The organism is Pararhizobium sp. PWRC1-1 (assembly GCF_049897905.1).
GTDB lineage: Bacteria > Pseudomonadota > Alphaproteobacteria > Rhizobiales > Rhizobiaceae > Pararhizobium.
This window is the reverse complement of the sequence record NZ_JAFCXE010000010.1, coordinates 1-222857: the sequence shown is the minus strand read 5'-3', so window position 1 is coordinate 222857 and position 222857 is coordinate 1. Positions and strand designations below refer to the sequence as shown.

237 protein-coding genes, 6 tRNA genes and 1 pseudogene (1 of these 244 running past the window's edge) are annotated in these 222857 nt (G+C 59.0%); 78 read left to right on the top strand and 166 right to left on the bottom strand.

What is annotated here, in order from left to right; genetic code table 11:
- The 5 genes in view from ACP7E0_RS17465 to ACP7E0_RS17445 are tightly spaced (at most 7 nt apart) and all read right to left on the bottom strand, a layout consistent with a single transcriptional unit that may run on beyond the window.
- Window positions 1-43, bottom strand: partial view of a phage tail protein gene (locus ACP7E0_RS17465; protein ID WP_426126338.1) — the start only. The gene continues 3131 nt to the left of window position 1, outside the view; 43 of the gene's 3174 nt are visible here — the first part of the coding sequence; it begins with the start codon at window positions 41-43; the stop codon falls past the left edge of the window.
- Window positions 44-50: 7 nt separating this feature from the next.
- Window positions 51-464: a DUF6950 family protein gene (locus ACP7E0_RS17460; RefSeq protein ID WP_426126336.1), complete on the bottom strand. Its 414-nt coding sequence runs from the start codon at window positions 462-464 to the stop codon at window positions 51-53.
- 4 nt (window positions 465-468) lie between these two features.
- The gene (locus ACP7E0_RS17455; RefSeq protein WP_426126335.1) at window positions 469-1059 is read right to left on the bottom strand and encodes a DUF2163 domain-containing protein; all 591 of its coding nucleotides are present in this window, start codon (window positions 1057-1059) and stop codon (window positions 469-471) included.
- Window positions 1056-1721, bottom strand: coding sequence for a hypothetical protein (locus tag ACP7E0_RS17450; protein ID WP_426126334.1), 666 nt, complete (start codon window positions 1719-1721; stop codon window positions 1056-1058). The genes ACP7E0_RS17455 and ACP7E0_RS17450 overlap by 4 nt, the downstream gene beginning before the upstream one ends.
- Window positions 1721-3835 (bottom strand): phage tail tape-measure protein, encoded by a 2115-nt coding sequence (locus ACP7E0_RS17445; protein WP_426126332.1) that lies wholly within the window; start codon window positions 3833-3835, stop codon window positions 1721-1723. Before ACP7E0_RS17445 ends, ACP7E0_RS17450 begins: the two co-directional genes overlap by 1 nt.
- A gap of 59 nt (window positions 3836-3894) precedes the next feature.
- Here ACP7E0_RS17445 and ACP7E0_RS17440 point away from each other — a divergent pair, with 59 nt between their 5' ends.
- Entirely contained in the window at window positions 3895-4356 is a 462-nt protein-coding gene (locus ACP7E0_RS17440) for a hypothetical protein (RefSeq protein ID WP_426126330.1), read from the top strand.
- 90 nt (window positions 4357-4446) lie between these two features.
- Here ACP7E0_RS17440 and ACP7E0_RS17435 read toward each other — a convergent pair whose 3' ends face one another.
- The 8 genes from ACP7E0_RS17435 to ACP7E0_RS17400 all read right to left on the bottom strand — a co-directional run bounded on the left by ACP7E0_RS17435 (window position 4447) and on the right by ACP7E0_RS17400 (window position 9014).
- Window positions 4447-4641: a phage tail assembly chaperone gene (locus ACP7E0_RS17435; RefSeq protein WP_426126328.1), complete on the bottom strand. Its 195-nt coding sequence runs from the start codon at window positions 4639-4641 to the stop codon at window positions 4447-4449.
- Between the two features lie 137 nt (window positions 4642-4778).
- Entirely contained in the window at window positions 4779-5180 is a 402-nt protein-coding gene (locus ACP7E0_RS17430) for a hypothetical protein (RefSeq protein ID WP_426126326.1), read from the bottom strand.
- Window positions 5181-5193: 13 nt separating this feature from the next.
- Window positions 5194-5676 (bottom strand): hypothetical protein, encoded by a 483-nt coding sequence (locus ACP7E0_RS17425; protein WP_060641121.1) that lies wholly within the window; start codon window positions 5674-5676, stop codon window positions 5194-5196.
- 2 nt (window positions 5677-5678) lie between these two features.
- Window positions 5679-6104 carry a phage tail terminator-like protein gene (locus tag ACP7E0_RS17420; protein ID WP_426126324.1) on the bottom strand — a complete coding sequence of 142 codons (426 nt, stop codon included), beginning with the start codon at window positions 6102-6104 and terminating at the stop codon, window positions 5679-5681.
- 185 nt (window positions 6105-6289) lie between these two features.
- On the bottom strand, window positions 6290-6601 hold the full coding sequence (locus ACP7E0_RS17415; RefSeq protein WP_426126323.1) for a hypothetical protein: 312 nt from the start codon (window positions 6599-6601) through the stop codon (window positions 6290-6292).
- Between the two features lie 133 nt (window positions 6602-6734).
- Window positions 6735-7775: a head morphogenesis protein gene (locus ACP7E0_RS17410; protein ID WP_426126322.1), complete on the bottom strand. Its 1041-nt coding sequence runs from the start codon at window positions 7773-7775 to the stop codon at window positions 6735-6737.
- A gap of 71 nt (window positions 7776-7846) precedes the next feature.
- The gene (locus tag ACP7E0_RS17405; RefSeq protein ID WP_426126320.1) at window positions 7847-8572 is read right to left on the bottom strand and encodes a DUF1353 domain-containing protein; all 726 of its coding nucleotides are present in this window, start codon (window positions 8570-8572) and stop codon (window positions 7847-7849) included.
- A gap of 73 nt (window positions 8573-8645) precedes the next feature.
- Window positions 8646-9014, bottom strand: coding sequence for a hypothetical protein (locus ACP7E0_RS17400; RefSeq protein ID WP_426126318.1), 369 nt, complete (start codon window positions 9012-9014; stop codon window positions 8646-8648).
- Window positions 9015-9102: 88 nt separating this feature from the next.
- Here ACP7E0_RS17400 and ACP7E0_RS17395 point away from each other — a divergent pair, with 88 nt between their 5' ends.
- Window positions 9103-9324: a hypothetical protein gene (locus ACP7E0_RS17395; RefSeq protein ID WP_426126316.1), complete on the top strand. Its 222-nt coding sequence runs from the start codon at window positions 9103-9105 to the stop codon at window positions 9322-9324.
- Here ACP7E0_RS17395 and ACP7E0_RS17390 read toward each other — a convergent pair.
- From ACP7E0_RS17390 to ACP7E0_RS17370, 5 genes are all read right to left on the bottom strand, one after another.
- Window positions 9289-9783: a DnaT-like ssDNA-binding protein gene (locus ACP7E0_RS17390; protein WP_426126315.1), complete on the bottom strand. Its 495-nt coding sequence runs from the start codon at window positions 9781-9783 to the stop codon at window positions 9289-9291. The two genes, ACP7E0_RS17395 and ACP7E0_RS17390, sit on opposite strands and share 36 nt — an antisense overlap.
- A 139-nt stretch (window positions 9784-9922) precedes the next feature.
- Window positions 9923-10219 carry a hypothetical protein gene (locus tag ACP7E0_RS17385; RefSeq protein WP_426126313.1) on the bottom strand — a complete coding sequence of 99 codons (297 nt, stop codon included), beginning with the start codon at window positions 10217-10219 and terminating at the stop codon, window positions 9923-9925.
- A gap of 2 nt (window positions 10220-10221) precedes the next feature.
- Window positions 10222-11160, bottom strand: coding sequence for a DUF2184 domain-containing protein (locus tag ACP7E0_RS17380; protein WP_426126312.1), 939 nt, complete (start codon window positions 11158-11160; stop codon window positions 10222-10224).
- 11 nt (window positions 11161-11171) lie between these two features.
- On the bottom strand, window positions 11172-11636 hold the full coding sequence (locus tag ACP7E0_RS17375; RefSeq protein WP_426126310.1) for a structural cement protein Gp24: 465 nt from the start codon (window positions 11634-11636) through the stop codon (window positions 11172-11174).
- A complete protein-coding gene (locus ACP7E0_RS17370) occupies window positions 11636-12784 on the bottom strand; it encodes a DUF2213 domain-containing protein (RefSeq protein ID WP_426126308.1) in 1149 nt (382 codons plus the stop codon). Before ACP7E0_RS17370 ends, ACP7E0_RS17375 begins: the two co-directional genes overlap by 1 nt.
- Window positions 12785-12862: 78 nt before the next feature.
- Here ACP7E0_RS17370 and ACP7E0_RS17365 point away from each other — a divergent pair, with 78 nt between their 5' ends.
- Window positions 12863-13123 (top strand): hypothetical protein, encoded by a 261-nt coding sequence (locus ACP7E0_RS17365; protein ID WP_426126307.1) that lies wholly within the window; start codon window positions 12863-12865, stop codon window positions 13121-13123.
- On the opposite strand, the gene ACP7E0_RS17360 is transcribed toward ACP7E0_RS17365, so the two are convergent.
- From ACP7E0_RS17360 to ACP7E0_RS17345, 4 genes are all read right to left on the bottom strand, one after another.
- Window positions 13120-14493: a DUF1073 domain-containing protein gene (locus ACP7E0_RS17360; protein ID WP_426126305.1), complete on the bottom strand. Its 1374-nt coding sequence runs from the start codon at window positions 14491-14493 to the stop codon at window positions 13120-13122. The two genes, ACP7E0_RS17365 and ACP7E0_RS17360, sit on opposite strands and share 4 nt — an antisense overlap.
- Window positions 14494-14502: 9 nt before the next feature.
- A complete protein-coding gene (gene terL / locus ACP7E0_RS17355; protein ID WP_426126303.1) occupies window positions 14503-15897 on the bottom strand; it encodes a phage terminase large subunit in 1395 nt (464 codons plus the stop codon).
- A complete protein-coding gene (locus ACP7E0_RS17350; RefSeq protein ID WP_426126301.1) occupies window positions 15884-16348 on the bottom strand; it encodes a DUF2280 domain-containing protein in 465 nt (154 codons plus the stop codon). The genes terL and ACP7E0_RS17350 overlap by 14 nt, the downstream gene beginning before the upstream one ends.
- A gap of 247 nt (window positions 16349-16595) precedes the next feature.
- Window positions 16596-17192 (bottom strand): putative metallopeptidase, encoded by a 597-nt coding sequence (locus tag ACP7E0_RS17345; RefSeq protein ID WP_426126355.1) that lies wholly within the window; start codon window positions 17190-17192, stop codon window positions 16596-16598.
- A 97-nt stretch (window positions 17193-17289) separates the two neighbouring features.
- Here ACP7E0_RS17345 and ACP7E0_RS17340 point away from each other — a divergent pair, with 97 nt between their 5' ends.
- Window positions 17290-17598, top strand: coding sequence for a YegP family protein (locus ACP7E0_RS17340; protein ID WP_426126299.1), 309 nt, complete (start codon window positions 17290-17292; stop codon window positions 17596-17598).
- Window positions 17599-17682: 84 nt separating this feature from the next.
- Here ACP7E0_RS17340 and ACP7E0_RS17335 read toward each other — a convergent pair.
- Window positions 17683-17760, bottom strand: a tRNA-Met gene (locus ACP7E0_RS17335).
- A gap of 671 nt (window positions 17761-18431) precedes the next feature.
- Here ACP7E0_RS17335 and ACP7E0_RS17330 point away from each other — a divergent pair.
- Window positions 18432-18599: a hypothetical protein gene (locus ACP7E0_RS17330; RefSeq protein ID WP_426126297.1), complete on the top strand. Its 168-nt coding sequence runs from the start codon at window positions 18432-18434 to the stop codon at window positions 18597-18599.
- 141 nt (window positions 18600-18740) lie between these two features.
- Here the strand turns inward: ACP7E0_RS17330 and nusG are convergent, their stop codons facing one another.
- From nusG to ACP7E0_RS17305, 5 genes are read right to left on the bottom strand one after another with little or no spacing between them, the layout of a single operon-like run.
- Window positions 18741-19289 (bottom strand): transcription termination/antitermination protein NusG, encoded by a 549-nt coding sequence (gene nusG, locus ACP7E0_RS17325; RefSeq protein WP_426126296.1) that lies wholly within the window; start codon window positions 19287-19289, stop codon window positions 18741-18743.
- A gap of 37 nt (window positions 19290-19326) precedes the next feature.
- Entirely contained in the window at window positions 19327-19899 is a 573-nt protein-coding gene (locus tag ACP7E0_RS17320; protein ID WP_426126295.1) for a helix-turn-helix domain-containing protein, read from the bottom strand.
- Complete coding sequence (locus ACP7E0_RS17315) at window positions 19896-20645, bottom strand: YdaU family protein (RefSeq protein WP_426126293.1); 750 nt, start codon at window positions 20643-20645, stop codon at window positions 19896-19898. Before ACP7E0_RS17315 ends, ACP7E0_RS17320 begins: the two co-directional genes overlap by 4 nt.
- Complete coding sequence (locus tag ACP7E0_RS17310) at window positions 20642-21016, bottom strand: DUF1064 domain-containing protein (RefSeq protein WP_426126291.1); 375 nt, start codon at window positions 21014-21016, stop codon at window positions 20642-20644. The genes ACP7E0_RS17315 and ACP7E0_RS17310 overlap by 4 nt, the downstream gene beginning before the upstream one ends.
- On the bottom strand, window positions 21013-21591 hold the full coding sequence (locus tag ACP7E0_RS17305; protein WP_426126289.1) for an MT-A70 family methyltransferase: 579 nt from the start codon (window positions 21589-21591) through the stop codon (window positions 21013-21015). Before ACP7E0_RS17305 ends, ACP7E0_RS17310 begins: the two co-directional genes overlap by 4 nt.
- 89 nt (window positions 21592-21680) lie before the next feature.
- On the opposite strand from ACP7E0_RS17305, the gene ACP7E0_RS17300 reads away from it, so the two are divergent.
- Window positions 21681-21914 (top strand): DUF982 domain-containing protein, encoded by a 234-nt coding sequence (locus ACP7E0_RS17300; protein ID WP_426126288.1) that lies wholly within the window; start codon window positions 21681-21683, stop codon window positions 21912-21914.
- Between the two features lie 35 nt (window positions 21915-21949).
- Here the strand turns inward: ACP7E0_RS17300 and ACP7E0_RS17295 are convergent, their stop codons facing one another.
- Window positions 21950-22150 (bottom strand): hypothetical protein, encoded by a 201-nt coding sequence (locus tag ACP7E0_RS17295; protein ID WP_426126286.1) that lies wholly within the window; start codon window positions 22148-22150, stop codon window positions 21950-21952.
- A 113-nt stretch (window positions 22151-22263) separates the two neighbouring features.
- Between ACP7E0_RS17295 and ACP7E0_RS17290 the strand changes: the two genes are divergently transcribed.
- The gene (locus ACP7E0_RS17290) at window positions 22264-23037 is read left to right on the top strand and encodes an HNH endonuclease (RefSeq protein WP_426126353.1); all 774 of its coding nucleotides are present in this window, start codon (window positions 22264-22266) and stop codon (window positions 23035-23037) included.
- 110 nt (window positions 23038-23147) lie between these two features.
- Here the strand turns inward: ACP7E0_RS17290 and ACP7E0_RS17285 are convergent, their stop codons facing one another.
- Complete coding sequence (locus ACP7E0_RS17285; RefSeq protein ID WP_426126285.1) at window positions 23148-23519, bottom strand: hypothetical protein; 372 nt, start codon at window positions 23517-23519, stop codon at window positions 23148-23150.
- A gap of 48 nt (window positions 23520-23567) precedes the next feature.
- Here ACP7E0_RS17285 and ACP7E0_RS17280 point away from each other — a divergent pair, with 48 nt between their 5' ends.
- A complete protein-coding gene (locus ACP7E0_RS17280; RefSeq protein ID WP_426126284.1) occupies window positions 23568-23798 on the top strand; it encodes a hypothetical protein in 231 nt (76 codons plus the stop codon).
- An 89-nt stretch (window positions 23799-23887) separates the two neighbouring features.
- Here ACP7E0_RS17280 and ACP7E0_RS17275 read toward each other — a convergent pair whose 3' ends face one another.
- The 6 genes and pseudogenes from ACP7E0_RS17275 to ACP7E0_RS17250 form a co-directional block, all read right to left on the bottom strand.
- Entirely contained in the window at window positions 23888-24085 is a 198-nt protein-coding gene (locus ACP7E0_RS17275; protein ID WP_426126282.1) for a hypothetical protein, read from the bottom strand.
- Complete coding sequence (locus ACP7E0_RS17270) at window positions 24078-24281, bottom strand: hypothetical protein (protein WP_426126281.1); 204 nt, start codon at window positions 24279-24281, stop codon at window positions 24078-24080. Before ACP7E0_RS17270 ends, ACP7E0_RS17275 begins: the two co-directional genes overlap by 8 nt.
- Before the next feature lie 3 nt (window positions 24282-24284).
- The gene (locus ACP7E0_RS17265; protein WP_426126279.1) at window positions 24285-24581 is read right to left on the bottom strand and encodes a hypothetical protein; all 297 of its coding nucleotides are present in this window, start codon (window positions 24579-24581) and stop codon (window positions 24285-24287) included.
- Window positions 24578-24889, bottom strand: a complete 312-nt coding sequence (locus tag ACP7E0_RS17260; protein ID WP_426126277.1) for a hypothetical protein — start codon at window positions 24887-24889, stop codon at window positions 24578-24580. The genes ACP7E0_RS17265 and ACP7E0_RS17260 overlap by 4 nt, the downstream gene beginning before the upstream one ends.
- Window positions 24890-25488: 599 nt before the next feature.
- A pseudogene (locus tag ACP7E0_RS17255) lies at window positions 25489-25740 on the bottom strand (DUF2312 domain-containing protein); the annotation flags it as partial.
- Window positions 25737-25967, bottom strand: coding sequence for a carph-isopro domain-containing protein (locus ACP7E0_RS17250; protein WP_426126275.1), 231 nt, complete (start codon window positions 25965-25967; stop codon window positions 25737-25739). The gene ACP7E0_RS17250 and the pseudogene ACP7E0_RS17255, both read right to left, overlap by 4 nt.
- A gap of 94 nt (window positions 25968-26061) precedes the next feature.
- Here ACP7E0_RS17250 and ACP7E0_RS17245 point away from each other — a divergent pair, with 94 nt between their 5' ends.
- Window positions 26062-26811: a S24 family peptidase gene (locus tag ACP7E0_RS17245; RefSeq protein WP_426126273.1), complete on the top strand. Its 750-nt coding sequence runs from the start codon at window positions 26062-26064 to the stop codon at window positions 26809-26811.
- Here the strand turns inward: ACP7E0_RS17245 and ACP7E0_RS17240 are convergent, their stop codons facing one another.
- Complete coding sequence (locus ACP7E0_RS17240) at window positions 26812-27114, bottom strand: hypothetical protein (protein ID WP_426126272.1); 303 nt, start codon at window positions 27112-27114, stop codon at window positions 26812-26814. It abuts the gene before it with no gap.
- A gap of 327 nt (window positions 27115-27441) precedes the next feature.
- Here ACP7E0_RS17240 and ACP7E0_RS17235 point away from each other — a divergent pair, with 327 nt between their 5' ends.
- From ACP7E0_RS17235 to ACP7E0_RS17155, 17 genes are all read left to right on the top strand, one after another.
- Window positions 27442-28170, top strand: a complete 729-nt coding sequence (locus ACP7E0_RS17235; RefSeq protein ID WP_426126270.1) for a DUF3800 domain-containing protein — start codon at window positions 27442-27444, stop codon at window positions 28168-28170.
- Window positions 28171-28663: 493 nt separating this feature from the next.
- The gene (locus ACP7E0_RS17230) at window positions 28664-28894 is read left to right on the top strand and encodes a hypothetical protein (RefSeq protein WP_426126268.1); all 231 of its coding nucleotides are present in this window, start codon (window positions 28664-28666) and stop codon (window positions 28892-28894) included.
- Window positions 28891-29088 carry a hypothetical protein gene (locus tag ACP7E0_RS17225; protein WP_426126267.1) on the top strand — a complete coding sequence of 66 codons (198 nt, stop codon included), beginning with the start codon at window positions 28891-28893 and terminating at the stop codon, window positions 29086-29088. Before ACP7E0_RS17230 ends, ACP7E0_RS17225 begins: the two co-directional genes overlap by 4 nt.
- A gap of 5 nt (window positions 29089-29093) precedes the next feature.
- Window positions 29094-29411, top strand: a complete 318-nt coding sequence (locus ACP7E0_RS17220) for a hypothetical protein (RefSeq protein ID WP_426126266.1) — start codon at window positions 29094-29096, stop codon at window positions 29409-29411.
- A 185-nt stretch (window positions 29412-29596) separates the two neighbouring features.
- Window positions 29597-30673 carry a hypothetical protein gene (locus ACP7E0_RS17215; RefSeq protein WP_426126264.1) on the top strand — a complete coding sequence of 359 codons (1077 nt, stop codon included), beginning with the start codon at window positions 29597-29599 and terminating at the stop codon, window positions 30671-30673.
- 10 nt (window positions 30674-30683) lie between these two features.
- The gene (locus ACP7E0_RS17210) at window positions 30684-31460 is read left to right on the top strand and encodes an ERF family protein (protein WP_426126263.1); all 777 of its coding nucleotides are present in this window, start codon (window positions 30684-30686) and stop codon (window positions 31458-31460) included.
- Window positions 31453-32115, top strand: coding sequence for a lambda exonuclease family protein (locus ACP7E0_RS17205; protein WP_426126262.1), 663 nt, complete (start codon window positions 31453-31455; stop codon window positions 32113-32115). Before ACP7E0_RS17210 ends, ACP7E0_RS17205 begins: the two co-directional genes overlap by 8 nt.
- Before the next feature lie 2 nt (window positions 32116-32117).
- On the top strand, window positions 32118-32534 hold the full coding sequence (locus ACP7E0_RS17200; protein ID WP_426126260.1) for a hypothetical protein: 417 nt from the start codon (window positions 32118-32120) through the stop codon (window positions 32532-32534).
- A gap of 62 nt (window positions 32535-32596) precedes the next feature.
- Window positions 32597-32869 (top strand): hypothetical protein, encoded by a 273-nt coding sequence (locus tag ACP7E0_RS17195; RefSeq protein ID WP_426126259.1) that lies wholly within the window; start codon window positions 32597-32599, stop codon window positions 32867-32869.
- Window positions 32866-33066, top strand: coding sequence for a hypothetical protein (locus ACP7E0_RS17190; protein WP_426126257.1), 201 nt, complete (start codon window positions 32866-32868; stop codon window positions 33064-33066). Before ACP7E0_RS17195 ends, ACP7E0_RS17190 begins: the two co-directional genes overlap by 4 nt.
- Window positions 33066-33398 (top strand): hypothetical protein, encoded by a 333-nt coding sequence (locus ACP7E0_RS17185; protein ID WP_426126255.1) that lies wholly within the window; start codon window positions 33066-33068, stop codon window positions 33396-33398. The genes ACP7E0_RS17190 and ACP7E0_RS17185 overlap by 1 nt, the downstream gene beginning before the upstream one ends.
- Window positions 33395-33730 carry a hypothetical protein gene (locus ACP7E0_RS17180; protein ID WP_426126254.1) on the top strand — a complete coding sequence of 112 codons (336 nt, stop codon included), beginning with the start codon at window positions 33395-33397 and terminating at the stop codon, window positions 33728-33730. Before ACP7E0_RS17185 ends, ACP7E0_RS17180 begins: the two co-directional genes overlap by 4 nt.
- Complete coding sequence (locus ACP7E0_RS17175; RefSeq protein ID WP_426126253.1) at window positions 33730-34149, top strand: DUF968 domain-containing protein; 420 nt, start codon at window positions 33730-33732, stop codon at window positions 34147-34149. Before ACP7E0_RS17180 ends, ACP7E0_RS17175 begins: the two co-directional genes overlap by 1 nt.
- Entirely contained in the window at window positions 34146-34958 is an 813-nt protein-coding gene (locus tag ACP7E0_RS17170) for a hypothetical protein (protein ID WP_426126251.1), read from the top strand. The genes ACP7E0_RS17175 and ACP7E0_RS17170 overlap by 4 nt, the downstream gene beginning before the upstream one ends.
- A complete protein-coding gene (locus ACP7E0_RS17165) occupies window positions 34955-35383 on the top strand; it encodes an HD domain-containing protein (RefSeq protein ID WP_426126249.1) in 429 nt (142 codons plus the stop codon). The genes ACP7E0_RS17170 and ACP7E0_RS17165 overlap by 4 nt, the downstream gene beginning before the upstream one ends.
- Window positions 35380-35556 (top strand): hypothetical protein, encoded by a 177-nt coding sequence (locus tag ACP7E0_RS17160; protein ID WP_426126247.1) that lies wholly within the window; start codon window positions 35380-35382, stop codon window positions 35554-35556. Before ACP7E0_RS17165 ends, ACP7E0_RS17160 begins: the two co-directional genes overlap by 4 nt.
- On the top strand, window positions 35556-36590 hold the full coding sequence (locus ACP7E0_RS17155; protein WP_426126245.1) for a tyrosine-type recombinase/integrase: 1035 nt from the start codon (window positions 35556-35558) through the stop codon (window positions 36588-36590). The genes ACP7E0_RS17160 and ACP7E0_RS17155 overlap by 1 nt, the downstream gene beginning before the upstream one ends.
- Window positions 36591-36651: 61 nt before the next feature.
- Here ACP7E0_RS17155 and ACP7E0_RS17150 read toward each other — a convergent pair.
- The 5 genes from ACP7E0_RS17150 to ACP7E0_RS17130 form a co-directional block, all read right to left on the bottom strand.
- Window positions 36652-36728: transfer RNA gene (locus ACP7E0_RS17150), tRNA-Arg, on the bottom strand.
- Between the two features lie 42 nt (window positions 36729-36770).
- A complete protein-coding gene (locus ACP7E0_RS17145; protein ID WP_426126243.1) occupies window positions 36771-37076 on the bottom strand; it encodes an ETC complex I subunit in 306 nt (101 codons plus the stop codon).
- Between the two features lie 256 nt (window positions 37077-37332).
- Window positions 37333-37409 (bottom strand) — tRNA-Pro (locus ACP7E0_RS17140).
- Window positions 37410-37517: 108 nt separating this feature from the next.
- Window positions 37518-38003, bottom strand: coding sequence for a DUF192 domain-containing protein (locus ACP7E0_RS17135; RefSeq protein ID WP_426126241.1), 486 nt, complete (start codon window positions 38001-38003; stop codon window positions 37518-37520).
- Window positions 38003-38581: a cold-shock protein gene (locus tag ACP7E0_RS17130; protein WP_113315763.1), complete on the bottom strand. Its 579-nt coding sequence runs from the start codon at window positions 38579-38581 to the stop codon at window positions 38003-38005. The genes ACP7E0_RS17135 and ACP7E0_RS17130 overlap by 1 nt, the downstream gene beginning before the upstream one ends.
- Before the next feature lie 198 nt (window positions 38582-38779).
- On the opposite strand from ACP7E0_RS17130, the gene ACP7E0_RS17125 reads away from it, so the two are divergent.
- The 5 genes from ACP7E0_RS17125 (at window position 38780) to ACP7E0_RS17105 (ending at window position 41461) form a co-directional block, all read left to right on the top strand.
- Window positions 38780-39220 carry a VOC family protein gene (locus tag ACP7E0_RS17125; protein WP_426126239.1) on the top strand — a complete coding sequence of 147 codons (441 nt, stop codon included), beginning with the start codon at window positions 38780-38782 and terminating at the stop codon, window positions 39218-39220.
- 120 nt (window positions 39221-39340) lie between these two features.
- The gene (locus ACP7E0_RS17120; RefSeq protein WP_426126238.1) at window positions 39341-39562 is read left to right on the top strand and encodes a hypothetical protein; all 222 of its coding nucleotides are present in this window, start codon (window positions 39341-39343) and stop codon (window positions 39560-39562) included.
- Between the two features lie 95 nt (window positions 39563-39657).
- Window positions 39658-40986 (top strand): D-Ala-D-Ala carboxypeptidase family metallohydrolase, encoded by a 1329-nt coding sequence (locus ACP7E0_RS17115; protein ID WP_426126237.1) that lies wholly within the window; start codon window positions 39658-39660, stop codon window positions 40984-40986.
- A gap of 137 nt (window positions 40987-41123) precedes the next feature.
- A tRNA-Glu gene (locus tag ACP7E0_RS17110) sits at window positions 41124-41198 on the top strand.
- 188 nt (window positions 41199-41386) lie between these two features.
- Window positions 41387-41461: transfer RNA gene (locus ACP7E0_RS17105), tRNA-Glu, on the top strand.
- A 56-nt stretch (window positions 41462-41517) separates the two neighbouring features.
- Here ACP7E0_RS17105 and recJ read toward each other — a convergent pair.
- The 4 genes from recJ to ACP7E0_RS17085 form a co-directional block, all read right to left on the bottom strand.
- Window positions 41518-43320 carry a single-stranded-DNA-specific exonuclease RecJ gene (gene recJ, locus ACP7E0_RS17100; protein ID WP_426126236.1) on the bottom strand — a complete coding sequence of 601 codons (1803 nt, stop codon included), beginning with the start codon at window positions 43318-43320 and terminating at the stop codon, window positions 41518-41520.
- A 123-nt stretch (window positions 43321-43443) separates the two neighbouring features.
- Window positions 43444-44766, bottom strand: coding sequence for a homoserine dehydrogenase (locus tag ACP7E0_RS17095; RefSeq protein ID WP_426126235.1), 1323 nt, complete (start codon window positions 44764-44766; stop codon window positions 43444-43446).
- Window positions 44767-44846: 80 nt separating this feature from the next.
- A complete protein-coding gene (locus tag ACP7E0_RS17090) occupies window positions 44847-46064 on the bottom strand; it encodes an LL-diaminopimelate aminotransferase (protein WP_426126234.1) in 1218 nt (405 codons plus the stop codon).
- Between the two features lie 122 nt (window positions 46065-46186).
- Window positions 46187-46525 (bottom strand): SHOCT domain-containing protein, encoded by a 339-nt coding sequence (locus ACP7E0_RS17085; protein WP_426126233.1) that lies wholly within the window; start codon window positions 46523-46525, stop codon window positions 46187-46189.
- Window positions 46526-46699: 174 nt separating this feature from the next.
- Here ACP7E0_RS17085 and phaC point away from each other — a divergent pair, with 174 nt between their 5' ends.
- Genes phaC through radC form a run of 4 tightly spaced genes read left to right on the top strand, consistent with a single transcriptional unit; the run spans window position 46700 to window position 50955 of the window.
- Window positions 46700-48553, top strand: a complete 1854-nt coding sequence (phaC, locus tag ACP7E0_RS17080) for a poly(3-hydroxyalkanoate) polymerase subunit PhaC (protein ID WP_426126232.1) — start codon at window positions 46700-46702, stop codon at window positions 48551-48553.
- Window positions 48554-48577: 24 nt separating this feature from the next.
- The gene (gene sfsA, locus ACP7E0_RS17075) at window positions 48578-49297 is read left to right on the top strand and encodes a DNA/RNA nuclease SfsA (protein ID WP_426126231.1); all 720 of its coding nucleotides are present in this window, start codon (window positions 48578-48580) and stop codon (window positions 49295-49297) included.
- 30 nt (window positions 49298-49327) lie between these two features.
- Window positions 49328-50155 carry a type I methionyl aminopeptidase gene (gene map, locus ACP7E0_RS17070; RefSeq protein WP_426126230.1) on the top strand — a complete coding sequence of 276 codons (828 nt, stop codon included), beginning with the start codon at window positions 49328-49330 and terminating at the stop codon, window positions 50153-50155.
- Window positions 50156-50163: 8 nt separating this feature from the next.
- Window positions 50164-50955 (top strand): RadC family protein, encoded by a 792-nt coding sequence (gene radC / locus ACP7E0_RS17065; protein ID WP_426126229.1) that lies wholly within the window; start codon window positions 50164-50166, stop codon window positions 50953-50955.
- Window positions 50956-50967: 12 nt separating this feature from the next.
- Here radC and ACP7E0_RS17060 read toward each other — a convergent pair whose 3' ends face one another.
- The gene (locus ACP7E0_RS17060; protein ID WP_426126228.1) at window positions 50968-52041 is read right to left on the bottom strand and encodes a magnesium and cobalt transport protein CorA; all 1074 of its coding nucleotides are present in this window, start codon (window positions 52039-52041) and stop codon (window positions 50968-50970) included.
- 240 nt (window positions 52042-52281) lie between these two features.
- On the opposite strand from ACP7E0_RS17060, the gene sthA reads away from it, so the two are divergent.
- On the top strand, window positions 52282-53688 hold the full coding sequence (gene sthA / locus ACP7E0_RS17055) for a Si-specific NAD(P)(+) transhydrogenase (protein ID WP_113315754.1): 1407 nt from the start codon (window positions 52282-52284) through the stop codon (window positions 53686-53688).
- A 110-nt stretch (window positions 53689-53798) separates the two neighbouring features.
- Here sthA and ACP7E0_RS17050 read toward each other — a convergent pair whose 3' ends face one another.
- The 6 genes from ACP7E0_RS17050 to ACP7E0_RS17025 all read right to left on the bottom strand — a co-directional run bounded on the left by ACP7E0_RS17050 (window position 53799) and on the right by ACP7E0_RS17025 (window position 61955).
- Window positions 53799-56939: an efflux RND transporter permease subunit gene (locus ACP7E0_RS17050; RefSeq protein WP_426126227.1), complete on the bottom strand. Its 3141-nt coding sequence runs from the start codon at window positions 56937-56939 to the stop codon at window positions 53799-53801.
- A 3-nt stretch (window positions 56940-56942) separates the two neighbouring features.
- Window positions 56943-58025 carry an efflux RND transporter periplasmic adaptor subunit gene (locus ACP7E0_RS17045; RefSeq protein ID WP_426126226.1) on the bottom strand — a complete coding sequence of 361 codons (1083 nt, stop codon included), beginning with the start codon at window positions 58023-58025 and terminating at the stop codon, window positions 56943-56945.
- A gap of 298 nt (window positions 58026-58323) precedes the next feature.
- Window positions 58324-59793 carry a trigger factor gene (tig, locus tag ACP7E0_RS17040; protein ID WP_426126225.1) on the bottom strand — a complete coding sequence of 490 codons (1470 nt, stop codon included), beginning with the start codon at window positions 59791-59793 and terminating at the stop codon, window positions 58324-58326.
- A gap of 172 nt (window positions 59794-59965) precedes the next feature.
- Window positions 59966-60050 (bottom strand) — tRNA-Leu (locus ACP7E0_RS17035).
- Window positions 60051-60264: 214 nt separating this feature from the next.
- On the bottom strand, window positions 60265-60846 hold the full coding sequence (locus ACP7E0_RS17030; protein ID WP_426126224.1) for a GDYXXLXY domain-containing protein: 582 nt from the start codon (window positions 60844-60846) through the stop codon (window positions 60265-60267).
- Window positions 60843-61955: a DUF2157 domain-containing protein gene (locus tag ACP7E0_RS17025; RefSeq protein WP_426126223.1), complete on the bottom strand. Its 1113-nt coding sequence runs from the start codon at window positions 61953-61955 to the stop codon at window positions 60843-60845. Before ACP7E0_RS17025 ends, ACP7E0_RS17030 begins: the two co-directional genes overlap by 4 nt.
- 1096 nt (window positions 61956-63051) lie before the next feature.
- Here ACP7E0_RS17025 and ACP7E0_RS17020 point away from each other — a divergent pair.
- Entirely contained in the window at window positions 63052-63195 is a 144-nt protein-coding gene (locus ACP7E0_RS17020) for a DUF1127 domain-containing protein (RefSeq protein WP_018325257.1), read from the top strand.
- Between the two features lie 324 nt (window positions 63196-63519).
- Here ACP7E0_RS17020 and ACP7E0_RS17015 read toward each other — a convergent pair whose 3' ends face one another.
- Entirely contained in the window at window positions 63520-63678 is a 159-nt protein-coding gene (locus ACP7E0_RS17015) for a hypothetical protein (RefSeq protein WP_426126222.1), read from the bottom strand.
- A 23-nt stretch (window positions 63679-63701) separates the two neighbouring features.
- On the opposite strand from ACP7E0_RS17015, the gene ACP7E0_RS17010 reads away from it, so the two are divergent.
- Together ACP7E0_RS17010 and trmFO are read left to right on the top strand one after the other, a co-directional pair.
- Entirely contained in the window at window positions 63702-63845 is a 144-nt protein-coding gene (locus ACP7E0_RS17010) for a DUF1127 domain-containing protein (protein ID WP_081927849.1), read from the top strand.
- A 145-nt stretch (window positions 63846-63990) separates the two neighbouring features.
- Window positions 63991-65403, top strand: a complete 1413-nt coding sequence (gene trmFO / locus ACP7E0_RS17005) for a methylenetetrahydrofolate--tRNA-(uracil(54)-C(5))-methyltransferase (FADH(2)-oxidizing) TrmFO (RefSeq protein ID WP_426126221.1) — start codon at window positions 63991-63993, stop codon at window positions 65401-65403.
- Between the two features lie 53 nt (window positions 65404-65456).
- On the opposite strand, the gene ACP7E0_RS17000 is transcribed toward trmFO, so the two are convergent.
- The 5 genes from ACP7E0_RS17000 to yajC all read right to left on the bottom strand — a co-directional run bounded on the left by ACP7E0_RS17000 (window position 65457) and on the right by yajC (window position 70245).
- Entirely contained in the window at window positions 65457-65897 is a 441-nt protein-coding gene (locus ACP7E0_RS17000; protein ID WP_426126220.1) for a hypothetical protein, read from the bottom strand.
- A 126-nt stretch (window positions 65898-66023) separates the two neighbouring features.
- Window positions 66024-66893 carry a phytoene/squalene synthase family protein gene (locus ACP7E0_RS16995; RefSeq protein ID WP_426126219.1) on the bottom strand — a complete coding sequence of 290 codons (870 nt, stop codon included), beginning with the start codon at window positions 66891-66893 and terminating at the stop codon, window positions 66024-66026.
- A gap of 9 nt (window positions 66894-66902) precedes the next feature.
- On the bottom strand, window positions 66903-67289 hold the full coding sequence (locus ACP7E0_RS16990; RefSeq protein ID WP_426126218.1) for an Mth938-like domain-containing protein: 387 nt from the start codon (window positions 67287-67289) through the stop codon (window positions 66903-66905).
- A 1-nt stretch (window position 67290) separates the two neighbouring features.
- Window positions 67291-69849, bottom strand: a complete 2559-nt coding sequence (gene secDF, locus ACP7E0_RS16985; protein ID WP_426126217.1) for a protein translocase subunit SecDF — start codon at window positions 69847-69849, stop codon at window positions 67291-67293.
- Between the two features lie 60 nt (window positions 69850-69909).
- Window positions 69910-70245: a preprotein translocase subunit YajC gene (gene yajC, locus ACP7E0_RS16980; RefSeq protein WP_113243607.1), complete on the bottom strand. Its 336-nt coding sequence runs from the start codon at window positions 70243-70245 to the stop codon at window positions 69910-69912.
- Between the two features lie 242 nt (window positions 70246-70487).
- Between yajC and ACP7E0_RS16975 the strand changes: the two genes are divergently transcribed.
- Window positions 70488-71360, top strand: coding sequence for an ATP-binding protein (locus tag ACP7E0_RS16975; protein ID WP_426126216.1), 873 nt, complete (start codon window positions 70488-70490; stop codon window positions 71358-71360).
- Window positions 71361-71418: 58 nt separating this feature from the next.
- Here ACP7E0_RS16975 and ACP7E0_RS16970 read toward each other — a convergent pair whose 3' ends face one another.
- From ACP7E0_RS16970 to ACP7E0_RS16905, 14 genes are all read right to left on the bottom strand, one after another.
- Window positions 71419-72951, bottom strand: a complete 1533-nt coding sequence (locus ACP7E0_RS16970; protein WP_426126215.1) for a peptidoglycan DD-metalloendopeptidase family protein — start codon at window positions 72949-72951, stop codon at window positions 71419-71421.
- Between the two features lie 288 nt (window positions 72952-73239).
- On the bottom strand, window positions 73240-73896 hold the full coding sequence (locus ACP7E0_RS16965; RefSeq protein ID WP_426126214.1) for a biotin biosynthesis protein BioC: 657 nt from the start codon (window positions 73894-73896) through the stop codon (window positions 73240-73242).
- Between the two features lie 298 nt (window positions 73897-74194).
- Window positions 74195-74848: a protein-L-isoaspartate(D-aspartate) O-methyltransferase gene (locus ACP7E0_RS16960; RefSeq protein WP_426126213.1), complete on the bottom strand. Its 654-nt coding sequence runs from the start codon at window positions 74846-74848 to the stop codon at window positions 74195-74197.
- The gene (surE, locus tag ACP7E0_RS16955; protein ID WP_426126212.1) at window positions 74845-75615 is read right to left on the bottom strand and encodes a 5'/3'-nucleotidase SurE; all 771 of its coding nucleotides are present in this window, start codon (window positions 75613-75615) and stop codon (window positions 74845-74847) included. The genes ACP7E0_RS16960 and surE overlap by 4 nt, the downstream gene beginning before the upstream one ends.
- Window positions 75616-75640: 25 nt before the next feature.
- Entirely contained in the window at window positions 75641-76924 is a 1284-nt protein-coding gene (serS, locus tag ACP7E0_RS16950) for a serine--tRNA ligase (RefSeq protein ID WP_426126211.1), read from the bottom strand.
- A 70-nt stretch (window positions 76925-76994) separates the two neighbouring features.
- A complete protein-coding gene (gene tatC / locus ACP7E0_RS16945) occupies window positions 76995-77813 on the bottom strand; it encodes a twin-arginine translocase subunit TatC (protein WP_426126210.1) in 819 nt (272 codons plus the stop codon).
- Window positions 77810-78454, bottom strand: a complete 645-nt coding sequence (gene tatB / locus ACP7E0_RS16940; protein WP_426126209.1) for a Sec-independent protein translocase protein TatB — start codon at window positions 78452-78454, stop codon at window positions 77810-77812. The genes tatC and tatB overlap by 4 nt, the downstream gene beginning before the upstream one ends.
- A 72-nt stretch (window positions 78455-78526) precedes the next feature.
- On the bottom strand, window positions 78527-78733 hold the full coding sequence (locus tag ACP7E0_RS16935; RefSeq protein WP_113243598.1) for a twin-arginine translocase TatA/TatE family subunit: 207 nt from the start codon (window positions 78731-78733) through the stop codon (window positions 78527-78529).
- A 235-nt stretch (window positions 78734-78968) separates the two neighbouring features.
- Entirely contained in the window at window positions 78969-79703 is a 735-nt protein-coding gene (gene scpB, locus ACP7E0_RS16930) for an SMC-Scp complex subunit ScpB (RefSeq protein WP_426126208.1), read from the bottom strand.
- Complete coding sequence (locus ACP7E0_RS16925) at window positions 79696-80544, bottom strand: segregation and condensation protein A (RefSeq protein WP_426126351.1); 849 nt, start codon at window positions 80542-80544, stop codon at window positions 79696-79698. Before ACP7E0_RS16925 ends, scpB begins: the two co-directional genes overlap by 8 nt.
- Window positions 80545-80596: 52 nt before the next feature.
- Window positions 80597-81613 carry a beta-N-acetylhexosaminidase gene (nagZ, locus tag ACP7E0_RS16920; RefSeq protein ID WP_426126207.1) on the bottom strand — a complete coding sequence of 339 codons (1017 nt, stop codon included), beginning with the start codon at window positions 81611-81613 and terminating at the stop codon, window positions 80597-80599.
- A 145-nt stretch (window positions 81614-81758) separates the two neighbouring features.
- Window positions 81759-84686 carry an SPOR domain-containing protein gene (locus ACP7E0_RS16915; protein ID WP_426126206.1) on the bottom strand — a complete coding sequence of 976 codons (2928 nt, stop codon included), beginning with the start codon at window positions 84684-84686 and terminating at the stop codon, window positions 81759-81761.
- A gap of 62 nt (window positions 84687-84748) precedes the next feature.
- Window positions 84749-86509 (bottom strand): arginine--tRNA ligase, encoded by a 1761-nt coding sequence (gene argS / locus ACP7E0_RS16910; RefSeq protein ID WP_426126205.1) that lies wholly within the window; start codon window positions 86507-86509, stop codon window positions 84749-84751.
- A 105-nt stretch (window positions 86510-86614) separates the two neighbouring features.
- Window positions 86615-87832 carry a deoxyguanosinetriphosphate triphosphohydrolase gene (locus ACP7E0_RS16905; protein WP_426126204.1) on the bottom strand — a complete coding sequence of 406 codons (1218 nt, stop codon included), beginning with the start codon at window positions 87830-87832 and terminating at the stop codon, window positions 86615-86617.
- Between the two features lie 210 nt (window positions 87833-88042).
- Here ACP7E0_RS16905 and erpA point away from each other — a divergent pair, with 210 nt between their 5' ends.
- Window positions 88043-88375 (top strand): iron-sulfur cluster insertion protein ErpA, encoded by a 333-nt coding sequence (erpA, locus tag ACP7E0_RS16900; RefSeq protein ID WP_113315730.1) that lies wholly within the window; start codon window positions 88043-88045, stop codon window positions 88373-88375.
- Window positions 88376-88390: 15 nt separating this feature from the next.
- Here the strand turns inward: erpA and ACP7E0_RS16895 are convergent, their stop codons facing one another.
- Complete coding sequence (locus ACP7E0_RS16895) at window positions 88391-89851, bottom strand: phospholipase D-like domain-containing protein (RefSeq protein ID WP_426126203.1); 1461 nt, start codon at window positions 89849-89851, stop codon at window positions 88391-88393.
- A gap of 144 nt (window positions 89852-89995) precedes the next feature.
- On the opposite strand from ACP7E0_RS16895, the gene xth reads away from it, so the two are divergent.
- On the top strand, window positions 89996-90784 hold the full coding sequence (gene xth / locus ACP7E0_RS16890) for an exodeoxyribonuclease III (RefSeq protein ID WP_426126202.1): 789 nt from the start codon (window positions 89996-89998) through the stop codon (window positions 90782-90784).
- 13 nt (window positions 90785-90797) lie between these two features.
- Here the strand turns inward: xth and exoR are convergent, their stop codons facing one another.
- The 5 genes from exoR to ACP7E0_RS16865 form a co-directional block, all read right to left on the bottom strand.
- The gene (gene exoR, locus ACP7E0_RS16885) at window positions 90798-91601 is read right to left on the bottom strand and encodes an exopolysaccharide production regulator ExoR (protein WP_113315728.1); all 804 of its coding nucleotides are present in this window, start codon (window positions 91599-91601) and stop codon (window positions 90798-90800) included.
- Window positions 91602-92170: 569 nt separating this feature from the next.
- Complete coding sequence (locus ACP7E0_RS16880) at window positions 92171-93391, bottom strand: OmpP1/FadL family transporter (protein WP_426126201.1); 1221 nt, start codon at window positions 93389-93391, stop codon at window positions 92171-92173.
- 480 nt (window positions 93392-93871) lie between these two features.
- The gene (locus ACP7E0_RS16875; protein ID WP_426126200.1) at window positions 93872-96712 is read right to left on the bottom strand and encodes a valine--tRNA ligase; all 2841 of its coding nucleotides are present in this window, start codon (window positions 96710-96712) and stop codon (window positions 93872-93874) included.
- A 127-nt stretch (window positions 96713-96839) separates the two neighbouring features.
- Window positions 96840-97718: a DUF2497 domain-containing protein gene (locus ACP7E0_RS16870; protein ID WP_426126199.1), complete on the bottom strand. Its 879-nt coding sequence runs from the start codon at window positions 97716-97718 to the stop codon at window positions 96840-96842.
- Window positions 97719-97974: 256 nt separating this feature from the next.
- Complete coding sequence (locus ACP7E0_RS16865; protein WP_426126198.1) at window positions 97975-98640, bottom strand: protein-L-isoaspartate O-methyltransferase family protein; 666 nt, start codon at window positions 98638-98640, stop codon at window positions 97975-97977.
- Between the two features lie 270 nt (window positions 98641-98910).
- Between ACP7E0_RS16865 and ACP7E0_RS16860 the strand changes: the two genes are divergently transcribed.
- Window positions 98911-99498, top strand: a complete 588-nt coding sequence (locus ACP7E0_RS16860) for an acyloxyacyl hydrolase (RefSeq protein WP_426126197.1) — start codon at window positions 98911-98913, stop codon at window positions 99496-99498.
- Between the two features lie 108 nt (window positions 99499-99606).
- Here the strand turns inward: ACP7E0_RS16860 and exbD are convergent, their stop codons facing one another.
- From exbD to ACP7E0_RS16845, 3 genes are all read right to left on the bottom strand, one after another.
- Window positions 99607-100032, bottom strand: coding sequence for a TonB system transport protein ExbD (gene exbD, locus ACP7E0_RS16855; RefSeq protein ID WP_426126196.1), 426 nt, complete (start codon window positions 100030-100032; stop codon window positions 99607-99609).
- Window positions 100033-100035: 3 nt separating this feature from the next.
- Entirely contained in the window at window positions 100036-101103 is a 1068-nt protein-coding gene (gene exbB, locus ACP7E0_RS16850) for a tonB-system energizer ExbB (RefSeq protein ID WP_426126195.1), read from the bottom strand.
- Window positions 101104-101329: 226 nt separating this feature from the next.
- Complete coding sequence (locus ACP7E0_RS16845) at window positions 101330-103819, bottom strand: ComEC/Rec2 family competence protein (RefSeq protein ID WP_426126194.1); 2490 nt, start codon at window positions 103817-103819, stop codon at window positions 101330-101332.
- 312 nt (window positions 103820-104131) lie between these two features.
- Here ACP7E0_RS16845 and gltA point away from each other — a divergent pair, with 312 nt between their 5' ends.
- The gene (gltA, locus tag ACP7E0_RS16840) at window positions 104132-105421 is read left to right on the top strand and encodes a citrate synthase (protein ID WP_113315721.1); all 1290 of its coding nucleotides are present in this window, start codon (window positions 104132-104134) and stop codon (window positions 105419-105421) included.
- A gap of 29 nt (window positions 105422-105450) precedes the next feature.
- Here gltA and lpxB read toward each other — a convergent pair whose 3' ends face one another.
- The 14 genes from lpxB to ACP7E0_RS16770 all read right to left on the bottom strand — a co-directional run bounded on the left by lpxB (window position 105451) and on the right by ACP7E0_RS16770 (window position 119800).
- Window positions 105451-106635 (bottom strand): lipid-A-disaccharide synthase, encoded by a 1185-nt coding sequence (gene lpxB / locus ACP7E0_RS16835; protein ID WP_426126193.1) that lies wholly within the window; start codon window positions 106633-106635, stop codon window positions 105451-105453.
- The gene (locus tag ACP7E0_RS16830) at window positions 106632-107513 is read right to left on the bottom strand and encodes an LpxI family protein (RefSeq protein ID WP_426126192.1); all 882 of its coding nucleotides are present in this window, start codon (window positions 107511-107513) and stop codon (window positions 106632-106634) included. The genes lpxB and ACP7E0_RS16830 overlap by 4 nt, the downstream gene beginning before the upstream one ends.
- Window positions 107514-107518: 5 nt before the next feature.
- Window positions 107519-108331, bottom strand: coding sequence for an acyl-ACP--UDP-N-acetylglucosamine O-acyltransferase (lpxA, locus tag ACP7E0_RS16825; protein WP_426126191.1), 813 nt, complete (start codon window positions 108329-108331; stop codon window positions 107519-107521).
- A gap of 2 nt (window positions 108332-108333) precedes the next feature.
- On the bottom strand, window positions 108334-108801 hold the full coding sequence (gene fabZ, locus ACP7E0_RS16820) for a 3-hydroxyacyl-ACP dehydratase FabZ (RefSeq protein ID WP_113315717.1): 468 nt from the start codon (window positions 108799-108801) through the stop codon (window positions 108334-108336).
- Entirely contained in the window at window positions 108794-109861 is a 1068-nt protein-coding gene (gene lpxD, locus ACP7E0_RS16815; RefSeq protein WP_426126190.1) for a UDP-3-O-(3-hydroxymyristoyl)glucosamine N-acyltransferase, read from the bottom strand. The genes fabZ and lpxD overlap by 8 nt, the downstream gene beginning before the upstream one ends.
- Before the next feature lie 48 nt (window positions 109862-109909).
- Window positions 109910-112258, bottom strand: coding sequence for an outer membrane protein assembly factor BamA (gene bamA / locus ACP7E0_RS16810; RefSeq protein ID WP_426126189.1), 2349 nt, complete (start codon window positions 112256-112258; stop codon window positions 109910-109912).
- 250 nt (window positions 112259-112508) lie between these two features.
- The gene (gene rseP / locus ACP7E0_RS16805; RefSeq protein WP_426126188.1) at window positions 112509-113642 is read right to left on the bottom strand and encodes an RIP metalloprotease RseP; all 1134 of its coding nucleotides are present in this window, start codon (window positions 113640-113642) and stop codon (window positions 112509-112511) included.
- Between the two features lie 29 nt (window positions 113643-113671).
- Window positions 113672-114505 carry a phosphatidate cytidylyltransferase gene (locus ACP7E0_RS16800; protein ID WP_426126187.1) on the bottom strand — a complete coding sequence of 278 codons (834 nt, stop codon included), beginning with the start codon at window positions 114503-114505 and terminating at the stop codon, window positions 113672-113674.
- On the bottom strand, window positions 114505-115248 hold the full coding sequence (locus ACP7E0_RS16795) for an isoprenyl transferase (protein WP_426126186.1): 744 nt from the start codon (window positions 115246-115248) through the stop codon (window positions 114505-114507). Before ACP7E0_RS16795 ends, ACP7E0_RS16800 begins: the two co-directional genes overlap by 1 nt.
- A 38-nt stretch (window positions 115249-115286) precedes the next feature.
- Entirely contained in the window at window positions 115287-115847 is a 561-nt protein-coding gene (gene frr, locus ACP7E0_RS16790; RefSeq protein WP_426126185.1) for a ribosome recycling factor, read from the bottom strand.
- Window positions 115848-115897: 50 nt separating this feature from the next.
- Entirely contained in the window at window positions 115898-116620 is a 723-nt protein-coding gene (gene pyrH / locus ACP7E0_RS16785; RefSeq protein ID WP_426126184.1) for a UMP kinase, read from the bottom strand.
- 210 nt (window positions 116621-116830) lie between these two features.
- Window positions 116831-117757 carry a translation elongation factor Ts gene (gene tsf, locus ACP7E0_RS16780; protein WP_426126183.1) on the bottom strand — a complete coding sequence of 309 codons (927 nt, stop codon included), beginning with the start codon at window positions 117755-117757 and terminating at the stop codon, window positions 116831-116833.
- 254 nt (window positions 117758-118011) lie between these two features.
- On the bottom strand, window positions 118012-118779 hold the full coding sequence (rpsB, locus tag ACP7E0_RS16775) for a 30S ribosomal protein S2 (protein WP_113315710.1): 768 nt from the start codon (window positions 118777-118779) through the stop codon (window positions 118012-118014).
- Window positions 118780-118972: 193 nt separating this feature from the next.
- On the bottom strand, window positions 118973-119800 hold the full coding sequence (locus tag ACP7E0_RS16770; protein WP_426126182.1) for a cell envelope integrity EipB family protein: 828 nt from the start codon (window positions 119798-119800) through the stop codon (window positions 118973-118975).
- 154 nt (window positions 119801-119954) lie between these two features.
- On the opposite strand from ACP7E0_RS16770, the gene ACP7E0_RS16765 reads away from it, so the two are divergent.
- The 4 genes from ACP7E0_RS16765 to ACP7E0_RS16750 are packed head-to-tail and all read left to right on the top strand — an operon-like array spanning window position 119955 to window position 122809.
- Window positions 119955-120422 (top strand): RidA family protein, encoded by a 468-nt coding sequence (locus ACP7E0_RS16765; RefSeq protein WP_426126181.1) that lies wholly within the window; start codon window positions 119955-119957, stop codon window positions 120420-120422.
- Between the two features lie 14 nt (window positions 120423-120436).
- Window positions 120437-121162 (top strand): glycerophosphodiester phosphodiesterase, encoded by a 726-nt coding sequence (locus tag ACP7E0_RS16760; protein ID WP_426126180.1) that lies wholly within the window; start codon window positions 120437-120439, stop codon window positions 121160-121162.
- A 3-nt stretch (window positions 121163-121165) separates the two neighbouring features.
- Entirely contained in the window at window positions 121166-122359 is a 1194-nt protein-coding gene (locus tag ACP7E0_RS16755) for a GNAT family N-acetyltransferase (protein WP_426126179.1), read from the top strand.
- A 24-nt stretch (window positions 122360-122383) separates the two neighbouring features.
- A complete protein-coding gene (locus ACP7E0_RS16750) occupies window positions 122384-122809 on the top strand; it encodes an HIT family protein (RefSeq protein ID WP_426126178.1) in 426 nt (141 codons plus the stop codon).
- Here ACP7E0_RS16750 and ACP7E0_RS16745 read toward each other — a convergent pair.
- From ACP7E0_RS16745 to ACP7E0_RS16705, 9 genes are all read right to left on the bottom strand, one after another.
- Entirely contained in the window at window positions 122806-123729 is a 924-nt protein-coding gene (locus tag ACP7E0_RS16745) for a phosphatase PAP2 family protein (protein WP_426126177.1), read from the bottom strand. The two genes, ACP7E0_RS16750 and ACP7E0_RS16745, sit on opposite strands and share 4 nt — an antisense overlap.
- A 72-nt stretch (window positions 123730-123801) precedes the next feature.
- Window positions 123802-124146, bottom strand: a complete 345-nt coding sequence (locus ACP7E0_RS16740; RefSeq protein WP_426126176.1) for an AzlD domain-containing protein — start codon at window positions 124144-124146, stop codon at window positions 123802-123804.
- A complete protein-coding gene (locus tag ACP7E0_RS16735; RefSeq protein ID WP_426126175.1) occupies window positions 124143-124880 on the bottom strand; it encodes an AzlC family ABC transporter permease in 738 nt (245 codons plus the stop codon). The genes ACP7E0_RS16740 and ACP7E0_RS16735 overlap by 4 nt, the downstream gene beginning before the upstream one ends.
- Window positions 124881-124960: 80 nt before the next feature.
- On the bottom strand, window positions 124961-127480 hold the full coding sequence (gene clpA / locus ACP7E0_RS16730; RefSeq protein ID WP_426126174.1) for an ATP-dependent Clp protease ATP-binding subunit ClpA: 2520 nt from the start codon (window positions 127478-127480) through the stop codon (window positions 124961-124963).
- Between the two features lie 9 nt (window positions 127481-127489).
- On the bottom strand, window positions 127490-127843 hold the full coding sequence (clpS, locus tag ACP7E0_RS16725; protein WP_113315701.1) for an ATP-dependent Clp protease adapter ClpS: 354 nt from the start codon (window positions 127841-127843) through the stop codon (window positions 127490-127492).
- Window positions 127844-128094: 251 nt separating this feature from the next.
- Window positions 128095-128445: a phasin family protein gene (locus tag ACP7E0_RS16720; RefSeq protein ID WP_426126173.1), complete on the bottom strand. Its 351-nt coding sequence runs from the start codon at window positions 128443-128445 to the stop codon at window positions 128095-128097.
- Between the two features lie 231 nt (window positions 128446-128676).
- Window positions 128677-128880: a DUF3126 family protein gene (locus ACP7E0_RS16715; RefSeq protein ID WP_113315699.1), complete on the bottom strand. Its 204-nt coding sequence runs from the start codon at window positions 128878-128880 to the stop codon at window positions 128677-128679.
- A gap of 96 nt (window positions 128881-128976) precedes the next feature.
- Window positions 128977-129804: a serine O-acetyltransferase gene (gene cysE / locus ACP7E0_RS16710; protein ID WP_426126172.1), complete on the bottom strand. Its 828-nt coding sequence runs from the start codon at window positions 129802-129804 to the stop codon at window positions 128977-128979.
- 102 nt (window positions 129805-129906) lie between these two features.
- Window positions 129907-130692 carry an alpha/beta fold hydrolase gene (locus tag ACP7E0_RS16705; protein WP_426126171.1) on the bottom strand — a complete coding sequence of 262 codons (786 nt, stop codon included), beginning with the start codon at window positions 130690-130692 and terminating at the stop codon, window positions 129907-129909.
- Between the two features lie 164 nt (window positions 130693-130856).
- On the opposite strand from ACP7E0_RS16705, the gene ACP7E0_RS16700 reads away from it, so the two are divergent.
- On the top strand, window positions 130857-131102 hold the full coding sequence (locus tag ACP7E0_RS16700; protein ID WP_037100916.1) for a zinc-finger domain-containing protein: 246 nt from the start codon (window positions 130857-130859) through the stop codon (window positions 131100-131102).
- Window positions 131103-131120: 18 nt separating this feature from the next.
- Window positions 131121-132281 (top strand): FAD-dependent monooxygenase, encoded by a 1161-nt coding sequence (locus ACP7E0_RS16695; RefSeq protein WP_426126170.1) that lies wholly within the window; start codon window positions 131121-131123, stop codon window positions 132279-132281.
- A 3-nt stretch (window positions 132282-132284) separates the two neighbouring features.
- Here ACP7E0_RS16695 and ACP7E0_RS16690 read toward each other — a convergent pair whose 3' ends face one another.
- Entirely contained in the window at window positions 132285-133475 is a 1191-nt protein-coding gene (locus ACP7E0_RS16690; RefSeq protein WP_426126169.1) for a cystathionine beta-lyase, read from the bottom strand.
- Window positions 133476-133821: 346 nt separating this feature from the next.
- On the opposite strand from ACP7E0_RS16690, the gene ACP7E0_RS16685 reads away from it, so the two are divergent.
- The 4 genes from ACP7E0_RS16685 (at window position 133822) to ACP7E0_RS16670 (ending at window position 138094) form a co-directional block, all read left to right on the top strand.
- Entirely contained in the window at window positions 133822-134847 is a 1026-nt protein-coding gene (locus ACP7E0_RS16685) for an amino acid ABC transporter substrate-binding protein (RefSeq protein WP_113315694.1), read from the top strand.
- Between the two features lie 96 nt (window positions 134848-134943).
- Window positions 134944-136137 carry an amino acid ABC transporter permease gene (locus ACP7E0_RS16680; protein WP_426126168.1) on the top strand — a complete coding sequence of 398 codons (1194 nt, stop codon included), beginning with the start codon at window positions 134944-134946 and terminating at the stop codon, window positions 136135-136137.
- A gap of 4 nt (window positions 136138-136141) precedes the next feature.
- Window positions 136142-137299 (top strand): amino acid ABC transporter permease, encoded by a 1158-nt coding sequence (locus ACP7E0_RS16675; protein WP_426126167.1) that lies wholly within the window; start codon window positions 136142-136144, stop codon window positions 137297-137299.
- Window positions 137300-137317: 18 nt separating this feature from the next.
- Window positions 137318-138094, top strand: coding sequence for an amino acid ABC transporter ATP-binding protein (locus ACP7E0_RS16670; protein WP_113243548.1), 777 nt, complete (start codon window positions 137318-137320; stop codon window positions 138092-138094).
- An 80-nt stretch (window positions 138095-138174) separates the two neighbouring features.
- On the opposite strand, the gene ACP7E0_RS16665 is transcribed toward ACP7E0_RS16670, so the two are convergent.
- From ACP7E0_RS16665 to cysG, 10 genes are all read right to left on the bottom strand, one after another.
- The gene (locus ACP7E0_RS16665) at window positions 138175-139719 is read right to left on the bottom strand and encodes a caspase family protein (protein WP_426126166.1); all 1545 of its coding nucleotides are present in this window, start codon (window positions 139717-139719) and stop codon (window positions 138175-138177) included.
- Entirely contained in the window at window positions 139719-141257 is a 1539-nt protein-coding gene (locus ACP7E0_RS16660) for a caspase family protein (RefSeq protein ID WP_426126165.1), read from the bottom strand. Before ACP7E0_RS16660 ends, ACP7E0_RS16665 begins: the two co-directional genes overlap by 1 nt.
- Complete coding sequence (locus tag ACP7E0_RS16655; RefSeq protein WP_426126164.1) at window positions 141258-142154, bottom strand: OmpA family protein; 897 nt, start codon at window positions 142152-142154, stop codon at window positions 141258-141260.
- Window positions 142155-142227: 73 nt separating this feature from the next.
- Window positions 142228-145482, bottom strand: a complete 3255-nt coding sequence (locus ACP7E0_RS16650; protein ID WP_426126163.1) for a c-type cytochrome — start codon at window positions 145480-145482, stop codon at window positions 142228-142230.
- Window positions 145483-145524: 42 nt separating this feature from the next.
- Window positions 145525-146784 (bottom strand): ferredoxin reductase family protein, encoded by a 1260-nt coding sequence (locus ACP7E0_RS16645; protein ID WP_426126162.1) that lies wholly within the window; start codon window positions 146782-146784, stop codon window positions 145525-145527.
- 301 nt (window positions 146785-147085) lie between these two features.
- On the bottom strand, window positions 147086-147898 hold the full coding sequence (locus tag ACP7E0_RS16640; RefSeq protein ID WP_426126161.1) for a ferredoxin--NADP reductase: 813 nt from the start codon (window positions 147896-147898) through the stop codon (window positions 147086-147088).
- A 137-nt stretch (window positions 147899-148035) separates the two neighbouring features.
- Window positions 148036-148533 carry a DUF934 domain-containing protein gene (locus ACP7E0_RS16635; RefSeq protein ID WP_426126160.1) on the bottom strand — a complete coding sequence of 166 codons (498 nt, stop codon included), beginning with the start codon at window positions 148531-148533 and terminating at the stop codon, window positions 148036-148038.
- A 17-nt stretch (window positions 148534-148550) separates the two neighbouring features.
- Complete coding sequence (locus tag ACP7E0_RS16630) at window positions 148551-150224, bottom strand: nitrite/sulfite reductase (protein WP_426126159.1); 1674 nt, start codon at window positions 150222-150224, stop codon at window positions 148551-148553.
- A gap of 14 nt (window positions 150225-150238) precedes the next feature.
- A complete protein-coding gene (locus tag ACP7E0_RS16625; protein WP_426126158.1) occupies window positions 150239-150553 on the bottom strand; it encodes a DUF2849 domain-containing protein in 315 nt (104 codons plus the stop codon).
- Window position 150554: 1 nt separating this feature from the next.
- The gene (gene cysG / locus ACP7E0_RS16620) at window positions 150555-152015 is read right to left on the bottom strand and encodes a siroheme synthase CysG (protein WP_426126157.1); all 1461 of its coding nucleotides are present in this window, start codon (window positions 152013-152015) and stop codon (window positions 150555-150557) included.
- Window positions 152016-152259: 244 nt separating this feature from the next.
- Between cysG and ACP7E0_RS16615 the strand changes: the two genes are divergently transcribed.
- The gene (locus tag ACP7E0_RS16615) at window positions 152260-152847 is read left to right on the top strand and encodes a deaminase (protein WP_426126156.1); all 588 of its coding nucleotides are present in this window, start codon (window positions 152260-152262) and stop codon (window positions 152845-152847) included.
- 6 nt (window positions 152848-152853) lie between these two features.
- Window positions 152854-153687, top strand: coding sequence for a nucleoside triphosphate pyrophosphohydrolase (gene mazG, locus ACP7E0_RS16610; protein WP_426126155.1), 834 nt, complete (start codon window positions 152854-152856; stop codon window positions 153685-153687).
- A gap of 56 nt (window positions 153688-153743) precedes the next feature.
- Here the strand turns inward: mazG and hflX are convergent, their stop codons facing one another.
- From hflX to dusB, 8 genes are all read right to left on the bottom strand, one after another.
- Complete coding sequence (gene hflX / locus ACP7E0_RS16605; RefSeq protein WP_426126154.1) at window positions 153744-155069, bottom strand: GTPase HflX; 1326 nt, start codon at window positions 155067-155069, stop codon at window positions 153744-153746.
- A 78-nt stretch (window positions 155070-155147) separates the two neighbouring features.
- Window positions 155148-155390, bottom strand: a complete 243-nt coding sequence (hfq, locus tag ACP7E0_RS16600; RefSeq protein ID WP_018325164.1) for an RNA chaperone Hfq — start codon at window positions 155388-155390, stop codon at window positions 155148-155150.
- Window positions 155391-155500: 110 nt separating this feature from the next.
- A complete protein-coding gene (locus tag ACP7E0_RS16595; protein ID WP_426126153.1) occupies window positions 155501-156364 on the bottom strand; it encodes a D-amino-acid transaminase in 864 nt (287 codons plus the stop codon).
- A 35-nt stretch (window positions 156365-156399) separates the two neighbouring features.
- Window positions 156400-157764, bottom strand: a complete 1365-nt coding sequence (locus tag ACP7E0_RS16590; RefSeq protein WP_113315676.1) for a sigma-54-dependent transcriptional regulator — start codon at window positions 157762-157764, stop codon at window positions 156400-156402.
- Window positions 157754-160027, bottom strand: a complete 2274-nt coding sequence (locus tag ACP7E0_RS16585) for an ATP-binding protein (protein ID WP_426126152.1) — start codon at window positions 160025-160027, stop codon at window positions 157754-157756. Before ACP7E0_RS16585 ends, ACP7E0_RS16590 begins: the two co-directional genes overlap by 11 nt.
- Window positions 160028-160244: 217 nt before the next feature.
- Entirely contained in the window at window positions 160245-161699 is a 1455-nt protein-coding gene (gene ntrC, locus ACP7E0_RS16580; protein WP_426126151.1) for a nitrogen regulation protein NR(I), read from the bottom strand.
- Window positions 161696-162853, bottom strand: coding sequence for a two-component system sensor histidine kinase NtrB (locus ACP7E0_RS16575; RefSeq protein ID WP_113315673.1), 1158 nt, complete (start codon window positions 162851-162853; stop codon window positions 161696-161698). Before ACP7E0_RS16575 ends, ntrC begins: the two co-directional genes overlap by 4 nt.
- Complete coding sequence (dusB, locus tag ACP7E0_RS16570; protein ID WP_426126150.1) at window positions 162850-163875, bottom strand: tRNA dihydrouridine synthase DusB; 1026 nt, start codon at window positions 163873-163875, stop codon at window positions 162850-162852. Before dusB ends, ACP7E0_RS16575 begins: the two co-directional genes overlap by 4 nt.
- Window positions 163876-164119: 244 nt before the next feature.
- On the opposite strand from dusB, the gene ACP7E0_RS16565 reads away from it, so the two are divergent.
- Both ACP7E0_RS16565 and ACP7E0_RS16560 read left to right on the top strand, forming a co-directional pair.
- Window positions 164120-165334: a bifunctional 2-C-methyl-D-erythritol 4-phosphate cytidylyltransferase/2-C-methyl-D-erythritol 2,4-cyclodiphosphate synthase gene (locus ACP7E0_RS16565; protein ID WP_426126149.1), complete on the top strand. Its 1215-nt coding sequence runs from the start codon at window positions 164120-164122 to the stop codon at window positions 165332-165334.
- The gene (locus tag ACP7E0_RS16560; protein WP_426126148.1) at window positions 165331-165831 is read left to right on the top strand and encodes a CinA family protein; all 501 of its coding nucleotides are present in this window, start codon (window positions 165331-165333) and stop codon (window positions 165829-165831) included. The genes ACP7E0_RS16565 and ACP7E0_RS16560 overlap by 4 nt, the downstream gene beginning before the upstream one ends.
- Window positions 165832-165839: 8 nt before the next feature.
- Here the strand turns inward: ACP7E0_RS16560 and ACP7E0_RS16555 are convergent, their stop codons facing one another.
- From ACP7E0_RS16555 to ACP7E0_RS16475, 17 genes are all read right to left on the bottom strand, one after another.
- The gene (locus tag ACP7E0_RS16555; protein ID WP_426126147.1) at window positions 165840-166292 is read right to left on the bottom strand and encodes a type II toxin-antitoxin system RatA family toxin; all 453 of its coding nucleotides are present in this window, start codon (window positions 166290-166292) and stop codon (window positions 165840-165842) included.
- A gap of 48 nt (window positions 166293-166340) precedes the next feature.
- Window positions 166341-166925: an AAA family ATPase gene (locus tag ACP7E0_RS16550; protein WP_426126146.1), complete on the bottom strand. Its 585-nt coding sequence runs from the start codon at window positions 166923-166925 to the stop codon at window positions 166341-166343.
- Window positions 166915-167496, bottom strand: coding sequence for an AAA family ATPase (locus ACP7E0_RS16545; protein ID WP_426126145.1), 582 nt, complete (start codon window positions 167494-167496; stop codon window positions 166915-166917). The genes ACP7E0_RS16550 and ACP7E0_RS16545 overlap by 11 nt, the downstream gene beginning before the upstream one ends.
- Window positions 167497-167561: 65 nt before the next feature.
- On the bottom strand, window positions 167562-168539 hold the full coding sequence (gene lipA / locus ACP7E0_RS16540; RefSeq protein WP_426126144.1) for a lipoyl synthase: 978 nt from the start codon (window positions 168537-168539) through the stop codon (window positions 167562-167564).
- A 95-nt stretch (window positions 168540-168634) separates the two neighbouring features.
- Window positions 168635-170080 (bottom strand): dihydrolipoyl dehydrogenase, encoded by a 1446-nt coding sequence (gene lpdA, locus ACP7E0_RS16535; RefSeq protein ID WP_426126143.1) that lies wholly within the window; start codon window positions 170078-170080, stop codon window positions 168635-168637.
- 20 nt (window positions 170081-170100) lie between these two features.
- The gene (locus ACP7E0_RS16530) at window positions 170101-170682 is read right to left on the bottom strand and encodes a GNAT family N-acetyltransferase (protein WP_426126142.1); all 582 of its coding nucleotides are present in this window, start codon (window positions 170680-170682) and stop codon (window positions 170101-170103) included.
- Window positions 170683-171324: an SGNH/GDSL hydrolase family protein gene (locus ACP7E0_RS16525; RefSeq protein WP_426126141.1), complete on the bottom strand. Its 642-nt coding sequence runs from the start codon at window positions 171322-171324 to the stop codon at window positions 170683-170685.
- A gap of 4 nt (window positions 171325-171328) precedes the next feature.
- A complete protein-coding gene (locus ACP7E0_RS16520; protein WP_426126140.1) occupies window positions 171329-171844 on the bottom strand; it encodes a hypothetical protein in 516 nt (171 codons plus the stop codon).
- Window positions 171845-171864: 20 nt separating this feature from the next.
- A complete protein-coding gene (locus ACP7E0_RS16515; RefSeq protein WP_426126139.1) occupies window positions 171865-173205 on the bottom strand; it encodes a pyruvate dehydrogenase complex dihydrolipoamide acetyltransferase in 1341 nt (446 codons plus the stop codon).
- A 14-nt stretch (window positions 173206-173219) separates the two neighbouring features.
- Complete coding sequence (locus ACP7E0_RS16510) at window positions 173220-174617, bottom strand: pyruvate dehydrogenase complex E1 component subunit beta (RefSeq protein ID WP_426126138.1); 1398 nt, start codon at window positions 174615-174617, stop codon at window positions 173220-173222.
- Between the two features lie 21 nt (window positions 174618-174638).
- Window positions 174639-175685, bottom strand: coding sequence for a pyruvate dehydrogenase (acetyl-transferring) E1 component subunit alpha (gene pdhA, locus ACP7E0_RS16505; protein ID WP_426126137.1), 1047 nt, complete (start codon window positions 175683-175685; stop codon window positions 174639-174641).
- A gap of 147 nt (window positions 175686-175832) precedes the next feature.
- A complete protein-coding gene (locus ACP7E0_RS16500) occupies window positions 175833-176141 on the bottom strand; it encodes an FtsB family cell division protein (protein ID WP_426126136.1) in 309 nt (102 codons plus the stop codon).
- A 134-nt stretch (window positions 176142-176275) separates the two neighbouring features.
- A complete protein-coding gene (gene eno / locus ACP7E0_RS16495) occupies window positions 176276-177550 on the bottom strand; it encodes a phosphopyruvate hydratase (protein ID WP_426126135.1) in 1275 nt (424 codons plus the stop codon).
- 133 nt (window positions 177551-177683) lie between these two features.
- On the bottom strand, window positions 177684-178526 hold the full coding sequence (kdsA, locus tag ACP7E0_RS16490; protein WP_426126350.1) for a 3-deoxy-8-phosphooctulonate synthase: 843 nt from the start codon (window positions 178524-178526) through the stop codon (window positions 177684-177686).
- Window positions 178526-179419 (bottom strand): VOC family protein, encoded by an 894-nt coding sequence (locus ACP7E0_RS16485; RefSeq protein ID WP_426126134.1) that lies wholly within the window; start codon window positions 179417-179419, stop codon window positions 178526-178528. Before ACP7E0_RS16485 ends, kdsA begins: the two co-directional genes overlap by 1 nt.
- A 148-nt stretch (window positions 179420-179567) precedes the next feature.
- Complete coding sequence (locus tag ACP7E0_RS16480) at window positions 179568-180308, bottom strand: SDR family oxidoreductase (RefSeq protein ID WP_426126348.1); 741 nt, start codon at window positions 180306-180308, stop codon at window positions 179568-179570.
- A gap of 38 nt (window positions 180309-180346) precedes the next feature.
- A complete protein-coding gene (locus ACP7E0_RS16475; protein WP_426126133.1) occupies window positions 180347-181111 on the bottom strand; it encodes an SDR family oxidoreductase in 765 nt (254 codons plus the stop codon).
- A gap of 139 nt (window positions 181112-181250) precedes the next feature.
- Here ACP7E0_RS16475 and ACP7E0_RS16470 point away from each other — a divergent pair, with 139 nt between their 5' ends.
- Window positions 181251-182162 carry a LysR family transcriptional regulator gene (locus ACP7E0_RS16470; RefSeq protein ID WP_426126132.1) on the top strand — a complete coding sequence of 304 codons (912 nt, stop codon included), beginning with the start codon at window positions 181251-181253 and terminating at the stop codon, window positions 182160-182162.
- A gap of 10 nt (window positions 182163-182172) precedes the next feature.
- Here ACP7E0_RS16470 and ACP7E0_RS16465 read toward each other — a convergent pair whose 3' ends face one another.
- From ACP7E0_RS16465 to ACP7E0_RS16455, 3 genes are all read right to left on the bottom strand, one after another.
- The gene (locus ACP7E0_RS16465; RefSeq protein WP_426126131.1) at window positions 182173-182745 is read right to left on the bottom strand and encodes a transglycosylase SLT domain-containing protein; all 573 of its coding nucleotides are present in this window, start codon (window positions 182743-182745) and stop codon (window positions 182173-182175) included.
- 118 nt (window positions 182746-182863) lie between these two features.
- Window positions 182864-184567 carry a glycoside hydrolase family 32 protein gene (locus ACP7E0_RS16460; RefSeq protein WP_426126130.1) on the bottom strand — a complete coding sequence of 568 codons (1704 nt, stop codon included), beginning with the start codon at window positions 184565-184567 and terminating at the stop codon, window positions 182864-182866.
- A gap of 655 nt (window positions 184568-185222) precedes the next feature.
- The gene (locus tag ACP7E0_RS16455) at window positions 185223-185816 is read right to left on the bottom strand and encodes a TetR/AcrR family transcriptional regulator (RefSeq protein WP_426126129.1); all 594 of its coding nucleotides are present in this window, start codon (window positions 185814-185816) and stop codon (window positions 185223-185225) included.
- Window positions 185817-185971: 155 nt separating this feature from the next.
- Between ACP7E0_RS16455 and ACP7E0_RS16450 the strand changes: the two genes are divergently transcribed.
- A complete protein-coding gene (locus ACP7E0_RS16450; RefSeq protein ID WP_426126128.1) occupies window positions 185972-186370 on the top strand; it encodes a RidA family protein in 399 nt (132 codons plus the stop codon).
- 227 nt (window positions 186371-186597) lie between these two features.
- Window positions 186598-187602: a methyltransferase gene (locus ACP7E0_RS16445; protein WP_426126127.1), complete on the top strand. Its 1005-nt coding sequence runs from the start codon at window positions 186598-186600 to the stop codon at window positions 187600-187602.
- Window positions 187603-187691: 89 nt separating this feature from the next.
- Here the strand turns inward: ACP7E0_RS16445 and ACP7E0_RS16440 are convergent, their stop codons facing one another.
- The 3 genes from ACP7E0_RS16440 to tpiA form a co-directional block, all read right to left on the bottom strand.
- On the bottom strand, window positions 187692-189320 hold the full coding sequence (locus ACP7E0_RS16440) for a CTP synthase (RefSeq protein WP_426126126.1): 1629 nt from the start codon (window positions 189318-189320) through the stop codon (window positions 187692-187694).
- A gap of 153 nt (window positions 189321-189473) precedes the next feature.
- Window positions 189474-189938: a preprotein translocase subunit SecG gene (secG, locus tag ACP7E0_RS16435; RefSeq protein ID WP_426126125.1), complete on the bottom strand. Its 465-nt coding sequence runs from the start codon at window positions 189936-189938 to the stop codon at window positions 189474-189476.
- Window positions 189939-190194: 256 nt separating this feature from the next.
- Window positions 190195-190965, bottom strand: a complete 771-nt coding sequence (gene tpiA, locus ACP7E0_RS16430; protein WP_426126124.1) for a triose-phosphate isomerase — start codon at window positions 190963-190965, stop codon at window positions 190195-190197.
- Between the two features lie 206 nt (window positions 190966-191171).
- On the opposite strand from tpiA, the gene ACP7E0_RS16425 reads away from it, so the two are divergent.
- The 3 genes from ACP7E0_RS16425 (at window position 191172) to ACP7E0_RS16415 (ending at window position 193148) form a co-directional block, all read left to right on the top strand.
- Complete coding sequence (locus ACP7E0_RS16425) at window positions 191172-191738, top strand: cytochrome b (RefSeq protein WP_426126123.1); 567 nt, start codon at window positions 191172-191174, stop codon at window positions 191736-191738.
- Window positions 191739-191802: 64 nt separating this feature from the next.
- On the top strand, window positions 191803-192396 hold the full coding sequence (locus ACP7E0_RS16420; protein WP_426126122.1) for a YceI family protein: 594 nt from the start codon (window positions 191803-191805) through the stop codon (window positions 192394-192396).
- A gap of 203 nt (window positions 192397-192599) precedes the next feature.
- Window positions 192600-193148 carry an OmpA family protein gene (locus ACP7E0_RS16415; RefSeq protein ID WP_426126121.1) on the top strand — a complete coding sequence of 183 codons (549 nt, stop codon included), beginning with the start codon at window positions 192600-192602 and terminating at the stop codon, window positions 193146-193148.
- 75 nt (window positions 193149-193223) lie between these two features.
- On the opposite strand, the gene ACP7E0_RS16410 is transcribed toward ACP7E0_RS16415, so the two are convergent.
- Window positions 193224-193919 carry a TetR/AcrR family transcriptional regulator C-terminal domain-containing protein gene (locus ACP7E0_RS16410; protein WP_426126120.1) on the bottom strand — a complete coding sequence of 232 codons (696 nt, stop codon included), beginning with the start codon at window positions 193917-193919 and terminating at the stop codon, window positions 193224-193226.
- Window positions 193920-194112: 193 nt separating this feature from the next.
- Here ACP7E0_RS16410 and ACP7E0_RS16405 point away from each other — a divergent pair, with 193 nt between their 5' ends.
- Window positions 194113-194595, top strand: coding sequence for a RidA family protein (locus ACP7E0_RS16405; protein ID WP_426126119.1), 483 nt, complete (start codon window positions 194113-194115; stop codon window positions 194593-194595).
- 93 nt (window positions 194596-194688) lie between these two features.
- Here the strand turns inward: ACP7E0_RS16405 and ACP7E0_RS16400 are convergent, their stop codons facing one another.
- From ACP7E0_RS16400 to ACP7E0_RS16375, 6 genes are all read right to left on the bottom strand, one after another.
- Window positions 194689-196140, bottom strand: a complete 1452-nt coding sequence (locus tag ACP7E0_RS16400) for an aspartate aminotransferase family protein (protein WP_426126118.1) — start codon at window positions 196138-196140, stop codon at window positions 194689-194691.
- Between the two features lie 17 nt (window positions 196141-196157).
- Entirely contained in the window at window positions 196158-197168 is a 1011-nt protein-coding gene (locus tag ACP7E0_RS16395; protein WP_426126117.1) for an NAD-dependent epimerase/dehydratase family protein, read from the bottom strand.
- Complete coding sequence (locus ACP7E0_RS16390) at window positions 197165-197605, bottom strand: transporter (protein ID WP_426126116.1); 441 nt, start codon at window positions 197603-197605, stop codon at window positions 197165-197167. The genes ACP7E0_RS16395 and ACP7E0_RS16390 overlap by 4 nt, the downstream gene beginning before the upstream one ends.
- A 94-nt stretch (window positions 197606-197699) precedes the next feature.
- Window positions 197700-199022 (bottom strand): FAD-binding protein, encoded by a 1323-nt coding sequence (locus ACP7E0_RS16385; protein ID WP_426126115.1) that lies wholly within the window; start codon window positions 199020-199022, stop codon window positions 197700-197702.
- Window positions 199019-200461, bottom strand: coding sequence for a UbiA family prenyltransferase (locus ACP7E0_RS16380; RefSeq protein ID WP_426126114.1), 1443 nt, complete (start codon window positions 200459-200461; stop codon window positions 199019-199021). The genes ACP7E0_RS16385 and ACP7E0_RS16380 overlap by 4 nt, the downstream gene beginning before the upstream one ends.
- Window positions 200462-200578: 117 nt before the next feature.
- The gene (locus ACP7E0_RS16375) at window positions 200579-201472 is read right to left on the bottom strand and encodes an alpha/beta hydrolase (RefSeq protein WP_426126113.1); all 894 of its coding nucleotides are present in this window, start codon (window positions 201470-201472) and stop codon (window positions 200579-200581) included.
- Window positions 201473-201714: 242 nt separating this feature from the next.
- Between ACP7E0_RS16375 and parE the strand changes: the two genes are divergently transcribed.
- A complete protein-coding gene (parE, locus tag ACP7E0_RS16370) occupies window positions 201715-203793 on the top strand; it encodes a DNA topoisomerase IV subunit B (protein ID WP_426126112.1) in 2079 nt (692 codons plus the stop codon).
- A 105-nt stretch (window positions 203794-203898) separates the two neighbouring features.
- Here the strand turns inward: parE and ACP7E0_RS16365 are convergent, their stop codons facing one another.
- Window positions 203899-204357, bottom strand: a complete 459-nt coding sequence (locus ACP7E0_RS16365; protein WP_426126111.1) for a GNAT family N-acetyltransferase — start codon at window positions 204355-204357, stop codon at window positions 203899-203901.
- Window positions 204358-205124: 767 nt separating this feature from the next.
- Here ACP7E0_RS16365 and ACP7E0_RS16360 point away from each other — a divergent pair.
- A complete protein-coding gene (locus ACP7E0_RS16360) occupies window positions 205125-205571 on the top strand; it encodes a hypothetical protein (RefSeq protein ID WP_426126110.1) in 447 nt (148 codons plus the stop codon).
- A 3-nt stretch (window positions 205572-205574) separates the two neighbouring features.
- Here the strand turns inward: ACP7E0_RS16360 and ACP7E0_RS16355 are convergent, their stop codons facing one another.
- Window positions 205575-206600: an SDR family oxidoreductase gene (locus ACP7E0_RS16355; protein WP_426126109.1), complete on the bottom strand. Its 1026-nt coding sequence runs from the start codon at window positions 206598-206600 to the stop codon at window positions 205575-205577.
- A gap of 105 nt (window positions 206601-206705) precedes the next feature.
- On the opposite strand from ACP7E0_RS16355, the gene ACP7E0_RS16350 reads away from it, so the two are divergent.
- Window positions 206706-207257, top strand: coding sequence for a TetR/AcrR family transcriptional regulator (locus ACP7E0_RS16350; protein WP_426126108.1), 552 nt, complete (start codon window positions 206706-206708; stop codon window positions 207255-207257).
- A gap of 4 nt (window positions 207258-207261) precedes the next feature.
- Here ACP7E0_RS16350 and ACP7E0_RS16345 read toward each other — a convergent pair whose 3' ends face one another.
- The gene (locus ACP7E0_RS16345) at window positions 207262-208401 is read right to left on the bottom strand and encodes a DUF2336 domain-containing protein (protein WP_426126107.1); all 1140 of its coding nucleotides are present in this window, start codon (window positions 208399-208401) and stop codon (window positions 207262-207264) included.
- A 110-nt stretch (window positions 208402-208511) separates the two neighbouring features.
- Here ACP7E0_RS16345 and ACP7E0_RS16340 point away from each other — a divergent pair, with 110 nt between their 5' ends.
- Complete coding sequence (locus ACP7E0_RS16340; RefSeq protein ID WP_426126106.1) at window positions 208512-209189, top strand: aldolase/citrate lyase family protein; 678 nt, start codon at window positions 208512-208514, stop codon at window positions 209187-209189.
- A gap of 10 nt (window positions 209190-209199) precedes the next feature.
- Here the strand turns inward: ACP7E0_RS16340 and ACP7E0_RS16335 are convergent, their stop codons facing one another.
- Both ACP7E0_RS16335 and ACP7E0_RS16330 read right to left on the bottom strand, forming a co-directional pair.
- Window positions 209200-209802, bottom strand: a complete 603-nt coding sequence (locus ACP7E0_RS16335; RefSeq protein WP_426126105.1) for a flavin reductase family protein — start codon at window positions 209800-209802, stop codon at window positions 209200-209202.
- Window positions 209802-210386 carry a nitroreductase family protein gene (locus tag ACP7E0_RS16330; RefSeq protein WP_426126104.1) on the bottom strand — a complete coding sequence of 195 codons (585 nt, stop codon included), beginning with the start codon at window positions 210384-210386 and terminating at the stop codon, window positions 209802-209804. Before ACP7E0_RS16330 ends, ACP7E0_RS16335 begins: the two co-directional genes overlap by 1 nt.
- Before the next feature lie 112 nt (window positions 210387-210498).
- Here ACP7E0_RS16330 and ACP7E0_RS16325 point away from each other — a divergent pair, with 112 nt between their 5' ends.
- On the top strand, window positions 210499-211506 hold the full coding sequence (locus ACP7E0_RS16325; protein ID WP_426126103.1) for a hypothetical protein: 1008 nt from the start codon (window positions 210499-210501) through the stop codon (window positions 211504-211506).
- Between the two features lie 4 nt (window positions 211507-211510).
- On the opposite strand, the gene ACP7E0_RS16320 is transcribed toward ACP7E0_RS16325, so the two are convergent.
- Both ACP7E0_RS16320 and thrS read right to left on the bottom strand, forming a co-directional pair.
- On the bottom strand, window positions 211511-212353 hold the full coding sequence (locus tag ACP7E0_RS16320) for a lysophospholipid acyltransferase family protein (RefSeq protein ID WP_426126102.1): 843 nt from the start codon (window positions 212351-212353) through the stop codon (window positions 211511-211513).
- A gap of 195 nt (window positions 212354-212548) precedes the next feature.
- Complete coding sequence (gene thrS, locus ACP7E0_RS16315) at window positions 212549-214537, bottom strand: threonine--tRNA ligase (RefSeq protein ID WP_426126347.1); 1989 nt, start codon at window positions 214535-214537, stop codon at window positions 212549-212551.
- A 242-nt stretch (window positions 214538-214779) separates the two neighbouring features.
- On the opposite strand from thrS, the gene ACP7E0_RS16310 reads away from it, so the two are divergent.
- Together ACP7E0_RS16310 and ACP7E0_RS16305 are read left to right on the top strand one after the other, a co-directional pair.
- Window positions 214780-214992 (top strand): antitoxin MazE family protein, encoded by a 213-nt coding sequence (locus ACP7E0_RS16310; protein ID WP_426126101.1) that lies wholly within the window; start codon window positions 214780-214782, stop codon window positions 214990-214992.
- A complete protein-coding gene (locus tag ACP7E0_RS16305; RefSeq protein WP_426126100.1) occupies window positions 214989-215336 on the top strand; it encodes a type II toxin-antitoxin system PemK/MazF family toxin in 348 nt (115 codons plus the stop codon). The genes ACP7E0_RS16310 and ACP7E0_RS16305 overlap by 4 nt, the downstream gene beginning before the upstream one ends.
- A 36-nt stretch (window positions 215337-215372) precedes the next feature.
- Here the strand turns inward: ACP7E0_RS16305 and ACP7E0_RS16300 are convergent, their stop codons facing one another.
- From ACP7E0_RS16300 to ACP7E0_RS16290, 3 genes are read right to left on the bottom strand one after another with little or no spacing between them, the layout of a single operon-like run.
- Complete coding sequence (locus tag ACP7E0_RS16300; RefSeq protein ID WP_426126099.1) at window positions 215373-215924, bottom strand: DUF1697 domain-containing protein; 552 nt, start codon at window positions 215922-215924, stop codon at window positions 215373-215375.
- Window positions 215921-216295 carry a membrane protein insertion efficiency factor YidD gene (gene yidD / locus ACP7E0_RS16295; RefSeq protein ID WP_426126098.1) on the bottom strand — a complete coding sequence of 125 codons (375 nt, stop codon included), beginning with the start codon at window positions 216293-216295 and terminating at the stop codon, window positions 215921-215923. The genes ACP7E0_RS16300 and yidD overlap by 4 nt, the downstream gene beginning before the upstream one ends.
- 1 nt (window position 216296) lies before the next feature.
- Window positions 216297-216746 carry an iron-sulfur cluster assembly scaffold protein gene (locus ACP7E0_RS16290; protein WP_426126097.1) on the bottom strand — a complete coding sequence of 150 codons (450 nt, stop codon included), beginning with the start codon at window positions 216744-216746 and terminating at the stop codon, window positions 216297-216299.
- A 340-nt stretch (window positions 216747-217086) separates the two neighbouring features.
- Here ACP7E0_RS16290 and folE point away from each other — a divergent pair, with 340 nt between their 5' ends.
- The 3 genes from folE (at window position 217087) to ACP7E0_RS16275 (ending at window position 219364) form a co-directional block, all read left to right on the top strand.
- Window positions 217087-217704: a GTP cyclohydrolase I FolE gene (gene folE / locus ACP7E0_RS16285; protein ID WP_426126096.1), complete on the top strand. Its 618-nt coding sequence runs from the start codon at window positions 217087-217089 to the stop codon at window positions 217702-217704.
- Between the two features lie 24 nt (window positions 217705-217728).
- Entirely contained in the window at window positions 217729-218181 is a 453-nt protein-coding gene (gene hisI / locus ACP7E0_RS16280) for a phosphoribosyl-AMP cyclohydrolase (protein WP_426126095.1), read from the top strand.
- Window positions 218182-218392: 211 nt separating this feature from the next.
- Window positions 218393-219364 (top strand): patatin-like phospholipase family protein, encoded by a 972-nt coding sequence (locus ACP7E0_RS16275; protein WP_426126094.1) that lies wholly within the window; start codon window positions 218393-218395, stop codon window positions 219362-219364.
- A 72-nt stretch (window positions 219365-219436) separates the two neighbouring features.
- Here ACP7E0_RS16275 and ACP7E0_RS16270 read toward each other — a convergent pair whose 3' ends face one another.
- Window positions 219437-219865, bottom strand: a complete 429-nt coding sequence (locus ACP7E0_RS16270) for a CBS domain-containing protein (RefSeq protein ID WP_426126093.1) — start codon at window positions 219863-219865, stop codon at window positions 219437-219439.
- A 215-nt stretch (window positions 219866-220080) separates the two neighbouring features.
- Window positions 220081-220833: a rhomboid family intramembrane serine protease gene (locus ACP7E0_RS16265; RefSeq protein ID WP_426126092.1), complete on the bottom strand. Its 753-nt coding sequence runs from the start codon at window positions 220831-220833 to the stop codon at window positions 220081-220083.
- On the opposite strand from ACP7E0_RS16265, the gene ACP7E0_RS16260 reads away from it, so the two are divergent.
- From ACP7E0_RS16260 to ACP7E0_RS16250, 3 genes are all read left to right on the top strand, one after another.
- The gene (locus tag ACP7E0_RS16260; RefSeq protein ID WP_426126091.1) at window positions 220832-221020 is read left to right on the top strand and encodes a hypothetical protein; all 189 of its coding nucleotides are present in this window, start codon (window positions 220832-220834) and stop codon (window positions 221018-221020) included. The two genes, ACP7E0_RS16265 and ACP7E0_RS16260, sit on opposite strands and share 2 nt — an antisense overlap.
- Before the next feature lie 226 nt (window positions 221021-221246).
- Window positions 221247-221876: a PAS domain-containing protein gene (locus ACP7E0_RS16255; protein ID WP_426126090.1), complete on the top strand. Its 630-nt coding sequence runs from the start codon at window positions 221247-221249 to the stop codon at window positions 221874-221876.
- A 90-nt stretch (window positions 221877-221966) separates the two neighbouring features.
- The gene (locus ACP7E0_RS16250; RefSeq protein WP_113318266.1) at window positions 221967-222575 is read left to right on the top strand and encodes a PilZ domain-containing protein; all 609 of its coding nucleotides are present in this window, start codon (window positions 221967-221969) and stop codon (window positions 222573-222575) included.
- Window positions 222576-222857: the final 282 nt, after the last annotated feature.

The window sequence follows — 222857 nt, the reverse complement described above, 5'->3', positions numbered from 1 at the left end:
CTCCACCAAAGATGGCGGTCGCTATAGCAGTGAAAATTGCCATCTAAAGACTATCCGATATGAAATGCGGCGACGACGTCGGTAAGGCCGTGATCTTCGCGGCCCTTGGCGGTCTTGGTGACGAAGCGCATGCCGAGGCAGACGCCGACATGTTCGGCGCCATCGGCGAGGCGCAGGATGACGAGATCGCCGAAACGAGCTTCGGCAGCACCAACCGCGGTGCGGTCGAGCTCGGCGGCCCAGAATTCGACAAGGCTCTTGAAGCCACGCTTACGGAGCGCGCGGTGCGCACCGGCCAACGTCCGGTAAGCGCCGGCATATTTCGTGGTGAGGTGAGAGCCCTCGATCGCATCGACGAGGGCGCAGCCCATCATGAAGCAATCGGAACGATCGGGCGTGCCATAGTCATACGGCTTCGCCAGCTCGCCCGAGAGCGTGCTTTGTACAATTCTAAATCTGTTCATCTGATTAGCGGCTCACCTGGCCCCATTCTTCGGGGATCGTGGCATTGGTCGCGACATATTCCAGGCCGGTGTCTGTCGCGAGGTTATCGAACTGCTGTTCCTTCATCGACCGCTTGACGCCCGTCGAGCCGCGCGCCGAACGGCCGGGCGGCTGGAGGTCAATCGACAGGGTGAGCGATCGTTCCGAACCGGAGACTGCGCCCTCATTGAACCGCACCTGGTCGATCTCGTAGACCGACGATGCGAGGATGCCGACGACCTGATCGGTGTCAGGGTCGCCTGCCAGGTGCGCGATGATGACTGGCGCGTTCTGGTAATTGTAGGTCTCGATCTGGGCCACAGCATCATCCGGGTTGGCGACAGGGATATTGGAGAACACGATCGTTCGGGTGGTGACGGCCGTTCCGAGTGCACTGGACATATTTCCCATTTGCAAAAATCGGTTCGGCAGATAGACGAGGCCATTGTGGGTGTATGGTCTGCCGCCGCGATGGTAGCCGACCGACTTTCCGGGGAGATCGAAACGGATGAGGTCAAGGCGGGCCAACCTCCCGGAATCAACCAATGCCTCAACGGCTGGAGCAAGTGCACTCATGAGAAAAATACCTCCGTAGCCGTGAACGATGGCGAGCGGCTTGCCCACGACTTCGTTCCGTCATAGCTGCCCGGATCGATCTGCATCGTGCAGGAGGGCTTTTCGAAATGGACGGTACTTGCGGTCGTGAAGATCGCGTCTAGCCCGTATTTTATTGACAGCGTCACCACACCGGAGCCGTTCGAGGTTGCAGGCGCCATAATCCGGTGAAGCGACCGCACCAGGACAGTCTTGCGGATCTCGACATAGTCACCCGGCGAAAGCTGAAATGCCGCCGGCAGACCTGAAACCACGATAGTCCGGCTGTCCGGAATGGATTGAAGAACCGCTTGCCCATTGAAAGCACCTCCCCCGGCCTTCGTGCCGGCAAGTGGAAATCCGGTGTCATGCGCAATCGGCCGTGGGCGGAAAGCGTCATACGCAAGGAATGTCTCGCCGTCGTCCCCTGCCCGCATCATGAAGGCATCCATCAGCCCATACTCAGGCCGCAGAAGCGGCTTTGAGAGATAGCGGGCGGTCCAATAGGCCGTTCCGAACGTCTGTGCCTCTGTACGCCGGCCCTCCATTTGATTGGTGTCACGGGGACGGACGGGATCGAACTTGCATTCGGTCCAATCGCGGCGTCCGCCGCCGTACGTTGGGAGCGATATCGGATCAGCCATCAGCGCGCCTGCCCGTTCTGGTAAAGGTTCTCACGGCTGGAATCGTAGTCCCTAATTCCTTGGACGACGACGCCCTCGCTTTCAGAGCGGATAGTGGGGCGGAACATCGGACCCTCCTCTCCGATCACGCGCAGGACGATTTCGCGCGCGCCATCGGAAGCAACTGGCGCATTTGAAGCGCCGGCATTCTGGTTCGCCGCCGACACCACTCGGTGGTTCGGAATGACCTCCTCGCCGCCCTTGAAGCGAACGAGTTCCGGCCCTTTCTCGCCCACCCACGCAACGCCAGGCCGCGCCGCTGGAGTGCCTGCTGCATACATGCCAATGCCACCAGCCTTGGCGATCCCCATCTGGCCTCCACCAAACAGACCGAGAATGCCACTCAGCAGCCCGCCGCCTGACCCAGCGCCGGCTTTGTTCACTTCGAAAAGTGCGTCAACGACGTCGTTCAGCAGTTTGTCTGAGATCTTAGAGAGCACTCCCAGGGCGGCATCGCCGAATGATTCCCAGACGGACTTTCCGTTTTCAAGGCCGGAGAAGAAGTCATCGAAGAACCCCTTGGTTAGCTCCTTCGAGAACTCGATCGCCTCGCCCATCTTCTTTGTCTCAGCTTCAGTCTGAGCCATGACCTGGGCAAGCGCCGACAGTTCCCCTTTCTGTACAGCGGTAAGAGTGATCCCACGCTGCTGGGCCTGATTGAGGAACTCCGTTTCATAGCGGAGCGCTGCCGCAGCTTCTTCCGAGAGACCCAGTGCATTACGCTCGGCATCCAGCGCGGCGATGCGCCTTTCGGCTCCATCGACGATATCGGAGTACTTTTCTGTGTCAGACTTGCCGCCGGACTTCTTCTTCGCTTTCGCGTCAACGTCCGTCAGGCCCTTCGCCAGTTCTTTCAGCTTTTCCGAAGCAGCGGACGCCCCACGACCGATCGCATCCGTAACGCCTCCAACGTAATCGACACCCTGCGCGCCTTTGATAGCTTTGACAGCGGTTTCGAGAGCCGCATTCCCTGCCCCAGGATTCGGATTGCTCACGCTGCCAAACTCTACCGGGCCTAGGATCATGCCATTGTAGGTTTCTGGGCTGAGTGGCTTGCCAATCGAAGCCGTCCAGAGCGCGTATTTATTGATGAGGTTATTCAGCCCATCAATGGCACTCTGCACCATGCTCTCGATGCCATCGATGACCTTTTGGGCAGTTGAGTAAACGACATCAGACAAGGCGGCAGGCAGCATTGCCCACACGGCTTTGATTGCCTCGTAACCGCCGACGAACGAACCGATGACCAAGTTCACACCAGTTTTGGCGTCCGCCACGATATCGCGTCCAAATAGTTGAGCTAACTCGTCCCGAAAAATATTTGCCGCCGCCACAGCAAGCGTAATACCCGCGATGAATGCCACAACGGGGTTCGCTGCGATAAACGCAGCAGCCACTAAGGCCAATTGCACAACGAGGCGCCCCAGCAACGCGATAAGTGAAATAATTCCTCCGATGATGGCGGGAGCGTAAAGCAAAGCCACTGCCGCCGCAGCGGCCACGGCGTATGGAGCGATATCAACCAGGATGTCGGCGAGACCATTCAAAGCCGACTGCGCCAGCTTTGTCCAACTTACCGCTTGGATAAGGACGGCGACGAGCGTGGTAAGCCCCACAGCAATAAGGGTGATGGGCGAAAGCATGGCAATCAGTGAAGCACCAAGGGTCTTGGCGAAGCCATCTGTGGTCAACATGGCAACTTGCGCGATCTGCAGGCCCTGCTGCATACCAATCAAGCCCGCACTCATCCCGCCTGCTGCGGTGGTGACGATATCAAACCCTTGGGCAGCAAGGTTTCCCGTGTTGTGGGTACGGACCAACCCAGCGGTGTTTTGGTTCGCCGCGCGGTTTGCCATTTCGATCTGCTTGGAAGCAGACGCTGCGGCCGCTCCCTCATTCGCATATGCCTTTGCAGCCGCCGATGCTGCTCCTACAGCTCCTCGATTGGCACCAGCGAGGCCATCAGTCGCAGCTTCGGCCCGAGCGGCCGCGCCGGAAAGTTTCTCCAAGCCATCGGTGTTTTCCTTGACACCCTTGTTGGTCACCTGAATTCCGAGCTGGGCGACGTCTGACATGGCTTTACCTTTCGTGCAAACTCGCTCATCGTCCCTCCGGTTTGACAGGAGGACGATTCATGCGGACGATGATTGCGGTGGTTGTTTCTATGATTGGGTTGGCGAACCCGGCCCAAGCTGGGGAAGAAAAGGCCGACGCCCGTGCCGTTGACTACTGCAAATCGACGTCAGGAACGTTCGTCGCTGTTGCAAAGTGCCTGCCAGAAGCCCACGTCGCTTTGAAGACGATGGATGCGTTCGAGAGCATTTATCCAGCGAGCGCCCAGCCCTTACGGTTAAAATGCATCGAGCGGAACGAAGGTAACGTGGTTGGCGCAGCCACTTGTCTTTCGGAAGCGATTACCGCAGCAATCGATCTCAAAGCTTCCCTGCCAAAAGGTTCAAACCTCGACGATGCGATTTTTGAGAGCGTATCGGATACCACTTTGAAAACCCTCCTCGATGAGGCCGTAGAACAGGCTAAAGCTGTGTTTCCAAACGTGCGGCTATGGGGCGGCACGATGTACAAGGCCTATCAGTAGCTGGCGGCCCGAGAGCCGCCTCTGAAGAGCCGCCTCTGATTTTCCAACGGCACGGCCATAATGGCCATATCTCGGCGCTTTAAAGATTGATCACTTTTCAGTCTCCCGTTCCCGGATGGCGTCGCTCTCCCTATCGATTTCAGCACAATAGCGTGAGTTCATGGTCTTGAGGATGCGAACTTCCTCGCGTCGGATCACGTTGCCGGTGATTGCCAGCCAGGCGGTCAGCTCTTGATTGGAGACCGGCGCGGGGCCGGAAAAGCCGGGCGCCGCGTTTTCGCGCAACTCCCAGAACCATTCCCAGAGGAAATAGCCGTTCTCCGGAACGTCGACCTCGGGACTGTCAATCCCGAAGCTTTCATTTCGCTCGCGCCGAGTTTCGCTGTCCTTGTCTTTGACACTGTCGTACCGCGCGGCAAGCGCTACGGCTTCGCAGAGCCTTTCCCCAAGCTCTTCGTAAAATTTGCGCGGTCTTCCGAGGCTGCGGCCACCTGGTCGTAGATCCAGCCGGCTTCCTCGACGACCTCCCGCGCCATCTCGAAGGTCAGTTCGGGCTTTGCACCTTTCCAGTCGTGATCACCCCAGTCCCAAGAGGCGATCGAGGCTGCGGCCTTGTCGAGGTATTCATCCTCGACCTTGGCTGTGGTCAGCTTCTTCTTCCGGCTGGCGAGGAATTTGTCGCTGTGCTGCCGAACAACCTTTTTGACCTCGTCGCTCTCGTTCGAGCGGATCATGAAGGTGATGCCGACGAGTTCGTCGGTATCGGGGCCGGTAAGCTTGAGAGTGAAGAGGTCGTCGGAGTTGACGAGCTTCGAAATGTCCATGTGATGTAGTTCCTTATACGGCGACAGGGTTCACGCGAACCGGAAGCTGGTTGAGACCGATGGTGAAACGCTCGAGCTCGAAGTCATCCGAGCCTCCGCCGGGATAGAGGGGGCCGGACACAACGCCGCGGCTGTAGAAAATGGTGTTGGTGAAGCCAGCGCCGCCGTCGTTGCGTTCGATCTTGATGGCCATGTTGTCCTGGTTGAGCGGGTCCCCGAACGTTCGCAGGATCACCTGCCCCGCATCCGCCGCGACAGATGCCACTTCAATCTGCGGATCGCCGGCGTTGGCCGTGCCCTTCTGCTTCTGGGTCACCGCCTCGTCGAGGGTGTTATACGAATTCATCGTGCTGTCGGCGCCGAAGTCACCGACGTTCCCCACCTTGCCGACCTGAACCCAGGTCAATGCGGCATAGGTGCTGCTGATAAGATCGCTGTTCTGAGCTGTGGCGCAGACATAGACCTTCGTGCCCTTCTTGGTTGCTTTGTTCGCCATGGTCAGCTCTCCTGTTCAAAGGCGTGATAGGGGATCGTGACCGGCACCTTCACGCGGTCGACGTCTTGGATTGGGCTCGATGCCCAGGGTTCGCTGCTGATCGTGATCCTCACGCCAGATGCGAATAGAGTTTGGTTCTTGAAGCGGTTGATGATCTGGCCGGCGACATCGAGCGCATCCGGGATGCCGCTGCCGATCGGCCACATGACGGACACCTGAAGGATGCCGACCTTCTGCTGCGAGTCGTCGCCAAGCGTGATCTGACGTGTCCGGTTGGGCAGGAACAACAATTCGAGGAATTTCCCCGGCTTTGGCTGCCCTGCAGCCGGAAACCCGACGTTCGGTCCAGCAATCGGCAAAACATCCGGCATGGTGCGCAGGTGGGTTCCCAGCGCAGTGAAGATCATTGCGTCCGTACTCGTCGCCATGTACCGATTACCTATGAAAGAGAAGCCGCCCCTATCGGACTGCGAGGTTCACGAACGCCTTCACGAGGCTTGGCTTCTGTTGGCCAAAGAAGACGGCGCGTCAGAGTTTGGGAACAACACGCTCAAGGCGGCCAGGCTGTCCCTCTTCACCTTCCAGATGATCCTGATGATGAAGATGGAAGCGCCTACAGCCCAAATGCCTTCCGAACCTTCTCAGCATTCCGATTGACGTGCACCGGCCAGTTCTGGGCAGTCAGGCGGACAAATCCTGCGGCGGGCCGACCATTGGCACCGTACTCCTGGTGCCCCGCATAAGCGGCCGTGTACCCGAAATACAGGTCGTCTTCTAACGAGGCGCCTAAGATGACTGCTTCGATGATCCCGAAGTCGAACTTATACGTTCGCCCCTCGACCGGCTTGGCTCCGGAATTGATGCTCGGCATTGTCGCCGTGGAGGCCATCAGCGATTGCTGCAAAAACCCCGTCGCGAACGGCATACGACCGCCTTCGATGTCGAGGTCTGCATTTCCTTGACCACATCGGCGGCGCTCTGGTTCCGCACGGCCTCAATGGCTTCCAGCACCTTCTCCGCGAAGTTGGCCACGGCGGCGGCAAATGACAGCGTGGCCGTTAGGCAGCTCGCGCGCGATAACGGCGCAGGCCGGCGGCGACATAGTCGATGTCGTACTCAACCCGGCACTTGCAGCCGATCCGGTGCCTTGCCGGCGCCTTCGGATCGTGAGGATACATGAGCATGGTTCCGTCAGGTGCCACGAAAGGCATGTCGAGCGGCACGGCATTCTGTGTGGCCATCTGGACATGCTGCATACGCGGATGCTCAGACCCGGAATGCTTCCACTTCTTTGTGACCTCTTGAGCGGTGATCTTACCGGCCTCTACCTGCTGGCGGATCGCGTTGTCGCGAACCGAGAACAGAGCTGTGCGAGTTTCCTCAAGCCCGATAGTCTCTCCTCGGAGCAACAGGTTCTTGTCCGACAGTCGCATGATGATCTTGCGCGTCATATCCGCGTCGACAGGCTTACCCTCGCGGATGGCTTTCGCCACTGTTCGGTCAAACCGCTTATCTCTGGTCTTGAGGTCCAGATACTTTCGCATCGAGGTAGGGTCGCCGGATAAGAGGTTCGCCTTTGCTTTGTCGATGAATTCGACCTGTCGGCTCGTAAGGCCGATATAGCCGCCCTCGCGCTTCCTGGTGATCCGGTTGAGCCTGCCGACAACGTCCAGCGCGGTTTTCGTGGGGTTCTGGCCCTTCGAGAGACCTGCCTCAAAGCCCATCCTTAAGGCTTCTCGCTGATCTTCGGTAATGTTCGTCACCAGGATGGACGATTGCTCTCGGATAAGCCGTTCGCCCTCCAGGTTTCTCACTCCGAACTGAAACAGCACTCGCGTACCGTCCGGCGAGATCAAGGACGGCAGGCTTTGCACCATGTTGATGCCACCGGCGTTAAATGCCTCACGTAGGGAGAGTTCCAACGCGGCAAAAGCCTCGGGCTCAAACTGGACCGCTGCCACGGCGCCTGCGATATCGCCCCGCTCCAACCGGTCGACGATCGACTTGAGGACGATGGAAGATTTGATCGCCTCGATTGCTTCCCGAAACGCAGCGGCAACCTTCGGATCATACTGGGCAAGTAGTTCGTCGAAGGTCATGCAATCTTCCAATTGAAGACAAAAAAGGGCCCGCCGAAACGGGCCGGTGGATCAAAGGGCGGGTTCAGATTTCACTGAAAACCGTATTTCAGCTGCTGCTCAAGCGGCAGTGTTTGTAAAAGTGGTTGCTTTGGATGTTGCTCGTCAGAAATCCGCACCAGATCCTCTGCCGACAGGTCAGCGCCTGCTCGTTCGGATGCTTCGATCCTCGCTCTAATCGCCTGGAGTTCGCTGAGCTTGCTGAGGTCGTCCAGTCGCCCGGGAATTGACACGCGCGTGGGCGCCTTGTCCTTCTCCGCAATGCAATATGGTGTGGTTTTGCATTTTGCACCGGACAGTGTCCAGCCCCACATCGGACCGAACGTGTACACCGCGTAGTACATCAGCTTGGCCTTCGTCTCGTCGATGTCGCCGGCTACCATCGCGTCATAGAAAACACGATGCGTATCAGACCATTTCCGGACTTGCCGAACGCAGTAATGATCATGGATCACCGCGGCACGGAGGTAGTCGTCGTCCCAGGGGCCGCCTATAATTGCCTGAAGCAATGCTGGAATGTCCGCTCCGTTGGTTACGTCACCGCTGGATGCCTCCCATCCAACGCCCTGCGGGTCAACAAATCCAAAATCGTCGGCCAGCTTCTTGTGGTCCGCATCGCCTGGTACATCAGTGAGATTAAAGCGGCCCGTAAAACACCCACGATCTTCCGGCTTCTCGCATTGAGGAAACGCCCAGCTGGTCGACGATGACGCCAAAACGGATAAGAGAAGCGTGGATGCAAGCGAAAAGGTTTTCATATCTATCCCTCCGGCCCCAAGCAGCCAGTGAACCACAATTTCGGCTGCACCGCCACGGGTTCCCACCACTCGACTACTGTGATGCATCCCTTCCGTGGACAATGAACACAACGTTAGTCATCCCGTCGTAGTTGTTCGGGTCTGCGTCTATGATGCGATACCCCGCTCCGGCTGCGGTAATCAGGTCACCGACGGTGGGCGCAATCTCCATTCCAACGGCTGAAATGTAAATCTGGACGTCGCCGGTTTTAATGACTGTCCCGTCGATGTTCCGGGCATCGTATGCCATCGGCACCAGCGTGGCCGGATACGCGGTTTCGACCGGGTCGCCGCCGTTCACCGGGTCTGGTGGGGCAATGCGCGTCACGGTGCCAGCTTGGCCGTAGGATTTGATGAGGCGTGCCGCGGTCGCCTGCATGCGGGCATAGAGCGCGTTTGCCATGAAATGTTTCCGTTAATAGTTAATTAAGGCCTTGCTTGCGCTGTCCCGTTTCTGTGCGATCCTTCGTACATCATCGGGGATGAATGACATGGCCGGCACGACCTTCAGCCTGGAAGAATTGGACCCTCCAACAGCGAGCCGCTTTAGAGTTGAAGCCGGAATGCTTGACCTCATAGAGCGGCTGCAGAGTGAAGGACTGTCGAAGGCGGAGATAGCCGTGGCGCTCGCCGATGCTGCCGAAGAGTACGTTATTCGCCTCGCAACTACCTTTGAGTTAGACCACAAGGATGCTCGGCAATATCGGAACTAGGAACGGCCAAAGCAGCCCCTCGATGGTGGTGACAACCGGTGTTGCCATCGCAACCAGATCGGCGATCGAGGTGGATGACGAGGCCGCGTATTCGACTTCAAGCTGCCCGATCTTCTCGCGTTTCACAGTCGAGGATCCGGTCACCACCGGCGACAGACTGCCGGGGTTGGTCAATTCGAGGAAAGCCGCCTCATAGCTGGCATTGACGATGGCCACCGGAATTTCACCCGTCGGGATGGCCTCGCCATAATAGGTGGACGCCCCTTTCCTGCCCCATGCCCGCTCCTGCTGATATCCCCCGGTGCGCGTGCCCGAGAAGAACCGCTCATACCGATCAATCACCAGCGAGCCTCGTTGACGGGCCGCTGTGATGGCCGTCTCTTCTGTGCCATCGGGAATGACATAGCCGGCAGCCTCGGCATATGCGGTAAAGCCTTCATTGTCGCCGTATCCAGCCATCAGACGTCCTTAGCGAACATTAGCCATTGATAAACCGTTTGCACATAATCTGACTATGCGACCCGGCAGATGTGTTTGTGTAGTGCCGGGCAATGAAGGCTCGCTGTGTATGATAAGACAGCGAGCCTTCTTTATTTCGTTAGGCCAGCTTCGCGTCGATCAGCTCCTTCAGCTTCTCGGTGCTGATGTTTCTCGGATATTCCAGCCCGAGTTCGGCTGCCTGCTTCTTGAGGTCGTCCCGCTCCGACAGCTTCGGGTCATCATCATCTTCGCCGGTGACGATGAGATGCTCGGCTTTGATCCAGGCAACGACGACGGGATGATCCTTGACGGTATCCCAATCAGCCTGCTCGACGTCGAGCGAGGACTTGCCGGCAATGACCGGACCGCCGGGAATGCCAAAGCCGCCCGGCCGGGTGTTCTCGAGTTTGACCATGATCAGATCCCATCCAGATAACGAACAGCACCCGGGCGGCGGATTTCCACGCCGCCGAGACGGAAGATGCCGGGAACCTCAAACTTCAACAGGCGGCGCTCAGCCTGCAGGAAGCGATGGGGCATAGGAATGTGCATCTTCACGACATCCGGCGTGCGGCGATAAGCCACCATCCGGTGAGTGCCCCCGGCGCCAAGGTTTTCCAGACCGAAGACCGCGCGGATCGTGAGCGGACGGCCAGTCCGGATCGTGTAGATATTGGCACGCTGGATATGCTCCAGAATGGTAGTAGTCATCGTGGCGTCGAGACGCTTGGTGGCGATCAGCGCGTAACGGTCCTGGTCCAGCAGGATAGTGTCAGCCTGCTCGATGCCGTTCGAAGCGGTGAAGATGACGCTGAGAACGTCGTTGACGTCCTTCAGAATTTCATCGGCCGTCTTCGTGGTCCAGGTTGCCGTGCCGCCGGCGCCGTTCGCTGCGGTGAGAGCGGTGACCGATACCGTGTTCAACAGACCGGTCATGCCGAGCTTCGAGCGGCCGAGAAAGGCCACACCGTCGACAAACTGCTCGTACTTGCGCTTGGCAGCGTCGGCACGGTCGTTCGTCAGTGCGATGCCGTAAGCCTGAGCGTGGCCCAGCTCCTGCAGGTTATAGCGGTAGCCGATACCAGCCATGAAGACGCGGCTGTTGCCGTTGTCGAGCTTGAAGTCAACGAACGGGATATCATCGCCATCCGCCGAGAACTCGCTGGCTTCGCCGACGTCGTCGCCCATCGAGAAGAAGTCGATCGCGGTCGTCCATTCAGGCGCCGAATTATCGACCGGTACGAGCTCCCGGTACTGGAAGTCCGGATACTCACGCTTGTAAATCACAGGCTCGATGTAGTTCTGAGCCGTGCGCAGGAAGTTCAGCGCCAGTGCGGGCGCGTCGGTGGTGAACATGCTCGTTCTCCTTACTTGGTGACGCCAAGGCGGAGACGCGCGAGCTGGTTGGTACCGCTCGTGACGCTTGCCCATTCGGCATTTTCGATGAGTTGGTTTGCCGCCGAGTTCGCCACGTTGGTGAACGTGCCCGTCGGCGTCATGTAGACGGGGTCGCCCTGAGCGACGGCAACGAGCGCAGTGACCCAGATGGAGCCGTTCTTGCGCACGCTGAGCTGGTCGTAAGGCTTGAACACCTCACCATTGGCGGCCGGCACGGTGCGGTCGGCGATGGCGACGCCGGCAAACTTGCCCAGCGCCGTCGGCAGCTTGACGGTGTCCTCGATGGTTCCGAAGATCACACCGCGGCCGAACGGGATATCGCCCGAGCCTGCCTCGACGATGGCGGAGATGTTCCAGCCAGGCTCGGTGGTGGCGATCATGCCGGGATAACCGGCCGGCGTGTCGCGCGAATAGGATACGGTCGGGAAAACCATTATGCGTGCTCCTTCTGATTGCCCGTCCAGGCGTTGGCGTCACGCGCCAGCATCTGCCGGTAAGCGGCGTCGGAATCAGTGGGGTTGCCGTCCTGCGCCTTGAGGCCGCCCTTGACGACGGTTGCGAAGGGATCGGAAGCGCCCTTGGCGGCATCTTCAACCAGCAGGTCAAAGCGGGCATCGATGTAGGCGTCGGCCTTGCCGGCAATGGCCGCGTCACCGATCTTGGCCACGACGACAGCCTTGCGAATGCCGGCGTCAGTGAGGCCTTCGGTCTTGACGTCCTTGGCGATGGTCTTGGCGACCGCGATCAGGTCGGCGCGTGCCTGCACCTTCTTGTCGAGATCGGCGTCGGAGAGAACCTTGGCCTTGGTGGCGTCGAGTTCGGCGTCCTTCTTGGCGATCTCGGCATCCTTGGCGGCAATCACCGTCTGGTGAGCCGTTTCGGTGGCAGTGAGCTTTGCGACAGCATCGGCAAGCCGGGTCTGCAGCGTGGTGATGACGATCGCACCCTGGTCGGTTACTTCAACCGGGATGCCATCGACGGTAACCGTCTTCAGGGTCATGATCTTTTCCTTCGGTTTCTGATCACTGGTGACAGGGGAAACACCCCAGTTTCCCGCACCGTCACCGATGCGAGCTTGAGAACCGGCCCGCGCTCGATCGACGATGGCGAGATGGTTGATCTTGATGTTGCGCTGAACGGCATCGAACTGCTGGCCATCAGGGGCGGTACCGGGCGTCCAGTCGAGCTGGCATTCATAGCCGGCAGACAACTCGCGCTTGCCGCTCTCGACCGCTGAAATGGCGTCCTTGTCCTTAAGGATCAGCGGCAGCCATACCCAGTCGCCGTCTTTCTTCGCGGCCGTGCTTACCTCGCCTACGGCTAAGTCTTTCCAGTTGCCGGCGTTGACCGCCTCGTCCGGGTGATTGACCGTAACCGGTGCATGAGTAAACGACTGCAAGCTCTTGTCGGAAAACACTTCTTCGGCTGGCCGATAGACGCGCACTATCTTCCGATCAGGCTTGCCCACCTCGTCGCCAAGATAAAGCTGGATGCCCGTGCGAACGGCCTTGGCTTCGGCAATCAGGTAGCCGTCGGCAGTCCGGCGCGTTCCCGCGACGGTTACAGCGTCCGTAAAATTCATGGAGGCATACTCCTTAAGTCAGACTCGACTCTTGGTTGACCTTTGTGGCCGAATGCTCAAGCAACATAGGGGAACGACTTGGCCAAATTTCTGATTGCCTATGACCTCAAACAACAAGGTCAAAACTACACTTGCATCATCAACAAACTGAAAGCACTTGGTGCTTTTCACTCACAAAAGTCAGTTTGGCTTCTCAAGACAAATACAACAAACGTGGCGGCGCTTCGGGATCACCTCAAAGACGATCTCGACGAAAACGATCAAGTAATTGTTGTTCAGTTTGATGAAGCATGGGCCTCATGGAACATGAACGATAACGCAACGTATTTGAACGGCTAAGCCGTGGGCTTCGGTAAAGGCTTTGTCGCCGCGGCTGCAGCTGCAAGTTCCTCTTCGGAAGGCTCCTGCTCTTCAATCGGGCCGTATTCTTCAACCGCCGCATCTAGGCCGGGCAGTACGCCATCCTCAACCAGCCGGTTTGTCAGGCCCTTCGAGATCGCTTCGCGAGTGATGATCTCCTGTCCACTGGTCGTACCCACGATGGTACGCGCTGCATCGGCAGTGGTCTTGAAGATATCGGCGCGTTCCTTCTCGCTCATCTGTTCGAGCGGCGCCCACTGATAGTAGACGTCAGGGTCTTTCACGTCGGCCGATCGCTCAAGGCATTCGTCGAGCCGAACCATTGCCGGCTGTATCTCCAACTCCTGGATAGACTGGATGCGGTCATGGTAGTTCTTCATGTCGCTGGCGCCGGTGGCATTCATTCCGGCAGGCGATTGGCCGAGGAGACGGGTAACCGGAATATCGGCCGCCCCTGAGACGATCTGCATGAAAGCCATGAGGATGTCGGTCAGGCCGGCGAGCGATGCGCTCTTGCTTTCGTATTCCTCTTCCTTGTCCAGAAGCAGCGTTCCGTTGATGCCTTTCGACATGTTCGCGAGGCTGTAACGCTCAATGATTTTAGAGCGATAGACCTCGTTGTTCAACGAAGCCATGAAGTCTGGAATACGGATGATGTCGATCTTCGCCTCAAACACGAGCGATGCGATATTGCCGGCAGTGCTGTCGGCATTCTTGATCGCGTCGAGGGTGGCAGTCAGAACGCTTTCGCCCCAGCCTTGGTTGAGGGCCGTGTTCATGTCCTCGTCCGGCGCCATTGCTCCAGACAGAAGCACCAGGCGCGACGGATGGATTACGATATGCTCGCCGGTCAGGCTGTCGAGGGTGTAATCCTTCGGGCGCCCGTACCATTCCGAAGCTGGGTTACGGTCAATCTCGCCAGCCTTGAGCTGCCGGCGCGTCATCACCGTGAGATACTTCACGCCGCCCTTGCTGACCCGATCGACCTCAAGCGGCGCGTTCGTCGCTTCGTCGGCTGTCCCGATATAGACAGCAGCGCCACCAAACAGCCGGGCTTTCTTGGCAGCCTCAAGCACCTTGCCCTTCACGTTCAGGCGCTTCTCCTCCTCCTCGATGGCTTCGATCTGCGGCTTCTTCGCCTGCCAGTCGCGCCACTTGCGGCAGCTGTCCAGCGCCGGGATATCGACGATCTTCCGCGGCAGCCAGGATCCGCGATAGGCGGCGATGATCTGCTCGTCGGTCAGGACCGGCTGAGTGTAGAAGACGGTCGCGGCCTTATCCCGCTCCGTACCCATCCTCGAAACAAGGCTGGTCAAGCTGTCGCGAAACAGCGTGATGACATTGACCATGGTTGTTCCTCAGATATTCGAAAGCGTGAAGGTGCTGGCGTTCAACAGCGCGTTGAATGCACGGCTCGTGCTGTCGGCGTCGTCGTCATGCTTGGCTTCCGGGAAGCCTTCAAGAGCGGCGAACCAGGCGTTATTCCATGGCGCCCGCAGGATAATGACGTTGCCCGCCTCCGCCTGAGCGGAGAAGGGGCTGAACCGGGTAATCTTGTCGCCTGATTCCGGCGTTGCCCGGACATTGAATCCTGCGAGCATCTTCGTCAGGTTGGTGACCTGCGACTTGCCCGCCTGCCCCGGATCCTGCGGCAGCGATATCTGCGTTTCGATCCCATCGGCGTCGGCGGTGTTCTTGATCAACCGTTCAACGCCGGATGGCGATAGGAAGTCAGTCACGTGATGGCCGACGATGTAGCTGCCGTCTGGCAACTTGCCGATCTTCGTGCCCGCCGTGGCGTCCGGATCGTTGCCCTCGATCTTCGGCGTCGAGGCCAAGTCCCATCCGCGCATCCATCGGACACCGGCGGGAACCGCATCGACGACCCGGCACCATCCGCGCTGAAACAGCAGACCAGCGGCAGGCCGGATCTTCCAGTTACCACCAAGCAGGCGTTCCCGCTCGACCGTAGGCAAAGCCATGAGACTGGCGAGATAGCTCGGATCGGCCGCCATCAGCGCGCGGTTGTCGCTGAGCTTGGCCGGGATGAATGTTACCGACTTTGGCGGGATCGGAGCATCAACGCCGTCCTCGTTCGGCGCGGTATAATGCGCCAGCTCCTCGGGGCTGCTTCCCCATATGATGGCGTCACCGATGCGGACGAACCAGCGAAGCACCCCGGCACGCGACGGGATCGGTAGGCCCGTGTCCTGGTCTATCCACCAGGCAATGAACTCGGCGACCCAGCTGTCGGCATCCGGATTACACGTTGCCCTGATGTAGGGCTTAACCCCGCTCATCGAGCGGTTACGCGAGACCATGTACCAGAACTGCTTGGCGCTGAAGTGGGTCAGCTCGTCGAAGCAGATAAGCGGGATCTGCGACCCCTGCCAGTTAAGGACGGTCTTGTCATGCTCCAGGTGCGCAAACGAGACCGACGAGCCGGACGGGAAGTTCCATTGCAGCACGTGCTCTTTCGGAGCCGCGCCGATGGCGGGATAGAGCTTCTCGCTCTCATCCCATAGACCGCCCTCGTTTCGGACCTGCACCGTCGAGCGCCGGAAGAATACGGCGCCGAACTGCGGATTGGCCACGTGGCGCAGCGGCTCCATGAGCAGCGCCCATGTCTTGCCGCCGCCGGCCGAACCTCCATAGATCGCGATATCGGCCGCCGACGCCAGAAAGGCCATCTGTGGCCCCGGTTGCGGCCGGATGATTGTCTGGGCTGGCGCGCCCTTCTCAGCTCCTGCCATTATCGGGCAACTGGAAGATCGTCACCGGAGACACTGGCACCGGCAAGTCCTTTCCGTCCTTCCCTGTTAGTTCGCGGCGGTTCGTGTAACTGCCGCCTACTTCCTCTGCAGCCTGCTTAAGAAGCGACGAGGCGAGCACCATGTTGCCGCTGTTCTCTGCCTTGTCTGCCATGCGCTGCAATGCGCGGAGACGAACGGCCCGATGGCTGATGGCGATGGACGCCGTATCCTCGAGGAAGGTCTTGCGGGTCTCCTCGAACAGCACCCGCCACTTTGGCGCCAAGCCAGAGGCAGCCTTCTTGTTCGGGTCGTGGCTCTCGACCAGCTGGCGGCTCACTTCCTGCCCGAAATCCTTCTTGACAGCGGCAGCCACAACCGACGGGCTATCGAAACAGGCCAAGGCCTGCACAATGTAGGTCTTCACCTCATTGGCAAGTTTTGCTTTCGCCATTAGCGTGTCAAAGTCCCGTCAAACATTCAGCAGAGGCCCTTATGTCTACCGCACGATATTTCGTTCGCTATCCGGGCACCATGTCGCACGATCAAGCGTACGCAAAGTTGAGACAGATAAGGGCGGATGTTCCGCAAGTCACATTACGGAAAACTCGTAGGGGCGGAGCGACAATCCATGGTGAGCTGCACCACTTAATGACGGTGAAGCTCATTATCGACCCTTTGGAATTCGAAATGTTCGAGGATTAGGCAACGCGCAAAAGGCATGTCCCGCAGGAATGCTCGATATGGGCGCGGGCGATCTCGGGTGGCCGGTTGGCTGCATCCACCATGGCGCGGACACCAGCAGCATCTGGCCCATACCGACGGACAACGCCGATGAACTGCTCCACGTCGTGTCCACGGATGGTGAACACCGGCTGGCCGGTCATCTTGTTGAACTTGGGAGCGCCGAAGGCATCGACGTCCTGGGCGGCGTGGTAAAGCTCATGCTCGACCAGAGCCATGAATTCCGCATCGCCGCATTGCTGGCAGTATTCTGCATCAAGCGTGATGATGAAGTCCGGAACGGATCCGAACCACTCGACCACCTGCTGCTCTGCCCGTGCGCGGGGCCATTTGCCCATCGCACCCTGCGGTGAGCCGGTCTCACACTGGCCTATCACCCGCTTACCCTTGCGGTTGTTCTCAACAACGGTCCAGAGGTAGCCGATGTGGGCGTTGGCGAGATGGTCATGCTCTGGATTGGCGACAGGCGACGACGGGTCGAAGAATGTCGCCTCTACCCAATCCCCCACGTCATGCGCCGGCACAAACGATTTGAAGTCGTCGAGCCCAAACATGTTTTCGGGCGGATATGGGCGGCTGGCGTTCATTCACCTCACCAATTCAACCCTTGATATATATCGACGTGTTTATTTGTCTTTGGTGGCTACCACTGTGAACAACGTGGATAAATTTCAAATATTGCACGTTAAGCGGGCGCAATCTTTAATTGCCATTGCGACTCTTAGTCGTTCGATCTTTCATGCTGATGCAACCAGCAGAAGGGAAAACGGAATGGCAGAGACTTTACCGTGCTATCGAGAGCGTAAGGACAAGAGCGGAAACTGGTATTGGGTCTACTACGCGAAGAATGGCGAAGAAATTGCCCGAAGCAGCGAGAGCTACGTGAACCGCTCAGACTGCCTGCACAGCATTAATCTGGTCAAAGCTTCGAAGGATGACCCCGTCTATTATTACGAGTGAAGCTCGGAACATCGCCCGCTCTCGAACAGGCGGAGACATAGAATAGAAGCCCGTCCTGTATGTCTGCAGGACGGGATCTAAAATTGGTTGCGGAGACAGGATTTGAACCTGCGACATCCAGCTTATGAGGCTGGCGAGGTACCGGGCTGCTCTACTCCGACATGTGGATTGAAAATTCCACGCCGCGCTCCATTTCACTAAGTGGTACACTTAGGAGGAACCAGCAATGAACCGGAATACCCTTATTGGCCTTGCAGTTGCCGCCGTGGTTGTTGTCCTTGCGCTTGCTTTCATGATGCCGGGGGACAATGACACTGCGACAACAACAACTACACCGCCGGCTACGACGACCGAGCCGTCAACCACAACTACGACTCCGACGACAACTCAACCGACGACAACTCAACCGACGACAACTCAACCGACGACAACTCAACCAACGACAACTCAACCGACAACAACACAACCGACAACAACGCAGCCTTCGACCACGACACCAGCTCAGTAAAGGCAAATTGAAGGCGACCATCCTACCGCGTAGACGGGGTGGTCGCATTTGCCCAGTGACGGGCCACTCTGACAAGCTCTATGCACTGTATTCCTGCCTACGGAACCTTTGTCGTAAGTGTGAGTTCGTTGTTCGAAGGAACTTCGCTATGCGCAACGGCAAAGTAATTGCAGCCCTTATCGTCGCCCTCGTCGTCGTCCTAGCGCTCGTGATATTTCTGCCCGGCCACGGTGATACAACGCCGGGACAACCATCGCCTCATGCAATCGATCAGTCTCAGTAGAGACCGCACCTCGTATTCGAGCAGTTGCGCAGGGACATGACAATGGAAAAATCACAAACGGGCCTGGCCCCATCGAATGACACCCCCGCAGAGAACCGGCGCAAGGTTGCGGCCGGTCAGGGTGTGGTCATGGTGATTGGCGGCATCGCAGTTGGAGCGTTCATTCTTTACGCGATCATTATGATGTACGGGATTTTCTATTCCCAGTAGCACGACCGCTCCGGTGTATCTGCAAATGCCGGTTTTAAAAAGACATAACTCACCAGATGGAAGAACGCATATTTGCGTTCTCTGGATTTCGTCGGCGCCAAATTGACGCAAATCAGCCGAAGTCGCCCTGCCCTGTTTATACTATGCGGCAACAAGTTGATCAACAGCTATATTCACGGAACGTTCTCCCCCGAAGAGCGATATCAACACTTTCGCATTTGGCCCGTCGATTCCCAGGACTGGGACGACGAGACCGTCGAACGAACCGCCGAGGATCTGGACGGTATCGCCTTCGGCAAATTCCTTATGGGTCTCCATCCACTTCTGCTCTTTCGGGGCGTCGATTGCGTTCTGGTAGAGCCCCATGATCCGCTCCATGCCGTCCTGGTCGAGCTTCATCGGGCGGCCGCCGATGCCGACGACGCCTGTAATCAGCGGCAGATTGAAAAGGTCGAACCACATCGGCACGCGCTTGGAAAATCCGGTGAAGACGTAGCGGGGCATGAGCGGATAGGTCCGAAGCTCCTTGATCTTCGTGTACTTGTTGCGCCGGCGCCATTCGCGGCGAACCGGCAGGAAGGTCGCCAGTCCGTTCCGGCGAAGGATTAGCTGCGCCACCTGCTCTTTCTGTGGCGGTACGCGCAAGGCGAACCAGTGGAAGTTCTGTGCTGCTTCTGCTGCTGTGGTCATGGTCTTTTCCTCGCTGTATGTTGGGCCGCCGCCGCGCTCAATTTGATGTCGTGGTGTCCTGGTTCGTTTCCTGTGATTTCACCTTCCGAACCGCATGAATGATGGTGGTATGATCCCGGCCGCCGAATATCCGGCCAATTGCTGGGAAGGATAAATCCGCCCGCTGACGGGAGACCTCGAACATGCACCTCTGACGTGGTTCGATGAGCCGGCGAGATCGGCGGATGCCGCATATCTCCTGCCAGGTCACATCTGGGAAATCGGCCAACACCTTGGCGATGATATCGGCCACAGGCTTCTTGTCCTGCCGTGCGGTCATGCCGACGTTTTCGAGCAGGCATATCCGGTCGGCTTGGGCCAGTATGCGGGCATCGCGATCGGCGAGGTCCAGCTCCAGTCTCGAAACCAGATAGCCTTGACGGACTAAGCGGCCTTTCAGAACGTCATTCTCTGCCAGCGCCTTTTGCGCTCGTTCGGTCTCGGTCTGCAGGGAAACGCGAAGACGCTCGACGTCGGCCTGTTTCACCCATGCGGCAGGATCCATCAGGCGGGCTCTAACCGCCTGTGCTTCAGCGCTTTGCCGGTGCAGTTCACTGTTTCTGATGTTCATTGGAAGCTCCTTTCGGCACGTCTGAGTTCGGCGGCGATGTATTCCTCTCGGCTCGTAGGCGGCGGTGGCCTGCCCTTCACCCGCTCCCACAGTCGCTTGGACAGGTATTTGTCAGCGGCGTGCCACGTGTCCCGCCTGCTGGCCTTGACGGTGGTGATGTATCCGGGAGTGTTGGCCGTTACGGTCTTGCGCTCGACTGGCGACAGTGCCTGCCATGCCGACCGGGCCTTGTCCTCGTCGTCGGTCGTGAAGGTCGGCCAGGAGGAGAACCAGCTTCCAAAAGCCTTCTCGTCCAGATCGTTTTCAGCCTCGCGTTTTTTTTGAATTGGTTCTGAACGAAGTGAAGAACCAAGGTTGTCGGTTAAAGGTGGCACGCCCGTATCAGTGCATTTGCTCTGCACTTGCACTGCACTTGCATCCGCAATCGGTTTTCCTTTGCCATATCGGGCTTCGGCAGCGGCGCGGCGCTTTTCGATTATGTCGTCGGCCTTCGAAAGCTCGGCATCGATACGCTTATGCGTCCAGCCCGGGCCGAACAGCATCGCTATGACGTCACGGCTCTCTTCCCACTGGTCAGCCGTCATGCGGGCCACGCGGGCTATCAGCTTCTCGTTCGCCGGCAAGTGCCCGTTTTGCCAATAGTGCATGATCAAGAGCATGTAGGCGCCGTGTTCGGTCGCGGTCAGGTGCCCGGTATCAGCGAGATAGTCAGCGATGTGGAGCGGCATCCAAGCACGGTTGCTCATCGGATCACCTCGACATCGATGCCGAAGCAAGCCTTCATGAGCTTCTGCTTGACGCGGAAATCACGAGTGACAACGCCTTTGGTGTCGACGATGCGCCGAGCACAGCAGATCCGGTCGAAGAACACGAAATCAGCTCGGTACCGGGCGACAAGCACGCCGTTAACGATCAGGTCATACCAGCGCTGCACTTCGATGTCCGTCACCTCGTTGGCCTTCTCGCGAAGCTTCAGGGCGGCGTAGTAGGTCGCCTCTGCCTTGCTATCGAAGCAGATACCGTCGAGTAGAACGCGCTTGGCGTTGAACTTGTTTGTGGGCTTCTTCTTCTGGGAGAGAAGCTGGCGGCCTTCCTCTCGGGTGAGATGGATGTTCATGCCGCCTCTCCCAGCTTGCCGACTTCATCGCCCCATGCCGTCCAGCCCTTGCGGTTGGTCCGACTGAAAAGGTCGAGTCGATTGGCGCGCGGCATTAGCCGTTCGGCCTCGTGATAGGCTTCCTCTGGCTTTTCCGAGTGCTCTCTAACCTTACCGTGGATGACCGACCGGGTGGATCTGGTCAGCGTCGGTTCTCCGCGCTTGGCGATGATGAAAGGCTCATGAGAACCGCGCAGCCCATAGCCGGTCCCGAACGCGACCTTGCCGTGCTTGGTCATCTTCACCCAGACGCCTTCAGTGCAGTAGGTGAAGCCCCATGCACGGACGGTCGTCAGTTGCTGTGGAAGCATCGGGGCCGTGCACCAGAGCCAGAGCGTGCAGTTTGGTGCGGCCAGATCGAGCACTGGCATGGCGTTGATCTCATCGAGGGGCATGGTTTTGTAGTGGGCCTGAGCGGACTTGCCTTCGCCCTTCTCCGAACGCACGGCAAACCGCCAAGGCGGATCCGCCATGATGAAATCAAAGCTATGGGGTTGCAGGTCGCCGAACGGCCATGTGTCTTGAAAGAGTCTCATGCTGCCACCCGCAATTTTGTCAGGATAAGTCGCGTGGAACAGTTTTCGCTAAAATACGTTTGTGGAATGCCTGCCCTACGGAGGACGTCATGATTAGCATCTGGGATGCGAACGTTGAGTTGAATATTGAGGATCGTTTTCTCGTCATCAGGAACGCCCGAGAGGCGGTCACATTCCTGAAGAAATCTTGGCCCGAGACCAAGAGCCCGAGTTATGCAACGGCGCGAAAGGCATGCTTGGACGCGGCGAAGGGAGTTATCCCTAGCGCAGAGGCGCGTGCCGCGTTTGAAACTGCGGCGAAGGAAGCCGGTATCCTGCGATAAATATGATGTCGCAACGATCGGAGAGAGAAACTGGCTCATGCCGCCGCCTGTCTGCGCTCAAGCGCCTTCACATAGGCCGTACGGATTTCCTCCAACCTAGCGACGTCATATTCCTTGGTGGCGATCTCGTTTTCAGGTCGAGGCTTCTTTGCCTCCCTGCCATGGTCTTCAAGCCATAGGTTTGCGCTGGCGATACGGCGATCGAGCCAGTCAATCATCTCGGTAGGTTCGGTCATGCCGCCCTCCTCGTATGGCACGAGTTAACCCGAACGAAATGCCGGCATGAGAAAACCGGGCGCTGAAGAACCACGGGGAGGGTCGGGTGGCTTGGGGATTTGAAATTGGCCGGATGTATAGCCGGCGCGCTGATATTCATGCCCGATTTGATGGCCAACAGCGCGGCGGGATCGCTACCCCCGCCAAACACTCGATTGTCATCGTTTTCACCGGTGAAGAAGGCGAAGAACACGGATACAGCGACCGTTGGCGCGATGACGGCGTCTTCGAGTATTTTGGCGAGGGCCAAGTCGGTGACATGGTCATGCAAAAGGGTAACCGAGCAATCGCCCATCATGCCGCGAACGGCAAAAGTGTACTGCTTTTCAAAATCGCCCCTCGAGGCGTTGTGTTCGAGGGAGAAATGATCTGCGAAGGCTACCAGGTTCGCCCTGCCCCCGATCGGCTCGGCAACCTGCGTAATGCGATCGTTTTTGAATTGCGATTGGTCGAAAATGTTATCGAACGTGTGTCCGATTTGCCCACGACCGTCGGAAGCCTCGCGTCCCTTCGGGAAAGGGCGTTTGCTGCAGCGAAACCCGCGCCGGCCAAAAGCACCTCGAGCACAACGGTTTTCGAGCGAAGCCGTGACGTGCGTGATTACGTGGTCGCGCGAGCGGTTGGACATTGCGAAGGTTGCAGCCAACGTGCCCCATTTGTGCGGACCAACGGCGTTCCCTACCTCGAGCCGCACCACATTCGCCGCCTTACCGATGGCGGCCCTGATGATCCGCGGTTTGTTATAGCTCTGTGTCCGAATTGCCATCGGCGGGTTCATTCTGGCGTCGACGGCGCCGCGTACAATGGCGACCTCCGGGAGAAGATGAAGGCGATCGAGATCGCGTAGATTGTTCGTCATGCCATTCGCCTTCGGTCTGAAAAGAAAATCCGCATTTGCGCGGCAGTTGGGCGGCCGGGAGGAGTTAGCCGCCTGGGGGAGCTGGATCGTCGCGAAGCTCAGGGGCGATCTTGAAAGCCAACCACCTTGAGGACCGCAGCAAAGAACGAGCGAAAGAGATGCGCGTCTTCGCCACCCAGGAGAGCTGTGGCTCGTTCGATTGCTTCGTCATTGGTGCGCACCTCCTGCCGTGCGTATTGGAGGCCGCTGACCGCTTCGACGCGGAACAGCTCCTTGGGACTGATGGAAATTCGGGGATCCGCGTACCAAGCGTCTTTTGTGCGGGTGTAGGACCAGCCCAGCTTAGAAGCCGCGTAGCGAATGCGATTGCTGACGCTGCCCAGCGTCGGCGGTGCGATATCGTTCCTCAAAGCTTTTTGACAGAATACTGCAGTACTCATTTCTGATTTCTCCGACGCCTTTTCGGACATTTCCGACAACTCCTGTGGCTAAGTGATCCTTGTTGAAGGGGATCAGAGATGAGCCACGGGACTGGAACTGAAGTGCGAGACGGCGAACGGGTTAGCCTTGCAGGGCCCCTGCCCGCCGTCTCCGAACCGCCGCCCGCATGCGGCGATCCAATCAAGCTGGGCGATGTCGTCGCCCTCGTCGTTTCGGATCTCGGTGTCAGGCGGATAGCCGCGCCGGTTGATCCTCGTAGGGAGAAGGAAGGCCGCGCTCTGCGCTTCGCTCCTCAGAAATCCATTTGAGCGCGAGGGCCTCGGGCACTCTCAGAAGTCAATCGACTTCGTGTCGAACCCGACCTTCCAGAGCCTCAAGACAGCGTCGCGCGGGTCTTTCACTGCATGCCCGCCATGCGTTCGGTATCGGACCGGAGTGCCCGGTAGCGCGCAATGACTTCGCGGTGGGCTTTCCGCTGCGCAGGAGTGCGGCGGCGAAACTGACGCTCCTTGCAGGCGATCAACACGACGACCAGCAGCACGAGCGAAACGATTGTCGCGAAACCAACCAGGCTCCAGAACAAGAGATCAGACATGCGGGCCTCCAAAGATGTGAGCGAGTTCATCGACGGCAGCTATCCTCGTGGCTTCCGTCCACTCGCTTGCCGGTCGGTCGAGAACGGGACGCGGTACCGCCGCACGAATGCCCGTCCCGTTCTCGACGGCCACCTGTGCCTCTGCATCGATTGGGTCACCGAAGATGCGGGCGAAATCAGTTTCAAAGTTCCGCATAGCTCAGGCCTCCCCGCCGAAGATGGTGAAAGCATCCGGAGAATTGATCTCCTGATGAACCCGGCCGAAAATAGAGTTCCTGGATGCGGCACGCTTAATGCGCGCCAAGCCAGCTGCGGACTTGATGTTCGGGAAACTTCGTCCGTTCTGATGAGCGCAGGAAAGAACAGCGTTGCCATTCGTATAGATCGCAGCGCCGCAGTTTTTCGCGACCTGTGCAGAGTTCATCCCGCATTCGATCCCGCCGTCAATCTGCGCAAGGCGCTGTTTCGTTGATGCACGCTCCCACCACGTTTTCATGCTGCTCTCCTCGCTTTGAATGTTTGCTTGCCTTCGGCCGCGCGCAGCTCGTCGACGAGCGCGATGATCTTCGACCAGTGCATGGCTTTGCCTTTGCCCTTGGCGTTGATCCGCTTGACGCAGTTCATGTTTCGAACCATCGAAAGCTGGTAGCCTTGCTCGAGCAGATAGATCTTCACGCTGTCGTAGGACGCGGTTTCCCCGGGCTCGAAACGGCGCACCGTGCCGCCCTTTGCCTCGAACTCGGCGACGAGAGCAGAAGTGTCGATCTTTCTGACGGGCCGGCGATCAGAGGGCGTGAACTTCAAGGACATCATGCCTCTTCCCTCATTCTCTCGACCGGCGCAGCAATGCAATCCCGGCAATGGGTCCGGCCTTGACCGCCGCAAGTCTCCAGACCGGGGCGCTTGCAGTTCGGTCTGAGGATCAGAGCGTTGGCGATCCGCAATTCGTCCATGGATGGCGCGGGCCTGGGAGTGGTGACGGCTTGCCCCGATTGAGTGCTTTCGATGCCGACGTATTCGTCGGAACGGCCTGGATAGCGGTTGGTGCCACCATCCATTTTTGCGCCACCATTATCAGGGCTTGGTATGCTCGGTTCGCCGCCGGGAACCGCCAAGGCTGCGGGCCGGGTAACATCATCTGCCGTTTCCGGCGAATTCTCGGGGAGACCGACCGGAGACCCGGCCTCCCCTTTAGCTGTGTCATTGGAGGAGGAGATGACAGCAGCGGCCGACGCGGGAGGGGCGTCGGATCGGGTATTCTTTTCTTCGCGGTCGATCATGATATCGACAGCGGTCAGGAGGGCAGCGCGACCGGCTTCAGTCTGCATGCCGGTCGCCACCTGCTGGACGAGACGGGTCGAAACTTCTCCAGTCGAGCGGTTCGGTCGCTCATCGAAGAAATCGGGCTGCTCGATCATGCCGAGGGCAGCGAGATAGGTGTCGAGGATCGCTTCCTGCTCAGCTCGCTCCTCGCGGTCCATCTTCCGGATCGCGATGACCTTTTTCAGTATCTTGCCATCAAAACCCATTCCCTTTGCCTCGCCGTAAACATCCTTGATGTCGTCGGCGATGGTCTTCTTCTCTTCTTCGAGACGTTCTATCCGCTCGATGAACGAACGAAGCTGATCTCTGGCTACACCGTGTGCGTCACTCATGCTGCGCTCTCCTGCCGCGGAAGGAAGTCGTCGGCAGTAAGGTCGATGCCTTCGACCTTCGCTGCTGCGATCAATGCGGGGACGTGTTTGAAAGGAATCATCCCACCGGTGCCCCCATCGCCCCGAGGTCGTTTCCAGTTGGAAACGCGCGTGCGATGGACGCCGACGATGTCAGCAACTTTGTTCGGGCCGCCCAGTTGGCGAATGATTGTCGATGCAGGTTCCATACCCAATGTGTAGCGATATTGGCTACACAAAGCAAGCAAATTCGTAGCGATAATGGAAACAGACTTAAATAGCGGTTTTCGCTACAGAATAGGAATGATGCAGAAGTGGGTTGCAGAGGCGGTCGCCTCATCCGGGAAGTCTCAGGCGGAAGTGGCGCGGCTGCTTCACGCGCAATTCAATTGGGCTGACGACAGGTCAGTCATAAACAAGATCATCAAAGGCCGCCGTGATGTATCCGCTGACGAGGCTATGCACATCTCGTCTGTCACGGGCTATCCGATGGAAGGTAGTGTCAGGCGACCTCTCATCTCGTCATTCGATCCCGACGAGCACGATGCAGAGATCGAGCAAGGCGCTGCCTACAGCCGGGATCGGTGGACACCGCATATCACCGGTGCTCTTCCTGAGCTGGATCTGAAGGTTGGCGCCGGGATGGGGGTTGTCGGCGACGTCATCAATCTTCCCGTTGGCCCCGGCAACATCTCAGGCCATCGCGTAATAGCTGAATGGCTCATCCCGGAAGACTACCTTCGAAATGAAGCGAAGGTTCAAGCGTCGGTCACGATCATAACGGAGATCATTGGGGATTCCATGATCCCGACGTACATGCCAGGCGATCGGGTGATTGTTGACATGTCCCAGAACAAGATGGTCGCTGACACGGTTTACGCTATCAGCGATGGGATGACTGAGCCGCAGATCAAACGCTTGCAGCGGGTACCCTTCAGCGATCCGCCACAGGTGCGCATAATCTCCGATAATCCGAACCTCGAGACTTTCACAGTCGAATTGGATCGACTTCATGTTATTGGGCGCATCTGTGGCCACATCGCTAGAAAATGATCAGGAGGCCCGGCGCTTGGCAGTTGTGACATCGAAGCGCCTGCAGACCTGCACGATGTCGTCAAGCAGCCAGCGTTCCGGCTCTTCGCACATGCCACCAACCTCGTCTGCGACCTCGCCGCCGCCGACGGTCCCCATGATGGGGATAACCTGGAACTCGTCGCCAGCCAGCCGCATGCCGGAAACTGTGGTGAATTTGTACCCGGGGAATGCCTCCCCAAGGTGGGCTTTGATGCGCCCGTGGTCGTCGTCGGCATCGGCTGGCGGCAATACGATGAACTCAGTCACTGCTTCCCTAGCCATTTTCTTCTCCCGTTTGTTCTCATTCTGTTCACGCTAAAAAAGCAGGGATCAGCGCATGTGTCGAATCATTTTTGCTCGTATCGGTATGCATTTGCCGAAGGCCTTGATTCCGCTGATTTCATTTTTAGTACTCGGAACGTCGCCATCCCTAGGGGCCTCTGTCAGTCCTCGGGAGTGTCAGGGACGTCTCAGCGAGATTGCAGCGGGGCGGCTCAGCGCCGACGACACGCTGATGCTCAATGACTGTGCTCTCGCGGGGCTGATCTCGTCGTCCGACATCGAGCGGGCATGTGAGCGGGCGAAGTCTAGCCGGTCGTAGGAGCTACGTTGACCCCTATCCCGCCAGGCACGTATACGATTTTTCTGGATGAGAGCAGCCAGACGAAACACAAATATCTCACCTTCGGATGCCTTGTGCTCGACAACCGGTTTGTGTCGCTATTCGAACGTTACATTACCCATGCCACAGCTCTGGAGCTGCCCAACGGCGAGATGAAATGGACGAAGGTTTCGGCAGCGAAGCTGTTCGCATACAAGCTGGTCATCGATTGTTTTTTCGACGCGGTGGCAGAATATGAACCGCTGCACTTCCACGCGATGGCCGTCGACACCACAAAGCGGAAAGAGCACGTCTATAACGGCGGATCGAGAGAGCTAGGCTTCAACAAGGAGGTCTACCAGCTCCTGTTCAAATGCGCCCGTCTTTACCCCGAATCCCTTTTTCACGTCTACGCTGACCATCGAGATACGACCTCATCGCTTGATGAGCTCCAGACAATCCTGAACAACGGCTGTAAGAAAACAGCCGACTCCAGGCCGCTACCGTTTCGGCGAATTCAGTTTCGCGACTCGAAAGAAGTTCTCTGCCTGCAGATGGTGGACCTTCTGCTCGGTGCTGTTTCGCATCGCCTCAACGGTCACCACCTCAAAGAGGGTTCTTCTCCGTCGAAAAATCATCTTAGCCAATATGTGTTGAACCGCGCGCAAGTGGGCGACGCCTTCCGGGATACCCGGATCAAGGACAAATACACAATCTGGCATCGTAAGTTGAAATAGGGGTCCCGCAGGGCCTAGGCGCAAGCGCCACCGGTTTTCACGGTCCACACTACTCTAGGCAGTGGGGTCGCTCCTGCGGGAGTAGGTTGAGACTACCAAGCAAGTGATTCTGGTTCAACCGAATACACTCACGCGTACCTCGTACTCCAGTTTTCTACCTTCAATGATTGTTGTTTTTCTATCTTGAACTTGATGAGAGGGAGGGAGGGAGACAGCTAAGCTCCCCTACCCCTCAGGACTAATCCTGAATTGCATGACGCCTCTCAGCTAATCGAACCTCGTTATCTGGCAGCACAGTGGGACCCACGCTCCCCCGCGCCGGGGCTTCACCGGCTCGGGAATTGCACCCGGTCGCCCATCACTTGCCGAGACAGATACGTTATCCAAAAACCGATCGCAACAAAAATGTAGCTATCCTCGCTACATTACCATTGCTATTCGTAGCGATTCGCGCTACAACATTCTCAACAAACCGCTTCACCGGAGTTGAGACATGGACATCCAGGCAGCAGCAAAGAAGATCATCGACGAGGCGAACACTCGCAGCCCCGGCGCGGCTTCGATCTACCTCGCGGAGAACATCCGCTTTCATCAGGGTAAGTGCGCGCAGTACGTCCGTTCGTCGAGGAAGCCCGCTGGCTGGACGCTCGGCAAGCACACCGAACTCATTCAGATGCTGATCTCGTCACAGTCTGAGCGCCATGCTCTGCAGGTGGCGGCATGACCGTCGCTCTCGATAAGTCCGCGCTCTTTGACGCGATGGAAGCCTTCTGGAATGCCGAACCGGGCAACGACAAGGGCGTCGAGGCGGCAATCTCTGCTTACCTCACCCGCATGCGTCTTAGCGGCCTTCATGAAACCGTCATGGCTGAAAACGAACGGATGAAGGCTCGAGTCTTCGCCGTCGCTGCGGAGTAGCGCCGATGACAAACTTCACCAGGAATGCAGCGGGCTTTTTACAGAACGAGCGGCCGAACGAATACGAGGTCCGCTTTTCAGTCGAGGGCGAAATTCGCGTCACTCTCATTGCCGACAGTCTCGATGCAGCCAAGGCGAAAGCCGAGGCGATGATTGAAAGCGAAGATTTCGGCATGGAGTTGGACGGTGTGACGGATTCTCGCGTCGATCACGTGATGAAGAGCCGAACGATGTTCCTCGTAACTCGGGACGGACGTTCGATGCAGGTCAGTCGAATTGATAACGGCGACCTCCCGCGCGAACCGACGGACGGTGGTTTTTGATCATGACCCGCCCCGATCCGATCATCCGCCCCTTCATCCCGCTCACGCCGTCGGCAATCAGCCCGCGCGATCCGAACAAGGATCGAAGCCGTCGCCCTCGCCTCTCTCATCCTTGCCTTGCTTGTCTTCGGAACCGTCCAGCAGGAACGGCTTGAGCATCGGGCAGCCATTGAAAGGAACGTCTAATGTCGTCTGAAGTATCCACCGACTTGATTATCTCGCTGCCGGCCGTTCCGAACGTAGCCACGTTCACCAACGAAGCCGAGTTCGACAAGCTCTATGACGCGATCCTGAAGAAGGTGAACGAGCATAAGCACGACGTCTCGACGAAGAAGGGCCGGGACGAGATCAAATCCCTCGCCCACAAGATTTCCAAGACCAAGGTGGCACTCGACAAGCAGGGCTTTGCCCTGACCGAGGAGTGGCGCCTCAACAAGAAGAAGGTGGACGCAACCCGCAACAAGATCGAGGAACGCCTCGTCGGCCTGCGAACGACGTTTCTGAAGCCGTTGACGGATTGGGAAACGATCGAAGAAGCGCGGGTCGAAAAGCACCAAAGGGCGGTCCACGCTCTTCTCGCCTACGTCACCATGTCCGCCGATCACCCATCCGGCGACCTCAAAGACATGCGCGATGCCGTCGAGGCTGTCGTCGTCAACGAGGCTTGGGACGAATTTCAAGACCGGGCCTCGCTCGCCAAGACAGACGCCCTCGCCGCCTTGGATCGTCTGATCAGCGTTGCCGAACGGCGTGAAGCCGATGCGGCCGAACTTGAACAGCTCCGCGCGGCGCAGGCCGAGCGTGATCGCCTGGACGCCCAGCGCCGTGCGGACGATGAAGCTGCCGACGCAGAGGCGAAGCGTGTCGAGGACGAACGTCTGGCTGAAGAGAAGCGCAAGGACGACATCGCGGCCGCCGCTGCCGAGGCCGCCGCACAGGCCGAACGAGTTGCCGCTCAGCGGATCGCCGATGCCGAACAGGCAGCGGCAGAAGCTCAGAAGCGGGCCGACGACGAAATCGCCGCTGCCGCAGCTGAAGCCGAACGCAAGGTAGAAGCCGATCGCAAGCGGATCGCCGACGAGCGGGAGGCCGAAGCGGCCGACCAGCGCCGCAGGGACGCCGACCGCGACCATCGGAAGAAGGTCAACAATTCGATCATCAACGCCATCGTCGAGTGCTCTGGCATCGCTGACGAGCAGGCAATGTCGATCGTCATCGCCTTGGTCAAAGGCACCATCCCCAACGTCACCCTGAAATATTGAGGAGCAGGCAATGAACGCCCTAGCACGCCACGAAGAAACGACCATCGTTCCCGCGCCAATGGTTGCCATGTTCGAACGCGTCCTCATGGACCCCAATGTCCCCATGGACCGCCTCGAAAAGCTGCTGGAGATGAAATACCAGGACGAAGACCGCCAGCGAGAGCAACTCCGCCAGGATCGGGAATACGAGGCGAAGACAGCCTATTTCGCGGCCATGTCGGCCTGCCAGAAAGAATTGCCCGTCGTCGTCAAGAACCGTCGCAACAGCCACACCAATTCGAACTATGCCGATCTCGCTGCCATCGAAGAGCAGGCCATGCCGGTCATCTATGCTCACGGCTTCGGCGTGTCGTTCCAGCCGGACGGCTACAACGAGCTGGGCGAACTGCTGATCAAGTGGGAAATCTCTCACGCGGGCGGCTACGTCCGTAACGGCATCGGGGCAATCCCCGTAGACGGCGCTGGCGCCAAGGGCGGCGTAAACAAGACCGGAACTCAGGCTTTCGGTAGCACGGCCACTTATGGCCGCCGCTACTTGCTCTGCATGCTCTTCAATATCAGCACGGGCGACGACCGCGACGGGAACCGTCCGAAAGAACCAGCAGGAACTATCACCGAAGAACAGGTGATCACTCTCCGCGATCTTATCGAGGCCGCCAATGCCGACATGGCCCGCTTCCTTCGCATGGGGAAGGTCGAACGGCTCGAAGACATCGCTGCTGCGGACTACGCCGGCGCCGTCTCCATGCTCAGAAGCAAAATCGAAAAGGACCGCACCAATGGATAATATCGTTCAGGGATCTCCCGAATGGCTGGCCTTGCGGGCTGGTAAGGTCACCGCCTCGCGCGTCGCCGACGTTATCGCCAAGACCAAGACCGGCGTGTCGGCATCCCGAGCCAAATATGCCGGTGAGCTGATCGCCGAGCGGTTGACCGGGCAACCGGCCGAACGCTTCACCAACGGCGCGATGGCATGGGGGACCGAAAAGGAACCCGATGCCCGCAAGGCTTACGAGTTCTATCGGGATACCGATGTTGCGGAGGTCGCCTTCGTGCTTCACCCGACGATCGCCGACAGCGGTGCATCTCCTGACGGCCTCGTGGACGTGGAAGGGCTTCTCGAAATCAAGTGCCCCGAGACGCACACCCACATCGAAACGCTGCTCAACAAGGCCGTGCCGTCGAAATACGTCACCCAGATGATGTGGCAGATGGCATGCACGGGGCGGAAGTGGTGTGATTTCGTTTCCTTCGACCCTCGCTTGCCCGAATCCATGCAGTTCTTTTGCCAGCGGGTTTATCGCGACGAAACGGTGATTGCCGAGCTTGAGTGCGAAGTGGTCGTCTTCATCAACGAGGTGCGCGGCAAGGTCGCCAAGCTTCGCCGTCTCTATGAACCGGCCGAAGCGGATCCTGCAGCCTCGATGCTGATGGCTGGCTGACCATGGGCACCGTCAACCGCATCGTAGCAAACGAACTCGACAAGGATATCCTCATCCGGTTGATCCGGGCGAGGAAGCCCCCGTTCACGACCACGATGACGGATGGCAAGTACCGGACGAACCCGCAGAACAAGCTGCAACGGAAATGGATGACCGAGGTCGCCGACCAACTCGGCGACCGGACAGCCGAGGAAGTCCGCGGCGAATGCAAGCTCATGCTTGGCGTGCCGATCCTGCGCGCCGAGAACGAGGCGTTCTGCAAGGCCTATGACGAACACGTCAAGCCGCTGTCCTACGAACAGAAGCTGGCCTTCATGATGATGCCGCTCGACTTCCCAGTTACCCGGCTAATGACCACGGCGCAGAGCAAGCAATATCTGGATGCGATCCATCGGCATTACTCGGCGCAGGGGATCTAGCTCACCAATCCAGAAGATCGCGGGCGGTCCGGTTCCGACCGGCAGGCAGAGCGGAGGGCGTCATGAGCATCAAAGTCAGCGAAAGAGAGAAACAGGCATTGATCGCACTCGCCGGCGTATCCCAAGCGGGCTGGTGCCTCTCGTTCAAGGGGGTCGCCGATCGATCAACCCTTGAGCTTCATCAAGTGCGGCGGACTGTGCGCGCTCTGGCTCGGAAGGGCTTGGCCGAGTTTCATCGCGGTCTTTTCGACGATGAAGGCAGTGTGGCCGGTTCCGGCTACTGCTGCACTGATCGAGGACAGGCGCTTGCCGTGGAAATTGGCGGTGACGCATGAACCGTCTTATGCTCATCGCAATCCAGTCGTGGAACTCATGGCGCGCAAAACGCCGGCTGGCTAAGGCCCTGCCCGCGGTCGCAGAGCGAAAGCAGAAGATCGCCACGCTCCGTCGCCAGCACAAGCCGACAAAGCCGATCATAGCCGAAAACTATCAGGACATTCACGAAGCGCTTGGCGTTCGGAGGAGCAAGTAATGGCCGCCACAGCGATGAATACACCGGTCAAGAGCATGACCCGCATTGCTCCCCCTTTCGAGGGCCAGCAGTTCACCTGCCACCAGCAGTGGGTGAACAAGGCCTCGTTGTGGCTTACCTGCCATCCGCAGTACCGGAACACCGAGCACGGCGAAGGAAAAGGGTGGCGAGGTCACCACTTCACCGCCATCTGCTTCGATAGCTTCGGCCGCCGCGTTACCAACGGCGGCGACTTTCGGCGTGCGGAAGAGGAAGGTGCATTTCCCGTCTGGTGGATATGGCCCGATCAGATACCGGAGCTTGTCGCTCTGGGTCAGGCGGTGCCCGCATGATCGACTGGCAGAAAACCGCTTCCAGCGCCATCGGCGAGGTTCACCGCAACCTGCCGACCGACGCCGATCTCGCCACCCGCAAGAAAGCGCTGCGCGCCGCTCGCCCTTGGGAGTTAGGCTCGACTAGTTGGGGCCGGAAGGTCTGGGCGAAACATTCCCGGAAGTATCTCGAGAAGTTCGGCCCGCCGCCTATCAAAGCAAACGCGGTGGAACAACTGTCTCCGCTGGAGCGCGCCAAGCGAGCTACGGAAGAACATCAGTTGAAACTCCGACTGTCTGGACTTGGCTATCAAATGGACCGGGCGCCCGCCGCTTCGAAAGGCGGTGCTTAATGGCTTCCCGAATTGCCTACATCCAGCGTGATCCCGTGAGGACCAAGCGCGCCAAGAAGGAAGCAGGCTATCTCGCCTTCATCCACGAACTACCGTGCGCGGTGACCGGCCGGTATGGCGTCGAAGCCGCGCATGTCTCATTCGCCAGCCCATGGCATGGGCACTACGGCCGAGGAAAGCAGACCAAGGCACCCGACCGCTTCGCGCTGCCCCTTCATCCCGACGCGCATCGCGATCAGCACGGCGCCAACGAGCGCGCTTGGTGGGATGCCCGCGGTATCAACCCGCACGAACTCGCAAACGCGCTTTGGGGCATCTACTGCGATCAGAGCGATAACGCCGCAGAGCTATGCGCCGCCCGGATCATGTCTGGGCTTGCTGCGACCGGTCGGCTGCCGAAATCAAGGGATGAGGTATGAACGAGCAAGAACACATCGGATCTGGCGCCATGGGCGACACCAGGTTCGAAGCGCCACAGACATCCTATGTGAGTTGGGCTCTCGGCGATGACGGATCACTGCGTATCCGTAAATGGTCCCAGTTTCCTTTCGATGGCGCGACCGATTACACCGCCTTGCCAATGGCTGGTACGTCCGGCTTCACGGACGCCGCGCCCTCAGATCAACTGATGCCCTTATTCGCCGTGGGGCAAATTTTCCGCCGGAAGTTTAAGGTCTACCCACTCAGCGTATTTAGACAATTGCATCGACAGTTCCTTCGCTGCGGGGACCGACAGCGAAACTTGGAGTTGGTGCGGCGCATTGTCTGTACCTATGTAGACCTCGTGCTCGCGTTGCGAGCGGACGTAGCCTATGCGCAACACAACCTGCCCACAGGACGATGCGACACCCCATTCGACCAGACCACAAGCCGTGATATTCCCGTGATCATCCATATCCCACTTGCTGGTATCTACATCGGACATTGCAATACTCCCGTTCAAGGCATGTCTTGCAGCCGCAATTCATTACACATGACTAATGTTCCATCAATATCTATAGGTGGGTTGGAGTTGGTACCCGCAGATCATCTGCAACTAGCTCTTCAGATTGCGCACCAGCACAACGAGTTCGTCATCGCCGAATTGGACGCAATCCGAAAATCAGTTCGCAATGCTATGGGCGCTATCGAGAGCAACCAGGTCGCAGATAAGGACGTTCACGGGACCCTCGATGGCGTTCTGAAGCGCCTCGGTGCCCTCGTGAACGCAAAGGAGCGGACGCAATGAGCCTGGACACCGCAATCAAACTCGCCACCGACGCCCACGCCGGCCAAGTCGATAAGTCCGGCGAACCGTATATCCTTCACCCGCTCCGCGTCATGCTGGCCATGAAGACCGATGAAGAGCGAATTGTTGCCGTCCTCCACGATGTGGTCGAGGACACCCGCGTCACCTGTGACGACCTGTACTGGACGCTCGGGTTCAAGCCGGAGATCGTCATAGCTGTTGCCGCGCTCACCCGTAGGAGCGACGAGGACTATTTCGACTTCATCCGCCGGCTGGCGCCGAACGCGATCGCTCGTGCGGTGAAGATAGCCGACATCCGGGACAACCTCGACCCGAACCGAGGATTACCCGCGGACGACAAAGCCACCGAGCGCGCGGACAAATACCGACTGGCGCTTGCTTTACTGGAGGAAACGACGGAATGACAGCTCCAGCTCTCATCAAAGAATCCGACCTGAAGCGCATGGCCAAGATCGCCAAACGGGACGGCGTGCGCGTCGAAATAGAAGTCAATGGGAGAATCCTCAGGGTTGCACCCGATATCCCCACTATCCACAGCATACGACCAGTTGCGCCGCCGGTAGAATTTGATCTCTGATGGAAGACATGAGCCGCAAGCCGTTCCTGTCCCATGAGAAGACCCGCCATAAAAAGAAGGTCTGGTACTTCAAGCGTAACGGCCGGCGCATCCGGCTGCCGGACACCTATGGGACAGCCGAATTCAACGCCGCCTATGAAAAGGCGCTCACCGGCTCATCTATGGCGCCGGAACCGGCCCGGCCGAAATCCAAATCCGGTTCCCTCAAATGGTTGGTCGAGCAGTACAAGCTCAGCGGGGCGTTTGCGTCCCTCGCGCCATCCACGCGCCGGCAGCGCGAAAATATCCTCATTCAGGCATTCACCAAGAATGAGAACGACCCGTTCGCTCTGGTCAAAAAGTCAGACATCAAGCGCGGCATGGACAAGCGTGCCGCCACGCCGAACGCTGCCAACAATTTCTTGAAGGCAGTCAGCCACCTGTTCAAGTGGGCAACGGAAGCCGAGCACGTATCCGTCAACCCGGTGATCGGCGTCACGAAGGTGAATGTAAAGACGGACGGTTTTCACACATGGTCGGTCGAACAGGTCGAGCAATATCGCGCCAAACATAAGATTGGCACGCGGGCGCGGCTCGCTATCGATCTCTTGCTTTTCCTAGGCCTTCGCCGTGGCGATGTGGTCGTAGTTGGAAAGCAGCACATGAAAGACGGGCTGATATCGATTCGGACTGGAAAGACTGGGGAGTGGGTATTCCTGCCAGTGTTCAAACAACTGCAGGAATCAATCGATGCCACGCCGACCGGGGATCTGGCGTTTCTGACGACATCGACGGGGAAGCCGTTCACGTCGCCGGCTTCGTTCGGGAATTGGTTTAGGGACAGGTGCGTGGAAGCTGGCCTTCCGAACGTGTGCCGCGCTCATGGCCTTCGGAAGGCCGGGGCAACGATAGCCGCCAACGAGGGATCGACAGCGCATGAGCTGATGGCGATGTATGGCTGGGCAAGACTGTCGATGGCTGAGATGTACACGCGGCTGGCGGACAAAAAAAAGCTCGCCCATGGTGCATCGGAACGGCTCGCGAACAAAATGTAAGTCGCACCCAAATCCCCTAGCGGTCGCACCTTGAAAGAAATCAATTGCTTAGGGAGATGATTGGCGACCCCTGCAGGGCTCGAACCTGCGACAACCTGCTTAGAAGGCAGGTGCTCTATCCAGCTGAGCTAAGGGGCCGCTTGGTGGAGGTGGTTGCCTCCGGAAACAGTCACGCTTCGATCAATGCGTCCAGGGCTGCGTGCGGCTGAAGCGGAAGTTGTCACTGTAGGAGACGCTTTTGCGGGTTGCTTCCTTGGGCGCGATAACGCGGTAATCGATGGTATTGCGCTCGGCGTAAGCGACAGCCTGTTCGGCTGTCTCGAATGTCAGCTTGAGTTGCTGGCGGGTGTCTGCCGAACTCGTATATCCCATGATCGGATCGATCGTCCGCGGGGTTTCCTGATCGAACTCGAGAACCCACAAATGCGTCTTGGCTTTACCAGACTGCATGGCAGTTTTTGCGGGTCGATAGATTTTCGCAGACATTCTTAAGCGGGCTCCAGCATACATCAACCACGCCGGCGCACTCTTGCCGATCGCTGCGCAATCCCATAGCGCAGATTGGATTAAAACGGAATGACCTTCCGGCATCATATCGTCCGATTTCGCAGGCCTGTGGCGTTTCGCAGCAAAAATCGGCTGGACGTCAGTAGCAGCACATCTGCGGAAATTTGGGCAGGTGCAAAAGCGCACGACGGTAAACGCCGTTTGCTCAAATCACCACTATGAAGGGAAAGTTCGATGGTCGGAGTGGAGAGATTCGAACTCCCGACCCTCTGGTCCCAAACCAGATGCGCTACCAGGCTGCGCTACACTCCGTGACCCGTCGATGGCCGGGAGATACACGCTTCCCCCTGCCCCTGCAACACCTAAATTGCATAATCCAGCCGGAGTGCGATTTCACCCACAGGCGGGTGGTTTGACCGATCAGGGCGTGGTGGCGGAGATGCGTGCGTTATCGACAACATCACCCGGCGCGATGCCGAGGCGGCGAACGGTCCCACCGTTGAGTTCAAGCACGAACGCTACAGGCACCCGCGAATCGATAATCGCTTCCGAGAGCGGAACGGCATTTTCCTTGATCGTCTCGACCTTGCCATCCTTGTTGATGAATAGCATGTCCAGCGGCAGATACGTGTTCTTCATCCACATCATCACCTGACGCGTTTGAGCGAAATCAAACAGCATGCCGCGATCACGCGGCATGTGGCGACGGTCCATCAGTCCATGAGCGCGCTGATCGCCATCGACCGCCAATTCTACGGTGAACTTGTGGATCTGGCCACCGGATGTGACGATAGTGAGTGGCGCGGTGTCGAAGGTGATATCCGCCGCTGTGGCACAAAACGGAACAAGGCACAAAAAAAGCGCCACGAGGGCGCTTCCGGAAAAGCGCTGAAAACGCGCCCTCATCAATGTGCGCGCCCAGCCGGCGCCGGCACGTCCGGATGGATTTCGGCCGCCATCAGGCCCTTGTCGCCATCGCCGAAACGAACCAGAACGGTCTGTCCTGGACGCAGTTCGGTAAGTCCGAAACGACGCAGAGTTTCCATGTGAATGAAGATATCTTCTGTACCATCGCCGCGCGTCAGGAAGCCGAAGCCCTTGGTGCGGTTGAACCACTTGACGAGGCAACGCTCCAGGCCGCTGGTCGGCGTCACCTGAACGTGCGTTTTGACCGGGGGCAATTGCGACGGATGAACAGCGGTCGACTGATCCATGGAAAGGATGCGAAAGGCTTGGTAGCCGCGATCGCGCTTCTGGATCAGGGCCACGACGCGGGCGCCCTCAAGCACCGTCTGGTAACCGTCGCGGCGCAGGCAGGTGACATGGACCAGAACATCCTGCATGCCGTTGTCCGGTACGATGAAGCCAAAGCCCTTGGCGACATCGAACCATTTGATGACACCGGTGATTTCAACCAGATCAAGCGCATCGCTGCCGAAATCCTCATCCGGCGTTACGCCCTTCGTTGAAATCCTGTCCGCCATTACCTTGCCCAGCCCCTCGATTACGCGTCACACTCATTACGGTTAACTGATTCTTGACAGGGAGAATAACATCGTCCTGCCGCAATTGCGCAAGCCCTCGAATGAAATTTGCCGTCGATGGACGTTACCCTGCGAGCCTTGCCTCTGGCTGGTTGTCAGCTAAATATAGCGCATCTTCAGCAAAACAGGGATATTACAATGCGTTATCTGCACACGATGGTTCGCGTCAAAGATCTGGACGCCTCACTTCATTTCTGGAGCAAGCTTTTTGGTCTTCAGGAAATCCGGCGATACGAGAATGAAAAGGGCCGGTTTACCCTGGTTTTCCTGGCTGCACCGGGTGATCTCGACCACGCGAAGGCTGAATTGTCGCCCTGTCTGGAGCTGACCTACAACTGGGACACAGAGGATTATACAGGTGGGCGCAACTTCGGACACCTTGCCTATGAGGTCGATGATATCTACGCGACCTGCCAGCACCTGATGGACAACGGCGTCATTATCAACCGGCCTCCACGCGACGGCCACATGGCATTCGTCCGCTCGCCGGACGGCATTTCAATCGAGATCCTGCAGAAGGGCGAAAACCTGCAATCGCAGGAGCCGTGGGCCTCGATGGGCAATACCGGCGCCTGGTAAGCCCCGCGCAATGTGGACGGGCGATATCTTGCTTTCTTTCCATCGCCGCTGGCGGTCTGGAGTTGGATATCGCCTGGTTCATTCCGGATCAATCTGATCCGATCAAGTGTGGATCGCCCAATGGCGAGCCCCTCGGGAAGCCCGGCAAAGAAAACCGCCTGCGTCAGCGCAGGTTTACAAACAACGGAGCGTTCATTAATGTTTGAACGAAACGTTAAGGGGATCAGGATCTGCACTGCCGCTTCGAGCTGGCGCTCATTCCTGTTTCCGGTTGAACCGGTCAAACCGAAAAAAGCGGCGCGCATGGCCCTCCAAGGCGCGCGGCGGCAATTTGGTTTGTGACTTCCTGATGAAAGGCCATGACGGCAGAAGATGCCGCCCGGCCCGCATTGAGTGGGGATACAACGTTGCGTCATGTTCTGCACAAAGCAGCGACTATGCGCGGTTTTAGCTGCGCGCTCGCCCTGACTGTTTCCGTTCTGACCCTCTCCGGCTGCGTCTCAGCCGCAAAGGAAACGGCTGATGCTGCCCAGGCGGCTGAAGACGTGGTGCCGGTCGTCGCCTCGGCCGATGCGGCAGCGCCGGCCGGCTATACCGATCAGCAGGTTGCTGCTGTCGGAGCCAATGGGCAGCAGCAGACCGCCGCTTACCCGGCGCAAGCAACCGCTATGGTTCCTGCCGCCGGGACCGGACAGCCGGCCTCGTTGACAATGCAAAGCACCGGGCTCAAGGCGACATCCAGCAGCATCTTTTCCGTCCAGACGCCCAATGCGGTTGATCAAACGCAGGGAAACGCTCCCCTGCCCGCAGGACAGCAGACCGGCGTCAACCCTGCCAGCAACAGCCTCTTCAATAGTGGTCAGCCGCCGGTCAATCCGACGCCACTTCCGCTGGAAGGCGCGAGCAATGCCGAAGGCACTGCCGCGGCAACACAACAGGTGGCAAGCGCCGGGATGGGCGCCGGCGGCACACCTTTGCCTGTTGCGGTACCGATACCCTCAAGCGGTGACGGCATGCGTGCCGGTCATATGCAACAGCCCGCCGCGGTACAGACTGCATCAGCGGAGATCATCAACAGTGCCCCGGTTATTCTTGCCGATTCGGGAAAAGTGCCTAATGACGGCAATCAATCGGATAATGCTGAGCAGCCCCTGACACTGGCCAGCTTATTCGCGGCCAAACGCAAGAATCGCAACCAGTTCAATGGCGATCGATTCTCCAAGGCGCCGGCCCAGAAAACGCTTGGTGTTACCGATGCCAAACCCCGGCAGATCGCCGCACTCGGCTTCACGGATTTGCCCGGCGTGCGCACAACATCAATGTTTGCGACTGTCGAGGATTCCGAACCGGCACATGACGACGAAAGCCCGGCAGTCGAAGTAGCCTCCCTGTCTGGCCTGGCGCGTCTTGCACCGAATGGCCTGTGGCTGCAAACCGAGAAGGTCGAGACCGGCTGTTTCCAGCCTGATCTGCTGCGCGTTTTGAAAGTCGTAGAGACCCATTACGGCCGCCAAGTGATGGTGACATCAGGCCTGCGGGATTTGAAACACAATGCCAGGGCTGGTGGAAGCCGCCATTCGCTTCACACGACCTGCCAGGCAGCCGACATTCAGGTGCCCGGCGTCAGCAAATGGGATCTGGCAGAGTATCTCCGAACAATCCCGGGACGTGGCGGGGTCGGAACTTACTGTCACACGGAATCGGTTCATATCGACACCGGCGAGTCCCGCGACTGGAATTGGCGCTGCCGCCGCCGCAGAATCTGATATCAACATACTGTTTTTGCTTAATATTATCGTAAAATGAAAGAAATTTCGCTCTATCAGAACTTTTTTACAGGAAAATGAAATTTGCCGCTTGCGGTATTCAAAACCCCTGACTATAAGACGCCCACACAACGGCTGCGCCCTTCGTCTATCGGTTAGGACACCAGATTTTCATTCTGGGAAGAGGGGTTCGACTCCCCTAGGGCGTACCATTGTGAACCTCCCTGACAGAAAAAATATGCCCCGTCCGCCCGCGAAAACGCATTGGCGCCGGCCGGTTTGGGCGACATAAATTCCCTTTGTTTTACTGCTGTTTTTACTGCGAAAAATCCTTGAAAAAACATGATTTAGCGCTTGCAGCATTCAGCGTGTCTGACTATAAGACGCCCACACCACTGATGCGCCCTTCGTCTATCGGTTAGGACACCAGATTTTCATTCTGGGAAGAGGGGTTCGACTCCCCTAGGGCGTACCATGGTTTTCCAATTCCCCCACATTGAAGCATGAACATGAGACGCCGGTAACGGCCGCTCAAAACGCCTTTGCAGCGTCGATCACCCGCAACTGCACGCGGCGTGTTCCCTGCCACAGGTCGGCCGATATCGAGGCGGCCACATGCAGCGACGTGCCACGCTCAGACAGCAGCAAGTCGCCCAGCGGCGTCTCCAGCGCGCGGAATGCGATGCCTTCGATCCTCGAGCCATCCTGGCCTTCCAGCGTCACTTTCACATGGTTGGCGCCGACCTGGCGCGAATCGCGCAAGCGATGCGCCGGCAGCGCAAAGATGGGCTGCGGATGCCCTGCCCCATATGGGCCTGCCTGCTCCAACTGATCGATCAGCGCCAGATTGGCACCGGCAGCACCCAAAGCGCCATCGATCTTCAGCGTTTCGGCCGAAACAAGGTCCTTGACGATATTCTGCGCTTTCTCGTCGAAGAAATTCCGCAGCTTGCCGAGATTGGCGCGCTCGACAGTCAGGCCGGCCGCCATCGCATGGCCACCGCCCTTGACCAGAAGACCGTTATCGACCGCCGCGCGAACAATCTTGCCGATGTCGAATCCGCTGATCGAGCGGCCAGACCCCGTTCCCTTGCCATTCGCATCGAACGAGATCGCAAAGGCCGGACGGCGGAATTTTTCTTTCAGGCGTGCCGCCAGAAGGCCGACAATGCCCGGATGCCAGTTTTCGCGAGCCGTGACGATGATCGAGGCCGATTCGCCATTGCCGTATTCCGCCAGCGCTTCGGCTTCCGCCTCAGCCAGCATGGCGACCTCCATGACCTGGCGTTCGCGGTTGAGTTCGTCGAGTTTTGCAGCGATCTCTTCAGCGGCGCCTTCGTCCTCCAGCGTAAGCAGACGGCTACCAAGTGCGGCATCGCCGATCCGTCCACCCGCATTGATTCGCGGGCCGATCAGGAAGCCGAAATGATAGGGTGTGACCGGCCCCCCGAGACCTGCCTTGCGAAACAGCGCTGAGAGGCCCGGGTTCTGCATGTGCCGTGCGGCGACCAGACCCTTGACCACATAGGCCCTGTTCAGGCCCTTGAGCGGAACCACGTCGCAGACGGTTGCCAGCGCTACGATGTCCAGCAAGGCGAGCAGATCAAAGGAGGCGACGCGCTTGTCACCGGCTTCGCGCAACAGGCGCACAGCGTTGACGAGAACGAGAAAGACGACACCGGCCGCGCAGAGATGCCCCTGTCCCGACAGATCGTCCTCGCGGTTCGGATTGACCAGAGCCACGCAGGGCGGCAGTTCCGCGCCGACCTGATGGTGGTCGATAACAACGACATTGATGCCCCGCGCTCCGGCAGCAGCAAGCGATTCGTGGCTGGTCGAGCCGCAATCCACAGTGACGATCAATCGGGCTCCATTGTCGATCAGCTGATTGATCGCAGTGGGATTGGGGCCATAACCTTCGAAAATCCGGTCGGGAATATAGATTTCCGCATCGACACCGAAATGGCGCAGGAACCGGAACATCAGCGCCGAGGACGCTGCCCCGTCGACATCGTAGTCCCCGAAAATGGCGACCTTTTCGCGCGACTTGATTGCGGCGATGATGCGGGCGGCGGCCTTGCTGCAATCGGTCAGCGTATCGGGGTCCGGCATCAGCGAGCGGATAGTCGGGTCGAGGAATGCGACCGCATCGTCCATCGTCACGCCGCGCCCGGCCAGAACCCGGGCGATGAGGTCGGAAAAGCCATGAACCTGGCTGATGGCCAGCGCACGATTTTGCCCGGCCTGATCCAGCCGCGACACCCAGCGCTGGCCGCTGACCGAACGCTCGACATTGAGAAACGCCCGTTGGACGGGATCTGGCACATCACTCATCGTACACCCATGATTTTTGACCGTACGTACGCGGGTTTTGCATCAGGCGCAAACCGCAACGAAAACGGCCCCACCCGGATATGAACCGGATGGGGCCGCAAGACATTCATCTGCGATTTCGGATCAAGCCGTCTTCGGCCGTTCGATGCGGATGACCTGCGGCTCGCCAACGAGATAGCCCTCCCCCTTGATCGAGGCGACCGCCTTGCGGACCGAGTCTTCAGTCGTCGCGTGGGTGACGAGAATGATCGTCTGCGGTTCGCCGGTCTCAACGTGCTGCTTGGAATGCTGAACGATGGATTCCAGCGAAATCCGATTTTCGGCCATGCGCGTTGCGATGCTTGCGAACACGCCGGTCTTGTCGAGAACCTTCAAGCGAATGAAGTATCCGCCCTCATGGCTCTGAATCTGCGCCTGTTTGTAAGGCAACAGCGCCGTAACGGGACGGCCGAACGCCGGCACATGCTGGGCGCCCGGGCGGCTCTTGGCGAGATCGGCGATGTCGCCGAGCACCGCGGACGCCGTCGCATTGCCGCCGGCACCCGGTCCGACCATCAGCAATTCGCCGAGAATGTCGGATTCGATCGCCACCGCATTGGTCACGCCGTCAACCTGCGCAATCACCGAATCGAGTGGCACCATGGTCGGATGCACCCGCTGTTCGATCCCACTGTCGGTGCGCTGGGCAACGCCGAGCAGCTTGATGCGATAGCCGAGATCGGCCGCCGCATGGATATCGTCGATCGAGATATTGGTGATGCCTTCGAGATAGATATCATCGGCAGCGATCGCCGTTCCGAAGGCAAGGCTGGTGAGGATCGACAGCTTGTGGGCTGTGTCGCTGCCCTCGATGTCGAAGGCCGGATCGGCTTCGGCATAACCCAGGCGCTGCGCTTCCTTGAGGCAGGCCTCGAACGACAGTCCTTCCTTCTCCATCTTGGTGAGGATGTAATTGCAGGTGCCGTTCATAATGCCATAGACGCGGGAAATCGTGTTGCCCGTCAGCGATTCCCTCAGCGCCTTGATCACAGGAATGCCACCGGCGACGGCCGCTTCGTAGTTCAATAGCGCGCCATGCTCTTCAGCCAACCCGGCCAACGCAATGCCATGAGCGGCCAGCAGCGCCTTGTTGGCGGTGATCACGTGCACGCCGCGCGACAAGGCAGCTTTGACGGCGGACAAAGCCGGTTCGCCGGCACCGCCTATCAGTTCGACGAACACGTCGATATCGGCAGTCTGGGCCAGCGAAAGCGCATCGGCATGCCAGTCGATTGCGGAAATATCGACGCCGCGATCGCGATTCCTGTCGCGTGCCGTGACGGCGGTGATTTCGATGGCCCGGCCGCATGTCGTCGCCAGCGCCTCGTGGCGCTCCTGGAGAATACGCACGAGCGAGGCACCAACAGTTCCCAAGCCCGCAATGCCGATTTTAAGGGCATCTGCCATACAACTATTCCTAACATATCGAGAACGCTCCGCCTGAAACGGCGGAGCAGATTTTGAGGGGTACCGGAAAATCCGGTGCCTCAGCGGTGAGCGTTCAGCGAGATGACGTTGTGCAACGTATCGTCGGCTGTCGAGAGAAACTTCTTGAGGCTACGGGCGGCCTGACGAATCCGGTGTTCGTTTTCAACCAGCGCGATGCGGATATAGTCGTCGCCCTGTTCACCGAACCCAATACCGGGCGCCACAGCGATATCGGCCTTTTCGACCAGAAGCTTGGAGAATTCCAGCGAACCGAGATGACGGAACTTTTCCGGGATCTTCGCCCAGGCAAACATCGTGGCTGCCGGAGGCGGCACGTCCCAGCCGGCCTTGCCGAAGCTTTCGACCAGCACGTCGCGACGGCGCTTGTAGATATTGCGCACTTCGGCAATATCCGAGCCATCGCTGTTCAGCGCATGGGTCGCCGCCACCTGGATCGGCGTGAAGGCGCCGTAGTCGAGGTAGGACTTGACCCGCGTCAGGGCTGCGATCAGGCGTTCGTTGCCGACGGCAAAGCCCATGCGCCAACCGGGCATGGAGAATGTCTTCGACATCGAGGTAAACTCGACCGTGTTGTCCATCGCGCCCGGAACTTCTAGAACAGACGGCGGCATCACGCCGTCGAAATAGATTTCCGAATAGGCCAGATCCGATAGAATGACGATGTCATGCTTCTTCGCGAAGGCGACGACTTCCTTGTAGAAATCGAGCGTTGCCACATGCGCCGTCGGGTTGGACGGATAGTTGATGACCAGCGCGATGGGCTTCGGGATCGAATGGCGGATCGCCCGCTCGAGCGGCGGGAAGAACGTGTCATCCGGCTCGACCGAAATCGAGCGGATGACGCCGCCGGTCATCAGGAAGCCGAAGGCATGGATCGGGTAGGTCGGGTTCGGGCACAGGATCACGTCGCCTGGGGCGGTGATCGCCTGCGCCATATTGGCGAAGCCTTCCTTGGAACCGAGCGTCGCCACGACCTGGGTATCTGGGTTGAGCTTGACGCCAAAACGGCGGGCATAATAGGCGGCCTGCGCGCGGCGAAGGCCCGGAATGCCCTTGGAGGACGAATAGCGGTGCGTGCGCGGGTCCTGGACGGCTTCGCACAGCTTATCGACGATTGACTGCGGCGTCGGAAGGTCCGGATTGCCCATGCCGAGGTCGATGATATCAGCTCCACCCGCTCGCGCGCTGGCTTTCAAACGGTTGACCTGTTCGAAAACGTAAGGCGGCAGACGCCGGACTTTGTGAAACTCTTCCATCTCTAAACCTCGTCTTGCGCCGTCCCCGTGCAGGATTCATGCGTGCAAGGAAACGCGCGCGGTGCAATCAGGCCCACGCGGCCATGAAACGCTTTGCGTCCAAATCAGCCGAAACGCAAGCGCTATTTCTGTATCTGCTTCAGCGTATCGGCACCGTGATTGGCAGCCAGCAGCTGTAGCTCCTTCAGGCGGCGCTGATATTCCGCTTCGGAGATTTTTCCCGATGAACGGGCAGCCCCAAGCGCCGTCAGCCGCGCCGATTGGCTTGCAGCCTCTTCGTTGCTCATCTGGGCGCTGGCAGCCGGCAATTTTCCTTCGATGACGGGATAGACATCGGCGGGAATGGGCTTGGCCATGGTGGCGGAATAGATGGATGGTTGCTCTTCGACTTTTGTCGAACTGCACGCGGCAAGAGCAAGCACCAAACCTGCCATTCCAAAGGCCGTTACCATCCGCGTCATCACTGCTTTCCCCGACTTCGTCATCTCGCCCCTGCCCGGCACTTTTGGTTTGAACTCTAACCGAAACCGGCGGGCAGCCAATATGCCCCGAGTCCAACATGCGCTGGCACTTGTAATCATTTTAAGGCAGAATGTAAAAAGACAAAACAAACAAACATCTGTGGAGGAAACTGGGTGGCAGAAGACAGGAAGGCCGAGGGCCAGACCGGCGCCAGCACGGATGGTTTTCCCGGTTTCGACCCGAAATCCGTCGATCCCTACATCGTCAAGGACCCTGAAGCCTTTACGATCAATCTCGCCCGTACGGTCGAGCAGCTCGGCAAGGCGGCGTCCGCATGGCTTGCCCCCCGCGAAAGCGGCGAGAAGATTAACATGGCCGCCGACCCGATGGTCGACATGGTCAAGACCCTCTCCAAAGTCTCCGAATACTGGCTCTCCGATCCACGACGCACGCTTGAAGCCCAGACCTACCTGATGGGCAGCTTCTTCTCCATGTGGACGCGCACGATGCAGAGGATGGGCGGCGAGACGGTCAGCGATCCCGATGACGTGCCGCGCAACGACAAGCGATTTTCCGATGCCGACTGGGTCGCCAATCCGTTCTTCGATTTCCTGCGCCAGGCCTATTTCATCACCTCCAACTGGGCTGACCGGATGGTGCGCGATGCCGAAGGCCTCGACGACCATACCAAACACAAGGCTGCCTTCTACGTGCGCCAGATTTCCAGCGCACTGTCGCCTGCCAATTTCGTTACCACCAATCCGCAACTCTATCGCGAAACGGTCGCATCCAGCGGCGCCAATCTCGTCAAGGGCATGCAGATGCTGGCCGAGGACATCGTTGCCGGCAAGGGCGACCTGAAACTGCGCCAGACGGATGTCAGCAAGTTTGCGGTCGGCGAAAACATCGCGATCACGCCCGGCAAGGTGATCGCCCAGAGCGATGTCTGCCAGGTCCTGCAATATGATGCATCTACAGAGACAGTGCTGAAGCGGCCGCTTCTGATCTGCCCGCCATGGATCAACAAGTTCTACGTTCTCGACCTCAACCCGCAAAAATCCTTCATCAAATGGGCTGTTGATCAGGGCCATACCGTCTTCGTCATCTCCTGGGTCAATCCGGATGAACGCCACGCCGGCAAGGGTTGGGAATCCTATGCCCGTGAAGGCATCGGCTTTGCGCTCGACACTATCCGCCAGGCGACCGGCGAAGAGGACGTGAATGCGATCGGCTACTGCGTCGGTGGCACCCTGCTTGCCGCGACGCTTGCCCTGCATGCGCAGGAAGGCGACACCCGCATCCGTTCTGCCACGCTGTTTACCACGCAGGTCGATTTCACCCATGCCGGTGACCTCAAAGTCTTTGCCGACGAGGAGCAAATCGCCCAGATGGAAGAGAAGATGAAGGAGACCGGCTATCTCGACGGCTCGAAGATGGCGATGGCCTTCAACATGCTGCGGGCGTCGGATCTCATCTGGCCCTATTTCGTCAACAACTACCTGAAAGGCCAGGAACCCTCGGCCTTCGACCTGCTCTACTGGAATTCCGACTCCACCCGGATGCCGGCGGCCAACCATTCCTTCTATCTGCGCAATTGTTACCTTCACAACAACCTGACCAAGGGTGCGATGGTGCTGGCGGGAAAGACGATCTCTCTCGGTGACGTCAATATCCCGATCTACAATCTTGCCACCAAGGAAGACCATATCGCCCCGGCAAAATCGGTCTTCGTCGGAAGCCAGTTTTTCGGCGGCGAGGTCACCTATGTGATGTCCGGCTCCGGCCATATCGCTGGCGTCGTCAATCCGCCGGACAGGGGCAAATACCAGTTCTGGACCGGCGGCCCGGCCACGGGCGATTTCGACGACTGGGTGAAGTCGGCCAACGAAACGCCGGGTTCCTGGTGGCCTCACTGGCAGTCATGGATCGAAGCGCTCGAAGGCGAACGCGTGCCGGCGCGAAAGACAGGCGGGCAACTCAATTCTCTGGAAGAAGCGCCGGGCTCCTATGTCCGTGCGCGCGCCTGATCAAACAACGGACACCGACACTTCATGCTCTTCGACAGGCCACTGGTGCCCGCCGTCCTCATTCAGCGCTACAAACGCTTTCTCTTCGATGCCGTGCTTGAGGATGGGCGCACGATCACCGGCTCCTGCCCCAATACCGGATCGATGCGCGGGCTGACGACACCCGGTTCGCGGATCTGGCTTTCCGAGCATGACAGTCCGACGCGCAAATATCAGCACATGTTCGAAATGGTCGATGTCGGCGGCACCGTCGTCGGCATCAATACCGGCTTGCCAAACAGGTTGGCGGAAGAGGCCATCAAGGCGGGACAGGTTGGCGACTTTCATCTCTATTCAACCGTGCAGCGCGAACAGAAATATGGCCGCAATTCCCGCATAGACATTTTGCTCAGCGATCCGGCGCGCGGGCGCGCCTATATCGAAGTCAAGAACGTGCATTTCAGCCGCACACCCGGCCTGGCCGAGTTTCCAGATAGCCCGACGGCGCGGGGCGCGAAGCATCTGGAAGAACTGGGCGACATGGTCGAGGCAGGCCATCGCGGCATCATGATCTACCTGATCCAGCGGGACGACTGCGCCACGTTCAGGATATGCTACGATCTCGACCCGGTTTATGCCAAGGCTTTTCGCCGGGCGCTGCAGCGCGGGGTTGAGACCTTCGCCGTCAAATGCCGGGTTTCGCCGCAGCAAATTGCGGCTGACGGGCTGATCCCGATAGACGAACCCGCCTGTGCTGATCTATGACATTGATGAAAGGCAACTGAAAGTATTGTAATGGTCACCTATATCGAGGCAGCGTCAGCGCCCTACAAGAATACCGGCGTTATCCGCCTCTATACGCCCGAGGATTTTACCGGGATCAAGCGCGCCTGCCAGATCACGGCACGCTGCCTCGACGAACTGGCAAGCCGCGTCAAGCCGGGAGTAACCACCGACGAGATCGATCGTTTCGTGTTCGACTTCGGCATGGATCACGGCGCCCTGCCCGCGACACTCAACTATCGCGGCTATACCAAGTCGTCCTGCACATCGATCAACCACGTCGTCTGTCACGGCATTCCCAACGAAAAGCCGTTGCGCGAAGGTGATGTCGTCAACATCGACGTCACCTACATTATCGACGGCTGGCACGGCGATTCCAGCCGGATGTATCCGGTCGGCGAAATCAAGCGGGCGGCCCAGCGGCTGCTCGAAGTCACCCATGAATGCCTGATGCGCGGCATTGCCGCCGTCAAGCCCGGCGCGCGCACCGGTGCCATCGGCGAAGCCATCCAGACCTTTGCCGAAGCCGAACGCTGTTCGGTGGTGCGCGATTTCTGCGGCCACGGCGTCGGCCGCCTATTTCATGATGCGCCGAACATCCTGCACTATGGCCGCGCCAATGAAGGCCCGGAAATGCGCGAAGGCATGATCTTCACCATCGAGCCGATGATCAATCTGGGCCGGCCGCATGTAAAGGTTCTGGCCGATGGCTGGACCGCCGTTACCCGCGACCGGTCGCTGTCGGCGCAATACGAACATGCTGTGGGCGTTACCGCCACCGGCTGCGAGATTTTCACCCTGTCGCCGGGCGGCCTCGACCGTCCAGGCCTGCCAGCATAGGGTTGTCAATGAGCAAGCCCCCTTTCTCTTTCGACGGTGACCATTCACAACCGCCTGATGAGAGGGGCTATTTCGCCGAACAGCAATCGAAACGGCGCGCGCTGACGATACCAGCAGCGCAACAGGACGATGCCCACTATCACGGTCATCGTGACCGCCTGCGGACACGCTTCAAGGACCACGGCGACACGGCGCTGGCCGACTATGAAATCCTTGAGCTGCTGCTCTTCCGGCTGATCCCCCGCCGCGATACCAAACCCATCGCCAAGGCGCTGCTTGAACGCTTCGGAACACTGGCCGGCGTCTTTGGCGCTTCCCCGGCCTTGCTGCAGGAAGTGAAGGGAATCGGCGAGACCGTGGCCTTCGACCTGAAGCTGATCTCGACCGTTGCCCACCGGACACTCAAGAGCGAGCTCAAAGGCAAGCAGGTCTTGGCCTCCTGGTCATCGGTGATCGACTATTGCCATGCCGCCATGGCGCACGAGACCCGGGAACAGTTCCGCATTCTCTTTCTCGACAAGCGCAATGCGCTGATTGCCGATGAAGTGCAGCAGACTGGCACCGTCGATCACACGCCGGTCTATCCGCGTGAAGTGGTCAAGCGTGCCCTTGAGTTGTCGGCGACCGCCCTTATTCTCGTCCACAATCATCCATCAGGGGATCCGACTCCGTCGCGCGCCGATATCGAGATGACCAAGATGATCGTCGACACGGCAAAACCGCTGGGGATCACCGTTCACGATCACATCATCATCGGCAAGGACGGGCACGCCAGCCTGAAAGGACTGCGGCTGATCTGATCGAATACTGGCTCAGAGCCACTTCGCCCGGTGGAACATGCGGTAGAGCATGCTGCAGATAAACAGGATCAGCGCCAGGACGACGAAGTAGCCGTACTTGAACTTCAATTCCGGCATGTCGTCGAAATTCATCCCGTAGATACCGGCAATGGCCGTCGGGACCGCAAGGATCGCGGCCCAGGATGCGAGCTTTCGGGAAATTTCGGTCTGCTCCGACTGGCCGATCATCAGGCTGGCTTCGAAGGTGAAGGCCAGCACCTCGCGCAACGTGTCGATATCCTCCTGCACCCGCCGGACATGATCGGTCACGTCGCGGAACAGCGCATGCAGCGTCGCGTCCATGCCCGGCAGATCGAGATGCTCATGCCGCCGGCACACATCGACCAAGGGAACGACGGCATTGCGCAGCCGCAGCAGGCTGCGGCGCAGGAAATAGAGACGCTCGATATCTTTCTTGTCCAATCGCTCGCGCAGTAGCCGCTCCTCAAGTTCCTCAACCTCCGCATGGATGCCTTCAACGACGGGCATGTAATTGTCGACGATGAAATCGAGGATCGAATAGAGAATGTAGTTCTCGCCGTGCGCCAGCGCCGCCGGCGAAGCCTCGCAGCGTTGCCGGACCAGGTTGTAGGATGTCGATGGTCCATGGCGCACTGAGACGACATAGCCGCGGCCGACGAACAGATGGGTTTCGCCAAAGACAATCTCATCGCCCATCATATGCGCTGTGCGCGCCACGACGAAGATGGCCTCACCGTAGATTTCCAGCTTGGGACGCTGATGGGCATGGCCCGCATCTTCAATGGCCAGCTCATGCAGACCGAATTCCGCCTGCACTTCCCGCAACAGCGCATCATCTGGCTCATGCAGGCCAATCCAGATGACCGCATTGTCGCGGCCCTTCCACATATGCGCGTCCTTGATCTCGATATCGCGAATGCGCTGGCCATGCTCATAGACTGCGGCAGCAACAACGCCGGGGCGGCTGCGCGGTTTGACAGGCGGCGCATTGCCGGTATCGGGGGCGGTATCGGGCGATGCTGCTGTCTCGCTGCCGTGCCTGCCTTCTGCTTCCTGCAAAGCCATGGTAACCTCCCATCATGCAAACCGGACAGTGCCGGTCTGTCGACATAGTGCTGAAAGCGTTCTCCTTGCCGCGACCAGCACATTGCTTCGGCTCAATATAATCCCTTTTGGTAAAATAAGCATCGGAAGCCTGGGCCTGTTCCAAAGGCTTTATTAAACTGTAAGATTGACGATATAGACGCTTGCGGGCGACATTTGTCGCAACGCACAATGATTCTCCTCCATCATCGGAAACGCGACATGAACCAGTACGATCTCGTGGTTGTCGGCAGTGGACCTGCAGGACGCAGGGCCGCCATCCAGGCCGCCAAGCTGAGCAAGAAGGTTCTTGTCATCGAACAGGGAAAGCGTGTCGGCGGCGTCTCGGTGCATACCGGTACAATCCCCTCCAAAACCCTTCGCGAAACCGCACTCAACCTCACCGGCTGGCGCGAGCGCGGCTTTTACGGACGCGCCTACCGTGTCAAGGAAGAGATCAGCGCAGAGGATCTGCGCCGCCGCCTGCTGATCACCCTTGATCACGAGGTCGAGGTTCTGGAACATCAGTTCGCCCGCAACCGCGTTCAGCATATTCGCGGCAAGGCGAGTTTCATCGATCCGCAGACGATGCAGATTCTGAAGGAAGACGGTGAAATCATCCAGGTTTCCGCCACCAGCATCCTGCTTGCGGTCGGCACGAAGCCGTTTCGCCCGGACTACATTCCCTTCGACGGAAAGACGGTGCTCGATAGCGACGAGCTGCTTGAAATCCAGGACCTGCCGCGCTCCATGGCCGTGATCGGCGCCGGCGTCATCGGCATCGAATATGCGACGATCTTCAGCGCGCTGGATACGCAGGTGACGCTGATCGATCCCAAATCCACCATGCTCGATTTCATCGACAAGGAAATCGTCGAGGACTTCACCTATCAGCTGCGCGACCGCAACATGAAGCTGCACCTTGGGCAAAAGGCCGAAAAGGTAGAGCGGACGCCGGACGGCAAATGCTCGATCAAGCTTGATAGCGGCCGCGTCATCATCTGCGAAATGGTGCTGTTTGCCGCCGGCCGCATGGGCGCTACCGATTCGCTCAACCTGGAGGCTGCAGGCCTTCAGGCCGACAGTCGTGGCCGCCTCAGCGTCAACCCCGAGACCTTTCAGACATCGGTTCCCAACATTTATGCGGCAGGCGACGTCGTGGGCTTCCCGAGCCTTGCCTCCACCTCGATGGAACAGGGCCGCATCGCGGCGCGCGTTGCCGTCGGTGCTATCGCCAAGGAACCACCGAAATTCTTCCCCTACGGCATCTACGCCGTACCGGAAATCTCGACCTGCGGCCTGACGGAGGAAGAGGTCAAAGAACGCGGCATTCCTTATGAATGTGGCATCGCCCGCTTCCGCGAGACGTCGCGCGGCCACATCATGGGGCTGGATTCCGGGCTTTTGAAGCTGATCTTCTCGCTGAAGACGCGGCGCCTGCTCGGTGTGCACATTGTCGGCGAAGGTGCTACCGAGCTTGTCCATATCGGCCAGGCCGTGCTGAACCTGAAGGGCACCGTCGAATATTTCGTCGAAAACACCTTCAACTACCCGACGCTTGCCGAAGCCTACAAGATTGCCGGCCTTGATGCTGGCAACCGGATGGGCGAAATCGCGCCGAAGGTGTGAGGACGGCTCCAGATCGTGACTCTTGCGGCCTCGGCCAGCTTCCGGATGCCGCCGCAGACGCGGCGAAAAACCGCCGCACCGGGCGGTTTTTTTGCCCTAGGTTTCGCAGCCTATTCTGCCGGCTGACTTTCCGTCTTCCGCCCGATCGTCTTTGCCCTTTCCCGCAGCCACTGGAAATTCACATAGAGCATCGGGATCAAGAAGATGCCGACCAGTGCTGCTCCCAGCATGCCGCCGAAGACAGCGGTGCCGACGCCGCGGCGGCTGAGCATGCCCGCACCTTGGGCAATGACCAACGGCACCAAGCCCGCGATAAACGCGAAGCTGGTCATCATCACGGCGCGGAACCGTTCGCGGGCGCCCTCGACGGCCGCGTCCGCAATGCCCAATCCTTGCTTTCGCCGCTCCATGGCAAACTCGACGATGAGAATACCGTTCTTCGCAGCCAGGGCGATCAGCACCACGAGACCGATCTGGGCATAGAGGTTGTTGTCGAGACCCGCCACCTTCAACGCCAGCATCGATCCGGCGATACCGGCCGTCACCGACAAAAGCACGGCAATCGGGATCGTCCAGCTTTCGTAAAGACCGACGAGGAACAGATAGGCGAAGAGCACTGCGAGCCCGAGGATCATCGTCGTCTTGCCGCTCGCCTCGATTTCCTGCAGCGCCGTGCCGGTCCATTCATAGCTGTAACCGGCCGGGAGCGTCTTGGCCGACACAGCCTGCATGGCGGCGATCGCTTCGCCGGAACTCCGTCCCGCTGCCGGCCCTCCATTGATCGTCGCACTGGCATAGTTGTTGTAGCGGACGATCAACTGCGGCCCGAGGATCAGGCGCGCCTGCGCAAACGCCCGGATCGGCACCATCTGGCCCTTATTGTTGCGCACGTTGATCCGGTAGATGTCATCGACCTTCGAGCGCTCCGATGCATCCCCTTGAACCGTGACCTGCCATGTGCGGCCAAACAGGTTAAAATCATTGGCATAGGCACTGCCCAGCACCGATTGCAGCACGTTGAAGACATCCGAGACCTCAATGCCAAGCGTCTGGACTTTCTGCCGGTCTATATCGAGATAGAGCTGCGGCGTGTTGGCGGCATAGGTGGTGAACACCTTGCTCAGCGCCGGATCCTGGTTGGCCGCAAAAACCAGCCCACGTGCCGTCTGGGCAATCTCGCTGGCGCTGCCGCCGGTGAGGCTCAATAGCTGATATTCGAAGCCGCTACCCGTGCCGAGACCAATGATCGGCGGCAGATTGTAGACGATGACATTGGCGTCCTTGATCGCCTGCAGTTCGGCGCTGAGCTTGGCAAGCAGGCCGTTGACGGACAGTTCCGCCGTCGTGCGGTCGGCAAACGGCTTCAGCGTGATCACCAGCAATCCCGAGTTCGACTTCACCTGGCCGTCGAGCAGACTGTAACCGACAACCGACATGACGCCGTCAACACCACCGGTCTTGCGGATCATGTCCTCGACCCGCTTGGCAACCTCGTTGGTGCGGTTGACCGAAGCACCATCCGGCAGGACGATTTCGCCGAAGATGGCGCCCTGATCCTCCGACGGCAGGAAGCCCGTCGGTGTTGACTTGATCAGCCAGCCTGTACCGGCGATCAGTCCCACCAACAGCACCAACCCCAAGACGGCGAAGCGGACGAACCGCCGCACCAGCGACGCATAACCATCGCGGGCATAGTCGATCCCCGTCAGCACATAGCGGATCGGGCCACGTTTCGGACCATGATGGGCTTTTAGAAGCACAGCGCAGAGAGCCGGCGACAGCGACAGCGCGTTGATGGCCGAAATCACCATCGACACAGAAACGGCAACGGCAAACTGCCGGAAGAGTTCGCCGGAAATGCCCGGAATGAACGCCACCGGAATGAACACCGACAGCAGAACCAGCGTGATGGCGATAATCGGCGCGGTGATCTCGCCCATGGCAAGCCGCGCGGCTTGCGCCGGCGTGATGCTCGGGTCCTTTTCCAGCTGGGCCTCGACGGCTTCGACCACGACGATCGCGTCATCGACGACGATGCCGATGGCCAGCACAAGCGCCAGCAACGAGACCGTATTGGCCGAAAAGCCGAACGCCATCATTACCGCAAATGTGCCGATCAGCGACACCGGCACGGCGATCAGCGGTATGAGCGTCGCCCGTACGCTGCCGAGAAACAAATAGACGACGATGACGACGAGGATGAAGGCCTCGATCAGGGTCTTGATGACTTCATGAATACTCTCATCGACGAACTTCGTCGTGTCGTAGGTCACCTTGTATTCGACGCCATCCGGAAACGACGGCTTGAGCTTTTCCAGCAGCTGGCCGATGGCCTCGGCCGTAGCGATCGCATTGCCACCGGGCGACTGGTAGATGCCAAGCACCGCCGCTGGCGTACCGTCCTGCCGGCCGATCTGTTCCGCGGTCTTCGAGGTCAACTCGACACGCGCGACATCGCGGATGCGCACGAACGATCCGTCCGGCTGCGCCCGTAGCACGATGCTGCCGAATTCCTCGACTGTGCTGAGGCGCCCCTTTGTCTGAATGGTCAGCTGAAACTGCTGGTCCGGCAGCGCCGGCTGGGCACCGATACGGCCGATGGCCGCCTGAACGTTCTGCCGCTTCAGCGCATCGACAATGTCATTTGGCGTCATGCCGAAACTGGTCAGCCGCTCCGGTGTCACCCAGATGCGCATGCTGTAATCGGACGGCGTCAGCAGCGAGACGTCGCCGACGCCGCTGATCCGTTTCAAGCCGTCAATGATGTTGATGGTCGCGTAGTTCGAGAGGAAGAGCTGGTCCTGCTTGCCGTCCTTCGACGTAAGCGCAATCAATTGCATCAGTGCCGATGATTTCTTCTTGACGCTGATCCCCTGCGCCCGCGCCTCCTGCGGCAGCTGTGCTTCCGCGAGGTTGACGCGGTTCTGCACGTTGACAGCATTGATATCGGGGTCGGTTCCAACGGCAAAGCTGACGGTCAGCGTATAGCTGCCATCATTGCCGCTGGTCGACTTCATGTAGATCATGTTGTCGACGCCGACGACGCGGGATTCGATCGGCTGGGCGACCGATTGCTGAACGATTTCAGCGCTGGCGCCGGGATAGCTGACTGTCACCGATACCTGCGGTGGCACGATGTCGGGAAACTGGGCAATCGGTATGACGCTCAGCGCGACAAGACCTGCAATGGTGATGACGAGCGAGATGACGACCGCAAGCCGTGGCCGATCGATGAAAACCCCAGACAGCATGGCTCAGGACCCTGACTTGACTTCGAGTGGCTCGACAACTTGCCCGGGGCGAACCTGTTGTATGCCCTCGGTCACGATCCTGTCACCGGTGGAAAGCCCCTTGAGGACGGACAGCTCACTGCCCTCCGTCTGGCCCGGCTCGATGCGGCGAACCTCGATCTTGTTCTCGCTGTTGACGACCAGCGCAAACGGTCCGGACTGGTCGATCTGGATGGCCGCCTGCGGCACGACCAGCAATTTTTGCGCGGTGCCGCCTTCGACGGTGACAGTGACGAGCTGGCCATCGATCAGGATCCGGTTCGGATTGGGAAATGTCGCGCGAACCGGGACGGTGTCGGTGCCCTGATCCACAGTCACATCAACAAAATTGACTTTGCCGGGCTCCGCATAGCGCTTGCCATCTGCCAACTCGACATAGACGACTGCCGCTTCGACGGTGCTGCCCAACGTTCCCTTGCCGGCCAGCTTGGCCCGAATGTCCAGAATTTCGCGCTGGGACACCGAAAAGCTCACATAGATCGGATCCTGGCTGACAGTCGTCGCCAGAACATTGCTTGAGGGGCCGATGAAGTTTCCGACGGAATAGGCCGAACGGCCGATGCGTCCGGCAATCGGCGCGCGAATTTCGGTATAGCCGAGATCAAGCTTGGCTTTATCCAGCGCGGCGTTCAATTGCGTGAGACTGCCTTTGGCTTCATTCTGCTTGGCAATGGCCAAATCCAGCTGGTTTTGCGCTGCGGCATTCTTGGCAACAAGCGTTGTCTGCCGCTGGACCTCGATATTCGCCAATGCCAGTCCGGCCTCAGCCGACTCGATCGCACCTTGAGCCTGGACAACCGCAGCCTCGTATTGTCCCTTCTCCATGACAAAGAGCAGATCGCCTTGCTTGACATCCTGACCTTCGGTGAAGAGCCGCTTTTCAAGGAAACCATCGACACGCGCCCGCAACTCGACCTTGTCCACGGCCTCGACGCGGCCGGTGAAGGAAATCGATGGCCGGATATCCTTCTCAACGACCTGGATGACAGAAACGGAGGGCGCAGCAGCGGGCTTGGCGGCCTCCTGAGCCACGGCGCTGCTGCTCATCGCAATCACCGAGATGACCATCGCTGTAGCCGCCAATGATCGATAGGCGCAACCTGCCATTGAATATCCCCCTCAATCGCGTCCGGTAACTGCCCTCACCTTCCTCCGTCCGATGGCAAGTGTCAATCTACGGACATCCTTGACGTTTTCGCTTTCCGGACTGTCCCAATCAAGGACAAAACGCTGAACCTTAAGGACAAATAAGGGCGAAACATCCAAACAATGTTTCGGCCCCGCAAACAGAAAAAGCCGCCCCTTGCGGGACGGCTTTTCCAAAATCATGCAACGATGCGTGAACTTATTCGGCGCTGTCGTCAGCAGCCTTTTTCTTGGCTGGAGCCTTCTTCTTCGGTGCCGTGGCTTCTTCGCCTTCCGCGGCGTCAGCCTTGGCAGCCTTCTTCTTCGGGGCCTTCTTCGTGTCCGAAGCGCCTTCCTCGTCGTCGGCCATCAGTTCTTCCTTGCTGACGGTCTTGTCGGTGACCTTCACTTCGGAGAGCAGGTGATCGACGACCTTTTCTTCGAAGATCGGGGCGCGCAGCGAGGCAGCAGCACCCGGGGTCTTCTGGAAGTAGTCGATGATCTGCTTTTCCTGGCCCGGGAACTGGCGAAGCTGTTCGAACAGCGAACGCTGCATTTCTTCGTCGGTTACCGTTACACCGGCCTTTTCGCCGATTTCCGAGAGGACGAGGCCGAGGCGGACGCGGCGTTCAGCCAGCTTGCGGTACTCGCCGCGGGCTTCTTCTTCCGTCGTGTCTTCGTCGGCGAAGGTCTTGCCGGCCTGTTCCAGGTCGGTGTTGATCTGACGCCAGATATTGTCGAATTCGGCGTCAACGAGGCGCTGCGGCGTGTCGAATTGGTAGAGTTCGTCCAACTGGTCGAGGATCTGACGCTTGACCTTCTGACGGGTCATCGAACCGTACTGGCTTTCGATCTGGCCGCGAACGACTTCCTTCAGCTTGTCCGCCGATTCGAGGCCGAGCTTGGTTGCGAGGTCATCGTTGATTTCGACTTCAGCAGCGGCAGCAACGTCCTTGACGGTGATGTCGAAGGTGGCTTCCTTGCCAGCAAGGTTTGCAGCCGGGTATTCAGCCGGGAAGGTCACATTGATGACCTTCTCGTCGCCAGCCTTCAGGCCAACGAGCTGTTCTTCAAAGCCCGGGATGAAACGGTTGGAGCCGAGAACCAGCTCAGCATCTTCGTCCTTGCCGCCGTCGAAGGCTTCGCCGTCGACCTTGCCGAGGTAATCGATAGTGACGCGGTCGCCGTTGGCGGCCTTGCCCTTCTTGGTTTCATACGTGCGGGCATTTTCAGCGATCTTGAGGATCTGCTCGGTCACTTCGGCTTCGTCGATATCAACGACTTCGCGGGTCACCTTGATGCCGCTGACGTCCTTGAGTTCGATCGCCGGGATGATTTCGTAAGCCAGCGTGAATTCGAAATCGGCTTCAGCGCTGAGGATCTTGTCCGCTTCGGCTTCGTTCTCGGTCATCGCGATTTCCGGCTGCGTCGCAGACTTTTCGCCGCGCTCAGACAGGATTTCAGTCGGCTTTTCGCGAACGAGCTCGTTGACGAGCTCAGCCATGATCGACTTGCCGTACATCTTCTTCAGATGGGCGAAAGGCACCTTGCCCGGACGGAAACCGTTGATGCGGACCTTGTCCTTGGTTTCGGCGAGACGCTCGTTCATACGAGCTTCCATGTCCTTGGCCGGGATAACGACCTTGAGTTCGCGCTTCAGCCCTTCAGCGAGCGTTTCGATAACCTGCATGTTCAAACCTTTATTTCACGTTGACAGGGCTCTGTCGGTGTTCTTGTACACGAGCACTTGAGCCGATCCATTTGCCGGGAGTGGCTTTACGCAAATCAGTCACCGTTTTGCAAGCAAAATGGCGCCGTCCTCTCGATCGACGCCAAGGCAAGCCCTGGACGTCCTTTTATTCTGGTGCGGGTAGAGAGACTTGAACTCCCACGCCTTACAGCACCAGAACCTAAATCTGGCGTGTCTACCAATTTCACCATACCCGCGTTCAGAAAAACCGCAGCGCCTGCTCACGTCGGCACAGAAAAGTCTTAGGCGACAACGCCTGCAACAGACCTGCACCGGGTTCAGGGCGTTCCCGAGCGCGGCGTCTCTATATCACCCGTTTCCAAGGGATCAAAGGAAAAATAGGGTTGAGTGGAAAAATGCGGCTTTTGTCGTGTTCCTGTCACCTGCCGGCCAAGAAACCGAATCCAACCCTCAATAAAGTGGCTCCTCATAGAGCGGCTTGCCATCGATCGCGATCAGACGGATCTGCATCCGGCCGCCGTCATCGACCCGAGCGGTCACCGACAGGGCGCTGGCATTGCGCGCTTCCTCCAGAACCTTGCCCTCACCTTCCGGCACATAATAGCGCTCGATACCGTAATCGACATTCAGCGAAGCCTGCGGGCTATCCGGCGTGGGGTAAAAATAGAATGGCGCGCTGCGGGCAATGACGCTGCCCTCCTTTGGCGCAAGGCTGCTGAAGGACGCTTCCGCAACACCCCAAAAACCGTCCGGTTGCGTTTCCAGGCGCACGGAGAGCTGCGCGTCGGTTGCCTCGGTGGGAAAGCCGCCGGTCACCTTGTCGGCCGGAATGGTCGAGATATCGTAGGATAAAATGACATAGTCGCCGCGCAGCAAGTCGCGCGGATCGACGGGAACTGTCTTCAGCACCACATCGACACCGTTGCGCAGGATCGATGCGCGGCTCTCGATCATGTAGCCAAGGAAGGCAGTCTGCAGCAAAGCCACCAGGATCGCAGCGAATAACGGCCTCATCAACGGATTGCTGCTCATGCCGCGCTCCCTTCCACTGTGGTTTTGGATGAAAGCCGCTTTTCCAGCCGAATGACCAGCCAGGCGATCAGGGCGACGACGACACCGGCAATCAGGAAAAAGCCGGATGTACCAAGAATGCTGCCCAACGTCTCGGACGCCAGATAAAGGGTCTCGGCCGCAAACACTGCATAACCAAGAAATCGGACAGCGCCATTCAGCCGGCCGGCGATGGCAATACCGCCAAGTGCCACTGCAAGCGTCGTTGCTCCAATCGCGATCTCCTGCCCAAGACCATCGACTTCCGTATGCAAGGCGGCCAGCCCCATCACGGCCAGCGCAAAGCTATAGAACGCCGGTGCGGCTCCGGCATCGCGGGCAAAACGATAGAGCGGCGACAGGGGAAGGCTCGCCACCAGGAACGCCACCAGGCCGGCCCCGAACAGAAGACCAGCAACCCAAACCTCCGGCAGCTCGATGTAAAACCATCCGAGCCAGGCCAAGGCGAGAAGGTATGCAAGATGCCGGGCAATGCCGGCATTGGTGTAGCGAACCAATGCGATGACAACGACGATCAGCAGCGGCACGAGGTAGATATAACCGTTCCCTTCGAAGGACGCATCGTTATCGACCACCAATTCGCCGAACACCGCCCAGGCCAGGAAACCGCAGAGCACCGCAAGCGCGGCGGAGCGAAAAGTTATTGCCGCGACGCAGGCTGCCGCGAACCAGACGAGCAGCGCATCCGTCGCATCGCCTGACAGGTGGTACATTTGCCCGACCAGCGCGATCGCACCCCCGAAGGTCATGGTCGCAAGCACCAGCAATGCGGCACCCATTGCCTTAAACCCACGGCCCAGGCAGGCGGCACCTGCCAGATAAAAGACCCAGATGAGGCCAACGATACCGGCGACGCGCAGGAGGCGTGGGATCGCTTCCCAGTTGGCGGCAACCAGCAGCAGGATAGCAGCCGATAGCAAGATAGCAGCCAGAACCAGAAGAACCCTGCCCGCGCTGAAAACGGTTTCGCGGGCATCATATTCGGCCAGCATTGCCTTTGCGGCTGCGGGGTCCAGCATCCCCTTGGAAACCCAGGTGTTGAAGTCTTTTTCGATCCGTCCCCGGTACATCGACCGATCCCCCTGCATGCGCGTGTTGGGCAACACATATCATAGGAATCAACAATTCCTAGATCAGCAGCGCTCGTGCAGGACCAATCGCAGACGGGTAAATTCCTTTCGAATCAAACACCACCGCACTCCGCACTTCGCCTCATCATTTTCAGCAACGCGCCGACACGGTTGACTGACCGAATTTCGGAGGCCGGATCATCGTTAACGAAGCATGAAGGTTTGCATGCGATCATGATGTCTTTGAAGCATTCGAGGTGAAACCACCAAGGCCATGCGCAAGCTGCATATCATCCATGAGAATATTGCACTGCACAAATGACGCCTCCGCAACTATCTTGAATTCAAGAAGACGGCACGAGATCAGCGAAAGCGATCGGGGCCGTCAGCGGCAAGGCCAGCCGCTTCCGCTCAAAAGTGGAAAAGGCCAGCAAACTGAAAGGTTCGCTTTATAGAATTCGGACTGGCGCATTCCTCCTCCCAGCGCCATTCCGATCCGATGGGCAACACTCCTCCTCCCAGTTGCTCATCCCCTTAAATGACGCCCGCTGGATCTCCTCCCCCAGCGGGCGTTATTCGTTTCAGCCTCATCACAAAACCTTTATTTTCCGGGCTTTGTTCTGCGCCGGGCGCGCAGTTGCTGAAAATTTGACCAGGCCAGCGCTATAAAATCTCGCCAGCTATGCGCGCTCCACATGGGTGCCATTCGGCATTGTCTCTACACATTCTCGCCGGCGACAATTATCTTAAATACAGCTTCAGGGCAGCGCACCCCTCCTCCCAGCGCGCCCTGATGGGATCGGCAACACTCCTCCTCCCAGTTGTCGATCAGAACAAGCAACGCCCGTCGGACCTCCTCCCCTGACGGGCGTTGTTTTTTGTTCACCACCCCCACGGCATCAACGCCTCATTCTTTAGCGATCACGTACGCGCATAGAATTTGGTCAAGTTGTGGCCACTGAGCAGATAGAGGCTTGCAAGAAGCGCATGGGTGCGATGCAGCATTGTCTCTGTAATTTCGGGGTGGAACGGCCTATATTCCAACCATCAGATGAGGGCCAGCACGGTGCTGGCAAACCTAGAAAGGACCAGCATCATGAATATCGCTCGCTCATTCAACAATTGGCGCAAGTATCGTCAGACCTGCAACGAACTCGGTCGCATGACCGACCGCGAACTGAACGATCTCGGCATCGGCCGTGGCGACATCCAGTACGTTGCCCGTCAGGCAGTCAAGTAAGTCTCGCAACCGGCTGGTTCTTCCAGCCTGATGCGCAGCGACCAAACGCCCTCCGGCTCAAACCGGCGGGCGTTTTTTTTCGTCCAGATTCTGCCCGCAGGGTTTGGACGGCCTGACTGCCCATCCCGCCCCCAGTCAGAGATCAACCATAGCTTTCGACGCAGTGCAGCATATCAGCGACTGCCTATTTTCGTTGCAACAGCATACTCGGCACGCCATGCCGTGCAATCCGGCTAGCAACCCACTCCGCAACACAATTTCACCACAAAAAACACACCTAAAAAACAAACGGTTAAATGAATTCCGGCTTCACGGACAGCACTGTTAACCTATGGCTTCTTTTTCATCATTCGAAAAAAATGCCCAGCGAAACAGCATCGCATTGCACAAACGCATAGCAGATGCATTTTCTTTGCACTCCATCTTTTCCCGCGAAAGGCGTACAAGGATGTCAACGAAGCAGGCAATCACTGCACTGCTCATTTATATCTCTCAAGGAAAAGATCATGAACCCGATTCGTATCGCAAAAAGCTGGATCAACTACCGCCGTACCGTTGCTGAACTTGGCAACCTGTCCAACCACGCCCTGACGGACATCGGTATCACCCGCTTCGACATCCGCAACATCGCTTCGCGTTCCTTCCGTTAATCGGACCCAGTCCGTTGACCGGGCCGGGAATGTCGAGTGACTAAAAACGGCACCACACGGTGCCGTTTTTGATTCCGGGCTTGCGTCGATATCAACCGCACGGAACCGGTTTCCTTCCTGCCCGCCTTGCTCTAATAAACGGCGCATGACAGATACATCCCCACACTCCCCCATCCACGTTATCGGCGGTGGCCTCGCAGGCTCCGAAGCCGCCTGGCAGATCGCCGAGGCAGGCATTCCGGTTATTCTCCACGAGATGCGCGGCGTCCGTGGCACGGATGCCCACAAGACCGACGGCCTTGCCGAACTGGTCTGTTCCAACTCCTTCCGCTCCGATGACGCCACCAGCAATGCCGTCGGCGTCCTGCACGCAGAGATGCGGCTTGCCGGTTCGCTGATCATGTCCTGCGCCGACAAGAACCAGGTTCCGGCAGGTGGAGCGCTGGCTGTTGATCGGGATGGCTTCTCCGATGCGGTGACAGCGGCGATCGATAGTCATCCGCTGATTACCGTTGTGCGCGAGGAAGTCAGCGGTTTGCCGCCGAAGGAATGGGATCTGGCTGTTATCGCCACCGGCCCGTTGACGGCGCCTTCGCTTGCAACGGCGATCCAGACGGAAACCGGCGCCGACGCGCTGGCCTTCTTTGATGCCATCGCCCCGATCATCCATACCGAGAGCATCGATATGGATATCTGCTGGTTCCAGTCCCGCTACGACAAGGTCGGACCGGGCGGCACGGGCAAGGACTATATAAACTGCCCGATGGACGAGGCTCAGTACAATGCCTTCGTCGATGCGCTGATCGCCGGTGACAAGACCGGTTTCAAGGAATGGGAAGGCACGCCCTATTTCGATGGCTGCCTGCCGATCGAGGTCATGGCCGAGCGCGGCCGCGAAACCCTGCGTCATGGCCCGATGAAGCCGATGGGCCTCACCAACGCCCATAACCCCACGGTCAAGGCCTATGCCGTCGTGCAGCTTCGCCAAGACAATGCGCTTGGCACGCTCTACAATATGGTCGGTTTCCAGACGAAGCTGAAATACGGCGCGCAGGCGGAAGTGATCCGGATGATTCCCGGGCTTGAGAAAGCCGAATTCGCCCGCCTCGGCGGCCTGCACCGCAACACCTATATCAATTCACCAGTGCTGCTCGACAGATCGCTGACGCTGAAGACACGGCCAGGCCTGCGATTCGCCGGCCAGATCACCGGCTGCGAAGGGTATGTCGAAAGCGCCAGCATCGGCCTGCTCGCCGGCCGTTTCGCTGCCGCAGAGCGCAAGGGCCAATCACTGCCGCTTCCTCCGGAGACCACCGCCTTCGGCTCGCTGCTCAACCACATCACGGGCGGCCATATCGTTTCGGATGACGAACCGGGAAAACGCTCGTTCCAGCCGATGAACATCAATTTCGGACTGTTCCCGCTGCTTGAGCCGGGCGCCATCGTCAAGCCCGAAGGCGTCAAGCGCTTTCGCGGCAAGGACAAGACCGTGATGAAGAAGCAGCTGGTGGCGCAGCGGGCGCTGGACGATTGCGCAGCCTGGCTGAAGACAGTTTAGAAGGTTTGACGCAATTCCGGACGCAACCGCTACGCACTTTTGCTGGAATTGCTCTAATCCGTCGGAAGAACCGCAAATTCGGACTGCGGCTTGAAACTCCCGAGCAGCCAGAGAGAAACCTCTGCTGCTATTTCCGGGCTTGCAAACTCATAGACACCGTCGAGGTAGCAAAATTCGCTGAAGTGCACTTTCAGGCCACGCCCGCTATCGGAATTGCCGACATTCACCTTGCCGGCTTCGATCAGATGGCACACGAAATGCGTGCCATGAGCTGCCATGAAACCGGCTTTTCCGTCATGCAGGCGGACGAAATAGGCTTTCTCATCCACTGTGGAGTGAATGGCCCTGATCGCTTCTTCGGGAAAGGCCCGTCCAAAATCGAGGATTGCCACACCGGCATCTGGCTCACGCCGGTCGCTTTCGGCACGCGCCTTCATCCGCATGTAAAAAAAACCTGCGAGCACGATGCAGATAATGACAATCGGCCAACCCATGGCGCCGACTCCCTTTTACAGTTCATGACAATAACACGGTGCGACCCTAAAAGGCGAACCTTGCGCCAATGTGCCCGCCGGTATCGCGCAACAGCATTGACGAATATAAAAGACGCCGTCTGCGTTTTACCATCTGCCGCTGCGGGCCGCCTTCCACATCCACCATTGCCGGCGCCATTGTGGCGGCACGATCGAATGTTCGAACAATTTTGATCCAGCCCGCTCGGCACGATCGAAAACCGGCTCTGCCAGCGCCAATGCAGTGAACGCATAACGATTAACCGGCGAAATGGTACCGGCAGCCGCCCGGGCCTTGGCAAGGTGCTCGCGGCCAAGACCGGCAAACGCGCGGATGGCCAGGCTGACGGACTGTTCGTTGTCGCCTAAGAGGAAACTGTCGCGATCAAGCCCGGTCGCGGCCAGCAATTCGGCCGGGAAGTAGACCTGGCCACGCCGACGATGCAGTGGCAGAAGCAGAAGAAGGCCGGCAATCGCCTGGGCAACGCCGGCATGACCGGCCGCAGACGCCGAGTTCTGCGCCTGTGCGGGATCGAGAATCAGACTTGCCAGCTGAATGAGCGCCGATGCCGTTTCGCCCGCATAGCCTTCGAGCGACGCACGGCTTTCCATCGGATCGTCATAGAGATCGAAGATGCGGGCATCGATCATGTTCTGCAGCACCGGGACTGGCAGATTGTGGCTCTTCACGCAGGCAAGCAGCGCCTCGGCCAGCGGGTTGCCCTCACCGCTCGCGCCGGTTGGGTCATCGAGCACATCGCGCCACCATTGCAGCCGGATTTCGCCGGGCAGCGGCTCACGCACGAGATCGCGCACGCGGGCAATCTCCGCGTGGAAAGCATAGAGCGCCGAAAGCGGACCGCGTTTGTCCTGCGGCGACAGGAGACAGGCGAGATAGCGATCGCGGTCGCTGTCGCGCAATGCAGCGAGACTGAAGTCGTAGACGGGCTGCGGAACAAGGGCAGTATTTTCTGGCATGTGCATCGTTCAGACGACAATGAAGGCGGCGGCGACGGCGCGTTCTTCGGCAAGCATGATGTTATAGGTTCGGATGGCAGCACCCGTGCTCATCGGATCGGATGAAATCCCATGTTCCTTGAACGCCGCCTTCAAGGCAGCCGGCAAAGGCCTGATGTCCTTGCCGGTGCCCACGAGAATAACCTCTATATCAGCCGCTTCCTCGAAAACCCGCTGAAAATTTTCAACGGTCAACGGATCGCCTTCCACCATGTCCCAGCCGTAGATTCCCGAGGGCAGCATCAGTAGCGAGCCACGATGGGACATTTCGGCAAACCGAAAACCGCCATTGCCATAACTGTCGATCGGCGCCCGGCCCGGAAAATGGGCCTTACGGATTTCGATGGGTTTTCGCATGTTACTGCGCTCCCCGGGCCGGCTGTACACCAATGCCGCCGGTTTTTTCAGCATCACCCGGTGTTCCGTGCCGCAGCTTGAACAGGATGAGAACCGGACCCGCAACATAGATCGACGAGAACGTGCCGACAGCCACACCGAACAGCATCACGAACGCAAAAGACTGGATCGCCTCGCCGCCGAACAGACACAAGGCTGCCAGCGCCAGCATCGTCGTGGCCCCGGTGAGCACGGTGCGCGACAAGGTCTGGTTGATCGACGTGTCGAGCAGGATCGGCAAGGGCATGCGCGGATATCGCCTGAGATTTTCGCGAACGCGGTCATAGACGACAACGGTATCGTTGAGCGAATAACCGACGATCGTCAGCAGAGCTGCGATGCTTGTCAGATTGAACTCCATGCCGGTCACGACAAACAGACCGATGGTCAGAAGGACGTCATGCAGCGTGGCGACGATGGCGCCTGCAGCAAACTGCCATTCGAACCGGACCCAGATATAGATCAGGATCGCCAGAAGCGAAGCCAGCACGCCGATAGTAGCCGCCGTAGTCAGGTCGCCGGAAACCGACGGTCCGACGACTTCGACGCGGCGGAACTCGTATTGATCCTCAAGCTCGCCCCGGATCATGATCACCGATGTCTGCTCGGCATTCTCGCCGCCATCACGCGAATGCACCCGAACCACCACATCCTGTGGCGAGCCGAACGGTTTTACCGTGACGTCACCAATGTTCAGTTCATAGAGGCGGCCGCGAATATCCTCGATATCTGCATTGCCCTCACGTGCCTTCAGCTCGATCACCGAGCCGCCGGAAAAATCGATGCCGAGATTGATGCCGAGCGCGCCGAACAAAAGCATGCTGACGACCGACAAAAGCGCTGTCAGCGAGAAGACATAATTGCGGATCGCCATGAACCGCAGTGCGGCACCATCGAATATTCCGGTGCGAATACCATCCGGCAGGGCCGTCGGACGGCGGCGATCGACCCAGATTTCGAGCATGACCCGCGTCAGGGTAAAGGCGGTGAACAGCGTGGTGACGATACCAATGGCAAGCGTCACGGCAAATCCGCGCACCGAACCCGTTCCAAGGAACAGCAGGATGATGGCGGCAATCAGCGTGGTGATGTTGGCATCGACGATGGCGGCAAAGGCGCGCGAGAAACCATATTGCAGAGCGTCACGCACAGAGCGTCCCTGCCGTACCTCTTCGCGGATGCGTTCATAGATCAGAACGTTCGAATCGACCGCCATGCCGATGGTCAGTACGATTCCGGCGATGCCAGGCAGCGTCAAAGGCAACCCCGTGGCGGTCAGAACGGCAATGATCATCACCACGTTGAGAGCGACGGCGAGGCTCGCAACCGCGCCGAACAGCCCGTAAAAACCAACCATGAAGGCGATGACGAGCACGGCGCCGATTGCGCCGGCCGTGATAATCGAATGGATGGAATCGGCGCCGCGTCCCGCTCCGATCGAACGTTCCTCGACAACGGTGAGCGGCGTCGGCAAGGCTCCGGCGCGCAACAGCAGTGCCAGATCGTCCGCCCCTTCCGGGCTCATGTCCGCGACAAGCTGGACTGTACCATCGGTGATCGCCTTGCGCACCAAGGGCGTCGCAATCACCGCGCCGTCCAGAACGATGGCGACCGTTGTGCCGGAATTGTCGGCAGTCGCCTGCGCAAACCGAGTGGTGCCTTCGGCTCCGAGCCGCAGGTTGACAACGGGGTTGCCGGACTGGGCATTGACCGCTGATTGGGCGTCGATGATATCGCCGTTGTCGATGATGGGCTGGCGGCGCAGCAGGTAGCCGATCGGCGGGTCGTCGGCCGAATAGAGAACTTCCGAACTGACCGGCGGCTGGCCGTTGACCACATCCTGGACCGGCATCGACATATCGATGCTGCGAAACGACAATATTCCGGCCTGACCGAGGATATATTTGATCTGCTCGGGATCATAACGCCCGGGAATCTGGACGATGATCCGGTCGCCACCCTGCCTGCGGATCTTCGGCTGCAGGGAACCGAGCTCCGTCAGGCGCCGGTGCAAAACCGTGATCGCGCTGTCGAGTGTGGCAGAGATCCTGTGATTGATGCCGTCATCGGTGACAGCGATCGAAAAGGCTCCATCGGGAGAATTCTCGACAGTGACTTCGCTGAAGTCGGTCTTCGTCAGGCCGGTGGCCTTGACCAGATCGGTCAGGGCCTTCAATGCCGCCCGCGCAGCATCGGCCTGGGCCGGGTCGCGAAGACGAAGCTGAATCGCCTGCCCGGTTCCCGACAGTCCGGAATAACCGATGCCGGCAGCGCGAAGGCGCGTGCCGACATCATTGATAACAGCCTGAAGGCGGGTCTTGACGACATCTTCCCGTTCGACCTTCAGCGTGATCTGCGATCCGCCCTGAAGGTCGAGGCCGAGCATCATCTGCTTCTTCGGAAGCCAGTTCGGCAGCGTATCCAGCTTGGCGGTCGAAACTGCGTTCGGCAGGGCGACCAGAATGCTGAACAGCACGACGAGCCAAACGATGATGGTTTTCCAGCGGGAAAAATACGGCATGAAGCTCTCAAAGGTAATGTCGTTACAAGGTGACCAGTGTGCCCGGCCTCCCCCGCAAGCTTATTCCTTGACAGGTTCGCCCTTCACCCGGACTTCGGATACACCACTGCGTACCACACGAATCTTCACGCCGTCAGCTATTTCGACTTCGAGTTCACTGTCATCGACGACCTTCGTCACCTTGCCGAGAATTCCACCACCGGTGACGACCTGATCGCCGCGGCGGATGTTCTTCAGCAGTTCCTCGCGGCGCTTCATGTTGGCGCGCTGCGGACGGATGATCAGGAAGTACATCACGACGAAGATCAGCAGGAACGGCAGGATGGACATGAGAATATCAGCGCCGCCGGCGCTTGCGCCGGGTGCCGTCTGGGCGAATGCCTCGGTAATGAACATCAATCACTCCTTGAATGCAGTTTGGCGGACGGATGCCCGCGTTTCGGATCGCCGGAATATAGGAAAGGCTGATTTCAATGCAACAACAGACCAACCGGCTTCTGCCTTCAGCCTCATACATGAAATCGGCCCGAGGAGAAGCTCTTTCTACCGGATTTCACGCCTTTTACCGTTAGGTCAGCCATGCTACCGGACAGGTTGGCCCCACAGCCAAAATCCTAGTCACCAGCGGGGAAGCTCTCATGCAGGACACAAAAATAGACCTTCTGATTGCCGAAATGCGCAAGCTGTCGGCTGCCATCGAGCGGATCGCCGGTCCATCCCCTGCCGTCAACGACTGGGATGCGGCTGAATGCTTCGTCTGGTCGCCCCAGCGCCTGCATCTCCAGCCGGTGACCAAGCCGAACCGTGTCGAGCTCAAGCTGATCCAAAGCGTTGATCATGTCCGCGATATCCTGTTCGACAATACGCTTCGGTTCGCACAAGGTTTTCCGGCCAACAACGTGCTGCTCTGGGGCGCGCGCGGCATGGGAAAGTCCTCGCTGGTCAAGGCGGTTCACGCCAGCGTCGCTGCGGATGCAGGCGTTCGTCTGAAACTGGTGGAAGTGCATCGCGAAGATATCGCTACGCTGCCGACCCTGATGGAAATCCTGAAGACCGCGCCGGTCCCGGTCATCGTCTTCTGCGACGACCTGTCCTTCGATCACGACGATACATCCTACAAATCGCTGAAAGCCGTGCTCGACGGCGGCATTGAGGGCCGGCCGGCCAATGTTCTGCTCTATGCAACATCCAATCGCCGGCATCTGTTGCCACGACATATGATGGAAAACGAGCAATCGACGGCGATCAATCCATCCGAGGCAGTCGAAGAAAAGGTCTCGCTGTCCGACCGCTTTGGGCTCTGGCTCGGGTTCTACAAATGCAGCCAGGACGACTATCTGGCGATGATCGACGGTTATGCCGCTCATTTCGGCTTAGAGGCCGACCCCAAGCAGCTTCACGCCGACGCACTGGAATGGAGCACGACGCGCGGCGCGCGCTCCGGCCGTGTCGCCTGGCAGTTCATCCAGGATCTGGCCGGCCGCTCGCAGAAGAAAATCGATCTGGTCTGAACGCAGAAAAGCCCCGAAACGGGGCTTTTCTTTTTGCTCAGTGAATGGTGGCGCCAGACTACTCGAGGAACGTCGCCGGGTTGACCGCGCTGGCATTCTTGCGCACCTCGAAGTGAACCTGCGGCTGTGTCGCCGTGCCGCTCATGCCGGATGCTGCCAGCGTCTGGCCGCGCTGGATCTTCTGGCCGCGCTGAACTTTCAGCTCCGACGCATTGCCGTAAACCGTAACCGTGCCGTCGTCGTGGCGAACCAGAACGGCATTGCCGAGTTCCTTCAGGCTGCTGCCGGAATAGATGACCACACCGTTTTCGGCTGCCTTGATCGGCGTGCCTTCGGGAACCGAGATGTTGATACCGTCGTTACGATTGCCTTCGACATTGGCGCCGTAGCCGGCAATGACCGCACCGCGAACCGGCCAGCGATATTTGCTGATGCCTGTGGCCTTCGGCGACGCCTCGGTCGTGTCCTCTTTTGACGCGACTTCCGTCACCGACTGCTTGGCGACAGGCGCCGTATATTCGGCCGGCTTGTTGCCGTCAGCCTTGGCAACCTTCGCGTCGGCCTTCTTCGGAACAGACGCCGTGACGACCTGATCCGCACCCGAAGCATTGCCACCCGGAATTTTCAACGTCTGGCCGATGCGGATTGCAGCACTGGTCAGGCCGTTTTCCTTGCGTAGCGCATCAACCGATACACCGTTCGCCTTGGCAATCCGGTTGATAGAATCACCGGCCTTGACCGTATAAGTGCCGCCCTGGCCGTTGCCATCGCCGGAAACCGGCTGCTTACCAGCGGCCATATCGGTGCGGTTGACGCCCTTTTCACGGGACTGGGACTGGCCGGGCAGGATTGCCACGTCGCGGCTATCCGGCTGACCCGGGATATTCTTCTGCTTGTCGACATCAAGGCTGGCGGCAGCGTCCGATGCGGACGCCTTGGCAGCACTGCCGGCAACACCGAAGGTCGGGATCAGAATACGCTGACCAGGTTCCGCCTGGGATGAAGACGTCAGGCCGTTAGCCTTGAGGATTTCCTTCTCCGGCACACCGAAACGCTTGGAGAGCGTCGCGACCGTATCGCCCTGGCGCAGGAGGACAGCAGGCGCATTCGTTGTCGACCAGCCCCCCTTGGATGTCGTCGCCGTTGAGATCGGATCGGCATTGAGCTTCTGCTCGGCCTTTGCCGTTTCACGCGCCGCTGGGAATGGCTGGGAGAGCGAGCTGTCACGGGTTTTAGCCGTAGGATCAGCAAGAACCCCGCGCTGAACGTTGATGGGCGTCGAAGCTTCCCGAGCTCGAGAAACCGGCGCCGACGCAGTGTTCACCGGATCAGGGAATGGCTGACTGACCGCCTCTTGACGATTGACCTGACCCACTGGCGCCGCTGCCAGACTGCCACCCTGCACATCGCTGCGCGGAATGGGAACATTGCTGCCGGCGATGGAGTTGGTCGTCAGGTTATCCGACTTGGAGAAGAGACCTCCGAAGCGTGATGCATCCGAGCTACAGCCGGTGGCAACACTTGCCAGCAACACCGCCGCAAGCAGGCGAACGACGGACTTTCCCACACTTGACGAAACTCTAATACGCATGACACTTTACCCACTTGGAACACAACTCGGTGTAAAATGATTAAAACGCATTAGAGTTACCGCGCGGTTAAAACCGATATTAGCTTCTACTTTTTTTGATGAATTGATAACCATGATCGCAAGCCGCCGTCGCGGACGCTCGCGACTGGGCCTCGTGACTTGGCGCATACATGGGCCAAGCCGATGTAAAATGCGGAATACGGTAAATGTAGATGGGCCGCCTCGGGAGTCATCAAGGCAGAGTTTGTGGCCTTTGCCCGGCAGCCTGAACTGACTGAGGTCGAGAGCTCAAAAACTTTCCTGGTAGAACTTCTCGATCTCGGAGAGCGCGCCGCGTGTCTGCGATACATCCTCATAACTGATCGTACCGCTATCCCAGCCGAACATGTCACCGGTGATCATGCCGCCGGTATCCTGGACAGCGGTCAATTCCGATTGCACCTTGTCGGCATCGAGCAGAACGCTGACGAGCGTCTGAAACGCCGAGCCACCGTCTATGCCACTTTCGTCGCTGTATGCGACCGAACGCGCGCCGGCGATAGCCGCATCGCGCGTGCCGAAATAGCGCAGGCTATTCTGGTCTTCCGGCCGAAGGTTGTCATAGTATTCGATAAAGGCGCGATAGTAGGCCTTGTGGTCACCTGTCTCGCTGTATTTGCCAAAGGCCTGGTATTCGCGGGCGGCCAATTGCGGCGATAGCTTGTTGCTCCATTCATCCTTGGTCAGCGCCGGGTATTTTTCCTGAACACGCTTTGTCCGCCCCAAAAACAGCAATGCCTCCGCAGAGAGCGAGACGCGAGAGGAGGGATCGTAGCCGCCGGTCAGCGATGCGGATGCACTGGAATCTTCCCGATTTCCGGATGTACCTTGCACCGCCGCGCGGCCGGCAAGGTTGTTCAGTCCATCTCCGGCTGTCGCCGAGGTCAATCTGTTCGCGATCTGCATCTGCCGCTCCTTGCGTTTCTACGCCTGGAATAGAACTGACAAACACGCATCACTTCAGAGGTCAGCTCGGATATATGACTTTTATGCGCAGAATTCGGTTAGGCCCCGAAGCTTGCGCCAAACTGACCATTATTAACGAAAGGTTAACGCCCTGTTTTTACATCGATAAATTACTATAAAGAAAATTCGGCTGGAAAACATTGCGCTGCGTTGCAGCAACAATCTCGGGAATCGACCTGCGAAAGCCGGGTTCTTTGAAGTTTTTTGGATATAAACGCGGCCGAAGCAATATTCGCAATCAGAGATATGAAGCAACTTGCGGAACGAACGGCAGATATGGCGCCTCGAACAGATCTTCACGATCAAAGCGGCTGCCCGTGCGCGTCAGCCGGACGATCTTGCATTCGGTTTCGCTCATCATGATGGGCACAATGAGAATGCCACCCGAGACGAGGTGATCGGAAAAGACCCGTGGCAAGCTGGAGAATGCTGTGGTCACCAGAATGCGGTCAAAGGTCCCCTCGCCCGTCGGTCCGATGCTGCCATCCGCTTGGCGGACGATCACATTGCGGATACCGGCCTTTTCAAGGTTTCGCTGGGCGCCGGTCGCAAGCGTCTTGTAACGCTCGATGCTCAGCACCCGCTCGGCCATCCGTCCCATCACGCCGGCCGTAAACCCGCTGCCGGTACCGACCTCAAGCACGCGCTGGCCCGCCTTGACATTCAGGCAGTGCAAAAGCCGCACGGCAAAATCGAAGCCTTCCATGAAGGCGCCACACTCTAGCGGAACGAGCCGTGAGGAATAGGCATTTTCCTGATATTGCGGCGGGGTGAAAATCGAACGTGGCGTCTGCTCGACGGCGTTGAGCAGCTCCTTGTTGGATATGCCCTCAGCCCGCAGGCGCAACACCAAGGCTGCAAACCCCTCCTGCTCAACGACGCGCGGGCTCAATCTGCCTCTCCGTCGAGAAGCGCGCGGGCAACCCGATCCTGTACGGCATAATCGGTCAGATCGAGCTTCAGCGGCGTCACGGATATCTTGTGCTCGCGGATCGCATGGATATCGGTTCCCGCCCGGAAATCGCCAAAGCGCTCGCCGAAACGAAGCCAGTAGTAGGGATGACCACGTCCGTCAGAGCGCTCATCGATCGACAGGCCGAAATCAAGCTTTCCCTGGCATGTCACCTCGGTACCGGTCACGGCATCAGCCGAACAGTTGGGAAAGTTCAGGTTGAGGAATGTTCCGTCCGGCAGATCGAGCGTCATCAGCTTCTTCAGAAGTTTTGGCGCATGGGTTTCCACGACATCCCACGGAACAATGCCGCCATCCGCATGGCGATAGGCTTGGCTGAGCGCAAACGAGCGGATGCCCTGCAGCGTGCCTTCGATGGCGCCGGCGATCGTGCCGGAATAGGTGACGTCATCGGCCATGTTGGCGCCGACGTTGACCCCGGACAGAATGAGGTCCGGCTTGATATCGAGAACCTTGCGCACGCCCATGATGACGCAATCGGTCGGCGTACCGCGCAGCGCAAAGTGCTTTTCCGAAATCTGCCGCAGCCGCAAAGGCTCCGACAGGGTCAGAGAATGTGCAAGGCCGCTCTGGTCGGTTTCCGGTGCCACCACCCAGACGTCTTCGGAGATCGTCCGGGCAATACGTTTGAGCACGGCAAGGCCTTCGGCGTGGATGCCATCGTCATTTGTCAGCAGAATTCGCATCTTAACCCCTGCCGCAAGACGCGGCTCAACCGGCCTTTTCGATCTTCGTGAGGCCGCCCATATAGGGCAACAATACGGCCGGGATGGTTACCGATCCGTCTTCATTCAGATAGTTTTCGATGACGGCGATCAAGGCTCGGCCGACAGCGGTACCCGAACCGTTCAACGTGTGAACAAACTTCAGGGCCTTGTCGTCCTTTACCCGGTAGCGGGTGTTCATCCGCCGCGCCTGGAAATCGCCGCAGACCGAGCAGGACGAAATTTCGCGGTAGGCATCCTGCCCCGGCAGCCAGACTTCCAGGTCGTAGGTCTTGCGCGCACCAAAGCCCATGTCGCCCGTGCAGAGCGTCATCACCCGGTAGTGCAGATCAAGGCGTTTCAGGACCTCCTCGGCGCAGGCCGTCATGCGCTCATGTTCATCGATCGAATTGTCGGCATCGGTAATCGAGACGAGTTCGACCTTGTTGAATTGATGCTGGCGCAGCATGCCGCGGGTGTCGCGGCCGGCGGAACCTGCCTCCGAACGGAAGCAGGGCGTCAGTGCCGTGAAGCGCAGTGGCAGCGTTTCAGCGTCCAGAATTTGTTCGCGCACCATATTGGTCAGTGGCACTTCGGCGGTAGGGATCAACCAGCGGCCATCGGTGGTCTTGAACAGGTCCTCGGAAAACTTCGGAAGCTGGCCCGTGCCATACATGGCTTCGTCACGCGTCATCAGCGGCGGCTGGACTTCGAGATAGCCGTGTTCACTTGTGTGCAGGTCAAGCATGAACTGCCCGAGCGCCCGCTCAAGGCGCGCCAGCTGGCCCTTGACGATGGTGAAGCGCGACCCGGCGATCTTGGCGGCACCCTCGAAATCGAGCCAGCCGAGCTCTTCGCCGATTTCGAAATGTTCCTTCGGCTTGTGATTCCAGCCCGGCTTCTGGCCATGGCTGTGCTTGACCACGTTGCCGTGTTCATCGCTGCCGACAGGGACATCGTCGAGTGGAATATTCGGAATGCTGGACAGCGCCTCGATGAGGGTGGCGTCCGTCAGCCGGTTTTCCTCTTCCAGTGCCGGCATCGTGGTCTTCAACTCGGCCACTTCCGCCTTCAGCTTGTCGGCAAGCTCGCTGTTCTTCTGCGCCATCGCAGCGCCGATTTCCTTGGAGGCGGCATTGCGGCGCGACTGCATGTCCTGCAGCGACTGAACGAGGGAGCGGCGCTTTTCATCGAGCGAAATCAGTGCAGCCGACAGGGGCTTGGCGCCGCGCTTTGCGAGTGCGGCGTCCAGGGCTTCGGCATTGTCCCTAATCCATTTGATATCAAGCATGGTCGTTCAGGTCCTGATCGGTCTTGGTAAAAACTGAGACCCGAACTCATCGGCTGATACGGCTCGCGTATCAGCCGATGTTTTCTTCCGCCTCGGCAACCTCACGCGCAGCAGCGTCGCGCGCCCGTTGCCGCTCGATGAGTCGGGCCGTGTAGATGGAAATCTCGTAGAGAAGGATGGCTGGCAGGGCAAGGCCGATCTGGGATACCGGATCCGGCGGCGTCAGGATCGCAGCTGCGATGAACGCTATGACGATTGCGTATTTGCGCTTTGCCTTCAGGCCATCCGCCGTCACGAAACCAACGCGCGCCAAAAGCGTGGTGATGACCGGCAGCTGAAATACCAGGCCGAACGCGAAGATAAGCGACATGATCAGGCTGAGATATTCGGACACCTTGGGAAGAAGCTGGATCGATACCTGCCCCTCGCCGCCATCCTGCTGCATGGCCAGGAAGAACCACATGACCATCGGCGTGAAGAAGAAATAGACGAGGCAGCCGCCCAGGATGAACAGCAGCGGCGAGGCGATCAGGAACGGCAGGAAAGCTGCCCGCTCGTTCTTGTAGAGGCCCGGCGCCACGAATTTATAGACCTGCGAGGCAATCACCGGAAACGCGATCACCAGCGCGCTGAACATCGCCACCTTGATCTGCGTGAAGAAAAACTCCTGCGGCGCGGTATAGATCAACTCGACCGAACCGTGATTGAGCCCGGCCCAGCCGACAGCCCATTTGAAGGGCTGGACAAGAATATTGAAGATACCCTTGGCAAAATAAAAGCAGACGAGGAACGCCACGAAGAACGCACCGACGGCCCAGATCAGGCGCGCGCGCAATTCAATCAGGTGCGCCATCAGCGGCTGGGGCTTGTCTTCGATATCGCCGCTCATGCGTCACCTCTTTTCTTCGTCGTCTTGGCAGCTGGCTTGCTGACGGCCGCTTTCGCAACACTAGAAGCGACCACCTTCGCCTTTTTCGCCGGCGCTTTCGCAACTGGCACAACAGCGGCTTCGGCTCCCACCGTCTTCGGCCTTGAAACACGCTTGGCTTTCGGCTTTTCTGCTTCAGCCGGCTTTTCTGCTTCAGCGGCACGGTCCATCTGCTTGGCTGCGGATGCGATAGCGGCGGCGGCAACGGGATCGACCTTCGGCTGCTCCGATGGAACGACGGCATCAGCTGAAACTTCCGACGGCGCCGGCACGTCCGGTTGCCTCGGCTTGTTCTCGACTGCGGTCGCCTTCTGCAAATCGGCCTTGATATCGTTGCCCATCTGCCTGAGCGGGTTCATCGCCTCGCGAATGGTGTTGGCCGGATTGAGCTTCTGTGCATCGCTCAGCGTCTTTCGCACGTCGTCGAGGTCGGCTTCCTTCAGTGCTTCGTCGAATTGCTGCCGGAAATCGTTCGCCATGCCGCGCATCTTCGTCATCATCTTACCAAAGGTTCGCAGCATAGGTGGCAAATCCTTTGGGCCAACCACAATGATCAGAACGATGGCAATAACGACAAGCTCGGTCCAGCCGACATCAAGCATTCTCAGGAACTCCACAAAACCGAAGGCGACAGGGCCTGCCCCGCTGGGTCAGGCCCTGAACAAAATGCATGATCAGCGGACTTCGTCGGATTTGTGTTCGACCGTCTTGCCGTCGACGCCCTTTTCGGCTGTCGCCGTCTCGTCTTCGGTCATGCCCTTCTTGAAGCTCTTGATGCCCTTGGCAACGTCGCCCATCAGTTCGGGGATCTTGCCACGGCCGAACAGCAGCAGAACGACGACCAGAACGATCAGCCAATGCCAGATACTAAAGGAACCCATATTCTTACTCCCTTGAAGCCTGTAACCCCGATTTAAGATGTTCAACCATCTTTTTCAAACAGCAATCCGTTTCGCTGGTTAGCGGAAAGGTGCCCGTCGCGCAATCCTTACACCGAGACTGAGGCGGAGATACAGCCAACCGTATGAATATCCGAACTTTCCAGCGCACTCTGACCGCAAGTTCACGAGGACGTGACCAGACAACCTGTGGAAGGAATAGGATAAGGACGCAGCGCTATTCGCCGTCCCCGCCCGATGGCGGCAGCAGGCCGAGTTCTTCCAGATCGAGCTGCGTGATCGGATCTTCGTCCTCGCCAAAACCGTCATCGCCGAGCGGCACCGGAATCTGGAAATTGGCCGGAATGCGGCCGGACAGCAGTCCTGCCCCCTTCAACTCCTCAAGGCCCGGAAGGTCGCGCAATTCCTCCAGCCCGAAGTGATCGAGGAAGTCCCGCGTGCTGCCGAATGTCACCGGCCTGCCGGGTGTACGCCGGCGGCCGCGAAAACGGATCCAGCCCGCCTCCATCAGGACATCGAGCGTGCCCTTGGACGTCTGAACACCGCGAATATCCTCGATTTCGGCCCGAGTCACCGGTTGGTGGTAGGCAATGATTGCCAGCACTTCGAGGGCTGCCCGCGACAGCTTGCGTACCTCGTTTTCATCGGCCTGCACGACAAAGGAAAGATCGGCGGCTGTGCGGAACGCCCAGTAATCGCCGACCTGCAACAGATTGACACCGCGGCCGGCATAGATGGATTTCAACCGCATCATGATGCGCCGCACGTCTGCCCCTTGTGGCAGGCGCGCGTCGATATAGCCCTCTGAGACCGGCTGGGCCGAGGCGAAAACCAAAGCCTCGGCGATGCGTTCGGCTTCGAGTTCGATCCGTGGGTCAATCAGGAGGGTGGTTGCCTCTGCGCCGTCCTCTTCCTCGATCATGCCCGGCAGACGCTCTTGCGGCTCAATCACGCCCCGCCTCCATAGCCGCCAGCCCCTCGGGGGTCAGCGGGTTCGGTCCCTGGCGCAGGTAGATCGGCGCGAATGCTCCATCCTGGCGGATTTCGAGGCGCCCTTCGCGCACCATTTCCAGCGAAGCGGCAAAAGAGCTGGCAATTGCCGTGGCGCGTTCCTTCGGGCTCGTCATGTAGCGCAGCAGAAAATGATCAAGCGCCGTCCAGTCGACCATATCGCCGATCAGCCGGGCGAGCAGAAGCCGCGCATCGGCAAGCGACCAGACCTGCCGCTTCTCGATCGTCACCTGCATCACCGCCTCGCGCTGGCGCAGCGACGCATAGGCATTGAGCAGATCGTAGAGCGAAGCCTCGAAGGCGGATTTCTTTTCGACGGGCATATGCTCGGGCGCACCGCGGGCAAACACATCGCGGCCAAGCCGATTGCGGTTTATCAGCCGGGTCGCTGCCTCGCGCATGGCTTCGAGACGCTTGAGGCGGAAGGCCAGAGCCGAAGCCATTTCCTCGCCGGACGGCCCCTCGTCCTTTGCCTGCTGGGGGATCAGCAGGCGGGACTTCAGGAACGCAAGCCAGGCGGCCATCACCAGATAATCTGCCGCAAGCTCAAGCCGGATGCTGCGGGCGCGATCGATGAAGGCGATATACTGCTCGGCAAGCGCCAGCACGGAAATACGGGCGAGATCGACGCGCTGGTTGCGGGCGAGATGCAAGAGAAGATCGAGCGGGCCTTCGAAGCCGGCGATATCGACGACCAACTCTTCCTCATGCAGGCCGCGATCGGAGGGCTCATCCTGCCACAGCGGGTCCATCGGCGCCCTTGTCACCGGTTTCTTCTGCATGTCGCCGGCGTTGCTCACGATTACCCCTGCCCCTGAAATCAGCCCATGCCTCCTATGCGATAGCCAGCATGCCGTTAAATTCTTCCCGCAACGCTGCCTCGTCAGAGGCGTCGGGCTTGGCAAAACCAGCCTCAACGGCCTTCACACGGCGCAGCCTGTCTCCGGAAATGACCGGGACCACCCGCGCTACCTGATGCATTTCATCCATGATGCCATGGCAATGCAACACCAGATCGAGTCCTGCTGCAATAATGCCGCGTGCCCGCGCCTCGATATCGCCTGCAAGCGCATTCATCGAGACGTCGTCCGACATCAAAAGACCATCGAAACCAATATGGCCGCGAATGACGTCACGCACCAACTTGGCCGATGTCGTTGCCGGATTGTCCGGATCGATGGCGGTGAAAACGATATGGGCCGACATGCCCATCAGTTCATTCTTCATCGCAACGAAAGGCAGGAAGTCGCTCTTGGCCAGTTCGTCGAAGGAAACATCGACTATCGGCAGCTTGTGATGCGAATCGACAAAGGCCCGGCCATGGCCCGGCATATGCTTCATCACCGGCAGCATGCCACCTGCCTTGAGGCCAGCAGCAGCTGCTGCTCCTATTTCCGCAACGGCGCGGGGATCATAGCCATAGGCGCGATTGCCAATGACGTCGCTGCTGCCTTCGATTGGCACGTCGAGCACTGGCAGGCAATCGATGGTGATGCCGAACCGCATCAGGTCAAACGCATGCAGGCGCGACATCAGCCAGGCGGCGCGCAGCCCCTGCTCGCGATCGCGGCGATAGATTTCGCCGATCGCCGCACCATTCGGATACTGCGCGACAATCGGCGGGCGGATGCGCTGGACGCGGCCGCCTTCCTGGTCGATCAGCACTGGCGCATCGGGATTGCCGATACTGTCGCGCAAGGAGGCCGTCAGATCGGCGATCTGGTTGGCTTCGCCAATATTGCGTCCGAACAGAATGAAGCCCCACGGACGCTCGTCCGCAAAGAAGGCCTTTTCGTCCGGGGTGATGGTCAGGCCTTTGCAGCCCGAAATGAATGCTTTTGATTCGGTCATGCAGCCATGATAGCCGCAGCGCTCGGCATGGCGAAAGCCAGTTTCTCGTCTTGCCTCACCATTCACAACTGTTGTGGCCAAGCCCGCACATGCTGAAGGCGCGGCCGTTGGGCCGCGCCTTCAGCAGCGTGTTTGTTGGATGAGACTATCGCGTCACCAGGCAGCTGCCGCCGGCGCTCTTGTACTGGGCGCACATCGCGTTGGCGGCATCGCGGGAGCCTGCAGGAATACGAACCCGGTAATAGGTTCCCTTGCCCGCAATTTCCGCCTTCTTGATATCGACCCCCTTGCCGCCGATGACACTGCCGAACTTGCCGGAAAGCGTCTTGTAGGACGTCTGGGCTTCGGCTTCAGACGGCAGCGATGCGATCTGGATTACATAGGTACCGGGCGCAATCGAGGCAGTCTCGACCGGCTTTGCTTCAGCAGCAGGCTGCGCTTGCGCAGTGGGCTGCGTTGCAGCCGCATCGGACTTGAAGGTATCGACAACCTTCTGTTCTGCTGCCGGGCGCGTCTGGGGCACGGGATTGGCATTGGCAACATCCGTCGTCTTGACGGGGCGGACCGGTGCGGTTTCATCAACCGTTGCGGCGGCGGCTTCGGCAAGCGCACTCTTCTGCCCCTGCTCGGCAAGCTGGTCCACCACCGGCTGCGACTTCGGTGTCGAAGCGGTCTCAATCGGCCTGGTCAAGGTCGTTGTCTTGACGACATTGACCAGCGGATCGCCGTTATTGGCGGCAACATTCGCCTGCGGATCGGCGACCGGTTCCTCGCGGGCGACCAGCGTACCGTCAGGCTTGACGATCATCGTGCGAACCTTGCGCGGCGACACGGCAGGTGACTGTTCTGCGTCGGACGCCGTATTGTCCGCTGTCTGTCCGTCCGGCAAAAGCCGGGCGCTGCCATCTTCATCCACCGGCATCACGCCGGGAAGGTCGTCATCGGCGCCTTCGTTTGGCAGATTTTCCGGCGTCAGCGTCCGCTGAACCACGTCCATCGGCTCCTCGGTGGAGGAAACCAGCGTACCCTGCTGTGGCGTGGTGTCCTGCGCACCGGCAACACGGTCGTAAACGGCCTTGTCCTGGTTCGGAACGGTCTTGCCGCCCTTCTCCACCGGCACCATCTTGACCGGCGACTTGTCCGCCAGGATGATTTTCGGCTCGCCGCCGGACAGCGCAGAACCGGTGCCGCCCATGAAAGCATAGACGCCGACGCCGCCGAAGATCGCCAAGCCGGCGACCGTTGCGGCAAGCAATGCCAGACGGCGCTTTCCCGAGCCGCGGCGCTCGTCATCGTAATCGTTGTTGGCGGCATAGCCGGAACCAACAGCCAGGCGATCAGAGGACGGATCCGTTTCCTGCCGCTGGCTCAGCGATAGGCGGAAGTCCTCTTCCATGGCCTTTTCGAATTCATCGAAATCGGTCTCGACAGGCGCGCCGGAAGCATGGACCGGGGCAGCAGCTTGCGTGACGGCAACGTGTTCACTATCCGCAACCCGGCTCGCGCCCGGCGCTGCACGGGTCGGCGTTCCGAAAAGTTGCGCCATCTCGGCATCGATGTCGAGATCGTAGTCCGTATGATGAACAGCCGGGCGTTCCTGCTCGACAACGGGTAATTGCGGAACGTTGAGATCCGCAATCGTCGTCAGGCTTTCTTCCGTTTCGGCAATCATCGATGGATCGAACGGCAGAGCGCTTTCCAGCTCTTCGCTGGCAGGCTCTTCGATTTCTGCAACGGTGGCAACTTCGGGAGCAGATGTATACGAGGCCATAACCGGAGCAGCGACCGGCTCTGCGGTAGCAGCCTTGACCGGCGCAAAAGCGGTTTCCCGAGCGGCAACCTCAAACTCGGACGGATCGATATCCAGGTCGAGGCCGGAAAGATCAATCTCGAACGTATCGAGGTCAAAATCGGGCTCGCGGTCGGCAGTCGATTTCAGAGCCGGCGCCGCCTCTACGACGACTGGCTCAACAGGAGCCTGATAGGCCACTTCTGTGACAGCCGGCAGCACAGCCGCAGGCACAACTGCCGCCGGCAGCGGCGTTGCGAAAGCCTTCTGCAACGTGGAACCGCCATTAGAAGCAACAGGCGTCGCCCGGCTGAATGTCGGCGTGAAGGGGTAGTTGACCTTGCGCGCAGTTTCGATCGTGGGCGCGGCCTTCACAGGCGCTGTGGCCGGAACGGGAAACCGCTCGATGTCCGCCAGCAAGGCATCGATGCCGTGCGAATCCCGCGACGAAATCACAACGTCGCCCGATGCGGCGGGGGCTTCCGGCTGCCATTGCGGCAACTCCTGCGGCGCCGCAGCTTCGGGCGCAGCAACGACAGGCTCAGCAAACTCCGGCAAAGCGGAGGCAGCAACCGGCTGCGGCTCGACCGTGGCGATTTCGGCAGCGTAGTGCTGGTCAGGCTCGATATGCCGTGCCTCGATCAGCGGGTCTTCAACCGCCGGCGCATCATCATAGCCGATGGACAACTCAAGCTCGCGCTCAAGATCGGCTGCATCGAAACCGGGCTCTTCCCATTGCTCCACCGCCCAGCCGCTATCGGCTTCAGGTGCAGCGGCTGCAGGCTCCGCCCAGGAATGCGCTATCGAATCATCCTGCACATCCGTCTCGACAGTATAGGCCTGCGCGAAAACCGGCTCTTCGACAGGAACAGGCTCGATCTCTGCCACAGGCTCGGCAGCGTCAACGGCGGGCTCTGCCTGCCATTGCTCGACGGGTGCAGGCTCGATGTAAGCTACAGGTACCTGATCGTATTCATTTTCCACTGGCGCATGAAAAGCGGGCTCGACGACACCAACCGGCTCCGGCACGTGCACGGCCGGAACGGCCTGCGGCGCGTCATAGACATCGAATTCGCGCAGAAGCTCGTCTTCGAGATCGAGAACCGGCTCAGCGAGCACGGGCTCCCTGTTCACCATCTCGCGATGCCGTTCGAGTTCCTGTAGCTGCTGGACCGCAGGCCGATTGTCATAGCCGACAATGCGGGCGAGTTCTGCCAAGGGATCATCGTCCGCCAAAACGCCGAAATCCGCAGTCCCGCTTCGTGCCAATTGTTTGTCTGCCATACGCTCCACTCACAACTACTAGCCAGTCATTGCCAGTGCATTGTGGGTAAATGGTGACAATACTATCGCATCTCATCCGGTGCAGCGGTACCTGTAATAGACAGGCCCGATTTCAACACCGAGGCGACAGCACGCACCAGCCCAAGTCTGGCAATAGTCAATTCTCCATTTTTATCGTTAACAAAACGTAATTCTGGAGACTCTTTACCTTTATTCCAGTGCGCGTGGAAGGCGCTGGCAAGATCATAAAGGTAAAATGCGATCCGATGAGGCTCCTGCGACAGTGCCGCAGCCTCGATAATACGCGGATATTCTGCCAGTTTGGCAACCAGCTGCAGCTCGTTCGAATCAGAGATGTTGCCATTGATGGCCCCTGCGAGATCAACGGTGGCGAAATCGATATCCGGGAAAGCCGCCCCCGCCTGCCGGAAAACCGACATGCAGCGCGCATGGGCATACTGCACGTAGAAGACCGGATTATCCTTCGACTGTTCCGTAACCTTGGCGAAATCGAAGTCCAGCGGTTCGGAACTCTTGCGATAGATCATCATGAACCGCACCGAATCGCGGCCGACTTCCTCGACGACATCCCGCAGCGTGACGAAATCACCCGAACGCTTCGACATCTTCACAGGTTCGCCATCGCGGTAGAGCTTGACCAACTGGCACAGCAACACCGTCAGCTTCGAAGCGCCGCCGGATACAGCCCGCGCCACGGCTTCCAGACGCTTGACGTAGCCACCGTGGTCGGCGCCGAGAACATAGATCATCTCGTTGAAGCCGCGATCGAACTTGTCCTTGAAATAGGCAACGTCGGCAGCGAAGTAAGTATAGGAACCATCCGACTTGATCAGCGGCCGGTCGATATCGTCGCCGACTTCCGTCGAACGGAACAGTGTCTGCTCCCGGTCTTCCCAATCTTCCGGCAACTGCCCCTTCGGCGGCGGCAATGTGCCCTTATAGACGTGTCCCTTGAAGGTCAGGTCGTTGATGGCGTTGCGAATGGGCGTTGCGCCGTCCGCATGCAGCGTGCGCTCGGAGAAGAACACGTCGTGATGAACGTTGAGAGCCGCTAGATCCTCGCGGATCATCACCATCATCGCAGCCATGGTGCGTTCCTTGACGAGCGGCATCCACTTGTCTTCCGGCATGATCCGCAGGCTTGAGCCGTACTCAGCGACCAGCGCCTCGCCGACCGGCACGAGATAATCGCCGGGATAGAGCCCCGCCGGAATCTCGCCGATCTTTTCACCCAGTGCCTCGCGGTACCGCAGGAAAGCCGACCGGGCCAGCGTATCGATCTGCGAGCCGGCATCGTTGATGTAATATTCCTTGGTCACCTCGTAACCGGAAAACTTGAGCAGGTTGGCAAGGGTGTCGCCGACAACGGCGCCACGGCAATGGCCGACATGCATGGGACCTGTCGGATTGGCAGAGACATATTCGACATTGACCTTGCGGCCGGCCCCAACGGTGCTCCTACCGTAATCCGTGCCTTCGGAGACCATTACGGTCAGCAGTTTCTGCCAATAAGCGATCGAAAGCTTGACGTTGATGAAGCCAGGGCCGGCGACCGAAACGCCGATGACTTCCGGGTCTTCCTGCAGCTTGGCGACGATCTGGTCGGCCAGTGCGCGCGGATTGGTGCCGAGCGGCTTGGCGAGCACCATCGCGGCGTTGGTCGCGACATCGCCATGGCTGGCATCACGCGGCGATTCCACGCTGATTCGGCTGAAATCAAGCGCCGATCGGTTTTCACGCACGATATCAAGCACTTCCAGAACGTTTTTAATTCTTGATCCGAAGTCAGTGAAAAGATTCATAACACCCATCCGCTCAGCTCCGCCCGAAGGCGCGAGGCCGCGTTCATATCGTTCACATCAACGGCAGCCCGATATGCTCGATGCTGCCGCCAACCGGCGCGGTGACTACCTCAAATCGGGGGTATGGTCAAACAAACGCCTGTGCACGGAGATTGCATAGGTGTCGGTCATCCCGGCCAGGTAGTCACCGACATGGCGGGCCTTGGCAGGTTCTGCCATACCGGGGATCTGATCAATCCAGTAGTGTTTCAGCATCTCACGGGGATCGGCCATGAAGGCCTTGTAGAGATCGGTAACGATCAGGGCAGCGTCCTTGCGCACCCGCATGACATCCGGATGGCGGTAGATCCGCGTCATCAGCATTTTCTTGATCAGCCGGTCCGTCTCCGCCATGGCCTGGGAGAACGTCGCAATCACCCTGCCCGCATTGCGCACGTCCGCAGCACTCTTCGGGCGGATATCCTTGAGATTGTCCTGCGCAACGGTGATCACGTCCTCAACCATGGCGGTGATCTGCCGGCGCATGATTTCATGGGTGAAACGGCTGGCTTCCAGTCCGGGATAGCGGTCACCGACCTCGCGCATCAGCCCGGCAAGGAACGGTATTTCCTCCAGCATCTCGAACTTGAGATAGCCGGAACGAAGTCCATCATCAATATCATGGGTGTTATAGGCGATATCGTCGGCAATCGCGGCAACCTGAGCCTCGAGGCTGGCAAAACTCGCGAGCTCCAGATCATGCAGCGCGCAATAGTCGAGAATGGGCTGAGGCACGGGGCCGCGCGTACCCTCGCCATTTTCAGCCACCAGCGGACCGTTGTGCTTGACCAGCCCTTCCAGGCTCTCCCATGTCAGGTTGAGGCCGTCGAACTCGGCATAGCGGCGCTCAAGCTTGGTGACGATGCGTAGCGACTGCGCGTTGTGATCGAACCCGCCATAGGGCGCGAGCATCTCGTGCAGGGCATCCTCGCCCGTATGACCAAACGGCGTGTGCCCGAAATCGTGAACCAGGGCGACGCCTTCGGCGAGATCTTCGTCCAGCCGCATTGCCCGGGCGAGCGCGCGGGCGATCTGCGCCACTTCGATCGTATGGGTCAGCCGGGTACGATAGTGATCGCCATCGGCGGCGATGAAGACCTGGGTCTTGTGCTTCAGCCGACGAAAGGCCGTGGTGTGAACGATGCGGTCGCGGTCGCGCTGGAAATCGGAGCGCGTCGGGCTGCCGGTTTCGGGATAAAGCCGGCCGCGGCTAGCCCACGGATCCGAGGCGAAAATCGCGCGTTCACCCGCACCGAAACCAAGCGCATGTCTGTCCAATGTCATTTCCCGTTCAGCATCCCATTGACGCGGTATTAAAGCCTTCATACCTATAGTGGGCGCTGCAGGAAAGCACCGAGTGGAAATCGCTCGTGACCTTGAACGAAAACAAGGATTTGCCGCGCAACTGATCCTTCCCGTCCGTCGGCACTATTTGGACAACGGGTGATGTAAACAGCGAATCTCTCCGGTTCTTGACCCCGGTAGGAGGTAGATATGACGATAGAAACCGTAACTCTCTCGGACTCGGCGGCAAAACGCATTGCCGTGATCCTGAAATCGGATGCAGAGAAAAAGGCCATGCGCGTTTCCGTCGAAGGCGGCGGATGTTCCGGCTTTTCCTACAAGTTCGATCTGGTCGGCGATGCCGATGACGATGACCTTATCCTCGAAAAGGGCGAGGCCAAGGTTCTGATCGACAGCATGTCGCTGGTCTATATGAGCGGCTCCGAAATCGACTTCGTCGATAACCTGCTCGGTCAGTCCTTCCAGATCAAAAACCCGAATGCTGTTGCAAGCTGCGGCTGCGGTACGAGTTTCTCCGTCTGACCATAGCCTATTGTCCTAGAGATAGGGCGACCCCAACCAGAATATCTTGTTGAGCAGGCGGGTCATAAACGGCTTCGCACGCAGATCGGCCAGTGTCACTGGCTCGGCACTGCTCAACACGGCCTGGAGCCTATGCCCGACGGCGACAGCAAAGCCGGCGTCCAGCACCTCCAGATCGATCTCGAAATTGAGCCGCAGCGAACGTGGATCGAGATTGGAGGAGCCGACATAGGCCCAGCGGTCATCAACAGTCATCAGCTTGGAGTGATTGAACGCACCTGTGGAACGCCAGATACGGCATCCCCCTTTCAAGGTCTGGTCGAACTGCGCCGTCATCGCCCGGTCCACCAACACCAGGTTGTTGACGGCAGGCACGATGATATCGACCTCGACGCCGCGCATTGCCGCTGTGACCAGAGCGCTGATCAACTCCCGGTCAGGCAGGAAATAGGGCGACATGATGCGGATATTCCGTCTGGCGACGGAAAAAGCTCCCATCATCATCTTGTGATTGGATTCGTTGGCGCGGTCCGGCCCGGAGGGCACAGCTCGCATCAGCATGGTGGGTTTCTGAAGGGGGGGCGCCACCGAGATTTTCCATGCTTCACCGTCCAGCGCTTGGCGGCTGGCAAACTGCCAGTCTTCGGACGCTACCTGGAAGAGATCGGCAACGACTGGACCCGATACGCGAAAATGCGTGTCCCCCGCCTGCCCTACGCCAGCAAACTCGCCCGTAAAACCCGAGCGGATATTCATACCGCCGGTAAAGGCGACCGAGCCATCGACGACGAGAATTTTCCGGTGGGTACGCAGGTTGGCATAGGGAAGCCGCAGCCCCACGATGATGTTACCGTTGAAGACTTTGACCGTGACGCCGCCCTGCTGCAGGTAACCGACAATGCTTGGCACCGAATAGCGCGCACCAACGGCATCGATGAGCACCCGCACGGCGACACCGCGTTTAGCTGCGGCGATCAAGGCATCAGCGAAGCGCAACCCGATTGGATCGCGATCGAAAATATAGGTTTCGAGAAGGATAGAACGTGTTGCGCTACCGATCTGCTCCAGCATCATCGCATAGGCAGCATCACCACCCTCCAGGATCGTGATGCCATTTCCACCGCACATGCGATGCCGGCTGACACGATCCCCGAGCAGTTTCATCGCGCCGAATCGCTGTCCGAACCGCTCGGCCACCACCGTGCTGGAAATGTCGAACTTGCCCATCGCATCCGGCCCACGCTCGCGGAACAGCGACCGCTGCTGCCCAATCGACGAGCGGCGGATACGGTTGATGCCGGCAATCGCGTAGATCAACGCACCAATGATCGGCGACAGCAGGATGACACCAACCCAGCCAAGCGCGGAGCGCACCTCGTCCTTGGTCATCGTCGCGTGAATGGCGGCCGGAACACCAAGGATGATGGAGAGTACCGCCAGGATATGCGGCCAATAGGTTGTCAGCAGATCGATCATGCTGCGGACTATAACGGGCCGGGATCAGGAAGCAATTCAGCCGCGTCTTTAACGGCTTTCGGCCGCATCGGGTTTGTCAAAAAAATCCTCCGGCGCTAAAAGGGATGCAGGCTTTGCGCCACCAGACAAAAGGACGTCATCCGCATGAAAATCGTTACCTGGAACATCAACGGCGTTCGGGCCCGCATCGACGTTCTCGTGGCCTGGCTGAAGGAATCGCAACCTGATATCGTTTGCCTGCAGGAAATCAAAACCATGGACGAAGGCTTTCCGCGTGCCGAGATCGAGGCGCTCGGCTACCATGTCGAGACGCATGGCCAAAAAGGCTTCAACGGCGTCGCCATCCTGTCAAAGCTTAAGCCGGACGAAATCAATCGCGGCTTGCCGGGCGACGAGACGGACGAGCAGTCGCGGTTTATCGAGGGGGTATTTTCCGTCAAGGGCGGCGCAATCCGCGTCTGCTCGCTCTATCTGCCCAACGGCAATCCGGTCGAAACGGAGAAATATCCCTATAAGCTCTCCTGGATGGAGCGCCTGAACGCCTTTGCGCAAAGCCGGCTTGCTCTGGAAGAGCCGCTCATTCTTGCCGGCGACTACAACGTCATTGCCGAACCCCATGATTGCTGGGACGTCAAGGTCTGGCAAAACGATGCTCTTTACCAGCCACGCTCACGCCAAGCATTCCGTCGGCTGGAAAACCTGGGATTTACCGACGCCGTCCGCTCCACAACGGATGCCGCGCCGCTCTATACATTCTGGGATTATCAGGCCGGTTGCTGGCCGAAGAATTTTGGGATCCGCATCGATCACCTGATGCTGTCGCCGGAAGCGGCCGACAGACTGATCTCGACGGATATCGAGAAGCATGTGCGCGCATGGGAAAAGCCGTCTGACCATGTGCCAGTAGCGGCGGAGTTCAATTTCGCGGCGTAAGGCGTTTGCCGCCTCAGTCGCTGTCACTGTCGAGGTGAATGTTGTGTGCCATGGCGACGGCCTTGCGGCGGTCGTCTTCATTGGCAATCGAGAAGGCCTGTTCCTGCAGGGATTGCAGCCACGGCCTTTCCTTCGGGGTACACTGGTCAAGTGCTGCGGTCATATAGGCCAGCCCACGTGCCGTCTGACCTTCCTGGAAGATCACGTTGCCGAACACACCCATGGCACCGGCATGACCATTCTTGCGGGCGCGGTTGAGCCATTTCTTCGCTTGCTGAACATTGACGCTGCCGCCATCGCCCGAGAGCAGCATTTTCGCCAGTTGGAACTGCGCTTCGGAAACGCCAAAGGTGGATGCGGCCTGAAAATACAGCTGCCGGGCCTGGCTGAGATCGCTTTTCACCGGGCTGTCGGGAATGCCACGGCGATAGTAGCCGGCCAGAGAGATCAGCGCATTGACGAAATAGCCGGTATCCTCGGAGCCGGGCTCGACGCCCTTCTCGGCGATCTCGCTGTAAATCTTGAAGGCTTCCAGATCGTTTTCGGCGACGCCATCACCATAGGCATACATATTGGCCAGCGCCCAGCGGGAGCCCGTATGGCCCTTTTCAGCGGCATAGCGATACGCTTCGACGGCCTCGTCCTTACGGCCGTTCTTGTAGGCGGAGAAACCGAACTTGAAGAGAGCAAAAGGACCCGATTCCTTGGTGACGCCAGCATCCGGATCAAATGCATAGGCTGTGCGCCCCTGCGCAGCCACAGCGAGCGCAACCCCAAGAACAAGAAATGTCAAAGACCGGTAACCACGTATCAGCATGATAGTCTATTTCTTCCGTTCAAACCCAAAAGCCAGTCAGTGCCAGTCCAAATGAGCCTTCTGCGGTCAACACCGTTCATCGGGTCAGTTTCCCAACAATAGTCAGCGTTTCCGGCAAGAGTACGGCCCGCCCGGCCGTACCATCCACTACGCACCCCTGCGGCCATCCAAGCAACTTGCGAAAGCTGCTGCAGAGCCACGTAACATCAGGGGAAACATGGATTTTTTCGAAAATGCAATGACTCATCTTACCTCAAACGCCGCATGCTCAAAACTTACTGGCACGTTTGTCAAGACCATCGGTGCTCCTAGTTTGTGGCGGGAAATAGACATAATCGCCTCCCCGCTGCCCGTCACAGACTATAGAAAGAATGTGTTGCTGAATCGTCACAAAACGTTACGTGGGAAACACGAAAAAGCCGGGTCCGGCCATTGAAATTCCTGGTCACGAAACCATGGAAAACGGCGAGCATCTGCCCGGGCCGCCCCGCAGACGCCATCAGTCGCAAACAAACAGGCACAAAAAAGCCCGATGCGAACACCGGGCTTTCTGGATTGACTTCCGATGATCAGAACTTGACCTTCAGCGACGTCGAGATGGCGCTGACGAAGTCATTGCCAAAGCTGTACCTGACTTCCTTGCCGATAACCTCACCGTTGTAGGTGGTGGGCCCCGAGGTTCCGCTGGTCAAAAGGCCAACGGCACCAGCAAGCTTTAACTCGACATTTTCAGTCGGTGCGTAAGAAACACCAGTGCCGATTGTCCAAGTATCCGTCTGCGTGCCGTAACCATGACTGGTACCGCGGTCCCATGTGAGACTAACAGCACCGCTCCACTTGTCGTTGAATTTATGTCCCACGCCGCCACTAACAGTCCAACCATCACGGTAAAGCAGATCGAGGCTAGTACAAGGGGTTGCTGCAGAAACGTTGCCAGGGCAAAATTTAAGAACCTGCAACTGGCTCCAGTCTGTCCACTTTACGGAACCGAATGCCAGCCAATCAGGAGCTATACCCGACTGCACCTTCAATTCAAGCGAATCCGGCATGCTGGCAAAACCGGAAACGTCATACTTCGTCAAACCAACCTGCGTCAGATCGATAAATCCATCGAGATTATCGAGGTCAACAGCACTGTTGTAGACTAGGCTTGCGCGAACAGCATATTCAGGAATTTCATATGCAATACCCGTACGCCAGCCCCAGCCGCTGCCTTCGAGTTCAAGACGACCAACACCATTGCCTGGAACAGCGAAATCAGGGGCGACGAGTCGTTCTTTAAAGCCACCAACTTCTTGATAGAAGGCGCCGCCAATGATGCGGAATTGTCCTTTGCCCACATCCCATTTATACGAGCAAGTGGCAGCGTAGTTGTCGCTCTCTACTTTCGTTTCAATGTTGTCATTTGCGCCCATCCAGTTCGCACCTGGCTTGGTGTGAGCACCCCAAGGCTGCGAATAATCAGCCATGCAATCTACATTATCGCCGATTCCTGCTTTTACACCGATGCGGGGAACCCAGTAGCCTTCTGTTTCTCTCACACCATTAGTTTCACCGGCACCTAGCCCATTTGAGCCAATGCCGTTGGCCGGGTTGATATCGACGACATTATCAAGATCGCGCTGCGGATTGACGTATGTTGCCGCAGCTTCCGCAGCATAGGTCGACGGATCGAACAGCAGGTCGATATTGTAGCCGCCGCGCTCGAGACCACCGGCGTTAGCCGCCGTGGTGCTGAGCAAGACAGCAATTGCCGCCGTCATCGCAGCCTTCATTTTGTTGTAAACCATCCGTTCCTCCCCTGAACACAGATCTTTGGCCGACGCATACGCCAGCCGCTGAAACGAAAGTATCGGCTGCGAACAGTTAATGGCAAATACCTAGATCTAGCGGCCAGTGACGCGAGATCACTAAAAATTTACGTAAGAAAACCTTGAACAACCAAATTATTGGCAAAATCGGAATTAAATTCCGCAAGAACAATCGAGCACTCAATGGAATGGAATATTCTTCCATTGAAACATCAAAGTGTAACTTCGACACAACAATGCCGCTTTTTGACGTCTAGGCGCCTTGGAGTTGAAATATGGGGCACCAACGGCGCAACTGGCACGCATGCCGGCGCGAAAAGCATGCAATTCCGCAAAATGGAATCATATTCAAGAAAAAAAGGGCGACTGGCGCCGCCCCTTTTTTCTTCATTTCAGCACTGCACTTGATGACAACGAGGTCGAAACCGCCTCGTAAATCCCGGTCTCTGCTATTGGCCGTCAACCAGCATCAGCGACCCTTGCCAATGCCACACCAAGCGAAAGTTTCTGGCCGTCAAGTTCGGCCAGACGATCACGCTCGGCATCGACAACATCGGGACGCGCATTGGCGACGAACTTTTCGTTCGATAGCTTGCCGAGAATGCGCTCGCGCTCCTGGTCAACCTTGCCGATGGCCTTTTCAAGCCGGAGCTTCTCGGCGGCAAGATCGATCAGGCTGCCAAGCGGCAGGCAAACGGTCGCCTCGCCGACGACGATCTGAGCGCTTCCCTTCGGCGCCGTAGCAGCAAGGTCGATCGCATCGACGCGTGCCAACCGGCGGATGGCCGCTGCATGGCGCTCCAGACGTTCCCTGGTCAGCATGTTGGCCTCGACCACCACCAGCGGCGCAATGGCAGCAGCCGGAACGTTCATCTCGGAGCGGACCGAGCGGATGCCCGATACGAGATCGATCAGCCAGTTGGTCTCATCGGCCGCCGCATTATCGGCATAGGAAGCAACCGGCCAATCCGCGTGGCAAAGCAGGCTGTCACGTACCTTGCCCTCGCCTGCCGTCTGCGCCCACAACTCTTCCGTCATGAACGGCATGAACGGATGCAAGAGCTTATAGGTCTCATCGAGGACATAGGCGACGCAGGCCCGCGATTCAGCCTTTCCAGCCTCATCATCACCGCCGAAGACAGGCTTCAGCAGCTCCAGGTACCAATCGCAGACCTGGTTCCAGACAAACCGGTACAGGCTGCCGGCGGCTTCATTGAAGCGATAGTTCTCGATCGCCTCAGTCACGTCACGGATCGTGCGCGAAAGCTCCGTGAGAATCCAGCGGTTGATGGTCAGGGAGCAGGTTTCAGGCACGAACTTCGGATCGTTGGCAACGCCGTTCATGCCGGCAAAGCGCGTCGCATTCCACAGCTTGGTACCAAAGTTGCGATAGCCGGCAATGCGGGCCGGATCGAGTTTCACATCGCGCCCCTGCGCCGCCATGATCGCCAGCGTGAACCGCAACGAATCGGCACCATACTCGTCGATCAGGTCGAGCGGATCGATGACGTTGCCCTTGGACTTCGACATCTTCGCGCCGTTCTTGTCGCGAACCAGAGCATGCACATAGACCGTATGGAACGGCTCGACGGGGGTACCGTCGCTGTCCTTCATGAAATGCAGACCCATCATCATCATCCGGGCGACCCAGAAGAAGATGATATCAAAGCCCGTCACCAAAACATCGGTCTGATAATACTTGTCCAGTTCCGGGGTCTTGTCCGGCCAGCCGAGCGTCGAGAACGGCCAAAGAGCCGAGGAAAACCACGTGTCGAGCACGTCTTCGTCGCGAACGAGGATTTCTCCAGGCCGGAAATTCTCCAGCAGATCCTCGACATAGGCCTTCATTGGCCCTTCATGCGAGAGATAGTGCTGGATAGCGGCGTGTAGCGCCTCTTCCTCGGTCTTTTCAACGAAGACCTGACCATCCGGGCCGTACCAGGCCGGGATCTGGTGACCCCACCACAATTGCCGGGAAACGCACCAGGGCTGGATGTTTTCCATCCATTCGAAGTAGGTCTTTTCCCAGTTCTTTGGAACAAAGTTGGTCCGGCCCTCGCGTACGGACGCGATCGCAGGCTTGGCGAGCGTCTTGGCATCGACATACCACTGTTCGGTCAAACGGGGTTCGATCGGAACGCCGCCGCGGTCGCCGTGCGGAACGGTGTGCTTGTGGGGCTCGATCTTGTCGAGCAGGCCCCGCTCCTCGAACATCGTCACGATCACCTTGCGCGCAGCAAAACGCTCGACGCCGTCGAGTGCCGAGACCAAGGCTTCCAGTTCATCGGACGCCGGCAGGCCTTCAAGGAAATCCTCGTTGCCGGCAAGTGTGATGTGGCCATCGATCGTCAGGATGTTGACCTGGCGCAGATGGCGGCGCTTGCCGACCTCGAAGTCGTTGAAGTCATGCGCCGGCGTCATCTTGACGGCGCCGGTTCCGGCCGTCGGGTCCGGATATTCGTCGGCGACGATCGGGATGAGGCGGCCAACCAGCGGCAGCACGACATGCTTGCCGACGATGGCCTTATAGCGCTCGTCATCCGGATGAACCGCGACGCCGGTATCGCCCAGCATGGTTTCCGGCCGGGTGGTCGCAACGACCAGATAGTCGCGCGTTTCCCATTCCGTCGCCTTGCCGTCCTCGCCAAAGGCGATCGGGTGCTGGTAGGTGACGCCCTCTTCCAGTGGATAGCGCAGATGCCAGAGGCTACCGGTCATCTCGATCTGCTCGACCTCCAGATCAGAGATCGCGGTCAGGAGCTTCGGGTCCCAGTTGACCAGACGCTTGTCCTTGTAGATCAGGCCATCCTTGTAGAGCGAGACAAAGACTTCGAGGACGGCCTTCGATAGCCCCTCGTCCATGGTGAAGCGCTCGCGCGACCAGTCGCACGAGGCACCGAGACGTTTGAGCTGATTGAAGATCAGCCCGCCGGATTCGGCTTTCCATTCCCAGACCTTGTCGATGAAGGCGTCACGGCCCATCTCACGGCGATGCTGCTGGCGCTCCATCAGCTTACGCTCGACCACCATCTGCGTCGCAATGCCGGCATGGTCCATGCCGGGCTGCCAGAGCACATCCTTGCCGCGCATGCGCTCGAAGCGGACCATGATGTCCTGCAGCGTATTGTTCAGCGCGTGGCCCATATGCAGCGAGCCTGTCACGTTTGGCGGCGGGATGACCACGCAGAAGCTTTCGGCACCCGGTTTTGCCCCAGCACCTGCGCGGAAGGCGTCCTCGTCATCCCAAATCTTGGCGATGCGCGGTTCGACAGCGGCGGAATCATAGGTTTTTTCAAGCATTTTGGAGCCAAACTTGCTGATTGATATCGGTGGTTTGTAAATCGGAACGGGGCATTGCTGTCAACAATAACAGCAAAAAAGCCGCCAGTGTGGTTGCTGGCGGCTTCGAGAGAAAGAAATGCGTGGTCTAGCGCCTCGGACCGCGCGCAACGCGCTCGATTTCCTCGCGCACAAGCCTTTCGACCAGGGTCGGCAGATTGTCGTCCAGCCATTCCTGCAGCATCGGCCGCAGCATGTCCTCGGCAATCTCGTCAAAAGAACGGCGCGGGCTGCTGTCCAGTGCCAAAGCCAGATCCCCAAAAGACCGTGCAACCTGTTCACCGACAGCCGGGGATACAATGGCCGCGATATCCCGTTCAGGATCAGCCACCCTGTCAGTAACAACGGCAAACCGCTGCTGCTCAGCCGGACGCTCGGCGGCTACCACCAACTGGATAGGTTCATTCTTCTCTTCGGCTAATGCGGCCTGCGGGGCCACGGCAATTGGTGTTGCAGGTGCGGGCGCTTGCACGGCCTCGGCTTGCGGCGGCAAGAACGGCGATGCAGGTGCCATGCGTGCGGTTATCGTCGGATTGTCGGACCGGGCTGCAATGTCAGACTTGTTGCGGACAGTTGCGGTTTCGGCCTCCCGCAGTGGTGCCGAATGTCTCTCAGACGCTGCACGCACGCGGGCTGCAACATCGGCAAGCGAGAGCGGCGGCGTCGCTGTAGGAGCGGCCGGTTTGGCGTTCGCCTCGTGCTGCTCCTGCGGCTGGTGGTGTTCGACGGACGGCGCATGCTTCTGCTCCTCCGCTTCGAATTCAGCGGCAAGCACGTCGTCGTCGATCGTCAAGTGAATATCGTCGACACCGTCATCGTCATAGGAACGATAGGCATCAGATGGAGCCGGACCAAGATCGTTTGCAGGGAACCCCGGAATGCCGGGTTCGTTGCTTTCGATAATCTTGCGGATTGACGCTAGAATTTCGTCCATCGACGGTTCGCGCGCTACATTGGGCTGTGCCATAGTTATCCCCGTTTCTGCGGTCGCGTTCGATCGAGACATTGCCGCGCAGTAATTGGCCGGACTGTATGCGAGTTCAGCGCCGAACAAAACGCTCCGAATCACCAAGATGGAATCATGCACAGATTTGTTCGGTGCGTCACCTCTGCGCTGCCCGCAGTCAAAAGCCGCGCGCCCTCCATGGGCACGCGGCTTTTGTTACACCGTCAAATGGTCAACATCCGTCGATGGCCCGCAATCCGAACCATATAGAGAAAAATTAAAACACGAACTCGCGGGCGAGCCGGAAACCAGGCAGCGGCTTGACGGCAGTGTTGAACGCCAACCGCTCCGATGTCTTGCCGTTTTCACGCAGAAAAAGCTGTGCCCGCGAAGCATTGCCGGAGCCAACCACCGCGACAAGGCGGGCGCCATCGTTCAATTGGGACAGAATGGTGACAGGAACGGTTTCAACCGAACCATTCACGAAAATAACGTCATACGGTGCGTCCGACGAGTGCCCCTTCTCAAGATCGCCAGTCACAACCTTTACATTCGAATAGCCCAGACGGGCCAAGGTTGCCGTTGCTTCGGCAGCGAGTGCCGGGTCGCTTTCCAGCGCCACGACCGATGCCGCAAGCTCCGACAGGATGGCCGAGGCATAACCGGTGCTGCAGCCGATTTCGAGCACCTTCTCGCCCTTGGAAACTCCGGCCAGCTGAAGAAGCTTTGCCAAAGGCGACGGTTCCATCAGATAGCGGCGCTCTGCGGCCGGACCTGCAGTCAGCTCGATATCGCTGTCGATATAAGCAAGCGGCTTCATGCCAGCGGGCACAAATTCTTCTCGCGGAACCGACAGGAATGCCGCCAGAACAGCGTGCGACGTCACATCCGTCGTCCGGATCTGATTATCGACCATCTTGATGCGTGCTGCTTCGATATTCATCTTGCCTGCCCTCGTGATCCGGATCGTTTTCCGGCGTTTGTGCGCTTTTGGCTTGCGCATGTAAAACAACCGGCAGCAATTGCGCTATCCGGCCCCCTCAAGCTCTTAAATCCGTGCATCTGCCGTTTCAAGCTATGGAATGCAGTTCGCGCAAAAAAAGCAAGCCGAATACAAGAAGAGCTTAATATTCATCCCTCTTCCCGGGGATGCAAAAGTTAGGCAGATTCACGGCACGGATTGAGATGATTCGCTGAAATCACGGGGTAGACAATGCCAATGCGCTTTATGCTGTCACGGTCGTCCACATCCCGGTTTTGTCTGCTGTCTTCCGTTTTATTCTTTTTCTCCGCGTTCCATCAAAGTGCCACCGCAGCCGATCAAGTCTTCGATGAACTGCGTTTTGGAACAAGCGCTTCGATCAATGGCGGCGGGGCGCACGAAGCTGGCATCTTTCCCTCCGCCACGATCTATTTCCACCCTTTGTCGAGCGGCGATGCGGCGACATGGAAAGAGGCGATCCTCGAGCCTCGCATCTATCTCGGCGCCTCTGTGGGTGTTGGCGACGGAGTGGATCAAATCTATGGCGGCTTCAGCTGGACTGCCGATATCACCGACCGGCTGTTCGTTGAACTTGGCCTCGGAGGCACTGTTCACAATGGTGACGTGGCTCAAAACGGCGGAAGCGGGCCGAATCTCGGATGCCGCCTTCTCTTTCGCGAACAGATCGCAGTCGGCTACCGCGTGACCGGCAATTGGCAAATTCTGGCGACCGCCGACCATTCATCGCATGCCAATCTCTGCGACGGGCCGAATGATGGCCTCACTCACGCCGGACTTGCCGTCGGCTACAAATTCTAAAGCGCGCCGCGATCCTTCCGGTTCGCCAACGCGCTTTAAGTTCTGTATACGCTGTTTCGCAAGAGGGCCGCATGCCCTTGCGAACATAATCCAGCAAGCCGTTTTCCCTCAACCGGCAGGCGCCGCCTCAAGGCCAACCAGCCCGATTTTGGTGTAGCCTGCTCTCTGTATGAGGTTCATAACCGTCATCAACTCACCATAGTCCACTGCCCTATCGGCCCGCAGCAGGATGCGTGTCTGCGTATCGCCCTCGGTAATGCGGTTCAACTCCGCAACAAAATTGTCGCGGCCGGTTTCATCATTGCCCAGGGACAGAGAGAGATCAGCCTTCAGGGTCACGAAGACAGGCTTGTCATCACGCTTTGCAGGCGTTGCCGCCGATTGCGGCAGGTCTACCTTCATGTCGACCGTGGCAAGCGGTGCTGCGACCATGAAAATGATCAGCAGAACGAGCATGACGTCGATAAAGGGGGTAACGTTGATTTCGCTGTTTTCTTCGAGGTCGCCGCCACCTTCGCTAATCTTGCTGGCCATGTCTTATCCGATCCGTGCGATGCCGGCTTCCGAATGCACATGGCTTTCAGCCTTGCGCGGTGCTGCCCGGCGCGCCTGGCGGAAATCGAGGTCACGGCTGACGAGCCGCTCCACCGCAGCCGAGGCATCGGCCAGAATCAGACGGTAACCACCGATCGAACGGGCGAAATAGTTGTAGATGACGACGGCCGGAATAGCCGCGACCAGGCCGATGGCCGTTGCCAACAGCGCTTCAGCGATGCCGGGAGCGACGATCGCAAGGTTGGTTGTCTGCGCCTTACTGATTCCGATGAACGAATTCATGATGCCCCAGACGGTACCGAAGAGGCCGACGAACGGTGAGATGGAACCGATCGTTGCGAGAATACCAGTGCCACCGGCAATCCGTTTGCCTGCTCCAGCTTCAATACGGGAGAGTTGCGAGGCAACCCGTTCCTTGACGCCTTGCGTGGAGACAAGATCGAGCACCGCTTCGGACTTGGAAAGTTCGCCGGTTGCAGCAGCGATCATCTGCGCCGCCGGCCCCTTCCTTCCCAGATGAGCCTCGCGGATATCGCGCAGGACAACCGCGTCCGACAAGGCACGAACGGCGCGCTTGGCGCTGCTCTTCGCCGAAGCAAGCTCGAAAGTCTTGAAGACCAGAATGGCCCAGGTCGCAACCGATGCCAGTATCAGCGCGCCCATAACGCCCTTTACGACGATGTCGGCTGCCATGAACATGCCCATCGGCGACAGGTCATGCGGCAAAACAGGATTGGATGCAGAGACCTCTGCCTCGGCTGGCAGAACGCCATCGGCTGGGGCGGCCGGCGTTGCATCATTGGTCGCGGTGACAGGAACCGTACCATCCGTCGCCACTGCTGCAGGAATAGCAGCGTCAGCAGGCACCGAAGGCGTAGCGTCGTTGAGGGTCGCGGACGGTTGCACTTCGCCTGCAGGCGCAGCATTAACAGGTTGCTGCGTTTGGCTGGTGGCCAGCGCTGGTGTTTCCTGCGCATGAAGCGCGCCTGCATTCGTGAGTGCCAGTACGACTGCCAGCATCATCCATTTCGACATTGCCCGGTTCGGCATGACCTATCCTTACCTTGTAATCGCCCGCCGATCCCCGGGAAACTGGGACGCGGGAGCTCGCAAATCCATTGTCCTGACAGTCAGCACCGAACGCGCACATGTCATTGGCGGCTTCATATGACATACTATGGCTGAAAGACAAGGATTTGTGGAGTGCTTTAATCAAGAATAAACAGACTGAACGGTGTTTGCCCAAAAACACGTAAGTGATGACCGTTATGGACTGTTATTGTTCTGTTTCCGGCGCATCGAACCGGCCGCTTCGCCAATCATAGGTTCTGTGCCGCGCCCAGGGCCGATGCAATTGCTCAAGCGCATAAGACACCCGCATACCGGGCTTGCCGGCGGTTCCTTCCGAAACCCCGTAAATCTCGGCAGCACCGGAGCGCCGCAGGCTCTGGCCACTCAGCAACAGGGCTCCGGAGCGGCAGGTTCGAAACCGCAACATAACCGGCGTCACAACGATATCCGCCTCTTCGCAGGCGATACCGACAAAACGGGCATCATCGACGGTGATAATGCGCCAGCCCTGCGAACTAACCGCGGCGCACCACTGCTTGGCAATGCAGGAAAAACGGCCGGGCGGCGCCTCCTCCAGCAGATGGCGGATGGCGGTGCGTGCCGCATCCCTGTCTATGGGCGGCCGGATCTTACGATTGCCTCTAGGCCCATTCTCCTTGATGGCCGGCGGTAGTTCGCCGTCCTTGACAGTCAGGTCCACCCTTTGCTGCGGCTTGAGATGGTCCTTGAGCCTTAAGGCCCGCTGCCACTGGGAATAGACGAAATCGGGCGGCTTGCTTCGATTGGTGGCGGCCATACCCTCTCCGATCATCGCAACCAGCCGTCCATCTTCGGAAATGACGATGTCCGGCCGTGCCGTAACACTGGTCCACCCCACGAACAGACCGGCGGCAACAACGACGAGTCCGGACGCTGCAAGCCATGTTCGAAACAGACAGGCGAGAACCCCGCCAGCAGCAATCAGCATGAAGCTGTGATCAGGGATACGGCCGGTCGTCACCTCCCCGTCCCAGGACGCGACCATCGTTGCAATGGAAATCATCCAGTCCAGCCCCTGCCCCATGACTAGCAGCGGATAGCGATCGAGACCGAACGGCATGAGGAGCATAGCAAGCAGGGCAAATGGCATAACCAGGATGCTGATGACCGGCATGGCGAGCACATTGCCGATCAGTCCGTATGCGGCCAGCCTGTGAAAATGTCCCGCCGAATAGATCATCGTCGATAATCCGCCGATGAAGGAACTGAGCAACAGGCCGGCGAAGAAGCTGCCGATCGCCACCAGCGGCCCCGTTCTGCGATTGCCTGCCGGCACATCGCGGCCCGGCCGTTCGCGCCAATGGGCATAGCCCGCAACCAGCGCCAGAGTTGCCGCAAACGACATCTGGAACCCCGGGCCGGTCACGGCGGATGGCGTGATGACCAGAATGACAATAGCTGACAGCGCCACATTGCGTAGGCTGATCGAAGGCCTGTCGAAAAATACGGCGACAAGCATGATCGAAATCATGATCCACGACCGCACCGCCGAAACGGCACCACCGGAAATAAGGATATAGGAGAACACCATGATCAAGGCGCCCGCCGCCGCCAGCTTCTTGATCGGATACCGGTGAGCCAACCCGGGAATGAGGCTCAGCATTGTCCGTGCGCCGATCAGAAAGGTCCCGGCTGCCAGAACCATATTCAGTCCTGATATTGCCAAGACATGCGCGAGCCCCGCCTCACGGAGCGCCTCGATGGCCGGACGGCTGATAGCGCGCTCTTCGGCAGTCACCAGGGCGGCGGCAATCGCACCCGCATCGCCGCCGATGGTACCGCGAATACGTGCGCCAATGGTTTCGCGCCACCGCGCAACGGTTTCTCCGGCCCGAACCCGCCACGTTGCGATGCCATGGGAGGCGGAACCTTGCGGGTTTGCGATGGCCGCGGGCGCGCCGTAGAAATAGCCGACAGCGCCGATACCTTTGAAATAGCTGTCGAAAGCGAAGTCGTTCAATCTCGACAAAGCCGCGCCTGACGGCGGCGAAAGCCGCGCCTTGCCCTCGATGCCGCCGCCGATTGCAACAGGCGCTTCGCGGCTGCGCGACAGCAACGTGACCCTGGCCGGCGGACGCTTCAACTCCGGTTCCGCTGTCTGCACAACGGCAACGGTATACCGCCAATATCCGCGATCCGTGGTTTCCCGGGCGGTGACTGTGCCGCGCACCAGTGTCGTCACCGGGGTATCAAGCAGCACGGTGTCCATCCGGGCCGTTTCAAAAGCGGCAAGCACCATTCCACCAGTGAATAGCGCTGCTGCGGGCATGACCAGACGCCAAACGCTTTCGGCATAGCGAAGAACGAAAGTTGCCATGCCAAAAACGCAGAGCAGCAGTGCAAGTTTGACGATACCCGGTGTGTTAGAGAGCGAAAACCAGGTGAGCGAGCCCGACCCAAGGAACACCGGAACGAACAGAAAGCCATGACCGTAGGCGCGCTCCTCCCCCACGGCTCGCGAAAACCCGGAACGCCAGCGGATCGCCCACAGCCTCCCGCTCCATGGCTGGAAAATGGCAATGGGGGATTTCGCCACAGCTTTTTGCGGCGGTTTTGCGGTGATTTCAGGGATTTCCGGCTCGGACTGAAGGGCATAATCCGACACGCCGCCTACTGGCGGGCGCGCCGTCAATTCTAGCTCCTGCCCCTTTGTCATGGATGCCGTTCCGCCCAGTCCCGCACACCCGCACTCTGCAACCAGAAGACAGCAAATGCAACCAAAGAGATTGACGCCTAAAAGTTAGGCATTCGTTTCGACAGCTGCGGCGGACCGCCCATGCAGGCATGATTATCTCGTTGGATATTACGGGCAGAACGTGCAATTATTGCGTTGCCATATGCCTATTTTTGCATCGCACAATTTGCCTTTGGTCCAACTTGGCAGCCGTGATTAAATCGGGTAGCACATGGTCGGCGTTAATATCTGCGGCATAATTGTGTGCCAATTTGCTGCAAACGGAGGATCCCCATGACAGGAAAAAGCGCAGTCGTAACCGTGGACAACAAAACGGTGGAATTGCCGGTACGATCGGGGTCGATCGGTCCGGATGTTGTCGATATCGGTACGCTCTACAAGCAGACCGGCCAGTTCACCTACGATCCCGGCTTCACGTCGACCGCATCTTGCGAGTCCAAGATCACCTATATTGACGGCGACCAGGGTATCCTCCTGCATCGCGGCTATCCGATCGAGCAATTGGCCGAGCACGGCGATTTTCTGGAAGTCTGCTACTTGCTGCTGTACGGCGAACTGCCGAGCGCCGCGCAGAAAAAGGATTTCGACTATCGCGTCACACATCACACGATGGTGCACGAGCAGATGTCGCGCTTCTTCACCGGCTTCCGCCGCGACGCCCACCCGATGGCCGTCATGTGCGGCTGCGTCGGCGCGCTTTCGGCCTTCTATCACGACTCGACCGACATCACCGATCCGCATCAGCGCATGGTCGCAAGTCTTCGCATGATCGCCAAGATGCCAACGCTTGCCGCCATGGCCTACAAGTACCATATCGGCCAGCCCTTCGTTTATCCGAAGAACGACCTCGACTATGCGTCGAACTTCCTGCGCATGTGCTTTGCCGTTCCGTGCGAGGAATATACGGTCAATCCGGTGCTTGCACGCGCCATGGATCGCATCTTCATCCTGCATGCCGACCACGAGCAAAACGCATCGACCTCGACAGTCCGTCTTGCCGGCTCCTCGGGTGCAAACCCGTTTGCCTGTATCGCCGCTGGTATTGCCTGCCTCTGGGGCCCAGCCCATGGCGGCGCCAACGAAGCTGCGCTCAACATGCTGGCCGAAATCGGTACCGTCGATCGCATTCCGGAATTCGTTGCCCGCGCCAAGGACAAGAATGATCCGTTCCGCCTGATGGGCTTTGGTCACCGTGTCTACAAGAACTATGACCCGCGCGCCAAGATCATGCAGAAGACGACGCATGAAGTGCTGGCGGAACTCGGCCATAAGGACGACCCGCTGCTCGAAGTGGCGATGGAACTCGAGCGCATCGCGCTGACGGACAGCTACTTCATCGAGAAGAAGCTCTATCCGAATATCGACTTCTATTCCGGCATCACGCTAAAGGCGCTCGGCTTCCCCACGACCATGTTCACGGTTTTGTTCGCGCTTGCGCGTACCGTCGGCTGGATCGCCCAGTGGAACGAAATGATCGAGGATCCGGAACAGCGCATCGGCCGCCCGCGCCAGCTGTATGTCGGCGAACCAGAACGCGATTACGTCCCGGTTTCCAAGCGTTAAGTCCAGGAAACACCAATTGAAAAGCCCCGTCAGCGATGACTGGGCTTTTTTTCATTGAGAACGTCGAGAACGATGCGAGCGGCTGTCTCGCCCGGGGGTTTCTCCGTCGCCATGCGTTGCCAGACGGTGCCGTATCCGGCGAGCATGGCCTGGCGTTCCGGGGTATTTCCTGTCAGGCGCTCCATCCAGCGAGAAAGCGCGCCCGCGCGTATGGCTTCGTTCAGATATTCCGGCACGATGGCATAGTCAGCCACCAGATTGGGAATCGCTGCCGTCCAGATCTTGATGCGCTTGTGCATCAGGCGAATGATCCAGTCGGCCTTGTAAGTCGATACGACCGGAATTCCGGCTAAAGCAAGCTCCAGGATAACCGTACCGGACGCCGCAACGGCCGCATCGGCCTCGGCGAAAGCCTGCCATTTGGCTGTGGCACCAACCGAGATTTCCGGCTGAACCGGCCACGACGCCGTAATCTGGCGCACGAGATTTTCCTGCCGGGGAACTGTTGGAAGAAGGAACCGCATATTCGGATGCCGGCTGCGCAATTCCTCCGCGGTCGCCCCGAATTCGGGCAGCAGCCGGCTGATTTCGCTGCCGCGAGACCCCGGCAGGAGCAGGCATGTTGCCGAAGCCGGGCGCACGTCTGCAGCACGTTTTTCAATCTGCCGCGCCCGCACCGCCAGGACATTGGCGTCGCTTGCCAGCCGATGTCCGACATAGGTCGTCGGCGGACCGCCGAGCCGTTTCATGACCTCCGGCTCGAAGGGAAGCACGGCCAGCACGTGATCGACGTAGGGACGCATCCTGACGGCGCGCTCGGACTTCCACGCCCAGACGCTCGGGCAGACATAGTTGACGATCGGTAGATTTGGCAAAGCCTTGCGCACGCGGCGCGCGACACGGTGGGTGAAATCTGGGCTGTCGATGATGACAAGGATATCCGGCTTGGACGCGATAATCGCATTGGCCGTCTGGCGGATGCGCAGGATTAGTTTCGGCAACCGGGCGAGAACCTGCGAGATCCCCATGATCGAAAGCTCGGAATAGTCGAACAGGGAATTCAGGCCTTCAGCCTCCAGTCCCTCGCCGCCCACGCCAATCAGGGAAAGGTCGCCCTTGACCAGCGGGCACAACGCCTTGACGAGATCGGCGCCAAGCAGGTCACCGGACACTTCGCCAGCGATCACAGCGAGCTTGAGATCGTTCGCATTCATTGCCCACCTCGCAAAAGGGCGCGATCAACTCCCGTGACGAAGAGACCAGCCTCGTTGGCAAGCGCGATCATCTCTTCCCGATCGAGAACCAGGGCCCGGCCGGCTTCAACTGCGATACCGGCAAGTCCGGCCGCCTGGGCACCCTTGATCGTCGATGGACCTATCGAGGGAAGATCGGCGCGCAGATCCTGCTGCGGCTTGCACAGTTTGACGAGAACTCCGCGACGGCGGCTGGAAATGCGTCCGTCTGCCTTCAGCCGCGCCACACGGTCGAGCATCGCGTCGGTACCCTCCGGCCCCTCAAGGGCCACGACGCGTCCGCCGACGGCGACGGCGCCCTGCCCGACATCCAGATGCCCAAGCGCGATGGCAGCGGCTTCAGCGGCTTCGATATCGGCCTGATCGTCCGCACCTGGCGTTCGCGCACCCAGAGTGCCGATCTCGGCCAGAAGTTCAGGAACAATGTCCTGCACGCCGATCACGCGCGCGCCATTGGTCTCGATAAGCTCGATCGCCATTTTCAAAACGGCGTCATCGCCACCGGACAAAAGCGTGCGCAGAACGCTGGGTATCTTCACCAGGCTTTTCAGCGTCGGCTTGATGTCGCGCCAGTCCGGCCGGCGGCGGACGGCGCCCGACATGACCACACGGCCAATGCCAGCGTCGCGGAAGACGCCGCTAATCGCCTTGAAATTGCCGATTCCCAATGTCGTGTGATCGAAGGACGACCAGTCCCGGTCCGACTCGTTGGCAAGCGCGATGATAAAGGGGTTTTCGCCGTGTGTCCGTGCCGCCTCTGCCACATGCAACGGCAGCAAGCCGCTGCCGGCGATGATGGCCAGCCGGTCTTTGATTTCGGGCCGGCTGTCCAAGCTCATCCGCCTCAGCCCTTGCTGCCCCGCGTCGGGGACGACAGCGCGCGATCGCTTTCAGCCGCGATGAAATCGAGGATTTCGAGCGCCGGCGGGCAATCGGCATAGTCGGCACGGATCGCTGCAGCATTTGCACGGATCGATTCCGGGCCTTCGAAAATCTGCTTGTAGGCGCGGCGCACGGCATGAATGACGGGTTTCTCGATGCCGGAACGGCTCATGCCGACAACGTTCAGACCGCCGAGCAGGCCCGGATTGCCGTTGAGCATGCCGTAGGGAATGACGTCATAGGCCACGGCGGAGAGACCGCCGACAAACGCATGGCGTCCGATGCGGGTAAACTGGTGAACAGCCGAGCCGCCGCCGAGAATGGCGCGGTCACCGACTGTGACGTGGCCTGCCAGCATGACGTTGTTCGACAGGATGATATTGTTACCGAGGTGGCAGTCGTGAGCAACATGGGAATAGGCAAGGAAAAGATTGTTGTCGCCAACGATAGTCGCGCCGCCATGCTCGACCGTGCCGGTGTTCATCGTCACGCCTTCGCGAATGGTGCAGTTCTCACCGATCAGCAAGGTCGTATCGACGGCGCTGTGATGCACACTCTGCGAATCGCCGCCGATTACCGCTGACGGGAAAATCGTGGAGCCTTTGCCGACCGTCGTGCGTCCAAGCACCACGACGTGGCTGATCAGTTCGACATTGTCTGCGAGCGTCACCTTCGGACCAACGTGACAGAACGGCCCGACAAAAACGTTATCGCCGATCACCGCTCCGTCTTCGATAACCGAGAGCGGATGAATCTTCGCAGTGGAGGCAATCATGTTCAGGCGTCTTCCTTGCTGATAATCATCGCGCCGATATCAGCTTCCGCAACAAGTTGCCCGTCAACTTTTGCGTCACAGTGAAACTTCCAGATATTGCCGCGCTGCTTGTGCTTGACGACATGGAACTCGACCCTGTCGCCCGGCACGACCGGTTTGCGGAAGCGGGCATTGTCGATGGTCATGAAATAGACGAGGTTGCTGCCGGTGCCATTCTTGCGGGCGCAGATCGCGCCAGCCGTCTGGGCCATGCCTTCGATCAAAAGAACGCCCGGCATGATCGGTTGCTCGGGGAAGTGTCCAGTGAAATGCGGCTCGTTGGCCGTGACGTTCTTGATGCCGATCGCCGAATTGTCGCCGTCGATCTCGATGATCTTGTCGACCAGCAGAAACGGATAACGATGGGGAAGAAGCTTCAAGATTTCCCTGATGTCAGCCGTACCCAGAACGGTGGTTGCAGCTTCACTCATCTTTGCCTCCTGATTTCTTCTGCCTGTTGTGCGCGCGCGCCGTGACCTCGGCAATTTCGCGCAGGAAGTCGCGCATGGGACGCGCTGGAATGCCGCCATAACGTTCGCCGGCCGGCACATCCGACGCGACGCCACTCATGGCGCCGATCTGAGCTCTGTCGCCAATGGTGATATGTCCATTGATCGCCGCGGCTCCGCCAATCATGACACCGTCGCCAATGCGCGTGCTGCCGGCAATACCGACCTGGGCGGCGATACCGCAGTGACGGCCAACGCGAACATTATGGCCGAGCTGGACAAGATTATCGATCTTGGTGCCCTCGCCGACCACCGTATCGTCCATTGCACCGCGGTCGATCGTCGTGTTGGCACCGATCTCCACCCTGTCCTGCAGAATGACGCGGCCAATCTGGACGATCTTGATCATGCCGCCCTTTGGTCCCGGCGCGTTGCCGAAACCGTCCTGGCCGATCCGGGCTCCCGGGTGGATGATGACCTCGTTGCCGACAAGCGAATACATCACGCTTGCTCCGGCCGAAATCGTGCAGTCACGGCCGATACGAACACCGGGGCCGATGACGGCACCTGCGGCAATGCGCGTACCCGAGCCGATATGGGCGCCCGCGCCGATCACGGCCGTCGCCTCGATATCGACATTGTCCTCGATCTGAGCAGTTGGGTCGATAAAGGCAGCAGGCGATATGCCACCTGGTCCCGACAGGTTCTGCTCGGGGCGCGCTGCCTGCGGATGCAGAATCGCGCCGGCAAGCGCGAAAGCCGTGTGAGGGTAGCGTGTCAGAAGAACGGGGATATGCGACGGCACGATCGCAGCGATCGTATCATCGCAAATGATGGCGCCTGCTTTCGATGTTTCAAACTCATCGCGAAAGCGCCGCTGCAGCATATAACAGACATCGGACTCGCCAGCGCGATAGGTCGGCGCCACCGACCGGACGAGCCGGTCGCTGAACTCCAGCGCCTGCAGCACCGCACCGATTTGATCCGCCAGATCGCTCAGGCGGATCCCGTCATGTGGTGGGAAGAACCAGTTGTTTTCCATGGCCAACACTCCAGAACAGTTTTGGCAGGCAGTTCTGGACTGCAAGGATCAGAAGGACGACGAGATACCGAACTTGAGGTTCTGTACGCGGTCGAAATCTTCCTTGGCGATCGGGAACGCATAGTCGACGCGCAGCGGCCCAAACGGGGACGCCCAGATCAGACCGAGACCGACGGATGCACGAAGCGAGCTCCCTGTACCCTTGATATCGTCGTCGGCTGTCGTATCGACTTCATTGCCATACAATGTACCGGCATCTGCGAAGATTGCACCGCGGAAACCAGCGTCGCGTGAAACGAAGGGCAGCGGGAACGTCGCTTCAGCAGAAGCGGTGAAGTATGTCGTTCCACCAATGGCGTCGCCATACTTGCCGCTGCGCGGACCGACACCGTTACGCTCGAAACCGCGAATGTCGTTCTGGCCCAGCTGGAACTGGTCGAAGACTTCCATCTTGCCGCCCGTGTTGAACACATGGCCGGCGCCACCTGCGAGCGATGCGATGATGTCTGCATCGTCGTTCACGGTGTAGTACCACTTGGCCTTACCGGTCAGCTTGTAGAAATCGGATGTTCCGCCAAGGCCAGCAAATTCCTGCGTTGCCGAAGCGAGAATGCCCTCATGTGGCAAAGTCGAGTCGTCGAGCGAATTGTAGGTCAGCGTCTGCGAGATCGACGAGCGGGTCCAAGTGCTGCCATTGATCGCATTGATGTATGGCGACGACAGATCCTGCCCTACACCCACGGCGTTATTGCCATGATAATCCATCTGCGTCAGGTTGTAACGGAACGTCGTCGATATACGCTCGGTGATCGGCGCCGTTACGCGCAGGCTGAAGCCCCTGTCTTCATAGCTATAGTTGTCGTCGTCATAGTCGTTTTCGTTCTGGAAGATATCGAAACCGGCAGCCAGACGATAGCCGAGGAAATAGGGCTCGGTGAACGATACGTTATACGTACGGCTGTCCTGACCGCGACCTGCAGCAAGGCGGATATACTGACCACGGCCGAGGAAGTTCTTTTCCTCGATCGATGCTTCCAGAAGGAAGCCGCCGCCGCTGCCAGCAGAGTAACCTGCGCCGATACCGAACGAACCGGTCGACTGATCCTGCACATCGACGATCACGACGACGCGATCGGAAGCACTACCAGGCTGCGTCGAAATATTGACGGTGGAGAAGTAACCGAGAGCGTCGAGGCGGCGCTTGGCCGTCGTGATCATTTCCTGGTTGAACGCATCGCCTTCGCTCATGTCGAACTCGCGACGGATGACATAGTCACGCGTGCGGGTGTTGCCACGAATTTCAATGCGCTCGATATAGGCGCGCTCGCCCTGGTCGACGAGGTAGTCGACAGCGATCGTGCGGCTGCCAAAATCGCGATTGCCGCGCGGTGTCACGCGGGCAAACGGATAGCCTTGCGACGCGACCCGCTTGGAAATCGCCGAAATGCTGTCCTGAACGTCCTTGGCCTTGTAGATCGTCCCTTCCGACGTCCGTACGAGAGCCTTCAGCTCCTCCGCATTAACGCCTTCAACAGTCGATTCAACATTGACCGTTCCGAAGTCGTAGCGCTCGCCTTCTTCGACGGTGATCGTCACCGTGTATTCGTTGGTGGCTTCATCCAGGACTGCGTCCGACGAAACGACACGGAAGTCGGCATAGCCGCGATTGTAATAGAACTGGCGCAGCAACTCTTCGTCGGCGCGCAGCTTGTCGGCGTTGTAAACGTCCTTGCGGTTCAGGAAGGAGAAGATCCCCGATTCCTTCGTCGAGATGACTGCCTGGAGGCGGCCATTGCTGTAGGCGTTGTTGCCGACAAAATTGATTGCGGTGATCTTGGTGCGATCGCCTTCGTTGACCACAAAGGCCAGATTGACACGGCCTTCCGCGATCGGAACGACCTGCGTTGTGACCGTCACATCTTCGCGGCCGATGGCTGCGTAGGCATCCTTGATCGCCTGAATATCGGATTCAGCTGTCGCTTCGCTGTACGGACCAAGCGAACGCGTACGGACAACAGCCTGAAGCTTATCGTCCTTGATCTTGCGGTTACCGTTGAAAACAACCTGGTTGACCAGCTGGTTCTCGCTCACGGTGACGACAAGCGTACCGCCGGCGACATTGATGCTGACATCGGAAAAATAGCCGGTGGAATAGAGGCGCTTGACGGAAGAATCGATATCCGCGTTGCTGAAGCTCTTGCCAGGAACGATGGTGATGTTTGCACGAACCGTTTCGGGGCTGACGCGTGTAGCACCACGCACTTCGACGCGGCTGATCGTTGCAGCCTCAGCGACAGACGCACTTGCAAGCGTTACAATGCCAGTCCCCGTTGCGACCATACTAGCAGACAGCGCAACCGCCGACACCGCGTTCAAAAATCTTGAACCAGCTTTCATAAATCTTACCTTCTTCCCAATGCCCCGCAGCGAACTCGTACCGACTCCGGTCACGGCTGCCGTTTTAACCGCTTTTTATATACAAGCAAGCCAGCTCGTTAATTTCTGTTTACTTCAAATGAAACCGTGTCCTAACGGCCACTACAGAATTGCTTTATCGTAAACAATTCCTTTCAATCAACTCATTGAATTCTCAATAGAGCCGACCTCCCCCAACAAGACCCTACACCACCGCGCAAGGCCCAAATCCCTAGCCGAGGAGCGAGCTGATGTCGTTCCATGTGGCAAAAACCATCAACATCAACACCATGGCAAAACCGATGCGGAATGCGATGTCCTGCGCCCCTGGTCCAACCGGTTTCCCGCGAATGGCTTCTACCGCATAAAACATCAGATGGCCGCCATCAAGTACGGGGACCGGCATTAGATTGAGAAGTCCAATGGAAACCGACAGGACGGCTGCCAATTGCAGAACGGCAGCGATACCGATCGTCGCCATCTGTCCGGATGCCTGGGCGACCCGGATCGGCCCGCCCAGCTGATCGGCCTTCATCCGACCGGTCACAAGGTTGGCAAGATAGTTGAACGTGCCGGTGACAATGTGCCAGCTCTCGACAGCACCCTGCCCCACGGCTTCAATCGGACTAAAAGTCTCCAGGCGGAAATTGCCGGTTTCCTGGTTCGTCAGGATGCCGATTATGCCAAGTTCCATCTTATTGCCGAACTGGTCGGTGATTTCCGTGCGCTGCGGTATCATCGGCAGATCAAGCAGTTCGCCCTTGCGCTTGATCTGAATGGTGATCGGCGTTTCCGGGCGGATGCTGACATAGCGGCGCACATCGTCGAAGGTGGTGACATGCGTACCATCGATCGCCACCAGCAGATCGCCCGGCAGAACACCAGCTTTAGCGGCAGCGCTGTTTTCCTTGACTTCGGCAACAACCGGATCTGCGACAGGTTTGCCATAGATCGAAAAAATCACCGCAAAGATGAAGATAGCAAGGATAAAATTGGCGATAGGCCCGGCAGCGACCGTGGCAGCCCGCTTCCAAAGCTTGGCCCCCAAAAACGTACGGTCACGATCCTCGGGCGAATATTGCTCCAGCCGGCTGTAATCGGGAACACTGGCGGCATCCTCGTCACCGAAAAATTTCACATAGCCGCCGAGCGGGATAGCGCAGAACTTCCAACGTGTTCCGTGCTTGTCGGTATAGCCGAACAACTCCGGACCAAAACCGACGGAAAAGGCAAGGATGCGAATGCCAGACCAGCGGCCGACCAGATAGTGGCCCATCTCGTGCACGAAGACGAGCAGCGTCAGAACGAGCAGAAACGGCACGATGTAGCCGATAATCAGGTGAAATGTATCGGCCAGGTAAGCCATGTGGTCCTCGATCAGGTATGCGGCGCCCGTTACGGCGCCAGCAGGATTGCCCCCAGGGGCACATTCTGTCCACCGGTGGACATGACTTGCACCAAAGCAATCAGAAGCGCGGCAAAGCAGGCAAAAACAAGTCCGTCCACACGGTCCATGACCCCTCCATGGCCCGGAATGAGCTTGCTCGAATCCTTCACACCGAATCGGCGCTTGATAAAGGATTCAAACAGGTCACCGATCTGGCTCGAGACGGACAGCGCAAGCGCAAGCAGCGGTATGCGTGCATCATCAAGCGAAAAGTGGCTCATGAACACAGCGACACCGGCCAATGCCCCAAAGACGGTGCCGCCGATCGCCCCAGACCATGTCTTGCCGGGCGAAATACGTGGTGCGAGTTTCGGGCCGCCAATCGCCCGTCCGGTGAAATAGGCAAGAATGTCGGTCGCCCAGACAACGGCAAAGACGAAGAAAACCGCGATCAGGCCGATATCGCTCTCGCCGCGGATGGCCGAAAGCGAGATGCCCGTCAGGCCAGCATAGACGATGCCGCCAGGCAACCACCAGCTTCCGCCCCGGAAGAACACCCACAGCGCAGCAATCGCGGCAAACGCCGTCAGAACCAGCAATGTGATGTGAGCGCCATCAAACAGGATCAGTGCCGCGATGACTGCCTGCGACAGCCAGCCAATGGCATTGCCCTGGAAATCGCGTTCGGCAAGTTTGGTGATGGTCGACCATTCGTAATAGACGAGCACGGCAATGGCGACGGAGAGGATTTCAAAAACGGTTCCCCCGGCCCAGGTCGCACCGAGAGCGATAGCGGCAAGCACGATGCCGGAGATGATACGCAGCCGCAATTCTGTCTGCATCAGGAACCAACCGCGAGCGTCGGTTGCGACAGGCCACCAAAACGGCGTTCACGTCCAGCATAGGTTTTCAGCGCGCCGAGGAAAACCTCACGGTTGAAGTCCGGCCACAGTTCGGGGACAAACAACAATTCGGAATAGGCCGCCTGCCACAGCAGGAAATTGGACAGCCGCTCTTCGCCGCTGGTGCGCAAGACAAGGTCCGGGTCGGGAATTCCAGCGGTATCGAGCTTGCTGGCAATCCGCTCCGGCGTAATCTGGTCGGCTGTCAATCGCCCTTGGGCGACGTCAACCGCCAGGGCCTGCATGGCGCGGGTCATTTCATCGCGGGAGCCGTAGTTGAAGGCAATAACCAGTGTGATACCCGTGTTGTTGCGCGTCGTATCCTCTGCCTCCAGAAGCAGAGGCAGGATATCGCCGCGAAGGTTGGTCTTGTCACCGATCACCCGTATGCGGACGTTCTCACGGTGCAGGTCAGCGAGATCGCGGCGGATGAAAGCTTTCAAAAGCCCCATCAGATCGGAGACCTCCGCTTCTGGCCTACTCCAGTTCTCCGAAGAAAACGCAAAGAGCGTCAGGTAGCGGATGCCGACTTCGCCGGCAGTGCGAACCGCCTCGCGTACGGCTTCCACGCCCTTGCGATGGCCCATTGTCCTTGGAAGTCCGCGCGAATTGGCCCAACGGCCGTTGCCATCCATGATGATGGCAACATGCGTGGGAACATTTCTTGGCAATGGGTTTGACATCGATGGTCCGAAAAACAGGAGACTCGGAAGAAGGCAGACTAGACCTGCATGATTTCCTTTTCCTTATCGCCGAGCAAGCGGTCGATGTCGGAAATCATCTCATCTGTCATTTTCTGGACCTTTTCGGACTGGCTTCGGCTGACATCCTGACCGATATCGCCATCCTTTTCGGCTTTTTTCAGACTATCCATGCCATCTCGGCGCACGTTGCGCACGGCGACCTTGGCTTTTTCGCTATAGTCGTGAGCAACCTTCACCAGTGACTTGCGGCGTTCCTCGTTCAGTTCCGGCAGCGGAATTCGTAGATTCTGGCCGTCAACGATCGGATTGAGGCCGAGATTCGATTCACGGATGGCGCGATCAACCGCGTTGACCATCGACTTGTCCCAGATGGAAACACCGAGCATGCGCGATTCCGGAACGGTGATGTTGGCAACCTGGTTCAGCGGTACACGCGAACCATATGCCTCGACCATGACCGGATCGAGCACGTTGGCCGAAGCCCGACCGGTGCGCAGCGATGCGATATCGCTCTTGAACGCAGCAATAGCGCCATCCATGCGGCGCTTCAGGTCACTCAGGTCAATACCTTCACTCATGGATCAAACTCCCGTTTATCGCGGCGGCCTTGCGACCGCCCTTTAGCTGCTCAATTGTCTGTTACGATGGTCGCCCGGCCGCCGCCGGTCAAGATTTCCGCAAAACCGCCTTTCTCGTGGATCGAGAAGACGATGATCGGAATACTGTTTTCACGCGCCAGTGCGACGGCGGCGATATCCATGACGGCGAGGCCCTTCTGCAGGACTTCGCTGTGCGTCAGGCGGTCGAAGCGGGTGGCCGTCGGATCCTTCTTCGGATCAGCGGTATAGATGCCGTCGACCTGCGTGCCCTTGAAGATCGCTTCCGCGCCCATTTCGGCGGCGCGCAATGCTGCTGCCGAATCGGTGGTGAAGAAGGGATTGCCCGTACCGCCGGCAAAGATCACGACGCGGCCGAGGGACAAGTGGAAGAGTGTGGCGCGCTGCGAAAAACTCTCACAGATTTCCGGCATGGCAATGGCTGACAGCACGACCGTATCGACGTCGAGCTTACGCAGAGAGGTCGCCAGCGCCAGTGCATTGATGATCGTCGCCAGCATGCCCATATGGTCGCCGGTGACCCGGTCGCCGCCCTTGGAGGCCACCGCGACACCGCGAAAAATGTTTCCACCGCCAACAACGACGCCGACTTCAACGCCCATGGCGCGGGCTTCGGCAATGTCGGAGGCAATCCGGTCAGCGACCGCGACATCGATCCCGAACCCCTGGTTGCCCATAAGCGCTTCGCCTGAAGCTTTCAGCAGCACACGTTTGTAGAGAGGTTCGGCCAACATCGTCACTCCTGTCCAAGAAGGCACACATGCGAGATGGTGCATAAAACTGGTCTGTTCACCTCAGCGCGGCCGATATTATCCGGATGATCCCCGAAGGAGCCTGCGCCAATGTGATGATGATGCCGGATACACGAAGGGCACCGCGTTGTCACGCGATGCCCCGGATGTTTCCCAACAAGGATGGCGGTTTTCCCAATCAGGATGAAGAAATCAACCCTTGGCGACAGCGGCAACTTCAGCTGCGAAGTCGGTTTCTTCCTTTTCGACGCCTTCGCCGAGAAGCAGGCGGACCATGCCGACAACTTCGATCGGTGCGCCGACGGTCTTTTCAGCTTCCTTGACGGCAGCTTCAACGGTCAGGTCAGGGTTCATGACGAAAGCCTGCGACAGAAGGGCGACTTCTTCGAAGAATTTGCGCATGCGGCCATCAACCATCTTTTCGATGATCGCATCCGGCTTGCCGGATTCGCGGGCCTGTTCGATGAAGATGTTGCGCTCGCGCTCGGCGACGGCTGCATCGACTTCCGTCGAGCGGATGGCCAGCGGGTTGGTCGCAGCAATATGCATGGCAACCTGGCGGCCGATGGCGTTCAGGGCATCCTTGTCGCCGGTCGACTTCAGCGCGACGAGAACGCCGAGCTTGCCGAGGCCGTCAGCAACGGAATTGTGGATATAAGTGGCAACAACACCCTCTTCGACCGACAGCAGCGCCGAACGGCGCAGAGCCATGTTCTCGCCGATGGTTGCGATCGCGTCGGTGATGCTTTCAGCGACCGACTTGCCGGTTGCCGGATAGGTCGTTGCGCTGATGGTTTCGACAGAACCGTCAGTGCCGACAGCAACGGCTGCGACGCCACGAACGAGGTCCTGGAAGGCATCGTTGCGGGCAACGAAGTCGGTTTCGGAGTTCAGCTCGATAACAACAGCCTTGGTGCCACTGCTGGCGATACCGATCAAGCCTTCGGCAGCTGCACGGCCAGACTTCTTGTCGGCCTTGGCGATGCCCTTGGCACGCAGCCAGTCGATCGCGGCTTCCATGTCGCCATTGGTTTCGCCGAGTGCCTTCTTACAATCCATCATGCCTGCGCCGGTCTTTTCGCGCAGTTCCTTCACCATTGCTGCAGTAATAGTGCTCATCTTTTTTGCCTCTTCGTTTGTTCGGCTGGCGCGCTGCCAGAAAGCCGGCGCGATACCAGGAGGATGTGGCAGGGCATGACCCCTGAATGTGACATCGTGATGAAAGGATCATCCCGACGATTGGCATCGTAGCGACCGGCGCTCGATGGGCAGGTCCGATGCAAAAGAACAAGGCCGTTCACTTTTTCAGTCGTAAACGGCCTTATCCTGATCTTGTCTAAAGGAACGGCGGGATGAACCGCCGCCCCGCCTTATCAGGCTTCAGCGACTTCTTCGAGAGCCGGCTCAAGCGGCAGATCGGAGGAGGCGCCGAGGTCGCGGCCCGACGAGCTCTGCTGACGGGCAATGCCGTCAAGCGCTGCACGGGAGATCAGATCGCAATAGAGCGAGATCGCACGCGAAGCATCGTCGTTGCCGGGGATCGGGAAGTCGATACGGTCCGGATCGCAGTTCGAATCGATAATTGCAACAACCGGGATGCCGAGACGCTTTGCTTCGTCGATGGCAATCGATTCCTTGTTGGTATCGATGATGAACATCAGGTCCGGAACGCCGCCCATATCGCGGATACCGCCGAGTGCGCGGTTCAGCTTTTCGCGTTCGCGCTCGAGGTTGAGACGTTCCTTCTTGGTGAAGCCGGACGCTTCCGAGTTCAGGATTTCGTCGAGCTTGCGCAGGCGCTGGATCGAGTTCGAAATCGTCTTCCAGTTGGTCATCATGCCGCCGAGCCAGCGGGCGTTGACGTAGTACTGGGCCGAACGCTTGGCAGCGTCAGCGATGATCTCGGATGCCTGGCGCTTGGTGCCGACGAACAGAACGCGGCCGCCCTTGGCAACGGTGTCGCTGACAACCTGCAGGGCGCGCGACAGCAACGGAACGGTCTGCGCGAGGTCGATGATGTGAACGTTCGAACGATCGCCGAAGATGTACGGCTTCATTTTCGGGTTCCAGCGGTGAGTCTGGTGACCGAAGTGAACGCCAGCTTCCAGAAGCTGACGCATGCTAAAATCGGGCAATGCCATGCCTTTTTCTCCTTTTCCGGTTGAACCTCCGCAAGGCAAACAGCACTCTCTTCGAGAGCACCACCGGGTGGAACTGTCCGGATTTCTCCCGGACGGTCCCAAACCTTACGTGTGGAATGCGCTGCCCTTACCCCCTGCCAGCCGATAAATCAAGGGCGAACACAGAAAATAGCGGCAGGCAGGTCGCTCAGACCTATTTGCACTTTTCCTGCTTGAAGACTTCCAGATCAGCAAGCTTGCCGGTCAGGACGAAATCGCCGTAGTCCATCGTCAGGTCGCGGGTGATGCCGTTTTCATAGAGCTTGAACTCCATGCGGTAGATCGGCAAAGCGTCACCGGTCGCATTGTCGTTGAAATAGGAGATGGTCACCGGCCAATACGGTTTTGCCGCCAAGACGGCCGCCTTGTCGGCGTCGGCGCCGCCGGCAGCAGCTTTCTGCGGCTTGCCGATCATGGTGGTGGTGATCAGCGTCTTGTCGCCTGCATCCGAGCCGTCGAAGATGCGCGATTCAAACAGTGTCTCGCCCTTCTTTGCCCGCTCGATGACATCCAGCATGTGTTCGGTCGGAAACAAGCCTTGCGCGAGATCGACCTTGCGCTTGTCCGGCGAGGTCAGATCGACGGTCAAGCCCTTTTTCGCTTCATGGGCAGAACCGCGGACTTCCTTGTCGAGTTTCTCGTCGGTAAAGGAACGGGTCAAAAAGCGGAAATTTCCGTTCTTCAGGTCCTCGTAGGTCGTCGTCTGCTGGTCGGTCAGCTTGACCTCGTCGCCCGTATCGACCTTGGTGACGAACCGGAAACTGACGGTATAGCCTTCGCAGGCCGAGCCATTGAATTCATAGACCATCCGCCCATACATACCGGAAATTCCAGAGCGCTCCGATGCGTCCTTCAATTCCAGATCATAGACCGCGCGGTGAGGCACCAGGATGTTGGCTGACACCGCGGAAGCCCCGCCAACCGTCACACCCGATAAACACGCCCATGCCAGAATGACAGAGGCAAAGCCTGAACGAAACATCCGTTTCCTCCTGTTGGATTCGCTGATGATGCTATAAGAACACATCGGGCAAAAGCGAGGCATCACTGTTCGAGATGCGGTATTTTACCACTTCATGAAACATGCTGTGCATGCAGCATTTGACGACAAAACACAACAATGACCGGAGTTATCCATGTCTGCAGATATTGAAGCACGCATCACGGAACTGGGAATCACATTGCCACAGGCTGCAGCGCCCGCCGCCAATTATGTTCCCTTCGTCATCAGCGGATCGCACCTTTATATCTCCGGCCAGCTCCCGATGGAAAACGGCAAGGTGGCGGTCACCGGCCATCTCGGCGACGGCATCGATGTCGCCACCGGCCAGCGTGCTGCCGAACTCTGCGCCATCAATATTCTTGCCCAGGCCAAGGCAGCTTTGGGCGGTGACCTTTCCCGCATTCGCCGCATCGTCAAGCTCAACGGCTTCATCGCCTCCAAGCCGACCTTCATCGAGCAGCATCTGGTCATGAACGGTGCCTCCAACCTGATCGCCAAGGTCCTCGGCGATGCCGGCATTCATGCGCGCGCCGCTGTCGGCATGGCCGCCCTGCCCTTCAATGCCGCCGTCGAAATCGACGCCGTGATCGAAATCGCCTGAGCGGAACGATATCCATGAAATATCTGTCCTGGCTGACGGCGCAACCGGTCGCTCATCGCGGCTATCACGACATGAACCATGCCATCTGGGAAAATACGCTTTCGGCGTTTTCCCGGGCGGCGGAAAACGGCTTCGCCATCGAATGCGACCTGCAATACACCGCCGACAGCGTGCCGGTGGTTTTTCACGATGACGACATGCAGCGGCTTTGCGGCATCAAGGGCGACATCCGCGAAAAGACCGCTGGCGAACTGGGTCTTATCGCCATCGGCGGCACCGCCGACAAGATCCCGACCCTCGGACAGCTTTTGAGGCTGGTCAAGGGCCGGGTGCCGATCGTGCTCGAACTGAAAGGCCGCAAGGGCGACGACGAGGGCTTTGCCGACGCGGTGCTGGAGGCGCTGGAAAACTATGACGGCCCGGTTGCCCTGATGAGTTTTGACCATTGGCTGCTGAAAGATCTCAAAGCCCAGGACCCGCCCTACCCGATCGGTCTGACGGCCGGCGGCAACCAGCCGGAGCAGTTCCTCGTTCACGAAGAAGCGATGCAGCTCGGGCTTGATTTCATTTCCTATTTCTATGGGGATTTGCCAAACTCGTTCATCACCAAGGAACGTTCGCTCGGCCGGCCGATCCTGACCTGGACCGTGCGCGATCAGGCCGGCGTCGATCACACCTATGCTCACGCCGATCAGATGACATTCGAGGGTTTCGATCCCAAGGAAAGGCTTATCGCTTAAAGAATGACCGGTGACGTCAAAATCCGCGTCGAGACATCCTTTCAGGATATTTCGAAGGACAGCTGGGACGGATTGTCAGGCGCCGCCAAGGGGCAACCCGGCGGCCTCTACAATCCGTTCATTTCGCATGCCTATCTGTCATCTCTGGAAGAATCCGGCTCGGCGACTGCCGATACCGGCTGGCTCGGCCAGCATCTGCTGATGGAAGACGGCCATGGCGGCCTGGCGGGCGGGCTGATCTGCTATCTGAAAAATCACAGCCAAGGCGAATACGTCTTCGATCACGGCTGGGCCGACGCTCTAGAACGGGCGGGTGGGCGCTATTATCCGAAACTGCAATGCTCGGTTCCCTTCACACCGGCAACCGGGCCACGGCTACTGACCGCCATGACGGCCGATGCCGGTGTCGTTCGCAGTTCGCTTGCCGCCGGTCTCCAGGAACTTACCCGCCGTCACCAGGTCTCGTCAGCGCATGTGACATTCCTGCCGGACGAGGAGGTTCCGACCTTCGAACAAGCCGGTTTCCTGCATCGGACCGACCAGCAGTTCCATTTCCTCAACGACGGCTACGCGTCGCACAATGACTTTCTCGAAACGCTGGCGTCGCGCAAACGCAAGGCGTTGAAGAAGGAGCGCCGTGCCGCACTCGAAGGCGGTATCAGCATCGATTGGCTGACCGGCAGGGACCTGACCGAAAGCATCTGGGACCAGTTCTTCTCCTTCTACATGGACACCGGCAGCCGCAAATGGGGCCGCCCCTATCTGACGCGCAAATTCTATTCGCTGATCGGCGAACGCATGGCCGATGACATCCTGCTGGTCATGGCCAAGCGCAACGGAAAATACATCGCCGGGGCCATCAATTTCATCGGCAGCGATGCGCTTTATGGCCGTCACTGGGGCGCGGTCGAAGACCACCCCTTCCTGCATTTCGAGGTCTGCTACCATCAGGCCATCGATTTCGCGATCGCCAAGGGATTGAAGCGCGTCGAAGCCGGGGCTCAGGGCGAACACAAGCTGGCGCGCGGATACTTGCCTGCGACCACCCATTCGGCACATTTCATCGCCCATCCGGGGTTGAAACGCGCCGTTGCCGATTATCTCGAACGCGAACGGCAGGAGGTCGAGCAGATGAGCGATATCCTGGCCGAGCAAAGCCCGTTCCGCAAAGGCGAGCGGCAAGAGACCGACGATTGAACAGGATTCTGAGGAGAGATCCAGATGACCAGCGCCGTCTATGACAACAACAACATCTTTGCCAAGATCCTGCGCGGCGAAATTCCCGCCCACAAGGTCTACGAAGACGACAGTGTCCTTGCCTTCATGGATGTGATGCCGCAGGCGCAAGGCCATGTCCTGGTCGTTCCGAAGGCCGCCTCTCGCAATATTCTCGATGCCGACCCGGCAACGCTTGGTGCCCTGATCGCGACCGTCCAGAAAGTGGCAATTGCGGCACAGGACGCGTTTGAAGCCGACGGTGTGACGATCATGCAGTTCAATGAAGCGCCAGCGGGACAATCAGTCTTCCATCTGCATTTCCACATCATCCCCCGCCGCGAAGGCGTGCCGCTGCGGCCGCATTCCGGCAAGATGGAAGATGGAGCGGTGCTCGCCGCGAATGCCGAAAAGATTAGAGAAGCACTTTAAGTGGAAGCGGCAAGGACGGTTTGTTTCTGGTCCGCTTCACGCACCACGATACCGGCCAACCAACACGCCAGGCAAAACGTTGCGAAACCACCCAGCACATCCGTCAAATGATGCCCGCCCTGGACAACAATGGCCGGCAACATAATCAAATTGAGGGCCATGCTTGCCCAAAAGAGGCCTCTCGAATGTCTCAGAAAATAGACTGACATACACGCCATTACGGTATGGAACGACGGAAAAGCGATGAGGCCGAGGACATCTTTGGGTGTTAAATAAACTGCGCCCTGGAGAGCAAGACGGTTTAATTGCGCGCCATATTCTGGCCCCACGGCAAGCGCCATGGCATCGCGCACCAATGGAGGCAATGGATACAAAGCTGCCGTGCCGAACGACGGGAAGAAGAACCAGAAAATCATAGCGATTAACACTCCGATCATGCCCGTCAACAAGAACCGGTACAACGAATGCGTCCTGCCGCTAAACCCGAGAATAAGAATGACGACGATCATCTGGGGCAGTGAACTGCTGTAAACGATGTTCAACAGAGCCACCAGAAATGGATATCCCGACAGCCAAATCATGGTTTGAAGCCAAGAGAAGCCCATGGCTGAATCGATTTGGACAAGCACACCATCGATGGTGGCGAAGTGGATGGGCAGCAGCATGTAATTGAAAATGGAGCCGCAAAGAGTAAAGAGGATGAACAGACCCGTTGCCGTTATAGTCGTTGAAACGCGAAAGTCTGGCCGAACAACCCTATAAAACTGCCCCAGCGCAATCATCGCCAGACCTATGGAGGCAAGGCTCGCATAGCCAGCGAAATCAATTTCAACACCTTTGAAAAGAACCAGCACGCAATCCAGAGAAAACAGTGTCGCCAGTACGATCAGAATGAAACGCTCGACAGGAAGAAAAATCATCGCGGTGCCCTCAACGCGCGGTAATTTATCCAGCCCCGCTTAAAAATTGGATAAGCGTCCCGGTTGATACCTTCAAAATCCCAATGCCCACAAACCAATCGCCAGCACACCAATCGCCGTGGCGATGCCGACGGCCGGTTTCTGGCGGCTGATGAAGAAGGCGGCCGCACCAGTCGCGATCGATCCCAACCGCAGCCAGAGTGGCGACTGCTCGAGAATGCCGGTCGGGTAGAGGATCAGCTTGGCGATGACAGCTGCCACCAAGGCTGTTGCAACCGCCCTCACCCAATTGAGGACTTCGGAATCCTCGCGCAGACGATTACCGGCGAGAACGCCGAGCCAGCGCCAGATATCCGTTGCGAGCCATCCGGCAATAGCAATGAAGACATAGGCCCACCAGCCTTCAAGCACAGTCATGCCCGAACCTCCCCGCGCTTGCGCCAGTTGCGTTCTGCCAGCCAAGCCAATGTTCCACCACCGACACCGGCCAGCAGAATATCGAATTCCGGCGCAAGCCAGGAGAAGAACGGTCCCGCAACGAGACCGACGATCATTGCTACATAGATGACCGGATGACGCGCGGAGCTCCAGATCGACACCAGGAAATAGACCGGCGTCAGGAAAAACAAGCAGCCTGCGACAATCGGCGGAAACTCTGCAACGAACTGGTAAACGGTGGCCACCAGAAGCATATTGACCAGAACAAGCGTGATACCGAAACCGGCGAAAAACGTGACGCGATGTTCGCGCGGCACCGCCTGCACCTTTTCCATGGCAAACACCCAAGCCGTGATCGCGACAAAATGCGAGAGGACCAGCAGCAGCCAAGTGGGCGTTTTTTCGGTGCGAATTTCAGGGACGAGCGCTGCGACCATCGGCATCAGCCGGATGGACGACAGCGTCACCGCGACAAAGGCGGTGAGCAAATTGGCACCGCCAAGGATCGAGCTGACAAGGATGACCTTGGCCGGCAAGGCCCAGACGACGCCCGTCATGAACACGACCTGCTCGACAGGGATACCGGCCTGGGCGGTAAAGGCGCAAAAGCCGACAAACGACAGCATCAGGATGATTGCCGGCAGGCTGAAAATTCCCCGCATGCCCGCCACGAACCATGTCCGCCCCGAGCCGGTCGTCTGGCCATCGTCCATCAAAACATCCGTCTGTTCATTGCCACAAAAAAACGGTGCCGGACAATCAAGTCCGGCACCGTGTCTCTATTGGGGATGCGTCATTTCTTGCGCGGCACCTTCGGCACCGTGCTGCCCTTGCGGGGCGGCTCGGCCGCCTTGGCACTGACCGGTTCGTCAGCCTTGGTTGCCTTGGCTGCCTTCTTCGGCTTGGCGGGCGCGTCAGGCTCAGCGCCGACGCTTTCCAGTTCCTTCGGCTTGGCTGCCTTAGACGCCTTTTTTACGGGCGTCACCACCTCCGCCTTCGGCTTGATCCGCGCCGTCTCCGGCACGTAGTCGAGCAACAGGCCCTTGGCGCCATCCGGTTTGGTCCCGACGGTCACCTTGACGACGCCACCCTTCTTCAGCTTGCCGAAGAGGATTTCGTCCGCCAGCGGCTTCTTGATGTGTTCCTGGATGACACGTGCCAGCGGCCGCGCACCCATCTTTTCATCATAGCCCTTGTCGGACAGCCAAGCGATGGCTTCCGGCTGCAGGTCGAAGGTGACGTTGCGTTCGGCCAGCTGGGTTTCCAGCTGCATGACGAACTTCTGCACCACCTGGTGGATGACCGGCGTCGGCAGCGAAGCGAACGGAATGACCGCATCAAGACGGTTGCGGAATTCCGGCGTGAACAGCCGGTTCAGCGCCTCCACATCGTCACCTTCGCGCTTGGCAGAGCCAAAGCCGAAGGCAGCCTTTGCCATCTCCGACGCACCCGCATTGGTCGTCATGATCAGGATGACGTTGCGGAAGTCGATCTTCTTGCCGTTATGGTCGGTCAGTGAGCCGTGATCCATGACCTGCAACAGGATGTTGAACAGGTCCGGATGCGCCTTTTCGATTTCGTCGAGCAGCAGCACAGAATGCGGATGCTGATCGATGCCATCGGTCAACAGGCCGCCCTGATCGAAGCCGACATAGCCGGGAGGTGCCCCGAGCAGACGCGAGACGGTATGGCGCTCCATATATTCCGACATGTCGAAGCGGATCAGTTCGACGCCGAGCGACGCCGCCAGTTGCTTGGCAACTTCCGTCTTGCCGACACCGGTCGGGCCCGAAAAGACGTAGGAGCCGATCGGCTTGTTGGGTTCGCGCAAGCCGGCACGGGCTAGCTTGATCGCCGACGCAAGCGCCTCGATTGCCAGGTCCTGACCGTAGACGACAGAGCGCAATTCCTTTTCCAGATTGGCGAGAACGGCCTCGTCATCCTTGGAAACGGATTTCGGCGGAATGCGGGCCATCGTTGCGATCGTCGCTTCGATTTCCTTTTCGGTGATCAGCTTGCGCCGCTTGCTGACGGGCAGCAGCATCTGGGCCGCACCGGTCTCGTCGATCACGTCGATCGCCTTGTCCGGCAACTTGCGGTCGTTGATGTAGCGGGCAGACAGCTCGACAGCCGACTTGATCGCCTCGTTCGAGTATTTCAGCTTGTGATAGTTCTCGAAATAGGGTTTCAGGCCCTTCATGATCTCGATGGCATCGTCGATGGTCGGTTCGCTGACGTCGATCTTCTGGAACCGGCGCACGAGCGCACGGTCCTTTTCGAAGAACTGGCGGTACTCCTTGTAGGTGGTCGAACCGATGCAGCGGATCGCCCCCGAGGACAAAGCCGGCTTCAACAGGTTGGACGCATCCATGGCGCCGCCGGACGTCGCACCGGCACCGATGACGGTGTGGATCTCGTCGATGAACAGCACGGCACCCGGATACTCTTCGAGTTCCTTGACCACCTGCTTCAGACGCTCTTCGAAATCACCACGGTAACGCGTTCCAGCGAGCAGCGTGCCCATGTCGAGCGAGAAGATCGTCGCGTCCTGCAACGCTTCGGGAACCTTCTTCTCGACGATGCGCTTGGCCAGGCCTTCGGCGATCGCCGTCTTGCCGACGCCGGGGTCGCCCACGTAAAGCGGGTTGTTCTTGGAGCGGCGGCAGAGTATCTGGATCGTCCGGTTGACCTCGGCATGGCGGCCGATCAGCGGATCGATCTTGCCGACCTTGGCCTTCTCGTTGAGATTGACGCAATAGGCCGTCAGCGCATCCTGCTGCTTCTTCGGGCTGCTTTCGTCCTGCTCGCGCGATGCCTTCTGTTCGGATTCCGGCTCATCGGCGCCCCTCGGGGGGCGCGCCTCGGACGCGCCAGGACGCTTGCCGATACCGTGGGAGATGAAGTTGACAGCATCGTAGCGCGTCATCTCCTGTTCCTGCAGGAAATAGGCCGCATGGCTCTCGCGTTCGGCAAAGATCGCGACAAGCACGTTGGCGCCGGTCACTTCCTCGCGACCGGACGACTGGACATGGATGACTGCGCGCTGAATGACGCGCTGGAAACCTGCCGTCGGCTTGGAATCCTCATCGTAACCGGTGACCAGGTTGCCAAGTTCATTATCGACATAGTCGGAGACGGTCTTGCGCAGCGCGTCGAGATTGACGTTGCAAGCGCCCATGACAGCCGCCGCATCAGCATCGTCGATCAATGCCAACAGGAGGTGCTCCAGGGTCGCATATTCGTGATGGCGCTCATTGGCCAGCGTCAGAGCCTGGTGCAGGGCTTTTTCAAGGCTTGTTGAAAATGTTGGCACGTCAGTTCCTCATTTCTTTTCCATGACGCATTGCAGCGGATGCTGATGCTCGCGGGCAAAATCCATCACCTGCGTCACTTTGGTTTCGGCAACTTCGTAGGTGAAAACACCGCATTCACCCACGCCGTGATTGTGAACATGCAGCATGATCAGAGTTGCCGCTTCGCGATCCTTCTGGAAAAAACGCTCCAGAATATGGATCACGAATTCCATAGGCGTATAGTCGTCGTTCAGAAGCAGGACGCGATAAAGGCTCGGCTTCTTGGTCTTCGGCTGTGTCCGAGTGATAACGGACGTGCCACGGTTGGCGTTGCCCCCATCCCCGTCGCTGTCGTTTTGCATCCGGACCGGCATGGCGATCATTCTACTTCATTCCCTTGTCCAGCCGCAAATGCTTGGGAGAAATTTGCGACCTGTTCGTGACACTTAATCTAGTGGTTCTTTTTTAGATTTTAAGGCTGTTCGTCTGCACTGCAATCATATTTGCGTCGTGAGGCACAAGATTGACCAACTTTCTTCAAGCCGCCTATCGCCAATGTCGCGCATAGACAACAAAAAACCGGCTGCGGGATGCGCAGCCGGTTTTTCAGGGATGGACATGCGTGCTCGTGGCCTTAAGCGGCGACGGCGGCCTTCACAGCGGCCGTTGCCTTGGCAACCGGCGCTTCGTAAGGCTTGTAGGTGTCCTTGGCGAGATCGGCATACATTTCGCCGATCTTGGTGGCTTCGGCGACATAGCCTTCGTAAGCGGTCTTCACGTAGCTGGTCTGCAGCTCGAAAGCGGCTTCGACGCTCTTGACGGTGCTGATCTTCTCGATGTGAGCAACGCTGTCTTCAAAGGCCTTCTTGGAATAGTCGGCGGCTTCGGTGGCGATCGCCTGAAAAGCCTTCGTCAACGACGCATAGCTCTTCAACGTATCCATGTTCTCTTTGCTTTTCTTATTCGCATCTTCGAAATTGAACATCAGGCTGCTCCTTTTGTGACGCTCGCAATAGCAATATTTTATGTGCACTGCACAATAAAGTCAATGTATACGTGCAATGCAATAAAACCCTTTCATTGCAACAGCTTGATGAAAAATCGTGGAATCGGGCCGTTTTTCGCGAAAAAATAATTAAAAAGTATGATTTTAACAAAAAACCCGGCCTGAAGGTCAGGGCCGGGTCAAATTCAGTCACACAACCAGAAAGAGCGATCAGAGATCAATATCGAGGATCGCCATCGAAAAGCTGTAGGACAGCTCGCCATCTTCCTCGTCACGGAAGATCACGCCCAGAAACTCGTCGCCCAGATAAACCTCGGCGGATTCGTCCTTTTTCGGCCGCGCCTTGATGACCATTGCCTGGTTGAAAGTACGCTTGAAATAGGCTTCCAGCTTTTTGATTTCTTCGGGCTTCAAGTCTTTTCTCCATGACGGTTGATTTACGCCGCTTCTCGCACAGCGGCTCAATCGGTGTAAACCCCCTGGCTGGTCGCCAAGCGGCAAATCACCGGTTCAGATCTCGAAGGAAACCAGCAGCTGATCCATTGAGCGGGACGGTTCCGAGCAGCCGGCCTCGCCGACAACACGGGCCGGAACCCCGGCGACGGTGGTCTTGGAGGGAACCTCCTTGAGCACGACGGAGCCTGCGGCCACCCTGGAGCAATTTCCGATGTGGATATTGCCGAGAATTTTTGCGCCGGCGCCGATTAACACGCCGTTGCCGATCTTCGGGTGACGGTCGCTACCCTCCTTGCCGGTGCCGCCGAGCGTCACGCCATGCAGAATGGAAACGTTGTCGCCGATAACAGCGGTTTCGCCAACGACAAGGCCGGTCGCATGATCAAGGAAGATGCCCTTGCCGATACGCGCCGCCGGGTTGATGTCCGTTTGGAAAACGGAGGAAGAACGGCTCTGAAGATAGAGTGCGAAATCGCGGCGTCCGCGATTCATCAGCCAGTGCGCCAGGCGGTGGGTCTGGATGGCGTGGAACCCCTTGAAATAAAGGATTGCCTCGAGAAAACGCGTGCAGGCCGGATCACGGTCGTAAACGGCCTGGATGTCGACCCGCAGGATGCTGCCCCACTCCGGCCAGTCCTCGAGCATTTCGGAAAAGGTCTGGCGCAGGAGATTGGCTTGAAGATCCGGATGATCGAGCCGCTCGCAGATCCGGTAGATGACGCTGTCTTCAAGGGAGCGCTGATTGATGATGGTGGAATAGAGGAAAGCCGCAAGCAAGGGATCCTGCTGGGCAGCGATCCGCGCTTCCTCCTGCAGACTATCCCAGATCGGATCCATGATCTTCACGGTTTCGGTCGGGCGTATGTCAGTCCTGGCGACCATCGCCACTCTCCTTCGTAGTCCGTCTGTCCATCAGATATAGGCCAAATAGCACTGGATATAAATGGCCGTCCGGAAATAGACGCTCAAAACGCTTATCAGGCGTTACGCTTGCCCGACCTTGGCCCAAAACTCAAGCGCGGCCTTCTTGAAGACCCTGTCGCCAACGGCAAGCATGTGATCGCGGCCGGGAACATCCAGCGCCACGGCATGCGGAATAAGGGCGGCCAGTTCATGCGGGGAACCGGCAATATCATCCTTGGTCCCGACGGCGATCAAGACCGGCACATCGATGCGGCCCATATCGTCGACAGACAGCAGGTCGCGCGAGGTCGAGATACAGGCGGCCAGCGCCTTGCGGTCGCTTTTCGTCTGGTCGGCAAAGGCGCGAAACATCCGTCCCCTCTCATGGGTGACCACATCGAGAGATGGCGCGTTCAGCGCATCGGCGATCGGATCCCAATCACCGACGCCGGTCACCATGCCTATACCCAGTCCACCGAGCACGAGAGACCGCACCCGGTTCGGGTGCGCCAACGTCAGGAACGCCGAAATGCGGGCCCCCATCGAGTAGCCCATCACATGCGCCTCGGCGATACCGAGGTGATCGAGCAATGCCACGGCATCACCGGCCATCGCCGGCGGGTGATAGACTTTCGGATCATGCGGCTTGTCACTGGCGCCATGGCCGCGATTGTCGAGCGCAATCACCCGGTATCCGGCATCGCCCAGCGTCTTCAGCCAACCCGGATAGACCCAGTTCACATTGGCGCTGGAGGCGAACCCATGGATCAGCAAGATCGGATCACCGGACGGATCGCCCTCGTCGAAATAGGCGATCGACAGGCCATCATGGGTGAAGGTCGAAAAGGCGGGCGGGTTCAGATCCATGGCATGCGTCCTGTTTTGAGCGAACCTATGACAGCGGCAGCGCCGGGAAAACCCCGGCACGCCAAAAAACCCACAGGCGCGGCATCTTTGCCGCTACACTTTTGACGCAAAGCTTTCTATGGTGCGGCCAAATTCGACTATTCTTCTACACGACGGAGCATGACATGGCCGGGCACGGTATTCCCCACTTTCAAAACGATGGCGGCCACGCGGTCATCGAGGTCGGCGTCAAGGAATTCATGTGCACGGGTGCCTCGGTGCCCTTCGATCATCCGCACATCTATATTGACATGGGCGACGACAACGAAAAAGTCTGTTCCTACTGCTCGACGCTGTACCGGTACAACGCCAAGCTCCATGCGGATCAGACGGTCCCGGACGGCTGCACGTTCAATGCAAAGGCGGCCTGAGCGGCAAACGCTCCGGACATGAACAGGCACCAGCCCGTTGCGATCGCCGGCGCCGGCATAGCCGGCCTGACGGCGGCCCTCAGTTTTGCCCGCAAGGGTATCCAAACTGAGATTTTCGAGCGGACGACCGTGCTCAGCGAGACCGGCGCCGGATTGCAGCTATCCCCAAATGCAACACGTATCCTGACGAAGCTCGGACTTCTCCCGCAACTGGAAAACGTATGGAGCGAACCGCAGGCGATCACTCTCGTCAGCGGAGTATCGCTGAAAACGATCGCATCCGTCCCATCCGGCGAATTCGCGCGCAATCGTTGGAAATCACCTTATGGTGTTCTCCACAGAGCGGACCTCCAGAAGACGCTGCTTGATGCCGTCAGCGCCAATCCGCTGTGCCGCCTTCATCTCAGCACGGAGATCGATGATACCGCGCAACACGGTATTGCAGGGATGATGGGCAGCGAACCGCGCCTCGTGGTTGGAGCCGATGGCGTCTGGTCAAAACTCAGAAAGCGGATCGAAGGTGCTGGAAAGGCGGCTTTTTCCGGCAATATCGCCTGGCGCTTCACGCTCGGTGAGGCTGAGGCTCCGGCGTTCTTCGAGACAACCAAAGTCACCGCCTTTCTTGGCAGCGGCTCGCACTTTGTCGTCTACCCCCTGCAGCGCGCGCGCAGTTTCAACGTGGTGGCTGTTACGAGCGGCGCCGATCCCGGAAAACCATGGGACAACACCCTGCCCAAGCAGGAAAACCGGCAGCGACTGTTCGAAGCCTTTTCCGGATGGCACCCTCAGATTGTCGAGATGCTGCGGCACGTGATTGAGCCGACGATCTGGCCACTCTACGAAGTGATTGACGGCGCCTGGAATCAGGGCGACGATATCGTTCTGATCGGCGACGCCGCCCATGCGATGATGCCGTTTGCCGCCCAGGGGGCCGCGATGGCGATCGAGGATGCGTTCGAGCTTGCATCCTTCGTGGCCGGTGGAAAGCCGCTTACCGCCTTTGCCGATCACCGCAAAAGCCGGGTCGCGCGCGTCCGCTCCCGCGGTGCCCTCAATCGTTTTGCCTATCACGCCCGCGGCCCGGTGCGGCTCGGACGTGATCTGGTCCTATCGCTGCGGCGGCCGGAAAGCCTGGCCGCCGATTTCGACTGGCTCTATGGATACGAGCCGAACGACTGACGATCAGACGGCCTTTGCCGCCGCTAAACCAGCCTCGATATCCTTGCGCAGGTCGACAACATCCTCAAGCCCGATCTGCAGCCGGATGACCGGACCTTCGCTCGGTGCCTTGCAGATCTTGCGGTCGGAAAGACCGACATGGATGGCCAGGCTTTCAAAACCACCCCAGGACCAGCCGAGGCCGAAAATCGACAGCCCATCGAGGAAGGCATGCGCCTTGGGCTTGAACTGCTCCGGGCTACCGGCTTTGAGGACAAACGAGAAGATGCCGCTCGATCCGGTAAAATCCCGCTTCCACAAGGCATGGCCGGGAAAGCTCGGCAAGGCCGGATGTAGGACACGGGCAACATCGTCACGTTCTTCCAGCCACCGGGCGATGTTGAGCGTGCTTTCCTGATGGCGCTCAAGACGAATGCCCATCGTTCGAAGGCCACGCAAAATCTGGTAGCTGTCATCGGGTGCCCCACAGAGGCCAAGAGCACCATGCGCGTCCAGCAGTTGCTCCCAATGGGCCGCATTGGCAGAGACGGTGCCCATCAGAATATCGGAATGACCGGACGGATATTTGGTCGCCGCGTGAATCGATATGTCGACGCCGTGATCCAGTGGTTTGAAATAGAGTGGCGTTGCCCAGGTATTGTCCATCGTCACCACGCAGCCCTGGCGATGCGCGACGGCGGAAATCGCGCGGATATCCTGCATCTCAAACGTGTTGGAGCCCGGTGCTTCTGTGTGAACGAGCTTGGTGTTCGGCTTGATCAGGCTTTCGATGCCGGCGCCGACCATCGGGTCGTAGTACTCGACAGTGACGCCAAGCCTTTTCAACATCGTGTCACAGAAATGCCGGGTCGGAAAATAGACCGAATCGACGATCAGCGCATGATCGCCGGCCGACAGGAAGGCCAGGAACGGCACTGTGACGGCGGCCAGCCCCGACGGCACGAGGACCGTGCCTGTCGAACCTTCCAGCGCATCGATCGCTTCGCACAAAGCATCGGTGGTGGGCGTTCCGCGCGTCCCGTAAGTGTATTTCTGTGACTTTGTTTCCATGGCTTTTGCATTTGGAAACAATACCGTAGATGCATGCACCACAGGCGGATTGACGAAACCATGGAAGTCGGAGGGCGAGTTGCCGATATGCGACAGCCGGGTGTTCACGCCGGCGCCGGCGAGGAAATCATTCTTTTCAGTCATGGGGTAACGTCCGCTTGTGAAATTGCATGTCCGAACACTTTTCCGCCCACGGAACCGGGGGGTCAAGGGACTTCCTCTGCGGCACTCCGGCACAAGGGTGGAAAACTCAGGTTCTGGCGAATTTTTGAACAAAAAAGTGCACCAAAGCGTCCAAAACTGCCTAAACATGCGGCGCAATCAACGATTTTGGTAGCCCAGCCCGGAAAATCGGCAACGTGTCTTGACCCTGCGCTGTTTTGAGCATGAGATAGACGGTACTCGCGCCAGGAGGGTGGCGGGGGCCGTAGCTGCATCCAAGTGCAGCTGTGCGGGACAAGAACAAAGACAACAGAAAAAGGTTCTAAAAATGGCAAAAAGAATTCTGACAGCGCTCATCGGCGCTGCCGTCATGGGGATTGGCGCTCAGGCTGCATCGGCAACGACGCTCAGCGACGTAAAGGCGAAGGGTTTCCTTCAATGCGGCGTCAACACCGGCCTGACAGGCTTTGCCTCCCCGGACGCATCTGGTAACTGGAGCGGCTTCGACGTCGATTATTGCAAGGCAATTGCCGCGGCCATCTTCGGCGACGCGACCAAGGTCAAATACACCCCGACATCTGCCAAGGACCGTTTCCCGGCTCTGCAGTCCGGCGAAGTGGACGTGTTGGCCCGCAACACCACCTGGACGATCAACCGCGATACAGCACTCGGCTTCAACTTCCGTGCCGTCAACTATTATGACGGCCAGGGTTTCATGGTGCGCAAGTCGCTGAACGTGAAGTCGGCGCTTGAACTGTCCGGCGCTGCCGTTTGCGTCCAGACCGGCACGACGACCGAGCTGAACCTCGCCGACTATTTCAAGGCCAACAACCTGCAGTACAACCCGGTCGTCTTCGAAAAGCTCGAAGAAGTGAACGCTGCCTATGACGCCGGGCGTTGCGACGTCTACACGACCGACCAGTCGGGCCTTTACTCGCTGCGTCTGACGCTGGCTGCGCCGGACGATCACATCATCCTGCCGGAAATCATTTCCAAGGAGCCGCTTGGACCGGCCGTCCGCCAGGGCGACGACCAGTGGTTTGACATTGTCAGCTGGGTTCACTACGCGCTTGTCGGTGCGGAAGACTTCGGCATCACTTCGGCCAATGTCGAGGAAATGAAGAAGTCGACAAACCCGGACATCCAGCGCTTCCTCGGCGTTGAGGCGGACACCAAGATCGGTACCGACCTGGGCCTCGAAAACGATTGGGCTGTGAAGATCATCAAGGCCGTCGGTAACTACGGCGAAGTGTTCGACCGCAACATCGGTACGGGCAGCCCCCTGAAGATCGAACGCGGCCTGAACGCGCTGTGGAGCAAGGGCGGCATCCAGTACGCACCGCCGGTGCGCTAAGACCATACGACAATTGGGAAAGCGGCTCCGGCCGCTTTCCTTCCCAAAAATAAGAATCGCTCGAAACAGGGTGATCAGGGGATTAAGAGGCTCTGAATGACAATTGACGCCACGACTCCGCGCGGCAAGGATAAGCCGACCGGCTCAATTTTAAACGATCCCAAGGTTCGCGGCTTTATTTACCAAGCCGTAACGCTGCTGTTGCTGATTGCTTTCATCTACTGGGTCGCGATGAATACAAGTGAAAACCTGAAGCGTGCCAACATTGCTTCCGGTTACAGCTTTCTCAACGGACGTGCCGGCTTCGATGTCGGCCAGTCGCTGATCGCGTATTCCAGCGATTCGACCTATGGCCGCGCGCTTGTCGTCGGTTTCCTCAACACCATCCTGGTTGCCGTTGCAGGCATTATCACGGCGACGATCATCGGCTTTCTGGTCGGCATTGGCCGGCTGTCGAAGAACTGGCTGATCGCCAAGCTGTCGATGGTTTATGTCGAGATTTTCCGCAACATACCGCCGCTGCTGGTGATTTTCTTCTGGTATTCCGGCGTTCTTGCGGTTCTGCCGCAGCCCAAGGAATCGCTGGCACTGCCGCTGGATATGTACATCAATAATCGTGGCCTCGCCTTCCCACGGCCGGTCTTCGATAGCGGCTCGCAGTTCATCCTTCTTGCCTTTGTCATTGCGGTGATCGGCAGCATTCTCTTTTACCGGTATGCGAACAGGAAGCAGATGGAGACAGGCCAACGCCTGCCCGTGCTTTGGACGGTTCTTGGCCTGCTGATCGGCCTGCCTCTGCTCACCTATTTCGTGACAGGCATGCCGATTTCCTTCGATATTCCGGTTGCCGGCAAGTTCAACCTGACCGGCGGATCCGTCATCGGCCCGGAATTCCTGTCGCTGTTTCTGGCGCTGTCTTTCTATACGGCATCCTTCATCGCCGAAATCGTCCGCGCGGGTATTCGCGGCGTCAGCCACGGCCAATCGGAGGCAGCCCACGCGCTCGGCATCCGGCCCGGCCTCACCACCCGCCTCGTCGTCGTGCCGCAGGCCATGCGGATCATCATCCCGCCTTTGACCAGCCAGTATCTCAACCTGACGAAAAACTCGTCACTCGCCATCGCCATTGGCTATTCGGACCTAGTATCGACCGGCGGTACCATCCTCAACCAGACCGGCCAAGCCATCGAAATCGTCAGTATCTGGATTGTCGTCTATCTGACACTCAGCCTGTCGACATCGCTGGTCATGAACTGGTTCAACGCCAAGATGGCACTGGTGGAGAGATAAGATCATGAACACACATCAGACCAACTTCGTCCGCACCAGCATGATCGAGCAATCGACACCACCGGTGCTGGAGAAAGGCTATATCGCCTGGATCCGGAAAAACCTTCTAGCCACGCCGCTGGACGCTGTGCTGACGATCATCGCGCTGCTGGTTCTCGCCTGGTTCCTGCCGCCGGCGATCAAATGGCTGTTCATCGACGCTTCGTGGACAGGCGGCGGACGTGGCGTTTGCGCAACGGCCGCTCAAGGTGGCTCGCAGCCGGAAGGCTGGAGTGGCGCCTGCTGGGCCTTTGTCGGCGCAAAATTCGACGTGTTCATGTTCGGACGTTATCCGATCGATGAACGCTGGCGGCCGATGCTGGTCGGCGCCCTGTTCATAGCACTTCTGGTCCCCATCCTGATCCCGAGGATTCCGTACAAGGGCCTCAACGCCATCCTGCTTTTTGGCGTGCTACCCGTCCTGTCGTTCTTCATCCTGATCGGGGGCGTTCTGGGCCTTCCCTATGTGGAAACTCCGCTCTGGGGCGGCCTGATGGTCACGCTGATCCTGTCTTTCGTCGGTATCGCCGTGTCGCTGCCGCTTGGCATCGTTTTAGCGCTCGGCCGACGATCGACGATGCCGGTCATCCGCCTGCTCTGCACCACCTTCATCGAGATCGTCCGGGGTATTCCGCTGATCACGGTGCTGTTCATGGCCAGCGTCATGCTGCCGCTGTTCCTGCCGCAGGGCATGACGGTCGACAAATTTCTGAGGGCGGTGATCGGGGTTTCACTCTTTGCCTCCGCCTATATGGCCGAAGTGGTGCGCGGCGGCCTGCAGGCTATTCCAAAGGGACAGGCGGAAGGCGCCGATTCTCTGGGCTTGAGCTACTGGCAGAAGATGCGGCTGATCATCCTGCCGCAGGCGCTGAAGCTGGTCATTCCCGGCATCGTCAACACCTTCATCGGCCTGTTCAAGGACACGTCGCTGGTGTCGATCATCGGCATGTTCGATCTGCTCGGCATCGTCCGCCAGAACTTTTCGGATGCCAACTGGGCATCGCCGGTGACGCCGCTGTCCGGTCTTGTGTTTGCCGGATTCACTTTCTGGCTTTTCTGCTTCGGCATGTCGCGCTATTCAGGGTTCATGGAACGAAAGCTCGACAAGGGCCACAAACGATAACGAGTGAGGGGAAATACAATGGCAGCTGAAGCCAAACCGCTGAAAATCGAAGTGTCGTCCACCGACGTCGCTGTCGAAATTGTCGGCATGAACAAGTGGTACGGAGACTTCCACGTTCTGCGCGATATCAATCTCAAGGTCATGCGCGGCGAGCGCATCGTCGTTGCCGGCCCGTCAGGGTCCGGCAAGTCGACGATGATCCGTTGCATCAACCGGCTGGAAGAACACCAGAAGGGCAAGATCGCCGTTGACGGCATCGAACTGACCAACGACCTGAAGAAGATCGACGAAGTGCGCCGCGAAGTCGGTATGGTGTTCCAGCACTTCAACCTCTTCCCGCATCTGACCATCCTGGAGAACTGCACGCTCGCACCGATCTGGGTTCGCAAGATGCCGAAGAAGCAGGCCGAGGAAGTGGCCATGCACTTCCTCAAGCGCGTCAAGATCCCAGAACAGGCCCACAAATATCCGGGACAGCTCTCCGGCGGTCAGCAGCAGCGCGTGGCAATCGCCCGTTCGCTGTGCATGAACCCGCGCGTCATGCTGTTCGATGAGCCGACATCGGCGCTCGACCCGGAAATGATCAAGGAAGTGCTCGACACCATGGTCGGCCTTGCCGAAGAAGGCATGACGATGATCTGCGTCACCCATGAAATGGGCTTTGCCCGCCAGGTCGCCAACCGCGTCATCTTCATGGACCAGGGCCAGATCGTCGAACAGAACGAGCCGGCTGCGTTCTTCGACAATCCGCAGCACGAGCGCACAAAGCTGTTCCTCAGCCAGATCCTGCACTGAGACAGAGCGTTCTCCGAATCAGAAAGGCCTGCGGCGTTCGTCGCGGGCCTTTCTGCTTTCCAAGCCCGCTCGCGCGGCGATTATTCGACAGTATATTTCAGCGTTCCCAGCGACCAATGTACGCCGCGGTTTTCTCTATCGCCGGTCCAGGTCTTTTGAAGTCGGGCGACGATCTCGCTCAGAGACTGCCGGGCGTCGAGTTGGGCAGTCAGGCCCTGCGCCGACGGTGCAACATCCTTCAAATCCACGGCATCGCTAACAACGATGGCGACGAGCATATTCTCGCCACTGCCGTCAGCCTCGAAATCGAAGCCGTAATAGTCGTCCGGTATGGTCAATGTCGAACCGGCCGACAGCGGCGTGATTTTCTGCGCCATATCGTTCGGGAAAATCTGCGTCGCCATGCCTTTACCGTTCACGTCCAGGAGGACGAGATTTCCGTCATATTGGCTGGTGACCGAAATCTTGAACACCTGGTCTTTCTTCAGCTTCGGGCCGGTGTCGAGTCTAACCGTAACCTCGCCGGTATCCGCCTTGCCGACGATATCTCCAATCGCCGTGACGGGATCGGCATCGACATAAGCCGGGGCAACACCAGCCTCGACCTTGACCTCCTGGTAAACCGGCTCCGGCTTGTCTTTAGGTTGATCCGCCGCCGTCTGTTCTGCCTTGTCTGGCTCCGGCTTGGCGACACTGTTGCCCAGCGCCTCCGGCACGCTTTCCAGCTGCGGATCGAGATTGTCGCAGCCTTCCAGCGTCGAACAATATTCTTTCGATTTCCGGGTCACATATTCGAAAAGCTCGGCATTGCTGATGAGACCGTTGCCATTCGCATCGGATTCAAGCGGTGTGTAGCCGGCTATGTAAGCGGACGTGAAAACGCCGTGCCGCTCCTCGATCGGCAGGCGAACATCGTCCCACGCCACCTGGTACGCTGCAGCAGCACTCCAGACGGTCAATCCCCCAGCCGTCAATTGCGCTGGCTTGTCGACCACACCAAGGTCGATGCGAAGGCCTCGTGTTGCCGGTTTTGTGCCAGCGCGAGCAAAAGGGCGCGGCAAATAGCGCGCACCTTGCAAGCCTGACACGGCCTGTGGCGACAATGATCGGGAAATCGTACCGGAATGGCAGGCATCGATCACCAGTGTCACCGCCCTGCCCTTCAACTTCTCCAGCACCGCCTCAAGATCGTCATCGAGGATGACGTTCGTCCAGTCGTCTTCGCCGGCCTTGATATCGTAGGTCGAAATGGCCTCGTCCATGCCGTCCTCCTCATCGCCACTGACATCCTTGACCTGCAGGCCATGCCCGGAGAAATAGAGATAGACCCGGTCCCCCGGCGCGGTTCCGGCAACCAGCCATTCGTCCATCGAGGATAGCATCGCCTGCCGGGTGGCATTTTCATCCGTCAGAACCCGGATTGCCTCCGGCTTGAAATGCAGCGTCCCCGTCAGAAGCGACTGGATCGCCTTCACATCGTTTTTCGGGCCATGCAGAAACATGTCTTCCGGCAGGTTCTCGTAGGTGCCGATACCGATCACCAGAGCCCGGTCTTCAGCCCTTGCCGCGCCCAGCGATGCCAGGCAACAGAGCGAGGCGATGGCAGTGGTTCGCAAAGCGGTCATCACAATTTTTCCCGGGTATAGAGCGGCTGGATCGCCACGCTCGTATCGGTGCCGTCAATGCGGGTGGACAGAAGCTGCAACACGGCCGCCGCATCGACGCTTTTGCTCGCAAGTGCCGCACCAATCGCATCAATGGGTTCATTGGTGGAAATGACGATCAGATGGTCGGCGCCGAAGGGTTCCACGACCTGCAGATTGCTGAGCTTGAACGCGACACTCGCCGTACCCTCCGACTGGACGTCCAGCAGTTGCACTTGCCCGGTATTGGCAAGGTTGAACACAACCATGTTCCTGTAGCCCGACGCCGGGGCATCGAAAGAAATCTTATCGCCAGCGGCATAGATATCCTTCTGTGGCGTCAAGGATACGGCACCCGGATTCTGGCTTGCCATCACTTTCAGAAAATCGAGCAGAATGAACTTGTTGACGACCGCTTGGATCATGCCCGTATCGATATGCTCGCCCGCAACGTCACCATTCGGCGTGTAGAAAATGCCGCTGGCGGCATCCCAGCGATAAGGCACACCCGTTCCACCGGTATTGTCCGGCACGACATCGGAACCCATGACAGACAGTGCCAGCTTGCCATCCCAGCCAGTTTCGCGAACGGATTGATAGGTCTTTTTCGCGCCCGGTTCGGCGGCAACCACTGCACTCCGGGCCAGCGGCATGACCACTTCATCCTCGGATCGCGGCAGTTGCGGCGTAAAATTCGGGACCTGCAACGCCTCCGACTGGTTCTTCACATTGGCAAAGACATAATCCTCCAGCTCCATACGGGAAAGGCGGCCGTCACTGTCGCGATCTGCCGATCCCTCCACGGCACGGGCAAAACTCCAACTCAAGGCACCGCGCGGCTCGCCGTCGATGATGACTTCAGGCGACGGCTGGCTCTCCAGCGAGGCCGCAAGCACCGTCACATTCCGGAACTGTGCCTCTTTCACCTCGGCGCCGGACACCGCTTCTTCCGATGGCGGCGGCAGCTTGACCGTGACGGCCTGGGCAAGACGTGTCTTGCCGGAAAAGGACCGGCTCATGCCGCCGGAATGGCAACTGTCGGAGACGAACAGAACCTGTACACCCTTGGCCTCGGCTTCGGAAAACCAGGCGTTCAGCTCGTTATCGACAATGATCTCGTGTTCTGTTTCCTCAGCACGGCTGCGGTCGAAACCCGGCAATTGCAGGAACTCGTCAAGCCCGTCTGCCTCATCACCGGCGACAAGTTCCGGCATCTGCGCGCCGTGCCCGGCATAGGTGAAAATGAACGTATCGCCCTTGACCGCACTGCCGACGAATCCGGTCCAGGCGGCGCGGATATCGTCCTTGCGGGCGGCAGCGTCAAAGAACGTCGCTATCTGATCGACGCCCGCCCGCTGCAAGGCGCCTTGCACGTCCTTGGCGTCCTTGATCGCGCCATCCAGGCTGACCTCGTAGGGATAGGCATCGACGCCGACGACCAGAGCAAAGGTCCTGGCGGATGCGGCACCGAGCGGCGCTGCGGAAATCAGAAGAACAAGAGCCAGGCGGCGCAGCATCATTCAGTTCTCCACATCGACGTCGACGCGCCGGTTCATCTGGTTCAGTGTCTCCTCGTCATAGGCGCTGGCATCATCTGCCTTGAACGGCTCGTCCTCACCCTTGCCAACCGCGGTCCATTGGCCTGCATACCCCTCGGCAACCAGATACTCAGCCAGTGCGTCGGCGCGCTCCAGAGAAAGCATCCGATTGGCCTCTGCAGTCCCGACCGGATCCGTATGGCCGATCAGGGTAATCGTCTTGGGTTTGACCGATTTCAGGCATTCGGACAGGTCCTTGGCCGAATCCAACCCCTCCGGGGTGAACTCGGCGGTACCGAAGACGTAGCGTACCGGCGTCGATTTTTTCTTCAATGACACGCCGCGATAGCTGATCTTGCAGGCGCCGCGCACGGTGAGCTTCACCGGCTTGGGTGCGGCAAGCCGCATCTCGGTCGCCATATGATCGAGGCGAACGATATAGGCTTCGTCCGGCGCCATCCACTGAGGCGTCATCACCTCGTTGGCGGCATCCTCCAGCGCCAGTTGATAGTACCGCGCCGCTGCCTCATAATTCCGGCGGTCACGGTTGATATCACCGAGCGCGTCAAAAACCTGCCAGGGTGCCGAATTGCTGGTGCGGATCGTCTCAAGCTCCTGCTCGAAATCCGCCAGATTGGCACCCTGCCCGACGGCGCCGACAATCCGGTTGAAGGATGAAAGTGCCGCGACGCGATCGATCATCGCCTTGTCGTCCGCCGTGCAACCGGGCTTCGGCATGGCGGCAATCTGTTTTGCCAGCGCCTCGTTTCCGGCATTGGTGGCCTCAGCGACCTGCGCCAGTGCATCGCACGCAGCCGAAGCCGTCCCCGCAAGGAAAAATGCCAGCAGCGATGCCCCGACCAAAACCTTCAATGCCATCACGCAGCCTTCCCATGCCATTCCAAAATAATGCTTACACAGGCCGGACGACACTTGGCCGCCGGCGTCTTCCCTACTGCTTGATCTCGAATGTCACCACCTGCAGGCCGCTGGCACCCTTATCGTCCTCGGCCTTCTTGGCCAGGTTGATCGCCAGTCCACGCGTCGGCGGCAAATGCGATTGCGCCACCAGCTGGCGCGCCCGCTCGACCGAGAGCTTCTGGTCGCCGAGCCCGCCTTCGCGGCAATAGGCGATCATCGTTTCGGCGGGTGCCGGCGTATCGAAGGTCAAATTACCGGTGCCGGGCTGCGGGATCTGCCGCTTTTCCCCCGCCTGTAGCGTCGTGTTGCCGATCATTTCGTCCGGGATGACCTCGACATTGCCGGTTTCCTCGACATAGAGGATCTGCAGCTCGCAGGCCTTGTTGGCACTCAGCTCGAAAGACAGTTGATCACCGACCTTCGCGGTCGTCGTCGCGACATGCAGCGCCAGTTCGAGCTTGTTGTAGTCGGCGGGCTGTTCCTGGCGGTAGGCAGGGGTTGCGGCTGCGACCGTCTCGGCCTTGACATAATCCTGCTGCGCCGTTTGACCCGCCACATCTTGGCTCTGGCTGGCCACCGCCACATGGACTGTGGTGGTATCGAGCGGCTTCAATTGCATCAGTGGATGCAGCAGCAGCGGAAACTGCTGTTCGACTTCGGCGCGTGGAATGGTTCCGCCGGCTTCCAGCGTCGTCACCCAATCGATACCAAGACGCAAGGTATCGACGTCTTCCACCCGCTTGATGGCGGAAGACAGCTCGGCCGGCGTCATGTCGAATTCCGCTGCCAGCGCATCGAAATCGAGTTCGTCCTCATACTTGTCGCCAAAATAAGTGACGAGTTCGGCATTGCCCGGCGCCTGCATGCTTTGGGCGCTGCCGTCCGGCGTCGGCTCGGTCACGCCGAGCTTGACCAGCGCCTCGACGAACCGCTGCCGGTCCTTGTTATAGGCGGCGTCAAGCTCTTCCTGCGGCACATACATGTCGAGCAAAATGGCCTGCTGATCCTTGTTGAACAACGTCGATGTCTGGATGTGCTCACGCAATTGGTCCCTTTTCGACAGGATGCCGTTGGCATGGCAGTCGAAGCACGAGCGGGCGTTGATGATCTCGACGCCCTTGCCGATCGGCCGCTTGCGGAAGGACACGATCGTCGTCGGGCCGACATCCAGCTGCTTGCCTGCCGCCGTCGACAGGTAATAGCCCTGCAGTCCGTTCGGCAGCGAGAAGATCATTTCACCGCCATCATGCTCAAAGGCGGTCAGCCCGCCATCCAGCGGCTCCAGCTCCTTCGGTCCATGCGGGAAGCGCTTCAGCACCTGGCGGCCGACATCGCCGCCGAAATCATAGGATTTCCAGTAGTAACCGCCGAACGGCATCTCATGACGCTCAAGCATGCGGTTATGATCGGAAACACCGGACGAACCGTCGGCAAAGCCCGCACGCAGCACCTGGCGGCGGCGGATATTGTCATCGACGTTGATCTGGAACCGCTGTTCCAGTTCGCGGATATGCGTCGGCAGCTTCATCAGCTGGTTGTAGATCTTCGGCTTGGCCGCATTGGCCATGAACCAGTCGATGCGCATGATCGGCAGAACGGTGTCGGTTTCCTTGGTCAGTGCCAGAAGCGACGCATCGCTGCCGGGATCGACACCGTAGAAATATTGCGAGATCAGGAAATTATAGTCATCCGCCGACCATTGCAGATCGCGGAGATCGACCCGGACCATCAGTCCGTTAGTTCCTTCCACCTCCTGCGGCAACACAAGTTTTGGACCATAGGACAGCGAGTTCAACAGCTTCTTGAAGCCGCCGGCCAGCACGTCCATGCGCTTCATGAAGGTCTTGTCCTCCTCGCAGCCCATCATGCCATTGTACTGGTTGCGGTAGGAGAAATAGCGCATGTATTGCCGGTCGAGATCGTTGACCTTGGAAATATCCTTCAGCCCGGCCTCGATGAAATCGCGATAGGACAGCATGGGTCGTGTGCGCTCAGGCTTGCTGGCCGCGGTCTGTGGCAGATCCGACTGCTTGAGCGAATTGATCCAGCCCTCAAGGCTCTTGACCTCTTCCGCAGTCGGGCGCTTGCCAAGCGGCATGCGGCCGCTGGTGACCGAGGTGAACAGACGGGATTTCGCCGCATCGCCCGGAACCACGAAGGCTGCATCGGCCGCGATGGTGTTCATGTCGCCGGCCGGATAGGACCCTTGCGAGCTTTCGCCCGGGCCATGGCAATTGCGGCAATATTTGCCGATGAAAGCGTCGGCCTGCGTCGCCAGACCCGCATTGTCACCCGCCAAAGCGGATGCAGGCGTGCTTTCCTTACAGACGGCCGTTGCCGATTGCGCCACCGGCTGCGGCGGCTTGACCTCGCGGTCGGACAGGAAGGCATAGATCGCCGTGCGGTCCTTCTCGGTCAGCGCCGACAATCCGTGGGCGATCTCGCGCATGACCGGATCTATCAGCGGCGCTCCCGACAGCTTCTTACCTTCGTCGATCAGGCCGACGGTAAACACGTCAGGCGAAGCAAGGCCTGCCATCCGCGCCTTGGAAATATCCGGGGCCACCGCGCCGGTCAGGCCTTTTTCGCCGGTATAGGCGTTGTCCATGTCGAGACCGTAAGTCGTGGTGCGCGGCGTGTGGCAGTCGCCGCAACCACCGACGTTTTCGACGAGATAGCGTCCGCGCTCCATCTGGGTTTCTTCGCGCGACTGATATTCCGGCACGTTGAAATGACTGCGCTTCCACAGCGTGATCGTTGTCTGGCGGCTATAGGGGAAAGCGATCTCGTGTTCCTGCGACACGGCATCCGACGCAATCAGCGTGTCGATATAAGCCTTGATGTCGAGCACATCCTCCGGCTTCATACCGCCATAGGCGGTGTAGGGCATGACCGGATAGAGGTTGTTGCCCTCGTGGTCGATCCCCTGCATCACCGCGTTGAGGAACTGGGCATTGGTCCAGCCGCCGATACCATTGGCATGGGGCGAGATATTCGGCGCATAGAACTTGCCGATCGCCGTATCCATCTCAAGTCCGCCGGACAAGACCTCGGTATTCCTGGCCGATCCGTGGCAGGCGCCGCAGCCCGACGCGTTGAACAGATATTTGCCGTTGTCGGTATTCGCTTTATAGGTCGCATAGGCATCGTCAGCAAAGGCATCACGGGCCGATGCCGCGCCCGGACATTGGGCCAACGCCAGCACGGTAGCCGCTACCGCCAGAATAGAGCGCGGCAGGCGTAGCCCACGGATCATTTTCCCGGACAGTTGATCGAACATGCGCATGGCTTGTTCTCCTTGCTTTTCAAACGACAAATAAGCGATCCGTTATCGGAACTCGAACTGCTCGAACTCGACCCGTTTGGGTTTCTTGCCGAGGTCCTTAAGTCCCTCTTCAATGGCTTTTCGGAGTAATGGTGGCCCACAGAACCAGAGGTCTGCCCCCGCCGGGTCGACAACGCTCGATGCCGCGAGCTTTGCAGCGTCGAGCCGACCGTCGGTTTTGGAATCATGCAAAGTGAAACTGAAATTCGATAGCTTTTCCGCTTGCGTTTCGAACGTATCGAGGCCGATGGCCTCGCTTCGATCGCGCACGCAATAGACCATGTGAATATCCTGGCCTTCATCCCCCTTCAGGCGCCCCGCCATCGCCAGAAACGGCGTAACACCAATGCCGCCGGCCAGCCATATCTGTTTCTTGCCGCCGCGGCGATGGTTGAAATGACCATAGCCACCCTCCAGCTTGAGGCGGTCGCCGACTGCGATGCCTTCGCGCAGGGCCTTGGTATAATCCCCCAGCGGTTTGATGGCAAAGCGGACGACGCCATCATCATCCATGCCCGCAATCGTGAAGGGATGCGGCTCACGCAGGCCGGGCTTGTTGACCCGGAAAAACCCGAACTGGCCAGGCTTTGCGCTCAGGGGACGCCGTGTCGGCCGGGCCGAAATGATCGTCGCCCCCTCGTGGCGCGTCACATCGAAGACCTCGTAGGTCCGGGTGCGCAGCCAGGGAAAAAGCTGGGTGTAGATATAGCTCAGCGTGCCGATCATCGCGAAGATGTTGAGATAGGTCGCCAGCATCGCGGTGCCGTCATAAGGCCGCTTGATGAACGTCTGGTGGAAGGCGACCATGATGAACAGCAGACCGATGAAACGGTGTGTCAGGCGCCAGAAATGGTAGGGTATCTCGACCTTCGTCTTCGGGATGATCTTGACGATGCTGAGCACCAGCAGCACCACGAGGGCATAGAAAGCGTATTCCCCCGCCTGCGCCGCCAGCTTGTTCAGCCCGCCGGTCAGCGACAGCCCCTTGAAATCCGGCGTGATGAAATAGTGCACGAGAATCAGTACCAGTACGGTGATGCCGACGCGGCGGTGCGTCTGGTAAATCCGGTCAAGACCACCGAAAAGGCGCTCCACGAACGGCGGACGGGTTGCCATGAAAAGCGCCAGCGCCATGCCGGTAAAGGCCATGGAGGACGCCATCAGCGAAAACGTGGTGCCCGCATTGGTGTGACTGACCGCGGGGATGGCCAGCAGCCCCGCAAATCCTATCAATGACCAGACAAAAACAGCACCCGCACTCACACACTACCCCCCACAATTCCGCAGCAGCGGAGCCCCAAGGCAAGACTGGCAAGCCCCTTAAGCTTCGTCAACTGCTATTGTAGAACATACGATTTTGCGGTGATCTTTATTCGCGCGAACCCAAGCTTTTGTGTTTGCGGGTACATTCGATTTTACTCACAGATGGGACAACGCAACAACGTGGAGCCACCCAGTCCGCCTCCCGCAATCGTTGCGCATCGCACCTGCCGGCGCACGGCTTGAGCCGAAACGAAAAAGGCGACCCGAAGGCCGCCTCTGATTATCCGGATCAGCGAAAATGTCAGCCAACGAATGCGCGTTCGATGACGAACTCGCCCGGCTTATTGTTGGAGCCTTCATTCAAACCGGCCGCCTCGAGAATTTCCTTGGTTTCCTTCAGCATCTCGGTCGAGCCGCAGATCATGCCGCGATCGACGGCCGGATCAAAAGCCGGAAGGCCGAGATCGGAGAACATCTTGCCATCGCGCATCAGATTGGTGATGCGGCCCTTGAACGGATAGTCCTCGCGGGTCACCGTCGCATAGTGGCGCAGCTTGTCGCCGACCAGTTCGGCCAGGAATTCGTGATTGCGGATTTCCTCGATCAGGTCAAAGCCGTATTTCAACTCGGCGACATCGCGGGTCGTGTGGGTGAGGATGACCTCTTCGAACTTCTCGAAGGTTTCCGGATCGCGGATCAGGCTTGCAAACGGTGCGATGCCGGTCCCAGTCGAGAACATGTAAAGGCGCTTGCCGAGCGTCAGGGCGTCGAGCACCAGCGTGCCTGTCGGCTTCTTGCGCATCAGCACCTGATCGCCTGGCTTGATACCCTGCAGATGCGACGTCAGCGGGCCGTCCGGCACCTTGATCGAGAAGAATTCAAGCTCCTCGTCCCAGGCCGGGCTGGCGATCGAATAGGCGCGATAGATCGGCTTGCCGTCGACCATCAGGCCGATCATGGCGAATTCGCCCGAACGGAAACGAAACTCGGTCGGGCGCGTCATGCGGAAGCTGAACAGCCGGTCCGTATAATGCGTGACCTTGGTCACCGTTTCAGCGAACACGCCCGCAGGCACGGTTACGGCAAATTCTTCGATCTTGGCAGGAGCATTCATTTCGGCGTCAGGTCCTGTAATGATGAGCAATGCTTTCAGGTATCAGCGGATATTCCAAAAGGCGCTGGTTTGGAAGCAATTCCGTTCCAATTATAGCGCCTTTTGCGGATTGATGCGTGCTTCAGTGTGTCGCGGCCTCAGGAAACCCGCCGCCAGCTGTAGGATTTCGCATCCGCCGACGGTTTAGCAGTCGGCTGGTAGTGATTGTCGATGCCCGGCAGCCGTCCTTCGGACAGCCGCTTCAGAGCCGTCTCGTTGCTGACGGCGAAACTGTCGATGCCACAGCGCAGCATCAGCGGCACCTGGTCGATCAGCACGTCACCGACAGCGCGGATTTCCTTGCCGTAATGAAGACGAACGCGCAGCAGCGACGCATGGCTGAACGCCCGGCCGTCGTTGAAAGCCGGAAAGGCCACCGCAATCAGCGACACCTGCTCCAGAAACGGCTGCAGCCGCGTCACGTCGTCGGCCGGATTGACCAAGACGCCAAGCCCGCTATCGCCGGACGATGCCTTCTCAACGAAGGCATCTATCCCGAGAATGGCTTTCTCGTTCGAGCCGGCCTTGGTTTCTTCCGTCTCGACAACCCAGGGATCGTCGGTCACGAAGCCGGTTTCTTTCCAGATCTGTGTCATATGCTTGTCCTTGAACCTCAGGCCGCTTCCTGGGCATTGCCGCCGTAAAGCGCGTCCTTGAAGGGCTGCGGCCCGACCCGGCGATAGGCGTCGAGGAAGATTTCCGACGCGTCCTTGCGCAGACCGAGATAGGTGTTGACGATCTTCTCGATGGCGTCCGTGACCTTCTCTGGCTCGAAACCGCGACCGATGATCTCGCCGATCGAGGTGTTCTCGTCGCCGGAGCCGCCCAGCGTGATCTGGTAGAGTTCGGCGCCCTTCTTTTCCACGCCCAGAAGGCCGATATGCCCGACATGGTGATGGCCGCAGGCATTGATGCAGCCGGAAATCTTGATCTTCAGCTCGCCGATCTCGGCCTGCCGGACCGGGTTACCGAAGCGGGTGGAGATTTCCTGCGAAAGCGGGATCGAGCGCGCATTGGCGAGCGCGCAATAGTCCAAGCCGGGACAGGCAATGATATCGGTGATCAGACCGGCATTGGCAGTCGCCAAACCAATCGAAACGAGACCGCGATAGAGCGCTTCCAGATCGGCCAGAGCCACATGCGGCAGGATGATATTCTGCTCATGGCTGATGCGGATCTCGTCGAAGGCGTATTCTTGCGCCAGATCGGCAATCGCATCCATCTGGCTGTCGCTGGCGTCGCCTGGAATGCCGCCGATCGGCTTCAGCGACACCGTCACCATGCCGTAGTCCGGATGCTTGTGCGGCTGGACGTTCTGCTGCACCCAGCGGGCAAAGTCCGGATCGGCCTTCTTCCACCCGGCCAGATTGGCCCAGCCTTCGGGACGATCGGTCAACGGCGGCAGTTCGAAATAGGTGGTGATGGCCTGGATATCGGCTTCCGGCAGTTTCAGCTCGGTGTTCTTCAGCTGCAGGAATTCCTGCTCGACCTGACCGGCAAGCTGCTCGACACCGGTTTCGTGCACGAGAATCTTGATGCGCGCCTTGTACTTGTTGTCGCGGCGGCCATGCAGGTTATACACGCGCATGATCGCGGTCGTGTAGGACAACAGGTCCTCTTCCGGCAGGAAGTCGCGGATCTTCTTGGCGATCATGGGCGTGCGGCCCTGCCCGCCGCCGACATAGACGCCAAAGCCGATCTCGCCCTTGTCGTTTTTCTTCAGATGAAGCCCGATGTCATGCACCTGAATGGCGGCGCGGTCGCGCGCGGCGCCGGTGACGGCGATCTTGAACTTGCGTGGCAGGAAGGAGAATTCCGGGTGAACGGACGACCACTGGCGCAGGATTTCGGCGTAAGGGCGCGGATCGGCAACTTCGTCGGCAGCGGCACCGGCAAAATGGTCTGCGGTGACGTTGCGAATACAGTTGCCCGACGTCTGGATGGCGTGCATCTCGACCGACGCAAGATCGGCCAGGATATCCGGCGTATCCGACAGTTTCGGCCAGTTGTACTGGATGTTCTGGCGTGTGGTGAAATGGCCATAGCCGCGATCATATTTGCGGGCGATATGGGCAAGCATGCGCATCTGGTTGCTGTTCAGCGTGCCATAGGGAATGGCAACGCGCAGCATATAGGCGTGAAGCTGCAGATAGACGCCATTCATCAGCCGCAGCGGCTTGAAGGCATCCTCGGCAAGCTCGCCAGAGAGACGGCGCGTGACCTGATCGCGAAACTGCGCGACACGGTCGGCAACAAAGGCATGGTCGAATTCGTCGTAACGGTACATCGGTCTTCTTTTCCTTAAGCCGCGTGCACGGGACCGGTCAGGCCCTTGTATCCCGGCGCATAATCGATCGTCGGGCCTTCGGCGCGAACGCGCTCGCGCAGACGCAATGGCCGCAGTACGCCGCCCACTTCTTCAATATCAATGACATTCACGTCAACCACCTTGTTGTCGGCAAAGGCGGCCTTGCCGGTCGCTTCCAGAGCTGTAACCGCCTCGGCATGGCGAGCGATAAACGCGTCCTGCAGCGATTCCACCCAGTTGCCCGACGCATCGAGCCAGACGGAGATGCCGTCGGACAGGCGGTTTGCGGTCAATACCTTGTCGGCCATGTCAATTCCTCACTTCATCAGTCAGTTTGTGCGGCACGCCCACATGAGCGGTAGCGCCGGTCGTCTTGCCCTTGACCAGCGGCTGCGAGCGCTCGAAATTCGCACCTGCTACCGCATCGCCGATGATCACCATGACGGGACCATCCAACTCGTCGCGATACTGCAGGTCCGGCAGATCCTTCAGCGTGCCGTGCAGCAGCTTACGGTCAGCCCGGCTGGCATTTTCGATCACCGCAACCGTGGTCTCCGCCGGCAGACCGGCCTCGATCAGGCGGGCTGCAACAGAGGCTGCGACCGTGCGGCCCATATAGACGGCAATGGTGGCGCCGGAAATGGCAAGACGCGCCCAATCGGGCAGAACATCGCCGGTCAGGTCGTGGCCGGTGGTAAAGATCAGCGAGGATGCGACACCGCGCAGCGTCAGCGGCAGTTCGAAATTGGCGGCCGCAGCAAAGGCCGAGGTAATGCCGGGCACAATCTCATAGGTGATACCGGCTTCGCGCAGAGCGGCCATCTCTTCGCCGGCGCGGCCGTAGACCAGCGGATCACCCGATTTCAGCCGCACGACGCGCTTGCCGTCCTGGCCGAGGCGCACCAAAAGCTGGTTGATCTCATCCTGCGATTTCGAATGGCAACCCTTGCGCTTGCCGACAGACAGGCGCTCGGCGTCGCGGCGGCCCATATCGACTATCGCCTTCGGCACCAGGGCATCATAGACGATCACATCTGCTTCCATCATCACGCGCTGGGCGCGCAAGGTCAAAAGGTCTTCGGCACCCGGACCGGCGCCGACCAGCCAGACGTGACCTGGAACACGATCGACCGACTGCAACAGCCGGGATGCCTCACGACGGGCCTCGGCCACATTTCCGAGCGACACCTGATCGGCGACGGGGCCTGAGAAGAAGCGACGCCAGAACACACGGCGGGAGACACCACGCGGCAGCACACGATCGGCGGTATCACGATAGGCCTGCGCCAGCGAGGCAAGCGCGCCGAGAGATGGGGACAGGAGCTGATCGATCTGGGCGCGGATCATCTGGGCAAGCACAGGACCTGCGCCCTCCGTGCCGATGGCAACGGCAACCGGCGCACGATTGACCAGCGCCGGCGTCAGGAAATCGCAGAATTCCGGTTGATCTACCGCATTGGCAGGAATTTTCTGAGCGCGGGCTGCCGCAACGATCAAACGATCCTGCTCGGCATCGCCGGTGGCGGCAAACACCAGCGTCGCGCCGTCGACCTGAGTTGCCTCGAAGGGCTTTTGCACGAGTTCGACGGCATTTCTTGACAGGAAAGCCGCAAAGCCGGCTTCCGGCTTATCCGCATAGGCAACGATCCGGGCCTGCGTGTTCAGCAACAGCCGAACCTTGGCAAACGCCTCGTCGCCATTGCCAAAAACCGCCACACATTTCTGCGCAACGCGGAAGAATGCCGGAAAGACGGTCAGTTGCTCGGTCATAACGTGGGAATCTGATCCTGTTACAGGTTAAGGGGAATATCCCCTTTATACCGTGAAAATTGAAGAAACAGAAATTCCGATGCCTTTGCAGGCGGATATTCTTTTGCTCGACTCCAGCATAATTTGAGCAAATATCTCCGAGGACGAGACCATTGAGGCCGGCAGGATCGGGTTTCCAAGCATTGCCTATGGCACTGGAAATCCGCTAAATGCCCATAATCCTAGTGTCCGGAGCCTTGAGCTGATGAACAATTCCAAGCTTGCAGAACGACTGCTCACCGTCATCGAAACCGATGTCCTGCCGCTGACGGAAAAGGGGGTCGCGGTCGGCAACAAGGTTTTTGGCGCGGCGATCCTGCGCAAGTCGGATCTGTCGCTGGTCATCGCCGAAACCAATAACGAGACGGAAAATCCGCTCTGGCATGGCGAAGTGCATACGCTGAAGCGCTTTTACGAGCGCGCGGAAAAGCCGGATACCAAAGAGCTGATCTTCCTCTCGACCCATGAGCCCTGTTCGATGTGCCTCTCGGCGATCACCTGGGCCGGCTTCGACAATTTCTATTATCTGTTCAGCCACGAGGATTCACGCGACGCGTTCTCGATCCCGCACGACCTGAAAATCCTCAAAGAGGTTTTCCGGCTCGAGCCCGGCGGTTATGCCAAGACCAACGCATTCTGGCGTTCGTCCTCGATCGCCGATCTGGTGGCGACCTTGGATAACGCCGAAAAAGCGGCACTTCGGGCACAGGACCAGCGCATTCGCGCAAGATACCAGTCGCTGTCGGACGCCTACCAGTCCGGCAAGGACGATAACGCCATTCCGCTGAACTGAGCCCCCATGCAGCCCTCCAAGGATATCCACCGCCTGCTCGACATCATGGAAGCCCTGCGCCAGCCGGAAACGGGTTGCCCATGGGACATCGTCCAGACCTTCGAGACCATCAAACCCTATACGCTGGAAGAAGCCTATGAGGTTGCCGACGCGATCGAGCGCGCAGATATGGACGATCTCTGCGAAGAACTTGGCGATCTGCTGCTGCAGGTGGTTTTTCACGCCCGCATGGCTGAAGAAGCCGGCGATTTCGCTTTCGGCGATGTGGTGGAAGCGATCACCCGAAAGATGATCCGGCGCCATCCGCATGTCTTTGCGAGGTCTGACGCGGACACACCCCAGGCCGTGAAACTGCAATGGGACGAAATCAAGCAGACGGAAAAAACCGAACGCCTTGAACGGCGGGCAAAGCGTGGCCTGCCGGGGGATGTCAACACGGGGCATTTGGGCTCTGTTCAGCGCAGCTTTCCGGCACTGGTCGAAGCCTTGAAGCTGCAGGAACGGGCAGCCAAGGTCGGCTTCGACTGGTCTTCGCCCGAACCGATCCTCGACAAGATCGAGGAAGAGATCGCCGAACTGCGCGAGGCCCTGGCATCGAACGACAAGGAAAAGGTAGCGGACGAACTCGGTGACCTGATCTTCGCCGTCGTCAATATCGGCCGCCATGTCGGCGCCGATCCCGAAATGGCGCTGCGCGGCACCAACACCAAGTTCCGGCGCCGTTTCGCGCATATCGAGACGGAACTGGAGGCGGCTGGAGAAACGCTTGAAGCGGCAACGCTGGAACGGATGGAAAGTCTGTGGCAGGCCGCCAAGGCAATCGAGCGGCAGCTGGCATAATACGTTGCGATCGATTGACGTAACGGCATGCCGTTACGTCAATGTGCATTTCAGACCTACCAGTCCTGGGCCGCGGCTTTCTGGCCATTGCCGAGGCGCCGGTCGAGTTCTTCCGATTCGCTTGGCGTCATGCGCAGATCAAGACTGACGGAACCGTCCTCCAGGTCTTCCCGGCCATCGACCATCGTGTGCTCATAGACCCAGGACAGCAGTTGCAGCTTGTTGGCTGGCAGCACGACATTGCATTCCATCAGGACGCCGGACAGGCGCTTGTTGATCTCGTCGAGCAGGTGATCGACACCCTCGCCCGTGACGGCTGAAACGGCAACGGTGTTTTCGCTGTTTACCGCCTTCTGGACGAGGCTTTCATGCGCGTCGGCATCCAGCAGATCGATCTTGTTCCAGACCTCGATGATGCGTTCCGAACGCGCCTTCTCGTCGATGCCGAGGCCGTCAAGAATACGCACGACATCCTGCGCCTGCACCTGATTGTCCGGATCGGCGAGATCGCGCACATGCAGGATCAGGTCGGCTTCCAGCACCTCTTCCAGCGTCGCACGGAAGGCGGCGACCAGATGGGTCGGCAGGTCGGAGATGAAACCAACGGTATCGGACAACATGACCATGCGGCCATGCGGCAGCTTCATCCGGCGCAGCGTCGGATCGAGCGTGGCAAACAGCATGTCTTCGGCGAGAACACCGGCACCGGTGATGCGATTGAACAGCGTCGATTTGCCGGCATTCGTATAACCGACGAGGGCGACGATCGGATGCGGCACCTTCTTGCGCTTGGCGCGGTGAAGCTGACGGGTGCGGCGCACCTGCTCCAGCTCCTTCTCGAGCTTGACGATCTTTTCCTGCAACAGCCGGCGGTCGGCTTCGATCTGGGTTTCGCCCGGACCACCCATGAAGCCGGCACCACCGCGCTGGCGTTCCAAGTGGGTCCAGCTGCGAACCAGACGGCCCTTCTGGTAGTTCAGATGCGCAAGCTCGACCTGGAGCGTACCTTCCTTGGTGGAAGCGCGGCGGCCAAAAATTTCGAGAATGAGACCGGTCCGGTCGATGACCTTGCAGTTCCACTCCTTTTCCAGGTTGCGCTGCTGCACCGGGGTCAGCGGATGATCGATGATGACGAGCCCGGCATTGTGCTCGCTGAGCAGATGGCCGATCTCTTCGATCTTGCCGCTGCCGAGCAGCGTGCCCGGCTTCGGCTGGGCGACGGGCACGATCATGCCGTGCACGACTTCAAGATCGATGGCGAGCGCAAGCCCGATCGTCTCTTCCAGCCGGCTTTCGTCGCTGCGCGTCGAAGTCGCGGCGATAATCTCAGCGTTCTGTCTGCCCGTCTTTTTCAGGACTGGGACGATGACAACGGCGCGCATGTCATCACGAAGCTTTTCAAGCTCCGGGATGATCGACGCCGATTTGGTATCACGTTTGGTAATGTGTCTTGTATCCCGTCAGGATGCGGATTCTTCGCTCTCGAACATCTGCATCGGCTGGCCCGGCATGATTGTCGAGATTGCGTGCTTGTATACGAGCTGGGAATGCCCGTCACGCCGCAAAAGCACACAGAAGTTGTCAAAAGACGTGACAACGCCCGTCAGTTTCACACCATTGATAAGAAAAATTGTCAGAGATATCTTCTGCTTGCGGACGGTATTGAGAAAAAGATCCTGCAAGTTCTGAGAACGTTCCGCCATAGCGCCGCTTCTTTCTTATTTTCCGGTACGATTTAACCGGTTGATTATACAATCTGAATAGCCCGAACGCTGAAAAAACTCGTCTTTAAAGCGTCCCCCCGGATTTGGTATCAAATCGCGGTCTTTTCCGCAATGTCGAAAAAGGCTTCACGAATTTTCTGTGACACGCTGCCCGGATGGCCGTTGGCGATGGTTTTACCGTTAACAGAAACGACCGGAAAACAGATACTGGTGGCAGCCGTGATGAAAACCTCGCGCGCTTCCTGCATGTCCTCGACGGAAAAAGCCTCTTCGACAATCTCCAGCCCGATCGCAGCGGTGACATCCTTCAGCGTCGTGCGGGTGATCCCGCGCAGGATGCCGTGTTCGGCGTGACGCGTCCGCAGACGGCCTTCCTTGTCGACGATCCAGACATTGGTTGCTGCGCCCTCCTTCACCGTTCCATCCGGATCGACAAAGATCGCCTCCTGGGCGCCCTGCTCCTTGGCCGCTTGCCGTGCCAGCACATTCGGCAGCAATCCAACGGATTTGATGTCGACACGGTCCCAGCGGTTCTCGGGAACGGTTATGGCGTTGATGCCGAGAGCATTCTTCCTGGCGATCACCGACGCATCGGTACGCTTGGCTGTCACCACGATAGTCGATGGTGTATCGGCTGCTGGAAAAACATGGTCGCGCCGCGCAGCACCTCGCGTAACCTGCAGATAGAACAGGCCGTTCCTGACCCGATTGCGGCGCGCGACTTCGCGAATGACCAGGACAAGCGCTGCTCGTTTCATCGGCCAAACTATCCGCAGTTCGCGCAGCGACCGGTCCAGCCGGTCGAGGTGTCGGGTCAGATCGACGATGAAGCCGTGGCGGATCTCGCAGACCTCATAGACGCCGTCGGCGAGCTGGAAGCCGCGATCCTCGATATGGACAGCAGCTTCGGTATGACGCTGGTAGGCGCCGTTGACATAGGCAATGCGCGACATGGATGACCTGTCTTAGAACGATAACAACCGGGTTTTCAGACGCCGAGCGATTTCAGTTTGCGATGCAGCGCTGAGCGCTCCATCCCGACAAACTCCGCCGTGCGGGAAATATTGCCGCCGAAACGGTTGATCTGGGCGATCAGGTAGTCCCGTTCGAACATTTCACGCGCCTCCCGCAAAGGCAGCGTCATGATGTGATGGTCCCCTTGCGTCGAAATCTTCGGCAGGCTGTCACCGACTTCGCTCGGCAGCATGTCGGCCGAGATCGCCGTATCCGGACCATCGCTGCGGGCGAGAATCATCAGCCGTTCGATATTGTTGCGCAGCTGCCGGATATTGCCCGGCCAGTCGTGCGATTGCAGGACGGCCAACGCGTCGTCACCGATCTTGCGGGTGCGAATGCCCGCCTGCTCGCTGATCTGGCGCATGAACATATCGACCAGAAACGGAATATCCTCGCGCCGTTCCGCCAGCGGCGGCACACGAACGGGAATGACGGCCAGCCGGTGGTAGAGGTCCTCGCGAAAGGCACCTTCGGCAATCTGGCTTTCGAGATTATAGGCGGTCGAGGAAATGATGCGGACATCGACCTTGACGCGTTTTGATCCGCCAACCCGCTCGAATTGCTGATCGACCAGAACGCGCAGGATCTTGTTCTGTGTCTCGCGCGGCATTTCACCGACTTCGTCGAGATAGAGAATACCGCCATGGGCCTCTTCAAGCGCGCCGGTCTTGCGCGGCTGGCCCGGCGTTCCCTCGGTACCGAACAACGCCATTTCCATGCGATCAGGGGTGATCGCCGCAGCATTCAGCGCCACGAACGGTCCACCTGCCCGTGAGGACTTCCGGTGGATCATCCGGGCCACCAGTTCCTTGCCGGAGCCGGACGGACCGTGGATCATGATGCGGCTATTGGTCGGCGCAACCTTCTCGATCGTCTGGCGCAGCTGCGACACGGCAACGGAGGTTCCGATCAGCTCGACGGGATCGCCCGAGCGCTTCTTCAGCTCGGAGACTTCCTTCTTCAGCTTGGAGTTTTCCAGCGCCCGTTCAGCAATGAGAATCAGCCGGTCTGCCTTGAACGGCTTTTCGATGAAGTCATAGGCACCGCGCCGGATCGCCGAAACGGCGGTCTCGATATTGCCGTGGCCCGAAATCATCACCACCGGCAGGTCCGGATAGCGGCTCTTGATCTCGTCGAGCAGCGCTAGACCATCAAGGCGGCTGCCCTGCATCCAGATATCGAGGAAGACGAGGCGCGGCACGCGATCGCTGATGGCGGCAAGCGCGCTGTCGCTATCGAACGCGGTGCGGGTTTCGTGCCCCTCGTCGGACAGGATACCGGAGACGATTTCGCGAATGTCTTCTTCGTCGTCCACAACCAGAATGTCAGCCGCCATAGGAAGTATCCTTGTCTTGTCTGTCTTCAGTGCCGCTGCTTTGTCCAGCCGGCGGCAAGATAATGCGAATCATCGCACCCTGACCCCGATCGAAATCGGCGGGAGCATCATGCAGTTCCAATTGTCCGCCATGATCCTCGATGATCTTCTTGACGATCGCGAGACCAAGGCCGGTGCCCTTTTCGCGCATCGTCATATAGGGCTCGAGAATTCGATGGCGATTTTCGGTCGGCAGTCCCCGGCCGTTGTCGATAATATCAACAACGAACTGGCCGCTCGTTTCATTCAAACGTGATCGCACCATCACCTTGCGATCGCCGCGAACGGCATCCGCAGGCAGGGCCTCGATCGCTTCGACCGCGTTCTTGATGATGTTGCCAAAGGCCTGTCCCAGCATGCGGCTGTCGAATGTGCCGTCGAGCGGCTCCTCGCCGAGATCGCGGATGAAAGTCACATGGGTGTTGCCCATCTCGCGCAGGAAAATCGCGTCCTTCAAGATATTGCGCAGATCAGCCTTTTCCTTGGTCGGCTTGGGCATGCGCGCGAAACCGGAAAATTCATCGACCATGCGGCCGATATCCTCGACCTGGCGAACAATCGTATCCGTGCACTGGTCGAACACCGCACGGTCGTCCTGGTTGATCTGCTTGCCGTAGCGGCGCTTGAGCCGCTCGGCCGACAGCTGGATCGGCGTCAGAGGGTTCTTGATTTCATGGGCGATGCGACGCGCCACATCGGCCCAGGCGGTCGAGCGCTGGGCGATGACAAGATCGGTAATGTCATCGACAGTGATGACGTAGGAATCCTTGGCATCGTGCGATTCCTCGCGCGTCACCTGAACATTCAACGTCCGCTCGGTGCCGCCGCGCATGATGTTGATCTGCTTGCGGTAATCGTTGCGATGGCGGCTGGCAGCCTCATTGAGGACCTGTTCGATCTCGGGCGCCACATCGGCAAGCCTTTCACCCACCAGTTCCAATGTCGTACGCGACAGGAAATGCTCCGACGACGGATTGGCGATGGTGATGCGCCGGTCGTCCTCGACACCGATCACGGCTGCCGTCACGCCGGAAAGCACCGCCTCGATAAAGCGGCGCCTGTCATCCATCTCGTCCTTCGCCTCGAGGATCTGGTCGCGTTGCGTGCGGATTTCGGCGATCATCTTGTTGAACGTGCGCGACAGGCTGCCGACATCGCCATCCACCGCATGAACGGGCACGATGACATTCAGATTGCCGCTCGCAACGCTGTCGGCTGCGCCGATCAGAAGCCGGATCGGCCGGACGATCCGGTCAGCGACCGCGATAGCCGTCCAGATAGCAGCCAGAAGCACGATCAGCGCGAAACCGAGATAAAGCACCCCGAATGCCACCTGCAACGATGTGCGGCCCGCCTCCAGGTTTTTGTATTCGGCGGTGTTTTCCTCCATCAGCCGCATCGAGCGCATCACCTTCGGATCGACGCTGCGGACGGTGTAGAGATAGGCACCCTCGATATTGTCGATCGGGATAATCGCACCGACGAGATTGGTTACCCCTGGAGGAATAAGGGTCGGCTGGCCGGATACCGTGCTCAGCAGCGCATCCTTCGGAATGGCCGGCAGCGGCCGCTCCGTCGGGATATTGGCCTGAAGGATCGGCGAACCATCGCCACGCACGAGAAAGGCGCCGAGCATGCCGCGGCCGCGGGCCTGCCGCGTCATCAGTTCAATGAAGCCGGTGCGGTCGAGGCTGTAGAGCTGGCGGTTGCGCTCCAGGTCATTGGCCATGGAGACGGTCTGCCCCTGCAGATAGCTGGCATTTTCGAGCATATAGGCCTGCGCCACATCGAGCGAGGAACTGACGATCGACTGCGTGCGCAACGAAAACCATCGATCAAGACCGACGTCGAGCGTGATGCTGGCAAAAATTGCCACCAGAATGGCAGGCGTGATCGCGACGATCGAAAACAGCGCGACGATGCGCACGTGCAGACGGGCAGCCGCCCTGCCCCGGCTACGTGCCTTCAAGAGGCGCAGGATCTCCCGGCCGATCAGAAACAGCAGTCCGATGACGAACAGCGCGTTGATCGCGGCCGAGCCGATGATGATATTGGTTTCGGGCTTGATCGGCGTGAGGCCAAGCAGAACCAGCAGCGATATGATCGCGCAGACCAGCGCACCGGTCGCCAGCAACAGGCCCGGCAGCGCAAAAGATGCGCGCCGGTCATGGCCGATCACGGCAACGTCTTCTTTCGCCAGTGGCTCAATCAGCCCTTCGGCCATCAGAAATGCATCCCCTGTCCCGCCTCGCTTTCCATGGGAAAGCAGCGGGCATTTTACACGCCGTGGTCAAGAAATGACCGCCATGACCCGATCGACGCCTGCTTTCAAACGCAGAGAGGCCAGATCCGGCGGATGACGAACGGAAAGACTCAGCTGTCACCCGTGTGCTTTCTAAGCAACATATTGTGGCGAAAATGCAACGGTTATGGGTGTCAAGTCAAGCGCTGCGAGAACTACGGTAAACCGAAACCCCAAGCTCGCGGATTTTCTTGCGCAGGGTATTCCGGTTCAGGCCAAGCAGGTCGGCCGCCTTGATCTGATTGCCGCGCGTTGCCGTCAAGGCAGCCAGTATAAGCGGATATTCCATTTCGGCCAGCACACGGTCATAAAGGCCCGCCGGCGGCAGCCCCTCGCCAAAGCCGGCAAAATACTGCCGCATGTTCTCTTCCACGGCCTGCGAAATCGACATCGACCCAGAGCGGCTCGACGCCTTCTCGATCGGGCTGTCGGGAATGTCGGAGCGCAATTCGCTTTCGATGATTTCACGGGTGATGACGTCCTGCGGATAGAGGGCGGTCAGGCGGCGCACAACGTTTTCCAGTTCGCGGACGTTGCCGGGCCACGGATGCGCCTTCATCAGTTCCAGCGCTTCCTGATCAAAGCGCTTGACGTCGAGCCCTTCCTTTTCGGCCTGCTGGACGAAATGACGGACGAGATCGGGAATATCTTCGGCGCGATCACGCAGCGGCGGCAGCCGCAGCGGCACGACGTTCAGGCGGTAATAGAGGTCCTCGCGGAACAGGCCCTGGTTGATCGACTGTTTCAGATCCTTGTTGGTCGCAGCGACGATGCGAACATCCGAGCGGATCGGCGTGCGACCGCCCACGGTCGTGTATTCGCCCTGCTGCAGCACGCGCAGCAGGCGCGTCTGCGCATCCATCGGCATGTCGCCGATTTCGTCGAGAAACAGCGTGCCGCCTTCGGCCTGTTCGAAACGGCCGCTCGAGCGGTTCTGCGCACCGGTAAAGGCGCCCTTCTCGTGACCGAACAGTTCCGATTCGATCAGATCGCGCGGGATCGCCGCCATGTTGATAGCGACAAACGGGCCGTTGCGGCGCTTGCCGTAGTCGTGCAGCGCCTTGGCGACCAGCTCCTTGCCGGTGCCGGATTCGCCGGTGATCATCAGTGTCAGATCGGTTTGCATCAGACGGGCGAGAACCCGGTAGATTTCCTGCATGGCGGCCGAGCGGCCGACCAGCGGCATGCCGTCCTGCGGATCGTCTTCCAGTTTCACCGGCTTGCGTCTGGGCTCCGCCAGTGCACGGCCGATGATGGCAATCAGTTCGGTGAGATCGAAGGGCTTGGGCAGATAATCGTAGGCGCCTTTTTCCGAGGCCTTGATCGCGGTCATGAAGGTATTCTGGGCGCTCATCACCAGCACCGGCAGATCCGGCCGCGCCTTCTTGATGCGAGGAAGCAGGTCGAAGGCATTCTCGTCCGGCATGACCACATCGGTGACAACGAGATCGCCGTCACCCGCCGAAATCCACCGCCACAGCGTCGCTGCGTTCGAGGTGATGCGGACGTCGTAACCGGCGCGGCTCAGCGCCTGGTTGAGAACGGTACGGATGGCAGCGTCGTCGTCAGCGACGAGAATGGTGGCGCCAGTCATCGGGATTGTCCTTTTATGATGGTCAGAGGCTCGCTGTCTTCGGCCGTCGGCCCTTTGGAGGCGGGCATCAGAACGCGAAATGTCGTGCGGCTCGACTGGCTGTCGCATTCGACGATGCCGCCATGGCCGCCGATGATCTTGGCGACGAGGGCAAGGCCGAGACCGGAGCCGTTGGTCTTGGTGGTGATGAATGGATCAAACAGGTGCGGCACCAGATCGGAAGGCACGCCCGGTCCGTTGTCATGAACGCAGAATTCGAGCGGCAGCGAAATCTTTTCCCGCGTTCCGGCGACCGACAGGCGGATACCCGGCCTATAGGCGGTCGTCAGCATGATTTCGCCGTCCGGCTTGTCGGCAACCGCTTCCGCGGCGTTCTTGATCAGGTTGAGAAACACCTGGATCAGCTGGTCACGGTTGGCGTAGACCGGCGGCAGCGAGGGGTCGTAATTTTCGGTGATCCGGATTTTCCGGGCAAAACCCGCCTTGGCGATGGCCTTCACATGATCCAGCACCGAGTGAATATTGACCGGATGACGGTCAACCGGCCGCTCGTCGGAAAACACTTCCATGCGATCGACCAGCGACACGATCCGGTCCGTCTCGTCGCAGATCAGCCGTGTCAGCGCCCTGTCCTCGTCATTGACCGATGTCTCGAGCAGCTGGGCTGCACCACGAATACCCGACAATGGGTTCTTGATCTCATGGGCAAGCATCGAGGCAAGGCCGGTGACCGATCGGGCCGCTGCCCGGTGGGTCAGCTGCCGGTCGATCTTGTCGGCCATCGAGCGCTCCTGGAAGACGATCACGACAGAACCCGGCTCGGACAGGACCGGCGCCACATAGAGATCGACGAGCTTGTCGGCACCGAGCCGCGGCGAGCTTAGATCGACCCGGTATTCGTTGACAGCCGCACGCCGTTCGCGGACCTGCTCGATCAGCGTCAAAAGCGGGCTGCCGAACGGAATGAAGGCGCTGATGTCGTGGCGGGCGAGATGATTGGCGCTGGCGCCAAAGAATGCCTCCGCTTCCCAGTTGGCAAAGGCAACGAGACCGTTCTCATCGACGAGGATCACCGGATTCTGGATGGCGTTGAGAACCGCCATCGGCAGCGAATTGACCGCCTTGCGTTCCTCGTCGCCCATTTTCTCGGTCATGCCGCATCCTTTTGTTCGCCGAGGCCACGCCCGGCCGCAATGGCAGCCACCGCGCCAGACAAGGCGATGGCAGGGTCGGTCGAGGTCATGATTGCCGCTTTCTCCTGCGCTGCAAGCTGCGGCGCAAACCGGCCCAGATACCAACCGAGATGTTTTCGCGCATGCCGAAGGCCGATATCGGCGCCGTAGAATTCCAGCATCATGCCGTAATGCTCGGCAACGATCTCAGCGATCTCGGCTGCATCCGGATGCTCGACCGCGCCGGCGAGCACGCCGGCATGCCAGGGCCGTCCCTGGCTGGAGCGCCCGATCATCACCGCATCGGCGCCGGAGCGCCTGAGAATTTCGTTGGCGTCGTCGCGCGTAGCCACATCGCCATTGGCGACCAGCGGTACTGAAATCACATCACGAACGGCGCGGATCGCATCCCAATCAGCAGTGCCGTTATAGAACTGCATGCGGGTGCGGCCATGAATGGTGATCATCTGGACGCCAGCCTCTTGCGCCCGCTTGGCGATCAACGGCGCGTTGATGGTATTCTCGTCCCAGCCGAGCCGCATCTTCAACGTCACCGGAACATCAACCGCCTTGACCGTCGCCTCAATCAGCGACAGCGCGTGATCCGGATCGCGCATCAGCGCCGAGCCGGAATAACCGCCCGTCACCTTCTTGGCCGGGCAGCCCATATTGATGTCGATGACATCGGCGCCATTGTCGGCGGCGATCTTTGCCGCTTCCCCCATCCAGTACGCCTCGCGCCCGGCCAACTGAACCATATGCGGATCGATGCCGGAACTCTTCAGCCGCGACCAGCTTTCAGATGCATTGCCGACCAGTTCGCGGCTTGCTACCATTTCGGTCACGACGAGGCCTGCGCCGAACCGCCAGGCCAACTGCCGGAAGGGCAAGTCCGTCACGCCGGACATCGGCGCAAGCACGACGCGGTTCCTGAAGGAGAGCCGGCCAACCCGAAACGGGGATGACAAATCCGGTATCTGCAAATGATTATCTTTCGGGCACATCTTTATTCTGCACTATTTTTAGACATACTTGACGGGCTTGCCAAGCGATTTCAGAGCTCTACGACAAAATTCTCGGGACAACTGGTAAAGCCCACCCCTTCGCGGTAAATCACCACCACGATTTGAAGCACCGCCTGCCGAGCCGGCATGCGCCTGGTGTTTGACGAAGACTGGAGCGAAAGACCTGCCCGTACACTTGGTAGCGGGCCGGGCAGCGACCTATTTGCAGGAACCCATATAGAAGATGCGCGCAAAAGAACAGTTTTCCTGTGGTGTCGTCATTGTCGCTGCCGGCCGGGGTGAACGCGCCGGCTCGCTGCAGGATGGACCGAAGCAATACCGCACCATCGGCGGGCTGCCGGTTATGACCCATACGCTTGACGTTTTTGCGACATGGCCGAGGGAAAAGACGATCGTCGTCGTCATTCATCCCGATGATGAAGCTCTGTTCGTTCATGCACTCAGCCGTGTTTCCGGTGATACCTCGAATGTCACTTTTGTCCATGGCGGGCCGACGCGGCAGCTTTCGGTGCTGGCGGGACTGAAGGCGCTGGAACAGTCCGGCATCACCCATGTGATGATCCATGATGCAGTCCGGCCTTTTATCGACCACGCGTTGCTCGACCGTTGCGTCTCAATGCTGGCAGAGGGTGCCGACGCCCTCCTGCCCGCCATTGCGGTTGCCGATACGTTGAAGCGTGGCTCTGCTGACGGAAAGGTTGTGGAGACGGTGCCGAGGGTGGCCCTCTACGGCGCCCAGACGCCCCAGTGCTTTCGCTTCGCATCGATTCTGGAAGCGCACATGAATGCCGCCGTCTCCGGCCGCTCGGATTTTACCGACGACGCCTCGATTGCCGAATGGGCCGGAATGCCGGTGACGCTGATCGAGGGATCGGTGGACAATGTAAAACTGACGATCAAACGGGATATCACCATGGCCGATGAAAAACTGAACAGGAACGCACTTCCGGACGTGCGAACCGGCAATGGCTATGACGTGCACCAGCTGATCGATGGCGACGGCGTGACGCTCTGCGGCATTTTCATGCCGCATGACCAGACACTGCTCGGGCATTCCGACGCCGACGTCGCGCTGCATGCCTTGACCGACGCCCTGCTTGCCACCTGTGGTGCCGGCGATATTGGCGATCATTTTCCACCGTCCGATCCACAGTGGAAGGGTGCCGCCTCCCGCGTCTTTCTCGAGCACGCGGCAAAGATCGTTCGCGACAATGGCGGCACGATCATGAATGCCGATGTATCTCTCATTGCAGAGGCGCCGAAGATCGGCCCGCACCGGCTGGCGATGCGGGAAAATCTCGCAGATATGCTCGGCATCTCGCTGAATCGCTGCTCGGTCAAGGCGACAACAAACGAAAAGATCGGCTTTATCGGTCGCCGCGAAGGCATCGCAGCGATCGCAACGGCAACGGTTGTCTACAACGGAGGTATCAAATGAGCGGCTGGCCGGAGGATATCGAAGCCAAGGCAGGCATGCTGATCGCCGCCTTTTCCGAACACGGCCTGATGGTGGCCACGGCCGAATCCTGCACAGGCGGCCTGATCGCCGGCGTCCTGACGGAAATTCCGGGCTCTTCGTCGGTCGTCGATCGCGGCTTCGTCACCTATTCCAACGACGCGAAGATCCAGATGCTCGGCGTCAATACTGCAACACTTGAAACGCACGGCGCCGTCTCGCGCCAGACGGCGATTGAAATGGTGCGCGGCGCACTTAGCCACTCGAAGGCAGATGTGGCGGTTGCCGTTACCGGCGTCGCCGGTCCGGGCGGCGGATCGGAAGAAAAGCCGGTCGGACTGGTGCATCTGGCGGCAGCCAGCCGAAACGGCGCGGTGCATCACCGCGAGATGCGCTATGGCAACATCGGCCGCGACTCGGTCAGGATGGCAACCGTGCGCACGGCGCTCGACATGCTGGAAGAAACGGCGGCAAGCTGACGTTTCCGCTACACCGTCGCGTAGATCGTGTCAGCACGCTTCTCGAAGGCTTCGGAAAACATCCGGAATGCCCGGTCGAACATCGAGCCCATAAGGGCGCCAAGAATGCGGCTCTTGAACTCGTAGTCGATGAAGAAGTTGACGGAACAGCCGCCCTCTCCCATCGCTTCAAAACTCCAGCGATTGTCGAGATACCTGAACGGCCCATCGATATATTTGACGTCGATGATGCGCTCTGCCTTGTTCAGCAGAACCTGCGTCGTAAACGTCTCGCGGATCGCCTTGTAGCCAACGGTCATATCCGCGACGAGCAGCTCCTTGCCATCGCGCTCCTTGCGCGAACGCACGGTCAGCCCCTCGCACAGCGGCAGGAATTGCGGATATTTTTCAACATCGGCGATCAGGTCGAACATCTGTTCGGGCGTATACTTGACAGGCCGGCGGGTCTCGAATTGTGGCATGGCGTTCAGATATTCAATGATGTGCGGAAAAACAAGATGCGCCTGGCGTCATGCAGGACCAGCAGACTTCTGTGACGTGAGGAAATCCTGCAGGCTTCTCGTGTCGGCATGCGACCGGACAACGAACACAGGCACTTCAGAACCGTAATCCGCCAGCTTCTGCTCGATCTCCGGGCTTTCCGTCTTCTCGAAATTCCAGATGTATGACAGGAACTCGAGCGTCAGGCGCTCCGGGCAGTTCTTGGCCATTTCCGGTCGCGTCCTGCCGCGAAATCGCAGCCAGCGGCTGACGACTCCATAGAGTGAAACATGACGGCGCGGCCGCATCCAGATGACGAGATCGGTGCGCGGCAGGCGCAGCGGCAAGGTGCCGGGGCTTGTGCCGTCCATGATCCACCGCGGCCGGGTCACCGCCCGCTCGACGATCTCAAGCGCCTCGCCCCTCGGGCGCTGCGTCCATCCCGGCATCCAGAAAACGTCGCGGTCCATGGAGACATAGGGAAGCGTAAACAGCACGGAAAGCGTCTGCGCCAATGTGCTCTTTCCGCTACCGGAACAACCGATCACGAGAACACGATCGGCGGTGCGAAGGGCCGCTGCCGCCTGAACAACGTTCAAAAGCCTATCGGACATTTGCAAATTCCTGCACGCTTTCAGTCAGAGCATCGATGTCCCGCCGGCTCTTAAGCGTCAGCACCGGCATGTCCGGTGCGTGCCGGTCGAGCATATTGACGATCACGGGAGAAATGCGCTGTTCGAAATTCCAGATATAGGAAAGAAATTCACGATCAGGCAATTGTTCAGGGCAGCCCGGCGCCATATCAGGACGCACGCGGCCAAAGCTCGATGCAACGCGACAGACAAGCCCCCAGAGGCAAACCAGGCGCGGTAGGCGAACCCAGATGACCAGGTCCGTTCGTGGAAAGCGCAGGTCAAATGAGGATGGGCCGCTGCCGTCCATGATCCAGCGATCCTGCGCAACACTGGCCGCGATGAGCACCCCCTCTTCAACCTTCGGCCGCTTGACCCAGCCCGGCAACCAGAAAAAATCCCGGTCCATCGAGATGTAGGGCAGATTAAGTTTTGCAGAGAGTTTTCTCGAAAGCGTGCTCTTGCCGCCGCCGGAGCAACCTATCACGAGGAAGCGGCGCGCCGTCTGCAGGATCGGCAAAACATCCTCGATTTCCGGGATATAAGACGGCATGACGGCTCCCAACAGCGAAGCCGCGCACCATAGAGTTCAAATTCGGATTGGCAACGTCTGGATGATTATCCGGCCACGGCCAAAAGCTTTTTCTCGCGGTTTGCCTTCAGCCGCGCAAAATCGTCGCCGGCATGGTGCGACGAGCGGGTCAGCGGGCTGGAGGCGACCATCAGGAAGCCCTTGGTATAGGCGACCGTCTCGTAGGACTTGAACTCTTCCGGCGTGACAAAGCTCATCACCTGATGATGCTTGCGGGTCGGCTGCAGGTATTGGCCGATGGTCAGGAAGTCGACATCGGCGGTTCTGAGGTCGTCCATCAGCTGCAGCACTTCGTTGCGCTCTTCGCCAAGGCCGACCATGATGCCCGATTTGGTGAACATCGTCGGATCGAGTTCCTTTACCCGCTGCAAAAGGCGGATCGAATGGAAATAGCGCGCGCCCGGGCGCACCGTCAGATAGTTGCCGGGCACGGTTTCCATATTGTGGTTGAAAACGTCGGGCTTGGCGGCAACGACGCGCTCCAGCGCCCCAGGCTTCTTCAGGAAGTCGGGCGTCAGGATTTCAATGGTCGTCAGCGGCGACGCGGCACGAATGGCCCAGATCACCTTTTCGAAATGCTCGGCGCCACCGTCAGCCAGATCGTCGCGGTCGACGGAGGTGATGACGACGTGGCTCAGGCCCATCTGCTTGACGGCCTTGGCGACGTTTTCCGGCTCGGCCATATCCAGCGCGTTCGGCTTGCCGGTGGAGACGTTGCAGAAGGCACAGGCGCGGGTGCAGATCTCGCCCATGATCATGAAGGTCGCGTGCTTCTTGTCCCAGCACTCGCCGATATTCGGGCATCCCGCCTCTTCACAGACCGTGACGAGCTTGTGCTCCTTCACGATCGATTTGGTTTCGGCATAGCCCTTCGAGGTCGGCGCGCGGACCCGGATCCATTCCGGCTTGCGCAGCATCTCGGTATCGGGCTTGTGGGCCTTTTCCGGATGACGGATACGCGGAGCGTTGGGATCGAGAGTGGTGCGGTCGAGGATCGTGACCATCAATGGCTTCCAATTTTGCTTCAAGCGCAACAGCGCGCCCGTCAGGGCCGGATAGAATGGCCCGCCTTTTCAGATGGAGGCGAGCCCTAGCACAATCAAGCGTTCAGCGCACGTCCGTAGGCATCGAGCACGCTTTCCTTCAGCGTCTCCGAAATCGTCGGATGCGGGAAGATCGTGTGCATCAGGTCTTCTTCGGTTGTCTCAAGGTTCATGGCGACGACGAAGCCCTGGATCAGTTCGGTGACCTCAGCGCCAACCAGATGCGCGCCGAGCAATTCGCCGGTCTTCTTGTCGAAGATGGTTTTCACCAAACCCTGATCTTCGCCAAGCGCGATCGCCTTGCCATTGGCAACGAACGGAAAACGTCCGACGCGGATGTCGCGGCCTTCCGCCTTTGCCTTGGCTTCGGTCAGACCAACCGAGGCGACCTGCGGGTTGCAATAGGTGCAGCCCGGGATCTTCAGCTTGTCCATCGGATGCACATTCGGCAGGCCAGCGATCTTTTCGACGCAGATGACCGCCTCGTGCTCGGCCTTGTGGGCGAGCATCGGCGGGCCGGCGACGTCGCCGATCGCGTAAACGCCCGGCACGTTGGTCTTGCCGTAGCCGTCGATGACGATGCAGCCACGATCGGTCTTGACACCCAGCGCTTCGAGACCGAGGTTTTCGATATTTCCCTGCACGCCGACAGCCGAAATCATCCTGTCAGCAGTGATCTTCTCGACCGAGCCGTCCTTCTTCTCGACATGGGCGGTGACCGAATTGGCAGCCTTTTCGACCTTCGTCACCTTGGCATCGAGAATGATCTTCATGCCCTGCTTGTCGAACTGCTTCTTGGCGAAGGCGGAGATTTCCGCGTCCTCGACCGGCATGACCTGCGGCAGCAGTTCGACCACCGTTACATCGACGCCCATCGTGCGGTAGAACGAGGCAAACTCGATGCCAATGGCGCCGGAGCCCATGACCAGCAGCGATTTCGGCATTTCCTCCGGTTTCATCGCCTCGAAATAGGTCCAGATCAGCTTGCCATCCGGCTCGAGGCCCGGCAGCGCGCGCGGACGGGCGCCGGTAGCGACGATGATGTGCTTGGCGGTATAGGTGCCCTCGCCCAGCGTGTTCTTCGGGATCGGTCCCTGCGGCTGGACGATCGCCTTGGTGGTCTTGGCAACGACGATCTCGTTCGGCTTGGTGAGCTTGGCCTCGCCCCAGATGATATCGACCTTGTTCTTCTTCATCAGGAAGGCGACGCCGCCGTTCATGCGCTCGGCAATGCCGCGCGAACGCTTGACGATCGCCTGCAGGTCCGGCGAGATCTTGCCTTCGAGCGTCAGGCCGTAGTTCTTGGCATGCTCGGCAAGGTGAAGCACTTCGGCGGAGCGCAGCAGCGCCTTGGTCGGAATGCAGCCCCAGTTGGAGCAGATGCCGGCCAGATGCTCGCGCTCGACCACGGCGACCTTCAGGCCCAGCTGGGCTGCGCGGATGGCCGCGATGTAGCCGCCGGGGCCGGAACCGATGACGATGACGTCGTAGGAATTTGCCATTCTTGTTTCCTGCCTCTTCCTTAGGTCATGTTCCGGGCCAAGAGGACCCATTCATGCCTTTTGCTATCTTCAAAGAGCGGCACGGCCTGAAGCCGCGCCTGCTCGGCAAATCCGTTGGCCGCATAAAGCGCCAGCGCCGTATCATTGTGGCTTTCGGTGATCAGGCTGACCTGCCTGCCGTTCGCCTTGTCGATCTCATGGGCAAGCAGCGCCCGCCCGATACCCTTGCCGCGATGGTGCCGGTAGACACCCAGACTATCGATGAACCGGCTGCCGATCACCATGACCTGCAGGTCCAACAGCGGCTTGATCACCGGATGGGGTGCCACGATATCGCGTACATTCTCATCCAGATCGTAGCCGATCGAAACACCGGCAATCTCGCTGTCCCATTCAGCCAGCGTCGCATCTTTCCAGGCACCAGGCTCGTCGTCCATCCGCAACCGCGACCGCCCCTGCTCCATGGCGGTATCCTTGCTTCCGCGCATTACCGCTCCGTGCCAGAGCCAGGTCGCAAAACCATGCGAGGCGATATCGACCAGAATGGCCAGATCCGCTGCATCCCGCCGTTCCGCTGCCCGCAGATGCAAAGCCACCGTCATTCAGAGCCCGAGCATCATCCGGACCATCGGCTCAAGGCCGCGTCCGATGGCGCGTGTATTTTCTGTATCCAGATGCACCCCATCGAGCGGCGTCGTCTTTGCCACCGAACCGGCATCGAAGAACCCGCAGCCGAGTTCATCGGCGAGATCGGCATAAAGCGAGGCCATCATCGACGACTGGTCGATGGCACCGGCATACATTGCAGCAAAATTAGCATTCGCCGTCTCGCTGATCACCGGCGGTGCGACGATCAGAATTTCCGGCGCTTCGGCCTGCACACCCGGCCAGCTGTGATGCCAGACCAGTTTGACCAGCCTCTCGATGCCCTTGACCGCGCCAAAGGCGGTTCCGTGCACCAAGGGTTTCATATCGTTGGTACCGAGCAGAAAAATAACCAGATCGATCGGCGCATGGGTCTGCAGGACGGTTGGCAGGATGCGCACGCCGTTGCGGTCGCAGTCGGCCAGGTGGTCGTCGTAGGCGGTGGTGCGGCCGTTCAAACCTTCGGCAATCACCTGAACGCCATTACCCAGCGCCTTCTGCAGCACACTTGGCCAGCGGTCGTCCAACGCATGCCGGCCGCCGGTCTCGGCGTCATATCCCCAGGTCAGACTGTCACCGTAGCAGAGGACTGTTTTCATTGCGTCATTCCCGTCCCAACAACCGGTCGACATCCGCCAACCCGTCCACGTCCTGCGGCAGCTCCGCCCTCATCTGCGTCACGTCCGTAAGACCAAAAGGGTCGCCATCGCGGGCGTCGCGAATGCCGGACTCGACAATGTCCAAGCCATCACACATCCGGACGTCCTGGGCCGTACCGATATCCGCGCCTTTGAACAGTAGACAGAGAGCACCCTTGCCGTCATCGCCGTTGCTCGCAGTCCAGACGACCGGCACCACCTTATCTCCCAATGCCGCCGACCAGACGACACCGGTGCCGTCGGGGCCAAGATATTCGAGCTGAGGGATCCGGTCGCTATCGTTGCGAAACAACAGCGTCCTGCCCGTTATCTGTTCGATACGCTGGGCAACCTGGCTATTCAGATCTTCCCCTTGCACCGACGTCGCCAGGAACAAGGAAATGACGGCAACGGCAGATGCGGCGCAGAAGCGCCGCACTGTTAGTGTCTTTTCTGTTGCGTTTCCCACCTTGTATGACATCGTCGCGGCGCTCTCTCCCGTCAGACCAGCATACCCATCGGGCTTTCGATGTAGCGCTTGAAGGCGCCGAGCAGTTCGGCCCCGAGCGCGCCATCGACGGCGCGGTGATCGGTCGACAGCGTCACGGTCATGACGGTGGCAACGACCATCTGGCCCTTCTTGACGACGACCCGCTCCTCGCCGGCCCCGATCGCAAGGATCGTTGCATGCGGAGGATTGACGACGGCGGCGAAGTTCTTGACGCCCATCATGCCCATGTTCGACACCGCAGTCGTGCCGCCCTGGAATTCCTCGGGCTTCAGCTTGCGGCTCTTGGCGCGGGCGCCGAGATCCTTCATCTCGTTGGAGATGGCCGACAGGCTCTTCAGCTCAGCGCTACGGACGATCGGTGTGATCAGGCCACCAGGGATCGACACGGCAACGCCGACATCGGCGTGCTTGTGCTTGACCATGTTGGTTTCGGTCCAGGACACATTGGCATCCGGAACGTCACGCAGTGCAAGCGCCAGCGCCTTGATGACCATGTCATTGACCGAAAGCTTGTAAGCGGGCTTGCCGTCCTTTTCCGGGCTTGCAGCATTGAGCTGGGCACGCAGGGCAAGCAGCGCATCCAGTTCGCAATCGACCGAAACGTAGAAATGCGGAATGGTCTGCTTGGATTCCTGCAGGCGCTTGGCAATCACCTTGCGCATGCCGTCATGCGGCACGAGTTCGTAGGAGCCTTCGGCGAAGTTCTTCAGAACCGCTTCGTCGGATGCACCCTTGGCAAGCGGAGCCGGAGCAGCAGCTGCTGGAGCCGCGGCCGTAGAAGCAGCCTTGGCGCCGCCGCCGGCAACTGCGGTTTCGACATCCTTCTTGACCACGCGGCCATGCGGGCCGGTGCCGGAAACTGCCGAGATATCGATCCCGGCGTCCTTGGCCAAACGGCGAGCCAGCGGCGAAGAGAAGGTCCGAGTACCGGATGACGCTGGAGCAGATGCCTGTGCGGCCACCGGAGCCGGAGCAGCAGGTGCTGCCTCGGCCTTTGCCGGTGCAGCTTCAGCCTTTGCTTCCGTCGTGGCAACCTCGGCCTTTGCAGCCGGTGCCGCGCCGCCGGAAGCAGCAGCTGCAACGTCTTCACCGTCGGCAGCCAGAATAGCGATCAAGGCATTGACCTTGACGCCTTCGGTGCCAGCGGCAACGACGAGCTTGGCAACCGTGCCCTCGTCGACCGATTCCACTTCCATCGTCGCCTTGTCGGTCTCGATCTCGCAGAGAACGTCGCCGGCGGAGACCTTGTCGCCTTCCTTGACCAGCCACTTGGCGAGGTTGCCCTCTTCCATGGTCGGCGAAAGGGCTGGCATGGTGATGTTGATAGGCATCTCTTCACCCTCCCTTATTTGTAGCAGACGGTCTTTACCGCCTGGACGACTTCGCCGACATTCGGCAGGGCCAGCTTTTCAAGGTTGGCGGCGTAAGGCATCGGAACGTCCTTGCCGGCGATCGTCAGGATCGGCGCATCGAGATAATCGAAGGCCTGCTGCATGACGCGGGCGGCAATTTCGGTGCCGACGGAGGACTGCGGATAGCCTTCCTCGACGGTCACCAGGCGGCCGGTCTTCTTCACCGATTCAATCACAGCCGGCAGATCCATCGGACGGATGGTTCTGAGGTCGATGATCTCGACGTCGATGCCTTCCTTCTCCAGTTCAGCTGCGGCCTTGACCGCATAGGTCATGCCGATGCCGAAGGAAACGATCGTCGCATCCTTGCCGACACGATGAATGCGTGCCTTGCCAATCGGCAGGACGAAGTCGTCCATCTTCGGCACGTCGAAGGAGTGCCCGTAGAGAATTTCGTTTTCGAGAAAGATCACCGGGTTCGGATCGCGGATCGCAGCCTTGAGCAGGCCCTTGGCGTCGGCTGCCGTATACGGCATGACGACCTTGAGACCCGGAATATGGCTGTACCAGGCGGCATAGCACTGCGAGTGCTGCGCGCCGACGCGTGCGGCTGCACCCGACGGGCCACGGAACACCATCGGAGCGCCCATCTGACCGCCGGACATATACAACGTCTTGGCTGCCGAGTTGATGATCTGGTCGATCGCCTGCATGGCGAAGTTGAAGGTCATGAACTCGACGATCGGACGCAGGCCGGTCATCGCAGCACCGACGCCGATACCGGCAAAGCCGTGCTCGGTGATCGGCGTATCGACGACGCGGCGGGGACCGAATTCCTGCAACAGGCCTTGCGTGATCTTGTAGGCGCCCTGGTATTCGGCGACTTCCTCGCCCATGACGAAGACGTCTTCGCTGCGGCGCATTTCTTCGGCCATCGCATCACGAAGCGCTTCGCGCACGGTGGTCGAGACCATTTCGGTACCAGCCGGAATATCCGGATCGGAAGGAATATTCGCCTTCGGCTGAGCCGGAACGGTTGCCGGCGCTTCCGACTTTGCCGGTGCTTCCGTCTTGGCGGGCTCTGCAGCAACAGGCTCTGCAGCAACAGGTGCTGCGGCCTTCGGGGCTGCAACATCGCCGGCGCTCTCGCCGTCCTGAAGCAGGACCGCGATCGCGGTGTTGACCTTGACGCCTTCGGTACCGGCAGCGATCAGGATCTTGCCGATGACGCCTTCGTCAACGGCTTCCACTTCCATGGTCGCCTTGTCGGTTTCGATTTCAGCGATCACGTCGCCGGAGACAACCTTGTCGCCTTCGTTTTTCAGCCACTTGCTGAGCGTGCCTTCTTCCATCGTCGGGGACAGAGCGGGCATCAGAATTTCGATTGGCATGATGTTTTCCTCGTCCCGGTCTTAAAGCAGAATGTCGGTGTAGAGCTCGGATACATCCGGCTCCGGATCGGCCTGGGCAAAATCGGCGCTGTCGGCGACGATGTCGCGAACGTCCTTGTCGATTGCCTTCAGCTCGTCTTCGCTCGCCCAGCCGCTTTCCAGCAGGCGCACCCTTACTTTTTCGATCGGGTCGTTCTCGGAGCGCATCTTCTGCACTTCGTCCTTCGAACGGTACTTGGCCGGGTCCGACATCGAGTGACCGCGGTAGCGGTAGGTCTGCATTTCGAGGATCATCGGACCCTTGCCGGCACGGCAATGCTCGACAGCCTCGTCACCTGCAGCCTTGACCGCACGGACGTCCATGCCGTCAACCTGGTAACCGGGGATACCGAGTGCCACGCCGCGCTGCGAGAAATCATGCCCGGCAGAGGCACGCGACACCGAGGTGCCCATGGCATAGCGGTTGTTCTCGACAATGTAGATCACCGGCAGGTTCCAAAGAGCTGCCATGTTGAAGCTCTCGTAGACCTGGCCCTGGTTGGCAGCGCCATCGCCGAAATAGGCAAGCGACACATTGTCATTGCCGCGGTAGCGGTTGGCAAAGGCCAGACCTGTACCGAGCGAGACCTGCGCGCCAACAATGCCGTGGCCGCCGTAAAAGTTCTTTTCCTTGGAGAACATGTGCATCGAGCCACCCTTGCCGCGGGAAAGCCCGCTGCGGCGGCCGGTCAGCTCAGCCATGACGCCGCGCGCACTCATGCCGCAGGCGAGCATATGGCCGTGGTCACGATAGGCGGTTATGACCTGATCGCCTTCCTTCAGCGCCATCTGCATACCGACGACGACAGCTTCCTGGCCGATGTAGAGATGACAGAAACCACCAATGAAGCCCATGCCATAGAGCTGGCCGGCTTTTTCCTCGAAACGGCGGATGAGGAGCATTTCGCGGTAGGCCTTCAGGTCGGTATCGCGATCGAACTCGGCGATCGTGCCCTTTGTGAAGTCCTTTTTCGCTGGCTTTGCAGCTGCCTTGCGACTGGAAACGGACGCGGATTTTCGCGGTGCCATTCAATCCTCCCTATGGTTGGCTTTTGCGGTACCATAGGGAAAGAATGCGATCACAGCAATGCCATATTTGCATGGCTTATATTCCTATCAAGCCATTGATAAGAATATAATATTTTGAATTAACGTGTTTTCGGTTAATGTGACATCTCAGTGAAAAATAACGATTTCGTCGCTGCGGGACATGTTCAGCCCAAACCGCGCCTTTTCGTCCAGCATGTCACGTTCAAGCGAACCGTCGCTGAGCAGTGCGACTTCCTTTTCCAGTATCTGGCGCTTGGTAGTCAACTCATCCAGCCGTGCCTGACGCTCGATGCGCTGCCGGTCGAACGTCTCCGTCGCCTTCAGCCCAAAGTCGCCATGGATGGAATGATAACCGAAATAGGTGAGGAACGCGATAGTGATGAGCGGCATAACAAACCGCCCCAGCTGCCGTTTTTTATGGTGTTTGGTCCACATAGATCATGCCCTGATACGCAATACCTTAACACGCTAACAGCCATAGATTAACCGACCGTTGACCATAACCCGGGCAATGAAAAACCCGCGTCCGTTTCCAGACGCGGGTTTCATCATTTCAATGCGTGTGCGTATCAGCCGCGCAAGATCGAGCGGCCGGCATACTTTGCCTGCGGACCGAGCTGTTCCTCGATACGGATCAGCTGGTTGTACTTGGCAAGCCGGTCGGAGCGCGACAGCGAGCCGGTCTTGATCTGTCCGCAATTGGTGGCAACGGCGAGATCGGCGATGGTCGAATCCTCGGTTTCGCCCGAGCGGTGCGACATGACAGCGGTATAGCCGGCCTTGTGTGCAGTCTCGACGGCGTCGAGCGTTTCCGACAGCGAACCGATCTGGTTGACCTTGACGAGGATCGAGTTGGCAACGCCCATCTTGATTCCATCACGCAGGCGCGAAGAGTTGGTGACGAACAGATCGTCGCCAACCAGCTGGCACTTCTTGCCGGCGAGATCGGTCAGCGTCTTCCAGCCTTCCCAATCGTCTTCAGCCATGCCGTCCTCGATCGAAGCGATCGGGTATTTGGCGGCCAGTTCGGCCAGGTATTCGGCCATGGCGCCCGGCTCAAGCGTGCGGCCCTCACCTTCCATGACGTATTTGCCGTCCTTGAAGAATTCGCTCGAGGCGCAATCGAGACCGAGGAACATGTCTTCGCCCGGCTTGTAGCCGGCCTTCTCAATCGACTTCATGATAAAGTCGAGCGCTTCGGATGCGCTGTTCAGACCCGGGGCAAAGCCGCCTTCGTCGCCGACATTGGTGTTGTGACCCTTGGCCGACAATTCCTTCTTGAGAACGTGGAAGACTTCCGCGCCCATGCGAACGGCGTCACGCAGGCTTTCGGCGCCGACCGGCAGGATCATGAACTCCTGGAAATCGATCGGGTTGTCGGCATGCGCACCGCCGTTGATGATGTTCATCATTGGAACCGGCAGCAGGCGCGCGTTCGGGCCACCGACATAGCGGAACAGCGGCAGGTTGGAAGCTTCCGCGGCAGCCTTGGCCACGGCGAGCGACACGCCGAGGATGGCGTTGGCGCCGAGACGCGACTTGTTGGCCGTGCCGTCCAGTTCGATCATCGTTGCGTCGATGTGAAGCTGGTCTTCGGCATCCATGCCGCCGATGGCTTCGAAGATTTCGCCGTTGACGGCTTCGACTGCCTTTTCGACACCCTTGCCATGGTAGCGCTTGCCGCCGTCACGCAGTTCGACGGCTTCATGCGCGCCGGTCGAAGCGCCCGAGGGAACTGCGGCGCGGCCAAAGCTGCCGTCTTCGAGATGGACGTCGACTTCGACGGTCGGGTTGCCCCGGCTGTCGAGAATTTCGCGGCCGATGATGTCGATGATTGCAGTCATGATCTCTTCCCTGCTTCAAACATGGTGGTGGAGGATGGCCCTGTCATAATTCATGGACCGGAAATTACAATGGCGGGGCCTGAGCAATCGCAGCCAGCGCCCGGCCTTCAAGAAAAATTCACAAAGCCCGCTATCAGCGTTTTGCCACGGCGTCGAATGCCAGCAGCGTCTCCAGGAGGCGCGGCATGTCCTTCAGGTAAACCATGTTCGGACCGTCGGACGGAGAATTGTCGGGATCCTCATGCGTCTCGATGAACACACCTGCGACACCGACGGCAACGGCTGCACGTGCCAAAGTCTCGACGAATTCGCGCTGGCCACCCGACGAAGCACCCTGCCCGCCCGGCTGCTGCACGGAATGGGTGGCGTCAAAAATAACCGGTGCACCAAGGCTTGCCATGATCGGCAGCGAACGCATGTCGGAAACCAGTGTGTTGTAGCCGAAGGACGCACCGCGTTCGCAAAGCAGCACGTTCGGATTGCCGCTTTCGGTGAACTTGGCGAGCACATTCTTCATGTCCCAGGGAGCCAGGAACTGACCCTTCTTGACGTTGATGACGCGGCCGGTCTTTGCAGCGGCAACCAGAAGATCTGTCTGGCGCGAGAGGAAGGCCGGGATCTGCAGAATATCGACGGTCGGGGCCACCAGAGCACACTGTTCTTCCGTGTGGATGTCGGTGATGACCGGAAAACCGAATTCCTTCTTCAGATCGGCAAAGATTTCCATCGCCTTTTCCAGGCCGATGCCCCGCTTGCCGGAAATCGACGTGCGGTTGGCCTTGTCGAAAGAGGATTTGTAGACATAGCCAAGGCCGAGCGACTTGCAGAGCTCAACCATCGTGCCGGCGATCATGAAAGCGTGGTCACGACTTTCCATCTGGCAGGGACCGGCGATCAACGACAGTTTCTGGGTATTGGAAAATACCACCTGACTGGCGCCGCTGCCGGCAACGACATTTGCATTGGTCTGCATGATTATTCTCCGAATGCGAAGATGACACCCTGCCCCGGCGCTTCCGCAACGAGCAGGCGATTGTCTTTTCTGATGAAGGGCACCGCGTTGGCGTCAAGAAGATGTTCGGTCACGGCCAGATCGGCAACCTTGAAGACGACGGCCCGGCCACGAAGGCCGCGCGAATGGCCGGTGGTCTTCCTGTCGAAAAACCCTGACATTCCGGCCTGATTGAGCACGGAAATCTTTACGCCATTGCGCGTTTCGATATCCATGCCGAAGGAGTGCGCCGAGACTTCGCGCTCATCGACCACTTCCTGCAGGATGTACTGGAAATCGGTCGGGTTCGGCTCCGACAGTACGACTTCCGCCATGCCCGTCACACCATTGGCATGGATTTCCAGGACCGCACGGTCCGATGGCAGCGACTTTACGCGCTGACAGCTGATAAAGAAGAAATCCGGTGCGCGCAGGTCAGCGGCAAACGACAGGCGAAAACTGCCGACGGCCTCGGAACCATCCGGCAATTTCATCGGCCGCGAAAATTCCAGCATATCGCCTGCCGAAATGCCTCTCTCTTGAAAACGGGTATGGTCGGCCACTGCGTCGTCTGTGCTCACAACGATTGCGGAAAACCCGTCCTGTCCGCGCCGGAACCTGTAGGCCTGATCGCGAGCGGTAAAGACATTGCCGGCCTGCGCCGATGCTTCGCATTCCTCACGCTGGGCGATGCTCAGAGGCTCAAGATAGGTCTTGTCGGAAAAGAACACGCAGGCGTTTTCCGTTCCAAAGGGATGGCGGGCATCCGCAGCGACGGTAAAACCCAGCTGTTGCAGCCGGTTGCGGGCAATTGCGAGTTCACCGACCGGCAGGACCAGATGATCGAGCTGGCGGGACGTGCGAGGAGCAACGGTCATGGATTTCCTTGAGGCTCAGCGTTGGCAGGTGCTTTGCCCGTTTTATACGGCATTTTCAAGAAAATTTGGACCGGCGGGGAAAATGGACGGCGGCACTTGTCAAATGCAGAGGCCCGGCGCTGGGTGCCGGGCCTTTGGCTGGGATCGATCAGAGATTGCTCATGCCGCCATCGATGACCAGCTCGCTACCAACCGTGTAGGGAGATTCGCCGGAGGCTAGAAAAACCACCGCTTTTGCGACTTCGCTCGGATGACCGAACCGCCCCGCCGGAATTTTCGCAGCTGCCATCGCCTTGGTGTCGGCATCCGACATACCGAGCTTGCCATAGAGCGGCGTCGTGATCGGTCCGGGGCTGACGGCGTTGACGCGAATGCCCCGGCCAATCAGCTCGCCCGACAATGTCTTTGCAAGTGTCAGCAGCGCGCCCTTGGTTAGAGCGTAGATGCTGGTATTCGGCATGCCGATATGGGCGTTGATCGAGGTGTTCAGCACGATCGAAGCGGGGTTGGCCAGGATTGGCAACAGCGCCTGGACCAGAAAGAACGGGCCTTTGACGTTGATAGCAACGGACCGGTCGAACGCTTCCTCGCTCCATTGCTCGACCGGACCGAACTCGGCGATACCGGCATTGACGAACAGGATATCGAGATGGCCGAAGGCAGCCTTTACGGTTTCGGCAACATCCTTCTGACCGGCGATATCGCCGGCATTGGACTGAATGAAAAGAACCTTGTCGCCAAGCTCGGCACGGGCCGTTTCAATATTGGCCGGATTGGTGCCGGTGACCGCGACGCGGGCACCCTCGGCGATGAACTGGCGGGCCGTTTCAAGGCCGATGCCGCTGGTACCACCGGTGATCAGCGCTGTCTTGTTCTGCAAGCGTGATATGGTGAAATTCCTTCTGTTGGCGGTTCGGCCATTTAGGTTCAGGTGCGGGTAATCGAGGCGCCGCCATCGACGAGCGAGGCAGTACCAGTGACGAAGGCTGCATCATCGGACGCGAGATATAGCACTGAGCGGGCAAGCTCTTCGGGTGCCGCTACACGCTTTAGGGCATGCAGGTTGGTGATGAAGGACTGCGATTCTGGCGTGTTGTTCATCTCGCGATACATGTCCGTATCGACAGCACCGGGCAAGATGGCATTGACACGCACGCCCTGCGGACCGAATTCGGCGGCCAGTGCCTGGGTCAGGCCGATCAGGCCAGCCTTCGAGGCAGCGTAGGCCGCCACACCGGGAAAGGCGAAGCTGTAGCCGACGAAGGTCGAGGTGAAGATCACCGAGCCTGCGCCATGCTTGACCATCTCGGCGATCTGGTGCTTGGCACCGAGAAACGAACCGGTCAGGTTGATGGCAATCGCATCGTTCCAGCCTTGCTCGGAAACACCGGTGGAAGGACCGGCTTCGCCAAGCGTTCCGGCATTGTTGAAAGCGACATCGAGGCGGCCGTATGTTTCGACGGCAAGGGCGACTAGCGCCTTGGCATAATCTTCCGAGCGGACGTCACCGGCAAGGGCGACGGCGTCGCCGCCCTCAGCCTTGATCTCGGCAACAAGTTCATCGAGTTCGCTCTGGCGGCGGGCGCCGACGACGAGTTTTGCACCTTCTGCTGCGAACAGTTTGGCCGTAGCGCGGCCGATGCCGGCGCTGGCACCGGTGACGATTGCAACTTTGTTGGATAGGCGTTCCATGATCTTTTCCTCTTTGGCAGAGCGGTTGAGACGGCGTGTGGCTGTCCCTTCATGCCGTTTGCTTGAGGCGAATATGGCTTTATTCCAGCGTTCGGATTAGTCTGCAAATTGGGGAACTCGTATCCGGAAAAACCGAACGATGATGAAGCTCGACGGTATAACCAGTTTTGTTGCCGTTGCCGAAAGCGGGTCGATCAGCGAGGCGGCGCGGCGGCTTCGGCTATCGAAATCCGTCGTCAGCGAACGGCTTGCCGAACTGGAGCGCAGCCTTGGTGCCGGACTGCTGCACCGCACCACCCGCAAGCTGACCCTGACCGAGGATGGTACAGCTTTTCTTGAGCGCGCCCACCGTATTGTCCAGGAGATCGAGGACGCGACATCGGACATGGCCGAACGGCGCGGCACGATCTCCGGCCCCTTGCGCATTTCCGCACCGGTCACCTTCGGCCGCATGCATCTCGGCCCGGCGCTCTATCCGTTTCTGGCCGAGCACCCCGATCTGCAATTGACGCTCGATCTGGATGACCGGCGTGTCGATGCGGCAGCCGACGGCTACGACGCCGTGGTGCGCAACGGGCCGATCGCCGATTCCCGGCTGATGGCCTGGCGGTTGGCGCCGAGCCGGCGCGTGCTGGTCGCCTCGCCCGCCTATCTCAGGGGGAATGGCAAACCGACATCCATCGAGGAACTCGAGCAGCATCGCGGCATCTTCTATACCAACCGCGGCGTTGCCGACTGGCGCTTTCCCAGCATCGGCGGCACGGTCATCGTGCGTGGCAAGATGGGCCTTGGCCTCAACAATGGCGACATGCTGCGCGATGCCGCGATCGCCGGCCTCGGCATTGCACTCATTCCGATGTTTATCGTCGGTGCGCAGGTTGCAGCGGGCGAGCTCGAGACGATCGATATCGGCGTGCAACCGGAGCTTGAATATATTCACATCGCCCATCCGGAAGGACGGCGGCCGTCAGTGAAACTCAGGGCGCTGGCCGATAATCTGCGGGCCGCGTTCGGCAGCCCGCCCTATTGGGATCCGGCATTTTCAAAATGAGAAATTCGGATCAGTCGCAGGAGCGCAACTGCTTGGCATAAGCGTTCGCGATGTTTGCCGAGCGCTGGGCGGCTTTCTGCAGTTGGGTATTGCCGCGCCAGCCGCCCTTTCTGTAGCCGGCATCGCCGAGGTAGTAAGCCAGATAGAGATTGTAGGCGTCGTTGCGGGCGATGCCGTTCTTTCTGCTGTTCTTATTGTGGTACCAGGCGGCGAAGTGGATCGCGTCGGAAAACTTTGTCCGCCGCGCCAGCAGGTTGCCGGTCGATTGCTTGTATTCCGACCACGTACCGTTCAGCGCCTGCGAGAAACCGTAGGCGGTCGATTGGCGTTTCCAGGGGATGAAGCCAAACAGTTTGGTGCGGGGTGGCCGGGCATTCGGGCGAAAACCGGATTCGGTGTAGATCGTCGCCATCAGGATATGCACGGGGATGCCGTATTGACGCTCGGCATGGTTTGCCGCGCGCTGCCAGTTGTCCAGCCAGCCATCGCGCTGATCAAAAATCGCGCAGGCATTCCGGGTATCCCGGGGTGCACTCGCACAGCCGGCCAGCAGCAGAAGGGCGACGATAAACGCAATACGCATCGCTTGAGATCTCTCACTTTCAGAGAGATTACTAACCGGTAAACGTTAAAGAGACGTTTTTAGATAAATCGGGACGCCGCATAACCCCGGTCCTTAAGTCCGTCCGGCAGTAAAAAACCTACAATTTCAGTGCAAAGATGCGGCCTGATGTAACGTAACCCTCGGCCGCATCAAGCCGCACCGCGCGGACAGGCTCGAAGCCTTCTATGCGCTTTGTCCCCGCCCAGCGGCCGTGATCGGCAAAGACCTCGATCGAACCTGCATCGAGAAAAATCCGCAGGCTGGAAGGGCGAGCCCCGCGCGCGATATAGCGTGGCTCGGTGACGACGCCCGGCAGAGCGTAAAGGATGGACAATCCCTCCGCATCAAGCTGCAGCGCCAGATCGACATCCGGATGATCGAAATGAAGAACAAAGGGTGCGCCGGGCCAGGATAGTTCCACCAGGATTTCGACTGCGCCGGTTTCGAACCAGACGGTTTCGCCGGTTGCAAGCCTGGTCTCGTCGATCACGCCATGGCGCAGGCTGTCGATGGCTGCGACCGGCGGCGTCAGGACTGCGCCGTCCTGAAGACGCAAGTTTCGAGGCAGCGTCATCGCGGTTGGAAAATCGATCGTGTGGGAGACATCCGCCCAATTGGCGAGCCAGCCGATGCCGACCGGCATGCCCTCGTCGACGAAGGCCTGAAAGGCGTAATTGTCGGTACCGAAGTCGAGTTCCTGCTCGAAATCCGTCAAGAAGCGAACCCCGTCGAAATGTCCAACCGCAATCAATGTCAGGTTCTTGCGGCCGGTATCGGCATGAGTGCTATTCATCAGGCCGTAGATCAGCCCCCAATGTGTCCTCGGATCATCCGCCGGGCCATCGAGCGGCAACAGGCAGGGGCATTCGATCACCGCGGTGCCAAATCGTCCTTCCAACAACAGAGTACCGACGAAGCGCCAGCCATCGGCGGCGGTGGGATCATCGGTTTCATAGAGAAGAATAACGCCACCCTGCTGGCTGAGGCTGCCGAGCACCATTTTCCACAGCCCGTCCGGCCCCTTGACCACGTAAGGGTCGCGAAAATCGAGCGTCAGGCCGAGGCCCGCCGGGCGATTGGGCAGAATGACATGCGCCTCGCTGGCAGTGATGATGTTGTGCGAGGTGGCGGTAAGTTGCACCTGGGTTTCGGGTGTACGGTCGATGATCTGTTCGGTGAAGAAGACGCGGATACCGCCCTCGTTATCGATCGGGATGGCGGAACCGGAAAAGGCCCCGCCCCGCCGGTCCGGCCGGGCCGTCAGGTCTTCGGAGGGAAACAGGAAGATCGGCATGTGATGCCAATGGATGTAATCTTCGGACACCGCATGCCCCCAGTGCATGGTGTTCCAGCGAAGGCCATGGGAATAATGCTGGTAGAACAGATGCGGACGGCCGGCAAAACGGCCAAAACCGTTGGGATCGTTCATCCAGCCGAAGGGCGGGCGGAAATGATAGCCGTGCGGCACGGGGGCCGGCGCATTGGCGGCACTGGTGTGCATCACCGTGATGCCCTTTTCGACCACTTCGGCCGCATTGAAAAAATAGGCGACGGAGACGGCTGTTGTCGCCGTATCATAGATGCAGGAGAGCGCGCCGCCGCTGGTGGCGACGAAGGTGCGGAAGACATATTCCTCGGCATTGCTGACGGAGACCTCGCCGATCTTGTCACCGCCGAGCACAAACGCCATCGTCCCCGGCGCATCCGGCGTCAATGCCTTCAGCCAGACATGCAGCGTCGCGCTGAGCGGGACGTCGGCCTGCAAGACTTTAAGTGTTTCTGTGACGACGGCATCCGCCATTTCTGAATTCCTTTCCTCAAGCGCAGAGCCGCCTTCCGAACGAGGAAACGATGCGCGCCTTTCTCAAAGCCATCCTTGCGACCTAGTGCCTGATCGCCGGATGTAAAGACGACGATCCGACGCGCAAGACGGCAAAAAGCATCCCCGCGCGGTGTCCGCCGTGGTTTTGAAAAACATGCACTCAATCGGACGGGGCACTGGAAACCGCCTCTAATGAGTAAATATGTTTGACGCCTTCCAGCGCCCCGTTTGGCGTTCTCTCGGGAGCTTTCCTCCCTACAGACCCCGACTGCGGATTCTCTGACCCGGGACGATGATCGCGACATAGGGTTCCGGCCCGGCATTCAGCATCACGGTTCCGGTACGCCACGCTTCTCATCCCGGCATGCGTGCCACACAGGCACACCCGCCCCAGAAGGACAGGGGGAATCCATTTTCCGGGGGCTCTCCTTCCGGTCCGCCTGACGTTCGCAGCCTCCTCATCGGAGACCACGAGGCTTTGCGTGGAGCGCCAGCCCTGCCTCGCCGCAAACGTCTTGCGGTGCATCCGTGACAGAACGCCATGATCATGGCACGGTTTTTTTGGGCGGGGATTTTGGGGGATGATTTTTTTGAGGTGGGGCGTTGGCTTGGCACTGGAGCGGGCAAAAACCGTTTATGCGAGCCTCGCAAGAAGACCTGTGGCCAGGGACTGGAATGCCTCGACAGCTTTGGGCAGCACATCCTGCGGATCGTCACTGGCAGCGATCCAGAGCGCAGCATTGAGTGCTGCCCCGCTGAGGAGGCGGGCGGCGGCTTCGGCATCGACCGGTTTGAGAATTCCTTGTGATATCAAGCGCTCGACCGTTCGCCTGGTCGCCTGCAGACAACTGCTTTGGCTCGGCCATTGCGACGGGTCACCCAATACCGCAGGTCCATCGCGCAAAACGATGCGTTGGACTTCAGGATCCAGCGCCATCTCGATATAGGCCGCACCCTCAGCCAGCAGGCACTGCCAGTCGTCTCCTGCCCCTGCCCCGATCTGTTGCGCGCGCGACGCCATTTCAGAATCGATCTGATCGACAACCGCCGCCAGAAGCCCGCGTTTATCCCCGAAATTGTGATAGAGGGCACCCCGTGTCAGACCGACTTCAGCGGTCAAATCGTCCATTGACGCGGCCGAATATCCCTTTTCGGCAAAGGCCCTGCGTGCGGCCGCAATCAGCTTGACGCGGTTTTCTTGCATCATCTCGACGCGCCGGTTCACCATCGTATCCTCAAATTCATATACGGTTCGTATATTAAATTGACATGCGGGGTGCATGCTGCTATTTCATATACGAACCGTATACCAAATGACGTGACCTGTGAAGCATAAAGCTCCGCTCACCTGATACGGCCCCCCGACAATTGCGAGAGATGAAAATGACCCAGCGCCAAGCAATCTTCCCCCCAAACAGACATGCTCTCTACGAGGAGCATGGCTATTCGGCTGCCATTCGATCCGGCGACCTCCTATTCGTGTCCGGGCAGGTCGGCAGCCGTGCCGATGGAACGCCGGAACCCGATTTTGAACAACAGGTCCGGCTGGCCTTCGAAAACCTTGAGGCCACGCTGGGCGCCGCCGGCTGCACGTTCGACGATATCGTGGATGTGACGTCGTTCCACACGGACCCCGAAAACCAGTTCCCAACCATCATGACCGTCAAGCAACAGGTTTTCAGCCAGCCACCTTACCCGAACTGGACCGCAATCGGTGTCAATTGGCTCGCCGGCTTCGATTTCGAGATCAAGGTCATCGCGCGCATCCCTTCCGATGCATAATTTTTTCGCGGCAACCTAGCTGTCGCGCCAAACAGCAATTGATTGTAATCAGGACGTGTCTGCCGCAAATCGCCCGCAGAAGTCTGACTTTTTCGGGCGATTTTCGCAGCTACAAATGCTCGCCAGTCGAGGCGGGATTGAGCTCGCCCTCCACCGAACAACCGCTCGACAGAGCCATTGCCTACCAATAAAGTTGTCAGAGTTTTCTTCAGTCGAGGGTATTTGCGATGGCGTCGGAGAGTGCGATTCCGGAACCCACTCTCATCCAATCGCTTCAGGCGTCCATCGCTCCAGCATTCGCCATGCATGCCGGCGTGATGCTCGGCGTGTTTACCGCACTTGGAAACACTACCCTCACGGGGGCTGAAGTGGCCGGTGCCCTGAATGTAGATCCGCGCCGCCTCGAACGATTGCTTTACGCGCTGGTTTCGGCGGGTCTGCTGGAAATCCACGACACCGGTTTTTGCAATGGTCCGGAGGCGGCGACGTATCTTGTCCAGGGAAAACCCGGCTATATCGGCGAGGAGCACCAGCTTTTCGATGAACTCTGGCGCGCCGACCTGCTGACCGCCACATCCATTCGCGAGGGGCGTCCTGCCGCGAAACATGATTTCGCCACGTCCGATCCCGAGGCATCGCTGGCATTCTTCCGCGGAACGGCGCCGAGTGCATTGTCCTTCGGACGCCGGCTGGCGGACATGATCGACTTCGAAGGTGTGCACTCCGCCATCGACATCGGTGGCGGGCCAGGCCATTCCCTCATCGGACTGCGCGAGACCAAGCCGGACCTTCAGGTGACCCTGCTCGAACTGCCGGCGAACATCATGCTTGCAAAGACACTCCTGGCAGACGAGCCATTGGCCGAAGGATTGCGATTCGAGGCCGGCAGCATCGTGGAGGCACCGTCAAGCATCACCCACGACCTCGCTATTCTCAAGGCGGTGATCCAGGTGCTGTCGCGCGAGGACGCCGCCAAAACCATTCGCAACACCTATGCCAGCCTCAATTCAGGCGGAAGACTATTGATCAGCGGCGTCGGCATTCTCAACGATGACCGGGTGTCACCGTCGGAGGCCGTCTTCTACGACTTGACCTTCATGAACCTGTACCCGGAAGGCGCGTCGTATACGCGACGCGAATACCGCGACTGGCTGTCGGAGGCGGGCTTCGTCGACATTGCATTCGATGCGATGCCGTCGGGAAGCCAGTTGATCTCCGCAAGGAAACCCTAGCTATAAGTAAAAACCGCCCACAACGGCGTGTTGCGAGCGGTTTAGGTATCCTGAACTCATGGTGAGTCAGCGGCTAACGCCGCATCTCGTCAGACCAGACGGCTCTGCTCGACGGCTGCTTCGATGAAGCTGGCGAAGAGCGGGTGCGGGTCGAGCGGGCGGCTTTTCAGTTCCGGGTGATACTGGACGCCAATGAACCACGGGTGATCCGGGTATTCGACGGTTTCCGGCAGGACGCCATCCGGCGACATGCCGGAGAATTCCAGGCCGCAGGCTTCCAGGCGATCCTTGTAATCGACATTGACCTCATAGCGGTGACGGTGACGCTCGGAAATTTCGGTCGAGCCGTAGATATCGGCGATCTTGGTGCCCTTCTTGAGGCTGGCTTTGTAAGCGCCAAGACGCATGGTGCCGCCGAGATCGCCCGACGCAGCGCGCTTCTCCAGTGCATTGCCCTTGACCCATTCGGTCATCAGGCCGACGACGGGCTCTTCGGTCTTGCCGAATTCGGTCGACGAGGCCTTTTCGATGCCGGCGAGATTGCGGGCCGCCTCAACGACCGCCATCTGCATGCCGAAGCAGATGCCGAAATAGGGCACCTTGCGCTCGCGGGCAAAGCGCACCGCCTGGATCTTGCCTTCGGAGCCGCGCTCGCCAAAACCGCCGGGAACGAGGATGCCGTTGACCTTTTCGAGATAGGGCGACGGGTCTTCCTTTTCGAAGACTTCCGACTCGATCCACTCGAGCTTGACCTTGATCCGGTTGGCGATGCCGCCGTGATAGAGCGCCTCGATCAGCGACTTGTAGGCATCCTTGAGGCCGGTGTACTTGCCGACGATGGCGATGGTCACCTCGCCTTCCGGGGTGCGGATGCGGTTGGCGACTTCAAGCCAGTTTTCGATGCGTGGCGCCGGTGCCGGCTCGATGCCGAAGGCGGCCAGGACCTCGTTGTCGAGGCCCTCGTTGTGATAGGCGATCGGCACGTCGTAGATCGACGCGACATCCAGCGCCTGGATGACGGCAGACGGGCGGACGTTGCAGAACAGCGATAGCTTGCGGCGTTCGGCTTCCGGGATTTCGCGGTCGGCGCGCACAAGCAGGATATCGGGATGAATGCCGAGCGCCTGCAGTTCCTTGACGGAATGCTGGGTCGGCTTGGTCTTCAGCTCGCCTGCCGCTGCGATGTAAGGCATCAGCGTCAGGTGGAGATAGATCGCGGTGCCGCGCGGAAGATCGTTCTTCAGCTGGCGGATCGCCTCCATGAACGGCATCGCCTCGATATCGCCGACCGTGCCGCCGATTTCGCAGATGACGAAATCGAAATCGTCATTGCCTTCGGTGACGAAATTCTTGATCTCGTTGGTGACGTGCGGAATGACCTGGACGGTGGCGCCGAGGTAATCGCCGCGGCGTTCCTTGTCGATAATGTTCTTGTAGATGCGGCCGGTGGTGATGTTGTCGGTCTTGGTCGCCGAGCGGCCGGTAAAGCGCTCGTAGTGACCGAGATCGAGGTCGGTTTCCGCGCCGTCGTCGGTCACGAACACTTCGCCGTGCTGCGTTGGGCTCATGGTGCCCGGATCGACGTTGAGATAGGGGTCAAGTTTGCGAAGCCGCACCCGGTAACCCCGAGCCTGCAGCAACGCTCCGAGAGCAGCTGCGGCGATCCCTTTGCCAAGGGAAGAAACCACGCCGCCAGTGATGAATACATATCGCGCCATGGGCTTCACCGGATACCGTTTCAAAAATGATTCCGCCACCGAAAAATTCATCTTTCAGAATTTTTCCGTTCAAAAGGTTCAGGTGGCAAAATTCAAACAAAAGAAAACCGGCGGAAGACTGGCTTCCGCCGGCGATTATATCTGCCTTGAGCCTTACTGGCCGCTTGGGACTTCCGAACCGGATGTCGCCGGCTTTGTTTCGGTCGTCGCAGGTGTCTGGGTCGTAGCCGGCGTCTGCGTGGTGGTCGCAGGCGTCTGGGTGTTGGCTCCGGACTGTGCCGGTGTCTGGGCAGGCGTCTCGCCAGCCGGCGGTGTCGTGCCGCCGCCGAGCGAATCAAGCACGCCCTTGCCGTTGTTGGTCGTGCCCGGGATACGATCGAGAACGTCGGTCGCGTTCGGCTGGTAACGGGCGAGAATGCCCATGCCGAGCGCCAGCACGAAAAACAAAGCTGCAAGGATTGCAGTGGTGCGGGTCAGCGCATTGGCCGTGCCGCGCGCGGACATGAAGCCCGAGCCGCCGCCGATGCCGAGACCGCCGCCTTCGGAGCGCTGAATGAGCACGACGCCGATCAGCGCCAGCACAACCATGAGATAGATGACAAGCAATACGGTCTGCATTTTGTCCAGTCCTGCCTTAGATCACGTTCCGTCCGGCTTGAGAAAGCCAGAGAACAGACACGCGATCGAGTGATCGTCCGGCATGGGAGATACATTGAAATTGCAACGCAAGTTTCAGCGTCCGCTCCACGCGGCAAAGATTAGTGTTGGCGGCTGCATATACCAAGCCACCGCGCATTAAAAGCCCCTGCCCGCCTTAATACCAAGGATCGGCGGACAGAAGCCCAAAGGATGGCTTATCGCCAGTCCGCCGGCATCAAACCGTCAATTCTTCATACGCCCGGTAAATGGCGAGGAAGTCGTCGGCTTTCAAGCTTGCGCCGCCGATCAAGGCACCATCGACATTGGCGACACCCATCAGTTCCTTGGCATTGCCGGGCTTGACCGAGCCGCCGTAGAGGATGCGCATCTTGGCGCCGGCCGGGCCGAAACGTGCAACGAGCTCGGACCGCTGGAAAGCGTGGGCTTCCTCGACGTCGGCTGCCGTCGGCGTCAGGCCGGTGCCGATCGCCCAGACGGGCTCATAGGCGATGACGGTGTTTTCCGCGGTGGCGCTGTCCGGAATGGAACCCGCCAGCTGGCGCTTCAAGACGTCCAGCGTCTGGCCACCCTTGCGCTCGTCACCCGTCTCGCCGATGCAGATGATGGCGATGAGATCGGCAGCATAGGCAGCTTCGGCCTTGGCACGCACCAAAGCGTCGGTTTCCTTGTGATCGGTGCGGCGCTCGGAATGGCCGACGATCACGTGGGTGCCGAAGCAATCGGCGATCATTTCGGCGGAGATATCGCCGGTATGGGCGCCCGAAACCTTTTCGTGGCAATCCTGCCCGCCGATCAAAAGCGGGCTGTCGTCGCAGAGCGCCGTTGCCACATAAAGCAGCGTCGCCGGGGGGCAGATCAGCGTTTCGACCTTTGCCGACAGGTTTCCCTTGACGCCTTCCGCCATCGCCTTGATCTGATCGAGCGACGCCCGCAGACCATTCATTTTCCAGTTTCCGGCAACCAGGGGCTTTACGTCGGGCGTCATGTCGTCTCCTTAAGGGTATTGTCCTTTTCCCGGCAAAGGCCCTAGCAAATAAGCCGGGCAAAGAAAAGCACACCGGCAAACAGGGGTAGCCGCGCTGCGGCCGGTCTTCCAGGATCCGGTATCGAAACCGTGAAGGGCGGACGGCTTGTGGGCACCCCGCGAAAGAGCGATGGTTCGACAAAACTTTTTAAAGTTGGAGATCAGGAATGCTGCGCAACGGGCCGGACGCGTTTGGGTGGGTGACCATTCTCCTTCACTGGACGATTGCCATTCTAATCGGCGGGCTCTTGGCGCTCGGCTATATCATGACCCGGCCGGACATCGACCCGGTGCTGCAATTCGACCTCTTCCAGTGGCACAAGTCCTTCGGGTTCACGGCCCTTGGCCTTTGCGTCATCCGGATCCTCTGGTGGCTGGCGGGCAGACATCCGGCGGCTGTTGCCGGGCTCTCTGCGCGGGAAAGACGTGCAAGCTTTGCCGTGCACATCCTGCTTCTCTGCCTGACGCTGGCGGTGCCAGTGACCGGCTGGGCGCTCGCCTCGGCCTCGACGCTGGATATTCCGAGCTTCTATTTCAATCTCGTTGTCATCCCGCATCTGCCGTTGGAGAAATCCGCCGTCGCTGAGGCCTTGTGGACAACGACCCATGCGGTTCTCGCCTATAGCCTTGCAGGACTTGTGCTGCTGCATGCCGGCGCAGCCGTCCACCACCATTTCATCCGCCGTGACGCGGTGCTTGTTCGCATGCTGCGCAACAAGTGGCGGGACGGCTAGGAATATTCCAGCGGCATCTTGCGTCTTACACAGCGCAAACCAGACATCGGGAAGGACTGCATCAATGTCCGCACGTTTGACGACAATCACCATTGCATTAACGGCGCTCGCAGGATTGGCTCTGCAGGTATCTGCGTCCGAAGCCAAGGCGCCGACGCTGGATGACGCAGCCGGACGCTACGACATCGATGGGTCCTCGCAGATCAATTTCAAAGTCGGCCAGGTGGGCGGTGGTGGCATTTCCGGCAAGTTCACAAAATTCTCCGGAACGTTCCAGCTGGATAGCAGCGATATCGGCAAATCCGTGGTGGAATTTGCACTCTTTCCGGAAACCGTTCAGACCGGCGAGCCGCGCATCGAGAGCTTCCTGCGCTCCACCGCCGTGTTCGATACCGCGAACTATCCGAAAATCGTCTTTCGCTCGACGAAGATTACCCGCACCGGTGAGGACACAGCAGAGATCGAAGGCAATCTGACGGCCAAGGGCACGACAAGAACCGAACATTTCGACGCGACGCTGACCAAGTGTAACCGGCGCGTCATCGGCTTTCGCATCCAGGGCGGCGTCTATCGTACCCGCTACAACATGTCGGTCGGCATACCGATCTACTCGAACATCGTGCAGTTCGACATGATGGTGAACGGGCAAAAACACTAGCCTTTGCAATTCTCGCACGCTGCATTCTTACAAACCTGCACACTGTTCCTGCGGGAACATGTCAGCTGCCCGATTCAGAGCCATGATATATTGAAACCGTCACTCCCCGTTTGGGAATTGACGGCCTATAAATGCACTCTTACTCTTCGCAGACATCGCTCATTCTTCACTTATTTCATGGCCTGGGGATCCGGGGCGGACAGATGCGGTATGTTTTTCTCAAAACTCTGGTTTTAAGTCTTGGCCTGCTTCCTGCAGCCGCCAGCGCGCAGGAAATATTGACCACGGCAACACCGGATCTCCTGGTGCGCTCGCTCAATCCCGTGCTGGTGCAGAAGGAAAAGACCCGCGGGTTGAAAATCATCGGCGCCAAGGATCTGGAACTGGTCAACAGCTATGGCGACAAGCTTGCGGCAACGGTCAATCTTGCGGTCAACTTTCACTTCGGCTCGGCCGAACTCACACCGCAGGCGCAACGCCTGCTCGACAACGTCGGCATGGCGCTGCAATCCAGCGATCTTGTATCCTACCGGTTCCTGATCGGCGGCCATACGGATGCGACCGGCAACGACAGTGAGAACCTCGACCTCAGCCGCGCGCGCGCTGCATCGACGACGCAATATCTGCTGGCACATTACAAGATAGACCCGCGACGGCTGGTTTTGCGGGCGTTCGGCGAAACCGCCCTGCTCTTCCCGGCGGACCCTGAGGATGGACGCAATCGCCGGGTCGAGATTTCGACGCTGAAATGACATTTCAGCCCGGAAAGACGGCGAAAGCAGGAATTCGTTCGCGGCTGCCGGTTTGAGACCGGCGCTGCCGCAGCCTCAGGTTGGAACGAGGCCATCCAGCAGGAAGTCGAGGCCTTTTCTGAAAACGCCATCCCAGTCGTTGTCCAACAGCAGACGAGAGCGTTCGATCGTCGGGTAGTGTTCGCTGAGACGTGCCAGGCGCTCTTGCCCGGCAGCCCTGTCTTCTTCCGTGAGGTCGAAGCTCGCCCAGGTGATGGTCGCGCCGATCACATAATTCCAGAGCGACCATATCGCGACGTTCAGATCCGCGTCCGCGACACCGGCTCTCGACAAGGTCTTGCTCAGCAGTTCCAACCGACTGAGGATGTTTGGGCCAAGCGCCCGTCGCGGTAGCAGCGACGCCGACCAGGGATGGCGCAACATGTTGGCGCGCCAGTCTTCGAGCATATGAACGGCTTCTCCGCGCCAGTCGTGAGTTTCAGCGGTTTGCACAAATCCGCGATATTCGAGCACCGCGTTGAGGGCCAGATCAAAGACTTCCTCTTTGTTCGCGACGTGCCAATACAGGCTCATCGCGCCCGCACCGAGGCGGTCGGCCAGCCGGCGCATCTTCAATCCGTCGATCCCATCGGCGTCCAGCAATTCTACAGCGGTCGCCACGATCCGTTCCAGCGAGAGAGGCGGTTCACTGCGCGGCTCCTGCACGGGCTGGAGTGACGCATCTATCCGCTGAGACCGTTTGCTCAGCGCGCCGCTTCGTTTGCCTGCCATCCGTCTTCCTCGCTGATCAGAACGGCGATGTAAGCCGACAATACACCATATGTCGATCCTGAACGATTGACTCGTACGTTGTACGATGCAATTTTATCGTACAACGTACGAGTCAATCGACGGTGCTTTAAAATTCAATCCTGCAGGCAGCGAGGGTACGTTGCTCGCAGTCCGCAGAGCCAAGAGAAAAATCATGTTACGCGCAATCAAGCATCTGCTTATCGGAGGGCTAATCATCATGACCATGGGCGTTCCCACGGCGACGTCAGCGAATGATCTCAAGCTGACCATCGTCAACCCTAAAAACCTCTACGACCCGACGCCGAATGGCTACAGCACGGCGGTGATCGTGCCCCGCGAAGGCCGGATAGCTTACATCTCCGGACAGGGCGGCCAAGACGGCACGGGCGCCCTGTCGCCTGACTTTGCTGTCCAGGTTAAGCAGGCCTATGCAAATTTGCACACGGCGCTTGAGGCGCTCGGTGCACGGCCGGATCAGGTCGCCAAGCTCACGGTCTTTGTGGTCGATCACGATATGTCCAAGCTTGAAGTGTTGACCAGCAACGTCAAGGACATGTTCGGCGCGGCGCTGCCGGCGCAGACGTTGATCCCCGTCCCCAAGCTTGCAATTGACCCCATGCTCTTTGAGGTCGAAGCCGTGGTCATGCTTGACTAGCGGTGCGGCACTGTTGACCGATCGCTCGAATTGAAATGGGTCGAGCGCGCAGCTGATAGCCGCGCGCTCGCAATTTTATATTTCCTTGGACGATCAGCCGATCTGGCTGCCGACGAAATCCTTGACGATGCGGATGATGCCGCGGCCAAGCAGGGCATCGAGCGCATCGACGAACTGGTCGACATGCTGGCGTTCGCAGATCAGCGGCGGCTCGAGCCGGATGACGTTGCGATTGTATTCGGTGAAGGCAATCAGCGTGTCGTAGTCGCGCAGAAGCAGCGCGCCGATGAAGCCGGACAGCGATCCCTTCAGCTTGTCGTCCAAAACGGCAACGACCGGACGCAGGACCATCGGCAGGGTCTGGCTGAAATCCTGGAATTCCAGGCCGACCATCAGCCCCTGGCCGCGAACATCCTTGATGATCTTCGGATATTTCGCCTTCAGCGTATTCAGCCGCTCAAGCAGGTATTCGCCCTGAACCGCAGCGTTTTCGATCAGGTCCTCATCATACATGATGTTGAGGCCTTCGATCGCGGTAATGCAGGCCTCGCCGATGCCGCCAAACGTGGCATGCGCGTGGATCAGCGCCGTTGCCTTGGTGCCATAGGCCTTCATGTAGACCTCACGCCTGGCTATCATCGCCGCCATGGCGGACTTGCCGCCGCCGAGCGACTTGGCGAGCGCCGTCACATCCGGAACGACACCGGCATGTTCGAAGGCGAAGAAGCGGCCGGAACGGCCCATGCCGCACTGAACCTCGTCGGCAACCCAGATGACGCCATGCTTGTCGCAGAGCGCGCGCACTTCGCGCCAGAATTCCGGCGATGCCTGCACGATGCCGCCTCCGCCCTGGATGGTTTCGAGAACCAGAACACCGATGGTCGGATCACGCTCGAACGCATTGCGGATCGCATCGATATCGCCGAAGGGCACCTTGACGTTGTTGTCGAGCAGCTTGAATTCGCCGCGATAAAGAGGGCCGTCGGTGATCGACAGGACACCCTTGGTTTTGCCGTGGAAGGAATTTTCGGCATAGACGATACGCGAACGTTTTGGGCCAGCGGCGCGTTCGGCGACCTTGAGGGCTGCCTCCATGGCTTCCGAACCGGACGAGCCGAGAAAGACCATGTCGAGATCGCCGGGCGCAATGGTTGCGAGGTTCTTGGCAAGGGCGGCAGCATATTGCGACAGGAAGGCGATCGCAATCTCGTGGCGGTTTTCGTCTTGGAACTTTTTGCGCGCCGAAAGGATGCGGGGATGATTGTGACCGAAGGCGAGCGAACCGAAACCGCCGAAGAAATCGAGGATCTTGCGGCCGTTCTGATCGGTGTAATACATGCCCTCGGCACTTTCGACCTTCACCTTGTTGAAGCCAAGCAGCTTCATGAAATGAAGCTGACCCGGGTTCACATGGTCCTTGAAGAAGGTCGTCATGTCGGCAAGGCTCATGGCCTTGGCCTGTTCGACGGTGATGAGGTCTGGCTTCTTGATGCCGCCAGCAAGGGCGGGCGCGTCGATGGCGACGCGTTGCGTTTTGTCGAGCATTGTCGTGATCCCCTGGTTCATTCGGCCGGTACGGCGGTTGTGTGTGCGAGAACTTTACCGGCTTTCTTGGCGCGGTATTCGTCATAGGCTGCGATCAGCATGGCGCCGTCATTGTACTGCGCCTTCCAACCAAGCTCGCTCTTCAGCTTGCCGGTTTCGCGGATGCACATCTCGTCGGCGATCAGGTACTGTTCCGGATCCATGATCGGCAGGTTGACGAAATCGAACGCAGCGAGCGTTGCCTTGACCGCGAAGGCGGGCGTCGGCACCAAGAACGACTTCGAGCCGGCATGAACGATCAGGTCACCGAGCAGCTTCTTCACCGACGGCGGATTGTCGGAACCGAGATTGTAGGCCTCGTTCGGCACGCCACCCTTCCAGGCAAGACGCGCTGCCTCGGCGCAATCGAACACCGAAATGAACTGGTACGGGTTCTTGCCCGAACCGATCATCGGCACCGGCAGGTTGGCGTCGATCAGCTTGAACAGCTTTTCCAGAATGCCGAGACGGCCGGGGCCGATAATCAGGCGCGGGCGAAAAATCGAGATGTTCATGCCCTGCTTGCGCCATTCGCCGGCGAGCTGCTCGGTCGCCCATTTCGACTTGCCATATTCACCCAGCGGCTTGGCTGGATGCGCCTCTGTCTGAGGCGACATGATCGTATGGCCATAGATCATGTCGGTGGTGAACTGCACCAGCCGGTTGGCGCCGGACTTTGCCGTCGCCTTCATGATGTTTTCGGCGCCGTAATAGTTGACCGGCCAGAAAAACTCCCAGCGCTTGGCGCGCACCTGCAGCGGCGACAGCATCTTGGCCGCCATGTTGTAGACCATGTCGTCCGGGCCAATCTCGACGTTCATCACATCGTCCGGCTTGGTGACATCGCAATGGACGAAACGGGCGCGGGCGTAATGCGGCAGGTCGGACTTGGCGATGTCGGCGACGAGAACCTCTTCACCGTCCTGGACCAGACGTTCTGCGAGATGGCGGCCGACGAAGCCGTCACCGCCGAAAATAACATGTTTCATGATGCACTCCCGATTTTTGCTGTTTTTGCGCCCGCGGTTTCAAGCGATGGCTGGTCTTCATGCGAAGACATACCGGATTGGGCAATGAGAATGGTTCCGACGCAGATGAAGCCAATGCCGGCGATGCGCCAGGCGTTCAGATCCTCGTGGAAGACGAAATAGGCAAAGACGGCCACTGCCACATAGGCAAGGCTGAGAAATGGATAGGCGAAGGAGAGTTCCACCTTCGACAGGACATAAAGATGCGACACCATCGAAATCACGAAGGTGGCAAGTCCGGCGAAGACCCAGGGGTTGAAAACCACCTGGAAAATACGGGCAATGAAAGTATCAGCCGTGAAGCTCAACGGTCCGAGCGACAGCATGCCCTGTTTTAGCATGACTTGTGCCGCAGCATTGGTAATCACGGTGAAAAGAATGAATACGATATACTTCATGTCGATGTTCCCTGTTCCCGTCCGGATACCTACACGCAAGAGGCGTATATTCCGTGAAATTCGGGCGTTTATTTAATTCAAATTGTTCCTATTCTCATTTTGGCAAAGCCAAGGCCGTTCTCTTCCAGAAATTCGAAACCATTGCCGGATCGCGCAATGCTTCCAGCTGCCGCCAGCGCGGGAACGAGAAATCAAAGGTTTGCGGGCTCATCCGGGCATCCTTGTAGGGATTGATCGCCCCTCCGGCCTCGACAACCATGGCGTCCAACCGGTTGAGGAGCTTAAGGGTCTCTTCACCCTGATTGGCGAAATCCAAAGTCAGCGTAAAACCAGGCCTCGGGAAGGATAAAAGGCCGCCAGATGTCTGCTCCCCAAACTTCTTCAGCACGGTTAGAAAGGAAGCATGACCAGCCTTGCGGGCGGTCTCCAGCAGCCGCGCCGTCAGCTCCGGCGCGTTCTCCGTCGGATAAACGCTCTGGTGCTGATAGAGACCCTTGGGGCCATACAACCGGTTCCAGTTGCCGATGGCATCCAGCGGGTGGAAATAGCCCGGCCATTTCACTGTCTTGACCGTTTCACCCGGCTTTTCCTTGCGAAAATACAGCTCGTTGAATGCCTTCAGCGTCACAGTGTTCAAGAGATTGAACGGCGGTGCAAAAGGCACCGACAATCTTCTCGCACGCGGCATGTCGGGAAACTCGCAGGAGGCATCGGCATGATCGCCGGCCAGCAGAACGCCCCTGCCCGCCCACTTGCCGGTCGCCAGCTGATCGATCCACGCGACCGAATATTCATGCTCTGCATCAACGGTTTCGACCATGGCGAAATAGTCGCCCAGGCTATCGAAACGGATAGCATGCTGCTGGATATGGGCTGATGGCACCTTCATCAGCTGCAGGTCAACCGACAGGATCAGCCCCGTCAGGCCCATGCCGGCGATGGTGGCATAGAATAAATCACGGTTTTCTGCTGCCGAGCAGATCAGCGCCTCACCGCTCGACCGCAACAATGTCAGGCCGCGCACATGCTTGCCGAACGTGCCGCGCGCGTGATGGTTCTTGCCGTGGACATCATTGGCAACGGCACCGGCAACGGTCACGGACGCTGTTCCCGGGGTGACCGGCAGGAAAAACCGGTGCGGGATCGCTGTTTCGAGGATGGAATAAAGTGTGACGCCGGCGTCGCAGGAGATGATCCCGGTTCCCGGATCAAAACCCAGGATACGCGTGCGCACCCGGCTCTCGATCAGCCGGCCCTGGTCGTTATGGCAGCTGTCGCCATAGGACCGTCCGTTGCCGAACGGCAGGAACGCGCCAGGTGCCGCAGTTTCGCGCAGGTTCTCATAGGCATCGGGCGATACGGATTGCCGGTGGCGGCAATCGATCCGGCCCCAGCTGTCAAATTCGGCAGGGGTCATGGCGTTCCCAAGGCACCGGCGAGCACAAGCGATGCGCCGATCGCCATGGTCACGAGGCTGCGCCAGTCGCGCATGATGAACACCACCGGATCCTCATGCAGCATGCCGCGGCGGGCCAGCATCCAGATGCGCAGCAGCATGTAGAGCACCAGCGGGCAGAGCGGCCAGAGCGCCCAATCCAGCGTGTACATCTCCTGCATTTCCTTGCTGTGGATGTAGAGCGCCAGGACCAGCGCCGAGGCGAAGGCCGAGGAGACGCCGGCCTGCCCGACCATTTCGAAATCGACGGCCAGATAACCGCGCCCAGGCACCTGGTTGCCGTCACGCCCGTCATATTCGTCGAGCTCGACATAGCGCTTGACCAGCGCCAGGCTGAGGAAGAAGAAAATCGAAAACGACAGCAGCCAGAAGGAAAGCTCGGTGCCGGTGGCGGCTGCGCCGGCGATGATGCGAACCGTGTAGAGCCCGGCCAGCGTGAAGACATCGACCAGCAGCTTGCGCTTGAGCACAAACGTGTAGGCGGTGGTCGCCAAGGCATAGAAGCCGAGCACGAGAGCGAAATCGTAGGGCAGTACAGCCGTCAGCGACAGCGAGGCAAGGAGCAGGCACAGCGCCAGCATCAGCCCCATCGGCACCGACATCTGGCCGCTGGCCAGCGGCCGGTTGCGTTTCTTCGGATGGCGCCGGTCGTTGGTGAGATCCGACAAGTCGTTGATCACATAGACGGCAGAAGCCAGGAAACTGAAGGCGAAGAACGCGAGGATGACGCTGACCACCGCATCCATGTGCAGAATGTCATGGTTGAGGATCATCGGCACGCCGATCAGCACATTCTTTGCCCATTGGTGCACGCGGATCGATTTCAGGGCGGCAAAAGGGGCTGCCTTGCCGATATCGAGCCGCTCCGCATCATGCGCCCGGCGCCATTTCTCGGCGGCAGCATCCGGTGCCACGACAATCGCCTTGCGGGCTGCGTCAAAGACCGGAACGTCGTCACGGCTATTGCCCATATAGTCGAAGCCGCCCTCACCGAACTCCTCAATCAGCTTTTCACGCTTGCGGCGGCTGGTGAGGTTGATTGCCTTGGAGCTGTGAAGAACGGAGGAAAAGACGCCTGTATGCGCAGCCACGCCAAGCGCCACGCTTTCAGCGGCTCCCGTGACGAGAATGACCTTGCGGCCGCTCTCGCGCTCGCGCTTCACGCGCGCCAGAACCGCGTCGCGATAAGGCCAATCGGCAGCCTCCCGCCCGGAGCGGGCGGCAACCTCGTATTTGAGCCGCGCCTTGCCGGCGGCAGCCCAATATACCATGGCAAACACCATCAGGGGATTGCGCAAAAGAATGATCGCTACACCTTCCCACAGCGTGTCGGCGGCAAGCAACGTGCCGTCAAGATCGACGCAAAGCGGAATATGCTGTGTTTCTGTTCGAGCATCCATAAGATCAAACCCCGATAATATATGCCGGGGACAGTCCCATGTTCAGGTTTCGAAAAAGCAAACGACGCTCGCCTTAAAGTTTCAAACTGCGGCGTTGGTTAATAAATCCCGGATGTATTAGAAGTTGCTACCAACTCCGATCCAGTTCAGTGCATCACGCCAATCCGTCATTCGAACCGGAGTGCCATGCGACCCGGTCTGAAACAGGACAAAACGGCTGGGATAACCGGCTTTCTTCAATGACCGGTAGAACGCAATCTGATCGGCTGCGGCATAGACGTTGTCGTCGCTGCCGTGGCTGAAGAAGACCGGCAATTTCTTCTTATAGGCGACACTCTTGCTGAAGGCCGGATCCGTCGGGCCACCCATGATCATCATGCCTTTAAGGGCACCGGCCGCCTGCGGATTGCGGGTGATGCCCCAGCAAATGAAGCTGCCCATTGAAGCGCAGGCAAGAACGACCGGCTTGCCGGGTGATTGCAGCTGGGCGTAGGCGATCAGTCCGGCAATATCGGCCACGCCGGCATCATCGAAAGAGCGGATACTAGGCGCATAGTAGACACCGCCGTTTTCAACCGCGAGGTTTTTCAGCCGGTTGAAATTGCCGCCGAACGACCAGTCATTGGCACCGAGCCGCCGGTCTCCGCCCCGGCCGTGGACGAAAATGACCGTGAATGCGGCACCGCTCGGGGTACCGACCCGCATCACGTCGAGCGGCCGGCTGGCCAAATCAAGCGTCTCGTTGGCCTGCGCGCTCTTGACGCCGAGCGACACATAGGCACGCCTTACCCGGCGTTCTGGCTCAAGGTCACGGCCGTGGATATCGCGCATCTTGTCGTAATCGACGACGCGGTAATCGCCGTCATCCGCAGTTTCGAGCACCATTCCGTAGGAAAACAGCTCATCCTTGAACGGCTTCAGTGGTGCTGCCTGCGCCGGCAAAGCCAGAGCGATGGTCACAACACAGACAAAAAGAGCGCGAAAGGTCAAATGAGCTGTGGACAGGTGCATCCGGAATGTTCCTCTTTTGATCCAAGCCTTGCCATCGGACCTTCCGCAACGCAACAGTTGGGGCTATTGAAGGCATGATCGGCGTGTTGACGCGTGCGGCTAAGCCACAATGCTGGCTTGCTCGCTCTCGCGCCAAGAATTTGGCAGAATTCCAGCGATTCGTGCAGACATTCATGACGGCTTAGTCCGCACCGCGGGCGAGGCCTAAAAGCCGCCACCACGGAAAGACATCAAAACAGACTATGACCGACAGCAACGATCTCTTTTCAGCATTGCCCCTGGTACCGAAGCCTGCGACGGATCCCGTCGTGCCGAAGCCGGTTGTTGTGAAACCCACGGCCGCTCCCTCGGTGGAGCAACGCAGCGGCGCCTCGACGACGCTGAAGGCCGATACTGGCGACTACAATGCATCGACGATCGAGGTGTTGGAAGGGCTGGAGCCGGTTCGCCGGCGGCCGGGCATGTATATCGGCGGCACCGATGAAAAGGCGCTGCATCACCTGTTTGCCGAAGTCATCGACAACTCGATGGACGAAGCAGTTGCCGGACACGCCAACTTCATCGACGTCCATCTCGATGCCGAAGGTTGCCTGTCCGTCACCGATAACGGCCGTGGTATTCCCGTCGAGAACCATCCGAAATTTCCGGGCAAGTCGACGCTCGAAGTCATCATGACCATCCTGCACGCAGGCGGCAAGTTCGACAGCAAGGTTTATGAAACATCCGGCGGTCTGCACGGCGTCGGCGTTTCCGTCGTCAACGCGCTTTCGGATGTTCTGGAAGTCGAGGTTGCCCGCAACCGCAAGCTCTACCGCCAGCGCTTTTCACGCGGCATTCCGCAGGGTGGGCTGGAGGAACTGGGCGACGTCCAGAACCGGCGCGGCACCAAGGTCAAATTCCATCCGGATCCGGAAATCTTTGGCCCGCACGCAAAATTCGATCCGGCCCGGCTGTTTCGCATGGCGCGGTCCAAGGCGTACCTGTTTGGTGGCGTCGAAATCCGCTGGTCCTGCGATCCCTCGCTGATCGAAGGCACCGACACGCCGGACAAGGCGGTATTCCACTTCCCCGGCGGCCTGAAGGACTATCTTCAGGCGACGATGGGCAAGGAATTCACCGTCACCCGCGAAATCTTTGCCGGCAAGACGGAAAAAACCGGTGGCCACGGCGCGATGGAATGGGCCGTCACCTGGTATGGTGGCGACAGTATCGTGCATTCCTACTGCAACACCATCCCGACACCGGAGGGCGGCACACATGAAGCCGGCTTCCGCATCGCGCTGACCAAGGGCCTGAAGGCCTATGCGGAACTCACGCAGAACAAGCGTGCGGCGATCGTCACCACCGAAGACGTGATGATCTCGGCGGCCGGCATGCTATCGGTGTTCATCCGCGAACCGGAATTCGTCGGCCAGACCAAGGATAAGCTGGCGACCGTCGAAGCCCAGCGCATCGTCGAGAACGCGCTTCGCGATCCGTTCGACCACTTCCTCGCCGACAACCCTCAGGAAGCCCACAAGCTCTTGGAATGGGTGATCGAGCGCGCCGACGAACGCGTGCGCCGCCGCAAGGAAAAAGAGGTTACCCGCAAATCGGCGGTGCGCAAGCTGCGCCTGCCGGGCAAGCTTGCCGACTGCTCGCAGAACTCGGCCGAGGGTGCCGAACTGTTCATCGTCGAAGGCGATTCGGCTGGTGGCTCGGCGAAGCAGGCGCGCAACCGCTCCAACCAGGCGATCCTGCCCTTGCGCGGCAAGATCCTCAACGTTGCCAGTGCCGGCCGCGAAAAGCTGGGGGCCAACCAGCAGATCAGCGATCTCGTTCAGGCGCTCGGCTGCGGTACCCGCAGCAAGTATCGCGAGGAAGACCTGCGCTACGAGCGCGTCATCGTCATGACCGATGCCGACGTCGATGGCGCCCATATCGCCTCGCTGCTGATTACCTTCTTCTATCAGGAAATGCCCGAACTCGTCCGCGGTGGCCATCTCTATCTGGCTGTGCCGCCGCTCTACCGCATCACGCAAGGGGCCAGGACACTCTACGCCCGCGACGACGCCCATCGGGTGGAACTGATGGAGACGGAGTTCAGCGGCCGCGGCAAAGTCGAGATCGGCCGCTTCAAGGGTCTTGGCGAAATGATGCCGGCACAGCTGAAGGAAACCACCATGGATCCGGCCAAGCGCACGCTCTTGAAGGTCGCCATCGATGAGGTGGATTTCGAGGGCACGCGCGAAGCCGTCGATAATCTGATGGGCACCAAGGCCGACGCCCGCTTCCGCTTCATCCAGGAACGCGCCGTGTTTGCAGATAACCTGGATATCTAGCCCGGGGCTTCACGGACAGATTCAACACGCTGTTGAACTGATTCAGATTTCCGCTCCAACTCACGGAGCGGAAACGATTTTTTGCTTCGGGAGGCTGACCCTGCGTCAGGCGATGGATTTTTCCATGAATAGGCTGAACGGGTCCGGTTGATAGGAGCCGAACGGCCCGATTTCGACATACCCCGCAGTCTTGTAGAGGCCGATTGCTTCCGGCTGATAGATGCCGGTCTCAAGCCGGATCGCCGACAGTCCGGCATCGCGGCCGTGGCCTTCGAGATGATCCAGCAGCTTGCGGCCGATCTTCAGGCCGCGTGCCTTTGGATCGACGAACATGCGCTTGATCTCGGCGCTGCCGTCTCCGGCATCCACCAGCGCACAACAGCCGACAACGTTTCCTTCGTGACGGGCGACGAAGAAGGAGACAGACGGTTTTTCCAGTGTCGAGACATCAACGAGATGATTGCTTTCGGCCGGATAGAGCGACTGCGCGTAGGCATCGGATTGGTCGAGCAAGTGCAGGACGCCCGGCTGGCGTGGCGATTCTTTTTCAATGGTCAGAGTCACTTGGCGTTATTCCTTCACAGGTCGATTCATGCCGTTCGCAGTCAACACTAGAAGCAGCGTGCTGAAAACGACAGACGGTAAATTTCGCCATGCCCGACAATCACCGCGTAGCTAACGGAGCGCAGTTTTGCTGGCAAACCGGCAGAAGCAAATTGTTTCCAGCTTGCTGACAAACCCGTTTTTCACCATTTGTCAGGTCGTTTGGGAAATTGTGAGACTGCGAAGTTTCCGTCATCCCTGTGCTCGTCACAGGGATCCTGTGTGTCTGAACTGTGCTTTAATGGGGGCGGGCGGAAGGCCGTCGGGATCCCGGTCGTTGGAGACCGTTTGCTGGCTCTGGTCCTCCGCCCGCTTTTGATACCCGAACCTGAACAGTTGACGGAGGCCGTGACAGCGGACCTCGCATCACAGGAAGAGGCACGCCATGATACACCCTGATGTCATCGGATGCGATATTGCCAAAGCGCATCTGGATTTTTTCGACAGCGCCCTCAATCGCCAGTCAGCTTCATTGAGCTGAAAGAGTCTTTTGACCCGACGGACGTCGGGTCACTGTATCCCCGCCACAAGGGCGAGGATGACGGAGAATGGGGTACCGCTCTCCCCAGATAATCGTTTTCAGGATTTGTCAGAAGTCTGAGAAACAAATTGTTTCCAACTTTTCCGACTTCGCCTTACTTCCGGAGCAAATGGGCTTTTAGCTCTGCATACTGAAGAATCGCTACACGCAAGGAGCGATATCTTTCCCTTTCGGAGAAACATCCACGATGGTTCCTGCCCTGATCGTTATGACAATTCTCGGCTGCGACGACAGCGTCAGCCAGTGCCACTACGTCTCAACCGTCAGCGGCACATGGCAGAGCATTGCCGTCTGCGATGCGGAATCGCAGAAACAATTGCCGAAATTCTCCAATGCCAACTATCCGGTGATCGTCGCGGTCTGCGAAACTTCCGGCGACAAGATGGCGGAAGCAAAGGATCCCGCACCTGTGCCCACAACACAGCCTGCTCTCGATCAGGTGCATGCTGTCACGCCGGACGCAGTCCCGGCACCACCCACCGCCGAACAGAAACAGCCAAGCTTGCCCCGCAGGACATTGGCGATGGTGACCGGAGCCCTGCCCGACGCCTCAGACCTGCGCAATGCTGTGACCAAGCCTGTCCACTATATTGAGGATGGCTATTCCTGGGTGGCGCGGAAGTTTACGAAGTAGCCCCTATGCCAACCCGGCAGCGATCAGGCTTTCGGCGCTGGCGCGGATTGCCTCATCCTCTGAACGCGGTTTCCAGCCCAACAAACGCTTCGCCTTTTCGTTCGACACGCGCGCGTCGCGGCCCAGTTCGCCGACGATCAATTTCAGGCCGGGATCGAAGCGCGAGGCTAGTCCTGCCAGCCAGTTGGGCAAAACGAATTTCGGCAGTTTTTTCCCATAGGCCGGGAAATCCCGTTTCAGTACCCTGGCGATGTCCTTGATCGACAGCGCCTCGCCGGCGATGATGAAACGCTCGCCGGCCGCCTCCGGCATTGTCATGGCAAGAACATGCGCCTCTGCCGCATCGCGCACATCGACGACCGGCACACTGAAATCCGGCATGGCGGGATAGCGGCCCTTCATCAGGCTTTGCACCAGACCGACCGACGTGCCTGTCTCGGCGCCAAGGATGGGGCCAAGGATCATGCCCGGATTGACAACGACCAGTTCAAGGTCATTTTTGCGTGCAAAGTCCCAGGCGGCGCGCTCGGCGAGCGTCTTCGACTTGTAATAGGGCGTTGCAAGCACGCCGTCGACATCGGTCCAGTCCGTCTCCGAAAAGGGCGCCCTGCCCGGCCCATAGCTGATGGCGGCGATGGAGGAGGTCAAAACCACTCGGCCGACACCGGCATTTTTTGCGGCTCGCAGCACGCGCAGCGTTCCCTCCAGCGCCGGGAGAATGAGGTCATTTTCATCCTTGGGAACATGCGAGGGAAAAGGTGATGCCGCGTGGATGACATCGGTTACGCCGGAAAATGCCGCGCCCCATCCCTCGTCCGACAGGAGATCGGCGACAACGAAGGAGAGCTTTCCACCATCGGCACCCTCCGCCGACCGGATCGCCGCCTCGATGGACTTTGCCTTTTTTAGCGATCGCAAGGTTCCACGAACATCATATCCTGCCTGCAGCAATCTTGCTGCGACATGGCGGCCGAGAAAACCGCCTATTCCAGTCACGGCGACCAGCTTGCGTGCATCCTTGTTCATCATCTATCTCTTCTCTGTCATTCTGACATTTTTGATCTATTTTGTCAGTTTGACATTTTTAGTCCAAAGTGTCAATTCAACAGAATGGACGAGAAGAAGCAGCATATCATGACAGCGGCCGCGGAAGTTTTTACCCGTTACGGCTTCAAGAAGGCGTCGATGCAGGACATTGCCGATGCTGCCATGATGTCGCGCGCAGCGCTTTATCTGCATTTCAGAAACAAGGATGATCTGTTCCGGTCGCTGATGACATGGCATCACGGCGCGGCTTTGACGGCGGCGGAGGCGGCCTTTTCGTCCAGCCGCCCCTTCATCCTGCGGATGGAACATGCGCTGACGGATTTCACCATGACGATCATGGCGCCCGTCAAGGCAAGCCCGCACGGGCTGGAACTGTTCGAGGCAAACCTGCTGCTGGCCGGTGACATTAATGCGGCAACCTCACTTCGCCTGCGTGCACTCATCGAAAATGCAGTAAAGACCGCGATCTCTGAGGGCGAGATTTCGCTCTCCGCAACCGGCCTTTCGGCCGAAGCGCTGGCCGATCTGCTTTACGTCTGTCTGGACGGAATCAAGAAAGCGCCCAACGGACTTGAAAAACTGGACCAACGGTTGGCCGCCCTGATGCGCCTGCTCGACACGTCAACACGGCCTTCCTGAAAAATCAGGCCGCTTCACGAGCTGCAAGCAGCGCGTAATCGCGGGCGCTCTGGCGCTGTTCGGCAATCGTCAGCTTCTCGATGAGATCAGCAAGGCCGCCGGAGGCATCGGATACCTGGCTCCTGCCGCGCAGTTTAGACAACAAGGCGGTGGAAATAGTGGCCGTCACAGTGGGTGAGCCAACCCGGTTTTCCTTGCGCCAGATCAGCACGGCCTCGGCAAACAATGCGCTGACGTCTCGGCCAAGCCCCGCACTTTCGAACAAAGCCCGGATGGCGTGGATACGGCCATCCGACAGGATCGAGCGAACCCGCTTGTCGGCGACATCAGACAGGTTGACAATGGCGGCTGCGAAAAAGTCGATCTTGCCGGAGCACAATGCGTGCAGAAGGAAGGCCGGCGTCAACCGTCCCGTTACCCGAAGATGCTCGACGAGGTTGGGGATCTGATCAGCCTGGGCTGCCCCCGCCATGCCGACGGCAGCCTTGTCGCAGGCTTCGCGGGTAATCCGTTCGACGCGGCGTTCGCCGATCACGGCCTGCACGAGACCGAAGCCGGAAAGTGCCGCTCCAACCTTCTCGACCAATGCATGACGGGCATCGGCCGGAAGATCGTCACGGTCAAGCAACGTATTGCGGACCGACCAGAGATGGCCGAGCCGGTCGCTCAGGCGTTTCAGCGTCCGGCAGGAAAACCGCGCCTGCTCATTTTCGAGCAGGATCAAAACCTCTTCCTCGCCGCCGATCTCGGCGATGGCCGCGGCAACGGGCCGGGACATGGCCTGGCGGGCCGCAATGACTGCGCGGGTTTCAGGCGTCCCCTTGGCGGCGAGATCGACAAGGTCCATATCGTTGAGCACAGGAGAACGCGAAATGACGGCATAGGCGGTTTCAGGCTGGTCTTCGGCAAGCGACAGGATGATCGCCCGGGGAATACGGGCGCAATCGGCGACAGCCTCGGCAAGCGCCAACCGGACTTTTGGCGAGGGATCATCGAGAAGAAAGGTCATAGCCATTTCGGCGGCATGCTGGTCGAGCGTATTCATCTCCGCCGTAACATAGGCACGGCCCAAAGCCTGCGCTGCGCGAACCCGATCGCCGGTTTTTGCGCTTTCGACCCAACGAAGAAATGCTTGAATGATCACCGACGCCTCACTACACACCAACCAGCCACATCATGGTGCGGTTACGTTAGCGATCAAAGGTTTAAGATTGGTTCACCATGTCCGTTAACCGCTTCGAAATGACGTTGCCTATGTTTTGCACAACACCGGATGCGCTGGTGTCGCAGGCTGATGCGCATGAGAGTGCGACCGTCATCCTCGATATCCGCAAGCACTGGGTAACAAAGGGCGCGGCCGGCGAGGCGCAGGCGGCACTCAGGCAGAGGCGGTCGACAGCGGGCTCAACGCTGTTTCGCGTTGGTAGACCCGACGATGAGGCCGGCCAGACCGCGATCGAGCGGCTAGTGGCATTGCGGCCGTATGGCTTTGTGCTTTCCGGCTGCGACGGTGCCGCCGACATCCAGAAGTTCGATGTCATGCTGCGGGTCGCGGAAGCCAGCCAGGGGATCGAGGCGGGATCGACTGGGCTGGTTGCCGAGCTTGGAGAGAATGCGGCGTTCGTTCTCTCGCAGGCATCATTGAAGGACGTATCGCAGCGGCTGAAAGCTGTCATTTTCGACAGTGAAGGCGTGACACAGACGACCAAAAGCCAGGCGTTCAACGCTGCAGCTTCACGGACCGGTGCACCGCTTCTCCTTGCCCGTGCTGTCGCTGTTATCAAGGCACGGCAGGCAAGCATTGCCTGCTATGAACTGCTGCAAGAGAGGGATGACGACCCGCAGACCCTGCGCGATATAGCGCTTGCCGATGGTTTTTCCGGCGTGGTTGCTCGCAACGCCGCGCAACTGGCGGCGCTCTCGGCGTCTTGAGCGACCTGCCCTAGCGTTTGGGCCGGAACATCTCGAAGACATCCCCGGCGTCGCAATAGTCCATGTACCCCATACGCCCCACCGGCCGGACCTTGGCCATGTCGAAACGGCCATCACGGATCGCCTCTTCGCGAATATGGATGCCGACAACCTGACCGATCACCACATGGTTTTCAGAGAGCGTTCCGTCGAGCGCCTTCGGCTGAAATATTTCCGTGACCTTGCATTCGAGGGCCGCGTAAGCTTCGGCAACGAAAGGCGCCTGCACGAACTGGCCTTCGACTGGCGTCAGTCCGGCAAGCGCAAACTCGCTCTCCCCATGCGGAACGGGAGCGGAGGTGACATTCATCGCCTCGCGGATATCGAAGCTGACGAAATTGGCTGAGAATTCGCGGGTTTCCTCGATATTGCGGACCGAATCCTTGCGGCCTGACGAAGAGAACATCACCAGCTTCGGCGTATCGCTGATCGCATTGAAGAAGGAATACGGCGCCAGATTGAGGCTGCCATCGGCAGCCCTCGATCCGATCCAGCCGATCGGCCGCGGCGAGACGATGGCCTTGAACGGATCATGGGCAAGGCCATGGACGTTTTCCGCAGTCGCATAAAACATCAGGCGTCCTCACCCACCCAGGTGACGATGTCGGCAAGCTCTGGCCGCGGGCGTTCCGTCGGCGGAACCTGAGGCGTGCCGATGTGAATGAAGCCGGCGATTTTTTCGCCGGGCTGAACGCCCAGCAGCTTATGGGCTTTTTCATCGAAGGCGTACCATTCGGTCAGCCAGTTCGAGCAAAAGCCGAGGGCGTTGGCAGCCATCAGCAGATTGAGGCAGACGGCACCGGCAGACATCAGCTGTTCCCACTCCGGCACCTTGACATGCGGGGCTGCCTTGCTGACGACGGCGACGACGACCGGCGCGCGGGACAGCCGGGCATTTTCCACCTTGATCATCTCTTCCGAAAGATCGGGTTTGGCCGCGAGCGCCATTTTCGCCAGTTCGGCACTGATGCGAACCCGCTCTTCGCCGCGGTAAACGATGAAGCGCCAGGGGGCGAGCTTGCCGTGATCCGGCACGCGCGAGGCAAGCGTCAGCATCTCTTCGATTTCAGCCGTGCCCGGCCCCGGTCCGCCCATCTGAAAGGCCGGAATCGAGCGTCGGGTTGCCAGATAATCACGCAGGCTGATTTCAGTTTTCATTACCGTCCGTTTCCACTAGTTTGCCACCGCACGCCGCTACCACGAGGGCAGCCACGAAATTGCCATATCGGCGTTTCAAGTGGAGCCACACACTCAGGATGTCAACCACCCCATGCGCATCAAGGCCGGTCACGTTCGCGCTGTCACCATAGCGCTCGTTCTCGCAACAGTTGGCACCCGTGCGCCGCAGGCGCAGGAACTTGCCGACCCCTTCAAGGCCTTCCCGGCGATCGCCGCCCCATCCAAGAAAATGCCGAAACTCAACAGCTTCAATCCGATGATCCCGGATGCCGCGACGCAAGGTCCAACGGCAAAAGACATTGAGCTCGAAGCGCATCTGACCGACAAGGGCAAGTCTGTCGAGCAGGGCCTGACCTGGCGCGTTTTCAGCCCTATTCCCGGCTCGGATGGCAAGCTGCCGCTGGTGGCAACGTCGGAAGGCGGATCGGCGGCGTTCCAGCTCATTCCCGGCGAATATTTCGTCAATGTCGCCTTCGGCCGCGCCGGCGCGACGCGCAAGATCAGGGTGGCGGACGCTGGCCCCGTCGCAAAACAGGTGCTCGTGCTGGATGCCGGCGGCGTTATGCTCAATGCCGTATCCGGCAGCGACGTGCGCATCCCACCGGGCGAACTGAGCTTTTCGATCTTTTCGGCAGATTCCAAGGAAGACGGCGAACGCGCGCTGGTGGTTGCCGACGTCAAGCCCAATACGGTCATCCGGTTGAACACCGGCACCTATCATGTCGTTTCCAACTACGGCTCGGTCAATGCCGTCATTCGCGCCGATATCCAGGTGGAAGCCGGCAAGCTGACGGAAGCGACGATCCAGCACCGCGCCGCCAAACTGACGCTGAAGCTCGTCTCGGAGCCTGGCGGCGAAGCAATTGCCGATACCGCCTGGTCGATCCTGACCTCATCCGGCGACGTCGTCAGCGAAAGCGTCGGCGCCTTCCCGACGCTGGTGCTGGCCGAAGGCGGCTATTCGGCGGTCGCGCGCAACAATGAGAAGATTTTCCAGCGCGACTTTACCGTCAAGGCCGGCGTCAACACCGATGTCGAGGTTCTGCTCAACGACAAGGGCGTACAGCCCGCATCCGGCGCTTCCGACGCACAGGACTGAAGAATTAGGACGCAGCCCTTTTGAGAAACCGGCGGCGCGGCGGCGCCATGCAGAACACCCCGTCATAAATCCGCGTCAGGATATCCTTGCGATCGGCAATGGCGCTCAACTCTTCCCAGGAAATCAACTGGCCGATGCGTGACGAGATGGTCGTGCCGGAAAGCCTGCGAAACTCGCGGATCAACAGCGAGATGCGCAAGGTCAGCGAGACCTTGCTCGCCAGGTGAAACAGCCTGCCGTTCTGGCCTTCGAAATAGATCGGGATGACGCTTGCCTTGGCCGCCTGGATGAGTTTGGCCGGAAACATCTTCCACGGCAGATCCTCGGCCCTGCCAAAACCCTTTCTTGCCGTGGCAACACCGCCGGCCGGAAAAACAATCAGGGTGACGCCCTCCTTGAGAAGCCGCACGGCCTCGTGGCGCGTCTGCATGTTGATTGCTAAGGCCTCCTTGGTTTCCTCAAACGAGATCGGCAGCGAATAAGGCGCCATTTCCGGCACCTTCAGCAATTCGTTATTGATCAAAACCCGGAAGGGACGGCCGAGCTGTTCGGCAAGCGACAGGACGGCAATGCCGTCGCCGATGCCGAAGGGATGGTTGGCGACGATGACCACGGGCGTATCGGGCAGATGACGCGGCGGCCATTCACCCTGGACGTGGACGCGCACATTGATCAGATCGAGCATTTCCCCGAAAATGCGGTCGCTCTTGCCGACAATCGTATCGCGCCATTGCGTGTAGAGCCGGGCATAACGATTGCGCCCGGCAAGTCCTTCCATGGAGCGGATAAACCAACGTTTCAGCCGTCGATCATTCTCGTTGGCATAAGACAGCTCTTTGAACTGCACGTTGTTCCCCGTTCCAAGAAAAGGTGTGCCCGAAGGGAGGCAGCACAGGCATTTACCGGATTTGCGTTGCAGCGGCAGGCATTTCTGATCACGCATCAACCGGATAGTCTGCAAATGTTACAGTTTTCTGACATAAGACTGAAGGTGCGGCTCTGCCGCACCTTCTTTATTAGATCATACACACTTTCGCGGGGATCAGGCCTTAGCCTTGCTCCGCCGCTCAGCCTTGCGCTTCACATCCGGCGGCGTTGCTTCAGAGACCAGCGAAGCGATTGCCTCGTCGAGCGTCATCGGCGTCTGCGCCTGCGAGCCAAGCCTACGGATATTGACCGTCCGCTCTTCGGCTTCGCGCATGCCGCAGACGATGATCACCGGCACCTTGGTCACCGAATGCTCACGGACCTTGTAGTTGATCTTCTCGTTGCGGAAGTCGGTCTCGACCTCAAGACCGGCATCGCGCAGCAGTTCGGCAACTTCACGCCCATAGTCGTCGGCTTCCGAGGTGATCGTGGCAACCACAACCTGCAGCGGTGAAATCCACAGCGGCATATGGCCAGCGAAGTTCTCGATCAGGATACCGAGGAAGCGTTCCATCGAGCCGCAGATGGCGCGGTGGATCATCACCGGCTGCGTCTTTTCGGAGTTGCTGTCGATATAGAAGGCACCAAAACGTTCCGGCAGGTTGAAGTCCACCTGCGTCGTGCCGCACTGCCATTCACGGCCGATGGCGTCCTTCAGCGTATACTCGAACTTCGGACCGTAAAAAGCGCCCTCGCCCGGCAGGATACCGGTCTTGATGCGGCCTTCCGACTGCGCCTCGATCGTTTTCAGCACATCCATCATGACGCTTTCGGCGCGATCCCAGAGCGCATCGTCGCCGACGCGCTTTTCCGGACGGGTCGATAGCTTGACGACGACTTCCTTGAAGCCAAAGTCCTGATAGACCGACAGGATCAGGTCGTTGATACGCAGGCACTCGGCCGCCATCTGCTCATCGGTGCAGAACACATGCGCGTCGTCCTGCGTGAAGCCACGCACGCGCATCAGGCCATGCAGCGCGCCCGAAGGCTCGTAGCGGTGAACGTTACCGAACTCGGCAAGGCGGATCGGCAGTTCGCGATAGGATTTCAGGCCATGCTTGAAAATCTGGATATGGCCGGGGCAGTTCATGGGCTTCAGCGCAAAGACGCGCTCGTCGTCGGTTTCGTCACCGGCAACGGTCACCTTGAACATGTTGTCGCGGTACCAGCCCCAGTGGCCCGAGGTTTCCCACAGCGACTTGTCGAGCACCTGCGGTGCGTTGACTTCCTGATAGGTGCCAGCCAGACGGCGGCGCATATAGGCGACCAGCGTCTGGAAGACGCGCCAGCCCTTGCCGTGCCAGAAAACGACGCCCGGGCCTTCCTCCTGGAAATGGAACAGGTCCATTTCGCGGCCGAGGCGGCGATGGTCGCGCTTTTCGGCTTCGGCCAGGATATGCAGATACTGGTCGAGTTCTTCCTGCGTGCGCCAGGCCGTGCCGTAGATGCGCGTCAGCATCGGATTGTTCGAGTCACCGCGCCAATAGGCACCGGCCACCCGCATCAGCTTGAACGCATTGCCGATCTGGCCGGTTGAGGCCATATGCGGTCCGCGGCAGAGATCGAACCAGTCGCCCTGATAGTAAATCTTCAGGTCTTGATCTGCAGAGATCGCATCGACCAGTTCGACCTTATAGTTTTCACCTTTGTCGGCAAAGACTTGACGCGCCTTTTCGCGCGGCCAGATTTCCTTGGTGAAGGGCTTGTTGCGCTGAATGATCTCCTTCATCCGTTTTTCGATCTTCGGCAGATCGTCGGGCGTGAACGGCTCATTCTTGGCAAAATCGTAATAGAAGCCGTTCTCGATCACCGGGCCGATGGTGACCTGCGTGCCGGGCCACAGTTCCTGCACGGCCTCGGCCATCACGTGAGCGGTGTCGTGGCGGATCAGTTCCAGCGCGCGGGCATCTTCGCGGGTGACGATCTCAAGCTTGCCGGTGACAACCGGATCTGACAGGTCGCGCAGCTCGCCATCCAGCGCGATCGCGATGGCTTTCTTTGCAAGCGATTTGGAGATCGATTCGGCGACTTCGCGGCCCGTCGTGCCAGCGGCATAACCGCGGACGGAACCATCGGGAAATGTAAGGGAAACAGCGTCAGACATCATAATCTCCTATCCAGTCCCGCCAACGAATGCGGGTGGTATGGGTGGAAGCCGGTAATGCCGGCGCGTGCGGTGCGCGGTATAAAGGGAAAGTAGCGGGATTGGAAGAGGTGGTGAGGCCATCTACGTGACGGCTTCGTTGAAACGTTAACCGGCATCAATGCAAATCGCTTTCGGCAATGATTGAATCAGCGTGCCTTTCTGCTAGGTTACATGTAACCCAGTATTTTGAGAGAACCTCCATGTCCTCAAAACCCTCACGTGTAAAAGTCGGTGAACACCGCGCGCGATTGCGCGCTCAGGGCCTTCGGCCGATTCAGATCTGGGTACCGGATGTGCGTGCGCCTTCGTTCAAGAGCGAGGCGCGCCGCCAGTCGCTTGCGGTTGCGCAAAGCGCGCAGGCAGAAGACGATCAGGCCTTCATCGATGCGGTCTACGACCGGGGCGATGAATGAGGCGCGGCGACATTTGGACCGTTGCCGGCGGCGCGGATTATGCGGGCAAGCCGCGCCCAGTCGTCATCATCCAGGACGACCATTTCGATTCGACGGCGTCGATAACCATCTGTGCCTTCACATCGGACGAAACGGAAGCGCCACTGTTTCGGCCTCCTGTCGCGCCGAGCGCACGCAACGGCCTTCTTGGGGTGTCCCGCCTGATGGTCGATAAAATCACGACCGTCCCGAAATCGAAAATCGGGCGGCAGATCGGGCGGCTGGAAGACGAGGATATGCTGCGGCTCAACCGTGCCCTGCTGGTCTTCTTCGGGCTCGCTGGTTCGATGAAGAAACAGGTTTAGCGGCCATTGACTGGCAGGAAGGTCCGCTTGCCGATGTCAGTTGCGTTTCACGTCCGGCATTGCGTCGAGCATTGCGTTAAGCCCGTTGACGGTGTTGGCGTTGCGCAGCGTACCCACGCCCAGCTTCTTCGTCGTCAGATGGGATAGAAGCTTCGTTTCGCTCGGCTTGCCGCCGAAATCGATCCAGAGATCACCGTCAACCAGGGCAAGGCGCAGTTCGAGGGGTGCGATCTTTTCGAGTTTTTCGAAATGCGTGGCGGCGAGCGGCTGGCGCATGACGCGCACGGCGACAACGCTGCCGTTGCCTTCAGGGAAGGGATTTTGGCCGGCAAGCCGTTTCCAGCCACTGGCGCTTCGCACGATGATATCGACATGTTTTCCGAAATGCCGGCGAAACCCCTCCTCGAGCCGCGCCTCGATCACCGCGACCGGTTCGCTGGCGGACTCGAAGACCAGGTTTCCGGTCGAGACAAGCGTACGAGCACCGCGAAAGCCGAGCCCTTCGGCCATCGCCCGCAAGTCCGACATCACCACACGGCGCCCAGTGCCCAGCATGATGCTGTGGAGAAGAGCGACATAGACCGTCATTGCGACGCAGCCGCAGGCCGCCAGTAGCGCCAGGGCGTATACCAGTGCTTCGACGGCGGCAGTTTTTCCGGCACAGGATCAAGCCCGCTCGTACCGCCCGGGCCGCAGCGGAGGAAACGGAACAGCACCATCCAGCCACCTGGCCAGAAACCGTGGCGGGCGATGGCTTCGTAGCCGTATTCGGAACAGGTCGGGATATGGCGGCAGGAATTGCCGATGAAGCCGGACAGCGTCAGTTGATAGAGCCGGATGAAGGCCATGCCGAACAGGCGTCCGGGTGTCTTTCGAAACGGTCCTGCATAGTTCCGGCCTGAATAGGACCGACTGGCGTCGGTAGCCTCATGGCGTTCGCATCCCGGTTCGCCGCACATATCAGACCACTGCCTTGACCAGACGGGACGCTTCGATTTGGCCGATCGCATCGACGACGGCATCGAAGGTCAGCATGGTGGACGCATGGCGGGCCTTGTAATCCTTGACGGGTTTGAGGAAGCGCATGTCCTCGAAACGGCCGGATGGCCCCTCGCCGTCCGCCTTCAGCATTGCCAGCATATCCTCGCGCGCCTGGCGGATTTCAGAGGATGTCGCACCGACGACATGGCGGGCCATGATCGAGGATGACGCCTGTCCGAGCGCGCAGGCTTTGACCTCATGGGCGAAGTCGGTGACGGTATCGCCGTCCATCTTCAGGCCGATCTTCACCTTCGAGCCGCACAGCTTGGAATGGGCGCTTGCCTCGGCATCGGGATTAGCAAGCGTGCCGCTTTTGGGGATATTGCCGGCGAATTCTAGAATCCTGCTGTTATAGATTTCATCCATCATTCGGCGCGATCCGCTTGTTTTTGCGCGTTTTCAGGCAAACGGCGCATGATTTTCTATCGTATCTCAGAAAAAAACACAGTGTCTCCATCTGCGCCCCTTCCACATGTATCCCGGCATATTATATGGTATGTCGTGTGGGGGCGACAGGTTCGCAAGAGCGAACAGTCGCCTGTTGTTTGGGAAACCGTGCCGGATGATCCAGAGCCCTTAACCTCTGCAAATCAAAAAGCCCCGGAGCCCGCCGACGGAAACCAGGCCTGAAAACGTCAGGTCAATGGCCAGTGGCGAGTTGTCCGAAAAGATAAACGTCAAGTAACGCGTGTTACGCCAAGAGGCCATTATGGACGCCATAGTCAAGAATTTTCCTGCCCTGCCCGCCGTTGACGGCCGGCCGAGCCAGAAGGAAGCCGAGGACGCCGTTCGCGTTCTCTTGCGCTGGGCCGGTGACGATCCGGCGCGCGAAGGGCTTCTCGATACGCCGGCGCGCGTCGCCAAGTCCTACAAGGAACTGTTTTCGGGCTACGACCTTGCTGCCGAAGACGTTCTTGGCCGCACCTTCGAGGAAGTCGGCGGCTATGACGACATCGTGCTCGTCAAGGACCTTCAATTCTTCTCGCACTGCGAACACCACATGGTTCCGATCATCGGCAAGGCGCATGTCGCCTACCTGCCGGATGGTAAGGTGCTCGGCCTGTCGAAGATCGCCCGCGTCGTTGATATCTTCGGCCGCCGCTTGCAGACGCAGGAAACCATGACGGCGCAGATTGCCAAGGCGATCGACGACACGCTGCAGCCGCGCGGTGTCGCCGTGATGATCGAAGCTGAACATATGTGCATGGCGATGCGTGGCGTCCAGAAGCAGGGCTCGACGACATTGACCACCACCTTTACCGGTGCCTTCAAGACCGAGCCCGCCGAACAGGCCCGCTTCATGACCATGCTGCGGGGCTTCAAATAAGCTCCGTCAACCGGAGCTTTTCCGATGACATTTGAATTTAACCGCCCGTCCACCGACAAGGCGGAACTGGAATCCGGTTCCGCCTTCACGCCCCGTTTCGACGCCAATGGACTGATCACCGCCGTCGTTACCGACGCCGGTGACGGTACGCTGTTGATGGTCGCGCACATGAACGCCGAGGCCTTGGCGCTGACCATAGAGACCGGCATTGCCCACTACTACAGCCGCTCGCGCAAGAGCCTCTGGAAGAAGGGCGAGACGTCCGGTAACCTGCAGAGCGTCGAAGAAATCCGCACCGATTGCGATCAGGATGCACTGTGGCTGAAAGTTCGTGTTGCCGGACATGATGCGACCTGCCACACTGGCCGGCGTTCCTGCTTTTATCGTGTCGTCGGCGCCAAGGACGGTGTCACGTCACTTAACATTGTTGATACCGAAATTCATTTCCATCCCGATGAGATCTACGGCAAAAATTAATCATCTGACGCTTTTTGGCGCAAGTTTTTCGCTGATTCACGATTTCGCAACCAGACTGGGAGCGTAATCCCGACAACAAGGATGGGTTCCGCCGGGAACACCTGAACGGAACGCCCTCCAGTAGATTGAGTTTTTACGGCATGCGCTTGCAACGCAGTAAAGCGAGACGTGACGGCCTGTAACAGTGTGTTCTGCGGCATGGAGGTGCCGGATGTTGAACTGGACATTCAATCGCAGCGGTATCACCGCAGATGCTTCCGTGCCCGGCGGACCCTCCCACGCCCTGAGCGCACCTCCCCCCGAACAGATCAAACCACCGAAATCGAAGATCGCCCTTGCGCTTGGCGGCGGTGCTGCACGCGGCTGGGCTCATATCGGTGTGCTGAAAGCGCTGGACGAAGAAGGTATCGAAGTCGCGATGATCGCCGGAACATCGATCGGTGCGCTGGTCGGAGGTTGCTATCTGGCCGGAAAGCTCGATGAACTCGAAACCTTCGCCCGCTCTCTCACCATGCGCCGCATCGCCGGCCTGCTTGATTTCGCCATCGGCGGCGGCGGCCTGTTTGGTGGGCTGCGGCTGACCAAGCGCATGCAGGAGCACCTGCAGGACATGTCGATCGAAGACCTCGACCGGACGTTCGTTGCTGTCGCGACCGAGGTCAATTCGGGCCACGAGGTCTGGATCGGCCAGGGATCGCTGATTACGGCGATCCGTGCTTCCTATGCCCTGCCGGGCATCTTCGAGCCCGTCAAATGCAACAACCGCACCTTGATGGATGGCGCGCTGGTCAATCCGGTCCCGGTATCGGTCTGCCGCGCCCACGAGCAGCAACTGGTTGTTGCCGTCAACCTCAACTACGATCTCTATGGCCGTTCCGCCGTTATCAAGCACAATGCGGGAAGCCGTGCGACCGAGCAGCCGCCGATGCCGAAACAGCCGGAAGGCCAAGCCGGAAGGATGGGCATGACCAGCGTCATGGTCCAGGCCTTCAACATCATCCAGGATCGTATTTCGCGCGCACGGCTAGCCGGCGATCCGCCGGATCTGGCGCTGCATCCCAAGCTCAACGATATCGGCCTGTCGGAGTTTCACCGTGCTGGCGAAGCGATCGATCGAGGTTATTACGAGACCAAGTCGAAGCTCAGCGAGTTGCAGCGGCTTCAGGATGTGATGCTGCGATAATACCGGCGTTGACGCCCACGTCTGCCGCGCGGCCCATGAGGGCGCGCGGCATTTTCGTGTGTCGCGGGTCGATTAACCGGCGATATAGGCCTTGATCTGCTCGGCTTCGTGTTCGATTGCCCGGATATGATGGCGCACCGCATCGCCGATCGAGACGATGCCGACAAGGCGGCCGTTCTTTTCCACCGGAAGATGGCGGGAGCGCATGTTGTTCATGATCTCCATAATGTCATTGATGGTCATTTCCTCGGTGCAGCTATAGACCTTCGACCACATGACGGCTGTGACCGGCTTATCCAGACAATCGGCGCCGAACTTGGCCATTGCGGCCACCACGTCGCGTTCGGTCAGGATGCCGGCGATCTTGTCACCGGGTTTTACGATGATAACGGCACCGATACGATTTTCGCTCAGCAAAGCAACCGCCTGGCGCACTTTCGCCTGCGGATCGACCGTCACCACCTGACGGCCTTTTTCATTCAATATTGCCTTAACAGACATTCAAACCCTCCCGTTTCAGCGACCTGCATCTGACCGGGATATTGGCGAGCCGCAAAGCGCTACTTGCGCTGCTGCTATGGACCAATTCGCAAGACAGACATCATTCCTGTCGCGTTATCTGCCCATTGGCACAAAACCGGGCTCCTCCCGGTTCAATGCCTTCGGATGCGAATGGTGCGCTACAGACCGGCGAAAATCAAGCGTTCTCGATGCGATCACTCTTCTTTCGACGGGCCGTTGCGGGGATCGAAAAGGCCAAACAGCAGGAAACCGAACAGGAAGCCGCCAATATGTGCTTCCCAGGCGATGCCCCCGGCCCCGCCAAAGGCAAAAACGCCGAGGCCAATCAGGAAATTGGTCAGGAACCAGATGCCGGCGAAAACCACGACCGACCGGTTCGCCAGCGCCTCGCGCACCGTCAGGCGACGGTTGAGATGGGCGAACTGGCGGCTGATGCGGCCGCTTGGGGAAAAGACAAACCGGGCGGCAGCGCCCATCAGACCGGCAACAACGCCCGAAGCTCCGACGACGACGACCATCTCGCCCCAGTGAAATGCGGTATGCAGGGCCACGGCTGCGACCGCCGAAAGGCACCAGAACAGGGCAAGCCGCAGCATGCCTATCCGTCGGATGACCGGCGCGCCAAAGGCGATCATCCAGAAGCCATTGAAAATCAGGTGTTCCCAGGAACCATGCAGGAATGAATAGGTGATCGGGCTCCACAGCCAGGCGAGGCTCTGGTCAGCCAGCGAATGGTCATACCGCGCCGGCAGGAAAGCAAAGTTGAAGATCAACTCCTCATCGAGACCCGACGGCAGCACATATGTGCGCACAGCGTGAATGGCCACCAGCAGTACCAGTATCGCAACAAGTCCGGACGGCAGATTGAAGGCAGGCTCACTTGCCCGCTGCACGGTGCCGGCTTCATCGGCTTGCGGAGATGTCGCATCGCCCGGTTGGTCTGTCATGCCGCTCACTGTTCTTTCTGCGGTTTCGTCCATTGCCGCCTTTGTCATGTCACCGCTCTATACGATTCACGACCACGTCAAAAGTGGCGAGATGCGCGGCATCTATTCGCGCAGGGACGGACTGGGCCTTAGCGAAGGTTATCGCCTGCCGCGAGACGAAAAAAAGGCCGTCCAGTCAAGAGACTGAACGGCTGGTGAGCTCCCAAAAACCCCGAGCCCTAAGTTGTGTGCCGAAGGCAACCCTTCGTGAAGTGATATCCTTCCATGCCATCTGCACGCATCTCTTTCAATCTAAACCAAACATTAACCTTAATATCGCGCTGGCACGGAAATCGCAGTGTCATCCTTGCGGGCGTGTTTTTCCCGCCGGATGTGCCAAAGCGGCACACATATGTTTCGAATGGAATGAGAGCATGCGCAGCAAGACCGCTATCGAGATCTACGCCTATTGGGATGAGCTGCGGGGGCATCGCGATGTGCCGGCCCGCAGCCAGATCGAGCCTGGTCATATTCGCAATATCCTGCCGGATCTGTTCATTCTCGAAAAAACACCGCGTGGCGATATCCGCTTCCGGCTTGCCGGCACGCGCATCTGTGCGCTGTTTGCGCGCGAACTGCGTGGCTCGACATTCGATGCACTCTGGCTGGCCGAGCAGACCAGCCGTCTTGCCCGCATCGCCGATGACGTGATGGCGCAGAAAACGCCGGTCGTTCTGTCGGCATCATCCCTTGCCGGCACCGCCGATCGCCTGCCGACCGAAATCATCCTGCTGCCGTTGCGCTCGCCGGATGGGGTTGTCGACCGGATCATCGGCGCGTTGGTGCCGTTGTCGAGACCACTTTGGCTGGAGGCTACGCCCGTCAATTATCTCGATCTTGGCGGCATCCGCGTGATTGATATCGAAAAGACCAACCTGTTTGCGCAGAACCGGCCGGAAAAGCCCCTGCCCGCATCCAGCCAGCCGATGATCAATCACAGTCTTGCCGGCGCAATCCGCCGCGTTCTGCATCTTCGGGTGCTCGAGGGCGGCCGCAGGGATTAATACGGATCAAATGCGGGCACACAAAAAAACCTTCTGTTAACTGGAAGCGGTTAAAGCTGTGGCTTGGATGGACATCGCACAAGTGTGGTCATGTATTCGTTTCAACAAGCACAGACTGCCGGCCCCAAGCAGCACAACGAAGGCGCTTTCCAGCGTGTTTCGGTGAACCTGACGGGCCGCCTCATGCTTGCCAACCACGACGAATTCGAATGCACCGCCATCGATATGTCGCCGGGTGATGTGCTGTTCACCTGCGATGCACGGCCACGTGCTGGCGAACGCATCATCGCTTATGTCGATCATGTCGGCCGCTTGGAAGGCACGGTTTCCCGTCTTACCGAAAATGCCTTCGTCATTCAGATCAACGCCACCGACCGCAAGCGCGAAAAGCTTGCGGCACAGTTGACCTGGATTGCCAACAAGCACGAACTGGGACTGCCGGAAGACCGGCGCCACGACCGTCTTGCGCCGCGCAAGACCCGCACGGAAATCACCCTGGAAGACGGCAGCAAATATGTCTGCCGAATCATCGACCTTTCCCTGTCCGGTGCCGCCGTCGACATGGAGACCCGCCTGCCACTCGGCACATCCATTCTGCTCGGAAGCATGAAGGGTCGCGTCGTGCGTCATTTCCAGGAAGGTGTGGCGATCGAATTCCTCGGAATTCAATCGCGTGAGGCTCTGCGCGAGTTTCTTTAACGTCAAGGCACCATTTTCCGCCCCATCAAGCTGCCAGCGATAGGCGAAACGGGATGACGCGGTAGCTTCAGCCAGTCAGACTCCTGACAAAGTCATTTTCTCCTCATTTGGCAGGTCACTTGGGAGATAATGCGATTGCCAAATCTTCCGTCATCCCTGTGCTTGTCACAGGAATCCTGTGTGTCTGAACTGTGCTTTAATGGGGGCGGGCGGAAGGCCGTCGGGATCCCGGTCGTTGGAGACCGTTTGCTGGCTCTGGTCCTCCGCCCGCTTTTGATACCC

Bases quoted from the DNA above. Each gene is read 5' to 3' on its own strand.
- ACP7E0_RS17460 (WP_426126336.1), bottom strand. From the start codon at position 464: ATGAACAGATTTAGAATTGTACAAAGCACGCTCTCGGGCGAGCTGGCG.
- ACP7E0_RS17455 (WP_426126335.1), bottom strand. From the start codon at position 1,059: ATGAGTGCACTTGCTCCAGCCGTTGAGGCATTGGTTGATTCCGGGAGG.
- ACP7E0_RS17450 (WP_426126334.1), bottom strand. From the start codon at position 1,721: ATGGCTGATCCGATATCGCTCCCAACGTACGGCGGCGGACGCCGCGAT.
- ACP7E0_RS17445 (WP_426126332.1), bottom strand. From the start codon at position 3,835: ATGTCAGACGTCGCCCAGCTCGGAATTCAGGTGACCAACAAGGGTGTC.
- ACP7E0_RS17440 (WP_426126330.1), top strand. From the start codon at position 3,895: ATGCGGACGATGATTGCGGTGGTTGTTTCTATGATTGGGTTGGCGAAC.
- ACP7E0_RS17430 (WP_426126326.1), bottom strand. From the start codon at position 5,180: ATGGACATTTCGAAGCTCGTCAACTCCGACGACCTCTTCACTCTCAAG.
- ACP7E0_RS17425 (WP_060641121.1), bottom strand. From the start codon at position 5,676: ATGGCGAACAAAGCAACCAAGAAGGGCACGAAGGTCTATGTCTGCGCC.
- ACP7E0_RS17420 (WP_426126324.1), bottom strand. From the start codon at position 6,104: ATGGCGACGAGTACGGACGCAATGATCTTCACTGCGCTGGGAACCCAC.
- ACP7E0_RS17415 (WP_426126323.1), bottom strand. From the start codon at position 6,601: ATGCCGTTCGCGACGGGGTTTTTGCAGCAATCGCTGATGGCCTCCACG.
- ACP7E0_RS17410 (WP_426126322.1), bottom strand. From the start codon at position 7,775: ATGACCTTCGACGAACTACTTGCCCAGTATGATCCGAAGGTTGCCGCT.
- ACP7E0_RS17405 (WP_426126320.1), bottom strand. From the start codon at position 8,572: ATGAAAACCTTTTCGCTTGCATCCACGCTTCTCTTATCCGTTTTGGCG.
- ACP7E0_RS17400 (WP_426126318.1), bottom strand. From the start codon at position 9,014: ATGGCAAACGCGCTCTATGCCCGCATGCAGGCGACCGCGGCACGCCTC.
- ACP7E0_RS17395 (WP_426126316.1), top strand. From the start codon at position 9,103: ATGGCCGGCACGACCTTCAGCCTGGAAGAATTGGACCCTCCAACAGCG.
- ACP7E0_RS17390 (WP_426126315.1), bottom strand. From the start codon at position 9,783: ATGGCTGGATACGGCGACAATGAAGGCTTTACCGCATATGCCGAGGCT.
- ACP7E0_RS17385 (WP_426126313.1), bottom strand. From the start codon at position 10,219: ATGGTCAAACTCGAGAACACCCGGCCGGGCGGCTTTGGCATTCCCGGC.
- ACP7E0_RS17380 (WP_426126312.1), bottom strand. From the start codon at position 11,160: ATGTTCACCACCGACGCGCCCGCACTGGCGCTGAACTTCCTGCGCACG.
- ACP7E0_RS17375 (WP_426126310.1), bottom strand. From the start codon at position 11,636: ATGGTTTTCCCGACCGTATCCTATTCGCGCGACACGCCGGCCGGTTAT.
- ACP7E0_RS17370 (WP_426126308.1), bottom strand. From the start codon at position 12,784: ATGAATTTTACGGACGCTGTAACCGTCGCGGGAACGCGCCGGACTGCC.
- ACP7E0_RS17360 (WP_426126305.1), bottom strand. From the start codon at position 14,493: ATGGTCAATGTCATCACGCTGTTTCGCGACAGCTTGACCAGCCTTGTT.
- terL (WP_426126303.1), bottom strand. From the start codon at position 15,897: ATGGCAGGAGCTGAGAAGGGCGCGCCAGCCCAGACAATCATCCGGCCG.
- ACP7E0_RS17350 (WP_426126301.1), bottom strand. From the start codon at position 16,348: ATGGCGAAAGCAAAACTTGCCAATGAGGTGAAGACCTACATTGTGCAG.
- ACP7E0_RS17345 (WP_426126355.1), bottom strand. From the start codon at position 17,192: ATGTTTGGGCTCGACGACTTCAAATCGTTTGTGCCGGCGCATGACGTG.
- ACP7E0_RS17330 (WP_426126297.1), top strand. From the start codon at position 18,432: ATGGAAAAATCACAAACGGGCCTGGCCCCATCGAATGACACCCCCGCA.
- nusG (WP_426126296.1), bottom strand. From the start codon at position 19,289: ATGACCACAGCAGCAGAAGCAGCACAGAACTTCCACTGGTTCGCCTTG.
- ACP7E0_RS17320 (WP_426126295.1), bottom strand. From the start codon at position 19,899: ATGAACATCAGAAACAGTGAACTGCACCGGCAAAGCGCTGAAGCACAG.
- ACP7E0_RS17315 (WP_426126293.1), bottom strand. From the start codon at position 20,645: ATGAGCAACCGTGCTTGGATGCCGCTCCACATCGCTGACTATCTCGCT.
- ACP7E0_RS17310 (WP_426126291.1), bottom strand. From the start codon at position 21,016: ATGAACATCCATCTCACCCGAGAGGAAGGCCGCCAGCTTCTCTCCCAG.
- ACP7E0_RS17305 (WP_426126289.1), bottom strand. From the start codon at position 21,591: ATGAGACTCTTTCAAGACACATGGCCGTTCGGCGACCTGCAACCCCAT.
- ACP7E0_RS17300 (WP_426126288.1), top strand. From the start codon at position 21,681: ATGATTAGCATCTGGGATGCGAACGTTGAGTTGAATATTGAGGATCGT.
- ACP7E0_RS17295 (WP_426126286.1), bottom strand. From the start codon at position 22,150: ATGACCGAACCTACCGAGATGATTGACTGGCTCGATCGCCGTATCGCC.
- ACP7E0_RS17290 (WP_426126353.1), top strand. From the start codon at position 22,264: ATGTATAGCCGGCGCGCTGATATTCATGCCCGATTTGATGGCCAACAG.
- ACP7E0_RS17285 (WP_426126285.1), bottom strand. From the start codon at position 23,519: ATGTCCGAAAAGGCGTCGGAGAAATCAGAAATGAGTACTGCAGTATTC.
- ACP7E0_RS17280 (WP_426126284.1), top strand. From the start codon at position 23,568: ATGAGCCACGGGACTGGAACTGAAGTGCGAGACGGCGAACGGGTTAGC.
- ACP7E0_RS17275 (WP_426126282.1), bottom strand. From the start codon at position 24,085: ATGTCTGATCTCTTGTTCTGGAGCCTGGTTGGTTTCGCGACAATCGTT.
- ACP7E0_RS17270 (WP_426126281.1), bottom strand. From the start codon at position 24,281: ATGCGGAACTTTGAAACTGATTTCGCCCGCATCTTCGGTGACCCAATC.
- ACP7E0_RS17265 (WP_426126279.1), bottom strand. From the start codon at position 24,581: ATGAAAACGTGGTGGGAGCGTGCATCAACGAAACAGCGCCTTGCGCAG.
- ACP7E0_RS17250 (WP_426126275.1), bottom strand. From the start codon at position 25,967: ATGGAACCTGCATCGACAATCATTCGCCAACTGGGCGGCCCGAACAAA.
- ACP7E0_RS17245 (WP_426126273.1), top strand. From the start codon at position 26,062: ATGATGCAGAAGTGGGTTGCAGAGGCGGTCGCCTCATCCGGGAAGTCT.
- ACP7E0_RS17240 (WP_426126272.1), bottom strand. From the start codon at position 27,114: ATGGCTAGGGAAGCAGTGACTGAGTTCATCGTATTGCCGCCAGCCGAT.
- ACP7E0_RS17230 (WP_426126268.1), top strand. From the start codon at position 28,664: ATGGACATCCAGGCAGCAGCAAAGAAGATCATCGACGAGGCGAACACT.
- ACP7E0_RS17225 (WP_426126267.1), top strand. From the start codon at position 28,891: ATGACCGTCGCTCTCGATAAGTCCGCGCTCTTTGACGCGATGGAAGCC.
- ACP7E0_RS17220 (WP_426126266.1), top strand. From the start codon at position 29,094: ATGACAAACTTCACCAGGAATGCAGCGGGCTTTTTACAGAACGAGCGG.
- ACP7E0_RS17215 (WP_426126264.1), top strand. From the start codon at position 29,597: ATGTCGTCTGAAGTATCCACCGACTTGATTATCTCGCTGCCGGCCGTT.
- ACP7E0_RS17210 (WP_426126263.1), top strand. From the start codon at position 30,684: ATGAACGCCCTAGCACGCCACGAAGAAACGACCATCGTTCCCGCGCCA.
- ACP7E0_RS17205 (WP_426126262.1), top strand. From the start codon at position 31,453: ATGGATAATATCGTTCAGGGATCTCCCGAATGGCTGGCCTTGCGGGCT.
- ACP7E0_RS17200 (WP_426126260.1), top strand. From the start codon at position 32,118: ATGGGCACCGTCAACCGCATCGTAGCAAACGAACTCGACAAGGATATC.
- ACP7E0_RS17195 (WP_426126259.1), top strand. From the start codon at position 32,597: ATGAGCATCAAAGTCAGCGAAAGAGAGAAACAGGCATTGATCGCACTC.
- ACP7E0_RS17190 (WP_426126257.1), top strand. From the start codon at position 32,866: ATGAACCGTCTTATGCTCATCGCAATCCAGTCGTGGAACTCATGGCGC.
- ACP7E0_RS17185 (WP_426126255.1), top strand. From the start codon at position 33,066: ATGGCCGCCACAGCGATGAATACACCGGTCAAGAGCATGACCCGCATT.
- ACP7E0_RS17180 (WP_426126254.1), top strand. From the start codon at position 33,395: ATGATCGACTGGCAGAAAACCGCTTCCAGCGCCATCGGCGAGGTTCAC.
- ACP7E0_RS17175 (WP_426126253.1), top strand. From the start codon at position 33,730: ATGGCTTCCCGAATTGCCTACATCCAGCGTGATCCCGTGAGGACCAAG.
- ACP7E0_RS17170 (WP_426126251.1), top strand. From the start codon at position 34,146: ATGAACGAGCAAGAACACATCGGATCTGGCGCCATGGGCGACACCAGG.
- ACP7E0_RS17165 (WP_426126249.1), top strand. From the start codon at position 34,955: ATGAGCCTGGACACCGCAATCAAACTCGCCACCGACGCCCACGCCGGC.
- ACP7E0_RS17160 (WP_426126247.1), top strand. From the start codon at position 35,380: ATGACAGCTCCAGCTCTCATCAAAGAATCCGACCTGAAGCGCATGGCC.
- ACP7E0_RS17155 (WP_426126245.1), top strand. From the start codon at position 35,556: ATGGAAGACATGAGCCGCAAGCCGTTCCTGTCCCATGAGAAGACCCGC.
- ACP7E0_RS17145 (WP_426126243.1), bottom strand. From the start codon at position 37,076: ATGTCTGCGAAAATCTATCGACCCGCAAAAACTGCCATGCAGTCTGGT.
- ACP7E0_RS17135 (WP_426126241.1), bottom strand. From the start codon at position 38,003: ATGAGGGCGCGTTTTCAGCGCTTTTCCGGAAGCGCCCTCGTGGCGCTT.
- ACP7E0_RS17130 (WP_113315763.1), bottom strand. From the start codon at position 38,581: ATGGCGGACAGGATTTCAACGAAGGGCGTAACGCCGGATGAGGATTTC.
- ACP7E0_RS17125 (WP_426126239.1), top strand. From the start codon at position 38,780: ATGCGTTATCTGCACACGATGGTTCGCGTCAAAGATCTGGACGCCTCA.
- ACP7E0_RS17120 (WP_426126238.1), top strand. From the start codon at position 39,341: ATGGCGAGCCCCTCGGGAAGCCCGGCAAAGAAAACCGCCTGCGTCAGC.
- ACP7E0_RS17115 (WP_426126237.1), top strand. From the start codon at position 39,658: ATGCGCGGTTTTAGCTGCGCGCTCGCCCTGACTGTTTCCGTTCTGACC.
- recJ (WP_426126236.1), bottom strand. From the start codon at position 43,320: ATGAGTGATGTGCCAGATCCCGTCCAACGGGCGTTTCTCAATGTCGAG.
- ACP7E0_RS17095 (WP_426126235.1), bottom strand. From the start codon at position 44,766: ATGGCAGATGCCCTTAAAATCGGCATTGCGGGCTTGGGAACTGTTGGT.
- ACP7E0_RS17090 (WP_426126234.1), bottom strand. From the start codon at position 46,064: ATGGAAGAGTTTCACAAAGTCCGGCGTCTGCCGCCTTACGTTTTCGAA.
- ACP7E0_RS17085 (WP_426126233.1), bottom strand. From the start codon at position 46,525: ATGACGCGGATGGTAACGGCCTTTGGAATGGCAGGTTTGGTGCTTGCT.
- sfsA (WP_426126231.1), top strand. From the start codon at position 48,578: ATGCTCTTCGACAGGCCACTGGTGCCCGCCGTCCTCATTCAGCGCTAC.
- map (WP_426126230.1), top strand. From the start codon at position 49,328: ATGGTCACCTATATCGAGGCAGCGTCAGCGCCCTACAAGAATACCGGC.
- radC (WP_426126229.1), top strand. From the start codon at position 50,164: ATGAGCAAGCCCCCTTTCTCTTTCGACGGTGACCATTCACAACCGCCT.
- ACP7E0_RS17060 (WP_426126228.1), bottom strand. From the start codon at position 52,041: ATGGCTTTGCAGGAAGCAGAAGGCAGGCACGGCAGCGAGACAGCAGCA.
- sthA (WP_113315754.1), top strand. From the start codon at position 52,282: ATGAACCAGTACGATCTCGTGGTTGTCGGCAGTGGACCTGCAGGACGC.
- ACP7E0_RS17050 (WP_426126227.1), bottom strand. From the start codon at position 56,939: ATGCTGTCTGGGGTTTTCATCGATCGGCCACGGCTTGCGGTCGTCATC.
- ACP7E0_RS17045 (WP_426126226.1), bottom strand. From the start codon at position 58,025: ATGAGCAGCAGCGCCGTGGCTCAGGAGGCCGCCAAGCCCGCTGCTGCG.
- tig (WP_426126225.1), bottom strand. From the start codon at position 59,793: ATGCAGGTTATCGAAACGCTCGCTGAAGGGCTGAAGCGCGAACTCAAG.
- ACP7E0_RS17030 (WP_426126224.1), bottom strand. From the start codon at position 60,846: ATGAGCAGCAATCCGTTGATGAGGCCGTTATTCGCTGCGATCCTGGTG.
- ACP7E0_RS17025 (WP_426126223.1), bottom strand. From the start codon at position 61,955: ATGTACCGGGGACGGATCGAAAAAGACTTCAACACCTGGGTTTCCAAG.
- ACP7E0_RS17020 (WP_018325257.1), top strand. From the start codon at position 63,052: ATGAATATCGCTCGCTCATTCAACAATTGGCGCAAGTATCGTCAGACC.
- ACP7E0_RS17015 (WP_426126222.1), bottom strand. From the start codon at position 63,678: ATGAGCAGTGCAGTGATTGCCTGCTTCGTTGACATCCTTGTACGCCTT.
- ACP7E0_RS17010 (WP_081927849.1), top strand. From the start codon at position 63,702: ATGAACCCGATTCGTATCGCAAAAAGCTGGATCAACTACCGCCGTACC.
- trmFO (WP_426126221.1), top strand. From the start codon at position 63,991: ATGACAGATACATCCCCACACTCCCCCATCCACGTTATCGGCGGTGGC.
- ACP7E0_RS17000 (WP_426126220.1), bottom strand. From the start codon at position 65,897: ATGGGTTGGCCGATTGTCATTATCTGCATCGTGCTCGCAGGTTTTTTT.
- ACP7E0_RS16995 (WP_426126219.1), bottom strand. From the start codon at position 66,893: ATGCCAGAAAATACTGCCCTTGTTCCGCAGCCCGTCTACGACTTCAGT.
- ACP7E0_RS16990 (WP_426126218.1), bottom strand. From the start codon at position 67,289: ATGCGAAAACCCATCGAAATCCGTAAGGCCCATTTTCCGGGCCGGGCG.
- secDF (WP_426126217.1), bottom strand. From the start codon at position 69,849: ATGCCGTATTTTTCCCGCTGGAAAACCATCATCGTTTGGCTCGTCGTG.
- yajC (WP_113243607.1), bottom strand. From the start codon at position 70,245: ATGTTCATTACCGAGGCATTCGCCCAGACGGCACCCGGCGCAAGCGCC.
- ACP7E0_RS16975 (WP_426126216.1), top strand. From the start codon at position 70,488: ATGCAGGACACAAAAATAGACCTTCTGATTGCCGAAATGCGCAAGCTG.
- ACP7E0_RS16970 (WP_426126215.1), bottom strand. From the start codon at position 72,951: ATGCGTATTAGAGTTTCGTCAAGTGTGGGAAAGTCCGTCGTTCGCCTG.
- ACP7E0_RS16965 (WP_426126214.1), bottom strand. From the start codon at position 73,896: ATGCAGATCGCGAACAGATTGACCTCGGCGACAGCCGGAGATGGACTG.
- surE (WP_426126212.1), bottom strand. From the start codon at position 75,615: ATGCGAATTCTGCTGACAAATGACGATGGCATCCACGCCGAAGGCCTT.
- serS (WP_426126211.1), bottom strand. From the start codon at position 76,924: ATGCTTGATATCAAATGGATTAGGGACAATGCCGAAGCCCTGGACGCC.
- tatC (WP_426126210.1), bottom strand. From the start codon at position 77,813: ATGAGCGGCGATATCGAAGACAAGCCCCAGCCGCTGATGGCGCACCTG.
- tatB (WP_426126209.1), bottom strand. From the start codon at position 78,454: ATGCTTGATGTCGGCTGGACCGAGCTTGTCGTTATTGCCATCGTTCTG.
- ACP7E0_RS16935 (WP_113243598.1), bottom strand. From the start codon at position 78,733: ATGGGTTCCTTTAGTATCTGGCATTGGCTGATCGTTCTGGTCGTCGTT.
- ACP7E0_RS16925 (WP_426126351.1), bottom strand. From the start codon at position 80,544: ATGCAGAAGAAACCGGTGACAAGGGCGCCGATGGACCCGCTGTGGCAG.
- nagZ (WP_426126207.1), bottom strand. From the start codon at position 81,613: ATGACCGAATCAAAAGCATTCATTTCGGGCTGCAAAGGCCTGACCATC.
- ACP7E0_RS16915 (WP_426126206.1), bottom strand. From the start codon at position 84,686: ATGGCAGACAAACAATTGGCACGAAGCGGGACTGCGGATTTCGGCGTT.
- argS (WP_426126205.1), bottom strand. From the start codon at position 86,509: ATGAATCTTTTCACTGACTTCGGATCAAGAATTAAAAACGTTCTGGAA.
- ACP7E0_RS16905 (WP_426126204.1), bottom strand. From the start codon at position 87,832: ATGACATTGGACAGACATGCGCTTGGTTTCGGTGCGGGTGAACGCGCG.
- erpA (WP_113315730.1), top strand. From the start codon at position 88,043: ATGACGATAGAAACCGTAACTCTCTCGGACTCGGCGGCAAAACGCATT.
- ACP7E0_RS16895 (WP_426126203.1), bottom strand. From the start codon at position 89,851: ATGATCGATCTGCTGACAACCTATTGGCCGCATATCCTGGCGGTACTC.
- xth (WP_426126202.1), top strand. From the start codon at position 89,996: ATGAAAATCGTTACCTGGAACATCAACGGCGTTCGGGCCCGCATCGAC.
- exoR (WP_113315728.1), bottom strand. From the start codon at position 91,601: ATGCTGATACGTGGTTACCGGTCTTTGACATTTCTTGTTCTTGGGGTT.
- ACP7E0_RS16880 (WP_426126201.1), bottom strand. From the start codon at position 93,391: ATGGTTTACAACAAAATGAAGGCTGCGATGACGGCGGCAATTGCTGTC.
- ACP7E0_RS16875 (WP_426126200.1), bottom strand. From the start codon at position 96,712: ATGCTTGAAAAAACCTATGATTCCGCCGCTGTCGAACCGCGCATCGCC.
- ACP7E0_RS16870 (WP_426126199.1), bottom strand. From the start codon at position 97,718: ATGGCACAGCCCAATGTAGCGCGCGAACCGTCGATGGACGAAATTCTA.
- ACP7E0_RS16865 (WP_426126198.1), bottom strand. From the start codon at position 98,640: ATGAATATCGAAGCAGCACGCATCAAGATGGTCGATAATCAGATCCGG.
- ACP7E0_RS16860 (WP_426126197.1), top strand. From the start codon at position 98,911: ATGCCAATGCGCTTTATGCTGTCACGGTCGTCCACATCCCGGTTTTGT.
- exbD (WP_426126196.1), bottom strand. From the start codon at position 100,032: ATGGCCAGCAAGATTAGCGAAGGTGGCGGCGACCTCGAAGAAAACAGC.
- exbB (WP_426126195.1), bottom strand. From the start codon at position 101,103: ATGCCGAACCGGGCAATGTCGAAATGGATGATGCTGGCAGTCGTACTG.
- ACP7E0_RS16845 (WP_426126194.1), bottom strand. From the start codon at position 103,819: ATGACAAAGGGGCAGGAGCTAGAATTGACGGCGCGCCCGCCAGTAGGC.
- gltA (WP_113315721.1), top strand. From the start codon at position 104,132: ATGACAGGAAAAAGCGCAGTCGTAACCGTGGACAACAAAACGGTGGAA.
- lpxB (WP_426126193.1), bottom strand. From the start codon at position 106,635: ATGAATGCGAACGATCTCAAGCTCGCTGTGATCGCTGGCGAAGTGTCC.
- ACP7E0_RS16830 (WP_426126192.1), bottom strand. From the start codon at position 107,513: ATGAGCTTGGACAGCCGGCCCGAAATCAAAGACCGGCTGGCCATCATC.
- lpxA (WP_426126191.1), bottom strand. From the start codon at position 108,331: ATGATTGCCTCCACTGCGAAGATTCATCCGCTCTCGGTTATCGAAGAC.
- fabZ (WP_113315717.1), bottom strand. From the start codon at position 108,801: ATGAGTGAAGCTGCAACCACCGTTCTGGGTACGGCTGACATCAGGGAA.
- lpxD (WP_426126190.1), bottom strand. From the start codon at position 109,861: ATGGAAAACAACTGGTTCTTCCCACCACATGACGGGATCCGCCTGAGC.
- bamA (WP_426126189.1), bottom strand. From the start codon at position 112,258: ATGAAAGCTGGTTCAAGATTTTTGAACGCGGTGTCGGCGGTTGCGCTG.
- rseP (WP_426126188.1), bottom strand. From the start codon at position 113,642: ATGGCTTACCTGGCCGATACATTTCACCTGATTATCGGCTACATCGTG.
- ACP7E0_RS16800 (WP_426126187.1), bottom strand. From the start codon at position 114,505: ATGCAGACAGAATTGCGGCTGCGTATCATCTCCGGCATCGTGCTTGCC.
- ACP7E0_RS16795 (WP_426126186.1), bottom strand. From the start codon at position 115,248: ATGTCAAACCCATTGCCAAGAAATGTTCCCACGCATGTTGCCATCATC.
- frr (WP_426126185.1), bottom strand. From the start codon at position 115,847: ATGAGTGAAGGTATTGACCTGAGTGACCTGAAGCGCCGCATGGATGGC.
- pyrH (WP_426126184.1), bottom strand. From the start codon at position 116,620: ATGTTGGCCGAACCTCTCTACAAACGTGTGCTGCTGAAAGCTTCAGGC.
- tsf (WP_426126183.1), bottom strand. From the start codon at position 117,757: ATGAGCACTATTACTGCAGCAATGGTGAAGGAACTGCGCGAAAAGACC.
- rpsB (WP_113315710.1), bottom strand. From the start codon at position 118,779: ATGGCATTGCCCGATTTTAGCATGCGTCAGCTTCTGGAAGCTGGCGTT.
- ACP7E0_RS16770 (WP_426126182.1), bottom strand. From the start codon at position 119,800: ATGTTTCGTTCAGGCTTTGCCTCTGTCATTCTGGCATGGGCGTGTTTA.
- ACP7E0_RS16765 (WP_426126181.1), top strand. From the start codon at position 119,955: ATGTCTGCAGATATTGAAGCACGCATCACGGAACTGGGAATCACATTG.
- ACP7E0_RS16760 (WP_426126180.1), top strand. From the start codon at position 120,437: ATGAAATATCTGTCCTGGCTGACGGCGCAACCGGTCGCTCATCGCGGC.
- ACP7E0_RS16755 (WP_426126179.1), top strand. From the start codon at position 121,166: ATGACCGGTGACGTCAAAATCCGCGTCGAGACATCCTTTCAGGATATT.
- ACP7E0_RS16750 (WP_426126178.1), top strand. From the start codon at position 122,384: ATGACCAGCGCCGTCTATGACAACAACAACATCTTTGCCAAGATCCTG.
- ACP7E0_RS16745 (WP_426126177.1), bottom strand. From the start codon at position 123,729: ATGATTTTTCTTCCTGTCGAGCGTTTCATTCTGATCGTACTGGCGACA.
- ACP7E0_RS16740 (WP_426126176.1), bottom strand. From the start codon at position 124,146: ATGACTGTGCTTGAAGGCTGGTGGGCCTATGTCTTCATTGCTATTGCC.
- ACP7E0_RS16735 (WP_426126175.1), bottom strand. From the start codon at position 124,880: ATGGACGATGGCCAGACGACCGGCTCGGGGCGGACATGGTTCGTGGCG.
- clpS (WP_113315701.1), bottom strand. From the start codon at position 127,843: ATGATCGCCATGCCGGTCCGGATGCAAAACGACAGCGACGGGGATGGG.
- ACP7E0_RS16720 (WP_426126173.1), bottom strand. From the start codon at position 128,445: ATGTTCAATTTCGAAGATGCGAATAAGAAAAGCAAAGAGAACATGGAT.
- cysE (WP_426126172.1), bottom strand. From the start codon at position 129,804: ATGGTCGCCAGGACTGACATACGCCCGACCGAAACCGTGAAGATCATG.
- ACP7E0_RS16705 (WP_426126171.1), bottom strand. From the start codon at position 130,692: ATGGATCTGAACCCGCCCGCCTTTTCGACCTTCACCCATGATGGCCTG.
- ACP7E0_RS16700 (WP_037100916.1), top strand. From the start codon at position 130,857: ATGGCCGGGCACGGTATTCCCCACTTTCAAAACGATGGCGGCCACGCG.
- ACP7E0_RS16695 (WP_426126170.1), top strand. From the start codon at position 131,121: ATGAACAGGCACCAGCCCGTTGCGATCGCCGGCGCCGGCATAGCCGGC.
- ACP7E0_RS16690 (WP_426126169.1), bottom strand. From the start codon at position 133,475: ATGACTGAAAAGAATGATTTCCTCGCCGGCGCCGGCGTGAACACCCGG.
- ACP7E0_RS16685 (WP_113315694.1), top strand. From the start codon at position 133,822: ATGGCAAAAAGAATTCTGACAGCGCTCATCGGCGCTGCCGTCATGGGG.
- ACP7E0_RS16680 (WP_426126168.1), top strand. From the start codon at position 134,944: ATGACAATTGACGCCACGACTCCGCGCGGCAAGGATAAGCCGACCGGC.
- ACP7E0_RS16675 (WP_426126167.1), top strand. From the start codon at position 136,142: ATGAACACACATCAGACCAACTTCGTCCGCACCAGCATGATCGAGCAA.
- ACP7E0_RS16670 (WP_113243548.1), top strand. From the start codon at position 137,318: ATGGCAGCTGAAGCCAAACCGCTGAAAATCGAAGTGTCGTCCACCGAC.
- ACP7E0_RS16665 (WP_426126166.1), bottom strand. From the start codon at position 139,719: ATGACCGCTTTGCGAACCACTGCCATCGCCTCGCTCTGTTGCCTGGCA.
- ACP7E0_RS16660 (WP_426126165.1), bottom strand. From the start codon at position 141,257: ATGATGCTGCGCCGCCTGGCTCTTGTTCTTCTGATTTCCGCAGCGCCG.
- ACP7E0_RS16655 (WP_426126164.1), bottom strand. From the start codon at position 142,154: ATGGCATTGAAGGTTTTGGTCGGGGCATCGCTGCTGGCATTTTTCCTT.
- ACP7E0_RS16650 (WP_426126163.1), bottom strand. From the start codon at position 145,482: ATGCGCATGTTCGATCAACTGTCCGGGAAAATGATCCGTGGGCTACGC.
- ACP7E0_RS16640 (WP_426126161.1), bottom strand. From the start codon at position 147,898: ATGAATGCTCCTGCCAAGATCGAAGAATTTGCCGTAACCGTGCCTGCG.
- ACP7E0_RS16635 (WP_426126160.1), bottom strand. From the start codon at position 148,533: ATGACACAGATCTGGAAAGAAACCGGCTTCGTGACCGACGATCCCTGG.
- ACP7E0_RS16630 (WP_426126159.1), bottom strand. From the start codon at position 150,224: ATGTACCGTTACGACGAATTCGACCATGCCTTTGTTGCCGACCGTGTC.
- ACP7E0_RS16625 (WP_426126158.1), bottom strand. From the start codon at position 150,553: ATGGCCGACAAGGTATTGACCGCAAACCGCCTGTCCGACGGCATCTCC.
- cysG (WP_426126157.1), bottom strand. From the start codon at position 152,015: ATGACCGAGCAACTGACCGTCTTTCCGGCATTCTTCCGCGTTGCGCAG.
- ACP7E0_RS16615 (WP_426126156.1), top strand. From the start codon at position 152,260: ATGAACAATTCCAAGCTTGCAGAACGACTGCTCACCGTCATCGAAACC.
- mazG (WP_426126155.1), top strand. From the start codon at position 152,854: ATGCAGCCCTCCAAGGATATCCACCGCCTGCTCGACATCATGGAAGCC.
- hflX (WP_426126154.1), bottom strand. From the start codon at position 155,069: ATGCGCGCCGTTGTCATCGTCCCAGTCCTGAAAAAGACGGGCAGACAG.
- hfq (WP_018325164.1), bottom strand. From the start codon at position 155,390: ATGGCGGAACGTTCTCAGAACTTGCAGGATCTTTTTCTCAATACCGTC.
- ACP7E0_RS16595 (WP_426126153.1), bottom strand. From the start codon at position 156,364: ATGTCGCGCATTGCCTATGTCAACGGCGCCTACCAGCGTCATACCGAA.
- ACP7E0_RS16590 (WP_113315676.1), bottom strand. From the start codon at position 157,764: ATGGCGGCTGACATTCTGGTTGTGGACGACGAAGAAGACATTCGCGAA.
- ACP7E0_RS16585 (WP_426126152.1), bottom strand. From the start codon at position 160,027: ATGGCCGAAGGGCTGATTGAGCCACTGGCGAAAGAAGACGTTGCCGTG.
- ntrC (WP_426126151.1), bottom strand. From the start codon at position 161,699: ATGACTGGCGCCACCATTCTCGTCGCTGACGACGACGCTGCCATCCGT.
- ACP7E0_RS16575 (WP_113315673.1), bottom strand. From the start codon at position 162,853: ATGACCGAGAAAATGGGCGACGAGGAACGCAAGGCGGTCAATTCGCTG.
- dusB (WP_426126150.1), bottom strand. From the start codon at position 163,875: ATGTGCCCGAAAGATAATCATTTGCAGATACCGGATTTGTCATCCCCG.
- ACP7E0_RS16565 (WP_426126149.1), top strand. From the start codon at position 164,120: ATGCGCGCAAAAGAACAGTTTTCCTGTGGTGTCGTCATTGTCGCTGCC.
- ACP7E0_RS16560 (WP_426126148.1), top strand. From the start codon at position 165,331: ATGAGCGGCTGGCCGGAGGATATCGAAGCCAAGGCAGGCATGCTGATC.
- ACP7E0_RS16555 (WP_426126147.1), bottom strand. From the start codon at position 166,292: ATGCCACAATTCGAGACCCGCCGGCCTGTCAAGTATACGCCCGAACAG.
- ACP7E0_RS16550 (WP_426126146.1), bottom strand. From the start codon at position 166,925: ATGTCCGATAGGCTTTTGAACGTTGTTCAGGCGGCAGCGGCCCTTCGC.
- ACP7E0_RS16545 (WP_426126145.1), bottom strand. From the start codon at position 167,496: ATGCCGTCTTATATCCCGGAAATCGAGGATGTTTTGCCGATCCTGCAG.
- lipA (WP_426126144.1), bottom strand. From the start codon at position 168,539: ATGGTCACGATCCTCGACCGCACCACTCTCGATCCCAACGCTCCGCGT.
- lpdA (WP_426126143.1), bottom strand. From the start codon at position 170,080: ATGGCAAATTCCTACGACGTCATCGTCATCGGTTCCGGCCCCGGCGGC.
- ACP7E0_RS16530 (WP_426126142.1), bottom strand. From the start codon at position 170,682: ATGACGGTGGCTTTGCATCTGCGGGCAGCGGAACGGCGGGATGCAGCG.
- ACP7E0_RS16525 (WP_426126141.1), bottom strand. From the start codon at position 171,324: ATGAAAACAGTCCTCTGCTACGGTGACAGTCTGACCTGGGGATATGAC.
- ACP7E0_RS16520 (WP_426126140.1), bottom strand. From the start codon at position 171,844: ATGTCATACAAGGTGGGAAACGCAACAGAAAAGACACTAACAGTGCGG.
- ACP7E0_RS16515 (WP_426126139.1), bottom strand. From the start codon at position 173,205: ATGCCTATCAACATCACCATGCCAGCCCTTTCGCCGACCATGGAAGAG.
- ACP7E0_RS16510 (WP_426126138.1), bottom strand. From the start codon at position 174,617: ATGCCAATCGAAATTCTGATGCCCGCTCTGTCCCCGACGATGGAAGAA.
- pdhA (WP_426126137.1), bottom strand. From the start codon at position 175,685: ATGGCACCGCGAAAATCCGCGTCCGTTTCCAGTCGCAAGGCAGCTGCA.
- ACP7E0_RS16500 (WP_426126136.1), bottom strand. From the start codon at position 176,141: ATGTGGACCAAACACCATAAAAAACGGCAGCTGGGGCGGTTTGTTATG.
- eno (WP_426126135.1), bottom strand. From the start codon at position 177,550: ATGACTGCAATCATCGACATCATCGGCCGCGAAATTCTCGACAGCCGG.
- ACP7E0_RS16485 (WP_426126134.1), bottom strand. From the start codon at position 179,419: ATGACCGTTGCTCCTCGCACGTCCCGCCAGCTCGATCATCTGGTCCTG.
- ACP7E0_RS16475 (WP_426126133.1), bottom strand. From the start codon at position 181,111: ATGGAACGCCTATCCAACAAAGTTGCAATCGTCACCGGTGCCAGCGCC.
- ACP7E0_RS16470 (WP_426126132.1), top strand. From the start codon at position 181,251: ATGATGAAGCTCGACGGTATAACCAGTTTTGTTGCCGTTGCCGAAAGC.
- ACP7E0_RS16465 (WP_426126131.1), bottom strand. From the start codon at position 182,745: ATGCGTATTGCGTTTATCGTCGCCCTTCTGCTGCTGGCCGGCTGTGCG.
- ACP7E0_RS16460 (WP_426126130.1), bottom strand. From the start codon at position 184,567: ATGGCGGATGCCGTCGTCACAGAAACACTTAAAGTCTTGCAGGCCGAC.
- ACP7E0_RS16455 (WP_426126129.1), bottom strand. From the start codon at position 185,816: ATGGTGAACCGGCGCGTCGAGATGATGCAAGAAAACCGCGTCAAGCTG.
- ACP7E0_RS16450 (WP_426126128.1), top strand. From the start codon at position 185,972: ATGACCCAGCGCCAAGCAATCTTCCCCCCAAACAGACATGCTCTCTAC.
- ACP7E0_RS16445 (WP_426126127.1), top strand. From the start codon at position 186,598: ATGGCGTCGGAGAGTGCGATTCCGGAACCCACTCTCATCCAATCGCTT.
- ACP7E0_RS16440 (WP_426126126.1), bottom strand. From the start codon at position 189,320: ATGGCGCGATATGTATTCATCACTGGCGGCGTGGTTTCTTCCCTTGGC.
- secG (WP_426126125.1), bottom strand. From the start codon at position 189,938: ATGCAGACCGTATTGCTTGTCATCTATCTCATGGTTGTGCTGGCGCTG.
- tpiA (WP_426126124.1), bottom strand. From the start codon at position 190,965: ATGACGCCCGACGTAAAGCCCCTGGTTGCCGGAAACTGGAAAATGAAT.
- ACP7E0_RS16425 (WP_426126123.1), top strand. From the start codon at position 191,172: ATGCTGCGCAACGGGCCGGACGCGTTTGGGTGGGTGACCATTCTCCTT.
- ACP7E0_RS16420 (WP_426126122.1), top strand. From the start codon at position 191,803: ATGTCCGCACGTTTGACGACAATCACCATTGCATTAACGGCGCTCGCA.
- ACP7E0_RS16415 (WP_426126121.1), top strand. From the start codon at position 192,600: ATGCGGTATGTTTTTCTCAAAACTCTGGTTTTAAGTCTTGGCCTGCTT.
- ACP7E0_RS16410 (WP_426126120.1), bottom strand. From the start codon at position 193,919: ATGGCAGGCAAACGAAGCGGCGCGCTGAGCAAACGGTCTCAGCGGATA.
- ACP7E0_RS16405 (WP_426126119.1), top strand. From the start codon at position 194,113: ATGTTACGCGCAATCAAGCATCTGCTTATCGGAGGGCTAATCATCATG.
- ACP7E0_RS16400 (WP_426126118.1), bottom strand. From the start codon at position 196,140: ATGCTCGACAAAACGCAACGCGTCGCCATCGACGCGCCCGCCCTTGCT.
- ACP7E0_RS16395 (WP_426126117.1), bottom strand. From the start codon at position 197,168: ATGAAACATGTTATTTTCGGCGGTGACGGCTTCGTCGGCCGCCATCTC.
- ACP7E0_RS16390 (WP_426126116.1), bottom strand. From the start codon at position 197,605: ATGAAGTATATCGTATTCATTCTTTTCACCGTGATTACCAATGCTGCG.
- ACP7E0_RS16385 (WP_426126115.1), bottom strand. From the start codon at position 199,022: ATGACCCCTGCCGAATTTGACAGCTGGGGCCGGATCGATTGCCGCCAC.
- ACP7E0_RS16380 (WP_426126114.1), bottom strand. From the start codon at position 200,461: ATGGATGCTCGAACAGAAACACAGCATATTCCGCTTTGCGTCGATCTT.
- ACP7E0_RS16375 (WP_426126113.1), bottom strand. From the start codon at position 201,472: ATGCACCTGTCCACAGCTCATTTGACCTTTCGCGCTCTTTTTGTCTGT.
- parE (WP_426126112.1), top strand. From the start codon at position 201,715: ATGACCGACAGCAACGATCTCTTTTCAGCATTGCCCCTGGTACCGAAG.
- ACP7E0_RS16360 (WP_426126110.1), top strand. From the start codon at position 205,125: ATGGTTCCTGCCCTGATCGTTATGACAATTCTCGGCTGCGACGACAGC.
- ACP7E0_RS16355 (WP_426126109.1), bottom strand. From the start codon at position 206,600: ATGATGAACAAGGATGCACGCAAGCTGGTCGCCGTGACTGGAATAGGC.
- ACP7E0_RS16350 (WP_426126108.1), top strand. From the start codon at position 206,706: ATGACAGCGGCCGCGGAAGTTTTTACCCGTTACGGCTTCAAGAAGGCG.
- ACP7E0_RS16340 (WP_426126106.1), top strand. From the start codon at position 208,512: ATGTTTTGCACAACACCGGATGCGCTGGTGTCGCAGGCTGATGCGCAT.
- ACP7E0_RS16335 (WP_426126105.1), bottom strand. From the start codon at position 209,802: ATGTTTTATGCGACTGCGGAAAACGTCCATGGCCTTGCCCATGATCCG.
- ACP7E0_RS16330 (WP_426126104.1), bottom strand. From the start codon at position 210,386: ATGAAAACTGAAATCAGCCTGCGTGATTATCTGGCAACCCGACGCTCG.
- ACP7E0_RS16325 (WP_426126103.1), top strand. From the start codon at position 210,499: ATGCGCATCAAGGCCGGTCACGTTCGCGCTGTCACCATAGCGCTCGTT.
- thrS (WP_426126347.1), bottom strand. From the start codon at position 214,537: ATGTCTGACGCTGTTTCCCTTACATTTCCCGATGGTTCCGTCCGCGGT.
- ACP7E0_RS16310 (WP_426126101.1), top strand. From the start codon at position 214,780: ATGTCCTCAAAACCCTCACGTGTAAAAGTCGGTGAACACCGCGCGCGA.
- ACP7E0_RS16305 (WP_426126100.1), top strand. From the start codon at position 214,989: ATGAGGCGCGGCGACATTTGGACCGTTGCCGGCGGCGCGGATTATGCG.
- ACP7E0_RS16300 (WP_426126099.1), bottom strand. From the start codon at position 215,924: ATGACGGTCTATGTCGCTCTTCTCCACAGCATCATGCTGGGCACTGGG.
- yidD (WP_426126098.1), bottom strand. From the start codon at position 216,295: ATGTGCGGCGAACCGGGATGCGAACGCCATGAGGCTACCGACGCCAGT.
- ACP7E0_RS16290 (WP_426126097.1), bottom strand. From the start codon at position 216,746: ATGATGGATGAAATCTATAACAGCAGGATTCTAGAATTCGCCGGCAAT.
- folE (WP_426126096.1), top strand. From the start codon at position 217,087: ATGGACGCCATAGTCAAGAATTTTCCTGCCCTGCCCGCCGTTGACGGC.
- hisI (WP_426126095.1), top strand. From the start codon at position 217,729: ATGACATTTGAATTTAACCGCCCGTCCACCGACAAGGCGGAACTGGAA.
- ACP7E0_RS16275 (WP_426126094.1), top strand. From the start codon at position 218,393: ATGTTGAACTGGACATTCAATCGCAGCGGTATCACCGCAGATGCTTCC.
- ACP7E0_RS16270 (WP_426126093.1), bottom strand. From the start codon at position 219,865: ATGTCTGTTAAGGCAATATTGAATGAAAAAGGCCGTCAGGTGGTGACG.
- ACP7E0_RS16260 (WP_426126091.1), top strand. From the start codon at position 220,832: ATGCCGCTCACTGTTCTTTCTGCGGTTTCGTCCATTGCCGCCTTTGTC.
- ACP7E0_RS16265 (WP_426126092.1), bottom strand. From the start codon at position 220,833: ATGACAGACCAACCGGGCGATGCGACATCTCCGCAAGCCGATGAAGCC.
- ACP7E0_RS16255 (WP_426126090.1), top strand. From the start codon at position 221,247: ATGCGCAGCAAGACCGCTATCGAGATCTACGCCTATTGGGATGAGCTG.
- ACP7E0_RS16250 (WP_113318266.1), top strand. From the start codon at position 221,967: ATGTATTCGTTTCAACAAGCACAGACTGCCGGCCCCAAGCAGCACAAC.